We start from the raw sequence: 230,686 nt of genomic DNA on the forward strand, positions 1-230,686 counted from the left end.
GCGTTATAGCATCTACGGAAACATCTTCAGGTAAATACACCTTAACAATGTCTTTAAGCTTATTATATTTAATTTCATGATTCATAGTTTTTAAGTCGATTTTGATTGATTGCTGATATTCAGGATTCGGGTTTTAATCTGTATATCGTTTAAAAATAACACAAGCATTTACATCCCCAAAACCGAAACTTGCTTTTGCCAAAATAGTTGGTTGATATTTGATAGTTTTCTGTGGAATGCGATCAGAAGTAATAATGTCTGTAATTTCAGGATGAAGATCTTTACAATTCAAGTTACCAAAGACTTGCGATCTATTAAACTGAAGCACAGATGCCACACATTCAATACTGCCAGCAGCTGACAAGCAATGGCCAAAAAGACCCTTAAATGAATTGATATATGGAAAATCACTTCCCGAACGCCCCAAAGCGGCACTCCAATTCGCTATTTCTAGCGCATCTTTTGATGTGGCCGTCAAATGTCCGTTTATCGTATCAATATCATTATTTTGAATTCCCGCGTTAACCACTGCCTGAGAAATACAGCGTTGCACCGCCTCACTATTGGGTGCGGTCATAGTACCATCACCACGTTGTCCACCGCTATTTACGGTACCCCCTAGGATTTCGGCATAGATTTTTGCACCACGGGCTTGGGCACTTTCTAGCGATTCCAACACCATGGCCCCTGCTCCACTTCCTGGCACAAAACCTTCCGCAGACGCACTCATAGGTCTACTTGCTGCTTCTGGATTATCATTATAATTTCTAGGAAGGATGCGCATAGCATCGAAACCGGCCCATACATAAGGGCCGCTATCACTACAACTACCTACCAACATACGTTCTGCTTGCCCGTATGCAATACGCTCATACCCCATAAGAATACCTTCCGTACCCGTTGTACAGGCCGAAGAGTTAGTTGTAACCTGATTGCCACAACCTAAAATACCACCCAAATAGGCACTTACACCGCTAGCCATGGTTTGGATAACCGTTGTACTCCCCAAACGACGGACGTTCTTTGCATCAATTTGGTACATGGCCTCTCGGAATTTATCCACTCCCAAAGTACCGGAACCAAAGAGAATACCACTATCCCAATCTGGTTGTTCCTTATCCGCTATAGATAAGCCAGCATCTTTCCAAGCATCGGCACCAGCTATTACGCCATACATAATACCGGTTGCGTTTAGTCCACGTAATTGCAATGGTGTAAAATATTGAGCGAGTAATTCATCACTGAGTTCTGGTTTTGCCGCAATCTGACAACCAAACCCGAGTTCTTCCAATTCTGGCTGAAATCGTATCCCACTTTTGCCATTAGCCAAGGCTTCGGAAAAAGCCTCTAAACCTATTCCGTTTGGCGCGCAAACACCCATTCCCGTTATGACGACTCTTCTACGCATTCGCATTACTTTTAAACATTCCCGATATTTCTCCTTTACAGACCAATAGCCCTTTGGAGTTATGCATTTTTACTTTACACTTTAGCTTATTGAACCTAAAATAGACTTTCTCTGAGGTTACCGTTACTTTTTCATTAGGCAAAACCGGAAATAGAAATTCCATCTGCGTACTACTCATACCTATTTGAATGGTTTTCTGGGTAAAATCGACTTCGTTTTGCAATAGATAAATACCTAAACACACCACACCTATCTGCGCACAGCATTCAGTTAAGATGACTCCCGGAGTAACCGGATGATTTTTAAAATGCCCCTTATAAAAATCAGAATCTCCAGAAAAGGTATAAGCACCAACCGCTCCGTTTTCGCCTACCTCCATGAGTTCATCAACGAATAAAAAAGGTTCCGTGTAAGGCAGTTGGTCTATGATATCTATTTTCTCCATTCTTAATATTTCTATTTATCAAGCATCTCTCAGCACACCCTCCCTTCGACTGGGCTCAGGGAGGGCTAAGCTCTAAAGCAGTTTTCTTCAAATTTGACCCATTCCTGAGCGCAGCAAAAGGAAATTACTCTTATGTCCCAAGCCCCTTCCTGAGCGCAGTCGAAGGGAGGGGTTAACGCAAACTCTCCCCACCATCTACTTTAATAACCGTACCGGTAATCCATTTCGCCTCATTAGTACTAAGCAAATAAACTGCATTGGCAACATCTTCTGGTGTAGTCAAGCGTTTATTGGGGTTACGTTCTAGCGCACTTTTCTTCAAAACCTCACTATTCGGTATCATTTGAAATGCTTTAGTTTCCGTCGTCCCTGCCTGAATGCAATTGGCCTTAATGCCTTTTAGAGCATATTCTAACGCAATACTGCGAGTCAGTGCCTCAAGGGTTGCTTTGGCCGCCGAAACGGCTGCATAGCCTTCCCAAGCCTTGCTACTTCCTTCACTTGTAAAAGCTACAATGCGAGCATCTTCATTAAATAAATTCGCTTCAAATGCCTCCTTCGTCCAATCATAAAGACTTAAAGCCATGGCATTTAAGGTGATTTCTATATCTTGATGATTCAAGGTAGTCTCTTTGCTGGAAACCATGGGTTTTAGACTTCCTTTGGCTATACTATGAACAAGCATTTTGATTTTTCCCGTCGTGGACAAAGTTGTTTTGATTTCATCAATTGTTTGTCTTCGTTTATCAGGATTAGTGGCATCTATATTAAAATCTAGCAACTTAACCCCACTTGAAGTAATTTCTTGAAATTGTTCGTTAATTTGCTCTAAATCAATCTTTCTATCTCTATGTACTATCATGATATGATACCCGTGACTAGCCATTTTTTTAGCTGTGGCCAGACCCAGACCACTACTTCCACCAAGAATAAGAACCCACTTCTCTGTCATCTGATTTTGTTTAAAAACTTCTTACCATTCCAATAATACCCGTTGAGCCGAAAATCCTGGGCCAAAACTAAGAATGAGTCCTTGCTCGCCCTGTTTAATATCTTTTTCCATGAAACGCTCTAATACGTAAAGTACTGTTGCGCTGCTCATATTTCCGTACAGCCTTAAAACTTCACGTGTACCATCTATATTCTTACCCATCTTTCCAAAAAGCTCCTCAACCGTCTGTACTATTTTCTTCCCTCCAGGGTGAAAAATAAGATGATCTACGGCCTCTATAGATGTGCCATGCTTCTCCAAAAACGGATGTACAATATTTGGGAAATGTTCCGCTATGGTTTCTGGCACCGTAATATCAAGAATCATTTTGAGCCCGTGGTTCGTTAAATCGAATCCCATCATATGGGTAGCATCCTTAAAATGATACATTTCTCCTCCTTTAATCATCGGTCCTACTGCATTATCCTCCGAAGATAAAAGCACACAGGCAGCACCATCGCCAAAAATAGCAGCACTCACCATATTGGCCATAGAAAAATCATTAAGCTGAAATGTGGCTGTTGGACTTTCAACGGCAACAACAGCTGCTCGCTTACCAGGATTTGATTTTAGGAAGTTATGTGCGTATATCAAACCAGAAACACCAGCAGCGCAGCCCATCTCCGTAACCGGAAGCCGAACTACATCTTGCCGTAACCCCAAATCATTGATTAAAAACGCATCCAAGGAAGGAATCATAATGCCAGTACAGCTTACCGTAATAATGTAATCTATGGAGTCTGCCGCCCAATTACTATCGTTTAACGCTTTTTCAAGAACGTTTTTTCCTAGTTTTTTGACCTCTCGTACATAAATGGCATTTTTATCTTCGAACGAAGTGGCTACAAAAACCTCTTCTGGGTTCATAATGCTATAACGCTTGTCTACGGCAGCACCTTCAAAAATCTTTATGACCTTACGCTTAAAACGGTCCTCCTGCCCAGAAAGCCATAGATTCACAAATGGGAGTATCTCCTCCGTGGGCTTGCAATAATCCGGTAATTGTTTGGACGTATTTACTATTCGAACTTCATTCATATATCTAATTCGGTCGTTTTTGCTGGGCTACCCATACATATCTAAAGGCCCATTTCCAATGGATAAAATGCTGCATTTTAGGTAGGTTTTTAGAAAAGGCAATCAATTCATCTTTTCTAAAAGCACTTTGTATAGACGTTAGACCATCCTTTTTTGCAATATCTGTCTGCATAAAAATAGCACTAAACAGTTTAAAAAGTTGATATGCCCATGTACTTCGTTCTAAATCGTTAATGATAAATCCGATACGGCTCAATTTTGAAAACTGCGTCAAGAATTGCGGAATTTGCTCATTCCTAAAATGATGCATGGTTAAAGTGCAAAGTAAAATATCACATGGTAATTCATCTGGTTGCAACTCTAGAATATCTTGCTTCAAATACCGAATTTCAGGAAAATCAAGTGATTGTTCACGCGCAATGGCCAGACTTTTTTCGTTTAAGTCTACTCCTATGCATTTTAGTTTAATGGAATGCTTCCGACCCCATAAAACTACAGTTCTTAGCATCTCCCCATTACCACAACCCATATCTAAAATCGTATATGATTCTAGATTTTTATTACGTATTAGATGATGTATGGCTTGAATAGTCAGTTTATTTCCATTCAAAAAACGATTGGCCTTATCAATATCAAGCAATACCTTTTCAAGGTGAGTTTGATTCAGAGATAAATCGTCCATTAACTCGGTTTCCGTACTTCGTTTTGAAAAATCACCCATTAACTAATCGGTTTGCCATGCGTGTTCTTAATTAGTTGTTTTAAAAGCCAGGGTTGTTTTGCTACCAATGAAATTGCCCAGTTAGATAAGGTCTCATTTAATAATAATGATTGCAATCTTCTACCCAACCATAATCGCCTCTTAAAAGTACGGCTCCATTCTTTAGCATAAGCCTGTTCCATCCTTTTTCGATCCTTTTCTTTTCCGCTTAAAAAAGTATCGATTAATTCAGAAACTATTTTAGCACTGTGAATGGCCATTGCCATACCGTTGCCACAAAGAGGATGAATCAAACCTGCCGTATCACCACACATAAGTACATGCTCTTCTACTGGATTCTTGGCATGAAATGAAATCTGAGCTATGGTTAAAGGTGTTTCAAAAAGAGGTTTTGCTTTGTACAAGAAGTCTTTTAAAATGGGATTCTCACTAACAACTTTCTCATTAAATTGATCAATACCCTTTTCTAACTGAAAACTTTTATAAGATACTAAATAGCAAAAATTAACCGCACCTGTCTCGGTTTTTGAGAGTCCGCCATACCCTCCTTTAAAATTATGCAGTCCGACTTCATGGACTGGAAAATCATCTAAACTATAATGGCTTTTAACCGCTAACCAAGAAGATTTCTGTTGTATAAAACTACGCTTTAATTGCTTATCTAAAACACTTCTTTTGCCATATGAACCAATTGTTATTCTTGAAGTATACATTTTACTATCACCTGTAATTACCTCAAAAATAGTATTTTGAAATGTTATTGAAGTGACACTTTCAAAAACAAAGGTCACTCCTAAGGCCTCTGCTTGTTTATATAATAAATTATCAAAAGCATACCGACTAATACCCGTGCCGCCCAAAGGCAACTTGACTTCTAGAACCGCTCCTTTTATAGTAGAAAACTTTAACGTATCAATGGTAACCGCGCCAAAATTGGCTAAGTCTACTCCAAGGTTTTTTAGATACGGAAGCACCTCATTGGAGACGTATTCTCCACAGACCTTATGGTGTGGGTAAGGCTCCTTTTCAAAGACTAATACCTCGTGGCCAGCTTTTGCTAAATGAATGGCCGCTGTTAAACCCGCCAAACCTCCTCCAACAATGATTACGTCATATTGCTCCACTAAGGGAAGATAGTCAATTTAGACAAAAAAAATACCGACAGCTTCTGTCGGTATTTTTCAAAAAATTATAGAATTACGAATAAATCATTATCCTTTAACCTGTTGTTTTGCTTCTTGTTTTAGCGCTTCACTAGCAACGATAGCTAATTCTACTCTTCTATTTTTAGCTTTACCCTCTGTTGTAGTATTATCTCCTACCGGCTGAGCCTCACCATACCATTTAGTTTCCAAACGGCTTTTATCAATACCTTGAGAAATTAAGTAATTGGTTACCGATGTAGCTCTTTGCTTAGACAAATTCATATTGTAATCCTCAGGTCCAGCACTATCTGTATGACCTTCTACCAAAACATTAGATTTTGGATAGTCTTTTAGAATTTGGGCCATTTTATTCAGTGTAGTTTGGGATGTTCCTTTTACATCAGACTTATTAGTGTCAAAATAAACACCGGCATCTTCATTAAAAGTCACATTAATACCTTCACCCACACGACTAACTTCTGCTCCTGGAATTTCTTCCTCAATACGCTCCGCCTGACGATCCATGTGATCACCAATAAAACCACCTGCAACACCACCAATAGCAGCGCCAAGAATAGCTCCAAGAACGGTATTATTACCGCTTCCAACATTGTTGCCAAGAATACCACCAATGGCAGCACCACTACCCGCACCAATTACGGCACCTTTCTGCTTACTATTTGAATTTTGGATGGTTTTACATCCTACGACCATGGTCAATGCCATGATGATATATGCCGATTTTAAAACTGACTTTTTCATATGTTACTTCTTATTGTTTTGAGAATTTATAAACGACAGATACAGGACTACCATCAACGTTTACATCTGATTTTAATGTCATTTGCGATTCGTTTAGAGAAAGAATCTCTAATCGATATCCCACCTTACCATAAATATCTTTTTTCTTTTCATCTATGTATTTGAATTGCAACTTGTCGTTTCCGTTTTCGTTTTCTAAAACAGACCATCTAATATTACGAACACCTCCTGCACAAACACTATTGTCTGTAGGTATCGCGTAACTTCCAGTGCTGTTATTTTCTAAAAAGTACCACGTACTTCCTTCAAAACAGAACCCGTTGGCGTCTTCAAAAAGCATAGATTTAAAGGAGCCTTCACTGCCCTCATATCCTACATGCTCCAAAACCCAATTACCGTTAATGGTCTTGCGTTCATTCCGCACTTCTTTTGATATGGAACATGATCCCAATATCAGAGCCAGTGCTAGCATTACTACACTGTTTTTAATCATAATTTTGATTTAAGGTTTGCATATATACGGTTGAGACCATTGCATTGTTGTCTACCCACCGTTAAACAAATATTAATACTACAAAAGTACCGAATCTAGATACGTTATGATGCTTTTAAACACTAAGATTGTTGCTCTATAACTAGTATTCCAAAAGTTCTTTTAATACTACATAAAACCGATTTTTAGGCAAATAATTGTCTTCTAGTTTTTTAGCAAAGGGAATAGGTGTTTCCATACTGGCCACACGCTTTACTGGTCCATCTAAGTATTTAAATTTATTTTCCATTACCATGGCAGAAATGTCACTGGCAATACCACCAAACATACTGTCTTCTTGAAGAATGATAAGTTTACCAGTTTTTTCTACGGATGTATAGATAGCCTCCATATCCAAAGGTGCTAAGGTTCGCAAATCAATAAGGTCTGCAGAAATATCAGGATTCCTCTCTAATGTATCCAATGCCCAGTGCACCCCTGCACCATAGGAAACAATAGTAATATCGCCCCCTTCTTTCAATTTGGCAGCTTTACCAAAAGGAAGTGTATAATAATCTGCAGGCACATTTTGATAAATACTGCGGTATAAAGCTTTGTGCTCAAAAAAGAGAACTGGATTAGGGTCATTGATAGCTGTAGCCAATAGCCCCTTTGCGTCATAAGGAAAAGCAGGATACGCAACTTTTAGCCCAGGTGTTTTAGTAAACCAAGCTTCATTAGTTTGTGAATGAAATGGGCCAGCACCTACATCCCCGCCACATGGCATACGAATAACGACATCAGCTTTTTCATTCCAACGGTAATGAGATTTTGCTAAATAGTTAACTACGGGATTAAAACCGCTACTAACAAAATCAGCAAATTGCATTTCTACTACTGCTTTCATTCCATTTATGGAAAGTCCCATCGCAGCCGAAACAATTCCAGATTCGCAAATAGGCGTATTCCTAACGCGTTCTTTACCAAAAGCATCCATGAATCCTTCGGTAATTTTAAATACGCCACCATAATCTGCCACATCTTGACCCATGATAACCAAACTAGAGTGCTTCTCCATAGATTGCTTCAATCCCTTGGAAATAGCATCAACCAATCTAATATGCTCTACAACGCTTCCCGGGTTCGTTTCCTGATATTCAAAAGGCGCATAGACATCCTGTAGTTCTTGTTCAGGTTCTGATTGAACTTCATCTTCCTCAAAAGCGAGCTTAAGATTTTCGTTAATCTCCGTTTCAATTTCAACTCGTAAGGCTTCAATTTTTTCATCCGTTAATATTCCTTCTTTCAAAAGAAACCTCTCATAATTGGAAATCGGGTCTTTCTTTCCCCATTCCGTCATTAATTCTTCGGGGACATATTTAGTACCACTAGCCTCTTCATGTCCACGTATGCGAAAAGTTTTAAACTCAATTAAAACCGGACGTGGTTTTTCCCGGAGTTCTTCTGCAATCTCTTTCAGTTTAGTGTAAACTTCTATTATGTTATTACCATCAATTATATACGATTCCATACCATAGCCCAATGCTCTATCCGCTAGGTTTTCACAGTTGTACTGTTCTTTTGTAGGGGTAGAAAGTCCGTAACCGTTATTTTCAATGCAAAAAATAACGGGCAAACTCCATACAGAGGCAATATTCAATGCTTCATGAAAATCACCCTCGCTGGTTCCACCTTCACCTGTAAAAACAGCAGTAACCGCTTTTTTGTTCTGAAGAACATCGCCTAATGCAATTCCATCTGCCACTCCCAGTTGTGGGCCAAGGTGACTGATCATTCCTATAATTTTATAATCTTGGGTGCCAAAATGAAAACTACGATCGCGGCCTTTGGTAAATCCGTTCATCTTACCCTGCCACTGTGAAAAAAGACGGTACAACGGAATACCACGCGTAGTAAATACAGCCAAATTTCTATGCATGGGTAAGATATACTCTTCTTCATTTAATGCATTGGTGACACCTACTGAAATAGCCTCTTGCCCAATACCGCTAAACCACTTTGAAATTTTACCCTGTCGCAAGAGAATCAACATTTTCTCCTCTATCATGCGGGGCCGCTGAAGGTCTTTATATAATTTAAATAAAACCGCTTCGCTTAAATTCCTTTTATCGTATTGCATAAAACTCTTTGGTGTGATTTCCTTTTCGGTAGATAAAAGTAGCAAAAATACCACATCTACCGCCCCATTTGTTATATATAATAGTTGAGCATATTTTACTAACTTTGAGAAAACTTTTAAAGCAACGGCATGAGTGCAATACCTAGTGTAGACTTACAAGATTTTGTTTCAGATAACGCTGAAAGAAAAGAAAAATTTATAAAAGAAATTGGTTCCGCTTTTGAAAATATTGGCTTCGTAGCCTTAAGCGGGCACTTTCTATCAGATGATTTAGTGAAGAACCTTTATGATGAAATCAAAAAGTTTTTTGATCTTCCTCAAGAAGTGAAAGATACGTATGAAATTGAAGGAATAGGCGGCCAACGTGGTTATACCTCATTCGGGAAAGAACATGCTAAAGGCAAGAAAGAAGGCGACTTAAAAGAATTTTGGCACTTTGGACAGTACGTACAAGATGATGTAAAGCTAGAAGCAGAATATCCAGATAATGTTCAGGTTAAGGAATTGCCAACATTTAATGCTGTTGGTAAGGAAACATACCAAATGTTAGAGAAAACAGCTAAATATGTACTTAGGGCATTAGCTATTCATCTTAATTTAGAGGAAACCTATTTTGATGATTATATAAAGAATGGGAATTCAATCTTACGACCTATTCATTATCCTCCTATAACATCAGAGCCTAAAAATGCAGTCCGTGCTGCAGCTCATGGAGACATTAACCTTATTACTTTATTAATGGGTGCTCATGGACGCGGACTTCAAGTAAAGAATCATGAAGGTGAATGGGTAGATGCCATTGCTCGTCCAGACCAATTAATGATCAATGTAGGTGATATGTTATCTCGGCTTACGAACAACAAATTGAAGTCAACGATACACCAAGTGGTGAACCCTCCTAAAGAGCTTTGGGGCACTTCTCGGTACTCTATTCCTTTCTTTATGCATCCAGTAGGTGATATGCCACTTAATTGCCTAGAAAACTGTGTAGATGATGCGCATTCAAAACAATTTGAAGACATAACTGCAGGCGAGTTCTTGCATGAACGTTTAATTGAATTAGGGTTGATAAAAGCATAAACATGGATTTACAGGACCAACTCAAGAATTTGTTCCCGGAACATGAGCCGGAAAAAACAGAAACCACCTCTAAAAAAGAAAATAATATCTGGTTACAGGATGACCCTATCATATGTAAATATGAAAAGCGCAAAGGGAAACCTATTACCATTTTAGAAGGATATAATGGCGCAGAAAGTGATTTCAAAAAATTGGCAAAAGAACTGAAGACCAAATTAAGTGTAGGAGGTTCATTTAAAAACGGTCAAATCATAATTCAGGGGGACTATAGAGACAAAATTATGGGGTTATTAAAAGAAAAAGGGTTCTCCGTTAAGCGCGTTGGCGGATGACCCCTTTAAACACAAGGCTTGAACACACCTAAGGTAGAGAGGTTTAATTCTGTTAATTATTTTTGCTTTATTTTGAATTAATAGTACTTTTAATCTTTCGAACCTAAATCAAGACCTCAAATGAGTTCCCTTCTGCACATCACTAACGGAGATAGCTTTACGGATAGAATAAAAACACTAAACCTTAGTGGGGATATTATCACATGGCGTGAGATGCTCTGCGAAGGCAAGACACTTACCAATGTTGGCAGTGAATCTTTCTGGAAAGCCCGTTTTGAATTTCTCAATAAAAATTATAAGGTATCAAAATCATGGTTCATTGAAAAGACCTTGAAAGAATACCGTTCTCTTTGTAATCACAAACAACAAGATGAAATTGTACTCTGGTTTGAGTATGATCTTTTTTGTCAAGTAAATATGATTGCTGTGCTTAGTTGGTTAAAGATCAACCGTAAATACGCACAAGTTTCCCTAGTTTGTAGCGGCAACGAAGATGGCACTGATAAGAAGTACTGCTTAAACGAATTGAGCGATGATCAATTGCGGAAATTGTACGAAAACAAAATTGATTTAACACAAGACGATATTGAATATGCGGATTATGTCTGGCAATTATATTGTAGTGATAACCCTATTCGTTTAGAGAATTTATCCGATTTTGGTGAATTCCAATTTAATTACCTCGGTGATGCCGTTCGTTCGCATTTACACCGTTTTCCAAGTATTAAAAACGGACTTAATGAAATGGAGAATACCATTTTAAGGCTCGCAATAGATAAGAAGCCTACTTCAAAAGGTGCTTTTGTTTCAGAAATACTTCAAAACCAAGGTTCTTTAGGTTTTTCAGATACGCAGTATGAAAGGGCACTAGGAAGATTAAAACCTTTATTCTCTTCTTTTAATCCGGTAAGACTTACCAAAAAAGGAAAAGAGATACTTGAGAACAAAACAAGTTACTACTCCTGTATTCAGGACAACAATGTATATCTAGGCGGTGCATTAAAATACAATTACCTGTACAATACCGAATCTAATAGAATTTTAAAGTTGTAACCCCATGCAATTAAGCCCCTCCGAGCTTATCTTAAATGCCGATAAGAGCATTTACCATTTAAATTTATTACCCGAAGACCTTGCAGAAACTATTATAACGGTTGGTGATCCTGACCGAGTAGGTAATGTTTCCAAGTTTTTTGATACCATTGAGTTGAAAAAAGGGAAGCGAGAGTTTCATACGCATACCGGCACGCTTAACGGAAAACGTATTTCTGTTATTTCTACCGGAATTGGCACAGATAATATTGACATTGTTTTCAATGAACTGGATGCCCTGGTCAATATTGATTTTGAAACCAGAACCATCAAATCCAACAGAACCGTATTAGATATTGTTAGAATAGGTACTTCCGGATCTATAAGAGCAGACATTCCTATTGATTCTTTCTTAATGAGCGAATATGCCATGGGCCTTGATGGCTTATTGCATTTTTATAATAGTGCGTCTGTTCAAGAATTAGATGTGTCTAAAGCTTTTGTTGCTCACGCTAATTGGTCTCCAAGCAAATCAGTGCCCTATGTGGTAAAATATGATGAAAGTCTAGGCCAAAGACTCTTTTCTAATCGTATACGATTAGGGACTACAGTTACTAATATAGGCTTCTACGGTCCACAAAGCAGGGTTTTGAGATTAAAACTCAGTGATAGCGACCTACAAGATAAATTAGCTTCTTTTGAATACAAAGATGTTAAGGTTACCAATTTAGAAATGGAGACCTCCGGTATTTACGGTCTTGCTAAATTACTAGGCCACCGTGCTGTTTCTATGAACTGTATTTTGGCCAACAGAGCCAATGGCGAGTTTAGCACCAAGCCTACAGAATCTACCGAAGAGCTTATTAAATACACCTTAGAAAAGCTCACCTCCTCATAATTTAGTTAACACTAATTTTAGATTCATAAGCTAGCTATTTGTTATGTTTGTGAGACTATGGAAAATGAAGATTACAAAGACCGAGATATAAGTTGGCTGTTTTTTAATGAAAGAGTGTTATTAGAAGCAGACAACCCCGCTACTCCCCTACTAGAACGTCTAAAATTTCTGGCTATCTTCTCGTCTAATCTTGACGAATTCTTTAAAGTCCGCATATCTCAGTTACGCCAGCTAAAGTCCATTGACAAAACGTTACGAAAGAAACTGATTTCAAAGCCGAACAAGAAGCTTAAAAAAGTTCTTCGCATCATTGATGAGCAACAACAACGTTTTGGCGCTATCATGGAAACTATTTTTAAGGAATTACTCAAAGAAGATATCCACTTTGTAACTAATGAAGAAGTTACCAGCGAGCAAAAAGCTTATCTCAACACCTATTTCAAAGATACTGCAGCTGATTGTGAGGTTTTCACAACAGATAAGAACCCTAAATTATCTGATGGCGGTTTGTATCTTTTCGTAGCACAAGCTAATGACACATATCACTTCGTTAAAATCCCTACAAACCAACACGACCGTTTCGTTGAGATTCCTGGAAATGGCCATTCATTCATGTTCTTGGACGATGTAGTAAAAATGCATCTGAATGAATTATTGCCAAAAGGAGTCATTGAATCTAGTTACGCTATAAAGCTTTCTAGGGATGCTGAGTTATATTTAGAAGACGATTTTGGAGATACGCCATTGGCCGATCAGATTTATGATGCGCTGCATCAACGAAAATCAGGTCAACCTACACGGCTGCTTTATGATGCTAATTTGCCCGAAGAATATAAAGAAGTTATTAGAAAAACATTGGATATTGGAAACATTGACCTTTTTCCAGGTGGACGGTACCATAATCTTTCAGACTTTTTCGGTTTTAACAATCCCACAGACAATCCGGACTTAACATACAAGGTTCAAGTTCCTTTGCCACACCCTATTTTATCCAAAACAAAAGACTTTTTTGCTTCCATAAGAGAAAAGGACCAGCTAGTACATTTTCCTTATCAGAGTTTTGATGCCGTAGAAAATTTTATCGTTGCGGCAGCAAAAGATGACAAGGTTAAGCATATTAAAATTTCATTGTATCGAATTGCTAAAGCATCGGTACTTACAGATGCTTTACTTGTAGCACTCGAGAACAGCAAAAAAGTCACCATTTTCGTAGAGGCTAAAGCTCGTTTTGATGAAAAGAATAATATTGAATGGGGTAAGATATTTGAAGACAAAGGAGCCAAAGTGTTTTTTAGCATCCCTAATATCAAAGTCCATTCTAAAATCGCTTTAATAGAACGAACCGAATCTGATTCTTTAAGACGATACGCTTATATAGGCACGGGTAATTTCAATGCTAAGACTTCAAGTATTTATTGCGATCACGGGCTATTTACTGCTCATAATCAAGTAACTGAAGATTTAAATCAAGTGTTTTCTACACTAGAACGTCATTTGATAATTCCTAAGTTAAAGCGGCTTTTGGTTTCACCTTTCAACACAAGGAATGTATTCTTGCAGTCTATTGAAAATGAAATAAAAAACAGTAAAAAAGGGCTTCCCGCGAAGATTACTGCAAAAATGAACAGTCTAGAAGACAAGACTATGATTGATGCTCTGTACCGTGCAAATGAAGCAGGTGTTCAGGTACGTCTTATTGTTCGTGGTTTCTCCTGCCTCATGCCTAAATCGGCCACTGAGGTTCCTTCCGGTTGTGAACCTATACTGATTACAAGTATCGTTGACCGCTATTTAGAGCATGGCCGCATCTATTTGTTTCATAATAATGGTGATGAAAAAATGTACATAGGCTCCGCAGATTGGATGACACGAAATCTAGACCGGCGAATTGAAGTATTGACACCTATTCTTGACTCTGATATTTTTAATGAGTTAAACGATATTCTTAAGTTGCAATTAAACGATTCTGTAAAAGCCCGTGTGCAGGATGCAGATGATACAAACACATTGGTTTCCCTTGAACAAGAAAAACCCATTCGTTCGCAATATGCCATTTATAAGTATTTGAAGACGAAAGACAAAGCTTTAAGCTCCTAAAAAAAATAAAAATCATCAATAGAAAGCCCCATAGCCGCGAGGTTAAGAGAAGTAAGTTTCTTAAATTTACAGGTGTTTCCGATAGAAAAGAAGAATTATGAAGAAAGTTAGAATAATTGGCGTTCCCGAACATTTCAACCTCCCTTGGCATATGGCCATTGAGGAAGGTGCTTTTGAAGAAAGAGGCATTGACTTACAATGGACGGAAGTTCCGGAAGGTACAGGTAGAATGTGTCAAATGCTTCAAGACGAGGAAACAGATTTGGCAATCATCTTAACCGAGGGCCTAGTTAAAAGCATTACAGAAGGGAATTCTGCTAAAATTGTTCAGGAATATATTTCAACACCACTACAATGGGGAATTCATGTAGGCGCTAAAAGCGAATATAAGTCCATAGCCGACTTAAAAGGTACTAAAGCGGCAATTAGCCGATTAGGTAGCGGGAGCCACTTAATGGCCTTTGTAAATGCTCAAAACGAAGGATGGGCGACTAACTCTCTTCAGTTTGAAGTCATAAACAACCTAGATGGTGCAGTTGCCGCTTTGACGGAAGGTACAGCAGATTACTTCATGTGGGAACACTTTACAACGAAACCCCTAGTAGACAAAGGTGTTTTTAGACGTTTGGGAGACTGCCCTACACCATGGCCCTGTTTTGTAGTTGCTGCCACACAAAAATTCCTTGATGAAGAGAAAAGCACTTTGAATCATATTTTAGAGGTCATCAACGACTACACTTCCGAATTTAAACAGATACCTAGTATAGACCGAAGTTTAGCCAATAGATATAGCCAACAACTAGAAGACATTCAAGAATGGCTGAAAATAACGAAATGGAGCCAGAAGCAACTTCCAGAAGCTACATTGACAAAAGTTCAAGATACTTTAAGGGAATTAAATCTAATTGATAAATCTATTCCCCTATTGAAGATCTTATATTAATTTAAATAGCAGCAAGATTAAAATGACTTTGAATCAAATGCTTAAAAGTATCGTCAGATAAAGGTTTCTGAGAGAAATCGTCAATAAATTCATTGCTTTCCGCTCTATCTTTATCCTCTTGATTATCGCTTGTAGTTACTAGAACTATAGTAATTTGATCTTTTAATTCTTTTGGAACAGATTCTTCATATGCTTTCATAAACTCCCATCCGTCCATAATCGGCATCTTTAAATCTAGCATTACCATACATGGTAATTCTAATTTTCCTTTATCACCGCCCAAGATAAAATCAAGGCCCTCTTGACCGTTTAGCACTGTATCAACTTTCAAATCCAAATCTAGTTTGTTAATAAAAACTGAATGTAAGATGTTGTTTATTTCATCATCATCTATCAGTAGTATTGAATTTAATCTCTCTAAATTTTTCATGGTTTTTTTTGTTAGTTAATGGTACATATAGTGCTTAGGTAAAAAATCTTTGTTAAAATTAAAGAAATTTTAACTAAATAGCCTAAGCCGTAAGAGATTTATTGTTAACTACCCTAATATTTTATCATAGTCGCAAAATATTAACCTACAAATGAATAGAAAACCTTTGAAGACATGACATTTCTGCTTAAAAATTATCGCAAATTAATCTTGATAGGAAATTGAGTTCAGAATAACTTTTGCAAAGTTTTGGCAATTAGCATTCTATTTTCGACATTAAGAGTTATAATTTTAGAAAAATCAGCAAGATTAAAGTCTAAATAATTCCTATTGAAAATGAAGTTAAAATCAGCAAGAACATCACCATTACTATTCATAATCGTATTTTTCTTTGGGTTTCTTTTTGCTCAAGCACAAACTCTGTATGCCCTTAAAATAGACCGAAACATCCGTTTTGAAGCTATAGATATAACGGCAGAATATCAACCAAGGCTTGTTATGGGCACGAAACAAGCTCTTGAATTTCAAAATACGGTCGCTAAACACATCGTAAAAAGAGAATCGATAACAAATAATCCTGATATTTCTTACAGGGAAAAGGAGTACCTTCTAAAAAAAATATCAAGTCATGAAAGTTCTGAAATGGCAGACGTGCTCTACTCCTATCAATGGCATGAATATTTACGCATTAAGCCAGACATACAGCCGTTAATCCATCAAAAAAGGAATTTAGATGATAGTTTTGTTGAAAATAAGACTACCAATTAATAGGTTTTAGTCCTTTATTCTGTAGAATTTCATTACACTGACTAAAATGGTTATTCCCAAACCAGTAACCACGGTTAGCGCTTAACGGCGATGGATGACCGGAATTTAAGATATGATGTTTTTTCTTATCAATGAGTTTAGCTTTCTTTTTAGCAAACCCGCCCCAAAGTAGAAAAATGAGATCCTCTTTTTCATCGGATAGTTTCTTGATTACCGCATCTGTAAAAGTCTCCCAGCCTTTTTTCTGATGACTTCCAGCTTCACGAGCACGCACGGTTAGTGTGGCATTCAACAGAAGTACGCCTTGATCAGCCCAACGTTCTAGGTTTCCGCTTTCTGGATAAGGTTTTCCTATGTCCGTTTCAATCTCTTTAAAGATATTTCTCAACGAAGGCGGATGCGAAATACCGTCTTTTACAGAAAAACAGAGTCCGTTGGCCTGGTCAGGCCCATGATACGGGTCCTGCCCTATAATAACCACTTTTGTTTTGTCAAGAGGACTATGGTCAAAGGCTGCAAATATGTCCTTTTTTTTAGGGTAACAAGTATGCTGTGCATACTCGGTTCTAACGAATTGGACTAATTCCTTAAAATAAGGTTGTTCAAATTCTTGAGAAAGTGGCTTTAACCAGCTTTCATGTATTTGTACTGTCATATTTTATGATCATTTTTGTATAGCAAGGGTAATTTTATATAATCAATGTTATATCTGAAGAAAACCTTCTATAAAGAAGCTATCTTTTCATTGATTTCAAAATTACCTAAAATTTACAGTGCATTGGCTAAGAAAAGTCTGCTTTAAATATCTTGAAAAATGAAAAAGTGTATTTTATCCCTATTGATAGTGTCGCTACTCTTTGGATGTATTCCTGAGAAAAAAGAAGTCAGCTCTATAAATCCTATAAACTGGTCAAAACGAAAAATAAATATTAGCGATAAAGACTCTTTAGAATATGGCAAATCCTATTTGTCCATATATTCTCAAATTTATAGCATGACAGAGCACAAAACGCACAACTTAACTGCAATGGCTAGTTTAAGAAACACAAGCGATAAGGATACGGTGTACTTGACAAAAGCCGAATATTTTGACACGCACGGTAAAGCGGTAAGAACGTATTTTGACCACCCTATTTATTTAGCTCCAATGGAAACCACTGAAATTATTATAGATGAGGTTGATGTTGAAGGCGGAACAGGCTCTAATTTTATAATTGAATGGAAGGTGCCAAAAGGTTGCCCAGAGCCATTATTTGAAGGCATAATGAACTCCACAATGTCTCAACAAGGTCTTTCGTTTACGACACAAGCAAGACGTATTGAGTAATAGCCTAGTTTTCTGGTCTATTCAATGGATTTCAAATCTCGCTACCAATGCCTACCTTTGCCGTCGCAATTAAATAAGAATGGCAAATATTCACTCTAAGACAGTACAAGACCTTGAATTCCCTACAGTTTTAAAGCAAGTTTCGGCTCGCTGCTCTACTGAAATGGGCAAGGAACGCGCATTGGAAATCACTCCAATAGACGACAAGGAAGTTGTGGTTGAGGTTTTGGGACAAACAGCAGAGTATCTGTCGTCTTTTATAAGTGAAAACCGAATACCTCCTCATGGTTTTGACGGAATAAACAAAGAGCTTCAGTTACTTAGAATAGAAAATACAACCCTTGAGGTTTCGAGTTTTAAAAAAATAGGTACCATCTGTACAACGGTAACCGCACATAAAAAATTTCTCAAAAAGTTTAAGGAATATTATCCTTTGCTGTTTGAAGTTTCCAATAAAGTTGAATTAAACATAGATATTCCCAAAGAAATTGATGTTGTTATTGATCGCTTTGGGGAAGTTAAAGACCGCGCTTCTAACAAGCTTTTTGATGTACGTCGCCAAATGAACCAAGTGAAAGGTAAAATAGGCCAGAGTTTTGCCTCGGCACTAAACACCTATCACGGTTCTGATTATTTAGATGACATACGGGAATCAGTTGTTGAAAATCGAAGGGTTTTGGCCGTAAAGGCCATGTATCGTAGAAAAATAAAGGGTACGGTAATGGGCACTTCCAAAACAGGAAGTATTGTTTACATAGAGCCAGAAGCTACTTTAAAATATAGTCGGGAACTCAATAATCTTGAATATGATGAAAAGGAAGAGATTCAGCGTATTCTAAACGAGCTTACAGACCAAATACGGCCTTTTGCTTGGTTGTTAGCTGAATACCAGGACTTCCTTGCACATATGGACATTACTGCCGCTAAGGCTTCATATGCTAGGGACACGAACTCATTGCTGCCGAAAATCAATGATGAAAAGCGACTTTATTTACGAGATGCCTTTCACCCATTATTATATTTAAGCAACAAATTACAGCGTACAGAAACTTATCCGCAGACCATAGAATTACATTCCGAAAATAGGATAATTGTTATTAGCGGACCTAATGCTGGTGGAAAAAGTATCACTTTAAAGACAATTGGATTACTTCAAGTAATGCTTCAATCAGGACTCCTAATTCCCGTTCATGAAAGGAGTTCCGTTTGTTTTTTCAATACAATATTGACAGATATTGGTGATAATCAATCTATAGAAAATCACCTAAGTACCTATAGCTACCGTTTAAAGAATATGAAGAACTTCTTACGGATTTGCGATAATGAAACACTATTTCTTATTGATGAATTTGGTACCGGTAGTGACCCGGAACTGGGTGGTGCCTTAGCAGAAGCTTTCTTAGAAATTTTTTATGAACGTGGAGCTTACGGTGTAATTACAACCCATTATGCCAACTTAAAAGCCTTGGCAGATGAGTTGCCACATACGACTAATGCTAACATGGTTTTCAACAGTAAGACCTTAGAACCTACATTTCAGTTGGTTCTAGGAGAAGCCGGTAGTTCGTTTACTTTTGAGGTTGCCCAGAAAAACGGCATCCCCTACAGCTTAATAAACAAAGCAAAGAAGAAGGTAGAGCGAGGCAAAGTCCGTTTTGACGCTACGATAGCCAAACTTCAGAAAGAACGCAGTAAAATGGCGCAAACAGGCACTAGACTTCAAGAAGAAGAGTCTAAAGCACGTGAAGAAGCCATGCGATTGGAGAAATTGAACGCCAAGGTAAAAAGCAAATTAGAAAATTACCAAGAATTGTACGATCATGACCAGCGCATGGTACAGTTAGGAAATAAAATTGATAAAGCTGCAGACCGTTATTTTATTGATAATAAGAAACGACCACTTGTTTCCGAGCTATTGCGCATTGTAGAAACAGAAAATAGCAAGCGTAAGAAGAAAACCGCCAAAGAAGCTAAGGTTGAACGTACTAAAAAGGCGCAAGTAACTCAGGAAGTTCAAAAAGAGGTTAAGGTAATTCGGGAGAAAAAGATAGTCGAAAAGAAAAAGGCGGTTATCAAAGAAAAGAACAAACCACGCCCTGTTTTTCAACTAGGAGATCGCGTCCGAATGAAAGATGGGAAAGCCGTTGGATCTATTGATAACCTTGAAAAGAACAAAGCCATAGTGAATTATGGCATCTTTACCACCAATGTTAGCGTTGATCAATTGGAGCTTGTAGAGCGGGTTAAGAAGTAGTGTCAATGTTCTTTCTTAAATCTCTGACAAAACTTAGGTCTTCAATAAATACAGCATTAACTTTACCTTGTGGAAAATTCAAAACAAATTATTCTTTTTGATGGCGTTTGCAACCTTTGCAACGGTGCTATTCAATTTATCATAAAACATGATGAACAAGATGTTTTCCGATATGCGCCACTTCAAAGCGATTTAGGAAAGAAGTTGATTTCGCAGCGAAATATCGACTCTTCAAATATAGATTCCATCATTCTTATTGAACACGGCGTTGCTTTTTATATTAAATCTGATGCGGCATTAGAAATAGGCAAACAGCTGAAAGGGTATAAAACTATTTCCTCTGTCCTACAATGGATTCCTGTGAGTATTCGTGATATCGTATACGATTTTATTGCGCGTAATCGCTACAAGTGGTATGGCAAAAAGGAACAATGTATGATTCCTACTCCCGAACTTAAAGCCAAATTTTTAAGTTAAGGCGGTCTTTATTTTAAAGAAGAGATGTTTTGCTATCTACCTTTCTTGAATACTTATTCCGCTTTAAAAGTCAATATTCCCGCTACTTATCATTTAAATCTAAACATTGAAGCTATGTTCTTATGAGATAGCCTTTTATGTATATGAACAAACTTAAATAAGCTAAATCATGGATTTTTGTAGCTGATTTATAATTTATGTCAAAGGATAAGAGAAAAAGAGGCTATAAAAAAAAGCGGTATTTAATTCCACTAGGCATTATAGTGTTGCTAGTTGTATTACGATTATTCATGCCGGTATTGGTCAAAAATTATGTGAATGGTGTGTTGGCAGATATTCCAGGATATTATGGCCATGTTGATGGTATTGATATTGATTTATATAGAGGTGCGTATGTAATTGAAAACATGACTCTTAACAAAGTTGAAGCAGGCTCGGAAGTTCCTTTCTTGGATTTTGAAAAAACTGATATTTCAATAGAATGGAATGCCTTGTTAGAGGGTAGAATTGTGAGTGAAATCGAAATGAATCGACCTAAGATTATTTATGTACTGGAAGATCAACAAGATGATGGAACGACTCCTGAAGTTGAAGACTGGACCAAGGCTTTAACAGATTTAGTTCCAATTTCAATTAATAATCTCCAAATAACCGATGGCACGGTTGCCTTTATTCAAATCCAGGCCGACCCAACAATAGACCTGAATATTAAAAACCTGAATCTAAACGCTACCAATCTAAGGAACGTAATACAAAAAGAGCGCACCTTACCATCAGACATTCACGCAACTGCAACTTCTATTGGTCAAGGGGATTTGGTCTTAGACGGTAAAATGAACCTAGTTAAAGAAGTTCCTGACATGGATATCGCTTTTTCGGTCACAGATGCAGATGTAAAGGCATTGAATGATTTCACGAAGTATTATGCAGAAATAGATTTTGAAAGCGGCACGTTTGAGGTTTTTGGTGAAATAGCCATTGCAGATGGTTTTCTTAAAGGGTCTATAAAACCTATTATAAAAAACGGTAAGCTTATTGGCAAAGAAGATGGGTTTCTAGAAACCTTATGGGAAGGCTTTGTGGGCTTCTTTAAATTCGTCCTCAAAAACCAGAAGAACAACACATTAGCCACCAAAGTCCCTTTAGAAGGTGACTTAAATAATTTAGGAACAAAAACATGGCCAACAGTGACTAATATCTTTAAAAATGCTTGGGTAAAAGCATACAAAGGCGTCGTAGATAATGATATAAGTTTTGAAGATGCAGAGAAGGAAGCTGATGGCAAAAAACAAAAAGCGAAATAGTTTATTAGGTTACTGTTGGTTAAAACAAATGCCCCGAAACTACTTCGCTTTTTAAAAATATATGGTTTACTAGTTATTTCACTTCATCATAATGATCATCCCAATTCTGAACATGTGGTTTTCCTAATTTTCCAACGGATTTGGCCACCATCATAGCAACGCAAGCATCACCGGTAACGTTCACTACGGTACGGAGCATATCCAAAGGTCTATCCACAGCAAAAATAAGTGCCAATCCTATAGCTAACTTGTCTTGCGGAAAACCAATGGCCTCAAGAACAATTACTAGCATAACCATACCAGCACCTGGAACTGCTGCAGATCCAATTGAAGCCAATAACGCAGTAAGTACAATAGTCAATTGTCCGCCAAAAGTTAAATCAAATCCTAAAGCCTGCGCTATAAAAACAGCGGCAACACCTTGGTAAAGACTGGTACCATCCATATTTATGGTGGCTCCAACAGGAAGCACAAAACTAGATACCTCTTTATCTACACCAATATGTTCTTCTACCCTTTCCATAGTTACCGGTAAAGTAGCTGCACTAGAACTTGTGGAGAACGCTAAAAGTTGAGCAGGGCTCATTTCTTTCAAGAATTTCCATGGGCTGTAGTGTGTAAACGTGGCTACCACAATACTATAGAAGACAATCATTAATAATAACCCTAGCACAACAACTCCTGCATATTTTAAAAGCGCTATAAGTAAATCAGGATCGCCAGAAGTAGCGACAACGTTCGCCAACAAGGCAAATACGGCTATAGGAGCGCTTAGCATAATCAAATCCACCATCTTTAAGACAATGTCATTGAGAGAATCGAAAAAATCTTTGAGGGGTTTGGCTTTCTCTTCACCTATAAGAAGCATGGAGATACCCATGAAAATGGTAAAAAAGATAACCTGTAACATTAAACTATTGTCTCCTAATGCTTTAACAGCATTATCTGGCACCATATCTTCTAAAAACTGAAGCGGGCCGCTATCTTGTTGTCTGTGCGCTTCTTCCAATTTTGAAGTAACACCGCTATCACTGGAATATGTTTCTGTTAACTTGGCTATGGTATCTTCAGATATTCCTTCGCCTGGTTTGAGGAGGTTCACTAAAATAAGTCCGATGGAAATAGCAATTACTGTAGTACCTATATAAATGGCTATTGTACGTAAACCAATGTTTCGGAACTTAGAGATATCCTTTAAATCCGATATTCCCTTTATCAGCGAAGCTAAAATAAGTGGAATTGCAATTAGTTTTAGAAGCTTAACGAAGATGGATCCTAAAGGGTTGATCCAATCCAGGACAAAATCCCTGCCCCAATCAACATAAGTCATTCCAAAACCAAAGAGAATACCTAAGACCATTCCGATCAATATTCTCCAGTGTAATTCCAATTTTTTCATTCATCAAAGGTTTAAGCAAGTAATATACTGCTTTTGATCTGAAAGCAGAAAAACAACCTACAAATCCCCTCTGGTTTTAATGAATTGCCAATAAATTGATTACGAATTTGCCTTAATAGTACGATTTAGCAAGCTAAAATCCGCCATTACTAATGCGGCCATAGCCTCAACTATAGGTACAGCGCGAGGAACTACACATGGATCATGGCGTCCTTTACCTTTTGTTTGGACAAAATTACCTTCTTTGTCTATTGTTTGGTATGGCTGAATGATAGTAGCCACAGGCTTGAAAGCTACGTTAAAGTAGATATCCATTCCGTTGCTGATACCACCTTGTATTCCCCCACTATTATTGGTCTTTGTGGTGCCATCTTGGTTAAATTGGTCATTATGCTCACTGCCTTTCATTGTAACACCGGCAAATCCGCTGCCATATTCAAAGCCTTTAACCGCATTTATAGAAAGCATTGCTTTCCCTAGTTCCGCATGAAGCTTATCAAAAGCAGGTTCTCCTAGTCCAATAGGTACATTTTGAATCACACAGCTAATAACACCTCCAACGGTATCTCCTTCTTTACGAATCTCTTTGATGTATTCTTCCATTTCTGCTGCCATCTTTGGATCGGGACAGCGTACAGGGTTAGCTTCAATCTGAGAAAAGTCTAAATCTTGATAAGGTGTTTCCATTTTCATGTTCCCTACTTGAGAAACATAAGCATTGATTTTCATTTCGGCCAAAAACTGTTTAGCCAAAGCGCCAGCCACTACTCTACTTGCGGTTTCCCGTGCAGAACTACGGCCACCACCACGATAATCTCTAAAACCATATTTCTGGTCATAGACATAATCTGCGTGCGAAGGACGATACGAGTCCTTTATATGCGTATAATCATGGGATTTTTGATTGGTATTATGAATAGCGAAACCAATAGGTGTGCCTGTAGTCTTCCCTTCAAATATTCCCGAATAAAATTCTACAGTATCCGGTTCTTTTCTTTGGGTAACGATAGCAGATTGACCTGGTTTTCTTCGGTTTAACTCGTTCTGAATAGCATCAAAATCGACCTCAATTCCTGATGGACAGCCATCTAAGACACCTCCTATTGCTACACCATGAGACTCTCCAAACGTTGATAGTTTAAATAGGGTTCCAAAAGAATTTCCAGCCATTCTAAAATATTAAAAGTTAATTAATGCTTAACCTAATTCTATCCAAACTTAAAACAGAATACTGTTTGTTGAGCTTATGGTCATTTTGGTTAAAGCTAGCGGTAAAGATAAATCTTAAATCATTGACCGCAAAATAAGCCTTTATGTATTATCCATTAAGATGTTGCAGGTATTCCTTAATAATTATTTAATGATTTCAACACCTATTGATATCGTCAAATTCACATTCATTTTACATATATGTAATTTATTTGTATATCCCCAGAGTTAGCAAGAATAGCGGTAAATCTAACCGTTATTCTATTCGTTTTTGAGAGAGCCAGAATACTATTTATAAATTGAACATACTTGTCGATTATGAAAAAACGAAAACTAGACATTGCTGTAATTTCAGATGTTCATTTGGGTAGTTACGAATGCCATGCAGACGAATTGTTGACCTATTTAAGTAGCATTCAACCTAAGTCCCTTATTTTAAATGGGGATATTCTTGATATAAGACGATTTAATAAAAGTTATTTTCCGCCAGAACATACAAAGGTCCTTCGTAAAATTATTACGCTATCCATGAAAGGCGTAGAAGTGTATTACATTACTGGAAATCATGATGATATGATGCGCAGGTTTGCAGGTGTATCCTTGGGCAACTTGCATATTGTAAACAAGCTTACATTAGAACTTAGCGGTAAAAAGGCTTGGTTTTTTCATGGTGATATTTTTGATATATCCATGCGTAATGCCAAATGGCTAACGAAACTGGGAAGTTATGGCTATGCCCTACTGTTCATTGCTAACCGAGCTATAAATTGGTCCTTAAAGAAAAGAGGGAAAGCCAAATACTCACTTTCCAAAAAGATAAAAAAGAATAACACCAGAAGTTTGGACTACATTGCTAGATTTGAAAAATCGGCTGTAGATATTGCTATAGAGAATGATTACGATTATGTGGTTTGCGGTCATATTCACCAGCCAAAGAAGAGCAGGCACGAAACAGATAACGGCTCTTGTACGTATCTAAATTCTGGAGATTGGGTTGAAAATCTAACCGCCTTGGAATATTCTCTAAAACGATGGAAAGTTTATCGTTACAATCATGATAAACTTTCCCCATTTTTTATGGATGAGGAATTGAAGAATATGAACATGCAAGACCTCATTAATTCTATAGCCGTGGCAAAATCAAAACCAGAAAAAGAAGGAGAAACTCCTCTTGAAAGCTGATTTTAACTTTTAAGCCAATAGTGCGTTCTTTAAAATAGTTACCGGGTGCAAGGCTTTTCGTTTTGTACCATCATAAATTTGATGTCTACAACTCGTTCCATTTGCTGAAATAATAGTGTCTTCAGGCGATTTCCTTACAGATGGGAAAAGTTTAAGTTCACCAACTTTCATACTAACCTCGTAATGTTCTTTTTCATATCCAAAAGAACCGGCCATACCACAGCAGCCAGAACTAATAATAGAAACCTTATAATTTTCCGGAAGATTAAGCACATCAAAAGTCACCTTTTGATTGCTCAATGATTTCTGGTGACAGTGTGCATGAATCTTTACAGTTTTAACTTCTTTAGTAAACAAATCTGCTGTAATTTCTTTTTTCTCTATTTCTGAAGCTAGAAATTCTTCCAATAGAAAAGTGTTTACCGCAATAGCATTTGTCGTTTCCGAATCCTGCGAAAAGCGTTTATACTCATCTCTAAAAGTCAAAACTGCGGATGGCTCCAAACCAATAACCGGAAGTCCGTTTGCTGCAAACTCTTTAAGTTTAGGAATATTCGCTAAAGCCAATTTCTTAGCCTGCTTCAAAAAGCCTTTTGACAAATAGGTTCTACCGCTTTCAGCATAAAAAAGCTGCACGTCATAACCTAACTTAGTAAGCACTTCAATAGCATCTTTACCTAATTCAATATCTAGATATTGACTAAACTCATCTATATACAAAACTACATTTTGTCTTGTTATAGTTTGCTCATTTTTAAATGATTGTAAATAATCATCGAAATTAAAGCTATAAACTTTAGGTAGACTTCTTTCTGGCGCTACACCTGCAGATTTCTTTAATAAACCTCCAAAGAATTTTGAATCATATATGGCATTGGTCAATCCTGGCATTTTACTACCTAACTTATTCAATGTAGTATTGTAAGCAAATAATTTACCGCGTAATGGGTAACCGTTTGCTTCTTGATATTGATATAAAAACTCTGCTTTTAACGTTGCTACATCAACATTACTGGGGCATTCTGTTGCGCAAGCTTTACAACTTAAACAAAGGTCAAAAACCTCTTTAAGCTCCTTTTGGTCAAAGTTATTTTTCTTTTCTCCTGTAGTTAAATATTCACGAAGTGCATTTGCTCTTCCTCTAGTGGTATGTTTTTCATCTCGGGTGGCATGAAAACTGGGGCACATAGCTCCCGCTGCATGTTCGGTTTTTCGGCAATCACCTCCTCCGTTACATTTTTCGGTAGCTTTTAGAATACCTTCACTATCTGAAAAATCTAATAATGTTTTTATTTCCGGCTCCTTTCGGTCTACTTCATAACGAAGTGACTCATCCATTGGATAAGCATCAACAATTTTACCTGGGTTAAAAATACCTTCAGGGTCAAAATAAGATTTTATTCGTCTTAATAACTGATAGTTCTCCTCGCCTATCATCAAAGGAATAAACTCAGCACGAACAATACCATCACCATGTTCACCACTAAATGAACCTTTATATTTTTTCGTCAGTTTAGCAACATCTGTAGTAATATCTCTAAACATAGCTACATCATCGCCCTTTTTTAAGTTTAATATAGGACGAAGGTGTAATTCTCCCGCTCCAGCATGGGCATAATAAACAGCGGACTGTTTATAACCATCCATAATTTGGGTAAACTCACTTATAAAATCTTTTAAATCCGCCACAGCAACCGCTGTATCTTCAATACAGGCAACTGCTTTGCGGTCACCAACCATATTGCCTAATAGTCCTAGACCGGCCTTACGTAACGCTACCGCTTTGCTTACATCACCACCTCTCAATATGGCTTCCGAATAGCTAAGCCCTGAAGCTTTTACGGTAATTAATAATGCATCAATTTGTTTCTGAAGATCTTCCTCCGTATGTGCTTTAACCTCGAGCATTAAAAGTGCCGCAGGATCTCCATCAACAAAAAACCGATTCTTTAATTGCTCACGGTTATTCTTTGTGCAGTCAAGAATTACCCTGTCCATCATCTCACAAAGATGTAAATCGTGCTCCATTACCGGGGCAACGTCAGATAAGCAATCTTCTAAAGTCTTATAATGTGTAACCACCATAGCAGAAAACTTAGGCGGTATATCATCTAATCTAAATGTAATCTCTGTTGTGAAAGCTAAAGTGCCTTCGCTTCCACTTAATAATTTACACACATTTATTTTATCCTCTGTATCACCAAATACATTTGTATTCAGTAATTCATCTACTGCATAACCTGTATTTCTTCTATGGATTTCAGGTTTTGGAAACTCCTCAAAAATGCGTTCTTGCACTTCTTTAGGCGATAATTCTTTATAGATTTCTCTATATATAGTTCCTTCTAATGTATTTAAACTCTTTTTTTCTTCAAACTCAGAAACCGTAAGTGCCTTGAATTCTACTTCGTTACCATCAGATAATATGGTTCTTAGCGAAACAATTTTTTCGCGGGTAATACCATATTTAATAGATGTCGTTCCCGAGGAGTTATTTCCAACCATACCACCAACCATACAACGGTTAGCTGTAGAAGTGTTAGGTCCAAAAAACAAACCATAAGGCTCAAGGTACTGGTTCAATTCATCACGAATTACACCTGGCTGAACAGTTACTTGCCTCTTTTTCTCATCTACACTAACTATCTTTGTAAAGTGCTTTGATGTATCCACAACTATACCTTCGCCAACTACCTGGCCTGCCAAAGAAGTACCTGCGGTACGAGGAATAAGACCAATCTTGTGCTTGTTTGCGAAATGGACTAAAGTTTTAAGGTCTTGTATTGATTCAGGGAAAGTAACGGCCGTAGGAATTTTTCTATATACAGAAGCATCCGTGGCGTATAGGGTTTTTGTTAAACTATCCGATAAAACGCGACCTTGCAGTGAGTTTGCTAGTTCTTGAAGTAAATTTTTATTCAACGGTAAACAATTTAGATCGCTAAATTAAGTTTTTATGGTTGAAAGGCGAATGTAAAACGTCTTTTTAGAACCAAAAATCACAAGAATATGAAAAAATGGAAATTTTTATTTTTTATTTGCTTTTGCTTTACAGCGCTTTCTCTTCAAGCCCAGGAAATAGCAGACAATGCATTGGGTTTACGACTTGGTGACAGTGATGGATTCGGTGCTGAAATTTCTTATCAGAGGTCTATTGGTCGTTATACGCGTGCAGAATTTGATTTAGGTTATCGGGATAGTCGCGAGTTTGATGCGGTTAAACTCACTGGAATTTACCAATGGGTATATGAGATTGATAAAGGATTCAACTGGTTTTATGGTGGTGGTGCTGGTTTTGGAAGTGTAGACTTTTCTCCAATTCCTAATAAGAACAACCCAACCATTGCTGAAGATCCAGATGGTGGCCTTTTTGTTTTCGTTGCCGGTGATGTGGGAATAGAATACAACCCAGACCTACCTATAGTAGTGTCATTGGATTTTAGACCAGAACTAGGTATTATTGGTTTCAAAAATTTTGACAACAAGCTGAATTTTGATATTGCCTTGGGTATTCGCTATCAGTTTTAAATAAATTAAGTAAAAACATACTCATAAGCTCTTGACACATAATGTTAAGGGCTTTTTTTTGTACCGATATATACCTACATTTGCCACATCTTAAATAAAAAGAATGAAAAAAGTAGTATTATCAATCTGTATTTTAATAGGTCTAGTAGCCTGTAATCAAAAGCCTGAGGGCTACAATTTTAAAGGAAATATCACTGGTGAAGTAGAAAACGGAACTAAAGTATTTCTAAAGGTCATGGGCGAAAACGGTCAGCCTGTAGATATTGATACTACCACAATAGAGAACGGAGCTTTTGCTTTTACCGGTAAAGCCGATATGCCAGAAATGCATTACGTTTTTGTAGATAAGCTAATGGGCTATACTGCTGTCATCCTTGAGAATGGCGATATAAACCTTAAAGCTCAAAAAGACAGTTTAGGTTTTGCTACTGTAAAAGGTTCTATGCAAAACGAAGTGTTCATGGATTATATGGACAAGTCTAAAAAAATAACTGCACAAGCACAATCTATCCAAGAGGATATGCAAAAGGCTGACCAAGCTACTGCTAATTCTCTTCGTGATGAAATGATGGAGCTTCAAGAAGAATACAAAAACTTTGAGCTTGACTATGTTAAAGAACATCCGGATGCTCTTATTTCTGTTCTTTTGATAGACAGAGCCATTGGTGCTCGTGCTGTAACTTCTGAAGAGGCACAAGCCATGTTTGACGGACTTTCTCCTGAAATCAAGAAAACTAAGGCTGCCGTTTCTATTACTGAGAAACTAGAAGCACAGAAGAAGGTTGAAGAAAGCCAAAAAGGTACGGCTGTAGGTGCTAAAGCTCCTGCTTTTAGCGCTCCTACTCCAGATGGAAAAGAATTGGCGCTTGCTGATGCTTTGGGTAAAGTTACTCTAATTGACTTTTGGGCTGCATGGTGTAAGCCTTGTCGTGCTGAGAATCCTAATGTAGTTAATGTTTACAAAAAGTACCATGATAAAGGTTTGAATATTATTGGTGTTTCTTTGGACAAAACAGGAGATGCTTGGAAAAAAGCGATTGCTGATGATGGATTAACTTGGAACCAAGTTTCTAACCTTGCATACTTTAACGATCCTATTGCTAAGCTATATAATGTAGATGCTATACCAGCAGCTTTCTTATTGGATGAGAACGGTGTAATTATAGCCAAGAACCTTAGAGGACCAGCTTTGGAACAAAAAATTGCTGAACTACTTAACTAGTTTAGAAAACATAACATACAAAAAGCCCCGAACGGAAATCCGTTCGGGGCTTTTTTATACTTTAAATCGTTGTCTTAGAACTTATTTCTCACATCTCTAAACTCGCCTATAACCTGCGCTGTTCCTAATTTCTTTACACTTCCAAAGACATTTGCTACAGAAGCATCTCCTATAAACTCTAGTGTAGCACCATCGTTAAGAATGATATCTCCATAAACAGTTAGGTTACCTTCAATTTTAAGGGTAGCGTCTTTATTGACTGTAATATTTTTTCTTTTGTTATTTCTTCCAATATATAATGAACCGTTCATTTCAAATAAACCATCGCTATTAATATAGCTACTATTGTTTACAGACCATGTTCCACATAGTAACAATGCACCATTTACATTAATTGAATTGAAATATTTAGAACCTTTAAATCCTTTGGTCTCCCCTTGATTAACTGATAAATTAGAGCTTCCTGAATAAGCTAATAAATCTTCACAACGTGTTTCTAAACTTTGGTCCGGTCTGTTTAATTTAACAATCTGCAGTCCTGCTTTACCTGAAGCAGCAAAAATGTAATCTCCTTTAGAGGCTACAAAGTTGATTGAGCCATCAAGGTCAACAACCCCTACAATATTGGTCTGTCCATCTTTTTCTTCGGTCAGACATAAACCAGCGCCACCGTTGGCCATTAGTAAAATGTCTTCGTTAATTGCTACGGCATTAGTAACAATATCTTGACTGTCTGTTCCTTCTGGGTTTAAAAGAATAGGAATATATTCTACTAAGTCACCACTAGTCATATTATAAACACCGGCACCTTTAGAACCTTCGGAAACGTATATTTTTTCAGTAGAAAAATCAATTGTTCTTTTGCTGGCATCACCAAAATCTGAACTGATGTTTATTTCTTTACTTACTGCAAAGTTTTTATCCATAATGCTAACACCTTGGCTTGCATCTAGTACAGCAATAGTTCCATTATTATAAGCTACAGAACGTAAATCGGAAAAAGAGGCATCATTTTGAATAGAAAGGTCTGTACTCTTATAAGACGTTAACAAACCGTCTTTACCACTAGTTACCAGAATTCCGCTTTCAGTTACTTTTACATCGTTAGCGGTAAAACCTTCTTGGAAACCATAAACTAACTCTCCACTCACATCTAATCTACCGTTTGAAGCTGGTATCTTAACTACAAAAGAATTTGCTGTGGCCCTAACAGAAGTTTCGGCATCTACACCACCAACAGCATATACATAACCATTATCATAGGCAATGGAGTTAATATCTGCATTAGAATAGTATAATCTAGAGGTTACTTGAGGATTATTAGGATCACTAACATCTATAATATCTACACCACCTGCGTAACCATCTTCAACCGTGTTATAAGATACATAAGCGTAATCTCCGTCTACATCTACATGAGATGCGGTAAGGTTTTCACCTCCACTAAAAGACGGTGGATCTACACGTGCTATTAATGTCAATGGATAATCACCGGCCATCTCCTCGCCAGTTTTTGAAGTTTTACCGGAAGTTCCGGCAGTTAGGTTAATTGATAACACACCTGCATCATCAAAAAGAATACTATTATCTAAAACAGATTCTTGAGCCTCAATTGAAATATTATCTTCGGTATCACTGAAAACAGTGGTCTCGTCACTACATGATGTTGCAAATGCAACGGCCACTAGTGCGGCAAGGGAAAGTCTTTTCATTATAAGTAGATTTATTCAATATTAGATTTGGGCTCTAACAGAACGTAAAACTACTCTCAACGGTATGCGTGGTGTATTTTTTTTCGATGAAATACACACATTGGCAACTTTTTTTGCCTTTTAATATAATTTGGAGGTGTTAACTAGGCGATTTATTAAGGATTACCGATGAACGGTAACCTAAATTTTACCCATTTTTGCCATTATCAAGAGAATAATAATAGGCAAGGCCAATAATCCTACCATTAGCGGTTCATTTACCAAAAGTTGTGGCATAAACAGGAGTGTACTTACATAACCACCAATAGCACCACCAAAATGGGCAGTGTGACCAATATTTCCTAGTCGGCTTTTCATTCCGTAAATCGAGTATAACAAATACCCTATACCAAAAACATAAGCTGGTATTGGTAGCGGTATGAACATAATACCCAACTGCATATTAGGTTGCAGAAGAATTGCTGCATAAAGCACACCTGTAACGGCACCACTTGCCCCTACTGCACTGTAATTCGGTTCATTCTTATGAAAAAATATGGCCAAAAGGCTACCTGCTAGCAAACTAATAAAATAGATAGCTATAAACTTCCCTGAGCTAAACCAGTTTACCACCACGGGTGCAAAAAAGTAAAGCGTGAACATATTAAAGAAAAGATGCGAAATATCTACATGTAAAAAACCAGAAGTAAGCATACGGTCTTTCTGTCCTGCTAGAATTTGACCTATGCCAAATTTGTAGCGCTCAAAGAAAGCGGTATCATTAAATCCTTTTAGAGAGACCAATACATTGGCAGCGATTACCACGATGGTGGCAATATCTAGGTTGTTCATACGTAGCAGTTAATTTCGGTTCAAATATAGTTATATTTGCCTACTTAAAAGGTTTTCATGCAGTTGCTTGTTTTTATTTTGGTGTATCCGTTGTTGTGGTTAATTTCCATACTTCCCTATAGGCTTTTTTACGGATTTTCTGATTTTGTTTTCTTTTGGGTTTATCGCGTTGTGGGATACCGAAAAGATGTGGTACAACAGAATCTAGAATTGGTGTTTCCTGAGAAAACGGAAACCGAAATAAAAGATATTCAAAAGAAGTTTTACCACCACATGTGCGATATGTTCCTGGAAATGGTGAAAACAATGCATCTGTCTAAAGAAGAGGTAAAAAAACGCTACACGGTTAAGAACATAGAGGTGATACAGGAAATTGAAAAAGAAAAAACAATTCTTGTAGTTTGTTCCCACTATGCCAATTGGGAATGGAACGTTAGCATGAATAATTACGTGAGTTCTAAGGGTTATGCCGTTTACCAGAAAATAAGCAATACTTATTTTGATCGTTGGATAAAAAATGTCCGCGCACGCTGGAATACCACGCTTATTACAAAAGAAGAAACCGCCAAAACCGTTTTACTAAATTACAAGAACAACGTAACGGGAATTTTTGGTATGGTAAGTGACCAGTCTCCGCAATGGCACCGCGCTCATTATTGGGCTGAATTTATGGGAGTGAAAGTTCCTGTTATTAATGGGGCTGAAAGCTTAGCAAGAAAAATGGACCTTGCGGTAGTTTTTTTGAAAGTATCAAAAGTAAAGCGTGGCTATTATAATGCTGAATTTATTCCGATTACAACTGCTGGTTCTTCTACAGAAAAAAACGAAATCACCGATGAGTTTCTTCGTCTTGCCGAACAGCAGATTCGTGAGCAGCCAGAATATTACCTATGGACGCATAGACGTTGGAAACACAGGGATAAGGTTCCTGTGGAGTTTCAGTAACCCTCTCCCTTCGACTGCGCTCAGGAAGGCGTTACAGAATTACATAAATCCTCTAGAATCTGACTGCGCTCAGGAAGTTGTTACATGATCTTCCAAATAACCTCATAGCATTGATTGCGCTCAGGAAGTCGCAACTTCAATTACTTGAATCTTCAAAAAATCTAACTGTGCTCAGGAAGACGTTACTTAAATCTGATAAGATTTAAGAGAAAGTATTTCTCTATTACACATAAAAACGCTCGGAATGAAAATGAGAAAAATCTCAATCATTCCGAGCGTTTTGTTATCAAGCACCTCCCTGAGCGCAGTCGAAGGGCGGTGCTGATTTTATAAACCAGCTACTGCTTTAATCTCTCCAATAATACGATCGGCAAGTTCATCTGCTTGTGACTGACTTTTTGCTTCGGTATAAATACGGATGATTGGCTCTGTATTTGATTTTCTTAGGTGTACCCAATTTTCGGCGAAGTCTATTTTTACTCCATCAATAGTGGTTATTTCCTCGTCTTTATATTTTTCGGCCATAGCTGTAAGAATACCATCTACATCAAGACCTGGTGTCAATTGTATCTTCTTCTTGCTCATGAAATACGAAGGATAGCTAGCGCGAAGGTCTGCAACAGTTCCTCCGTTTTCGGCCATCAACATTAAGAATAAAGCTGTTCCTACAAGAGAATCACGTCCGTAATGACTTTCAGGATAGATGATACCACCATTTCCTTCACCACCAATAATAGCTTTGTTAGCCTTCATTTTAGTAACTACGTTCACTTCGCCTACAGCAGAAGCTTCATATGTACCGCCATGCTTTTGAGTAATGTCTCTTAATGCACGTGAAGAAGATAAGTTAGAAACTGTATTCCCTTTAGTTTTACCCAAAACATAATCTGCACAGGCAACCAAAGTATACTCCTCTCCAAACATCTCACCGGTATTGTCAATAAACGCCAAGCGGTCTACATCTGGATCAACTACAATTCCAAAATCTGCTTTTTCTTCTAGTACTAAAGCGCAGATATCTCCCAAGTGCTCTTTTAAAGGCTCTGGGTTATGTGGGAAATGACCTGTTGGGTCACAATATAATTTTACGACTTCAACACCAAGCTCTTCCAATAGTTTTGGAATGGCAATACCTCCGGTGGAGTTTACACCATCAACCACAACTTTGAATTTTGCTTTGCGAATAGTATCGGCATCTACTAAGGGCAGGTCCAATACTTCATCAATATGAATATCTATATAAGAATCGTTTCTAGTAATACTTCCTAAATCATCAACATCACAGAAATCAAAATCTTCTTTTTCGGCTATATCAAGAATTTTAGCACCTTGGGCCGCATCTAAAAACTCTCCTTTTTCATTCAGAAGTTTTAAAGCGTTCCATTGTTTTGGGTTGTGGCTAGCAGTCAAAATAATACCACCATCCGCTTTTTCCATAGGTACGGCAATTTCTACCGTAGGTGTGGTAGACAAATCTAAATCTACGATATCAATTCCTAAACCTACCAAAGTAGAAACTACAAGGTTCTGAATCATTTCGCCAGAAAGACGGGCATCACGACCAACAACTACTCTTAATTTGTCCTTTTTTGAATACTCTTTAAGCCATATTCCGTACGCTGCTGCAAACTTCACAGCATCTATAGGAGTTAGGTTATCACCAGAACGGCCGCCAATTGTGCCACGAATTCCTGAAATCGATTTTATTAAAGTCATATTTTTCTAAATTCTTAATAGTTTATGCAAATATACGGGTCTAGACCAAATACTATGTTTTCAATTTGTAAATTCGGACTTATGAATTTTCTCGCACATATTTACCTCTCGTTTGATGACCCAGAAATTACTTTGGGAAACTTTATAGCAGACAGTATTAGAGCTAATAAATACACGCATTTACCGGAACGGGTTCAACAAGGAATTATGTTGCACCGCGAAATTGATACGTTTACGGATACCCATGATATTCCTAAGATTAGTAGCAAGCGCTTACATAAGAACTATAGCCACTACAGCCGTGTAATCGTAGATATTTTTTACGACCACTACCTGGCCAAAAACTGGAGTACCTATTGCGATACGCCTTTGGATATCTATGTGGAGAATTTTTATGACCTGCTAGAAGATAATTATACCATTCTACCAGTGGGTGTGCAAAGGATGATGCCTTATATGATATCCGATAACTGGATTTATAATTATTCTAAAATGGAAGGTATAGGCAAGGTTCTAAATGGCATGAACCGAAGAACAAATAACAAATCTAAAATGAATTTTGCCATTTTAGATCTTGAAGAGCACTATGACAAATTTGAAGATGAGTTTACAGCTTTCTTTGAAGAGCTTATGGTGTTTTCAAAGCAAAAATTTATATCACTTTAATATCAAGGCACATAAGAACCTATTTTAAAACTATAAACCGACTGTGTATGAAAACAATACGTTTAATTCTCCTTAAGTCCCTAGTACTTCTCCTTTTTGTTAATTGTAAAACCTTACCTGCCGAACCTGCAAAAGCCACTGGCGTGGTTGCTGAAAAGGCGATGGTCGTTTCTGCACGCGAAGAAGCTTCTGCTATTGGAGCCGCTATTTTAAAACAAGGTGGTAATGCTTTTGATGCCATGGTAGCCACAGAGATGGCTTTGGTAGTTGCCTACCCTTTTGCCGGTAATGTTGGCGGAGGCGGATTTATGGTTTATCGCAAAGCAGATGGTTCTATTGGTGCATTGGATTATCGCGAAAAAGCGCCTTTATCCGCTACAAAAGATATGTATTTGGATTCTCTAGGTAATGTTATTCCTGACATGAGTACCAAAGGTGCTACTGCAGTGGGTGTACCGGGTACCGTTGCGGGAATCATTGAAGTACATAAAAAGTTTGGGTCGCTACCTTTAAAAGATATTCTTGCGCCAGTTATTGCTTTGGCAGAGAATGGTGTCATCGTTACAGAAAAACAAGCTGCTCGTTTTGAAAAAGTCCGTGAGGTTATTTTAGAAGTGAACGATAGTGTTACTACTTTCCCTGTGGACAGTAAAGCGGGTGATATAGTAAAATACCCAGCTTTGGCGACTACGTTAAGCCGTATTGCCGAGCAAGGCCGTGATGGCTTTTATAAAGGTGAAACTGCAAAAGTATTGGCTACTTTTATTCAAGAAAACGGAGGATTTGTTACCGAAGAAGATTTAGAGCAGTACCAAGCCCAATGGAGAGAACCTGTTGTTTTTGATTACAAAGACCTTCATATTATTTCTATGAGTCCGCCTAGCAGCGGTGGTATGACCATCAATCAGATTTTGAAAATGATGGAGCCTTATGACATTGCAAAATTTGGCCACAATTCAGAAAAGACTGTTCAATTATTTGTTGAAGCTGCGCGCCGTGCGTATGCAGACCGTAACTATTGGTTGGGTGATCCAGATTTTGTAGATATTCCCATGAAAGAACTTTTGAGCGATTTTTATATAAAGGAACGGATGGCTAATTTTTCTTTTGATAAAGCCACCAAGTCAGAGGATATTCATGAAGGAAGCATACAAATGTCCGAAAGTATGGAAACCACCCACTACTCTATTGTAGATGCAGAAGGCAATGCCATTTCTGTTACAACTACTTTAAATGGAGCATATGGTTCTAAACTGTACTGTGATGAATTGGGCTTTTTCTTGAATAATGAAATGGATGATTTTAGTTCAAAAGCTGGTGTTCCCAATATGTTTGGCCTTGTAGGTGCTAAAGCTAATAGTATAGCTCCCGGAAAACGGATGCTAAGTAGCATGACGCCTACTATTGTAGAAAAAGATGGCAAACTTTGGATGGTTGTTGGTACCCCAGGAGGTTCTACTATTATTACCGCTGTGGCACAAACCATTTTAAACGGATATGAGTTTAATATGAGTATGCAAGAGGCTGTAGACGCACCACGTTTTCACCACCAGTGGTTACCAGATGTTGTTATTTTTGAGGAAAACGGATTTTCTAAAGAACATAAGGACAACCTAAAAGCTAAAGGATATAACATAAATGAAGACCGCACGCCTATTATTGGTAAAGTAGATGCCATTCGTGTATTGCCTGACGGAACTTTGGAAGGTGGAGCGGATCACCGTGGTGATGATACTGCGGTAGGATTTTAATATATAAGATTGTTTGTTAGATGGTAAAGAAGATATTGAGAATTGTTGGTAAAAGTGTTTTAATCCTTGCCGCCATACTTCTAATTGGTTTTGGAATCCTTTATATGCTCTATGATGAGCCTTTGCCAACAGGGACTCCTGGTGCCGAAGCAGATGCTCTTGCAGAAAAAATGCTTGAAGCCATCAATAATAAAGCGTATACGGAAACTCACTATTTGGAATGGAGTTTTGCCAATGGCGCACATTCTTATAAATGGGATAGGGAAAATGGCGAGGTTGATGTGGAATGGGATGCCTACCGTATACTTCTCAACTTAAAGAATACTTCTAAAAGTAAGGTGTTTGAGAATGAAGCCGAAGTTATTGGTAATAACCGAGAAGAACTCATTACCAAGGCCGAAGGTTTTTTCAATAATGATTCCTTTTGGCTTGTTGCTCCTTTTAAGGTTTTTGATAACGGAACACAACGTAGTTCGGTAACTTTAGAAGACGGTTCTAAAGCTTTGATGATTAACTATTCTTCTGGCGGCAGTACGCCAGGAGATTCGTACTTATGGCATTTAGGACCTAACGGATTACCCGAAAGTTACCAAATGTGGGTAAGCATTATTCCCATAGGCGGACTCAAAGCGACTTGGGATAACTGGAAGATTATGGAAAGTGGTGCTTTTTTACCTACTTCTCATAAACTAGGACCCATGACTTTAGATATGGGTGAAGTTAGAGGGTATAATTAATTGTTTTGAAAGGGAGATAACTTGCACCAATCTAGTTGATTTGTGATATCTGGTCCAGACACCAATTTTATTCGTTAATGAACTCCACTAGCTTTAGTGCTACGGCTTCGGCTGGAATATTTTCATTTATTGAAATAGCCATAATTACTTTAGATTTTATATCGAATAAAAGCACTGCTTTGTAATTCTCAGTTCCTCCACTATGTCCTATCCAAACTGTTTCTGTATTGTTAATTTCATTAAAATCGTATAACATTATTCCTTCGCCATAGTATTGTCCATTGTCAAACATTGGGTATAAGTCCTTCATCATACTAGAAACCATTTCAGTAGAAATTATTTCCCCCGTCAGCAAAGCACTTAAAAAAACAGCCATGTCTTTTGAGTTTCCTATAATGTTCCCAGCTCCCATGGGTCCTGAAGAATCTTTAGGTATAACAGTATCTTTATCGTGAGCCAATGCTAAATTAGATGGCAGCTTTTTAGGAGCTACTTTTAGTGATTTCAAATTTAAAGGTTCTACTATTCTTTCTTGAACTATTAATTCAAACGTCTTGGACTCTACTTTCTCTAATATGAGAGCCAACAACATATAACCTGTATTGGTATAGGACCAGTATTCGCCCGGTTTAAACAAATTTTTATGCGCTTTTGAAACTTCTAAAAGCTCATTGGGGCTATACTGTTTTTTGCTGTAGTGCACTGTGGAGTCTGCATTAAAACTATAAATACCGTTAGTATGATTAAGCAATTGCTCAATCGTTATTTTTTTGGCATTTTGAATGTCAGGATACCACTTGGAGAGTTTGTCATCTAAAGAGAGTTTATCTTCTTCAATTAATTTATGGATTAGTGTACTTGTAATTAATTTACCTACGCTTGCCCAATAAAATATAGACGAATCATCAACTATTGTATTATCTGCTTTAGATATAAACCCTTTGTTTATTTCCCAATAACCTTTTTCGGGAATTAGTACAGTAGCTGTGATTCCTGCAATCTTATGTTTATCAAAAAGTTCATCAATTTTCTGATTTAACCTTGTCCCTAGAGTGTCTTCTAATCTCCGGTCTAAAATATAATCTGTTGATTTTGGTAGAATATCAATGCTTGGCTGTGCATGTTTTGATCCTCCTTTATACTTATTTTGAGCAAATAACTTTGTCTCAGCTACGCAAGAAAAAATCAGTAATACAATTAGACTTCTAAGTATTGAATTTCGTTTTTTCATTACGTACAGTTTATTTTAAATTACAGCGTACAACTAGCTGCCTTGCTTAAAGATTTTTCCACCAATTGGCATAGGTGCTAACGGAATCTGCAACTATAATTTCTTGACCTATTTGAGGTGCAATTACCTTTAGGTTCAACTCTAAGGCTTTTGCCTCAACACGTTTAATAGGGTCTTTCCAATCGTGGAGTGCCAATTTAAAACCTGCCCAATGTATAGGCATTATTTTCTTTGCATTTACGTCCAAACCTGCTTGTGCTGTTTCTTCGGGCATCATATGTATATCTGGCCACATCTTGTCATATTGTCCGCATTCCATCAGCGCCAAATCAAAAGGACCGTATTTCTCGCCTATTTCTTTAAAGTGCGGTGCATAACCACTGTCTCCACTAAAATAAATGTTTTCATCTATAGATTTTACAACCCAAGAACTCCAAAGTGTACTTTGGCTGTTGTCTAATTTTCTGCCAGAAAAATGTTGGGCCGGCGTACAAACCAGTGTTATGTTCTGCAATTGTTTTTCCTCCCACCAATCCATTTCTGTAATCTTATCTGCAGGAATTCCCCAAGCTTCTAAATGTACTCCTAACCCTAGCGGCACAAAATAATGCTTGGTCTTGTCCTTTAGTTTTAAAATGGTTTCGTAGTCTAAATGGTCATAATGATCATGAGAAAAAATGACCGCGTCAATACGAGGTAACTTTTCAATTTCCAATGGCATTTCTTTATTAAACCGGTCGTCTCCCAACCACGGGTGTGGTGCAGGAACCATACCGAACATAGGGTCTAACAAGATATTTAGCCCATCTATTTGCAGTAAAAATGAGGAATGGCCATACCATACCATTCGTGTTTTACTGTTATAATCGGCAACATTGGCAGAATCTAATTTTATGACTTTTAAATCTTCTTTGGGGCGACCGTTGGGTACTTTAATCGTAAAAAATTTGTAGGCAAGGTTTAAGCTTTCCGAAAAACTCAAATCTTTGGGCACGGCCTTTTTATTAATAAATATGCCCTCTTTAAATTGTTCCGATTGCTTATAAACCTGCTGACGCTCTTTAGTGACATCACCACCGAAACTTGGATAGAAATTATTGAACAAGACGTATGCTATTACCAAAACTCCAATTAATATAACAATAGCAAATAGTACTTTCTTAAGGATTTTTCTTAGCATTATTTTATTCAACTAGTCTCATTAGTATAACAAAGGTCTTGGCTTTGTAAGTCAGCAAATTCAACCTTTTGGTAAAAATAAGATTTACCAAGATATAACGGACCTCTCTAGGGTTAAATACAACGAAACAATGAAGAGGTGTACCAATGAATGTATTGACTTATTGAAACAAAACGTATCTAGGTGGCACAAGTCCGTTTAGACGCATGGAGACTAACATTTGTGCTCTGTGGTGAGTTATATGGTCAGATAGCAGCATAAAAATTTGTCGTTTACTTCTGTTCAGACCAAAGTAATCTAATTCGTCATCTAATTGAGCAGTATCAAATTGACCAATTAGTTGTATGGTTTCATCAAACGTGTGATTGATTAAAGCTATCATTTCTGCTTTGGACTTTGTGCCGACTTTAAAAACAATGTCCGTTTGCCAATCTCTAGATTCTCTGTCCCCTAATAAAGATTGACTATGCCAATCCATGGCGTAGCCAATATGTAACAGATTCTCCGCAAAACTTAAGGATTCTGGTGTGGCCTTAAAGCTATACTTGTCCTCAGGCATTGTTTCTGCCACAAGAACTATGTATTTACGGGAATTTTCTAACCGCTCCAAATAGTCTTCAACATAGCCGTCTTTTTGTGCAAAAAGAGGTGAGCTTACAAAACCGAAAAACATTAAGACGGTTAATAGTGTTAGGTTTTTCATGGAGATTGGGTTTTACTAAAAATAGTGATTGATTATTTTGTGAACCAGTTTATGGATGATTACTTGCCCATTTAACAATTCCCAGTCTTAAAACGCATTTTAATTAATTGGATAATTTCTCATTCCTATAAAAAAACCATTCATCATTCTATTGAAAAATTCATCATATTCATCAAAAATCATCTTAAATATTTCTAAATCTTCAATTGTCGTATTTTTAAAATCATTGGGGTTTTTAGGGTGAGTTATTTTATCTCTTTCAGTTTTTATCTTTTTTAAGCGTTCTAATTTAGAGTCAAAATATTCTTTTTGGATATCCTCCTTTTCCCAAGTTTTAGATATTTGTTTAAAGTTTTTTTTAAATTTGGTAATAAATCTATCTTTATCGGAATAACCAAGATAACAATCAAGTCTATTTAAATTAAATAGGTCAGATTCAATCAATGAAAACAGTTCTCTTAAACACGCTCGATACAATGTATTGAAAGATTTTTGGTTATCATGAGATTCAAATGTCAATTTAATTAGATTTAGATAATCATTTCGAATTATATTATGAGTTTTTTGATAATTATGGAGAATCTGTTGAGCCTCCTGAAACTCACTTAGACTATCATAATATTTGGTAGGATGCTTATCTTCCATTTTTCGAACATAATGAGTTACAAGGAATTTTTACCATCTTCTTTTGTTAATAATGCTTGAGATGTAGTTGACTCAACAAGCAAGATGATGCTTATAAATGTAGCATTTTTCCTTATTTATTTAAGTGATTGTTAGCCATAGTTTTTTAATCCGATGTATAGGCATTAACTAAGTATCCATTACCATCAAACGTATAAAGTCCTTTGTTTACTCTGTAAGTAGTCCGTTTATATTCATCTTTATTATTGAATTCTGTTGATAGACTATATCTTCCTTTGTTAATTCCTTTGAATTCGCCTAAAGAAATCTTTTCGTCGTAATGTGCCACAAGTAACATCTTATAATTAATCGTTCCGTCCGAATTAGCATGAAACTTAATGTATTCGTTTAGAACTCCATCTGGTGTTCGCGAAAATGCATCTGACTGAACATTAATCTCTTTTATGATATTTTCTTCATTAATCCAATATTGCTTTGCAGAGTTTTCATATTTAAAGTATGTTGATGGCATTTCATTTTTCCACATTTTGCTCCATTTGCTAAGTCCATCTGTTGTAATATACTTTGTTAATATTCCATTAATGAAATATAGTTCGTAACCAATATTTAATGCAATAATTGAGTTGTCTTTTAGGTTGTCAGTTTGATTGAAAATCTCTTCTAAAAATTCTTCTGTCAGGGATTTATTTTTAACTCCATCTGACAATGTGCTTTCTATTTTATAAGAATCAAATTCTTTTTTTAGATTGAAATTTGTGAGATAATTGGTTACATCCCTTTTACTTATAGAACTTACCGTGTCATCGGTAAGCACACAGATAATGTCATCAGTAAATACTTTAAAAATTACTAAAAAGACATTACTACTTTTAATATCTGTATCAAAATAAGTGTAAAATTGGTCTGAATTGTAGCCTAGATGATTACAAATATCATTGATGGTCTTTTTTTCAATGTTGATTTTGACATGTTGATACCCATTCTCTGTCGGTACAAAGGTTTTGAACCCAGATGCAAATGTCAAAGATGTCCAAAATAGCGTTAATATAAATAACTTAAATTTCATTTTCCTGTTTTAAATTAGGGTTAATTTAGGTAATGATATAATTTTTTATCAACACCAATTTACACCCTTAAACATAAAAAACCTTACAGATTTCTGTAAGGTTTTCGATTAAAGTCTCAACAATATTGTGCTATATAAAAAGTAGCAACTCTAATCATTCTTTTAAGTACAACACCAGTGCATCTATAAAAACATCAAACTTTTCTACATGTGGTAGGTGGCCTACATTTTCTATCTCTACCAGTTTTGAGTTTGGTATCGTTTTTTTAGTTTGTTTTCCCAACTCACTATACAATCCCATAGTTTTTCTAACCTCTTCTGAAACCAATGGTTTCCCTAAAGCGGTTCGGTCTCTAGTCCCTATTATTAATAGTGTTGGAGCGGTTACGTTTTTAAATTCATACACCACAGGTTGGGTAAAAATCATGTCATACGTTAATGCAGCATTCCAGGCTATGGTTTTGTACTCAGAATTTAATGTCCAACCGGCCAATAAATTTACCCATTGGTCGTATTCCGGTTTCCATTTATTGTCATAATAGTTAACGAGCTGATATTTTTTTATGCCTTCGTAGTTCTTTTTAAGCTCATTGGCATACCACCACTCTACTGGTTTGTAAGGCGCTTTTAGTTTCCAATCTTCTAAACCAATAGGGTTTTCTAAAATCAGTTTTTCTGTAGTTTCTGGGTACATTATAGCAAAACGCGTGGCTAGCATACCACCCATAGAATGCCCTAAAACGGCAGTTTTATTAATATTCAGCTTGTCTAATAGCGCTTTTGTGTTTTGGGCCAGTTGTTGAAAAGTGTAATGAAAATGCTCGGGCTTAGAAGATTTCCCAAATCCGATTTGGTCCGGAACAACAACACGAAAACCTTCTTTGGTTAAAGCATCTATCGTGGTTTGCCAATAGGCGCCATTAAAGTTTTTACCGTGTAACAAGACAATATTTTTGCCATTGTAATTGTCTGGAGTAACATCCATATACCGCATTTGTAAGTCTTGCTCTTGAATGTTTAATTCTAAAGTTTCAACCGAATATGGATATTCATAATTTGATAATTCAATATCTAACCATTGTAAATTATCGTCTTGTGCGATACTAAATTGCGTGGAGAGGATTACTATAAGCAACCCGAATAGATTCTTTTTCATTTTGTAAATTCTAATAGGAAATAATTCTTATTCTACTACTGTTTTTATGTTCTGAATATTAAGCAAAAGCCGAATTGGGGATACGAGTCCGGACTTAATTTCACAGCAAATTTAAGGCTGTATAAAACATTCGAATAACAGAATGTTTTAAGGTTTTCATAAAAGATTCTAGGTACAATATTTAGTACCGAGCAAACGTATTTACAAGTATTCTGGCTACCCTCCTATCATAATAAAAAACCCATCTATCAACAGTATGTATTGACAGATGGGTTTCACTTTATCCTAAATTCCCTTTCGGAATAAAATTGAATTTAGTTCAACTTTTTATATATCTCAATATTTTGAAAAATAGTATCGTTTCGCTCATAAGTATTTACCTGCTTATAAGTGTTATTACTGCGCTCTATGGGAATTACATACGTATTTACATCACTCTGCATAGACTTGGACATTGAAGTCAGGGTTTCTGTAATGGTATCATTTTTAAAAGTGTAGGTACCATAGCCATGCCATTCAGAAGCATCCGCAGCTGGGTCCGTATTCCAGATAACATGTCCGTCTAAATAGATTTTATGTTGCACTTTACTGGTATCAACACTTAGCGTATCTCCGTTTCCTAGGTTATAGAAATGGCTTAATTCCCAGACCCCATCTATGGCGCTTGAATTACTCCCTTTTTCTAGATTGCTGGTTACATTACAAGAAATACAAATACCTATTAGGACAAATGTGCTGGCAAAAATGAAGTATTTAAGAGTGGCTTTTGGGTTCATGACTTAGGAAGGTTTTATTAGGTTACGATTGTAACTCTTAGTTTAGTAACCAATTTACAACCTTTAATAGCCTATCCTACAAAAACACGTAAGATTTTTAATAAAAAGCTAAGCAACTTAAATATAAAAACAAAAAAGCGGCAAAAGCTTGACGCTCTTGCCGCATAGGGTACTACTTAAATCTATAGGTTTAATTGAAATTTATTCCAATCCTTTTTTATCTGGGTTCCAAAAAGGTTTTGTTTTAATCTGCTTAGTTGGCCACTGCAATTCTTTTTTAAAAAATTGGTTTAAAGCAACACATAGCCTACTATCGCCAGCAATATAGACCATCTTCTTACCTTTTAGTTCAGGAACTATTTTCTTTAGTTTAGCAATGATTTCAGTACTTGGGTTTTTAGGAAACTCAAAGAAGTCAAAAGGAATGCTTCCGTCTATATCTGGAAATAATTCGCTTTTTTGTTCGCTGTAAATTACACTGGCTACTTGCTTGTTTTCTCCTATGTTTCGGTTTATCATATACAAATGAGAAAGTGCAGAAAGGTCGCCTATCATAATGTAACTGTCCGCAGAATCATCTGCTAGAAAATTGCCTTTCTTCCATTTAAAATAAACCTGGTCACCTACTTGGCATTCCTTTGCCCATTGCGAGCCCATACCGTTACTATGTGTAGCGATTGCTAAATCTAGAAAACCTTCTTTGCTGTTAATATCCCACACGCTATAACTTCTGATTTTATCCTTTAAGGATACCTCTTCGTTACCAATGCCAATAGCCATTCGCAAGAAAGAACCAGGCAAAAAATTAGCATTGCGAATACTCTCACTTTGCAACCGGATTCTAAAAACCGACTGAGAAAGGGTTACCTTTTCTGTAATAGCAGCCTCATTTAAGACTACCTTTTTTAAGATGTTTTCTATAATACTCACTACTGCTATGCTAAATTTTGTGGATGGTTCTGATGGTAATTTTTTATAATCTCTAAGGTAGATTTATGAGGTCTTCCGGCTACTTTTTCAAAGTCTGAAGGTACAACGTTAGCACCGTTTCTGATGCCTTCATAAATACCGGCAATAACCGTTCCCATAAATTCACCCAACGCTTCTTGACGTTCTTTTTTATACTCCTCAACAGAAACCGATGTATAATTTAAGTCCGTCTTGTAAACTTCATTAATATATTCTGCCAGTTGCGTTTGTGTAATAGCTTCTCCCAATAGATTATAAGTATTATCATTAAGGCTATCATTATAAAGCAATTGTGCATAGGCAAAGCCAAGCTCTTCTCTACTGGTGTACCCACATTTACCGTCTGCAGCACAATTTCTAATTTCGCCTTCTTTTATATAGGTATCTATATACTCTAAATCTGGCTCAATATAAATTCCATTTCTACCATTGATCCAGTGTAAGCCAGAATTGCGCACATCTTCTTCTGTTTGGCGATTACTGTTCACTACGGGACTAAAAGCCGTACCCGTTTCACTACCAATAATACTTGTGTAGACTATCTTTTGAACGCCGTTTTGTTTAGCGGCTTCAATGACATTTCTATGTTGTTCAATTCTCTTTTGAGGCTCGTCCATTCCTGAGACAAGTAATACTTTATCTACTCCTTTTAGGGCGTTATTAAAGTCTTCACGATTGTTATAATCACCTTTTCTGATTTCTACGCCTAAGTGTTTTGCTTTTTCAGGGGTTCTAGCAATACCGATTACGTTGTCTTTCCCTATTAAATCAACCAGGTGCTTTACAATGGAAGCCCCCAATTTCCCACTTGCTGATGTGACCGCTATTTTCATTTGTTTTCTTTTTACTTGATAATCGAGATTAAGTGTTCCGAGGCTTGCCTCGAATCAAAGTATATTTCTTTTAATCCCTCGTGGGATTGCCCCGAGGTAGTTTACTACTCTTAATTTTAAGCTAGGCCTGCTTTCTTTTTACGAATGGCCATAATCTTTTTTCTTACTGATGGAATTCTAATAATGAAACCTAAGCCTACTATGACCGCATAAATAATCCACGTTTTCTCTAAAATAGCTACGTGTACTAAACTAAGAAAAATAGCCGCGTAAGCTAAACTTTGTAGCTTTTTCCAGTTCATTTTTAACAGCTTCATAGATTTTCTATTAGAGGTAAAAAAGAGGGGAATCAATATAAGAACTGCTATAAATCCTGCTACATAATTCACTTGCGTAAAAGTTTCCAAAAAACCTTCTGCCCAAATAAAAATTATAAAATGTATAAAACTCCAAACCGCTGTGGCGATACCCATGGCTTGTCTCACAAAAAGATTAGTAACGCCAAAGAGGATAAAAAACGGAGTACACGTAAGTACCGCGGTCATCCACCGTATGGCAAATTCTCCGGAAACGTGATACAGCATTTCTAGGGTGGTTTTGCCCTCTCCTCCTGCGCCTTCTACCAAGGCTATGGAAAACCCGTTAGATAGATTTACTTCTAACATATTGATCAAAACTAATAATGGCAAACTAGCCAAGATAGCGACCAACATCCAACCATAATTCTTTTTTAAAAAGTCCATATTATTAAGACGATTTTAATTCTCGTAATTCTTCTTCTAAAGCTTCGGCTTTTGCTTTAAACTTTTCCATAGCCTTTTTAAGCTGACCAATTTTCTTGAAAGCTTCCTCATCCTGAACAGCAGCATAAGTTGTTTTACCTTCTCTTTCTTTTATTTTGGATTTGCTACCACATGTTGGGCAACTAGCTACATCGCTCATATTTTAACTTATTTAGTATGTATTAAAACTACTTTACCTCCAGATTTAGGCTGCAAGTGATACTTCTTATTTTGACTTATCTTTTTTAGAAATTCTTGTGTATCCGCCATCTCGGCATTATCAACATAAATAAGAGTTCCCTTTTTGAAATTAGATTCTAACATTTTAAAAAGTGGCAGGTACAAATCTTTCCAACCATCCAATACCAATAAATCTATAGGGTCTGCATGGTTTTTTAGAGTCTCCATTGCATCTCCAATCCTTACTTCCACTACATCACTTACTCCTGCTTTTTCAAAATTTTCTTTTGCCTTAAGTGCTTTTGATTCAATAAGCTCTGTAGTAATGACAGTACCTCCTGTTTCATTTACCCCTTGTGCTAAGAAAAGTGTAGAGATGCCAAAAGAGGTACCAAACTCAACAACATTTTTAAGGTTGTTTTCCTTTATTAGCTGTACCAAATCAAGCCCTTGTTCCCTAGAAATTGAAAGATATACATCTTTAAAATCTATAGGCTGTATTGGCCTCATGATACTTTTTGCCAAGCCTTTAATTATTTTGAAACGATCATCTTTTGCGTCGTTAAATAATTGATCTATGGTTAATTCTATACTATTGGGCTGTCTAACTAACATAACATTTTTATTACACTACAAAGTTGTAGTAATTGCGACGGTAAAACAGTATCAAAATGAGGTTTAAAATGGTAAAAGTGAAACCATTTTGTTTTAACCAACACCTGTTTTAACTATTCAAAATAATGCTCAAGACCACGGTTATCATTTAACCCTATGGTTATTCAGCTATTTTTAGGTGGTCTATAATGCCACTTTTGAATACTGTTTTCAACGTTCTTTCGGGCTTGTTTTCATAACCGATTATAATAGAACTGTGTACAATCATTTTTTCAAAATCGAAAACAATGGTTAGGTAGTCCTTAATTCCTGTTTCATGCCAATTAACTAAATAAAGCTCATTACCAATTTTTCGCGAACGGTAAGGAATATCTTGGTTACCATTCCCTTTTGCAGGTCCAGCTATCCATTCATACTTAGCCATGCCATTGTAAAATTCAAAGTGAATAGCCGTACCATTTTGATACTGAAAATTTAGCGAGTAGCCATCCAGCAAGTGTTCTGGTTCTTCAAATTGATACAGGTTTTCTTCTGTAGTTTTATTTTGAGCAAAACCATTTCCGATTGTGAAAAGTGTGATTATAATTAATGTACCTAGTTTCATTTTTGTAAATTTTGATTCATTACAAAAGTATAGCTACACAGAATGGCTAGGTAGGTTAATCTTAGAGGATAAATGGTAAATATGAGCAAGAAAGACTATAAAGCAGCCTTAAACTGTTTGGGTGTAGTGCCCATGTGTTTTTTAAAAAACTTAGTGAAGTTTGTAACTTCATCAAAACCTACTGCGTAACCCACTTCTTTTAAACTATAACCGGTACTTACGATTGCTCTTTTTATTTCTAGAATTACAAAATTATCTATGAAATGTTTGGCCGTATTTAAAGTGAATTCTTTGACAATCTTATTCAAGTGTTTTGTAGAGATGGATAGTAAATCTGCATAGTCCTTTACATTCCGTGTTTTTGTGTAGTTTTTCTCTACTAAATCTTTAAAATGAAAAAAGAGAGTTTGGTTTGCCGTACTAGAATTGTCTAGGGGTGTGTTATGCGTATGACGCTCTAAGCGTAACAAATAAATCTCTAGTATTTTTGCAATTATTTCCTTTTGAGCATACGTATTTTTACTTGCAAATTCTTTGATTAATTGTTCCAAAAAAAAGTCGTTTAAGGCACTGTTTTCAACCAAAGGTTCGGAAATGTGATAGTTATACAAATGCGAAATATAATTGATGGACGACTGAGAGAAATACCTCAAAACGAAATCTTCCGTAAACACTACCAAATAACCACTATACTGAAAATTAGGCTGGAAAGCGTGCACCTGACCTTTCGCTATTTTTAGTACAGAACCCTTTTTTATAGCATAATCCTTTAAATCCACCTGATGTATCCCCTCTCCTTCCGTAATAATCATTAAAGCAAAAAAGGTAATTCTGTGCGGTTGTTTTGGGTCGTGATTAGGGTCTTTAGCTACCCTTGAGAATAGTTCGGCCAAATCAAAAAACTCAACATCAGTAACTCCCTCATTACTCTTAAAAGCAACGTTGGGAATATTTTTTAATGCTATGTTTTGTTCTTTCACTTGTTAAAAATAGTATTCTACATGGTTAACCGAGTGGATAAGCTGTTAATTATACACAAAACTAGCCACAGGTTCTTTCTCGTTTACCATATCTAATATAAACTCATCTATTTGTTTTTTAGTAACATTTGGCATGCAAATAATATGAGTGGTCTCATCTGTAGCTAATTGCCATTTCTCTTTAATTGGCTTCGGTACTTTAGGAAACACAACGGTAATAGCACCTTTATTAGTCCATGCATGTATTCCTATTTTGGCTAATTCCTGCTTACAATATTCAGCGGTTTCTAAACTATGTCTATAACGAGCTTCAAGACCTTCAACCCCCATTTTCTTAATAGCATACCATAAAAATAACGGACTATGTCCGTTTCTAGAACCCGTAATAGTCGTGTCTAGAGAACCAATATAAGAAATACCTCTGGCAATTCTATCCCTCAAGGAGCGCCTTACAACAATAACACCTGAAGGAAAAGGTGAGCCAATAAATTTATGGCCGCTAATAGAAATACTATCCGCACCATCCTGAAAATCAAATGGAATACGAGGTTCTATAAAAGCGCCATAAGAACCCGCCAGTGCCGCATCGCAATGTATATAGTGACTTTGGATAGCCAGTTTTTTCAAAATTCCCTTCACTCTAGAAACATCATCCTTAGCCTCCGTCATTGTTGTTCCAAACGTAGTAAGGATAATGGCAGGTTTATCACGGTTAAGTTGCAACGTATTCTCAAGGTCTTCATAATCTAATTCCCCGTTTTCCTGAGCTCTAATGGTAATACTTGGTAGGTTCAGTAAATGAATGTTTTTGCGCACGCTGTAATGGGTAGATTCAGAAAAATACACCATTGCTTTTGGGTATAATTCTCTAGCTAAATATAGACCATACAAGTTACTCTCAGAACCGCCATTGGTTACATAACCCCAATAATCTTTTGGGTCGGCCCTAAATAGTTCCGCAAAGAAATCAACCACTTCTCTTTCCATGTCATGCGTTTGAACCTTATAGGTATTGTCCTCGTATGGATCACCAACATTATTAATAGGATGTTTTAAAAACTCATATAATCTGGAATAATCAAAATCTTTGGCGACAGGGTATCCTATAACTCTATCTTTTTCTTGAATTAGTTTTGCTAATAGGTCATCTATTTGTTGCTCATTATCCATATTTATCGTCATTTTACCATTCAATTTAATTCTGTAAAATTACAATTGATAATAGTTTATTACTTCTATTTTTATTAAATTAGAATATTAAACTATAATACTAATTTTAGCAGTTATAAATTACTGAACAAGGTTATAGAAGGATATGAAATAGATAAATAATCTAGTATGGATGATATAGATCGTAAAATACTGATGCAACTTCAGGAAAATGCAAAGCAAAATACCAAAGAAATTGCTGGCAAAGTAGGCCTAAGTGTGACCCCAACTTATGAAAGAATTAGAAAATTGGAGCAGCAAGAGATTATAAAATCTTATGTAGCCTTGCTCGATAGAACCAAAATAGGAAAGAAACTAATTGCCTATTGTCAAGTCACTCTAACCAAGCAACAAAAGAAGTTGGCAGATAGTTTTAAACGTGAGATGCTTTTATTACCCGATATCATGGAATGCCACCAGGTTTCGGGAAATTTTGACTACCTACTAAAAATAGCCGTAGATGATATAGCCGGATTTCATGAATTTATCAACGATAAATTGTCCATCATAAATGGCATTGCTACGATACACACCTCCTTTGTTTTGAACTCTGTGAAGGATAGTACCGCTTATAGTTTGTGATTTTAAAACTGCTCTTTCTAATCCTAACTTATAAAACAAAAAAACGCCCGCCTCTATAGCTATTTATAGAAACGGGCGTTATTAATTTTGTCTTGCTTTTATAAAGATGTAGCAGCCACCTTTTGTAACTCTTTAGGAGCTGTCTCCCTATAAACCTCTTTAATTATCTCGTACAAATCTGGAATTACCGTTCCGGCAATTGGAGAGTTGTTATTCAATAGAACACAGATACCTAAATCTGCTTCAGGATATACGGCAATTTCATTTCTGTAGTTATTAACGCTTCCGCCGTGATGCCAGATAGTTTTTTCAAAATTAGTATCACCTTCAATGAACTTATGAATTCTCCATCCAAAACCGTAATATGATCTTGTGTGGCCAGGCCATCTTTGGTAATATTTACGGTGACCGGCAATCTCAATAAACGGGTTGAAAGCCTCGCCAATAGCATCACTTTTCATGATTTCAGGATTGTGACCTAACAAAAAACGCATCCATCTGCCCATATCGTGAGCATTAGAACTAATTCCGCCTGCTGCAACAGCATTGTAATAATTATCCCTTAAGTGAGCCGCTCTCCAACCATTTCTTATTCGTACATGAGGCATGGCAATATTAAGCTCATGGGTTAGCGTCTCGTAATTGGTAGTGGTAGTACACATTTCTAACGGCTTAAAGAACCGGTTGTCCAAAAGTGTATTTATTTTTTGGCCCGTTGCTTTTTTCATCATTTCCCCGCAAAGCGCAAACATAGCATTTTGGTAACTATACATAACTCCCGGCTTGCTAATGGGCATCACTTCTTTAAATCGTTTGGCTATATCCTTTAAGGGTATGTCAGCTTCAACAAGATTGGTAAAACTGTGGTAAGGTGTGCCTGAAGTGTGGGATAAAACATTCGCCAATGTTACATTATTGGTGTTAGACCCATCTCCCAATTGGAACTCAGGAAGGTAATCACTTACTTTATCCGTCCAGTCTAACTTTCCTTCACTTTTAATATTTGCGGCTAACATACCTGCAAAACCTTTTGATAAAGAACCCAACCTAAAAACGGTTTCACCATTTACCGAGTTGCTCTCAAGACTATTTTTTCTACCAAACCCTTCAGAAATCATTATAGAGTCCCCTCGTACAATGCTCACCCCTGCTCCAACAACATCTCCTTTGGCAATAGCTTTTCTAAAATAGGCATTTAATGCAGTGTGTAATTTCTTCTGCCTAGTTGCGTAAAGAACAACATCTTTCTTACTATTTGGTGCTTTTTCCACAGTGGTAACTGCAGTTTCTGATTTGTGAAGTTTATCTGTTGATTCTGAATGGAATATGCGTGAAGCAAGCGCTGATATTGTAAAAACGACGAGCGCAGATCCAATTAAAATTTTATATCTCTGCATTAATGAACGATTCTTTGGTTGTTTGATAAAGACGAAAATAGGGTGAATTGCTTAAATAACGGATGAAATGCTCTTTTTCTTATGTTTTTTGACCACTTTTTATGGACTTCTTAACATTTTGTGCGATAAAAGCACTTATTTGACAGAATCAGTTAACAAAACTCTCAAAAATGAATAGTGATGTTCTTACTTTTACAATCCTATCAAAGCTGGTCTTGAACCTTATACATGAGTTTAAAAAAAGAAAGCCTTTCTGTTCGCGAAGCACAAAAATTGGTTTTGCTATCACAGCGTTTACCTACTCAAAAAGTGGTTGGCTCTGCCCAAGAAGCAACGCTTTCTGCTATTGAACATTTAGGTTATGTTCAGATAGATACTATTTCTGTTATTGAAAGGGCACACCATCATACGTTGTACAATCGGAATTCCAGATACAAATCGGCTCATATACAGGAACTCATAGCAGATAAGAAAGTTTTTGAATATTGGGCACACGCGGCTTCGTACCTTCCTATGACCGATTACCGTTTTACTTTGCCTCGCAAACAAGCTATTGCTTCTGGAAAACAAAAACACTGGTACAAGCGAGATACAAAACTTATGAAGTCTGTAGCTGAACGTATAAAAGCCGAAGGCCCTTTGATGGCCAAGGATTTTGACAAAAAAGGGAAGAAGCATGGCGAATGGAAAACAGCTCCTACAAAACAAGCTTTAGAAAATTTGTTTATGGAGGGTGAATTGATGATTTCAAAACGTGTCAACTTTCATAAAGTATACGACCTTACCGAAAGAGTTTTGCCGAGTTCATTGAACACCACTACCCCAACGAATGATGAATACGGCAGGTTTTTGGTGAAGAAATATTTACAGGCCAACGGACTGGGGAAATTAACGGAGATGACTTATCTCATCAAGAAAACAAAACCATTGGTTACTCAAGCTTTAAAAAATATGCTTGCAGATGGAGAAATAGAGCAAATACGTGTGGCGGACAATGAGTATTATATTTTACCAGAGTCTCTAGAACTATTAAGTAAGCCGTTAGCACGGAAGAAACTTAATATCTTATCGCCTTTTGATAATTTGCTAATTCAAAGAAAACGAACGTCAGACATTTTTGAGTTTGATTATCTTTTGGAATGCTACGTGCCGCAACAAAAACGGAAATTTGGGTATTTTACTTTACCAATTTTATGGGATGGGAAACTGGTTGCCCGAATGGACAGCAAAGCTGATAGAAAAGAAAAGGTCTTGAATATTAATCAGTTAACATTAGAACCTGGTTTAAGAAAGACCGAAGCTTTTGCGGATGCCCTGACCAAAGAATTACAGCCCTTTATGAAGTTCAATGAGTGTAATAGTGTTGTATTACATGGCATAGAACCCCCAAGTTTAAAATTTGAATTTCTGCGTAAATTTCAATCATTAGATTTCCAATAAACTGTATTACCGAAAAAGCTATTCTTTTTTTTTGTAATTTAAAGCATAACCGCCTATAAATAAGGAAGTGTGCGCGGTATTACACTAAAGAATTTGTAACTAAATTATAGGGTGATAGATTTTAAAAACTTAAAATTCATCAATAAAAGTAGGCCTGGGTCAGGTTTTGAGTTAATCCGATTGGAAGAACTCATGTCACGCCGTTTAAAACAGGACATCACCTTACTGCATAGAGTAGAATTTTATCAAATTATTGTTATTACGGAAGGCTATGGAAAGCATACCGTAGATTTTACCGATTACGAGTATAGTAAACAAACCCTTATTACCATTAGAAAAAATCAACTACAAAGATTTTTCAAAGGTTCGAATAGCAAAGGTTACTTATTGCTTTTTACGGAAAATTTCGTGGCCAGTTTATTAAGCCAAAAAGAGGTTGCACGTTGTCATGAGCTTTTTAATAAGTTTTTAACTTCTCCAAAAATTACACTGGATGATGAGGATTACAAGAGTGTAATTTCATTAATCAATCATATTGAAATAGAATACATAAGAAATTATGATGAATTCTCTTGTGGTATTATTAGAAATGAACTGCATATTTTGGTATACAGATTATTGCGGATAAAACTTAAACAGGGCGCGTCATTTTCTGAACACAAATATTTTGAAGAGTTTCTAAACTTTCAACGTCTTATTGAACACCATTGCTTTAAAACCAAAAAGACTTTGGATTATGCTAAATTAATGGGATGTACCTCCAAAACACTAAACAACATCTGTAAAGCGATTGTGCACAAGTCTTCAAAATCCGTAATAGATGAAGTTGTAATAACCCAAATTAAATGTCTTTTAATCAATACATCTATGTCTATTACAGAAATAGCTTATACATCTGGTTTTGATGAACCTACTAATATGTACAAGTATTTTAAAAAGCACGCTAATTTCACTCCTGAAACTTTTAGACGAAGTCACTTATAACCTTATTACTCATTTAAACTTAGGGCGGTAAGTCTTCTTCATTTTTAGCTTCAAAACCACCATCTTCTTTTTATGACCTCGAAACACCAGTCTTCTATCAGTTAAAAGCGTTTCCTAATCATTTTTATAAGCCGTTCCTATTACAGAACCGGCAGAATTAATACCGTATACGGCTTACGTTTTAGAACATACGAATGCTTATTTTGTGTAAAGTATACCTATACAGTAAAACCTAATATTAAGGTTTCTAAATTAGTTATACGGCTTCTCCAATTAAATTTGCCATACAAATGCTATGCGTCAATAGACAGTACGCATGGACCATTTAAAAAAGACTATAAATTTAATCTTTCATTACTTGTATGTAATTTCTTTAATCAACTCATTTATATCAGGTAGTTTCCCATTTGGACACTAATTGGTCTCTTTTCTATAGGACTATAGAGGGTAGTTCGGTCTACTTTTAAAATTGGAACACATAGAAAATGAAAAAGCTAACAAACACTATAGACCATTATACTATTCATCAAGCAAAAACTCACCTTTGGTTTCGGCCGCCCGTAATCCCCATTCTATAATACTAGTTAAAATAGGAGTTAAAGTCTGTCCAAAATCGGTAAGGGAATATTCAACTTTTAGTGGTGGTTTTTTAGTAAAAACCTTTCTGATTACCAGACCGTCCGTTTCCAATTGCTTCAATTGCAAGCTCAATGTGCGTTCTGTTATACCTGGAATTTCTTTGCGTAGTTCATTATAACGTTTTTTGTCCTCTATTAAGTGGGTTAATATAACGCTCTTCCATTTGCCGCCAATAAGTTCCATTGCTGCGCTAGTTGGACAATAGGAAACCTTGTCATTAATTTTTATTCTGGGCTTCTTTTCAAACAGTTCTTTTCTGTTCATATCTTTTTTTGAGGTCTAAAAATATTTTATTCAACACCTATTTTTAATTCTATATCAAATTTACCAAACAGTAAAATAATATGCAACTATATTTTTTATAGTAAAAATTATTTTTATAAAACACTTGTTATCAATGATTTGAAAATATATTTGATACTATACTTTGTGACCGTTATTGCATCAAGTTATTACTATACATACTTTTGTTACTATCATTTTGATAGTACAAATTTAAAAACATAAAACATTCACTAAAATGAACTTAACAGAGATTTTAAACAACCGTTACTCAGTAAAAGAGTTTGATGCTACTAAAAAAATATCAAATTCAGATTTTGAACAAATCAAATCTATTTTACGCTTAAGTCCTTCAAGTGTAAACCTACAACCTTGGCATTTTTTAATTGCAGATACCCAAGAAAGCAAAGAACGAATAACAAAAGGGACACAAGGTTTCTTTCATTTTAATACCCCTAAAGTTTTAGATGCCTCTCATGTAATTGTCATTGCTGCACGTACAAATGCAGATGAGTCTTACATGAATAAAATTTTGGAACAAGAAGATAAAGATGGTCGCTTTTCGGCTCAGGAATTCAAAGACCAAATGCAAGGCGGTCGTAAGTTGTTCGCTGACATTCACCGTTACGACCTTAAAGACCTACCGCACTGGATGGAAAAACAAGTGTATCTAAATATGGGAGCTCTTTTATTAGGTGCAGCCGCAATAGGTATTGACGCGTGCCCAATGGAAGGTGTAGATGTAAAAGCTTTGGATGAGGAGTTTGACTTACGAGAAAAAGGTTACACCACTTTAGCGGTCGTGTCTTTAGGATACAGAAAAGATTCTGATTTCAACGCCAAATTACCAAAATCCAGGTTTCCTGAAGAAACAATTATTACCAAATTATAATCAACATAAAAGGTAGAAATTATGAAGAAGTTTTTAAAAATAGGCGCAGGAATTGTTGTGGTTTTATTAGCTATTGGAGCTGTTATATTTTTCTTCTTTCCAAAAGTTCTTGTAGACCAAACCAATTCAAGTTACGCTAGTGCTGCTAATCTTGAAAAACAAACGGTTTTAGTAAATGGTTACACGGTAAATTTTTACGAAAGCAAAGCGAATAAAGATAAGCCTGTACTAGTCTTTCTTCACGGTATGGGAGATGATAAAAGTAGTTTTTTACAAACTGCTAAATTCTTATCAGAGGACTATCATCTTATTCTACCTGATTTAGCTGGGCACGGTGAAAATGAAAGAAAAGAAGGTTTGGACTATTCCATTGATGGGCAAGCCACTTTTGTAAAGTCATTTTTAGAAAAACTTGGCGTAAAGAACTTTAACCTTATAGGTAACTCTATGGGCGGACATACTGCTGCTGCCTATGCTATCAAATACCCTAATGACGTTAGCAATTTAATTTTATTGGATGCTGCCGGTATAAAAATAGATGACCACGTTGTGTATGGTGGTTTTGGTAAGAAGATTGAAAACAAAGAAGAGTTGGATGCTGTGCTTTCACGCGTCTTTTATAAAGTGCCGGACCTTCCTGGACCTATATCTGATTACATGATAGAAACCATAAACAATAGTAAAGATTTTGTAGATGGCTCTTTAATTCCTGCTATTAAAAACGGAAAGTATTTTAATCTTAAAGATGATGTGCAATCTATAAAAGCAGCAACATTAGTATTACAGGGCAAACATGATGAAGTAGTAAGCTTTAGCGTGGCTGAATACTACAGAGATCATATTCCAAATGCGAAGTTAGTAGTTATTGAAAACGCTTCACATTCACCTCAATTAGAAGTTCCAGAGGAAGTAGCTAATGATATTAAAAAATTCATTTCTAAAACTAAATAAATTATGGAAACAGATACAAAAATTATTCACGCAGCCATTGTCCAATATCACCGTTGGTATCTTTTTTATGAACGTGATTTTGAAGACAAACAGCGACTAGAAAATCAGTTAGAAATTTTAGCAGATGATATAAAAATGAAATCTGCAGCTGGAGAAATGCAAGGCAAAGCGAATTATCCTGAAAGATTAAAAGTTTATAAAGGATGGAAGAATGCGCATCATATTCAAAATATAACGGTAAATAAATTAGAGAACGGTACTATTAATTTAGAAGCTGATATTATATATCAAAATTTAAAGTCAGACGGGTCTAATGACAGTTATCCTTTGCATTACAGCACATTTTTAAAAGAGGCTCCTGGTGCACTTTTACCTGTATTTACAGAAATCAATATCAAGCCTACTGGCGAGATTAAAGACCCAACTTTTGAGGATGCTTATCCAGAAAACCGAATGTTATCTCTTATGCACTACTGGCTCTTAAATATGGAACAGTTAGATGGTAATGTTGCACCTTTTAAAGAATTATTAGCAGATGGTTTTAAACTAAATTTTTCAACAAATAGCGAACCTATTGTTACCGTAGAGCAATTAGAACAATGGTTGAATGGAACACCAAAACAATTGAAGGAAAGCAGTCATTTTCCAGAGAATTTTACTGTAAAAGTAATTTCAGAAAATGAATATGAAGTGAATGTAGATTTTGTTTGGAAAGGTGTAACAAAAGAGAACCAGAAATTAACCGCAACTACCACACACCATTGGATTGTAAAGGATAATCCAAATGACAGATTTGCAAAAATAAAAGAGGCTACAATCATACAAAAAGTGCCTCTTACTCCATTAAAATAAGATACACTTCAATTATAAAGAACATTTATTATGAAAAGCACTATAGTAAAATTTACAGCAAAACCAGAACATAAAGACACGTTTGCAGCAACACTAAAAGAAGCACAAGCTGCAACCCAGAAAGAAGCTGGTAATAAAGAGATTAAAGTATTTGTATCTAAAGCAGAAGACAATGTGTTTTTTGTTTACGAACGTTGGTCTGACAAAGCTGCTATTACATCTCACGATAATGAGCCGCATACAAAAAAGCTAATGGAAGTTGGTAAAACAGCATTACAAACTGCTCCAGACTTTTATTTTCTAGGAGATACAAATCCGTTACCAGACCATTCTAAATCTGCAAACCCAGAAGACGAAGTGTTTATTATTTTCTTCATTTTTAAGTTGAAAACCGAATTTAGAGCACAACTTCTAACACAGTTCGAAGACCATATTACAAATACTAGAAAAGAGGAAGCAGGAAACATCCTTTTTGATTTATACACTGTAGACGACCAGGAAGATACCTTGGCGGTTTATGAGCATTGGAGAAAAGAATCTGATGTTTGGGACATTCACTTTAACCAGCCATACGCAGTAAAAACGGGCAAACTAATGGAAGAAGCTGTCATTGGTGATTTAAAGCAGTATATGAATTTCGTTACAGAAATTTAAGAGAAAATCCCATAATACTAACAACCAATATTATGAAAAAAGCAATTCTATTATTTTCCTTAGCACTTTTAGTAAGCTGCGGAAATCAAACTAAAAAAGAAGCAGTTTCTAATTCGGAAACGCCCGATCACGAACATCCACATCCACACAGCTTAGATGAGAATGGATTGGCTCCTCATACCGAAAATACCATTCACCAATATGCACCAACGGTTGCCTTATTAAATAGTATTTACGAAGGTGATATTACACCAGAACAAATGGTACAACAAGGTAATATTGGTATAGGTACTGTAAATCATTTAGCAGGAGAACTAGTTGCTGTAGATGGTGTGGTGTATACAATTGATGCTGAGGGCGGAATTAAAGTAGCGTCACAAGATTTAGAATCACCAAATATGACGATGATAAATTTTCAACCAAAAAGAACGGTAACTGTTGAAAATATTGAGTCTTATGAAGATTTAACGAAAACACTTCAAAAGTATGCAACTTCAATAAACAGTTTTTATGCTTACCGAATTAAAGGTGAGTTTGGTTATTTAAAAATGGCATCTGCTCATAAAGTAGAAAATGAAGATGTGTCGTTATTTGAATATCTAGATACTCGTGTAATGTACACTAGGGAAAACATTAAAGGGACTTTAGTCGGTTTATTTACTCCAGATTATCTAGGGAATATTGTAATTCCCGGAATGCATTTTCACTTTTTATCTGAAGACATAAAATTAGGCGGACATTTAGAAGACATAAAGTTTGATAAACTTCAGGTTGAAATTCAAGAAGTAAATCAAGTGAATTTACAACTTCCAGAAACCAAAAAATTTAGAACTAGAGAACTAAAACAAGGTGCGGCTCCAAAGGCTACAGCTAAACAAAATGGTAAATAATTTAACCTTATGAAAAATCAACTAATTATAGTATTGACTTTGTTTTTGGGGTATTCAGTTACAGCGCAAAACACAAAAGAAGATAACTATAAAACCGGAGTAAAAATTCTAGAAGAATTATCTGGAAAAGGTGCAGCTGAAGGATTAGAGAAAGTCTTCAAAGATGTCTCCCCAGATATGACCGAGTATATTATTGGCTATGGTTTTGGAGAAATTTATAACAGAGAAGGTTTAGATTTTAAGACAAAGGAACTGCTAATTATAGCAAGTTTAACTACGCAAGCTAATGCTAAGTCACAATTAAAATCGCATATAAAGGCTGCTTTAAAATTGGGAGCAACACCAAATGAGATTTCAGAAACAATGATTTTGTTGAGTCTCTATACCGGTTTTCCGGCTGCAAACAATGGAATTTTTGCTTTGAAAGAGGTTTTAGACGAAGCAAACTATGCTGCCTCTTCTAAACTAAATTCAACAGATCAATTAATTAAAAACTGGGAGTTAGATGGGTTTGTAATGCCAGAATCTATAGTAGCATCACCTACTGAAAATTGGCTATATGTATCTAACGTAAACCAAAATGACAAAGGCTATATAAGTCGAATTACAAAGGATGGAGAAGTAGATAATTACAAATGGGTAACAGGTCTAAATAACCCAGCTGGATTAGCATTATACCAAGATAAATTGTATGTAGGTGATGGCAAGGAACTTCATATTATTGATGTAAAAAAAGGTAAGCTTTTAAGTAGTATTACATCAACAGATGTGGTTTCGTTAAATGACGTTGTGGTTTCTAAAACGGGACAGGTTTTTATCTCTGATATTGCAGGCGGAAAAATTTTCGCCTTAAATAACAACAAATTAGAGGTTTGGTTTCAAACACCAGAAATCAATCATCCAAACGGAATTTTCATACAAAATGAAGATTTAATTATAGCAGATTTTGGAGTAGAATTGTCTTTAGAGTTAACGCCAAATCAGTTTGGTAGTATGTATAAAGTCAATTTGAAAGACAAGTCATTAACAATTATTAAAAGTGCCTACCAATTAGGAGCTTTAGATGGTTTAGCAGCAGTTAAAGATGGATATTTAGTTACAGGAGGCACGGTTAGCGATTTGTTTTTTATAAATAATAATACCAAAAAGTTAGTTGGAAAATTCCCAAAAGGATTAGCAGATATAAGTGTTGAAAATAACGTGTTATATGCACCCATTTTATTCAGTAACAAAATAGAATCTTTTACACTTCCTGTAGCTATAACTAAGGCTAAAATCACAGATGATAATTGGAATCGTATAGAAACCAAAGAACAATATTTAAAATTAGCTGCCGATAATTTTTATGGAGATAAAGACGGTCAATCAGTAGCAACCCACGACGGGCAAATATTTGGTGTTTTTGGCGGAAAAATTTTGACAGGTACCTGGGATTGGAAAGATAACTTCTTCACTAGAACCAGTAAAATTGGAGATTTCGATTTAGGTTATGATGAAATAGTTATTGAAGTAACAACAAAGCAAATGCGCCTTACCTTAAACCAAGGCCAAGGAATGTCAGTCGTTTACGATAAAAAATAATCTAAAAAATAGATAAAATGAAAGCAATCATATTAGAAGAAGCAGGAGGACCAGAAAATCTTCACTTAGCAGAAGTAGAAAAGCCAAGTATAAAAAATAATGAAGTGTTAGTTGCTGTAAAAGCAATTTCATTAAACCCAGCAGATGTTAAGCCAAAGTATGTAGATAAAATGCTGACTATGATGTATGGCGAAAAACGTCCTGTTATTTTAGGATGGGATATTGCAGGAACAGTTACTGAAGTTGGTGATGATGTTACCAATTTAAAAGTTGGAGACAAGGTATTCGGGATGGTAAATTTTCCTGGTGTTGGCAACGCTTACGCGGAATTTGTAGCAGCTCCAGAAGCACATTTAGCCATAATGCCTGCCAATGTTTCTTTTGAAGAAGCTGCAGCTACAACGTTGGCCGCTTTAACCGCATTACAAATATTAAGCGGTAGAGTAAACAAAGGAGATAAAGTTTTAATACAAGCTGGTTCTGGTGGTGTTGGTCATTTTTCAATACAAATTGCCAAAAATATGGGAGCTTATGTTATTACAACATCCTCTGCAAAAAACAAAGATTTTGTACTATCAATTGGTGCAGATGAGCATATAGATTATCACGCTCAAAAATTTGAAGAAGTATTAACAGATATCGACTTTGTTTTAGACACACTTGGTGGTAAGGTTTTAGAAAATTCAGTAAAAGTATTAAAACAAGGAGGTACACTTTTCACCACCTTGGATAAAAAGCTACCAGAAGAAGCTAATACTATTGTAGCAGACAAAAATCTATCTATAAATAATATTCTAGTGCATTCTAGCGCAGAAGACATGAATATTTTAAAAGGCTTACTAGAGAACGGTAGCCTTAAACCTAACATCTATAAAACGTTTGCTTTTGAGAACATGGCAGACGCACATACAGAAGTAGAAAAAGGGCGAACAGTAGGTAAAGTAATCGTGACACTTTAAGAAACTTTTAAAACACATTGAAAATGAAAACACAAGAACAATTACCAAATTATACTCAAAAAATATTTGTAGGTGGCGAATGGAAAGACGGAAAAGGGCCAGCCATAAAAAATATTAACCCTTGGAACCAAGAAGAGTTATTTACTTTGAACGGTGCATCTACCGATGATGTAAACAAAGCATTTGAATTAGCTGTTATAGCACAGAAAAAATGGGCTGCTGTATTACCTCCTGAAAAAAGTAGGATGATGCAAAAATTAGCCGAAGTTGTTAGAAACCGTAAGCAAGAGTTTGCAGAATGGGCAAGAAAGGAAGTAGGTGCAACATTGGCAAAAGGTTATTTTGAAGCTGAATTAGTAGCAAGCGTTTTTGAAAGTAGTGTCCATTTACCATTATTAGTAGAAGGTAAAATATTACCACAAGATATAGAAGGCAAAGAATCGGTTGCAGTTAGAAAACCTTTAGGAGTAATCGGTTTAATCTCTCCTTGGAATTTCCCAGGACAGTTAACTGCACGTACGTTAGGCCCAGCCTTAGCAGTTGGTAATGCTGTAGTGTTAAAACCAGCATCCACATCTATAGTTACGGGAGGGCTAATTTTTGCTTCATTTTTAGAAGAAGCAGGTTTTCCAAAAGGATTATTAAGTGTATTACCAGGTGGAGGAAGCTCTATTGGTACTGCAATTACAAAGCACCCAATCTCTAAACTTATCTCTTTTACCGGATCAACGCCTGTAGGACGTCAAGTTGGTAAAAATGCTCTGGAAGCAGATATTATTAAAAATATCGAGTTAGAATTGGGTGGGAATAGCCCGTTTGTAGTGCTGGAAGATGCAGATATTGATCAAGCTGTAGAAGCAGCTGCATGGGGTAAATTTATGAACCAAGGTCAGATTTGTATGGCTATTAATAGAATTATCATAGAAGATAAAGTCTATGATGAATTTACAGAGAAATTTATAGCCAAAGTAAAAACTTTGAAGCGTTTAGATATGGATGATCCTGATACGTTTATAGGACCTATCATTGATCAAGCTCAGTTTAATACGGTAAAAAACCTAATTGAATCAGCTAAAGCCGAAGGTTATAAAATGGCTTTAGGCGGAGAAGCCGAAGGTTTACATATGCCACCACATATTTTTATTGATGTAGATGAAAATTGTCCGCTATTTAAAAACGAAATATTTGGACCAGCAGTCTCTATTGCAAGAGCGAAAGATATGGAAGATGCGTTACGTTTAGCAAATGCAACAGATTACGGTTTGTCTAGTTCCGTATTTACAAAAGATGAAGGCAAAGGAATGGTTTTTGCGCAAGGCATTGAAGCTGGTATGACCCATATTAATGATCAACCAGTTAATGATAGTGCATATGCACCATTTGGAGGCGTTAAAAACTCTGGTTTAGGTAGATTTAATGGACAATGGGGAGTTAAATCCTTTACCGTTGCACATTGGATTACCATTCAAAAAAAACCAAGAAAATATCCATTTAAGGCATCAGATTTCCAATAGAATACTATATTTAAATTATAAATTTTGCTGTATACTAAGGTCGGTGATCATACGCCTACCCTAGTATACAGTTTTTTTTTGGCTAACTTGCTTGCTAAAATCTCTAATAATAAAATTTAGGATAGAAGTTTCTTGCGAAAACAAAATAAGCACGCGCTTCTTTTAAAGGAATTTAATAAATAAATGGACAACCTTCTTACCTTTTCAATTACCGTATTCACTGGTTTTTTCGCCATAATGAATCCACTTTCCAACATGCCAATATTTTTATCATTGGTTGGAGGGGCGGACAGAAAAACACAACGTACAATTAGTAAAAAAGCAACATTAACGGCTTTTATTATTGTTACTATATTCCTTGTCCTCGGTAAATTTATATTTCTGCTTTTTGGGATTACTATACCTGCTTTTAAAATTACTGGAGGTATTCTAATCTTCTTTGTAGGTTTTGATATGCTTCAATCTAAAAAGTCTAATGTAAAGCACCTAACGGATACCCATATAGACGAGGATCTTGCTATATCCCCCTTGGCTATACCAATTTTAGCAGGACCAGGAACAATCGTTACTGGAATGAATTTTGTGTCAAATGCGGGTTACCTTAAGATTGGCATGGTTATATTTATTTTCGGGCTGCTATGTTGGCTAACCTATTTTTCATTCATGTTAAGTGAATTAGTTATCAAAAAAATAGGTCACAACGTGATATCTGTAATAGGAAAAATTATGGGTTTAATTATTGCTATCATTGGAACCGACATGATTATACAGGGTATTAAAATATCTTTTTCTCTTTCTAGTTAATAATCTATTAATCGAAATTTTTAGAGTTATGAATACTGCAGAAAACAAAAAAAATGCCATAGCTTTTTATAGAATGGCTTACGAAGGCAGCCCAAAAGAAGCTATTGATAAATTTTGTGGAGGTCAATACATTCAGCACAATCCTGATGTGGCTAATGGGCCTCAAGGCTTCATTGATTATTTTGATAGGATGAAGCGGGAATACCCTCAGAAATCTATTGATTTTGTTCGTAGCATAGCCGAAGGAGATTTAGTTGCTTTACATACACACCAAATCTGGCCAGATGACGATCAATACGTTACTATGGATTTCTTTCGGTTTGATGAAAAGGGAAAAATTTGTGAGCATTGGGACTCCATTCAACAAATTCCAAAAATATCCGCTAACCCAAACACCATGTATTAATCGTAGATTATAAGTAAATACGATTAAACGCATTTTACTTTTATATCAACTTTAGGATATACGAATGTTATTGTTCTCTTTATATTCTTAGTTTTATCAATCTATACTATAAATTAATATAACATGACCATTGAAATTTTACATAAGTACGACCTTAATGACCAGATTCAAGAAGAAATTCAGAATTTATATAAGCAGCTGAACGACAAAAATATACAGCGTCCGTTACACCAAATACTTCAAGATGGCAATCATGTAATTTTAGCGGCATGTAAAGAAGAAGACAATATTATAGGGATAGCGCTTTTGGTTACGTATAAAGTAATTTCAGGCTACCGAGGATTGGTCGAGGATGTTGTAGTTGATGCCGAACATCGCGGAAAAGGAATCGGCAGAAAATTAATGGAAAAACTTTTAAAAGAGGCCGAGCATTTAAATATGGATGAAATTCTTCTATTCTCAGGACATCATAGAACACCGGCAATTAAACTGTATAAAAGTCTTGGTTTCACTTTAAGAGAAAGCGGAGTTTACAATCTGAAAGTGCCAAAATCATAAAAAGGTGTATTATACCTTTTTTACATGACGAAGCTGACTTTTTAATTCCTCCATTGATTCTTGCAACTGTCTCAAAAGACCTTTCTCTGTGGTAGCATCTTCGCCAAATGTAATTCTACTACTCACCTCCCAAATCTCCTGTATTTGGTAAGGTTTGATGTCATATGGCGGATAAGTTTCATTAAGAGAAACCAAAGTAACATTATTAGAATTAGGTCTTTTTTCCACTTTTTTCACCAAAACGGCATCTTCTAAGACCACTACATACATTTTATTTTGGCTTACATCATCTATGTGCTCTACTGCCTTGGCCAAAACCCACTCCCCAGACCTTAAATTAGGTAGCATACTGTCTCCGTCAACCTGAAAACCACGATACGTAGCATTTCTAAATTCAGGAATAGGCAAATCAAAAGCAGGAAGTTGTTCGTACCAGCTTGTATCTGCAATGTTTTGTGGATAACCGGCAGCAGCTTTGGCGTTTACCAATACCATGTTGTCATTTCCAGCATTATCTACAGTAACCACCTTTGGAATTACGCTAACTTTAGAAGTCTCCAAGTATTGATTATCACTATCACCAAACAGCCACAACGGATTAATCTTGAACTGCTTTAAAAGTTCCATCACCACTTTACCGGATAACTTAGTACGCCCACGCTCTATATCTGCTGTAGTACTAGATACGCCTAGAAGCTTAGCAAACTCCGCTTGGGTATAGCCCAACTCGCGGCGAATATCAGTGAAGCGTTTTAAAGTGATTTCATTTTCCATATAATTCTTGAATTATCCCTGTTCATAAAAACAATAATAGACTTTATGCTCTCCACTACCCTTTCATTTCCAAATATACACAATTTGGACATACTCCAAAGTTTTATTTGGAATATATCCATATTATGGATTTTTTCCATAAATTTGGAATAAATACAAATACCTACAATGTCGTTATCATTTGATAGAATTAAGGAAAAATTGAACATTCTGGCGGATGCCGCCAAATATGACGTTTCGTGCTCAAGCAGCGGAAGTGTTCGGAAAAACAGTACAAAGGGACTTGGAGACAGTAGCGGTATGGGAATTTGCCATAGCTATACGGAAGATGGTAGGTGCGTTTCATTATTGAAAATATTACTCACAAACCACTGTATTTTTGATTGTGCTTATTGTGTGACACGCAAAAGTAATGATGTGCAACGGGCTGCTTTCAAAATCCAAGAGGTAGTAGATTTGACCATTAACTTCTATCGCAGGAATTATATAGAAGGTCTTTTCTTAAGTTCAGGCATATTCAAAAGTCCAGACTATACTATGGAACGCTTAGTTGCTGTTGCTAAAAAGCTACGGTTGGAAGAGAATTTTAATGGATATATACATTTAAAATCTATTCCAGGAGCCAGTGATGAGCTTATGCGAGAAGCCGGACTTTATGCCGATAGATTATCTGTAAATATTGAAATACCTACTATATCCGGGCTCAAACTATTGGCTCCGGATAAAAAGCATGAAGACTTCACCAAGCCTATGCTAAAGGTGAAAAATGAAATCATCCAATACAAATCAGAGAAAAAAATAATTAAGAGCACTCCAAAATATGCGCCGGCCGGGCAAAGTACTCAAATGATTGTAGGTGCCACCGGAGAATCGGACAAGGATATTATGTACTCCGCCACACATTACTACAAAAATTATAATATGAAACGGGTGTATTATTCTGGTTATGTTCCAGTTGCGGAAGATAATAGGCTTCCTGCTATTGGCACCCAAGTACCTATGCTCAGGGAGAATAGATTATACCAGACAGATTGGTTGCTACGCTTTTATGGTTTTGGTGTTCAGGAACTTTTGAATAACGACCACCCAAACTTAGATATGGATGTGGACCCTAAATTAGGGTGGGCATTACGGAACATGCAATACTTTCCTGTGGATATCAACAAGGCAGATAAAAGTGTTTTGGCACGTGTACCAGGGTTGGGTATGAAATCTGTTCATAAAATAATTAACGCAAGACGATTTAGAAACTTAAACTGGGAACATCTTCAGAAGATTGGTGTGGCACTAAATAGAGCAAAATATTTCATTGTTTGTGAATCCAACAAGTGGGAACATAGAGATATGGAAGGAACTAAAATAAAAGGCTTAATTCTACAGAATTCGGTCGGGAAATTTAGAAAAGAGTATAGTAATCAACTACAATTATTTAGTTGATTTAGCCTTATTGGCAACTAGTGTGAACAGAACAAAATATGAAACTATGAATGCTACAAAAACCTTAATTTACGACGGAAGCTTCAACGGATTTCTAACAGCTATTTTTGTGGCTTTTGATGAAAAAGCACAAATAGCAGATATTCAAAAGAACTCGGCCTCTCAAAGTGGACTTTTTTCTGAAACTGAAACCATTTTCACTCAAATGGACAAGGCTAAAAGAGTATGGAATGGCATTCATAAAAAGAGTCACAACGCCATAAAGGATATCTACTTTGCTTTCTTAAGTGAGAATAAGGGTATTGAACTAGTACTGTACAGATATATTTGCAAGTTGTTTACTTCTGAAACTTCCATTGCCTCTGATTACTCTGATGATATTGTTTTAAAAATAAGTCAATTGGCAAGGTCCGTTGGTCGAGAAAAGCATCGTATGGAGGCTTTTGTACGCTTTCAGTTAACGAAAGATGAAATCTACTTTGCCAATATAGAACCAGATTTTGATGTACTGCCTTTGATATCCAAACATTTTAGATCTAGATATGCAGATCAGCAATGGTTAATTTATGATGTAAAACGTAAATACGGTATTTTCTTTGATTTAAATCAAGTTGAAATCGTATCCTTAGACCTTGATGAAATTTATACCAACAGCCTGAATAAAAGCGCTCATTTTGGTGATGAGGAATATAACTACCAAGACCTTTGGAACAATTACTTCAAAAGTACCAACATCAAATCTCGCATTAATTTAAAACTTCACAAACAACACGTTCCAAAACGTTACTGGAAATATTTGAGTGAGAAAAAGGCAGTTTAGCTTTATTTGCATTTATCTATTGAGGTATCTGGGTTTTATCACACAAAATATAGACTCATAAGCGGTTGACCCCCTTTATTTCAGGTGTTTTCCACGTTTTCCTTAACATAGATATAAGTAAAGGTCACTTCTTTGTTAATAGTCAAAATCGTACCTTTGCAACTTTGCTATTGAAAATGATAAACTACGAAGAAAATATTGAGGTTCAGGGCGCTCGCGTGCACAACCTTAAAAATATAGATGTTACTATACCCAGAGAAAAATTGGTTGTTATAACCGGACTTTCCGGGAGTGGTAAATCTTCCCTTGCTTTTGATACAATTTATGCTGAAGGCCAACGCCGGTACATTGAAACTTTTTCCGCCTATGCCAGACAGTTTTTAGGAGGATTGGAAAGACCTGATGTAGATAAAATTGATGGGTTATCACCTGTTATTGCTATCGAACAAAAAACTACGTCAAAATCACCACGGTCTACAGTAGGTACAATTACCGAAATTTATGATTTCCTCCGCCTGCTTTTTGCACGTGCCGGAGATGCCTATAGTTACAATACGGGCGAGAAAATGGTGAGTTATAGTGATGAGCAGATAAAAGAACTTATAAAGAAGGATTATGATGGTAAGAAAATCAACATCCTTGCTCCTATTATTAAATCTAGAAAAGGACATTATAGGGAGCTTTTTGAGCAAATTGCCAAACAAGGCTTTGTAAAGGTCAGGGTTGATGGTGAAGTAAAAGATATTGTCAAGGGAATGAAAGCCGATCGCTATAAAACCCATGATATAGAAATTGTAATTGACCGTCTAAAAGTGGTTGATTCGGAAGATATGGACAAACGTCTCACCGAATCCTTGAATACCGCTATGTACAGTGGAGACAACGTACTTATGGTCTTAGAAGAAGGTCATTCTGTAGCTCGGTATTTTAGTCGTGACCTGATGTGTCCAACAACTGGCATCTCCTACCCTGTTCCTGAGCCTAATACGTTTTCGTTCAACTCTCCCAAAGGAATGTGTCCTAATTGTAATGGGCTAGGTCATGTTTACGAAGTGAACGAAAAAAAGATATTTCCAGACAAAAAATTATCTATTAAATCTGGAGGAATCGCTCCCTTGGGAGAGTATAAAAATTCTTGGGCGTTTAAACAAATAGAAACTATAGCCAAACGCTATGAATTTGAACTGACAGACCCTATTTCCAAAATTACTGAAGAAGCTATTGATGTTCTTCTTAACGGTGGTCACGAGACTTTTGAGGTCGACTCCAAGAGTTTAGGTGTTAAGCGGAATTATAAAATTGATTATGAAGGTATTGCCAACTTTATTAAAAATCAATATGAGGAAGCAGGCACAACAGCATTAAAACGTTGGGCTAAAGAATATATGGACAAAATTACCTGTCCTGTATGTGAAGGTTCGCGTCTGCGTAAAGAATCGCTTAATTTCAAAATAGACGAAAAGAATATAGCTCAACTGGCACATTTGGATATTGCTGAACTGGCTAAATTCTTCAAAGGTTTAGAAAAGAAGTTAGAAGGCAATCAGCTTAAGATTGCTGAAGAAATCATTAAAGAAATACGAACGCGTATCCAGTTTCTTTTAGATGTTGGATTAGATTATCTTTCTCTAAACAGAAGCTCAAAATCACTATCGGGTGGTGAAGCACAACGTATACGATTGGCTACACAGATCGGTTCTCAGTTGGTTGGAGTGCTTTATATTCTTGATGAACCTAGTATTGGTTTACATCAACGAGACAATACAAGATTAATTAAATCGCTAGAAGCGCTTCGGGATTTGGGTAACTCAGTAATTGTTGTGGAACATGACCGTGACATGATAGAGTGTGCTGATCACGTAATAGATATAGGTCCAAGAGCCGGAAAGCATGGTGGTGAGATTATCTCACAAGGCTCTCCTAAGGATTTAAAAAATGAGAGCACCTTAACAGCTGATTATATTACTGGAAAAAAACAGATTGCAATTCCTGAAAAACGTAGAAAAGGGAATGGTAAAAAAATTACCCTTTCAGGATGTACGGGAAATAATTTAAAGAATGTTTCTATAACGCTTCCGTTAGGTCAAATGATTGGAGTAACCGGTGTTTCGGGTAGTGGAAAATCCACATTAATAAATGAGACCCTCTACCCTATCATGAACGCTCATTATTTTAATGGCGTAAAGAAACCTATGCCCTATAAGAAGATTACTGGGCTAGAGCATATTGACAAGGTAATAGACATTAACCAGTCCCCCATAGGTAGAACCCCGAGATCCAACCCTGCCACCTATACCGGAGTTTTTGGAGAGATTCGTGCATTGTTCTCCAAAACACCTGAAGCAGCCATTAGAGGTTATAAACCTGGTCGTTTTAGTTTCAATGTAAAAGGTGGCCGTTGCGAAACCTGTCAAGGTGGAGGTCTACGGGTTATTGAAATGAACTTTTTGCCTGATGTCTATGTTGAATGTGAAACTTGTAACGGAAAACGCTTCAATAGAGAAACACTAGAAATACGTTATAAAGGTAAATCTATAGCAGATGTTTTGGAGATGACAATCAACGAAGCTGTTGATTTTTTTGAGCTTATACCCAAAATTTATCGTAAGTTGAAGACCATTCAAGACGTAGGATTGGGCTATATTTCTCTAGGGCAGCAGTCCACTACGCTTTCGGGCGGTGAGGCTCAGCGTATTAAGCTGGCCACAGAACTTTCTAAGCGGGATACGGGCAATACTTTTTATATTTTGGATGAACCCACTACAGGACTTCATTTTGAGGATATTCGAGTTTTGATGGAAGTTTTGACTCGTTTGGTAGACAAAGGAAATACCATATTAGTTATTGAACATAATATGGATGTTATTAAAATAGTAGATTATATTATTGATATTGGCTATGAAGGTGGCCGTGGTGGTGGAAAAGTAGTTGCCAAAGGAACACCGGAAGAAGTTGCTAAAGATAAAAAAAGCTACACGGCAAAATACTTGAGACCAGAATTGAATATTCCGGACTAGTCACCAAACACTCAACTGGTAGTTAAAAAAAACTTACAGGTTGAGCAATTAAAGATTAATTAAATTTATGCTGAGTTCAGTTATAAATATTAATAGCTTTACAATTCAATAAAATAAAAACAATAAATTCATCCGCTGAGAAAAAAAAGTAGTCGTTTTGATTTATAAATGAAAACGTTCAATCTAAATCAGAGGAAAAAAATTATACAAATAAGAGTAATTATACATGAGAAAAGAACAACATCACAAAGGTTGGAACGAAATAAAGACTAACGATTCTTGGGCCATATTCAAAATTATGGGTGAATTTGTTATGGGATTTGAAAAAATGGGCTCTATTGGTCCATGCGTTTCTATTTTTGGTTCAGCCCGTACCAAGGCAGGTGATAAATATTACGAACTAGCCGTTAGTATTGCCGAAAGCATAGCAAATGCTGGTTATGGTGTAATAACTGGTGGAGGACCTGGTATTATGGAGGCTGGTAATAAAGGAGCACATTTAGCTGGCGGAACTTCTGTTGGTTTAAATATTGACTTACCGTTTGAACAACATGACAACCCTTATATTGATTCTGATAAAAGTTTAGATTTTGATTACTTTTTCGTGAGAAAAGTAATGTTCGTTAAATACTCTCAAGGGTTTGTAGTTATGCCGGGTGGGTTCGGTACATTGGATGAGCTTTTTGAAGCAATCACTCTTATTCAAACTAATAAAATTGAAAAATTCCCGATAATTCTTGTTGGGAGTGAATTTTGGACTGGTCTTATGGATTGGGTTAAGAACACTATGCTGGAGATGAAAACCATAAGTGCTCATGATTTGGATCTTATTAAAATTGCAGATACAGAAGATGAAGTAGTAGATATCATTGATGCATTCTACAAGGGCCGAAATCTTAGTCCTAATTTTTAATATCACCTTTGAAAATCAAACACCTCATATTTTGCTTTTATCTCGGAACCGTTCTTATGGGCGGTTTCGGAGAATTAGCTGCGCAACACGAAAACGTATTGACAGCCACACTAGATGGGCAAAGTAAAGAAATACAGGTTCAACAAGAATTTACGTATCAGAATAATTCTAACCAAACCTTAAGTACACTGTATTTTAATGACTGGGCTCATGCCTACGCAAGTAAAAATACAGGATTGGCCAAACGGTTTGATGAGCAATTCAAAAAAAGCCTGCACTTGGCCAAAAAGCACGAAAGAGGCTACACTACTATTATAAGTGCGGTAGATAGTGAATATAGAGGACTTCGCTGGCGCCGTACTACCGGTGAGGATATTATAAAAATCGATTTAAACAGTCCATTACCAGCAGGCGAATCTGCTAAACTTTTTTTAACGTACACCATAAAGCTTCCTGAAAATAAGTTTACGCCTTATGGTTATGACAAGAGAAAGAATAGTTACTACCTAAAAGATTGGTATTTAACACCGTCGTATTTTGATGGTGCTTGGCATTTATATTCCAACAAAAATTTAGAGGACCTCTTTACGGGAGTTACGGAAACTACGGTAAATTTTGTTTACCCTAGAAATTTAAACCTTGCCACTAACTTTACTGTTTTAGGAAACAATGGCATCTCCAACGGACAAATGGCCCAGTTAACGGCGGACCATCAAAAGAATTGCGAGATTTTACTTAGTCCGGAAAAGCGATTCATGACCCACGTTACCCCCCAAATAACGGTTATTACCGATATTGAAGCTTTTAAGTATGCAGATGTATTTAAAGGATTATCTATCAATAGGGTTACAGAATTCATAGAGAACAACTTAGGAAAATATCCGCATCGTCAATTATTGGTTAGCCAGTTGGATTATGAAAAGAATCCCCTGTACGGCATCAATCAATTACCTTCTTTTATAAGACCTTATGAAGAGCAGTTTCAGTTTGAAATGAAATTTTTAAAAACTGCACTTATTAACATCTTGGAAGAGACTCTTTTCTTAGACCCTAGAAAAGAACAATGGTTAAGTGATGCTATTGCCAACTATCTAATGATAGAATATGTAGAGGAGTTTTACCCTGACCAAAAGCTGCTTGGAAAACTATCTAAAATATGGGGAGTACGCAGTTTTAATTTGGCGAAAATGAATTTCAACGAACAGTATACATTTTTGTATATGCTTACTGCTCGTACCAATTTAGATCAACCCCTTAGCACCAGTAACGATTCCCTTATTAAATTCAACCAAAAAATAGGTAATAAATATAAGGCGGGACTTGGACTGGCATACCTTGCCAGCTATATTGGCAAAGACAAGGTAGATAAGAGTATTAAGACCTTTTATAAGCACTATAAGCTTAGCCAAGTAAAGACATTGGACTTTGAATCCATATTAAAAAGATCTACGAATACAGATATCGACTGGTTTTTTAAAGACTTTGTGACTACAGATCGCAAAATAGATTTCAAGATTAAAAAGGTAGAAAAAACCGAAGATTCACTTAGGGTTACCATAAAGAACAAAAAAGGGACTAATGTGCCTATTTCTTTGTTTGGGATGAAAAATGATACCGTAGTTTCTAAATATTGGTTTTCTGGCATTAATGATATTAAAACAGTTACCATTCCAAAAAATGGTGAAAAACGACTAGTTCTTAACTATGACCAGAAAATTCCCGAATTCAACCAAAGGGACAACTGGAAATCTTTAGGAGGATTTTTCTCTGGGAATAAAAAGCTGAAATTTACCTTTTTCCGTGATTCTGAGAATCCATATTACAATCAGGTGTTTTACGTACCCATTCTAAATTTTAATATTTATGATGGATGGACGCCTGGTATGCGACTATACAACAAAACCCTATTAGAGCGTCCTTTCGTATACGATTTTGCTCCCTCCTATTCTTTTCGTGAAAACGCCTTTGTGGGCTCGGGAAGAATCTCATACAAAAAGTATCTAAGTAAAAGTGGACTTTATTTGGCTAATTATAGTCTTGGAGGCTCTACCTATCACTTTCAAGAAAATTCCCGATACTCAACCATTACACCTTCTATTACTTTTGGATGGAGACCAGCAAACCTTATTTCTAACAAAAGGGAGTTTTTGCGTTTTAGATATGTAAATGTATTGAGAGATAAAGCGGAGAGTTTAGGTGATTTTGAGACGCCGCCGGATTACAGTATTATGAATGTCCGTTACACCAATAGAAACCCAGGGATTATTAATTATGTTTCGTGGTTTGCAGATGCTCAACATGCAAGCGATTTTACCAAAGTGGCTTTTGAATTGGAATATCGCAAACTGTTTGAAAGTAACCGTCAATTCAATTTCCGTTTCTACGCTGGTAAATTTATTAGAAATAAGACTACAGATTATACAGATCCCAATTATTACAGTTTTGCACTAGACCGCCCCACAGATTATTTATTTGATTATGGGTATTTGGGTCGCTCAGAAGACTCGGGTATTTATAGTCAACAGATTATTATTGCCGAAGGTGGATTTAAATCCTTTCTTCCTCAAGAATATCGTTTTGCAAATGACTATCTAGCCACCATAAACACTAGCGTTAACTTATGGAAATGGATTGAAGTTTATAGTGATTTGGGTTATGTCAAAAACAAAGGTGTAAACGGAAAATTCGTATATGATTCCGGGGTTCGTCTAAACCTTCTTACAGATTATTTTGAACTTTACCTTCCGGTGTACTCAAACAATGGATGGGAGGTCTCGCAACCCAACTACGGTGAGAAAATCAGATTTATTGTCACTGTGAGCCCTAAAACGTTAATTGGCCTGTTCACACGAAAATGGTTTTAGGATTTGGTTGCTGAATTCATAATAAAATCAATTTTTGACAATAGAAAATTATCAATACACTATTGATTTCCGTTCTTTTTTAAATATATTTTGATCAAGTATGTTCTGCAAGCATTGTAAAAATGCTTCTAGTTTGTTATTTTTGTAAAAACTCGTAAAGCTTAAATGGATACTTCGCCTAAAACAAGTAACGATATTACGTTTGATGATTTCAAAACCCAAATCATAAGCGATTACAAAATTGCTGTTCTCAGCAGAACATGTAGTCTATTGGGAAGAAAGGAAGTTTTGACCGGAAAGGCAAAATTTGGAATCTTTGGAGATGGAAAAGAGTTGCCTCAACTGGCAATGGCTCGGTCTTTTAAAGATGGTGATTTTAGAAGCGGTTATTACAGGGACCAGACTTTTATGATGGCTTTGGGCCTTTTGACTCCAAAAGATATATTTCACGGTCTTTATGCTACAACTGATATAGAAAAGGAACCTATGAGTGCAGGTCGCCAAATGGGTGGCCACTACATAACTCATAGTCTTAATGAAGACGGTAGCTGGAAAAACTTGATGAACCAAAAAAACAGTAGTGCAGATATTTCTTGTACTGCTGGCCAGATGCCTAGATTATTAGGCCTTGCACAAGCTTCCAAAGTATACAGAAACCTAAATGGTTTAGACGCTACTAAATTCTCTAATAAAGGGAACGAAGTTGCTTGGGGTACTATTGGTAACGCTAGTACAAGTGAAGGTATGTTTTTGGAAACAATTAATGCTGCAGGAGTACTTCAGGTGCCTATGGTAATAAGTATTTGGGATGATGAATATGGCATTTCTGTACCAGCAAAATTTCATACTACAAAAGAAGATATTTCAGAGATCCTAAGTGGTTTTAAACGTACCGAAGAACAAAACGGTTACGAAATATTTAAGGTTAAGGGATGGGATTACACTGCCCTCATGCACGCCTACGAAAATGCTGCGGATATAGCTAGGGACGAACATGTGCCTGTTATTATTCACGTAACAGAACTTACCCAACCACAAGGTCATTCATCTTCTGGTTCTCACGAACGTTATAAGAATGAAGAAAGGTTAGACTGGGAAAAAGAAAACGATTGCAACAAGCGATTTCGTGAATGGATTCTGGAAACCGGTATCACCACGGACGAGGAGTTAAAACTAATTGAAAAGAATATTGTTAGGGAAGTTCGCTCTGCAAAAAGAGAGGCTTGGTCCGAGTATTTAGAAAACCACAAAGCTCTCAAGAAAAAATTGGTGGTTCTATTGGATAACGCTTCACTGAAAAGTCAAAACAAAAACTTTATTGTTAAGGTTAAAAACGACCTTATTGCCATTGAAGAACCTATTAAAAAGGATTTGGCAGTAAGTTCCAGGAAAGCACTTAGATATTTGATTGGAGAATCATTTCCTGAGAAACAAGATCTATTACAATGGACCAACACATTCCTTAAAGAAACACAACCGTTATATAGCGCCAATTTATACAATGATGGCCCTACAGGAGCTTTAAGCGTTACCGAAGTAAAACCGGAATACGCAGACACTACTGAAAATGTTGATGGCCGTGTTATTCTGCGAGATAATTTTGACAAAATATTTGAAAAATATCCGAATACCTTAGTTTTTGGTGAGGATAGCGGTGCTATAGGAGATGTTAATCAAGGACTTGAGGGGCTTCAGGATAAATATGGTAAGATTAGAGTAGCCGATACCGGTATACGAGAAACTACCATTATTGGACAAGGGTTAGGCATGGCCATGAGAGGGCTTCGCCCAATTGCAGAAATTCAATATCTAGATTATATTTTTTATGCACTGTCTACTTTAACAGATGATGTAGCTTGTTTAAGGTACCGTACCTTTGGAAAGCAAAAAGCACCATTAATTGTGAGAACAAGAGGTCATCGCCTAGAAGGTATTTGGCATTCGGGTTCTCCTATGGGGACGCTAATTCACGCTTTGCGAGGCATGTATATTCTATCACCTAGAAACATGACACAAGCTGCTGGCTTCTATAACACGCTTCTAAAAACAGATGAACCTGCTTTGGTAATCGAAAGTTTGAATGGCTACAGGCTGAAAGAACAAAAACCTACAAACTTAGGAGAATTCTGTACGCCAATCGGTAAAGTTGAAACAATTAAAGAGGGAACCGATATTACATTAGTTTCTTATGGCTCTACACTTAGAATTGTATTACAAGCGGCAGAAGAATTAAAAGAAGTAGGTATTGATGCTGAAGTAATAGATGCACAGACCTTATTACCTTTTGATGTACACCATGACACTTTAGAGAGTATTAAAAAAACAAATAGACTACTTGTAATAGATGAAGATGTCCCTGGCGGATGTTCAGCTTACTTGCTTAACGAAATTATTGAAAAACAAGGAGCATATGCATATTTAGATTCTGCTCCACAGACTCTGACTTCAAAAGCTCACAGACCTGCTTATGGTACTGATGGGGATTATTTTTCAAAACCAAATGCGGAAGATGTTTTTGAAAAGGTATATAATATCATGAATGAATTAGACCCAGAAAGCTTTCCAGAAATACGTTAACTAATTAGTTATCAAACCCATTGGCATATAATAAAGCAACTTTGCTTTAAAACTTTATATACCTATGGGTTTATTTCTTTGAAATGCATTTGGGCAACTTCATAAAAAAGAATACTTTTATATTTAAAGTAAACTCAAAAATAGATGTCTAACACACTTTTAAAAGATATTGGCTTAGCCTTATTACGAATCGCAGCGTCTGCAATGATTGCTGTTCACGGATATGGAAAATTGCAAATGTTGATTAACGGTGTAGAATTTGCTGATCCCATTGGCATTGGTTCAACGCCTTCTTTGTTCCTAGCTGTGCTAGCAGAGTTTGTTTGTCCAATCTTAATCATCTTTGGTTTTAAAACTAGATTGGCAGCAATTCCCACGGCAATTACTATGGGTGTCGCAGCATTTATGGTACATGGAGCTGACCCATTTCAAAAGAAAGAACTGGCACTTATTTATTTTGTCCTATTCGTTTCTATTATCCTCTTGGGCCCTGGAAAATACAGTGTAGATAAAAGATAATTTAGATAATCTTTACCAATAGTTCCTTTAAGAGGTCTGCTTGCGAATTAACGTTAGCGCCAACACCTTTCCCTTTCAAATCCATTTCGCGAAGAGATGATATAACACCACTAACCTTTTTCATAGGGTAGTTACGGGCTGCCGTCTGAAACTCACCAACAAAATATGGGTTAATCCGTAGTGCACTTGCTACGCTCTTAGGAGAATGATCATTTAGACCGTGATATTGTAAAAGTTGAGTAAAAAATGAATGCAACAAAGTTACGGTGAGCACAAAAGGATTATCCTTGGGGTTCTGAGAAAAATAATTAATGATACGCGTTGCCTTTAGCACGTCTCTTTCTCCAATAGCCTTTTTGAGCTCAAAATTATTATAGTCTTTACTGATGCCTATATGGGCTTCTATATCCGCTGGTGTAATCTCGCTCTGTTTTGGCAGCACCAACTGTAGCTTTTCCAGTTCATTATTGATACGACTTAAATCCGTACCTAAGTATTCCGTTAGCAAAATAGCTGCTTTGTGTGATATACTATACCCCCTATTCTGTAAATTTTTTCTAATCCAATCAGAGACTTTATTCTCATACAGTTTCTTACTTTCAAAAAGGACTCCTGCCTTTTGAACGGACTTATATAACTTTTTACGCTTGTCTAATTTTTTGTATTTATAGCAAACCACTAATACAGTAGACATCTGTGGATTATCTACATAAGCCGTTAAATCGTCTATAGTCCTAACAAGGTGTTGTGCCTCCTTAACAATAACCACCTGGCGCTCTGCCATCATGGGGTATCGCTTTGCGTTGGCCACAATATCATCTATAGTAACATCTTTTCCATAAAGCACCATTTGGTTAAATCCCTTTTCCTCTTCGGCAAGGAGTTTTTTCTCAATGTAAGAGGCAATGCCATCAATATAATAGGGCTCCTCCCCAAACAAAAAATATATGGGTTTTATTTTGCCGTTTTTAATATCGGTAACTATTTGTTTTGCTTCATCCATCCAAAAAAAATCATCAAATTTGCTAAATGGTACCCCTTAATTTTCCGGAGTATAAATTCCGTCTCAAAAGTAGCGAAAATAACGTGCGCATTTTTGACAGTATACGCAAAAAATTTGTTGTACTGCAACCCGAAGAATGGGTAAGGCAACATGTTGTCAATTATTTACTAGAAGAAAAAAGCTATCCAAAAAGTCTGGTAAACGTTGAGAAGCAATTGGTTATAAACGATATTAAGAAAAGGTATGATATTGTTGTTTTTAATTCGGACGGCAGTATTCACATCTTAGTAGAATGCAAAGCTCCCAAAATTAATATAGATCAAACCACTTTTGACCAAATAGCGCGCTACAACCTTGAATTAAAGGCCGATTATCTGATGGTAACCAATGGACTTGACCATTTTTATTGCAAAATGGATTTTACTTCAGAAAAATACACGTTTCTAAGGGATATTCCTGATTTTAGCCGTTAATTTGCGATCGTTTTGCGTATTGCTGTCGTCATATTAAATTGGAATGGAGAGGTACTTCTTGAAAGATATCTGCCCTCTGTTGTGCAACACTCTGGTGACGCAGAAATTTACGTTGTTGATAATGCTTCCACAGATAATTCAGTTGCTTTTATCAAAACCAATTATCCTTCCGTCAAGATTGTTCAGAATAGCGAAAATGGCGGCTTCACAAAAGGATATAATGATGGGCTAAAAAGTATAGATGCCGATATTTATTGTCTTCTTAATTCCGATATAGAAGTAACCGAAGGTTGGTTACCCCCTATTTTAAAAGTCTTTTCCGAAAACAAAGAAGTTGCTATTGTACAACCAAAAATTATGGACCTCATGCGTCCGGATTATTTTGAATATGCAGGAGCAGGAGGAGGATTTATTGATCAATTAGGCTATCCTTTTTGTAGAGGACGTATATTTCAAGATCTTGAAAAGGATAACGGACAGTATGATGATGTTACCGAAATTTTTTGGGCAACAGGCGCATGCATGTTTATTAAAAAAGAAGTCTACTGGGAACTGAATGGATTTGATGAACATTACTTTGCTCACCAGGAAGAAGTTGATTTATGTTGGAGAGCCAAGAATAATGGTCACAAAGTGTTTTATGTAGGTACTTCTAAGGTATTTCACCTAGGAGGTTCAACCCTTAGTAATATGAATCCCAAGAAAACGTATCTGAATTTCAGAAACTCTCTTTTCTCCATTACTAAAAATTTACCAAGAAGAAAAGCATTGACGATTATTATGCTTCGACTATTGCTTGATGGGATTGCAGCAATTCGTTTTATCTTTCAATTTAGATTCAGACATTGCCTAGCTATATTAAGAGCGCATTTAAGCTTTTACAGGCATTTTAGAAAAATGTACAAAAGAAGGGAAAAAGCCAACTTTATCCAAAAATACTACTATACGAAGTCCATTGTATGGCAGCATTTCGTACATCATGTAAAGAATTTTAACGATTTAGTAAAACATTAACTAATTTTACAAATACTACCTTTGGCGATTATCTAATTTTGTCTCTTATTGACATTAGTTAAAAAATCAAATAACAATCATTAAATACTTAGTAACTCTCATTATGAAAAAATTAATTTTAGGCTGTTTAGGAGTGACCATGTTGTTGTCTTCGTGTGTATCACAAAAAAAGTATACTGATTTAGAATCAAAACATAAAGAAGCACAAGATCTTTTAAATTCCGCAACGGTTAAATTGAACGATTGTTTAGAAGAAAAGGCTACTACCGGTTCTAGACTTAAAACGTTACAAGATCAAAACGCATTTTTAAAAGCTAATAATCAAGAGTTGATTAATAACATGGGGAACTTGACTACCTTGACTTCAAAAGGTGCCGAGAATCTTGAAAAATCTTTAGAAAGCTTACAAGAGAAAGATCTTACGATACGTAAATTACAAGATGCCATCACTAGAAGAGATTCTGTAAACCTTTCTTTGGTACAGAGCTTAAAAGGTGTTTTGGGCAACTTAGATGACGAAGACATCCAAATTAGCGTTGAAAAAGGTGTTGTTTTTGTTTCTATATCTGATAAACTATTGTTTAGCAGTGGTAGCTATAATGTTACTAGCAGAGCAAAAGAAATACTTGGTAAAGTTGCACAGGTTGTAAACAACAAGCCAGATTTTGAATTCATGGTAGAAGGGCATACTGATGATGTACCTTACGGAAGACACGGTGTTCTTTTGGACAACTGGGATTTAAGTGTAAAACGTGCTACAGCAGTAGTTAGAATTTTACAGAACGATTACAATGTTGATCCTAAGCGTATGACAGCTGCAGGTAGAGCGGAATTTATTCCTGTTTCTACAACTGAAAAATCTAAAAACAGAAGAACTCGTATTGTTGTTCTTCCAAAAATTGATCAGTTCTACAGTATGATCGAAGAAGGTATGAATGACCCTGCTATCAATAAATAAGCAGTAATCATAGCATAAATAAAAACCGCAACTTTATAAGTTGCGGTTTTTTTATGTTCAAATTTCAGATTTCCGAGACTCTACTTCTTCTTAAAGTATATCAATATCTCCTTTACCCTCTCTAATAACTTGGGGTTCCCCATCAGATAGATCAATTACAGTTGAGGCTACATTATCTCCGTAGCCACCATCAATTACTATATCCACTAAGTTTTCCCACTTTTCAAAAATAAGCTCAGGATCTGTCGTATATTCCAGTAAATCATCTTCATCATGTATAGAAGTTGATACAATAGGGTTCCCAAGACCTTCTACAAGAGCTTGTGCTATAGCGTTAGCCGGAACTCTAATTCCTACAGTCTTCTTTTTTTTAAAGTCCTTAGGCAGGTTTGTATTACCGGGAAGAATAAAAGTATACGGCCCTGGCAGCGCCCTTTTGAGTATTTTAAAAGTAGCCGTATCTATTTGCCGAACATAGTCGGAGAGGTTACTTAAATCTGCACAGATAAAAGAAAAATTAGCCTTGGCTAATTTTATACCTTTGATGCGGGCTATCTTTTCCAACGCTCGCGAGTTAGTTATATCACAACCCAAACCGTAAACAGTATCTGTTGGATAAATAACCAAACCACCTTTTCGCAAAACATCCACTACCCGCTTTATTTCTTTAGGGTTTGGATTCTCTTCGTATATTTTAATAAATTCCGCCATAGTTTTAAACTAATCAATTTCTAATATATACACTTTTACATAAAAGTAATTACTATTTCTAATAGCTGATAAAATAAAAGTAACTTCAGAAGAAAAGATAAAATATATTCTAAAACTCGTCTTACGAAATGACCTCCAACTTCGCAAAACGAAGCAATAGCTTTTTAATATCCCCTTTTATAAACTGAATTTCCGCTTTTCGGTCATTCCCTACGCCTTCTATTTTAATTACTTTTCCACGGCCAAAACGAGTATGATTAATAATACTACCCTCTGCTAAATTTGGATCTACCTCATTGGTATTCCCTATAGGAGTAGCAAGTTCTGGTTTTAATTTCCTCAGTTTTCTGAGTTGACCTTCATTAGGTTTTTTACTGCTAGGCGGTGGTGTTCCTTTAGTAGGTTTACCCTGTCGCAACCTACTCTTATCAATCTCACCAAAAATATCGTTATCTACAAGTGGCTTATAACGGTAACCTGTATCGATTGGTGTGAGGTTTTCTACATATTTCTCATCTATTTCCTCTAAAAATCGACTAGGTTCTGCGTCTATCAACTTACCCCATCGGTATCTATTTTGAGTATAGGTAAGATATGCTTGTTTCTCAGCACGCGTAAGCGCCACATAGAATAACCTTCGTTCCTCTTCCAGTTCGCTTCGCGTGTTCATACTCATTCCGGAAGGGAATAAATCTTCCTCCATACCTACAATATAAACATATGGAAACTCAAGTCCCTTAGCCAAGTGAATGGTCATAAGGGCCACACGGTCATCATCACCTTTATCATTATCCAAATCCGTTGCCAAGGCTACATCTTCAAGAAATTCACCTATGCTTCCTGTAGCATCGGCAATTTCCATCTGCCCTTCAACAAAATCTTTAATACCGTTGAGTAGCTCTTCGATATTCTCCATTTTGCCAATACCTTCGGGAGTTCCATCTTTTTTAAACTCTAAAAGAATACCCGATTTTTTAGCCACATGCTCCGCCATAACAAAAGCATCCGCAGTTTGGTTCATGACCTGAAAACTTTGAATCATGGTGGTAAAGTCCTGCAGCTTTCGTTGCGTACCAGCATTTATTTTCAGGTTAATTTTATCAAGGTTTTGAATCACCTCAAAAATAGAACGGTTATAATGATTGGCGGCTACCGTTAATTTGTCTAAAGTAGTTTGACCGATACCCCTTGCTGGAAAATTGATAATTCGCTTAAGGGCTTCTTCATCTTTAGGATTAATGACCAATCGCAAATAACTCAATACATCCTTTATTTCTTTTCGCTGATAAAAAGAAAGTCCACCGTAAATACGGTAAGGAATATCACGCTTTCTTAGCGCATCTTCCATAGCACGTGATTGCGAGTTGGTACGGTAGAGTATAGCAAATTCACCATTACCCAATTGCTCGTTCATCTTGTGGTCCCAAATAGAACCAGCCACAAACCTACCTTCTTCGGCATCAGTTGTACTACGATGTATTTTTATGCTAGAACCATCATCATTTGACGTCCAAACTATTTTCTCTAGCTGCTCTTTGTTTTTTGCGATAATTGAGTTTGCCGCATTTACTATATTTCTTGTAGACCTATAATTCTGTTCTAGGCGATACATGCCCACATTATCATAATCTTTCTGAAAGTTTAATATGTTACTAATATTCGCCCCACGAAACGAATAAATACTCTGCGCATCATCTCCCACCACACAAATGTTATGAAAACGATCTGCTAGTGCTTTTACAATAAGGTATTGCGAGTGGTTGGTATCTTGGTACTCATCAACCAAAATATATCGGAACCTATCTTGGTACTTGGCCAATACTTCAGGAAAACGATTTAAAAGTTCGTTCGTACGAAGTAAAAGATCATCAAAATCCATGGCACCTGCTTTAAAACAACGGTCTACGTAATTCTGATATATCTCACCTATTCTAGGTCGTTTGGCCATGGCATCTGCCTCTACCAAATCAGGATCTTTTAAATAAGCCTTAACGGTTATTAAACTGTTTTTAAATGAAGAGATACGATTCTGTACCTGTTTGTACTTATAAATATCCTTATCAAGACCCATTTCCTTAATAATGGAAGCCAGTAGCCGTTGCGAATCTTGCGTATCGTAAATAGTGAAATTGCTAGGAAAACCCAGTTTATCGCCATCAAACCGTAGCAACTTGGCAAAAACGGAGTGAAACGTACCCATCCAAAGGTTTTTAGTCTCCGACCTACCCGCAATCTTGGCTATACGCTCTTTCATTTCACGTGCCGCCTTATTGGTAAAAGTTAATGCCAGAATATTGAAAGGGTCAACACCTTGCTGCATTAAATACGCTATACGATAGGTAAGAACCCTGGTTTTACCTGACCCAGCTCCTGCAATAACCATTAGCGGTCCATCTTTATGTAGAACGGGTGCTCTTTGGGCATCGTTCAATTCATCTATGAAATTCTTCAATTTACTAGAGTGTTTTTTAGAATTGTGAATTTAACCATAAATAGGCTTATCCTAAAATGATGTTGATTTCTTTTATAAACAGGAAGCCTATTTATAAATAAAGACCACATAAGATATACTCATGTGGTCTTCAAATATTATTTTGCTACCAACTTAACAAATAGTCATAGCTATATTGAATACTATACGTTGAATCTAAAGTGCATTACATCGCCATCTTTAACAATGTACTCTTTACCCTCAACACGCATTTTACCAGCTTCCTTTACCTTAGTTTCGCTACCAAATTCCACATAGTCATTATAAGCAATAACCTCTGCACGAATAAAACCTTTCTCAAAATCCGTATGAATTACACCAGCGGCCTGTGGGGCAGTTGCACCAACAGGAATAGTCCAAGCTCGTACTTCCTTTACACCAGCCGTGAAATAGGTTTCTAAATTTAATAATTTATAAGCACCACGAATCAATTTTGCAGACCCTGGTTCTTCTAAACCAAGATCCTCCAAAAACATTTGACGTTCTTCGTAAGTTTCTAGTTCAGTAATATCTGCCTCTGTTCCAACAGCTAGAACAACTACTTCTGCATCTTCTTGGGCAACAGCAGCCTTTACTCTATCAACATATTCGTTTCCTGTTGCTGCAGCATCTTCATCTACATTACAAACGTACATTACAGGTTTATCTGTAATAAACTGTAATGGCTTTACAAATTCTTCTCTATCATCTTTAGACAATTCAATAGCACGAACTGAAGTACCTGCTTCTAAACCTGTTTTCAACTTTAATAGAACGGCTTCTTCTTTTTGGGCTTCTTTGTTACCCGTTTTAGCAGCACGTTTTACCTTGTCCAGTTTTTTATCTACTGTTTCTAAATCTTTTAGTTGTAATTCCATATCAATGGTCTCTTTATCCCTGATTGGGTCAACAGAACCATCTACGTGAATAATATTATCATCATTAAAACAACGTAAAACATGCAAAATAGCGTCGGTTTCACGAATGTTCCCCAGAAACTGATTTCCTAATCCTTCACCCTTACTTGCTCCTTTTACCAAACCAGCAATATCAACGATTTCAACCGTTGCAGGTAAAACGCGTTCTGGGTCTACCAAAGTCTCTAGTTTTTGCAATCGAGCATCCGGAACATTTACCACTCCTATATTAGGCTCTATTGTGCAAAAAGGAAAATTGGCACTTTGCGCCTTGGCGTTGGAAAGACAATTGAAAAGAGTTGATTTTCCTACATTTGGCAATCCTACAATACCTGCTTTCATCTTGAAAATTGTAATTAAAGTTTGAATAAATTTAAAAGGTCTTCTAAAATAGGCTGCAAAGATAACTTTTTGAATTGGTATTTTTAATAAAAGTCTCTCCCTCACTTATCACTCTAAATCATCTCTTTTCAACTATACTATTTAACATTAAACAATACTCAGTTAAATAAGTGTATCATTACCACATATTTAATTAATTGTTATGTTTGCTGATTTTATTATTTCATTTAACATAATTTTAATAATGATTATATATATTTATGGTCTGGACAGATATAGAATATGAACACTTCTTCTGAAAAACCTTTGTGGCAATTATTTATCGAAGGTGATAAAAATGCCTTTTCTTCATTATTCAAAACCTACTATTCACAATTATATAGTTATGGTTTGAAAATATCTTCTGATCAATTTATTACTGAAGATTGTCTCCAAAGCTTTTTTATTTACTTACATAAAAATAGAAGAAATTTAGGCGAAGTTAATAATGTAAAATCTTATTTATTTATATCATTCAGAAGAGCTGTCTTAAAAAGTCTTAAAAAAGAACGCCTTTTTACTTCTTTTGAAGAAAGTTTAGAGTCTAGTCAATCCTTTGGATTTTCACCCGAAGAATTAAAAATTGAACAAGAAATAAGCAACACAAAGAACACTACCCTAGTAATCCTACTCAACTCCCTATCTACAAGGCAACGGGAAGTAGTGTATTTAAAATACTACAGTGGACTATCTATTGAGGACACTGCAGAAGTTATGGATATCTCCTATCAAAGTGTCCTTAATACGCTGCAGAAAGCATTTACCAAGTTGCGAAGCGAGATACTAGACCACGAAATTTCTGCTGTTTTAAAAAAAACTTAAAAAAATAGGGTATAAATAATATAAGATGGTCTCTTTATTAATGAAGACCATTTTTATGAGTAAACAAAACCTTTCCCTTTTAGAGATTCTTATAGACGATATTTCGTTTGTGAATTGGGCCAAGAACCAAAATCAAAACGATGTAGCCTTCTGGAACAATTGGATTGAGAAGCACCCTGATAAAATAGAAACCGTATTTAATGCTAAGGCAATAGTTTTAGGTATTCAGTTTGATAAAACCAAACTTTCTGAAAGTAAAATTGAAAGGGAGCTTAGTCATGTGCTAGCTCAGCTAGAGCCAGAAAAAAATAGTCCTAAAAGCAAAAAAATTACTTCAAAAGCATTCAAATATATTGCAATTACCGCTGTCCTAGTCCTTATGGTAACTTTCGGTTATAGTTTTTTGCCTACTAACACCACAGTAACCCATAAAACGGTATTTGGTGAAATCATCGATTTAAAACTACCTGATGGTACTTCTGTTGTTTTAAACGGAAATTCTGAAATTTCATATGATAAAACATCCCCACGTAATATAAACTTATCAGGAGAGGCTTATTTTAAAGTAAAATCTATACCATCTACGAAAGCTAAATTTTGGGTAAATACGAAAGATTTAAAAGTTGAAGTCTTTGGAACACAGTTCCATGTAAGTACAAGAGATAATAAAACCGGTGTTCTTTTAGATGAGGGTTCTATAGAACTTTTATTGGACGATGGCACTACCCAAAAGATGATACCAGGTGAGTTGGTTTCCTACTCTAAAGACGATAAAGCAATAACACATGACAAAGTAACCCAAGACCTTTCATACTCTTTATGGCGCGAAGGAACTTATATTTTCAATAACACCACAGTATATGAGGTTATGAAAAATGTAGAGCAGGCATATGGAATGAAAACAGAATTCATTGACGAAGAACTTAAAGACCAAAAACTAACCGGGGGCATCCCTAATCAAAATCTCAAAATTTGTTTGTCAGCAATAGAAAAATCGACTGGGACTAGAATTGTCGTTAAAGACAAAAGACTACTAATATTTAAGAACTAACTAAAAATTAAATGATGATTATGAGAAAAACTATTATGAAAACACTGTTAACTGCAAGCCTAGCAATAGGAACTGTGCAGGTTCAGGCATCAGAAAACAACATTACCATGGAAGTGGAAGAGAATGTTGCTCTGTCCGATTTTCTTACTGATATAAGCAAAAAGCATAAAGTTTATTTTACTTACAATGCTAGTCTTATATCTGGAGAAAATTTAGATCCTGAAGAGTATAGATATAGTAAACTCAATAAAATTATAAACAAACTTGAAAGTAAAACAAGTTTTGATTTTGAGTATTTGGGTAATAACTACTACGTGGTTTACCACAAGAAAGCAGAGAAAGTAAAACTTAATAAACTCTCTCTTAATACTTTGAAATTTAGTACTGTTAAAGATTTGTCCATATTACAGCAATCAATAACAGGTAATATTAAAGATCAAGATGGTAATCCATTAGCAGGTGTTAATGTTGTCGAAAAAGGTACGACCAATGGAACTACATCTGATTTTGATGGTAACTACACTATTGATGCTGCAGCAGATGCCACTTTGGTATTTAGTTACATTGGCTTTCCTACCAAGGAAAAAAAGGTGTCAGGTAAATCTGTTGTTAACGTATCACTAAGTGAAGGTGTGCAATTAGAAGAGTTTGTAGTAGTAGGTTCTAGAACTGCTCCTAGAAGTAATGCTGATACACCTTTACCAGTTGATGTTGTTGGTGTAAAAGAATTGACTTCTACAGGTCAAGCAACTTTTGACAAAGCTTTGCAGTACAGGATTCCATCATTTAATACGGTTCAAACACCAGTAAACGATGCAACTTCTTTACTAGATCCTTATGAAATTCGTAACATGGGACCAAGTAGAACTTTGATCCTTATTAACGGTAAACGTAAAAACTTAAGCGCCTTGCTTTATACACAAACCTCTCCAGGACGTGGTGAAACAGGTGCGGATATTTCTGCGATACCTACAGATGCAATCAAAAGAGTAGAGATATTAAGAGATGGTGCTTCTGCTCAATACGGTTCTGATGCAATTGCAGGTGTAATGAATATTATCTTAAAAGACACCCCTAATGAAGGTTCTGCTACAATTCGTACAGGAATTACTTCAGAAGGTGATGGAGAGATGTTTGGTGTTGCGGCTAACAATGGGTCTACCATTGGAGACGATAAAGGTTTTATAAATTATACTATAGATTTATCAAAAGTAAACCAAGCGAACAGACCAGGTACGGTAAATGCAGCTGGTGAGGCGGCTGATTTTGGCGCTGATATTGCAGATGTACAGGAGTTTTTATCTAGAACGCCTGATGCCGGAAATATAAATGGTTCGCCAGAAACTGCTGCAGCTAAATTCTCAGTAAACTTAGGTTATGATTTAAGTGAAAATACTTCATTATATGGTAATGCAGCTTATGTCTACAAATCTGTAAATAGTTTTGCTAACTACAGAACACCATATTGGAGACGTGCTGATGCAGCAAATGCTGGTGATATAGATGGATTAGATTATTTTTCTTATTTAGCTGATTTTTTCCCTGGAGAAAATCCTAATACTCCTGGAGGATATGACGGTTATTTACCAACTTTTGAAGGTTTACTTAGCGATTACAATGCTACCATTGGTTTCAAATCAACTATAAATGATTGGAATATTGACGCTAGTTTCACTACTGGTGGAAATACGCAAACTTATAAAGTAAGTAATACTCATAACAGAAATGCAGTTTTTGCACCAACTTTTGTGGATGCCAATGAAAACGGAATTGCTGATGTAGGAGAGGGATTTGAACCTACTGAATTATACAGAGAAAACAGCCAGCAATCATTTAATCCAGGAGGAACAAGTTTTTCACATAATGTTGGTAACATTGATATATCAAGATTATTATCTGACAAAATAAGTATTGGTGTTGGTGCTGAGTTTAGAACAGAAACATTTGAAATTATAGAAGGTGAATTAGCTTCTTATGATGGCGGTGGTGCAGATTCATTTGCTGGAGCAGCTCCTCAAAACTCAGGTAAATTCAATCGTTATAATATTGGTGGTTACTTGAGCTTAGATTACGATGTAACTGATGCCTTCCTATTAAGTGGTACTATTAGAACAGAAAACTATTCTGATTTTGGTAATGCTTTTGTTTACAAGTTCAGTACCCGTTACAAAGTAGCTGATGCATTTACATTAAGAGGTTCTATCTCTTCTGGTTTTAGAGCTCCTACCTTACACCAAATTTATACCCAAAAAGCACAATATAGTTTTGTGCCAGGACAAGGTATTCAAGTGGGTGGTTTGATAAACAACGTATCTACACAAGCTAAACTTCTTGGTATTCCACAATTAGATGCAGAAACTTCTACTAACTTTACAGTAGGTTTTGGTGGAAAAATCGGGAATAAATTAAGCTATACTTTTGATTACTACAATATTGCTGTAGAAGATAGAATTGTATTAGGAAATGAAATTGGAGGTAGTGGAGATCCTACTAACCCATTAGATATTCTTTTAGCAAGCAATAACTTAAGTGATGTTAGCTTTTTCTCTAATGCTATTGACACCAAAACATCTGGTGTAGATGTTGTTCTTGCCTACAAAGGTATTGCGCTTGGAGCAGGTAGTTTAGATTTAAATCTATCTGGAAACTATACGATTCAGAACGAACTTGATGGTCCTGTTAAGGATATTGATTTAGTAGCAAATTCAGGTCAGTCTGTAGTTAACGGTACTCAAGAAGCTTTGTTCTTTACTTCGCGTCCGGAAACAAAATGGATTTTTGGAATTAACTACGATATCAATAAATTCGGTTTCTCTTTGAATAATACGTATTTCGGAAAGACTAAATTTCAACAACAAGGTTTAGACGAGAATTTATTTACTGAATTTACACCAAACGTTGTAACCGACTTGGGAATTAATTTTAATGCGACTGAAAAATTTACGATTGCATTAAATGTCAACAACATATTTGATGTGTTGCCTGAGTGGAGTTTTCAATCTAAAAACGCTGCAGGTAATGCTATTCTTGCTGACCCAGCGCAGGTTCAAAACCAATCTAACTTAATTACTTTCAACCAAAGATATTCTCAAATGACTTATGATGGTTACCATTTCAGTCAATTAGGAACGATGTTTAACTTATCGTTGAACTATAAGTTCTAATTTTTGAGTTTAAGTGTATTTTTGTTTTAGCTAAAGCTGCCTGTAACCAGGCAGCTTTTTTTATACAGATAATTCAAAATATAATATTCAAAGCGCTTGGCTTTGATTTAAAAAATTTATTTCTATGAATACTGGCATAAATACTCATTATATAAATACATCTACACAAGCTCATTTTAGGGTAAAGACACTATTGGCCTATGTGAGCCTAAAAAATGGTATAACAGCTTCTAAACCCTTGTGTAAATAGCCGAAATAGGGAAACAAAAAACCCGAGCATTGCCCGGGTTTTTATTCTATGTCTTTCGACTGAAAAATTATTTTAATATTCTAACCGTCAGGATGCATGAATTTTTGCTTCGCTAATAGCGTTTCTTCAGACTCTACATGGTCTTCATCAGGCACACAACAATCTACAGGGCATACCGCTGCACATTGTGGCTCTTCATGAAAGCCCATACATTCTGTACACTTATCTGGTGAAATGTAATAAATCTCATCACTAATAGGTTCTTGTACCTCGTCTGCGTTCACAGCCTTACCATCAGGAAGCACAACATCACCCTCTAAAGAGGTGCCATCGTTGTAGCGCCATTCGTCTGCTCCTTCATAAATTGCAGTGTTCGGACATTCCGGCTCACAAGCTCCGCAATTAATACATTCATCCGTTATAACTATTGCCATATTATTTTTATTAAGCTGAACGGCCTTTAACCCGTTCGTTATATTTCATTTTAATCGTGAAAGCAAAAATCAATTCAGTATTCTTACTTTTGCACAAAGGTACTTCGGAATACAATTTTGAACAAATATATGAACGACCATCACAAAACTTTTATTGCATTTGTTAAACTCGGCCACTTTCTTAGAGAGTTTGTTACATTGGAAACACCAAATGACGAATGGTCTATCAAATTAGACGAAGCCGTCACCCTTTCCAAACACAAAAATGGTTGGTTTACTAGAGAAAATGTCACCCATGCTATCAAAAGTTGGGGAGAATTACTAACGGAAGAACAACTTTCTGCTTGGTTGGAACCCTATAATTTAAGTCAGAATAAACCAAAAACCGTGGCATTGATCATGGCAGGAAACATTCCGCTAGTTGGTTTTCATGATTTGCTATGTGTACTTATAACCGGTAACAAAGTTTTTGCGAAATTGTCTTCTAATGACAACGCACTAATCTTATTTATAAAAGATTACCTATCTTCCATAGAACCTGCTTTTAAAGACACCATTAAAATTGCAGATGGTAAAATGGAAGGTTTTGATGCAGTTATAGCTACAGGAAGTAACAATACTTCGCGTTATTTTGAGCATTACTTTAATAAAGTGCCCAACATTATTAGAAAAAACAGGAACTCTATTGCTGTATTGACCGGAAACGAATCAGAAGAACAGTTGAATGCTCTGGGTGAGGATATTTTCAGGTATTATGGACTAGGATGTCGTAGTGTTAGTAAAGTTTTTGTTCCAAAATCGTATGATTTTGATACGCTTTTTAAGGCTGTTTACTCCTACCACCCTATTGTAGACCAGGTAAAATATTCTAATAATTATGATTACAATAAAGCAGTTTATCTGATGTCAGAATTCAAGATATTAGATAACGGCTTCCTGATTCTTAAAGAAGATAAAAGCTATTCCTCCCCTATCGCCTCCCTATTTTATGAGCGCTATGAGAGTTTAAATCTTTTAAAAGAACGCCTTACTGCAGATGCCAATGAGCTGCAATGTATTGTTAGTGAAAATATTGTTGAGGGAGAAATAACCTTTGGACAGACCCAACAACCCTCACTTGCTGACTATGCAGATAATGTAGACACTGTTGATTTCCTGTTAAAAAACTGATAGAATTTTTTGTTAATACTAGCCCTGTTTCCCCTTAAATTCAAGACCTTTACCACTTAATTTTTTTTACAATTCTTATGAAAAAACATAATTTTAGCGCCGGACCTAGCATACTGCCACAGGAAGTATTATTAAAATCTTCTGAAGCCATAATGGACTTTAACGGTTCTGGACTTTCCCTTATAGAGATTTCTCATAGAAGCAAAGACTTTGTTGAAGTCATTGAAAAAGCTCGTAGCCTTGCTCTTGAGCTTTTGGGTCTTGAAGGAAAAGGTTATACAGCACTATTTCTTCAAGGTGGTGCCAGCATGCAATTTTTAATGACGGCCTATAACCTATTAGAGAAAAAAGCAGGATACCTTAACACAGGTACTTGGAGCGAAAAAGCAATTAAAGAAGCCAAAATGTTTGGTGAGATTGTTGAAGTAGGCTCTTCTAAAGATGAAAATTTCAATTATATTCCAAAAGGATATTCAGTTCCTGAAGACCTAGATTACCTTCACGTTACCTCTAACAATACCATTTTTGGTACGCAGATGAAAAAATTCCCAACGACCAATGTGCCGTTGATATGTGACATGAGTTCTGATATTTTCTCGCGTCAAATGGATTTTTCTCAATTTGATTTGATTTATGCTGGAGCGCAGAAAAATATGGGGCCAGCAGGAACAACGCTAGTAGTCGTAAAAGATGATGTTCTAGGAAAAGTATCTAGAAAAATTCCTAGCATGCTAGATTACCAAGTGCATATTTCAAAAGACAGCATGTTCAATACACCTCCTGTTTTTGCAGTATATACTTCTATGCTAACTTTAGAATGGTTGAAAAATCTTGGCGGTATTGCCGCTATTGAAGAAATTAACGAGAAGAAAGCACGATTAATTTACTCTGAAATTGATTTAAATCCTGTGTTTAAAGGTTTTGCCAAGACAGAAGATAGATCAATAATGAACGCTACTTTCAATTTAGCTAACGACAAATTAAAAGATACTTTTGATGCCCAATGTAAAGAAGCTGGCATTAATGGCATTAACGGTCACCGTTCTGTTGGTGGATACCGCGCCTCTATGTACAACGCTCTTTCATTAGAAAGTGTTGGCGTCTTAGTAGATATCATGAGTGAAATGGAAAGAAAAGGGTAAAATTACTTTTTTACCATAATTCACTAAATAATAAAAAATGCGTCCGTTGGCACAAGGCTAACGGACTCTTTTTGAGTAATAGCAACACTAATAAATTTTCCGAATAGAATGAAGATACTTGCAAATGATGGAATTGCCCAGTCGGGTATTAAAGCGCTCGAAAACGCAGGTTTTGAAGTACTAACTACTACGGTAGCCCAAGAGCAGTTACAAAATTTCATAAATGAAAACGAAATAGCCGGATTATTGGTACGAAGTGCTACACAAGTGAGAAAAGACCTTATTGACAATTGCCCTAACCTTAGACTTATTGGAAGAGGTGGTGTTGGTATGGATAATATTGATGTGGAATATGCTGAGAAAAAAGGTTTATTTGTCATTAATACGCCTGAAGCATCTTCTTCATCGGTAGCAGAGCTTGTTTTTGCACATCTTTTTGGTGGTGTTCGCTATTTGCACGATGCTAATAGAAACATGCCACTTGAAGGCGATAGCAATTTCAAGAAACTGAAGAAATCTTATGGGTCAGGAACGGAACTCCGCGGAAAGACTTTAGGGATTATCGGTTTTGGGAGGATAGGACAGGCTACGGCAAAAATAGCTTTGGGAATTGGCATGAAAGTTATTTACCATGACCCTTACCTAGAAAAAGCTTCTATTGAAGTTCCCTTTTTTGATGGGCAAGCGGTGACGTTCAATTTTGAATCGCAAACCAAAGAAGAATTGGTATCTACTTCAGATTTCATTACCCTTCATGTTCCCGCACAAAAGAACTATGTTCTTGGGAAAGAAGAATTTGAATTGATGAAGCCCGGTGTTGGTATTATAAATGCTGCCCGAGGAGGTGTTTTGGATGAAGTTGCCCTTGTTGATGCTTTAGAGAACGGCAATGTTATTTTTGCCGGTCTTGATGTTTATGAGTCCGAACCTAAACCGGAAATCAGAATACTTATGCACCCCAACATTTCCATGACGCCACACATTGGGGCTGCTACTGGAGAAGCTCAAAGCAGAATAGGAATAGAGTTAGCAGAACAAATCATTACCCTTTTAAAATAGGACATATACAATACCTTAAAGAAAACCTCGTTGAACAATTTACTGTTTAGCGAGGTTTTTTAGGATATCCTCAGTAAGCAGTAGATTTTTTTCTCTCATTTTATCAAGCTATTTTTTTTGATAAAAACCTGTTAATCAAAATAATATAAAATTAAATTAATCAGATTAAGATCAGTCATTTTAAGAGTTCTTTTCAATATTTCTCATTTTTGACAGAAACTTTTTCGTAAATTGTTAAACAAACATAAACCATTAAACATTATGTCAGGATTATTAGACCTATTAGGCAGCCCAATGGGCAAACAATTAATAAGTGGCGTAGCCAGCCAAACCGGTAATTCTACCGATCAAACAGGTAGCGTATTAAGTATGGCTTTGCCAATCTTAATGGGAGCAATGAAAAAGAACGCAGCTTCACCAGAAGGTGCACAGGGATTAATGAGTGCTCTTTCAGGAAAACATGATGGAGGCATCTTAGATAACCTTGGTGGCCTTTTTAGTGGTGGCGTAGATCAATCTGTAATGGATGATGGCGCCGGAATATTAGGACACGTTCTTGGCGGTAAACAAGCAACTGTAGAAAATGCGTTAAGTCAAAAATCTGGAATGGACGCAGGTTCTGTTGCTACTATATTAAAAGTAGCTGCCCCTATTCTTTTAGGGTTTTTAGGTAAACAATCAAAAGAACAGAATGTTAGCGATTCCAACGGAATTGGAAATCTACTAGGTAGCTTTATGGGCGGTGGTGACTCTGGCAACCAACAGCAGTCTCTAATTGAATCGTTTTTAGATTCTGATGGTGATGGTAGTATTCTTGACGATGTTGCTTCTATGGCTCTTGGTGGCAATAAAGGTGGTATTGGCGGCCTTTTAGGTGGTCTTTTTGGAAAGTAAAAACTAGATTATAAAATATTATACTGAAGCCACTTGTTAATTCAAGTGGCTTTTTTTTGTAATTTGTATAACAGTCGCTGCGATACTACTAAGAATCAGATTATGAAAAAGATATGTTTAGTTTTAGGAACACTTAGCCTTTTTACCTTGTTGATTGCGAGTAGTTGCTCCAGTACAAAAGAAGCTGTTGCTATTTCTGATGAAGAAAAAGCCGCCTTTCAACAAAAGGAAGGAGACACTATTACAATTGCTAGCGACGCTAAAGAATATGAGATTATAATCATTGAACCAGGATTCAATTTCTGGTTACAGAGTATTGCAAAACCACGCAATTTCTATTCACAATCATACATGGAAAGTCGGAATCAGATTTTTGTTGCCAATTACAACCTAAAAGTAATGCAGCCTATGCGTTACGACCCCAATCTTTACGAGCAACAAATAAACTACGAACCCAATACGGATTATGGTTATGAAGTGAATTATAAACTCTATAATTACTTTATTTATTTTCAACGAAAATACAATCAGCGCTTAGGACCTTTCATACCCCGTATATAAAAAGTATATTTGCCGCTTTCAATAATTATCATGCAAAAATTAAAAGAGCGCTGGGGCGTTACCAGTAATTTTCAATTAACCATTATTTTTATTGTATTTTCCATTACAGGCTCCTCTTCGGTTCTTGTGGCTAAACCTTTTTTAAATTTAATTGGCTTACAGCAAGCCAATTTTCCAGATGCATGGTGGGGAACAACATTATACTGGATTTTGCGAATTCTCATCATTTTTCCTTTTTATCAGGTGTTATTAGTAATTTATGGCTGGTTATTTGGACAATTCAAATTCTTCTGGGCATTTGAAAAAAAGATGCTTAAAAGAATTGGACTGGGTTTTTTATTTTAAATGCTTTTGTTAGGTCTTCTTTAACATTCAGTTCTACTTCTTTTAGTATTTTAGCACTGTGAATAATTCAATATATACCTATTTTTCCGTATTTATATTGTTTAGCCTTATGCTAATTAAGGTTACCTCTTTTCACGTCTACACTCATCAAGATAGCCCAGATGATTCTATAGAAAATTGTAGTATTTGCGATATAGCTATTCAGAATCAGAATTCTGAATTTACTCTTGTTGCTTTCTTGGTATTGATTCTTTTACCGCTTATTATTTACGCGGATAGAAAAATTGTGTCTTTAGTTTTTGATGCACCTTCATTTTTCTTTCCATATGCCCAATTTGGCAGACCCCCTCCTTTTCAAAGCTAGGACTCCACATTGAAAAAAATAAATCGATTTATATCTCTAAATCGATATCTATCTGCGCTAAACTTATATAATGAAATATTATTTATATGTTTTCGCAATCTTCTGTAGTTCAACTATTTGTGCTCAAGATTGCAATTCAATATTATTAGGAGAAATAGTAGATTTCCACGACAACAGTGCGTTGAGTGATGCTACTATTAGTATTACCGGTAAAAATGTCTCCACAGTATCCGATGAGAATGGAAAATTTAATTTCAAAAACCTCTGTAATGGAGTGTTGGAATTAGAAATTTCACATCCAGAATGTACTACCAAATTTGTAACTATCACCATAAATGGCGATACCTATTCTGAAATTAGATTAGAACATCACTTAGAGGAGCTGAAAGAAGTAAAAGTGGTTGGCAATGTTCCTAAAAACACAAATTCTGGACAAGAAAATATTCTCTCCATGCAAGATTTGGAACGCAATAGCGGTAATAGCTTAGGTGATGCCTTAAAAAAGATTCCTGGAGTATCTACCTTAAATACTGGAGGTAACATTGTAAAACCCATAATTCAAGGGTTAAACGGTAGCCGAATCTTAATCCTTAACAATAATGTTAGGATGCAAGACATGGAATGGGGAGAAGAACATGCACCCAATGTAGATGTAAACGCGAACCAAAACATTAGCGTTATTAAAGGTGCGGCGGCTATTGAATTTGGCGGTGATGCCATTGGCGGGGTTATTGTTTTAGAGCCTTTACCGGTCGTAAGAACAGATTCTTTATTTGGCAAAACCCAACTGAATCTTTCCTCTAATGGGCGGGGTGGCAACATAACATCATCATTGACCAAGTCATATAAATCCGGTCTATACATTAAGGCTCAAGGCTCATATAAAATACTTGGTGATTTAGAAGCTCCAGATTATCTTCTGTCTAATACAGGCATAAAAGAAAGTGGCCTATCTCTAAATTTTGGTAAGCGAGATTTTGTTCAGGGCTGGGAAGGCTATTATTCCTATTTTAATTCAGAAGTAGGAATATTAAGAGCCTCGCATATTGGAAATATAGATGATTTGATACTTTCTATTAACAGTCAAACACCTAGTATTATTAATGATTTCACGTATGACATCACCCAACCTAACCAAGAGGTAACTCATCATTTAGCAAAACTAAGTTACTACAGAAGATTTGAAGGTTTTGGAAAATGGACGATTCAGTATGATTTTCAAAAAAACAGGAGATTTGAGTATGATATCCGTGTAGGAGATGATGTTGACAAGGCTTCTCTAGACCTTCAATTAACTACGCATTCTGTTCTATCGAACTTAACTTTTGATGCAAAACAAGGTTTACATATAAAAGTTGGCGGTTTAGGTAGATTTCAATCCAATTTTGCAAATCCGGATACAGGGGTAAGAAGGTTAATTCCCGATTACGATAAGTATGATTTTGGATTTTTTGCAATTGGAAGTTATGAACTAAATACAGATTGGACAATAGATGCAGGAGCAAGATATGACTTTAGTAGAATTGATGCGAAGAAATTCTATAGAGAATCTCGTTGGGAAGAACGCGGATACGATGTAGATTATGCCAATATAGTTCTGGAAGATTTAGGAACACAACTGCTTACAAATCCGGTTTTTGACTACCATAATTTTTCTGGAACTGCAGGTTTTCACTATGAAATTAATGAAAATGACCATTTACGATTTAATTATGCCTTTTCACAAAGAGCTCCTAATCCATCAGAATTATTTAGTGATGGCCTTCATCATTCGGCCGCACGCATAGAACTTGGAGACTTAAGAATAAAGAGCGAAACATCATCTAAGTTTTCAGCTTCTTTAGAGCGGAACACCGGCACATGGGGATATTCCTTAGCACCATACCTAAATAGTATTGATGATTTCATAGTTCTAGAACCAACAGGTGTAGAATTTACCATTAGAGGAGCTTTTCCTGTATGGGCTTATCGTCAGACAAATGCTGTTTTATTAGGAGTTGACACTTCAGTTTACAATAACTGGTCTTCTAATATTAGAACAGACCATAAGTTTGCTTGGGTAAAGGGAACAGATATTGAAACAGATGTTCCATTAATAAATATGCCTGCCGCAAATTTCACCAATAGCATTACCTATACAAATCCTAAGTGGAATAATTTTCTGGTAAATCTAGAAAGTCAGTATGTGTTTAAACAAACCAGATACCCTTCTAATATAGAGGTATTTTCGCCACAACTACAAGAAAACGTGGTTTTAGATATTAATACTCCTCCAGATGCTTATCACCTTTTATCCTTAAATACAGAGGCTTCTTTTACACTTAAAAACAAAAATGATTTAACTGTAGGCTTAAGTGCTACCAATCTATTGAATACTAATTATCGTGATTACTTAAATCGTCAACGATATTTTGTAGACGACATGGGTAGGAACGTAAGTCTACGCCTAATTTTTAACTATTAATATAATTTAACCTAAAAATGACAACTATGAAAACAAACAAAATTTTGAAAACAATTTTAGCATTAAGCTTAATAGCATCAGTAGCAACATCATGTTCTAGTGACGACAACACACCTGAAGCTGTTGATGAAGAAGAGGTTATTACCACAATGAATATTAGCCTTTTAAGCGAAAACGGAGATACTGTTTCCCTTCAATCTCAAGATTTAGATGGTGATGGACCAAATTCACCCGTAATCACAGTCGAAAACCTAGCGGCAAACACAACATACACCGGTTCTATAGAATTATTGAACGAAACAGAAACTCCAGCAGAAGATATTACCGAAGAAGTAGCTGAGGAATCTGATGAGCACCAGTTTTTCTTTAACGTAAGTGGATCAATAGCATCAACAACTTATGGCGATACTGATGGTGATGGAAACCCAATTGGCTTATCATTTACACTAGTTACAGGAGATGCTGGTGAAGGAACCATCCAAGTAACTTTACGTCATGAACCTACAAAACCAAATGACGGTACTTTAGCTGATGCAGGTGGAGAAACTGACATTGCACAGACATTCACGGTAGTAGTGGAATAGTCTATAAATTATAATGCAATTCAAAAGCCTTTAGTTTAAACTAAAGGCTTTTTGTTTTTCTTTTTATATCGAAAACCATGAAAAAGCTGACCAAAAAAACCAGTAGGCATTTCATCATCACCTTCATACCCTAATGGAACCAAACCACTATCTTCTGGGATATAATCAGTTTTAAAGATATAATCCCACAAGCTTAGGCTAATGCCATAGTTTACACCATTCTTCTTTCCTTCCGGAAGCTCGTACGCATGATGGTACAAATGCATGACCGGATTATTAAAAATGTACTTTAAAGGACCCCAAGTAAGTTTTATATTAGAATGATTAAGATGCCCTATTGCAATAGCGAAAAAATGAACAATATAAGCTTGCTCAGGTTCAAAACCTCCCAACACCATTACTGCAAAAGTTTTAAGGGGCTTGTAAAATAAATTCTCCATCCAATGGTACCGCATATGGGCTGCAAAACCCATTTCTTTTACGCTATGGTGAACCTTATGAAACTCCCATAAAAAAGCATATCTATGGAGTAACATATGTGTAAACCATTGAACAAAATCTAGTAGCACAAAAAAGACTAATAATTGCAAAAATGGAGGCCACTCTTGCAGGTTGATAAGAGTTAAAGTATCAGATGGTATTCCGATATCTAAAAACATTAACTCCAATAATTTATAAAATCCACTTATAGCAATTACAAAAAGAAAGAAATTGAAAAATATATAAAAAGCATCCAGCCAAAAATCCTTTCTAAATACCGCCTGATTTTTACGCCAAGGAAAAGAAATTTCAAGAATCCAAACCAATACAGAAAGCACTATAATTCCCCAGAAATAATTGGTATACCAAGGCACGTCAAACAGGATAGATTTCCATGTCCAATTAAGAGTCCCCATTAGGGAATCTAGAAATGCATTAAAGTATTTTTCCATTGCTAAAGGCATTTATCATATCAGTCGAAAAAGGAAACTTAATCTTTCAATTCATACCAATCAATATTAGAAAGAACCTCTCTTCTCCCCTTCTTTTGAGGTGGGTAATTCGTAACCAGATAATCTATGATAATATCTTCATTTTTTCCTAAGTCCCATAAATTTTGGGTTTCTTGCATCCATTTAATTGTTGATTTCCATCGCTCTTTGTTCATTCTGTTCTGAATGACAAGTTTGGCAGAATGGCAATTGGTGCAATTTTGAACGGTCTCCATCATTCCAGGAGCTTCAACAAAACCGGTACGCACGTGAATGCCGTTTTCTACTTTATCTAAACCCTCTTCTTCAACAGGCACAGCAACTATTTCTGAATTGGGCTCAGAACTCTTGAAAATAGATACATCAGGATTTTTTATCAAATACATTAGCGCAACGACGAAAACACCAATACTAGCGCAAGCGATCATAAGTACTTTATAGAAACTCCTAAAATCCTTTTTTAGTTTGTCATGATTTTGCTTTTTCATCTATGCGATTTTTACAGCTATTCTATGACAAGCATTATTTAAATATCCTTTTGGATTCCAACCAGGAAGTAACATAGGTTGAGCAACACCATTAGAATCGGTGGCCTTTGCCCAAACTTCATAGTACCCTTCTTGCGGAAAATCTACGTCTGCAGAAAAATGTTGCCATGCTAAACGGTTAGCAGGTTTATCTAGCATACATGTTTTCCAAGTAGCACCGAAATCTATGGAATACTCCATTTTAGCAACCTGCAACTCACCTGCCCATGCATGGCCTCTAATAGTCAATGTTTTTCCTTTAGAAATAGTGGCGCCAGATTTTGGGTAGGTAATCAATGATTTTACCGGCATAGATTCTATGATACACATATCCTCATCTGCTACTTTAGAACCAGGAGCAACCGGTTTACAAGGAACACGGTATGCGGTACCCGTCATTTTAGTACCGTCATGCACTATATTTCTAATACTTATTCTCTGCAACCATTTACCGGAAACCGAAGCTGGCCACCCCCCAGCAACCACACGAAGTGGATAACCGTGCGCCAAAGGAATATCTTCCCCATTCATTTTAAATGCCAATATAGTTTCATCTTGAAGTGCTTTTGCCATTGGCGCACCTCGCGAAATGGGCTCTTTTGCAGGGTCTCTACTTAAATGAATATCTGCAGCGTGATAACCAAAATATACCGCATCATCTTTTATACCAACATCTTCAAGCACATCACGAAGTCTAATACCCGTCCAACTAGCACAGTAAACAGCTCCTATTGTCCACTGGTTTCCTTTGGCTGGTGGATCAAACTCACTTCTGCCATTACCTCCGCATTCTAGCGTTAACTGATAAGTATGTTGTTTAAATTTTGATTTAAGCTCGTCTAAGGTGTAGGTTTTCTTTTCCTTGACAGATTCGCCGTCTATGGTAAGTGTCCAGTTATTTACGTCTATTTCTTCCGGTATCAGTCCGTTATTACGAACAAAAATATACTTGTTAGGCGTGATTTTATCATCTAACAAATGGGCCTGAGCCTCCATATTCCATGGCTTGTCGTTCAAAACAACCATTTCCTTGTCTTTATTGAATAATTTAAAAGGGTCCGGGTCTTGCAGCGCCAATGGAATATAATTCTCTGCCATTTTTGAGCCATACACAATATCAGCTCCAACAATACTTGCTAAGGATGCAAGTGCTGCTTTCCCTATGAACTTTCTTCTTTGCATAAAATTTAGGTCTGGATTACACTCAAAGTTATAGATATTTAGTATATCCCTCTGTGCTATGTCCTAAATTTAATTGTTTTTTAAGGATATTTAAAAACCTACAGAATTCATAGGCATATATAGTGCTGCATAAAAACTAACCATACAGAGAATTTAATGTCGTAAAGAAAGAATTAAGCACTAACCTCTATTGTTTCCGTTTCTTTAGATTTTTTGAAAACATAGGTATACAGCCACATGAGCGTAAAAGTGGGTATGACATCTAAACCAGGAATAATCTCTTCTAAGAAAGTAACGATACCTGCACCCTGTCCAATTTTCCCTTTGTACATACGGGTCATGAGCCAACCAGCTAGCGGCGCCCAAACAATATCAGAAAATTCACCTATAAACGGAATGGCAAACGAAAGCATGCCTATGCCATCAAAAAGCAAGCTTATGAGTAGTTTTTTATATTTTTCGTCTTTATCTTTTGACATAATGGAAAGTGTTTATTCTTATTACTAAAAGCAATAAGAATGCCAAAAAATATTCCAAAGAAAACACCCCTTTAGAAGGGGCATTATTTAAAAAGTTCTTAAGATAAATCTGAGCTTATTAATTTTAAAAACTCATTCCGAGTTTCAATTTTTTCGAATTGCCCTCTAAATCCGGATGTTGTGGTGACAGAATTCTGCTTTTGAACCCCACGCATCATCATACACATATGCGATGCTTCTATTACTACCGCAACACCTTTAGGCTTTAAAGTACTATTAATACACTCCAGAATATCATGCGTAAGACGTTCTTGTACCTGCAAACGACGCGCAAAAACATCTACCACACGTGGAATCTTACTTAAACCTACAATATGACCATTTGGAATGTATGCCACATGTGCTTTACCAAAGAAAGGCAACATATGATGTTCGCAAAGCGAATACAATTCTATATTCTTAATGATGACCATATCATCATAATCTTCTTTGAACATGGCGCTTTTAAGAATTTCTACAGCATCTTGTTGGTAGCCTTGCGTTAGAAAAAGCATAGCTTTGGCTGCTCTTTCAGGTGTTTTCACCAAACCCTCTCGAGTGACATCCTCTCCTATTCCATCTATAATTTTTGAAAAACGGTCTTTGACCTCCGTTGTGATTTCCATATTATATTCCTCAAAATTTTTATAAGGTACCATAAAGGTTTCTTGTTTTGTTTATTGTATGTGCAAAAATAGTGAACAAAAGTATAGCTTTCTATACCAATCTGCCAATTTAATCTTTTTGTGTCAAAAACAGCTTCTCAACACATCTGTCTGTAAACATCAATTTTCATTACTTTTACCATCCAAGAAAGTTTCGTATTAGTTTTTTCGATGAAATTCACACGGATTAAGAATCAAAATATATGATTAAGGCCAATAATATTAAAAAGTTTTACGGCGATTTAGAAGTTCTAAAAGGCGTAGGCCTTCATATTAAAAAAGGAGAAGTTATTTCTATTGTTGGTGCCTCAGGAGCAGGAAAAACGACTTTATTACAAATCTTAGGTACTTTGGACGTTCAATCTAACCCGTCTGATAGCGCGCTTTTGATTAACGGTACCGAAGTAACCACACTGTCCGATAAAAATTTGGCGAAGTTTAGAAATGAACATATTGGTTTTATTTTTCAATTTCATCAGTTACTTCCAGAATTTACAGCACTTGAAAACGTCTGCATTCCTGCCTTTATAAAAAACACACCTAAAGCTCAGGCCGAAGCAAAAGCTAAGCAATTATTAGATTTTTTAGGGTTATCCGAACGATATAATCACAAGCCTAACGAACTCTCTGGTGGAGAACAACAACGTGTAGCAGTGGCACGTGCATTAGTAAACGACCCTTCTATTATTTTTGCCGATGAGCCTAGCGGAAACCTAGATTCTGAAAGCGCCGATAATCTTCATAAACTCTTCTTTGAGCTGCGTGATGAATTTGGACAAACGTTTGTTATAGTTACTCATAATGAGCAGTTGGCAGACATGGCAGACAGGAAGCTGACCATGGTAGACGGCTTAATCGTCAATAAACAAGTGGTTCTTGATACTCCGGAACTCTAAGCTAATTTTACTTAATTTTTACACGGAATGAACCGCACCGAACTGAAGCAATTTTTGGACGCCAAGGTATTAGAATATGAGCATCCAAAGTTCTTGGAGACGGACCCCATTCAAATTCCCCATAAATTCTCTCGCAAAGAAGATATTGAAATAAGCGCATTTCTTACAGCAACCATTGCTTGGGGTAATCGTAAGAGCATTATTAACAATGCCAATAAACTTATGGATCTCATGGGCAATTCACCTTACGATTACGTCCTAGAATATACAGAGGATAACAATGAAGAGCTATCTACATTTGTACACCGAACTTTTAATGGTGAGGATTTAGGCTACTTCATAAAAAGCCTTCAAAATATCTATATTAATCATGACGGACTGGAAGCTGTTTTTGCTAAGCACGCTACAGGACAAAACATGCAAACTGCTATTTCTGGCTTTAAGAAAATATTTTTTGAACTACCACATCCTTCACGAACCCAAAAACACGTAAGCGACCCTTTGAAGGGTTCTGCTGCGAAACGCATTAATATGTTTTTACGATGGATGGTAAGGCCCAATACTACCTCTGTAGATTTTGGGATTTGGAAAACTATTACTCCCAGTCAACTATCATGTCCTTTAGATGTTCATTCTGGAAATGTAGGCAGGAAATTGAAGCTACTTACCCGCAAACAAAATGATGCCAAAGCTCTTGCCGAACTGGATAAAAACTTACGAAAACTGGACCCGATAGACCCTGTAAAATATGACTTCGCCCTTTTTGGATTAGGTGTTTTTGAGAAATTTTAAAATAATAACAAAAATACATAAGAACATTAAATACAATGTATTACCTACAAATACCTCTTTCTAAACTCTAAGGGTGTCATCTTCGCTTTTGTTTTGAATATTCGTGAAAAATAGGCATAATCCTCATAGCCCAGCAATTCAGAAACGTGAGATAAGGAGTTCCCAGAGTGTACTATAAGTCGTTTTGCTTCTAAGAGAATATGTTCCTGAATTAATTCCGTTGTGGTCTTTCCCAAAGTACTCTTCGTTACCCGGTTTAAATGCTTTGTAGTAATGTTCAATTTGTCCGCATAAAAGTGAGCCTGCTTTTCTGTTTTATAAAATACTTCAATAGCCCGTTCCAAGTCAGAAAGTATCTTTAGATAAGTAGTTGAAAGTGAGTTTTCAGCTATATCATAAACAGTATAAATTCTACTTAAATCTATGTATATAAGATTAATGAGACTTGCTAATTTTTGTTTCTTATAAACGACATTAATATTATACTCTACATTAATTTCATCAAAACGACTAGCTATTTTTTGAAGTTCTACAGGTGATAGATTGAGGCTAGGCGGGTTCTTATATGAATAGTAAAATGGAAATTGATTAACCTTAACATCAGAAATACTCAACTCAAAGAAAGACTGTGTGTGAAAGAAAATATAACCTTCAGCAGGTGAATCAAAATTCCAACTATGAGTTTGCCCTGGTTTTAGAAAAAATAAACTCCCTTCTTTTATAGGGTATGAAGTAAAATCTATTTCGTGCGCACCACTCCCCTTTAGGAATAGGACACATAAGTAAAAATCGTGCTTATGAGACTTATGTACAATTGCTTCATTATTCTTTAAATGAGTGGCTAAATCATTACTATAAAACTCAACCGTTGCATTTTCAGCCTCAAACTGTTCTATATGTAATATTGGCAAAACCTTCATGAAAGCAAATTATGTCCTAAAAGTACAAAAAGCTGCGATAAGTCTATAAGTGCTCAACATCTCATGTGCTTTAAATTTGCACGGTGATTGAATAACTAGCTAATCGTTATTCGTTTCAAAAGTGAGATTATAAAATCATCAAATTTCAAACTATCTAAAAAAAGAGGATATGGAATTTTTAAAAGGGACAAAGATTTACAGCATATTTACGGGAACTTGCCCTGTTTGTCAAAAAGAAAGTATGTATGAGGAACCCAATCCTTATCAAATTTCTAGTACTCTAAAAATGGAAGAACGCTGTAGCCACTGTCACACAAAGTACAAAATAGAACCTTCTTTCTTTTATGGAGCAATGTATGTTAGTTACCCTGTGGGGCTCTTTTTTGCAAGTATTGCCCTATTTCTTTGTTTTTTTATTCTTCATCTGAGTCTTTTAACCACATTTTTAGTTATAGTTGTAGAAATGATATTGGTACTACCAATAATTCTACGTTTATCTAGAAATATTTGGATTAACTTCTTTCTACATTATAAACAACCTCTTAAAAGTGAACAGAAGGCTTAATTATAGTTTTAAAGACTAAGACGCAATAAGTTCCTCTAAAATTAGTCTGAATTTTTTAGCATTCCAATCCGTAGAACCGGTCTCCTTTATGACAATCTTTCCGCTTTTATCTATGATAAAGTTGGTAGGAATACTTTTCTCTTTAAGTTCTTTAGGCGCTTGCATTCTAGGGATATATGCCGGTAAAGTATATCTCTTCTTGTTTAAAAAGTTCTTCACAACTTCAGGTTCCTCGTTAGTCAACAAGATAAATTGTACCGAATCCCCATAATCATCATATACCTTTTGGATGCTGGACATTTCGGCAATACAGGGTGGACACCACGTGGCCCAATAACTAATAAAAGTTACTTTATCCTTACCTATTTCTATCGATGAGGCTGTGCCGTCCAAAGCAGTTACCTGATACAAAAATGGTTGTAATAAGATTTGGTCTTCCTCTTCTAGCGCTGACGGAGAAAAGAATTGCATTTTTATGTTATTCAAAGCAACCTGAATGGGCTTTCTTGTTTGTGGTATAATTAACAAGAGAACAAAAATAAATAACAGACCATCGCTAATACTTAATTTTCTTTTTTTCATTAAAAGCAAGTTACTCAAATCAAAGAAACCTATCGTTTCTAACCGTTCATAAAATTCATGTTAGATTGTTTTACGAATACTTGACATCCTTAAACTAAAAATGACCGTACATTATTTGAGGCCTATATTAACCGTGTTAAAAATGACGCCTTGATTTATTTTGATAACCCCAAGTTACCGAACTTTAAAAAAATGTTAGAATGAGACACAACATGAAATTATATGCATGGCTTGCACTGGTTACTTTAATCTCCAGTTGTTCCCCAAATGAAATTAAAAGCATTACCGTACCTATACAAGAAACTAAAGATACTGTTGCTATTGATAAAGAAGAGGTTGAGGAAGAAGCTGAGGAAGAGGAGACTGAAGCTGAAGAGAATCCAATACCTGAAGAAACTATTGACAGTACAGTTACAGAAGAAAATGAAGAAGAAATACCAATCGAAGAACCTTTTGATAGTGTTATAGTAGAGAAAAAAATACAAGTTGTTCTTTTGGCAGGACAATCAAATATGAGTGGGCACGGAAATTATGATGCCCTAGACGACCAAACTAAAGGGCAAATAATAAAAGCATCAGAAACTGTATTTTTAAGTAACTACAGAGATAATGCTCCGAGTCCTCTTACCTATTACGACTATACAGGTAATAACTACGATTTTAAGAACCACTTTGGCCCCGAACTTTTAGCAGGAGCTACCTTAGCCGAGAAATATCCTGAAAAAGAATTTTTATTTATTAAGCTTGCCATGGGGGGTACTTCTTTATATGGAGCCTGGAACGCAAATTGGTCTGCTGAACAAGCTGCAGAAATAGAGAATGAAGTAATTAGGGAAAGACCTTTATACAATTGGCACTTAGAGCATATTAAGGACAATCTCCTAGCTCTTGAAGAACAAGGTAAATTATATGAAATTATTGGTCTTCTTTGGTTTCAAGGAGAACATGATACTCTTAGAGAAGCTGCCGCAAATAGCTACCTACAAAACTTAACCGCTTTAGTAAACGCTTATAGAAATGAATTTGACGTGCAAAATATGCCCGTGGTTGTTGGTCAGATTAACTCTACTTATGGTGTTGATGGTGGTGCTGGAAAAATTAGAGCTGCTATGGAACAATACGCTGAATCTGATAGGTATTCTAAATTGATAACGACTACAGAGGGACCTAATTGGAGTGATTATCCAAAACACGAAGACAACATTCACTACAATGCAGAAGGCTTAAAAAGACTTGGTGAAGAATTTGGAAAGAAATTGATTGATTTACTGGAGCAAGCTCAGTAGCATTGGAGATAAAAAAAAGGGTTACTGGGATTCCCCCAATTTCTTAAACTGCTTGTAGACCCATTGCTTTTCTTTAAGTGAAAACTCTTTGTTTTCAAACCAATCGTGAGCGGCTATTTTCTCGTTTTCAATTTGTGCGGTTCTAATGGCATCTAATGATACCAAATGCCAATGGACTCCTTTATGACGATTTACAGAATAACCAATGCCCTCCGTTATATAAGAAATTTTAGGCTGGTTAATTAGCTTAACTCCGTTTCTTAAAACTGCCAAAGTTTTGGTCAGTTCCACAACTTCTGAAAAAGAATACCGTATAAAATCGTTAAACCCTTCTTGTTTGGTATTATATAATTTGTCTCCTATTTCTAGTTCTTTCATAGCTGTAAAAGCATGTAAATTTAATGGCTTCAAATGGTTTACAAAGAATTAGAATATCAGAAATTATTAACAAATTTTTCAGTCTTATGATAGTAGACTGACCTTTAAGTATTCACATAAAAAAATCAAAACTTTACTTAAATAACATATGTAAATAAAAAAACCACTGCCTTACGACAGTGGTTTCTAAAATTTAAAAGGTTTTAACTTAATTAAAGCCAAACTTCTTTAAGCCTTCATGACTTACTTTAATAGCTTCTAAAGGTTCCATAGTAAATGTTTTATCTTGCTCTACCATATAGTACTTCATACCAGACAGTTTCTTTTGTGCCTGAATTGAACCAAAATCAATACTACCGGTTCCTACAGGAGCAAACCACCCATCTTCATTCATATCTTTAACATGCCAAATTTTGAATCTTTTTGGATACTTCTTGAAGTATGCCACTGGATCAGCACCTGCTTTGGTTACCCAAAATAAGTCCATTTGAAAGTTTACAAATTTTGGATTACAGTTTTCTAATAGGTAATCTATAACCACTACTCCATTTTCATCTTTCTTGAACTCAAAATCATGGTTATGATAAAGTAATTTTAGTCCCGCTTTTTTACATTTCTCTCCTAGTGTATCTAAAATACCTGCAAGGTTTTCTGCGCCTCCTGTCATACCCATTACCATACCTTCTTCCTGAAAAGTAAAAAGACCCATTGGTGGAATAGGAATAACAAAATACTTAAACCCAGCAGCCTTAACATCAGCTATCATAGCATCTGCATTCTCTAAAGTCACAGTAGCCTGGTGACTACTAATTGGTTTTAAACCAATTTCTTTAAGTACTTTTTTGAATTCAACTGGAGTCATTCCGTAAAACTTACCATTATCATATCCTGCGGCTTCAATATACTTATAACCCGCATCTGCTACAGCTTGTAAAGTAGTTTTGGCATCAGAGGCCATATCATCTCTAAGAGTATATAGAGCCAATCCGCCATAAGTGTCTTGAGCGTTTACCAATGATGCTGCGCCCATAAGAAGACAAAACAGTAGTACTTGAATTTTTTTCATTTTGTTTGAGTTTAGTGAAGAATGCTAATATACTACATCTGCTTAAAAAGTATCTGACCGATAATCGTAAAATTAGAACAACCTTTAACTTAAAATGTAAAGGGAAACAAATTCTATAATGCATCGTTTTAAAAAAGCATTCAAAAAATGTAGTTTTAGCCTCTAAATTCGTTTAATATGAAATGCCCCTGCAATCCTCAAAACAATTTTACTGATTGCTGTCAAAAAGCTCACAATGATATTTTAAATGTCAAAACCGCTGAAGCCTTAATGCGATCACGTTACAGTGCTTTTGTAGTGGCCAATATAGAATACCTGCAAAAGAGTCACCATAGCACTACCCGCCCCAATAAAAGAGAAAAACGTCAGATAGAAGCTTGGGCTAAATCCGTGAATTGGATAAAATTAGAAATTTTGATTACAACCAAAGGAACCGCAGCAGATACCGAAGGGACTGTAGAATTCAAAGCTTTCTATATCGAAAACGGTCAAATGGGCATCATTCATGAAAATTCAAACTTCAGCAAAGAAAATGGTCATTGGGCTTATGTAGATGGAAAACATTCATCCTAAATTTTTAAATATTCATAAGACTACCTATTCCCCTCCGATAAGATTAAAAGTTCCTTTGGTCAAAATTTTATCTTCCTTAGTTAATTTATCCATTGCTATCAAGGCAATGTTTCCTTCATAAGTATTCCCCACATTTACGGAAACCGAATCAAAATAATAGCCTTCATCCGTTTCTTCATTTAACTTTAATAGCGAATAAGTGTTTTCTATGGCAACAACTGCAGTTTCAGCTATTGCGTTGGCCTCAGATATTTCCGTTATAATTTCAGCCTCTACGAACATCCCTGTCAAGAAATTGGCTTCTTTTTCATCTTCAAGATGTGCATGCACTTTAATTGTTCTATTTTCTTCAATAGCCGTACCGATCAAATGGACTTCTGCTTTAAAAACATTGGCTGAAGATTCTGGGACCCTAAAATTGATTTCCTGACCTTTCTTTAGTTTCATAATATCCTTTTCGAATACCGATAATTCTAGATGAATATGGTCATTGTCTATAATTTCCATGATAGAGGTGGCTGGTGACACATAAGTACCTCTAGTCACATTAACCTTTGTTATACTTCCAGAAATTGGGGCGTAAATTGACACTACAGAACTTATATTCCCACTTTCTACTTGCGACGGTGAAATATTTAAAAGCGTCAATTGTTTACGGAGACCATTATAACGCGCAACAGCGGTTTTATAATTGCTCTGTGCTTGTAAAAAGCTTTTTTGAGAAGTAATATTCTCCTCCATCATCGTTTTTTGTCGCTCGTATTCTGATTTTAGAAAACCTAACCTTTCGTTTACTTCCATGTAGTCTTGCTGCAATGTAATAAACTCGGGATTTTCAATAGTTAGCAGCTTCTGTCCTTTATTCACCTTATCTCCTATCAACAAAGGAACGGTCTTAATATACCCCCCTCTAGTAGCATTAACAACCGCTCTGTTTTCTGGCGGTACATCAATCATTCCCGTAGTTTTCACGGTTATGGGAAAAGACATGGATTCTATGTTACCCAACGTCATTTTACTGCCGTTAAATTGTGCTTTTGAAACAAATATTCTATGGTCTACAGTCTCCTCTTGTTGCTTTTTAGTTTTGCTGTTTTCTGATTCCTTTTCGCCACAACTAAAGAGTGTAATGAATAAGCTTAAGGTTAGTATATTATATATGATACGTTGCATAATGCATGTATTAAAGGGTTAGGTAATTTATGGCGATAACTATTTGGTTGTATTGCTCTAGTTTGTCTAAATAATCTAGCTTTACTTCATAAGCACTTTCCAAACTCTGTATGTATTGGTAAAAATCTACTTCGCCATTTTTAAAGCTTCCATTGGCTGTTTTTAAGATTTCATCAGACAAAACGGTTCCTTCTCGCTCGTAATAATCCAAGGAACTTTTCAATTGGTCCATCTGCTCTTTTAACGTCTCGTATTTTGCTTTCAGTTGAATTTCATATTCGTTATATTCTTCGGCGGCTATTTCCTTAGCAAAACCTGCTGCTTTAATTTTATACGCCTGCCCGCCAAACAAAATGGGAATCTTTAATCCTACTTGGTATCCGTACAAATTACTATTGAGTCCGGAGTTGGTGCCTTGAAAATAATTTAAGCTTATATCCGGCAACAGCCGTTGTTTTTCAAAACCGTACTTTACTTGTAATAAGGAAATCCTTTTTTGGTAATAGTCTAATTCTGAACTCGTACTTATGTCAATGGAATTAAAACCTACTTTTAGAATAGTTTCATTCGCAATCACCAATGGTTCCTCTGACTGTACTACCTTCATTAAATCTACATAGGCCAATGCTACGTTCTGTTGAGATTCAAGATATTTTATATTGATTTGCTTCTGTTTTGAAGCTGCGGTAATCTTTTCCAAATAATTGGTTTCACCCAGTTCAAAACGTCTAGCAGCCATACTAGAAAAGTTAGCATACAGACTGTCTAACGTAGCTAGGACACGTTGCTTTTCACGAGCAATTTGATAGGCATAATATGCACCTGTAACCTTACGTTTCAAACCTTTTTCTTGTATATCATAAGAACTTGTAGTCAAAGCCAAGCTAGCTTTGTTTACTTTTTTCTCTGAAAAATAAACCGTTGGAAACCTAAAGTCTTGCTGTACGCCATATACTCGTAACGGTTCATTGTTTGATGCTAAATTATTCTCGTCAAACTCATAATACACCTGGGTTTTATCAAAACTGAAAGCACTGTTAACTAACGCATTTGATTGGTCTACTTCTAACCTATTGGCATTAAGACCTGCATTATTTTCCATGGCCATTGGAATCAAAATTTCCAAATCCACGGGAGCTTCTTGCGCATTGTTATTTATGGTGAATAGTAGTAAGAGCGTAGTTAGGACCGAAAGTTTGCTTCCCTTGGCCGTTAACCCACCTTTTTTGGGCGAATTAAAATAAGCATATAAAACGGGCAATACCACCAAGGTTAATAGTGTAGCTGTAATTAAACCTCCAATAACCACCGTGGCCAACGGGCGCTGAACTTCCGCTCCTGCGTTTGTTGAAATAGCCATAGGCAAAAAGCCAAAAGCTGCTGCCATTGCGGTCAATAAAACAGCTCGCAACCTATCTTTAGAACCCTGCTTAATCAATTCATTAATATCACTAAATTGATTCCCTTTTTTAAGTTCTTTAAAATGTTCTATTAAAACAATTCCGTTAAGAACGGCTATTCCGAATAAGGCAATAAAACCAACTCCAGCAGATATACTAAACGGCAAACCGCGTATCCATAACAACAATACGCCACCCACCGCTGCCAGAGGTATGGCGGAATAAATCATTAAAGCTTCTTTAACCGATTTAAATGCAAAATATAGGAGTACAAATATTAGAATTAAGGCGATAGGGACCGCAACCAATAACCTAGATTTTGCACTCTGAAGATTTTCAAACTGGCCTCCATAGGTTATAGAATACCCTATGGGTAAGGTTATATTATCACTTATTAGTTGCTGTACATCGTTTACGACGGATTGTAAATCTCGGTTACGTACATTAATCCCCACTACAATTCTTCGCCGGGTATCATCACGTGATATTTTTGCAGCACCTTTTTGATAGGTAATATCAGCCAATTCACTTAGAGGTATTTTGCCTCCTCTTGGCAAGTCTATATAAAGATTTTTTAGGTTGTCTATATCCTGCCTTAATTTTTTGTCCAAGCGAACTACGAGATCAAAACGTCTTTCGCCTTCAAAAACATTTCCGGCACTACGTCCTGCAAACCCCATGGATATCATATCATTTACCTCTTGAATATTTAGGCCGTACCGTGCAATCTTGGCTCGGTTAAACTTCACATTCATTTCAGGAAGTCCCGCTATTTTCTCAACCGAAATATCTGCGGCACCCTCTACACTTTCGATTAACGCACCAATTTCATTTCCTTTTTTTGCTAGAATATCAAGGTCATCGCCAAATATTTTGATGGCAATATCCGCACGAACTCCTGTAATAAGCTCATTAAATCGCATTTCTATAGGTTGCGTAAATTCTACTTCCATTCCCGGAATAATTGACAGAGCTTCTTTAAAAAGATCCGCCAATTCATCCTTAGAATTGGCAGAAGTCCATTCGCTTTTCGGCTTTAAAACAATAATTACATCACTCTCTTCCATAGACATGGGGTCCGTAGGCACTTCTGCAGCACCAATACGCGTGACCACCTGTTTGACTTCTGGAAATTTATCTAGTAAAATATTCTCTATTTTGGTTGTGATTTTCACTGTATTACTTAAGGACGTCCCCGTTTTGAGCACAGGCTGAATCACAAAATCGCCCTCATCTAATGTGGGTACAAATTCACCTCCCATACTAGAATACAAATACACAGATATTACCAATAAAAAGCCCGCAATACCCAAAACAATCCGCTTGCTATGTAAAGCCCAATGAATGACTGGTTCGTATTTTGAATTTAGCCATCTCATAAGACGCACAGAAATATTCTTATCCGATGCCATAGAGGGCTTCAAAAATAGAGAAGCTGCTACAGGAACATAAGTAAAACACAATATCATTGCGCCAATAAGAGCAAAACTAAAGGTCAAGGCCATAGGTTTGAACATCTTTCCTTCTACACCGGAGAGAGATAAAATAGGAATAAATACGATTAAAATAATCAACTGCCCAAAAATGGCAGAATTCATCATTGTTGAAGCCCCGTTTAATGTGATTCTATCCTTTATTAGCTGTTGTTCTGCTTTTGGGACACCAATAATCTCGTCTTTCTTTTGAGTAATCTTAAAGGCTATGAACTCCACTATAATTACTGCCCCGTCTATAATAATTCCAAAATCAATAGCTCCTAGACTCATTAAATTGGCGTCTACTCCAAAAATATACATGAGTGATAAAGCAAAAAGCAAACAAAGCGGAATTACAGAAGCTACCACTAGCCCAGAACGCAAGTTCCCCAACAGAAGAACAACAACGAAAATTACAATTAGACATCCTAAAATAAGATTCTCAGATACGGTAAAAGTAGTTTTAGCAATAAGTTCGCTACGGTCCAAAAAAGCATTGATGTACACTCCTTCAGGTAACGATTTTGAAATGGTAGCCACCCGTTCATGAACGGCATCAATCACTTTTTTAGAATTGGCATCTTTCAACATCATTACTTGCCCCAGTACTTTTTCTCCTTCTCCGTTACCGGTTATAGCACCAAATCTGGTAGCGCTACCAAAGCCAACATCTGCAACATCTTTTATGTAAATTGGCAGGTTCCCATCGTTCTTAATCACAATATCGCCTATATCCTTCAAAGAAGTTACCAAACCTTCTCCCCTAATAAAATAAGCCTGATTAACCTTCTCAATATATCCCCCACCAGAAATACTATTGTTCATTTCAACAGCTTTGAAGACATCTTGGGCAGTGATGTTCATGGCATTGAGCTTTTCTGTATTTATGGCTACTTCGTATTGCTTTAAGAATCCACCCCAAGTATTAACTTCTACAACACCTGGAATACCAGAAAGCTGCCGCTTTACGACCCAATCTTGAATGGTACGCAAATCTTCTGCGTTGTATTGACCCTTATACTCCGGTTTAACATCTAGAATATATTGATAGATTTCTCCTAATCCTGTGGTTATGGGACCCATTTCCGGTACTCCAAAACTTTCTGGGATTTTCTCCGATGCCGATTTAATTTTCTCGGCAATAAGCTGCCTGGGCAAATATGTACCCATATCATCATCAAAGACGATGGTTACGACAGATAATCCAAATTTTGATATAGACCTAATTTCTTGTACGCCCGGTAAATTTGCCATTTCCAGCTCTACAGGATACGTGATAAATTGCTCTATATCCTGCGTAGAAAGATTACGCGAAGTGGTAATAACCTGTACCTGATTGTTCGTTACATCGGGCACTGCTCCTATAGGTATTTGTGTTAATGAATATAAACCAAACCCTATAATAAAGGATGTAAACAAAAGAACGATTAGCTTGTTCTTTATGCTGAAATTAATGATATATGATAGCATCTTTTCATAAAATAATAAACGTTAAGTGTCCGAAGTTTCACTCTAGTGAATGGACCTATAAAATGAATACGATTATTTTACGAAAGCCGAGGCGGCTGAAGAATACCTTCTAGATGAAGTGATGAAGAAGGTGCTTGATAAAAGAAATTACGTGACTTGTACTCAGAAACTTCAAGAGATTTTAAATCCTCTTTAATAGAGTTCAGAACAAAAGTCGTGGCAGAAGAAAAGTGAGACTGGTGCTGAAATGGCAACTGTTCATGATCTTCCTTTTCTTCTTGGTGCTCTTTGTCATGAGTTGCTTTTAATTCTCCATAATGCTTTGAAATGAACACAATAACATTATCTCCATATTGTTCACTATGAAATTGAGCATGCTCTATGAATTCATCTATTTGAGACACATCATAGAGACATATTCCAAAGCTTTGCAATAGAATAACAAATGATAGAGATATGGATACTATTTTACTCACGAGTATAAAGGTAATGATTAACACAATTAATTAGTTGCATGATTATCAATTCCTTGGTAATATAGAATCTGTCTACTTTACTTTTTACGGCATTTTATTACAGTCCAATTCTTATAACTATTGAAAAAAGATGTTGATGAGATTGAGTAATTAAAATTATGCTAAGAAAAGAAGATTCTTATAGACATATACCTTAATAGATTGTTTTTAAGTAAAAAGAATATAGATAAGAAGATCTTCAAAATCATTTGCTTTATTCCGTATAAAACAAATAGTAATGCTTGGCTCCCTAACCGACAATTTCGTACCACAATTGTCATGTTAACTGTAATAAAGTCACCCTAAATTGTAAATGAAATAGGTTTTTTTGAAAAAAACATAAAATTCTTATAGTACGGAACCATTTTTGCTAGTAACAGTTAAAGTGCCTTTAAACATTTGGTTTATAGGGACTTTCTCTGAAGGAACTGAGAAAATTAGTTAATAATCATCTTAGTTAGCATGGGATTGAAAATTAATTTTTAAAAATTAATGTCCCTAAATTAGGGTCATTTTAATACTATTTTGTAATTTAAGATTAAGTTTGCAATTATTTAGCGCATCATAGTGGTGTTAAAGTATTATTAATGTATATGTGATACTTGCTATTATTTTTTTGTTTAATTACTTTTATAAAAGATCAAACGTAATATATTTATGGACATTTTAGAAGAAGCATCAAATTTTGAAACTGCCAAAATGAGTCATATGAGTACCAGTGATAGGGTAACGGCTTCGCGTGAAGCAAAAAGACTTATTTTAGAAATCAACGAAATTTATAAAAAGACGCAAGATTCAAATTTAATGGATGTCATGAAGCGGTTAACCGCTAAGAAAAAGAGAATTGACATTCGTTTAAAAGGAAGACCTGACTCAGGACTTTAGCAATGCCAGAAAGTAACAAATTAAATGTTCTCGGAACTGCTTTAGAAGCTTGTTGTACCAATCCCCCTACTGGATATTTCAGAGACGGGTTTTGCACAACTATTCAAGAAGATTCCGGAACGCACATTTTATGTGCTATTGTTACTGAGGATTTTTTAAATTTTACAAAAGGGCGTGGAAATAATCTTTCTACGCCCTTACCTCATTGGAATTTTCCCGGCCTTAAACCTGGCTCCAAATGGTGTTTATGTATTTCTAGATGGCTAGAAGCTGAACGCGCAGGAAAAGCTCCGTTTGTAGTTCTTGAGGCAACTCATCAAAAGGCTCTAGAATATACGACCTTAAAAATGCTTCAGAAATATGAAGCCTTAGTTTAACTGCACCCAACATTACTACCTATTGGAAGAAATGGTATTAGAGACTATTTCTACAACAGAAAGCGCAGCTCTTTCTCCAGAAATCATAGCTGCATTCAACGAACCATTTAATTGTGTATCTCCGGCTAAAAATATATTTGTTGTTAACCGTGTTTCAGATGGCAACATGTCATATTGTAGGTTGTCCAATCTAGGAAGTGCCATTGGTATACTGTACTGTTTTATAAACTTGCACGAATCAATTCCACAGTGCTCCTTTAATTCTAATTTCACCCGTTCAGTAAGGTCTTCGCCTTTTAAATTTTGATTCTCCACTACTGTTACCGATAACAATTCTTTATTCGGTATAATATTAGTTTCCAAACTTGTGTGGTAGAAAATATTATTGATTAACGTTCCTGGTTCAGCAACAAGACCTATGAGTGGCTTTTTAATAACTCTATTTTCTGTTTCGAAATATAAGGTATCACATGATTTCCATTCAGTTGACTGATTTTTTAAATTAGAAATCAAACTACTCGCATCTGTGGCTACTATAGAATAATGACTTTCTAATTTCGTATTATCCTCAAGTGTTATTTCGGCATCTTTTACGGATGTTACTTTTGTATTGAATTTGAAGGTTGTGTTTTTTAGATTGTTTGCCAGCTGTTTTGGAATTTCCTCAATTCCAGATTTTGGTAAAGCAGCATACCCTTCTCCAAACATTTTGTATACAAACTCAAACATTCTACTAGATGTCTCTAACTTGTTTTCAAGAAAAATACCACTAAAGAATGGTGAGAAAAAATCTCCTATAATTTCAGAGGAAAAGCCTAATTGTTTTAAATAAGACAAAGTAGATTGCTCTTTATCAGAGAAAATATCTGACAATGTTTTTGTCTTTAATTTACTATTAAGTTTAAGTATTTTAATTTTATCAGAGAGAGTTCCAACTCCAGATAGTAATGTGGGGAATAATAGCGAGAAATCTCGTAGAGGGTCCCCAATAGCCAATTGTTTACCATTTTTAAAAATAGCGGCACCAGGCAAGAACTTTTGCAAATCTAAAGCCTCAAAATCTAGATAGTTTTGAGCTGCAGGATAAGCCGTGAGCAACACCTGAAAGCCATGATCTAATTGATACCTATCTACAGTATCTGTTTTAACCCTTCCACCAACGCGGTCAGTAGCTTCAATAATAACAGGAAAAAAGCCATTTTGTTCCAGAACGGTAGCTGCGATTAAACCACTGACCCCAGCACCTATAATATGTATTTTAAAGTCCTGTTTTTTCATAATTAAATCATTTATCAAAATAGAATAATCTTTTACTAGGCTAATTTAATAGTTCTTATTTTTGTTTAACAATTAACTGCTAAAAATAAACAAAATACATTTATCTTTATCTCAAAGGTAAATAACACATAGCCGATACTTATACCATATATGAACAAAATAGCCATTACACGTTGTGAACATTTTAATGCAGCTCATAGATTGCATAACACGAACTGGAGCGATGAAAAAAACTTCAAGATTTTTGGTAAATGTAATAACCCCAACTATCACGGACATAATTATGATCTGGAAGTTAAGGTTATTGGCTTTTGTGATCCAAATACCGGCTATGTAATAGATACAAAAGTTCTTTCTGGCCTTATTAAAGATAAAGTATTGGACAGATTTGACCATAAAAATCTAAACTTAGATACCAAAGAATTTGAAAGTTTAAATCCTACCGCAGAAAATATCGCAATGGTAATTTATGACATTCTTAAGGCGGAGTTAGATGAAGGTCTAGAATTACGAATAAAGTTATATGAAACGCCAAGAAACTTTGTGGAATACCCTTATGCGTAAATTGGGATTACTACTGCCTTTCTATAATTACAACAGCTTTCTAATACTAATAAAGACAATAATCATTAAGGAATACCACAAGAAGAACGGAATAATGTACTCTTTAAAGCCTGTAACCAAAAGCAAACTTATAGTCAGCAGTTGGAACCCAAGACCAAATGTTGACAAAGCCGTCATTAGTAGGTTTGGGAGTCGTTTGCCATTAGAAGCATTTGAATCTAAGGTGTAAATAATTTTATCAAAAACGCCATAAAGCGCTTTATAAAATCCAAAGAGAATATTTACATTTTTTTGCTTCTCTCCTTTTAAAGCTGTTGGAGAATCATATTCAAAAACTCTACTTGTTGTATCGCCATCTACACTATTTCTTAAAATAACATAGTAGTAATTATATAAAGTACCTTGCAGTTGAATTCCTAAAAAAGCAAAAAAACTATACATTAAATTGGCCTCTGTGGTATACCAAAGTGCTGTAAAAATAAACAGGTTTAAAATTATATCTGCAACAGAATCAAGATAGCGGCCTGTGTACGAAGGTGTGTTTTTTACTCTTGCCAACTCCCCATCGGCAGCATCTAATATTGATTTGAATATCAAGAAAAAAGCTGCAGCCCAATAATAACCAAGTATAATACAAACAACAGCTATCAAACCCGAGATTATAAACCATATCGTCACATCAATAGGTGTATATGAAGTCTCTTTAAGCGAATTTGCTATCAGTCTTGCAATAGGTCTTCCATAATCAGAAAGGTCTATGAATTTATGCTCTTTTGGTAATTTAGACATGCTACTTTTTAATTCTGAAATTTTGAGTCTATCACCAAAAATCCATTAGAATATATAATTATATAAGTAATTGGTAAATGTACAATAGCCTCATGGATAAAGCCTAGCTTAACCCGTTAATTTTGTTTATCATTTTACATTATTAATTAAACGAAATTGTAACTTTGTTTATGATGTAGATAGGTAATTACATCTTTTAAAATTTAGCTATGAAAACAACTAATAAAGCAAAACTGTCCCCAAGTACTTCTTCTAACACAAAAGAACAATCCGTCTATGATATAGCTATCAATACTTTAGATGGTAAACCTATATCTCTTTTGGATTATAAAGGAAAAAAAATACTTTTTGTGAATGTTGCTTCTGAATGTGGGTTTACAAAACAATACAAAGAGCTACAGACTTTAAGTGACACATACAAGGAAGAACTTGTTGTTATTGGTTCTCCTTGCAACCAATTTGGAAAACAAGAACCTGGTGATGCTTCGCAAATTCAAGAGTTTTGTGAATTGAATTTTGGAGTCAAATTCTTACTCACCGAAAAGATTGATGTAAAAGGAAACAAACAACACCCTTTATATAAATGGCTAACCTCCAAAGAATTAAATAGCAAAAAAAGCTCTAGTGTGAAGTGGAATTTTCAAAAATATTTGTTAGATGACAAAGGGAATTTAATTGATTATTATTTTTCAATTACTAAACCTATGAGTTCTAAAATAACCAAACATTTATAATGTCAATAGCTATCATTAGGCTTCTATTAGATTTTGGCCTTGTTGTCTTAATTTGGATTATACAACGTATTGTCTACCCGAGTTTTCTTCATTATGAAACTCAAAATCTAATTGTTTGGCATAATGCTTACACTGCTCGTTTTAGCACCATAGTCATACCATTAATGCTTGGCCAACTTGCCATTTCTATCTATCAAGTTATTGTAGTGGCTAATTTATATACCGTAATAAGCATAGTATGTATTGTTCTTATATGGGCATCTACTTTCTTGCAGTTTGTACCTATACATTCTCAAATCTCAAAAGGAATAGTTAGTGAAAAAATGTTGATTTCACTCGTTAAAAAGAATTGGACGCGAACCATATTATGGACGTTGCTATTTATATTTAGCTTTACTTATTATGCTTATTGGAGTCTGTAGAGTAGGTTTATTTTAAAACGATAGAACCAATTTCTAGTTTAAAATCTTCTGCTTTTTTATTACCTATTAAAAAAGCAACCTCCTGAATACTGTTACCATCATAATTTGGAATATTTAGCTTACGACCTCTAAAAGTAGGATACATGTCTGCTAGAAGCAACTCTATAACTCCCCAATCTTCTGATGTATTGAAGTATGACACATAAGAATGATCATCTGATACGTTCTTTTTTAATCTAAACTGATATTTTTTACCATCACCTTTTATATTCAAAATAATCTTTGAATATGGTTTTGTAACTATATCATTGAAACGATATTTTAAAGTAGAAAAACCACCATTATTATCTAATGAAACATGCCCTTCAAAAATAACCTTGCCTTCATTATTTAAATGGACGGTTCCGCATGACTTCCCGCCCATGACAACATCGTCTATCACTTTCCAATCGTTAATATCATTCACTGCATTGAAATCGAAAATAGTGTAAAGTTGTGTTGTCATTAGAAATATTTAATTACTTTATAAAGTCGATAAAAAAGCTTGTCCATTCTCTAAATGCTGTTGCTGTTTCTCAGCAGGCATCTTATCAAACATTCGCACTAGCATTCCTAAGCGCGGATTTGATAAAAAGAAATCGCGATGTACATGCATAAAACGCCAAAAGAGCCCATCCCAAGTGTCCTGCCACTCCCCTTTTTTATAGTTGCTCATTTTTAATAAATAATTACTGCCACTGATATAGGGTTTGGTTGCCATAAGCCCACCATCTGCAAATTGACTCATTCCATAAATATTAGAGACCATAACCCAATCATAAGAATCTATAAAAAGTTCCATAAACCAAGTATAGACTTCATCCGGATCAAACTCGCACAGCATCATAAAATTACCTAAAATCATTAGACGTTCTATGTGGTTACAATACCCTGTTTGTAATACTTTTTTAATGGTTTGATCAATTGGCGGAATACCAGTTGTTCCATCATAAAAAGAAGACGGTATTTTTCTTTTAAACTTCCAGAAATTAGTTGTGCGCTCTTCACTACCTCTAGATTCATAAATACCTCTCATAAACTCTCGCCATCCTATGATTTGCCGGACGAAACCTTCGAGAGAATTGATGGGTACCTTGTTTTCTTCAGCATATAGTAAACAAGCTTCAATAATTTCTTTAGGCGTTATTAAACCTACATTGAGCATGGGCGTTAAAACGCTGTGGTTTAAAATAGAATTTTCAGCAACCACTGCATCTTCATAGGTACCGAACTCCATAAAGCGTTGCTCAAAAAACTGATGCAACCACATTTGGGTTGTTTCAAAACTTGTTGGATATAAGGACTGTTTTGTTAGAATTCCTAAATGATTAGAAAAGTGCTTTTCTACATAGGTTATAGCTTCTTCATAATAGATATCTACATCTGGAAATTGAATAGAAGGAGGCGTTTTCTTAGCAGGATATTTCTTTCTGTTTTCCGCATCAAAAGTCCATTTTCCACCTGTAGGTTTACCATCAGCATCTATTAAAATATTTCGCTTTTTACGCTGCTCAGTGTAAAAGGTAGTTTGATGGTATTTCTTTTTATCGGTTCTAAAAAAAGTCGCTAAATCTTCTTTCGTATTTAAAAATAAAGGTGAATTGAGTATCGTTGTTGAAATATCATTTGCTAAACAGCCTTTTTCTATCCGCTTCTGTAACCAATTATCCGTTGGGTCTATATAGTTAATATGTTCAATTCCCTGGAGCTTTAATGTTGGGATGAGCTCTCTAATATCAGAAGTTACATCCGTTTCTTCAATATAAGATACTTCAAGGTTTTTATCTTCTCTTAGAAAACTGGCATACCGCTGCATTGTAGCTCTATGAAACGCTATTTTTTGCTTGTGGAAAGGGTACTGCTTAAAGAATAAATATTCTTCAATAATATATATGGGCGCATCCACTTCAAAAAGTGGTGACTCTTTAAATAATTGATGTGGAAATATTAAGTTGATACTTTTCATTTGTTCCTTCTACAACGTTCACTACAATATTTTACGGTGTCCCAGTTTCTCTCCCATTTTTTACGCCATGTAAATGGCCGCTCACAAACAATGCATATTTTCTCAGGAAGATGTTGTTTTTTCATTACTCAAATTCAGGCATCTTGTTTAACCTAGCATAAGGATGGTTCTCTATCTTTTTTAAGGAGTAGTAACTATTTAAACCTGAAATACCCACGGCGTTGGTTGTTTCTAAATCAATATCTCCGTCTATCATAGCATTGTCCGGCAATATCAAATGTTCAATTTCGCCAATAATCAAAGTCGTTCCGTTGTGCTTAATATCAATTGCTTCTACAAAACGCATTCCTATTTTAAAACTGCTTTCTTTAACAAAGGGAGCTTTAAAATTAGTTATGTATTCTTCCGTAAGTTTACATCGTTCAAATTCAGAAATATCTACATCAAATTTTGCCGAAGTGTAATGTGCATTTTTTACAAATTCAGGATGAATGTGATTAATAGTATAGGTTCCGTTTTCTAGAATATTACGATACGTATGCCCCACTTCTGCCGTTCGTGGTCTAGCGATAAAGCCTAGAAGCGCAGGGTCACTGCCTAAGTGTACCACAGAGCTGAAAATAGCAAGATTAGTCTGTCCTTTATTATTTATAGTACCTATAAGATTAGCCGGCTTAATTCCCGTAACCGAATTAATTATTTTTAGTTTAGTAACACGGTCTAGTTTTACTATATCTTCTTTAGTATACATCATATTATTATCTATTGACGTGGGTATTTAAAAGGCGATTCTTCTCTTGCTGCACTGCGGGATGTTCTTTATGACCCCAAATCTTATCTCTGGCTGCGCGAGCACTTTCTTGTAAATCTACAATGGGTAAAGGATAATCCTCTCCTATTATAACACCACAAAAAGTTTGTTCCATTGCTGTCATTTTCCAAGGCTCATGAATATGAACGATTGGTATATTACCGAGTTCTGGAATCCACTTTTTAATGAATATACCCTGTGGGTCGTGTTCTTTCGAGTTCTTAATCGGGTTGTATAAACGTACCGTGTTAATACCCGTAGTACCAGCTTGCATTTGAAACTGTGGATAGTGAATACCTGGCTCATAGTCTAAAAACTGTCTTGCCAAATGATAAGTGCCGTCCCGCCAATCTTGGTCTAGATTGAGTGTTAAAAATGAAACCACCATGGCGCGCATTCTAAAATTTACCCACCCGGTTTGCTCAACAGCCCGCATACATGCATCAATTAACGGATAACCGGTTGTACCAGTTTTCCAAGCTTTAATAAAAGCTTCGTTCTTTTCATGTTTTAGTAATTCATATCCATTATTAATACAATGCGTCTCATAACGACATTCTACTTCAAATTTCTGTATGAAATGACAATGCCAATGCAAACGAGTAAGCATAGCAGAAAAAGTATCGCTGTTTTTTGTTCCGTTAGGGTGTATTCCTATAAACTGAAAAGCTTGCTTAACACTTAGGTTACCCCAAGCCAAATAAGGAGATAAACGGCTGCAGGCCGTTCTACTTTCTGTTGGTTTTGAAATATGCTTTTTATAATTAAAACCTCTTTGAGCAGCAAATGATTTCAAATACCGCCAAGCATTGTATTCCCCCGCAGGTTGGTACTGTTTTGGGTATAATTGTAATTGGTATTCTAATTTTACAGGAATTATAAAATGATGTGTAAATGGCTTTTCTTCTGAAACTGAAAACTTGTTTTGAATCACAGGCTCATGCATCTTAGCGTGCCATTGCTTATTCCAATCGTCTCTGTTTTTGATACCTCTTAAAATACCATCCCGTTGGGATTCTTCCCAAAGAATACTATTTTTTTTACAAAACGATTTCACTTTCTTGTCACGGTGCCAAGTAAACTGAGTGCCACTTTCACGAAAGCTAAAAATGCCTTTTACATCAAAACATTCTTGAAGATGCTTAAACACATCACTAGCTTCTCCATAAAATACATCTACGTTTCTATTAAAGGGTGCCAGTGTCTTGTTTAAAGCCACAATGGAATGATATATAAACTGCAAATGCCGTGGACTCGTATCTGGATACGCTATAAAGCTAGGCTCAAACAAATAAACAATGCGGTACGGTATACCTGCTTGCTCCGCTTTTAGCAAGGGCTCATGGTCTTGCGAACGAATATCACGTTTTAACCAAACAATATGTATAGCCTGCTTTTTCAATAGGTAAGCTGCTTTTTACATTTTTTCCAGAAAGCAAAGAAAGACGGATAATACCCTTGCACATCAAACATCCATTCTCTTGGCTCTTCAAAACCTTCATAATGCTTATTTAAAGGATGTTCTTTATAATAAACGTCCTTTGTTTCATAATCAGAAATGAACTCATTAAACTCGCCTACATAAACCTGAATATTCTCTATATTTTCGGCAGAAATAGTGAATATAAAATCAAGTGTTTTTAGGGAAACAGGATAGCTTCTGAAATGTGAAGGTTCTAATAGCAAAATTCTATTTGCAGTAGTATCTTTTTTCCATAACGGATCTAGGTTATAGAAATTATAGATACAAGCAGGCATGTCTTTATCAATAGTAATCGTTTGCTTCTTTGGTAAGGGCGTTTGTAAAACTAAGGTTGAAGTCTTTTTTAAAATTTCAGGGACCTCTAATCCACTAAAAGCTTCATAAGGCACATCTAAAAAGGTGTTTTTTTGTTGAGTAAAGCTGTATTTATTGATGTTCTCCTGATTGGCAACGTACTTCTTATTTGCATTTGCCCCAGCAACAGATTGCCAGCTTAACGCATTACTAGCCCAATCTGCATCTAGTAAATGATAATACATCCATTGTGCAGGAACTTTCCAATGACTTTGGGCCACATTACACGCCATAGATGCAATATACATTCTTAGGTGATTGTGTAAATAACCCTCATCGTAAAATTTCTTAATAGAACTATCAATAGCATCAATACCCGTATCTGCTTCAACAATAGCTTTTGAAATTGAATGATTGGAAACTGGTGTTTGCTGATTTTTTAAATCCGAATTAATAGCATCTCCTTTAGCAATCCATACTTGTTGCCAGTAATCTCGCCAAGCCAATTCTTGAATAAATTTTTCAATTTGTGCAGGTTGATAGCCTCGCTTTAAAACTTCAGAAAGAATAAATTTTGTTGAAATAATTCCTCTAGAAATATAGGGAGACAAATAGGTAACTGAACCATTTACAAAATTTCGTGTTTTACCATACTTAACCGGATCAATATTACGAATACGCTGAAGAATTTCAGAATATGAAGTTGGAAAAATAGAATCTTGGTCTTCAAACAATTCCATTTATCGCTTACTTATTTTATTCCCTGAAATAGCTCTTTGGCGCGAAGATTTAAAACGAGTAATATCTGAACTGCGTTTCTTTAAATGCTTTTGGCTAACTCCACTATTAACGCGTTTGCGCCAACGCTTAAAACTAGATTCCTTAAGGTTGCCACGCATAACCTTAATGACTTCCTTTTCCGGTAAACCAAACTGAAACAGAATAGCTTCAAAAGGTGTTCTGTCCTCCCAAGCCATTTCTATTATACGGTCTAATTCTCTTTCTGTAAATTGTTTTGTTTCTGTTGTCATACTAAAACTAGATTTTTTCCCAAATTTGGTCTGCATTCAAATAAAAGCTTCCTAATGCATTAAATCTACATTCTTCTGGTGCTATTATGGAAAGAAAAGATTCTCCGTTTTCCCTCTTATATAAATGATAGACTTTACCAATAATGGGTTCAAAATTGAATTTTGCATTATAAATGAGTTTGTTGAATTCAAACTCTTGCATCATTTTATCATATTCCGCCTTTAACTCAAGATATCTTGCTTCAATCTTATGGTTTACTTTACTTATACTTCTGTTCTTCCAGGCAATTGTATCTGTAATCGTAATTACCGGAGCTCCAACAGAGGTTGCATAAGGCTTGAGAGCCGCATCGTATTTTTTAGTTTCCGGATTGAAAACTACATTATCAGGTTTTTTATCTTCTACCATTGGTGTAAAAATGTATTAGCTCAACTTTTCTAGTTGCTTCATTACTTCTTCCGCTTCATAGATTTTCTGATCACTCATTTTCCTGTTGGTGGTAGACAAGCTATGAGCTTCTTTTAAAAGAAGCTCATATTGACCTTGAAGTTTAACTTTCTCTGATTTCTTTTTAAATAATCCGAACATATTTATTTCAACTTTATAAGTTCTCAAAAATAGAATCCAAGAACCATGACATAAAGATACAAAATGTTTAACTATTTATAAATTAAGTTAAACAAAATTTAATTATATGTTGAATTATAAATTTCGCTATCTAATAAACCCTAAAGGATAGTTTCAATATATAAAGCCCTTGAGGTATAATTATGCTGATAGGATTGAGTGTTTAGCAATCATGAAATAAGCAGCTTGCACATTAGCTCCTATCATCTTTATCTAAAATCAAAACGATTTCTAATAATTAGATTTCAATGATATCTTTAAAACCGAGTAGAATAAAAAACCCTGTAAATCATTGATTTACAGGGTTAATATGCCTTGTACAGGACTTTATGCGGAGAAAGAGGGATTCGAACCCCCGGAGGTGTGACCCTCAACAGTTTTCAAGACTGCCGCATTCGACCACTCTGCCATTTCTCCTGAGTGCCTCATCAGGTATTCCCTGAATGCGGGTGCAAATATAGTAACCTTTTTCAATTCCGCAAGGGTCTTTTTGATTTTTATTTTTGGTTCAATAGTAATGGCACTAATCAGCCATTATCTTACCATAAACTTACGCGACTGCGTCCAATTTGCCCCATTTACTTGTAAAATATAAACACCACTTCTCAAATCATCTGTACTTAACTGCTCAAAAGACTGTTTACTTCCCATAGTTTTAGACCATGACCGGACCAAACTTCCATCTAAACTGTAGATGCTTAATTTAATATTTTCTTCCTCTTCACTATCAGCTAATAAAATATCGGCCGTCAGTGTTTGAGATCTATCTATTGGATTAGGGAAAAGCAGGATATTGTTCCCTGGGTTTTCAAAATTTATCTCTACCTCATTAGAATACATCTTTTCGCCATTGGACGTAACAGCTGCAATTCTGTAGACCGATTTTCCGATTATCGGATGATAATCAGAATCACTATATTCATTCTTTCCTGCTAGTCTTGAACCAGGTTGATCGGTAACCATACTGAAATCATCACCGTTCACCGATTTTTCTACAACGAAAGATTCAATTTCTGTATCGTTCGTAACGGTCCAATCAATGTTAACAACATGTGATTTTTTATCTGCCGAAACGATATCAAAATAAAAATTACCTGGTAGTCCACTCAACTTCAAGTCTTCAGTATTTGGGCTTTCCTCAAGAGTTTTTCCCATTAAAGAGCCCGCCGCACTGAAAACCATATAATGTATCTCTTCGGTAGTGTGATCAGTTTCAGGGTCACCACACTTCTCCTCTTCAACAAATACGGAAACATTGCTTCCCGTCAGTTCTTTATATCGCATTGTAGCGGCATCACCCCCATATTCTGACCCAAGTCCACCTATGAATATGGCCTTATTATCATAATCTTGATCAAAGTGAATAGTATGCCAATTATGATTAACCTTACGCCCGGTGTTAGCTAACTCAAACGCAGAATTTTCATCAGAAAATGTACCAGGCTCTACTGCCAACCAACTTATTATTTCTGGTGAATGCCCTCCTACCGAGCTATCCTGTTCCTTTAATTTTATACGAAGTTGCGATGTGTTCGAGTAACGTTCATCAAAGAATACAGTTACAGCCTCTACCTCATTTTCTGTTACACATTGACCGAATACCAATGGTTTCTCTTTAAAGGAGCGATTAAACTGCTGTGTATACCACTGGTGGTCTCTGCCCTCTACATTTCCTGCTTGTAATAATTTGCCGTTTGCAAGCTCATGTACACCTGCTTCTACAACAATGTAAGGGATTGTTTCTGTTACATGACTTTCATCCCAACACTCCCATTCATCAATACGTATTTTAAAACTAGACCTCGTAACATCTTTTACCCGTATTGTTACTTGGTTGGCGCCTTCATAAGTAGGTCCGCCCGCTACAACTACTGGATTCTTGTATGTTCTGTTTAAACTTACGCTAGTCCAGTTATGATTTGCGTTTATAGTCCCGGTTTCTCCTATATCAGATAAGCCTACTCCGTCGCTTACAGACTCTAATTTCCATTGTTGGTTTTCTGAATTGCTTAGTGACCAAGTTACTGACCCACTATTATTTTCTGTAATTCCATTTGGAATATGGAGTGCGAGGCCATTATAAGCGCTCACGATGCGTAATTTTTCCCCATCTAAATCTTTAAAATACCATAGTTGATGTTGACTACCATTCCAAACTTCTTGAACCACGTTCGACCCACGTTCAGATTTTAAATTGCGGAGAGATAAAACCATATCAGAATGCATTGCTTTAATGCGATATTTGTTCCCTCCCATTTCTTCCACATACCATTTGGCATTATCACCAGAATCTGAAATACTATTTATTGCTTTTGCATTAGTTAAAAGCGAGGCATTCTCAATGGTCAGGTACTTATTTAAGTCTCCCATTTGCAAAGTATACCAACCATCTTCTAAAGTCTTAGGGCCGCTAACATCTAATCCGTCTATCCATCCAATCAGCGTCTGTAGGTAATCTTCATCCAACATATTACGCCCTATTGGAGGCATGCGGTTGTCGGAAGTGCTTGCATCCCTAACATAAAGGGCAGAGTTTAAAATATCATTTGGTTTTACAATTTTATCCCCTTTAACAGAAGCGTGACTCTCTACATCTGCATTAATTATAGATTGATCATAAAGCGCCGTCATAGCTCGACCATCAAATACACCTTCTACCCCATTAGGACGATGACAGTATGCACAGTTGGCATCCATATACGAGCGAACCTTCATTTCATCACTAGTATTTTCGGAATTAATATGTGCAGATGCCGGTAACTTTGTGTGAGAAGGTATATCATCCGTAAACATATTTAAATGACCCCAAGTTTCCAATTGGTTACCTGTTATTCCCGTAGAGGGGTAGGTAAAATCTTTGTTGAGTTGCCGTGTTTTTAACCCGAGCGAATACCCAGCAACGCTGTTATGACATTGCATACACTGATCACGTGTAGGAAAATCCCAAGTTTGCTCAACTACCAATCCGTCCTTTTTCTTAACCTTATAGTTTTGCGAAACAGATTCATCTAAACCTATAAGAAAGGCATCCGTTTGTTCATCATTCCATTTATAGGTAACAGCGTAGGCATCGTTATTTTCTGTGAAAATCAAAAAACGAGTTTCCAACTTTATAACTTTAGAAGAATCACTGTCATCCGTCGGAAGATTAAACTGCTTTATAACCACAGTGCCCGGAGGAAATGACCAATTCTCTTCACTCTGAAAACCAATTTGTTCTGCTAAAGTGTTATGCACTCCATCATTAGGCAGAGCAATCCATCTTCGTTTTTCTGCCCCATCTGACCATAAGGGTGAATTTACATCATACGGAACAATTCCGTCAATAGTTTCAAGGGGTTGTAAATTAGTAAATATGTTCAAGTCTGAAAGTTTAGCGGGAGGGTCACTTATAGCCCCAGAGCGCACAATTTTATGAATCGTACCGCCATCTTCTGCTGTGCCATATAAATCTAGGATATACATATGACCATCGGAATCCGTAAAAAAAGAGGAAATACCGTCCTTACTACCTGTTCCATTAAAAGGAACTTTAAGAAGATAGGATACATCGCTTGTGTTTTCACCTGTCTTTGAAAGAGCCCATACATTTTGCGTTTCATGGTCGCCAAATATATATTTTCCATTCAATTCAGGATATAGACTTCCTCGGTAAACCATTCCGCCAATAACAGCCCTTCCCGTAGCTCTACCATAGGCATGAATTGGTGGTCTATCGTTTCCAATAAGCGGACTTGGCATAACGGCTGGTCCGTTTTGATCACCCTCGCGATAAGGCCATTGCAAATTGTCTCCCTTTCTAACGAGATTTACTTCTTCTTTTGCATTCTGTCCAATATCGCCAATCCAGATATCACCCGTTAGGGAATCAAGGCTAATTCGGTGTGGGCTTCGAGTGCCAATAGCATAAAACTCTTCTAGATTGCCGCCGTTTGGATTTGTCCAAGGGTTGTCATTAGGTATATAATAACCTTGAGTAAAGGAATCTGGCCATCCATTTGGAGGAATGCCCGCATTAATTGGTTGTTTTAGAATAGGGTGGCTGATTTCTCCTCCTTTTTTATCAACATCTATTCGCAAAACTCCACTGAACAGGTATTTATCAATTTGTTGTGTTACGTTATAACTATCATTTTTAGCACCCTCATCACCTACTGCAAGATATAAAAACCCGTCTTGAGGATTGAAAAACATATCACCACCATTGTGCCAGTCGTCTCGGTCAAAAATATTGATAAGAACTTCCTCACTAGAAGGGTTTATGGCATTTGCTCCTACGGGCAGATTAAATCGGGAAAGGCGCATATAACCACTTACCACTGAGTCAACCCTGTCAGTTCCTTGAACAGGTGTATAACGGTAAAAGACATAGATATACTCAGAATTCGGGGAGCCAGCTTTACCATATTCCGGGTGCAAAACCATACCCAACATACCACCATCTGCATAGTTCACAACATTGTCAGAGATATCCAAAAGCAACTGTTTAGAACTGGAGCTCGCGTCATTAGCTATTTTCCATAAGTGCCCCTGAAGGCCCATTATCAAAAATTCATTTCCACCAGGTAGCTCAACCATATCTACTGGGTCTATAAAGGTTAGGTTTGGAAATGCATTCTCTACACTGTAACTAGCATTAGCATCTTCTATTCTTGCTGGCGTTGAAGATGGAAAAACCCCGTTAAGATAGGCACCCATTGGATCGGCATTTTCAAGTCCTGGGCCATAAATAAATGGTACAAAGGAAAAGGTCAAAAAGACAGTAATTATAAGGCATATTATGCCAGTCTTTTTACGATAATTCAATTTCATAGTGTTCTAATTCCTATTATTTAAATTAATCTTAAAATCGATGAGAGGGTAAAAACGAACGCTTAAAAATAAATTATATCGATGAACGACACCCTACAAACGAGCAATGATACAACATAAATTTATCTTCTCTTTCTATATAAGCAACATCATTTTTGCTAAATTGCCACCCATGCAACAGCCCCTTGTTAGTATTCTTATTCCTTTTAAAAACACGGAAGCATTTCTAAATCAATGTCTTGATTCTATTCTAGAACAAAAATATGAAAACTGGGAAGTTCTTGCAGTTAATGACGAAAGTTCTGACGGTAGCCGTAATTTGGTGAATTCATATGCCAAAAACGACTCACGTATACAGCTCTTTGATAATGAAGGAAGTGGTATAATAGAAGCCTTGCGAACTGCTTACAAACAAAGCAAAGGCCAATTCATTACTCGTATGGATTCTGATGATATTATGACAGCGGAAAAGCTGGAAACCATGGTAGAGTCGCTTTTAGCGAATGGAAAAGGTCACCTAGCAGTTGGACAAGTTCGTTATTTTTCTCACCGTGGTATTAGTAACGGTTATCAACGCTATGAAGAATGGTTAAATTTACTAACAGAGACTGGAAACAACTATTCAGAAATCTACAAAGAGTGTGTCATCCCATCCCCTTGTTGGATGGTTTTTCGAGAAGATCTAGACCGCTGTGGTGCTTTCGTCCCAGACCTATATCCGGAAGATTATGACCTTGCTTTTCGTTTTTATGAAAACGGACTTAAATGTATTCCCTGTTCAAAACTCCTGCATTTGTGGCGTGATTATGATACTAGAACCTCTAGAACCAGCGAGCATTATGCTCAAAACTATTTTCTAGATATTAAACTTCGTTATTTCCTAAAACTTAACTATAATCCCAACAGGCCTTTAACTGTTTGGGGTGCAGGTGCCAAGGGAAAAGAAATCGTAAAAGCACTACAAGAACAAAACATAGATTTTTATTGGGTTTGCGACAATCCTAAAAAAATTGGCAAACATATCTATGGTAAAAAAATGTTTCATTTTAGTAAACTTAAAGAACTACCAAACGCCCAAAGTATTATTAGTGTTGCCAATGCAGATGCGCAAGTTCATATTAGAAAATTCTTTTTGGGTATCAATCAAAAACCAATGAAAGACTATTTCTTTTTCTGCTAAAAACTAATTATCAGACTTTAAATCTCTTTTTTTTTAAGACCGATTAAATATCTTTTTACCTACTGTAGCAATAAAGGACGAAATGTCTATCTTTGATAATTCAACACAGGAAATGCAGTTTAAATATCCAGAACTCTTTTGGGCCCTTTTTCTTCTCCTGATTCCCATTTTTATTCATTTATTCCAATTACGTCGTTTTAAGAAGACGCCATTTACGAACGTTAAGTTTTTAAAGAAGGTAGTTTCAGAATCGAGACAGAGCAATACGTTAAAAAAGTGGTTGTTACTATTTACCCGAATGTTATTGCTTGCCGCTTTTATATTTGCTTTTGCTCAACCCTTTTTTGCAGAAAAATCAGCCTTAAAACAAAAGGAAACAGTTATCTATTTAGATGATTCCTTTAGTATGCAGTTAAAAGAAGAAGGTACTACACTCTTGGAAAATGCCGTACAGGAACTAATAAAAAGCTTGCCTAAGGCAGAACGTTTCTCACTCTTTACAAATACAAAAACGTTTAGAAATTCTACATTGCAAGATATTCAAAATGAGCTTCTTACCTTAAATACTGGCAACAAACAATTAAAGCTAAATGAGATTTATCTAAAAGGAAAAACACTTTTCTCTGCAGACAATGCTACTAACAAAAACCTAATTATCCTATCTGATTTTCAGCAACTGATGGCCAGCTCTCAAATAGATAATTTACAAAATATAAGCTCGCATTGGGTAACACTACGTGCAGACGAAGTGAAAAATGTAGCTATAGATTCCGCTTATATTGAATCTGAAACTTCAGAGAACCTAAATCTTTTAGTCAATCTTTCAGGTTCTGGCGATATAGAAAATATCCCTGTTTCCCTATTCAACGGCGAGAAACTTATAGCCAAAACATCGGCTTCGTTTAATGATTCAAAAAATGGAGTGGCAAGTTTTTCGATTCCTAAAAATGAAGCTTTTGACGGAAAAATAGAAATATCGGACTCCGGTCTTACTTATGACAATCTACTATATTTTTCTATTGGTAAAAAGGAGAAAATAAAAGTGCTTGCTATAGGAGATGCTCAAAACAAATTTCTAGGTCGAATTTTTACCAAAGATGAGTTTGTTTTTACGACAACCGAGTTAAGAAGCTTGAACTACAGCAATCTTGTCAATCAGCATTTGATTATTCTAAACAATTTACAGCAGATTCCTAGCTCATTAACAACCAGTTTAAAGGCCTTTACAGATAATGGCGGACACTTGATAATTATTCCTGCTGCTGATATCGATTTAAATTCATATAATTTACTGACTGGTAACTACGCCTCTACCACCTTTTTGCAAAAGGTACGAGATGAGCGTGAGATAACGAATATCTCGTTTTCACATCCACTATATCAGGACGTGTTTGAAAAAAATGTAACCAATTTTCAATACCCAAAAACTTCCGAGTTTTATAAAATAAAAACAGGGACTCCAACGGTATTGGCATTTCAAGGTAACGAACCGTTTTTGGTGGGCGGCAAGTCTTTCTTTTTATTTACGACTTCTTTATCTATTCAAAATTCAAACTTTATCAACTCGCCTTTAGTAGTACCTACTTTTTACAACATGGCTGTCGGAAGTTTAAAATTGGCTCCTTTGTATTCCGTCTTGGGACAATCGGTTTCAATAGATGTACCCACTTCCCTAGCTCAAGACGATATCCTTAAGTTGAAGAAGGGGGATTATGAGTTTATTCCGCAACAGCAGTCTTTAAGTAATAAAGTTTCGCTCTCTTTTAATGAAAGTTTACAGGAAGATGGTAGCTATGCGGTACTACAAAATGAAAAACCAATAAAGAACATCAGCTTTAATTATAATAGAAACGAAAGCAATCTTTCGTATTTGAATGTCACCGAACAAAAAATGGCATCTACATCAACCTCTATCTCAACTTTGTTCGAAAGCATTGAAAAAGACAACAGTGTAACAGATCTTTGGAAATGGTTTGTTATTTTAGCGTTGGCATTGCTGTTTATTGAAGTACTTATTCAAAAATATCTTAAATGAACATTCTCTTAAAATCGGCAAAAATAATTGATAAAGATAACGAAGTACTTCATTTGAAGACTCGCGATATTCATATCAAAAATGGTGTTATAGCCAAAATTGCTGCCAAAATAGAGCCTGAAAGTAAAACTCAGGTGATTAAGCATAAAAATTTACATGTATCCATTGGCTGGTTTGATAGCAGTGTTTCTTTTGGTGAACCGGGTTACGAGGAACGGGAAACGATTGAAAACGGATTGCGTACTGCAGCACTAAGTGGTTTTACAGATGTAATTCTCAACCCCAGTACACACCCTTCCCCTGATAGTAGTTCCGATATTGTATATCTTAAAAGCGCGGCCACAGGCCTAGCAACTAACCTATACCCTCTTGGCAATTTAACCATGAAAGCAGATGGTATTGATTTAGCCGAGCTATACGATATGAAAAATGCTGGAGCTGTTGGTTTTTATGACTATAAGCTTCCTATGACCAATGCCAACCTTCTAAAAGTTGCTTTGCAATATGTACAGAACTTTGATGGATTGGTCTATTCTTTCCCGTTGGATACTAAAATTGCAGGAAAAGGTATTGTTAATGAAGGTGAAGTGTCAACTAAACTAGGGCTAAAAGGAATCCCTACTTTGGCAGAAGAACTCCAGATAGCAAGAGACCTTTTTATATTAGAATATACCGGAGGAAAACTACATATACCAACCATTTCTACAGCCAACTCTGTAAAGCTGATTGCAGATGCCAAGAAAAAAGGACTGAATGTAAGTTGTAGTGTAGCCATTCATAATTTGGTTTATACCGATTCCGTTTTAGAGGAATTTGATAGCATATACAAGGTGATGCCCCCCCTACGCACCAAAAAAGATACCAAGGCTCTTTTAAAAGGATTGAAAGATGGTACCATAGATTTTGTGACCAGTGACCATACTCCAATGAATATTGAGGAGAAACGAGTGGAATTTGACAATGCTTCTAACGGAACCATTGGCCTAGAATCTGCTTTTGGCAGTCTAAACCAACTTTTAGATATAGAAACAGTGATTACACTTCTTTCAAAAGGGCGAGAACGATACGGATTAAAATCCCCCGAAATAACGGAAGGTGAAGCAGCTTGTTTAACACTTTTTAATCCTAATGAGACTTATGTTTTTACTGAGAAGCACATAGAATCTACCTCAAAAAACAGTATGTTTATAGGGGCTGAATTAAAAGGCAGAGTCTACAGTACTATTAATAATAACCAGCACATCAAAAACGATTAGAAAAATCACCATAAACCAACCACATGAACCAAAATACAATTGAAGAAGGGAAAACCTTAGCTATTGTTAGTTATATTACGCTACTAGGCACGCTTGTAGCTTACTTTATGAATAGAGGAAAAAATAATGAATTTGTTAAATTCCATATTGGGCAAGCGCTTAGAGCATGGATCACAGGTCTCATTGTTACTTTTATAGCAAAAGTATTAATTATGTTTTCTGGCATAGGCTTATTGAGTTACCTTCAATACGCTGGACTAGTTCTTGCAATAATAGGAGGCTTGAATGCAATGAACGGCAAAGTGGAGAAAATCCCGCTAGTTGGAGATATTGGATAAAGTCCATTTAAAAAAATATTAAAAAAGAGACCCGAACACGGTCTCTTTTTTTTGTGCAAGACTATAGCTTACGTTAACTTTGGCAACATGGACACAGTAAAGGAAGGAAAAACAACGGCCTTAGTAGCATATTTCACTATAGTTGGTTCGCTTATTGCCATGAGCATGAACTCTGACAGCAAAAATGAATTCGCACGTTTTCATATTCGGCAGGCATTTGGCTTACATATATTTTTCATAGGATTCGCTATATTTTTGAGCCAATGGTTTAATGAATATGCGTGGTACGGCTTATACATTGCTTATATTGTGTTGTGGGGGTATGGGTTTATTGGCGCTATAAAAGACGAAAAACAGTCCGTTCCTCTAGTTGGTGATTTCTTTCAAAAATGGCTTAAATTTATTTAATGACAACAGCTCCCCTATCTCTAGAACATCTTATTAGACCATCTTCTATTAAAGAAGGTAAGGCTCCCGTTCTTTTTATGTTTCACGGTTATGGAAGTAATGAAGAAGATTTATTTTCTTTTGCGCCCGAACTACCTGAAGAACTTTGTATAATTTCCGTTCGCGCACCATACCCTATAGAACCTTATGGAAATGCATGGTATGCCATTAATTTTGATGCGCAACAAGGCAAATGGAGTGATGATGAACAAGCAAAGACCTCAAGAGATAAGATTGTTACTTTTATTGATGAAGCCTGCTCTACCTACGCCCTAGATGCTAACCGTGTTACTATTTTAGGTTTTAGCCAAGGAACAATACTCAGTTATGCCGTAGCACTTTCATATCCTGAAAAAATTAAGAATGTAATTGCTTTAAGCGGTTATATAAATGAAGCTATTCTAAAGGAAGGTTATGAAAACAACGACTATTCCAATTTAAAGATATATGCCTCTCATGGCCAAGTAGACCAAGTGATTCCTCCAGAATGGGCACAACGGGCTCCCAAATTTCTTGAAAATTTGAAAATTGAGCATGTATACGAAGAATTCCCCGTAGGTCACGGTGTTGCTCCACAGAACTTCTATTCGTTTAAAAAGTGGTTAGAAGATAAAATCTAATTATTCACTTCGGGTATAAAGCAAATGATCACGCAACGTAAAGTCTACGCCTAAGTCATCTTTTAGCTCATATTTGATAAGAAGTTCTCCCCAGTATTTACCATCAGAAAAGTCAGTTAAAATCCATTTGTGATTCAAAATCTTTATTTTATTGATTTTAAAATCACCTTCCATCCCTTCGTAAGGCACTAGAGGATTGTCCCCCTTGCTTTCATTGGTTTCAAGCAGCTTATCCGAAATATATCTAGAAGGATCTCTCAAATCCAAATGATCATAATAAGCCAAGGCATCATCATTATTTTCTAATGAAAAGTATTGCATTTCCAATACCTTTAATTGTGTATTAAGTACAGAATCTTGCAACTGAACTACTTGCGTTTCCAATTTAGCAATACGTTCATCTTTTGAATCTGCCATCTTTCCGTTACTCACAAAAAGATAGAGACATATAAGTGACACAAAAATCAATAAGTAAAGAACTATTCTACTTTTCATAATTAAATACGGTTTGTTACTTTAAACTGATATGGTTAGATTATCGTATGCCAAGTGTACATTTTTTGGCAAGTTTTCTTCAACTTCGGCATGAAACCCTAACATATGGCTAATATGAGTTAGATAAGCCGTTTCAGGTTTTACTTCTTCAATAAAATCTAAAGCCTCCTTTAAATTAAAATGAGAATGATGTGGTTCTAATCTAAGCGCATTAATTACAAGAACCTTAGAGTTTCTAACTTTTTCGGTTTCTTCTTTTGAAATGGTTTTCACATCCGTTAAATAGGTGAAATCTTTGATTCTAAAGCCCAGGACATTAATCCGATTGTGATTCGCTTCTATAGGGATTACCTTTAAACCTCCTATTGTAAATGGGTGGTCCTTATCAATTAAGTTAACCGCTACCGCAGGTGCGCCAGGATACCGATTTTCATCAGCAAAAATATAATCAAAACGCCTTTTAAGAGATTCAGCAACACGTTTGTGTGCATACACAGGAACATCTCCCTGTCTAAAGAAGTAAGGTCTAATGTCATCTAAACCAGCTGTATGATCAGAATGTTCATGTGTAAAAAGAATGCCATCTAACTTCATGACCTCATTGGTGAGCATCTGTTGCCTAAAATCCGGGCCACAATCTATTGCATAATTAAAATCCTTCCATGAAACCAAAGCAGAAGTTCTAAGTCTTTTGTCTTTTGGATCATTACTACAACAAACTGGGTGATTGCTGCCTATTACTGGGATTCCTTGAGAAGTGCCCGTACCTAAAAATGTTATTTTTAACGCATCGCTCATCTAGAGTCAAATTTATAACTAAATAATTTAATAGATAACCCGAACTTGTTAACTTTGTTAAAAGCAAAATCAACCAAATGGCTTCAGTTTTAAAACGAGATACTGTATTTGAGAATATCCCTTCTATCAAAGCTAAAACTTTGAGGATCAACCTAAACCCTGACATTTACGGAACGTTTTCGGAAATTGGAGCTGGCCAAGAGACAGCGCGACATTTCTTTCGCTCAGGAGGTGCCTCAGGTACTATAGCCAAAGCGATGAGTGCCTATGATAAGGATTTTAGCGATGCTATTTACGGTATTGAAAATGATGGGCGTTATGTAACACAATCTAGACTAAAAAAGATGCTTTCTCATGAGATGACACTCATGGAAGAGCGTATTAGTAGAGAAACTCACCCGGAAAGACTTTTCTTTTCGTACGCCAATACTGTGGCTACAATAGATTTTTCAAAAAGATTTAAAGGCCACGGTTGGGTAGGTATTCGTTTTCAACTAGATCCTAATCAGAAAGAACTAGATGAAATTATACTTCATATTCGTTTTAAACAAAACGAAGCCCGTTTACAACAAGAAACCTTAGGTATTCTTGGTGTTAATTTGATTTATGGTGCTTTTTACAAGTACCACAAGCCAAGAAAAATGTTAAAGTACCTTTACGATCATATTGATAAGGATACCGTAGAGATTGACATGGTAAACTTTTCTGGGCCTAACTTTAAAGATGTAGATAATAGATTAATGAGCCTTCAGCTAATCCGTAATGATATGACCGATGCGGTTATGTTTGGACCTGACGGTAATAATTTCCTGCCCGCCTCTGCTTTGTACAAAAAGAATATTTTGGCTTTACGAGGTAGTTTTAGACCGGTTACCAAGGTAAATATGGATATGTTCCATAAATCGTACGATATTTTTGTTCGGGATCCAGCAGTAGACCAAGAGAATACTATGGTTATTTTTGAAATAACCCTTTCTAACTTAAAAGCTTCTGGAGAAATAGATGAACAAGATTTTATGGATCGCGCAGAATTGCTTTGTGCTCTTGGCCATAATGTAATGATATCTAAGTTTCAAGAATATTTTAAACTAGTAGAATACTTTAATAGATATACTAAGGCAAAACTTGGTCTTACCATGGGTGTCAATAACTTGGTAGACATCTTTGATGAAAAGTATTACAGACACCTATCTGGAGGTATTTTGGAAGCCTTTGGTAAGCTGTTCTTTAAAGAACTACAGGTTTATCTTTATCCTATGAAAAATGCGGAAACCGGTCAGATTATGACCAGTAACAACATTAAAGTTCATCCAAGAATGAAAGAACTTTATAAATTCTTTAAGTACAATGGAAAAGTAATGGACATCATAGATTACGACCCTGAGATTATGCACATATTCTCAAGAGATGTACTCAAGAAACTTATTAATAACGAAGAAGGATGGGAAGAAATGCTTCCTGAAGGTATACCAGAGATAATTAAGAACGAAAGTCTGTTTACCAGGAAGTTACTAAAACCTAAAAGTGACGAAATAAAGTAAAAATAAAAAAGGGGCCTAAGCCCCTTTTTTTTATTAAATTACTTTCTCTTAATTCTTCTAGAATTCATTTAATCATCAAGCAATTGCGCTGCGTGGTCTTTGGTTTTCACCTTGTCAACAACCTTTGTAATAACCCCATTTCCATCAACAACAAAAGTTTTTCTGTGAATACCATCGTATTCGCGACCCATAAATTTTTTCAGCCCCCAGACACCAAAAGTGTTTATTACCGTATGATCCTCATCTGCCAATAATGGAAAAGGGAAATTATTCTTATTCTTAAAATTACTTTGCCTCTTTTCAGAATCTGCACTTACACCCAACAACTCATATCCTTGAGCGTGAAGTTCTTCATAATTATCCCTTAAATTACAAGCCTCTGCAGTACAACCTGGTGTACTAGCTTTGGGGTAAAAAAAGACAATTAACTTCTTGCCTTTAAAATCAGATAATTTAATTGTATTACCATCTTGGTCTTTCGCTGAAAAATCGGGTACTTTGTCTCCTACTTGTAATGTATTCATAGCACTTCTTTATTATGTGTTTCTATTTTCATTGCTAAAATTAGACAAAAATGACAAAAGCGGAAAAGGTTGATTTTACTATTAAGACCTTAAAAGATATTTATCCAACCATACCAGTGCCTTTGGAGCATAAAGACCCCTATACTTTATTAATTGCTGTTTTACTATCTGCGCAAAGTACAGATGTAAGAGTAAATAAAATTACACCTTTATTGTTTGAAAGGGCTGACAATCCTTATGACATGATAAAATTATCAATAGAAGAAATTCGTGATATCATTAGACCAGTTGGACTTTCTCCTATGAAATCTAAAGGAATTCATGGGCTATCTAAAATGTTGGTAGAAAAATATAATGGTGTAGTTCCTCAGGAATTAGAACTTTTGGAAGAATTTCCTGCTGTGGGCCATAAAACTGCCAGTGTAGTAGTTTCTCAGGCTTTTGGAATTCCTGCTTTTCCTGTAGACACCCATATTCATAGATTAATGTATAGATGGGGTTTTACTAATGGAAAAAATGTAGTACAAACAGAAAAAGATGCCAAGCGCCTATTTCCAAAAGAGATTTGGAATGACTTGCATCTTCAGATAATATGGTACGGCAGAGAATATTCACCTGCCAGAGGATGGGATTTAGATAATGATATCATCACCAAGACCATTGGTAGAAAAACAATTATCGACAATTATTACAAAACAAAAAAGACCCGTTAAATCAGGTCTTTTTTGTTTAATTCAAGCTGTTTTCAAACTGAAAACTCTTGTATTCAACAACATGAAATTGCTTAGAAAAACTAAGCAAAAAGTTGATAGTTTCTTTTGTTGCTTGTATAGCTGCACCTCTTTCAAGGTTCTCAGAGTAAATTTTTTCCATAGTAGTAATATAGTTATACAATGGATAACGCAACTAGAATGGATATATTGTTACAAGATATTAGCGATCTATTAATTCGTTAATACAATGTTATGCTTATCTATAATTTTTCTTAGGTTGATTAATGCATAGCGCATTCTCCCCAAGGCAGTGTTTATGCTCACTCCTGTGTTTTCAGAGATTTCTTTAAAGCTCATATCTTTGTAGATACGCATTACCAAAACTTCTTTTTGATCATCAGGTAATTCTTCAATTAAGTGCTTTAAATCTGAAGTAATCTGATCTTTTATAATTTGCTTTTCTGCATTTAATTTATCATCTCCTATTACAGAGAAAATATTGAAATCATCACTACCTTCAAACATTGGCATTCTTTTGTTCTTTCTGAAGTGATCAATAATTAAGTTATGTGCAATTCTCATTACCCAAGGTAAAAATTTACCTTCTTCACTATATGAACCTTTTTTCAAAGTTTTGATTACTTTAATAAAAGTGTCTTGAAAAATATCTTCTGTAACATCTCTATCTAGAACCTTTGAGTAAATAAAACTAGATATTCTTTGGTTATGACGCTTGATTAAAACTTCAAGTGCTTTTTCATCTCCGCTGATATAATCTCTTACTAATACTGAATCTTCGATTTGTGAGCTCATGGTGTAGGGTTTTTAGTTTTTTTGGATTTGAGACTTTCTAATGAAAGGCTACCGTTATTTAGTTATTTTCGAGTATTGTTTTTATCCTTTGGCGGATGACCTTGTTGTTATTTCTGATGTAAAACTAGATAATAGAGGGCTCTAGAAAAAAACATTGTTGTAAAACCGCTAGTTTTTGATGTGAAATGCCACTTTTCTATTTTTCTGTAAAATAAAATAGAATGAAGTGCGTTAGCCACACAAAATCAGCCTTCTGTAGAATATTGGTGAAGTGGACCTTTTATCCGGCTGTTTATTCTAAATAAGAGATAACATATAGTATGTACTATAAAGACAGTAATTAAGCTTGGTTATTTCCTACAAAAAAGCCCTAGCAATTTTCATCACTAGGGCTGTATATATTTTGAAGAACTAGTGTCTAGTTCAAATTTGATTCAAATTGAAGGCCATTGGCTTCTGTTATTTCTAATGCCTTTGAATAATCCAATAGAAACTTAACTGTTGAAGGGCTTGCTTTAGCCGATCTATGCTTATCCGATTCTGTAGCGTAAATTTTTCCCATATCTATTTTAGTATTGTTACAGCATTATAACGCCACAAACATAAATATAATGAAACCGCCCGACCTACCGCACATTAATTCGTTAAAACAATATTGTGCTCTTCAATTATCTTCCTAAGGTTAATTAAAGCGTAACGCATTCTTCCCAAGGCGGTATTAATACTTACTCCGGTATTTTCCGAAATCTCCTTAAAACTCATATCCTTATATATACGCATAATCAACACCTCTCTTTGATCCGCTGGCAATTCGGCAACAAGTACTTCTAGATCACAATCTATCTGGTCTTTTATAAGTTGGCGCTCAGCATTAAGCTTATCATCACCAATCAAAGAAAAGATATCAAAACTATCTGCTCCTTGAAACATGGGCATACGGCTGGTTTTTCTAAAATGGTCTATTATAAGGTTGTGGGCTATGCGCATTACCCAAGGTAAAAACTTACCCTCTTCATTATATGTACCACGCCGTAGTGTTTTGATTACCTTAATAAAGGTGTCTTGAAAAATGTCTTCGGTAATATCTCTGTTATTTACTTTGGAATAAATAAAACTACTAAGCCGCTTATTGTGCTTTGCAATTAGAAATTCTAATGCCTTTTCATCACCAGAAACGTATTTTTTAATAAGAAGAGAATCTTCCGTCAATATATCCATAACAATTACTTTAATAGTTAAAACGAGACACCTTCCCTGTGGAAAGGTCTTGTAGATAATGTTTTAATCTTTCTAAAAGTAATTTTCTGCTATAGGCGTATTAACATTTTGTTAGGCCCCAAATATAGATAAAATTAAATGACTTTGGAAAATTTCTATCGTCATACACACATTTTTTAATGCTAACCATACAATTCTAGCTATTGAAATCTTCATATTGTATCTTTGCAAATCTATATAAGAACATGACGGAAATAGTAGACGTAAACCCAAAACACAACATAATAATCAAAGGTGCAAAACTGCACAACCTTAAGAATATTGATGTTGTCATACCCAGAAACAAACTTGTTGTTATTACCGGCCTTTCTGGTTCAGGTAAGTCCAGTTTAGCTTTTGACACCTTATATGCAGAAGGTCAAAGACGCTATGTAGAAAGTCTTTCTTCTTATGCCAGACAGTTTTTAGGCAAACTAGATAAGCCAAAGGTGGACTATATAAAAGGTATAGCTCCTGCCATTGCTATTGAGCAAAAGGTAAATTCTACAAACCCAAGGTCTACTGTAGGTACTACCACAGAAATTTATGATTACCTAAAATTATTGTTCGCACGTATTGGTCGTACCATATCTCCCGTTTCCGGACGAGAGGTAAAAAAAGACACCGTAACTGATGTAGTAGAACATGTAAAGAAGTATGAAGAGGGTACCAAACTTCTGTTACTGGCTCCAATTGTTATAGATAAGGATAGAGATTCATTAAAATCTCTTCAACTACTTTCTAAGCAAGGTTATGCTAGAATAAAGTATAATGGCGAAGTACTACGAATAGACAATGCACCTGAAAATATTGGTAAGAGTTTTGACCTGGTCATTGATAGGATTGTAGTTAAGGACGATGAAGATTTTTATAATCGTTTGGCCAACGCCATTGATACCGCTTTTTTTGAAGGCAAAGGAGAATGTGCTATTGAAGAGTTAGCTACAAAGGTTGTTACTCCTTTTAGTAACAAGTTTGAGTTAGACGGAATGTCGTTCTTAGAACCAAATGTTCATTTATTCAGTTTCAACAATCCATATGGAGCTTGTCCTAAATGTGAAGGTTATGGAGATGTTATAGGAATAGATAAAGACCTTGTAATTCCTAATACGGCATTATCAGTTTATGAAAATGCTATTTTCCCTTGGCGCGGCGAGAGTATGGGTTGGTATAGAGACCAACTAGTAAATTCTGCCTACAAGTATGATTTTCCCATTCATAAACCATGGTTTGAACTATCCGAAGAACAAAAACAACTGGTCTGGGATGGTAACGATCACTTTATTGGTTTAAATAAGTTCTTTGGGCAATTAGAAGAAAAGAGTTACAAAATACAGAATAGGGTTATGCTTTCGCGCTACCGCGGAAAAACCAAATGTAATGTTTGCCAAGGAAAGCGATTACGAAAAGAAACCGATTACATTATAGTAGGCGAAAAAAATATTTCTGATTTAGTTGAATTACCTATCAAAAAATTGATTCCATTTTTTGAAGAACTGGTTTTAGATAAATACGATACAAAAATTGCATCGCGGTTATTAAAGGAAATCATTACTAGATTAGGTTTTCTCTATAAGGTTGGACTAAGTTATTTAACGATAAACAGAAAATCCAATACACTTTCAGGTGGAGAAAGCCAGCGTATCAACCTGGCAACCTCATTAGGAAGTAGCCTTGTGGGAAGTATGTATATTCTGGATGAACCCAGTATAGGACTACACCCAAAAGATACCGAGAACTTAATTGATGTTCTAAAATCTTTACGAGACCTTGGTAACACCGTTATTGTTGTTGAGCATGATGAAGATATCATGAAAGCGGCAGACGAAGTTATTGATATTGGTCCTGAAGCAGGTACGCATGGTGGTGAAGTAGTTGCCCATGGAACGCTAGATGAAATATTAAAGTCTACGTCACTAACCGCGAGTTATCTAAATGGAACAGAAGAAATAACTGTACCCAGCAAAAGAAGAACTTCTGCAGATTACATTACAATAAGAGGTGCTCGTGAAAATAATCTAAAAAATATAGATGTAACCTTTCCTCTCAACATGCTTACGGTAATAACTGGGGTATCAGGAAGTGGCAAAAGTACTTTGGTAAAAAAACTTTTATATCCTATTATACTTAAAGAAGTTGGCGGGTACGGAGAGAAAGCTGGACAGTTTACAAAGGTAGAGGGAAAATACAAGAACATAAAACACGTAGAGTTTGTAGACCAAAACCCTATTGGACGGTCTTCTCGCTCAAATCCTGTAACCTATATAAAGGCGTATGATGACATCAGAAATCTCTTTGCTTCACAAAAGTTAAGTAAAATAAGAGCTTACCAAGCCAAACATTTTTCTTTTAATGTAGATGGAGGCCGATGTGAAAAATGCAAAGGAGAAGGTGAGATTACGGTAGAAATGCAGTTCATGGCCGATGTTCACTTAGAATGTGATACCTGCGGAGGTAAACGTTTTAAGAAGGAAGTGTTAGAAGTAAAGTTTGAGGATGCCAGTATTGATGATGTCTTAAATATGACTATTGATGATGCTATCGCCTTTTTCGATTTACATAAGCAAACGAAAATTGTCAATAAACTGAAGCCTTTACAAGATGTTGGCTTGGGCTATGTAACCTTAGGGCAGTCCTCTTCTACCCTATCTGGTGGAGAGGCGCAACGTATTAAACTAGCATCCTTTTTAGTTAAGGGTACAACTAAAGATAAAGCCCTATTTATTTTTGATGAGCCTACAACCGGTTTGCATTTTCATGATATCAAAAAACTTTTAAAATCTTTTGATGCTTTAATTTCCAAAGGGCATTCCGTTATAGTTATAGAGCACAATATAGAATTGATTAAATGTGCGGACTATATTATTGACCTTGGTCCTGAAGGCGGAGAAGGAGGAGGGCAGCTTTTAGCAGAAGGCACGCCAGAAGAAATCATAAAGAGTAAAACCTCTTTTACTGCCAAATACTTAAAAGAGAAGTTATAGCAGGAATAAAAAGACATTAAAGTATTAAGTTAAAAGACCATATTTCCCTAAAAAGAAGTATGGTCTTTTAGTTTTTCTACCAATAGAAATACATGTATAAGGACATCTTCTTTTGTCGAAACAAACAAATACAAATACACAAGTGTCTGATTTTCAAATATATAAATACAATTTAGATTTTTTGGCACGCTGTTTGTTTATTACTACTCGAATGTGAATATTTTCATTCAAGAATTAAAACCTTATATCATGAAAAACTTAGTACTCCTTTTTTCGGCCCTTATTTTTAGCACCTCAGGTGTTATGGCCACAAGTACAGTAGAAGATAAGGTTGCTGAACGCAATGCTTATACAAACAACGACTCATTTATTTTTGTCGAGAATGGCATCACGTTTTCGGTATATCCAGATGGTGAATTTGATTTTTATATAGACAACCGTGTAACCGGTCGTCGTAATGGAGTAACCTTTAATTCAGGTTACGATTATAGTCCATATGCACAATATGATGATTATGGTGCTGTAGTTCAAGTAGAAAATGTAGCTATTTATTATGACTATTATGGCCGTGTTACCCAAGTAGGTGATGTAGATATTAGTTATAACAACAATCGTGTACGTAGCGTTGGTGGAATGTCTGTTTACTATAACCGTAGAGGTTTTTACGATTATCATACAGGTTACATAAATGTGTATAACAGACAATATGTATATAGACCTTTTCATGCATTTTTTGCAAGACCTATAATTGGTTTCAGCCTAGTATTCAATAAGCCTTATAGAAGACATTATAGTCCTATTCGTTATACTTATTACAACCCTTACAGATATAACACAAGACGTGCGTATGCTAAAATAGGAAACACGCACCGTTATAATAAAGTAAGAAGTAATAGATCTAGAGTCTATAGAAATGATAATAGAGTTGCTGTACGTAGTAATAACTCTAGAAACAACAGATCAGTTTCAAAAAGGAATTATAACACTACAAGAACAAACAGAGCTACTGCTTCTACCCGAAATAATTCGGTAAGAAGAACAGCCTCTACAAGTAGTGCCACTCGCTCAGGTAATTCTAATGGAAAAATTACAAACAGGAATTCAACTGTAAAATCAAGAGCAACTACCCCATCTAGAAATAGATCGGTTACGCAGAGATCTACGACAGTAAGAAAACCTACAAGTAATACGGTAACAAAAAAAACAGCAACACGTTCACCACGTAATACATCGGTAACTAGAAGAAGTAACAGCACTTATAAAAGTCCGCAAACTAGAAACCGGACTGCAAGCAGAAGCGTAAGGCAAACACCTACGCAAAGTAGAAGTAGTGTTAGTACAAGAAACTCTAGAAGTACAGTAAGTAAAGCTCCATCTAGAAGTAGAAGCAGCAGTAGTACTGCATCTTCAAGAACAACTTCTTCAAGAAGTGCTAGAAGATATTAAAAATAGTTTTTAGGTTGGTTGTTACCCCCGCATTAGATTAATCTAATGCGGGGGTTTTATTTTGTAGAATAGTTATTAACTCACCTTTTCTACAGTAACCTTAACAGATTTACTAATGGGAGTTTTACTTTTATCTGCATACTGGTCATGCGGTACCAATACATTGGTCTCTGGATAATAAGCCGCTAAATCTCCCGAAGGGATATTATAAGGTATAACCAAAAACTTATTAGCAGTACGCACTTTTCCGTCGTAAGTACTAGTGATATTAATAACATCCTTTTTCTTGAGGCCTTTCTTCTTCATATCCTCTGGATTCATGAACAATACGCGCCTTTCATTATAGACACCTCTATATCTATCATCCATACCGTAAATAGTAGTGTTGAATTGATCATGAGACCTAATGGTCATCAACATAAACTCTTCCGGTTTTAAATTATGCTCCGGTAAAGGGTTTACGGTCAATTGCGCCCTTCCATTTGGTAGCATACTAAAATCTAAATCACGTACATTATTTGGTAGATAGTACCCAATACCTTTTGATTGCTCTTTGGTATTATCAAAACCTTTAACTACGTTATCTATACTTTCCCTAATAAGTTCGTAATCCTCACCCATGCCCTTCCAATTCACAGAATGCTTACCTCCGAAAAAAGTATCCGCCAATTCTGCAATTAGTTCGGGTTCACTTTTAATATTATCTGATGTTGGTTTTAAAAGTCCGCGAGATTGTCTTACTCGTCCCATACTATCTTCCATCGTCTGGTAGCGGAGTGTACCATCTTTCATATCTTTTTCGGAACGCCCAAAAGTGGGTAGAATCAATGCGGTTTTTCCCGTAACTAAATGGGAGCGATTCAATTTTGTACTTATTTGGACGGTCAACTCACAATTCTGCATAGATTCCGCAGTATATAGTGTATCAGAAGCTGCCATTAAAAAATTACCACCTAAGCAAACAAAAACTTTTCCTTTTTCATCATGCATAGCTTTAATAGCTCCAACCACATCTAAACCTTCTTCAGTAGGAGCCTTAAACCCTAAATGCTTTTCAATTCGTTCATTAAGCTCTTCATTTACAAAATGCATAATACCTACAGAGCGATCACCTTGAACGTTACTATGTCCACGAACAGGACATGTTCCTGCGTTAGGTTTTCCTAATGACCCTTTCAACAAAAGTAAGTTTAGGTACTCGCAAATAGTGGCTACACCATTCTTGTGTTGTGTTAGCCCCATGGCCCAACAAACAACTATATTTTCACTTGTTGCCAAAAGGTCAACAGTTTCATTTACTTTCGTATTACTTACCCCACTAAGATTAAGTAAAGATTCTTCGTCATAGTTTTTGAAATCTGAAATAAGTCCCGCATAACCATCAACATACTTAAGCATAAAATCATGATCAAAAACTTTTTGTCCCTTTTCATCAAGAGCTGCAAGCCTTTTAAGAATAAGCTTCATTAAAGCTATATCTTGATTAATACGAACTTGTAAATGTATATCTGTCAAATCCTCTCCACCTCCTATTAACCCATTTAAATGTTGTGGGTTTTTAAAGTTGATTAGCCCTGACTCTTCCAACGGGTTGATGCTAATTACCTTACCGCCATTCTTTTTGCATTTTTCTAAAGCAGAAAGCATTCGTGGGTGGTTCGTACCAGGGTTTTGACCAGCAACGATAACTACATCCGCACCGTACAAATCTTCTAGTTTTACAGAACCTTTACCAATACCTAAAGTTTCAGAAAGTGCCACACCACTAGATTCGTGACACATATTAGAACAATCTGGCATATTGTTCGTGCCCAGAGCTCGTGCAAACATGCCATACAAGTAAGCTGCCTCATTACTGGAGCGACCAGATGTGTAAAAAATAGCGTCGTTTGGCGAATTCAATTTGTGTAATTCTATGGAAATAAGCTCATAAGATTCTTCCCAAGAAATTGGCTCATAATGAACACTTCCAGGCCTAAGCACCATAGGCTCGGTAATTCTACCAAATTTATTAAGTTGGTATTCCGTAAGTTTAGAAAGCTCTTCTACCGAAAACTTTTTAAAGAAATCTCGGCCAATTTTATCTGTTGTAGCTTCATCTGCAACAGCTTTTGCTCCATTTTCGCAGTACTCCGCTATAGTGGATGGTTGTTCTGGATTTGGCCAAGCACAACTTGGGCAGTCAAAACCATCTTCTTGATTAAGTTCTAGAAACGCACGCATAGAACGTACAATACCCATTTCCTTAAACCCGTGGCGCAATGCCTCTTTAACTCCTAATTTTCCTGCGGCATATCTAACCGGCTCGGTAACCTTTATATTTGAAAAATCTTCAGAACCTATAACTGATACATTTCTCCGAAAGTCTTTATCTGACATACTTAACTTCTATTTCTAGTGTTGTAATTTCGGATTGGGGTAATTCTCAGATTCATCTTCTCCCCTATCTTCCAGACATGTAAAATCCTTTTCAACTAAAAGTGACAACTTTTTTCCGTCTGTAAGAGAGATTGAATGACTGAATCCCACTTTTTTGCTATTTTCCCAGTCCTCAATGCTACCCAAAGGTAACACTATGATCAACTTATTATCCTCAAATGTTGCTGTCATTTCTAAGGCGTCTGCCTGGCTAATTAAAGCATACGTAAATGTGCTATTGATAAATTGAGTTTCCTCTTGAATATATCCTGTTTTACAAAACTGGGATACTTCAGTTTTGGTAATACGCATGCGTATTGAATTACCTTTTATACGTACCTTCATTTGAAGAAAATATTGATAATGACTAGTAGAAAATAGCCCGAAATCTTAATTAAGGTTAAATATACAAGTCAATATTGAAAAAACGCTGAATATTTCTTCTTTCTTGAGTCTTACCCATGCTCCTGTGCTCTTCATATAACAAAATACCCTCAGGATTTGTTATTTTAAAATAAACTCCAGGCCCGGGAATTGAAGAAATAGGCGTTTCAATACTTATCATAGGAGAGAGATAGGTCTGTTTATAATCTATGCTCTTATAATCTATTCGGAACTTGCCATCACCATTAGAAACAGCACTTCCTAAAAAATCATCTTTTATCCAATCTACATCAATAGCAGAAACAACCACGCCAGCTACCGGTGTAACTTTGTCTTCGGCAGACTTTACATTTCCAATAATTGTCCAAACATCTAATTGTTTACGAACTTGGTTCCAGAATTGAAAACTAAAACAATAATTCCAGCTAAATTCCTTAGTCTGATTGCCGCTTCTCCAGATAGGCTTTAGCCTTCGTGCAGTAAAATGAATAGGGTCGTGTATCTTTCTATAGCTCTCGTGTTTATCGGTTACAACCAAATCTATTTCAATTTCGCCATCAATGTAGGAGTCACATATATCTATAGAATAATTTCCTTCGCAATTAGTATGCCCGGAACCAAGAAGGTTCTTTGATTTATAGGAAATAATATCTGCAGGTAATTTATTTAATTCACTTTTGTGATTACAAGCAATCTTAATATCACTTGTAACTTTGTAGACTTTAACCTCTACACTATCCAAAGATTCATAGAGTTCTAAATGTAGACAGGCTCTTAGATTACCTTTGATTGTGTACCCCATTTCATTTAATATTAAGCGATGATAAATCTAATGTCCTTTTAGCAAAAGGTAAGTGCAAGATTGAAAGGGGGCTTTCTTAGTGAACCAGACTGTTAAGATAAAGTTATTGTTGTTTCTTTCCAAATACTTTTGAAAGGACTTGAAAAACATCTTCAGAAATCCTGAACTTGTACAAAACTCCAATATAGAGTATGGCAATACCCAAACTCTTAATTATAATATTTATAATGGGATGAAATGAAAGATTCAAAAAATAAAACACAAAAGTAGTCACTACCAATAATATTGAAATTTGAATGGTTTCCCTAGTAAAAGGAACCATATTGAATTTCATTTTTACATAAATCAACTTTACGGTATTGTAAATAAAGAAAGCCGAAAAACTAGCAATGGCAGCACCGTCTAAACCGTAAGCTGGAATAAGCCATATATTTAAAAACACCGTTACAATGGCTAGAAATAAACCCATGTACAATACAGCCTTATAGTAATCCGAATTATACAAAATGGAATTATTGTTCCCCAGCAAAGCATCGTACAATTTAGCCAAGCCCAACCAAACAAAAATTACATACCCATTACGGTAGGCATCTGGCAACAACTTATAGAGGTCATTCAGATTTAGATAAATAAGAACAAACAAAAGACCAGATATAATGTAAAGCGTTAATGAACTTTTCTGATAAAGACGCTTAAGACCTATTAAATCATTTTTATTCAGAAGTTCAGCAGTAAGGGGATATGTTATTTGATGCATAGACCGAGAAGGAACCGCTACTACCAAAGCTATAAAGCTCGCTACACCATAATACGCTACATTTTCTATCTTAATAAATTGATTGATCATCACCTTATCTATCTCTAGCAAGACGATAGCAACAGAACCTCCTAGAATTATCAATGCACTGTATATTAATATTTTACGTGTGTTCTCAGGAAAGTCAAAAATTAGTTTAGGACGATGTAACTGATACGCATAGATTTTCATAATAAGTGTACGAAGCAAATAAGCTACCACTAAAAAATCAAGAAACGACCGAACATTAATAACTTCAAAATAGAGAAGAATTAAAAGGACCGTTTGCGCTACCCTTCCAAAAATTTCTTTCATGAAATTACCAAAGACAGATTTCATCTGTACCCTAGCCCAAGCATAAAATAATTCAAAGTATGCCATAGACATAGCTATCAAAAATATATGCCAGACATAATCTTTTACAATGGGGTTCTCTTTGGACAAAAAGCTTCCTATAGTTTCGTTAGCCAAATAAGTTATTCCTGCAATAGGAAGAATTAAAACTAAAGGCAGAAACAACATGAGTGTCAAAAATCCATCCATAGACTTCGTGTCATTCTTGAAACTACTATAGAATTTAACCAAAGTATTAGGTACACCAAAAGCCAAAACCGGCATAAGAACAACCGAAGCAGACAAAACCACCTGAAGAAGTCCATAATATCTAGGCTCCATGAATTGTAAGTACAAGACCAAAGTATTAATCGCGCCAAGACCAAAACCCAAATAGGTAATTATAGAGTTGTTCAATGACTGTTTAAATACCAATCCCATTAGAGCAATTTAGATAGTTCTTCGGTTAACGCCCTACGGCTATACTTTTCTATGGCTACAGATTCTGAAGTTATTTTCCCTTTTTTAAAGACTTCATACCATTCAAGAATAGTTTTCTTAAGTTCTGCTTGAGCCTCGTAATCAAAAACCTCACCTGCATTGGTGCTCTCTATTATTTGACCTGCCTCCCATTCTTTTGGGCCTACTGCCAAAATAGGTCGTTTAGCAATCATATACTCAAACAGCTTACCTGGTATAATTCCTTTAGTTTCCTCACTATCTATTTCAACCAAAAGTAACAACTGAGACCTTTGCTGCTTCCGCTGCGCTTCAGCATGAGAACCGTAACCCAACATTTTTATATACGGACCAAGTTCGTAACGATACATTGAGTCCATTACATCTTGACTAACAACACCCATAAATTCCAATTGCAAATCACCACGAAAGACCGAGTTTTCTGCTGCAATTTGTGATAATACTTTCCACAGATTTTTTGGATTTCTTCCGGTTAGTAAAGAACCTATATGTGAAATGGTGAAACGCTCATCTAAATTTGCATCACCTTCATAATCCGAATCATACCCATTTGTAATAACTGAAATAGGTTGTTTTGTAATATCTTCAAACTCAGTTTTTGTAGTATTGCTCGTAACTAGAATTCTATCGGCTTCATTTAAAACCGCGTGTTCTAATTCCTTATGCTTCTTTGCAGAATTACTAGTAAGTTTTAACTCCTTATGGTAACCAATAGAAGTCCACGGATCTCTAAAATCAGCGAACCATGTAACACCTTTATCTTTCTTTAATTCTCTTCCTATAAGATGAACACTGTGTGGCGGACCTGTAGTAATAACAGTATCGATATTATCTTTTGAAATAACCTCCGTTAAGAATTTCACGGAAGGTTTTATCCAGTATTTTCTGGCATCTGGAATAAAAAAATTACCTCTTATCCATAACATTCCCTTTTCAAAGAAAGATTGATTTTTAGTCTGTATAATACCAGAACTAATTCGTTTTGTTTTTTTTGAAGAGACTAGCTTTGCTAGACCGTAAGGTTCAAATAAAGGTTTGGAATATATAGTAATGCCCTTCGGAATCTCGCTTAATAAACTTGCATCCTCTATAGGATAATGCGGGTTTTCAGGAATATATAGTACCGGCTCAATATTAAAATCACGAAGATATTTTACAAATTTCAACCACCTCTGTACACCGGGGCCGCCTGCAGGAGGCCAATAATAGGTGATAATGAGGACTTTCTTCATAAGTGTAAATTACAAGGTGAAAGATTGGGGAATCTTTACTTAAAACTATTTAACTTCTTTCTTTTCTTGACCTTTACTCTTCTTGCCACCAAAAAACGTAAATCCAATACCTCCCAAGACAATAAGTCCCAATAAAATAGAACTGGCCAATGTAATCTTACTGCCAATTCTAACAACTTCTGGTTCAAATTTAAACTCTATAGTATGGTCTCCGCTTGGAATTTCTAAAGCACGAAGCGTATAATCTGCCTTAAAATGATTCTTTAATTCCCCATCTATATAAGCGTTCCAACCATTATGGTAATACATTTCAGAGAAGACAACAAGACCATCATTCTGGTTAGTGGACTTGTACGTCAAATGATTCGGTACATAATCAACCAATGCAATTGTCGCCGTTGAATCAACTATAAAATCAAAAGTGTTTATACTATTTACTTTAGCTACATTAACTACGGCTTCAGTTCTGGTGTTTAGTTTATCCAATGCTTGAATTTCCTCATTAGCCGAATTTACTTTAACTACATGATTCACAAACCATGCGTTACCGTTTGCATCAGGATTAACCGCGGGATAACTCTTACCTTCTTCATCTTGCTGAACAATATACTTTACATTCAGCATATTTAAAACTCCCATGTTGCCCTTATAAACGTAAAAGCTAAACAAGTCTTCCAAACCGGCAGGTTTCGCAGCGTGATAACCACCAATAGATTGGTGATAGTATGAAGTACGAGCACCATTAATACCTTCGTTAGGGTCATAAACCCTATAGATACCTTTATCTTTATTAATTTCTTGGTCTATTGCGGTCTCTGGAAAAGGTTGTGTCATTTTTCGTTTAGCAACGAAATTATCAGCATCAACGTAACGTTGGCCCACACCTACTAAATCAAAAATAACCAAAGCTCCTATGGCTACAATTGCCAAGTTTTCTTTTAGCTTTCCTTTTATATAAAACCAAAGTGCCAAAGCGGTCAAAAACACAAATATCATAGAGCGAAGAAGATCTGAATTATACACCGCCTTACGATCTGCCTGAATTAGAGAAACCAACTCGTCTCCATAATTCCGTTTCAAGAATTCATCACTAGGTCCTTCAAAATCAAAACCAGCCTTAAAAATAAAGAGCGCCACACTTAATCCTAATATCGTAAAAAATGATATTCTAAGTGCTTTCAATTTATCGGATACCTGTACCGTAGATTTAAAAAGTTCTCTTAAAGCCAAGATTGCCAATACCGGAGCACATAATTCTAGGATAACCTGAATAGACGAAACAGCCCTAAACTTGTCGTACAAAGGGAAGTAATCTATCATTAAATCCGTCAAGAAACTAAAGTTCTTTCCCCAAGAAAGAAACAAAGACATTAGCACGCCACCAAGAAGCCACCATTTTGCTTTTCCTTTTACTAGAATAAGGCCCAATATGAAAAGAAAGAAAATAATAGCACCAATATAAGCAGGACCAGATGTTCCGGGTTGATCAGCCCAGTATAAAGGCAAGCCACTAGAAAAACTAAGAGCTTGACTTCTGGATACACCCTGATCAATAAGAAAATCGTAGCTTTTTGAGTTTTCACCTAAATTCTCACTATTAGAACCACCAAACAAACGTGGTACAAAAAGATTCAAAGATTCCGTAATACCATAACTCCACTGGGTGATATATGATTTATCTAATCCCCCTGTATTTTCTTTTGATGTTCCATCTGGGTTAATGGTCAATTCAGATTTTCCGCGAGTACTCCAATCCGCATATTCCTTTGTAGCCATAAGACTGGTAGCATTTGCAGCTATACCTAATAAAACGGCTACTAATAAAAGACCAACAGAACTAAAATAGTGTTTTAGTTTTTCTGTTCTGATAGCATCTACCAGATAGACTGCACCTAAAATCAAGACCAAAAGCATGAAGTAATATGTCATCTGGTAGTGGTTGGCTCTAATTTCTAGCGCCATAGATATGGCCGTGAGAATAAAACCCCAAAGATATTTTTTCCGAAAAACTAATACGATACCACCAAGAAGCATGGGTAAATAACCTAAAGCGTGTGCTTTAGCATTGTGTCCTACTCCTAGTATGATAATGAGATATGTTGAAAAACCAAAAGCCAGTGCGCCAATGATTGCCAACTTATAATCTATTTTTAAACAGCAAAGTAATATGTAAAAACCAATGAAATATAAAAACAAATAATCTGCTGGTCTAGGTAGAAACCTAATAAGATTATCTAACTTTTTTACGTAGTCATGCGGGTAATAAGCTCCTAACTGATAAGTGGGCATACCGCCAAAGGCACTATTTGTCCAGTAAGGCTCTTCGCCTGTTTTTTTTCTAAAATCGTTTTGTTCCTTGGCCATACCGGTAAACTGAACAATATCCGATTGTTCTATTACCTTGCCCTGAAGGACTGGATAGAAATAAGCCAAAGCGGCAATCACAAAGAAAACGGTAACAAAAAAATGTACGAAGAAGGCCTTCAATCCTTTTTGCATAATTGGATATATCGATTGATTCGGCTAAAATAATGAAGTTATCTCTACTATGGAATTTGTTTTGACCTTAACTTAAGAGATAGCAGTTAGTTTTAAAATATATACATCCATTTTAAAGTCTTATAAAAGACCAAAAAAGATGTGTTTTTGAATTTTAAAATAAATTTTTTTGAAGAAGATATATTAATCGATTTCTTCAAAATCGATATAATCGCCCACCTTATTATTTGAAGAATTCTTTCTAGATGGTTTCTTATCTATTATAACCTCTCCTGACTGGTCCGTTGGAGCTTGCCCATAACCTTGCTGTGCAAAATCACCGAATTTTTCGCTGAAATGCTCTTGAGTTTTACGCGCGGCATAACCAAAAATTTTAGGGGCGAACATCTTTACCAATATTTTAAAAAGGTAATAGACCAATAAAATTATAAAGATTGTCTTTAAAAATGCCATGTTTTTTTCAAAATGATTATATCAAAAATACAAATCTAGCGTTGTAATACCTGTGTAGAAGTGCTAAAATATTATTAAAGTCCGCTTTATTGATGTGTTTTGTCTATTCCATAATGGATTTACATTACCTAAATAGCAGTAATAACCATAGTTTGCTATTTTAAAAACGCCTTATTTTGAACATTGGTATTTGGACTGCACAAAAAAAGAACAAGCCTGAATTAATTAATCAAGCGCCAAGAAAAAATGAAAAATTATCTATTGACCCTGATTTTCGCCCTTCCATTTATTGGGACATCACAATATACAGACGTTATTAATTCCAACCGCCCTGGTCTATCCGTTAGTGCGTATGCTGTTGGTAGAAATGTATTACAAGTAGAAGCCGGTGTTCTATATGAGCAAAGAGATCATACACTTTTAAATACGAAAAGTAATATCTGGGGATCTGACATATCATTACGTTACGGATTACTTTTTGAGCGGCTAGAGCTTAATTATGAAGGAACATTTGTAAATCAAAACATTACTTATACCAGTTTAGACGTAACTGAAAACTTAACCGATTTTTCAAGAAATCGCGTAGGTCTTAAATATTTACTTTATGATCGTTTTAAAAATCCAGAACGAAACAAACCTAATTTATACAGCTGGAAAGCAAATTACGGTTTCAAGTTCAAAAACCTAATTCCATCTGTTTCCCTTTATGGTGGAGCAACTTTTAACTTGGGTGACAATCCTTTTTACCTTGGTGACCCCACCGTATCATATCGTGGTATGGTTATTACCCAAAGTAGATTAACGCCTCGTTTTGTCCTCATTACCAATATTGCCTATGACCGTATAACAACAGATTATCCTGAGTTAAGCTATTTAGTTTCTTTTTCGCATGCTTTCCGCAATCCAAAATGGAGTGCTTTTGTTGAAAACCAGGGTATTCAAAGTGATCGCTATTCAGATGTATTAATTCGTGGCGGTGTGGCGCATTTATTAACAGATGATCTTCAAGTAGATTTTAATCTTGGAGCCAGTTTTAAGAATACTCCCTCTAGAATTTTTATAACTGCTGGTGGTTCGTACCGCTTTGATTTCCACAAAGACAAATTAAAGGCGATAGATGAGCAAGGTGCTGGTGAGAATGGCGAACCTATCAAAAAGAACGCCATGAAAAAGAAGGAAAAAGAAGAAGGTAAAAAGAAGAAAAACGGAAGCGGAGCAGAAGATATTGACTTAGGTCCTTCTAAGAAACAGCTGAAAAAACTTAAGAAAGAAGAGAGAAAGAAGAAGAAAAATAAAGAACGAGGTAGCGGAGCTATTGATTTCTAAGTGAAATTTACTTTTTCTTTATTGATAAAATTAAGTTTCATAATTTTATTCTAACCCTATTTATTCCTAATATTGGCTTTACAAAAAAAAATGTATGGTCACCCTTAAAGAAGCGATTTCAAAAGCCGAGCTAAAAGAGTTCGTCAAATTTCCGTTTTCGCTTTATAAAGATTCTCCTTATTGGGTACCACCCTTAATTGAAGATGAATTATCTTCTTTTGATAGAGATGAAAATCCTGCATTTAAAAATGCAAGCGCTTGGTTCTTTCTAGCCTACAAAGACGACAAGCTTGTTGGTAGGGTCGTTGCAATTATCAATCATTTAGAAGTAGATGATCAAAACGTAAAAAAAATGCGGTTTGGCTGGTTCGATTTTATTGATGATACCGAAGTTTCAGAAACTCTTCTAAATAAGGTTGCCGAAATAGGGGCTGAACACAATTTAGAGTTTATGGAAGGGCCAGTAGGCTTTTCTAACTTAGACAAGGTTGGTGTACTCACAGATGGATTTGACCAACCAGGAAGCATGGTAACATGGTACAATGACGCGTATTATATTAATCATTATGAACGTCTAGGCTTTGTAAAGGAAAAAGGATATGTTGAAAACAAGTTTCCTGCAAAAAATGCTGACCCAGCGTTATTCACAAAATTAAACGGACTCGTAAAACGCCGTTATGGTCTCCGCGAAATTAATTTTAAGAAAACCAGTGAAGTTCTTCCACTAGTAGACCAGATGTTTGACCTTTTTAATCAAACCTATTCTAAACTCTCTTCTTTTGTTCCTATTACAGATGTTCAGAAAGAATATTTCAAGAAGAAATATATTACATTCATAAATCCGGAGTATATTAAATTCATTGTAGACAAAGAAGATAGCTTAATTGCATTTGCCATTGTTATGCCTTCATTCTCCAACGCTTTACAGAAAGCTAAAGGAAAGTTATTTCCTTTTGGTTTCCTACACCTACTACGGGCAAAAAAATACAATAAAGACGTTGTGTTCTACCTTATAGGAATTCACCCTGAATACCAAAACAAAGGTGTTACTGCTATAATTTTCAATGAATACTACAAAACGTTTAATAAGAGAGGTATTGAAATGTGTTACCGCACACCGGAACTGGAAGATAATATTGCCATTCGCCAAATGTGGAAACATTTTGACCCAAAAATATACAAACGACGTTGTACCTATAAAAAGAGCTTATAATTTACAAGGGCCTTCCACCCTATCCCATTTAAAACATATTAAACAAAAAAAAGGCCTCACTATACAGTAAGGCCTTTTTTAATATTATCAATTAGGTAAATATTACTCACCCATTGCCGCAGCTACTGCAGCAGATAATCTTTTATATGTACCATTTTCCAAACGATCTCTAATTGCTGAGAACGCTTCTAATGTTTCCTCTATATCTTGCATAGTGTGCGTAGCGGTAGGAATCATACGAAGGAGAATTAACCCTTTTGGTATAACAGGATAAACTACTATAGAGCAGAATATTCCATAATTTTCCCTTAAGTCTTTCACAAGAGCCATGGCTTCTGGAATACTTCCGTTAAGGTAAACTGGAGTAACACATGTATTTGTATTTCCAATGTTGAAACCTTTACTCTTAAGTCCGTTTTGAAGAGCATCTACATTCTCCCACAACTTAGCTTTAAGCTCAGGCATGGTACGCAACATATCTAATCTCTTCAATGCTCCCTTTACATAAATCATAGGTAATGATTTAGCGAACATTTGCGAACGTAAATTATATTTTAAGTAATCTATAATTTCTTTATCAGCAGCTAAAAATGCACCGATACCTGCCATAGACTTTGCAAAAGTTGCAAAATACACATCAATATCGTCTTGTACATCTTGTTCCTCACCTGTACCTGCACCAGTTTTACCCAAGGTTCCAAAACCGTGAGCATCATCTACAAATAATCGGAAAGTATATTTTTTCTTTAAAGCAACAATCTCTCTTAACTTACCTTGCTCACCACGCATACCAAAAACACCCTCGGAAATAACTAATATACCTCCACCGGTCTGTTCTGCCATTTTAGTGGCGCGCTCTAAGTTTTTCTCTAAGCTTTCAATATCATTGTGCTTAAAAGTAAAACGCTTACCCATGTGCAACCTAACGCCATCAATTATACAAGCGTGAGCATCTACATCATAAACAATAATATCATCTTTAGAAACAAGCGCATCTATAGCAGACACCATACCTTGGTAACCAAAGTTCAACAAATAAGCAGATTCCTTCTTAACGAATGCAGCTAATTCTTGTTCTAGCTGTTCGTGAAAATCAGTGTGGCCACTCATCATTCTTGCCCCCATTGGGTAAGCAGAACCATATTCAGCAGCGGTTTCACCGTCTACTTTTTTAACTTCAGGAAGATTGGCCAGACCCAAATAGTCATTGATGCTCCAGGTAATTACCTCTTTTCCTTGAAACTTCATTCTATTAGAAATTGGTCCCTCTAACTTAGGAAAAACGAAATATCCCTCCGCCTGTGAAGCCCATTTTCCTAATGGCCCCTTGTTCTCTAAAATTCTGTCAAATAAATCTCGCATTTAGGTGTACTTTGGATTTTAGTGCAAAAGTAAGATTTTAAGAGCAACATTCATAAAATATTATTCTCTAACAAAAAAGCAATGGCCTTACGGCCATTGCTTTCGAACTTTTACAAACTTGTATGTTATTCTTTAATATATTGTACTTTTTGAGTTTCGCTAACAGTATTGGTATCGAAGAAACCTTGATCTTCCATCCATTGGTCACTATAAACTTTACTCATATATCGCGAGCCATGATCCGGGAATATAACAACTACGTTATCTTTTGGACCAAACTCTCCTTCTTCATTCAACTGTTTTAAAGCTTGCATCACTGCTCCACTGGTGTATCCTGCAAAAATACCTTCGGTTTTTGCAATTTCACGAGCTGTATGTGCACTTTCAGAATCGGTTACTTTGACAAACTTGTCTATAACGTCAAAATCAGTAGCTCCTGGGATTAGATTTTTACCAAGACCTTCTATTCTATATGGATAAATCTCATTAGAATCAAACTCTCTTGTTTCATGATATTTCTTCAATACCGAACCAAAAGCATCTACACCAATAACTTTAACTTTTGGGTTTTGCTCTTTTAAATACTTAGCCGTACCTGAAATAGTACCACCAGTTCCACTACATGCTACAAAATGCGTAATCTGTCCACCAGTCTGCTCCCAAATTTCCGGACCAGTACTCTGGTAATGAGCCTCCATATTCAACTCATTAAAATATTGGTTGATATAGATAGAACCACTAGTTTCTTTATGCAAGCGTTTTGCTACTTCATAATAAGAACGTGGGTCATCTGCACTTACGTGAGCTGGGCAAACATAAACCGTGGCCCCCATGGTACGCAACATATCAATCTTATCTTTCGATGATTTTGAACTAACAGCCAAAATACACTTATAACCTTTTATAATACTCACCATAGCAATACTAAATCCTGTATTACCAGAAGTTGTTTCTATAATAGTACTACCTTCGGTTAAAAGACCTTTACGCTCTGCTTCTTCTATGATATGTACCGCAATACGATCTTTTGAAGAGTGGCCAGGATTAAAAGATTCTACTTTGGCAAAAAAGTTACCTGCAAAGCCTTCTGTTATTCTCTTTAATTTTACTAGTGGAGTGTTTCCTACGAGTTCTAGGATATTATTGTATGCCTTGATTTTGTTTTCCATAAAGGATGTCTGGTTATGAGAACTTTTTATATACTGAAAAGTTTTCACAAAATTGTTGGGACAAAATTACTATTTTTTTTGAATATGCCATTTTATCCATGAAAATACATCCAAAAAATGAAGATATTTTCGGTTTTATCCTGTTTTGTTAACATTTAGTTAGCATATTAGCTATAATCTAGCCAATTTATAAGCCATAAAACCACTCCTTTTTTCAGATAAGATTATGTTAGTTCAGATAATGAACTTGTAAATTAATTTTTCTACTCAATTTTACCTTCTAGATCCAACAGAAACGCATACTCCTTAGCCACCTCTTTCAATGCTTCAAAACGTCCTGAAGCTCCACCGTGTCCAGCATCCATATTAATATCCATCATCAATAGATTCTTATCGGATTTTAACTCTCGCAATTTCGCCACCCACTTGGCAGGTTCAAAATATTGTACTTGTGAATCATGAAGCCCGGTAGTAACCAATAAATTAGGATATTCCTGAGCAATTACTTGGTCATAAGGTGAATACGACTTCATATACTCGTAGTATGTTTTTTCGTTCGGATTCCCCCATTCATCATATTCTCCTGTTGTTAAAGGAATAGAATCATCTAACATAGTCGTAACCACATCAACAAAAGGAACAGCTGCAATTACACCATTATATAATTGAGGAGCCATGTTAATGATTGCCCCCATAAGAAGACCACCCGCAGAACCACCCATTGCATATAAATGATCTGCTGAAGTATAACCTTCATCTATCAAATATTGGGAACAATCTACGAAATCTGTAAAAGTGTTCTTTTTCTTTAACAATTTACCATCTTCATACCAAGGTCTACCTAGATATTCCCCTCCTCTTATATGAGCTATTGCATAGACAAAGCCTCTATCCAACAAACTTAAGCGTACCGTAGAAAAATAAGGGTCTATCGTGTTTCCGTATGACCCATAGGCATATTGAAGTATAGGCGTTGTTTTACTTAATGGAGTGTCCTTATGATAAACGATAGACATAGGCACTTTTACCCCATCACGAGCTTTAGCCCAAATACGCTCTTCTTTGTAATTATCTTTATCAAACTTCCCACCTAGTACTTCTTGTTCTTTTTTGACTTCTCTCTCCTTGGTTCGCATGTTGAAATCGATAATCGAAGTTGGGGTAGTCATGGAATTGTAACCATAACGAAGAATCTCTGTATCAAAATCAGGATTGCGACCTACGCCTGCAGTATATGTTTCACTTTCAAAAGGTAAATAATAGGAATTAGTGCCATCCCATCTATTAATCTGAACCTTGTTCAGTCCGTTTGTCCGCTCTGATATTACGTAGTAATTTTTAAAAATATCTATATCTTCCAGGAGAACATCTTCACGATGTGGTATGAATTCTTTCCAGTTTTCCGAAGAGGTATTGTTCTCATCCGTTTTCATTAATTTAAAATTGGTTGCGCCGTCTTTATTAGTCAGAACATAAAAATGATTACCATAATGAGACATACCATATTCAACACCTCTTTCGCGAGGTGAAAACATTTTCAACTCTCCGTCAGGATTATCGGTCCTTAAAAACTGAAATTCAGAAGTAAGCGTACTATAAGAACCTATAATAATATATTTCTTGGATTTTGATTTGTAGACATACGTTCCAAACGTATCATCTTTCTCATGAAAAACCAATTGATCTTCCGCTTCAGTAGTACCAAATTTGTGCTTTAAAATTTGGTCCGAACGTAAAGTAACTTCATCCTTTTTAGTGTAAAAAAGGGTTTTATTATCATCTGCCCAAACTGCGCCACCTGTTGTGTTTTCTATCCTATCTGCGTAAATTTCCCCTGTCTCAAGATTTTTTATGCTTATAACGTACTGACGTCTAGAAACGGTATCTACACCAAAAGCAGCAAATTTATTGTCTGGGCTGATAGCTAAACCTCCTATGCTGAAATACTCATGACCTTTTGCCATTTCATTTCCATCAAACATAATCTCCTCAGGAGCGTCTAAGTTTTCTTTTTTTCGAGCATAAATAGGATACTCTTTACCTATTTCATACCTAGTAATATACCAATAGCCGTTCTGCTTGTAAGGCACTGAAGTATCATCTTCTTTAATGCGAGATTTCATCTCATCAAAAAGCTCTGATTGAAACTTTTTGGTATGCCCCGTTAAAGATTCATAATATTCTTTCTCAGATTCAAGGTATGAAATTACCTCTGGGTTCTCTTTATCGTTCAACCAATAGTAATTATCCACCCTAACATCTCCATGCTTTTCTAAGTTATGTGGAATCTTTTTAGCTATCGGTGCTTTTTCTTCAATCATATTCTTTTGTTGACTTTGTACTAACAGCACAAATGTAAGGCTTAACCCAAGAACGATTTTCTTTTTTTTAGACAAGCTCATAGTTGATGTTTTTCATACACAATTTAGTAATTTCGCATAGTAATTCAACTTATAAAACACAAATTATGTTCGGAGATATGATGGGTATGATGGGGAAACTTAAAGAAACCCAGCAAAAAGTAGAGGCCACAAAGAAACGCTTAGACACAGTAACTCTAGAAGAATCTTCTTCCGAAGATTTGGTAAAGGTTATTATTACCGCCAATAGAGAAGTTAAGCAGATTATAATTGATGATAGTTTACTGGAAGACAAAGAACAATTAGAAGATTTTCTAATTATGACCGTCAATAAAGCCATTGCAAAGGCGACTCAAGTAAATGAAGCGGAACTAGGTGCTGTGGCCAAAGAAGGGATGCCCAATATTCCAGGAATGGACTCGTTATTTAAATAGTGGCAAGCTATTTGCTTTTGATTACTAAATAATACTACAGATGAAATTATTACTTTTTCTCTTATTACCGCTTTGTTTAATTGGCCAAACCGATACTACGAGTAGTGTTGACTGGCTTAAAAACTACGACAAGGCTATTAAAGTGTCGAAAAAAGAAAACAAAAATGTTCTAGTTTATTTTACTGGCAGCGATTGGTGCCCACCTTGTAAAAAACTTAAACACGATCTTTTTGAAACAGAGGAGTTCTCTGAATTAGCAAAAAGTTATGTCTTATTATATGTAGATATTCCTAGAAATAAGGATTTATTAAGTGATAAGCAGTGGGATCACAATCAAGAGGTTTTAAAAAAGCTTAATAAAAAAGGAGTCTTTCCTTTATTAAGTGTGGTAAACGGCAAAGGAAAAGCGCTAGATGAATATTCAGGTTATGGTATGACCGGAGAAATTGGTTATCATTTAAACTTCCTCAAGAAAAATAAGTAATTAAAAAAGGGCCCTAAAAGGGCCCTTTTTTTTTAACGTCTATTCAGAAATAGATTAGTTGTTAATCAATCTGAATTCTGTTCTTCTGTTTACTGAATGCTCTCTTGCAGTACAAGAAACACCATCCTTACATCTGTTCTTAAGTTTTGTTTCACCGTAACCGTTAGCTACTAAAAGACTAGAGTTAATACCTTTAGAAATAAGGTATTGAGCTACTGCTTTTGCTCTTCTTTCTGATAAATCTTGGTTAGAAGAAGCACTACCTTGAGCATCTGTATGAGAGGCTAATTCTACTTTAGCACCTTCATTCTGAGCCAATACAGGTAATAAACGAGTATCAATGATAGTTTTAGCTTGTGCTGTTAACGTAGCACTACCAGAGTCCCAGTTTATTGGAAGCGCTTGGTAAGTAACCAATTCACACTCTACTTCTTTCCAAGTAGTTAAACCACCTTTTTCTTTTAAAACCTCTTTTGTATAAGATTTAGTAACAGGAGCAACTGCCTCTTCTACAGAGTAAGCGTCCTTATCTAATACAGTTCTTGTGATTTCATCATAAACAGCAGGAACTACTTCCTCTACAACTTTAGCTGGAGAAACAAGAATTCTTTTAGTATATGTACCACTCTTTTGAGGAATAGCAGTTTTGCTTGTTGAAGCATTGTTAGCAAGAGTTGCAGTTTCTATAGTCTGAAATTCTGCAGGATATCCTTTATAACACCAGTATCTACAATCATCAGGATTACCCGAATCACAATCTGGAGCCGATGCACCTAACTCCCACTGGGCATATGCAGGCTTTACCTCTATAGTCTGAGAAGCATTACCAAAACTAGCTGGGCTAACACTCAAAGAGTTTCCGCCTTCCTTAGATACATAGCTAACCTTTTCAGATCCCCATTCTTCCGGAACAATTCTTAATTTTTTACTCTCTTCTTTTACTAAAACACGTTCTGTAACGGTTTTATAAGTTGCAGGTACAGTTTTTAAAACTTTATAACCGGGCTTTACTGTAATAGTCACGGTCTCGTTTACATAAACGTCAGGCGTAGTACAACGTACATAGCACTTTCCGGGTTCGGGGTTCGCTGGCAAGTCTTGAGCCATACTAAACGAAGCCGTAAGAACGGCAAGGGAAAAAAGAATCTTCTTCATAAGATAGTTAATGTTTAATGTTAATGTATAGTTGGATGTAAGTTAATGATTTAATATATATTTAACAAGTCTTTTCCTGTTAAGTATCAGTATCATCGATGAAATACACTTTTTTTAGTTAAAACTTAACCGTTCATCGATACTAGCATAGAACAGCATACTCATCAGTTTATTGTGATATTCTTAATTTTAACATAATTAAAATCCACATTCCTACTATACCTAAAGCCAGATAATCCTAAAATTATCACTCTTATTTTGTATCTTTTACCTAAAAAATTAATCTGTGATAGAAATAGTTAACACACCAAGTACCGGGCATCGTTTTCAAATTAAATCTAAAAGTGATTCTATATTGCTTACAAGTGAAGCGTTTATTAGTAAGACTGATTTAGATACTGCGCTTTCTAAATTGCTTACGCTTCAAATCAATAGAGGAAATTTTGAACGCAAGACCAACCATCAGGGTAAATTTCTATTCAATTTAAAAGATGGCAATGGTTCACTTATAGGTACCAGTCAGCTCTACGATTCCGAAGCAGGAATGGAGAATGGCATTAAAAATTTGCATAATCGTCTAGCTGACTTGAAAGAACTATAAGCCTTTTAAAATTTTTATAAGCTTTTCATGCATAGTATTAGTGTAATCCAAATGGGTAACGATGCGCAGTTTTCCTTGGCCCATACCTATAATAAGGACATCGTGCTCTTTTAGTTTTTCTACGAAAACATCTCCGGTCATAATATTTTCATCTATTTCAAAAATGATGATATTAGTTTCAATAGGTTCAACACTCTTTATATAGGATAGATTTTGTAACACCTCCCCTATCTCACGTGCTTTTTTATGATCTTCCGCCAAACGCTCCATATGATGATCAAGTGCATAAATACCTGCCGCGGCAAGAAAACCTGCCTGACGCATTCCGCCACCAAATATTTTACGAATACGAAGCGCTTTATCCATTAGCTCTTTACTGCCCACCAAAACAGAACCTACAGGGCAACCCAGACCTTTGCTTAAACAAACACTAATAGTATCAAACAACTCCCCATAAGCTAAGGGATTTTCGTTTTTCTGAACCAAGGCATTCCACAAACGGGCACCATCAAGATGGTAGGCCAGATTATGCTTTTTACAGACCTCTTTTATCTTCTTTAGCTCTTCTATATCCCAACATGCACCACCTCCTTTATTCGTCGTATTTTCTATGCAGACTAATGAAGTTAATGGACTGTGATAAAAATCTGGTGGATTAATAGCCGCTTCTACTTGCTCTGCCGTAATCATTCCCCTATGTCCATCTATCAATTTACATGACACCCCACTATTAAAACTGACGCCTCCACCTTCATAATTATAAACATGTGCGTATTTATCACAAATTAATTGGTCACCTGGTTGCGTATGTAACTTTATACCTGTCTGGTTTGCCATGGTTCCAGAAGGAAAAAAAAGAGCAGCTTCCTTACCAAACATTTTAGCTACTTTTTCCTCAAGAGCATTCACGGTTGGGTCAGCTTTAAACACGTCATCCCCAACTTTAGCAGACATCATGGCCGCTAACATTGCTTGAGTAGGTTTGGTTACTGTATCACTTATAAGATTAATCTGCATGTAATAATTTTTAATAATTGAACTATAAAAGCTCAGGTTAAACTAGATAACAAAGACTATATGAATTACATATCATAAATGACCAATTACACACAAAACAGGGATTTTTTTCTCTTTTTAACAAGAAATATGATAAACAACTCCCATTTTTTTTACATAAATGGTAAATTAATATTTCGATTATTATGTAATTCTTTCCATTGAGGATATTGAAAATTTATACCTTAACTACAAACAAATATACTATGGTAAACTTAGAAAATCAGATTTTTTCATCCTACCAAAGAAACCCCGTTTTATTCGACGAAATCTTTGACCAAGAAGGGCAAGTAAAGGAAGTATATTCTAAACTATTTGAGCTCTACGGCGGGCACTCTATTAGTGAATATGTTAATCTAAACGAAAAGGCAAAATCGTCATTCTTTAATCAAGGAATTACTTTTCAGGTATATGACAAAAAGAAAACCAAAGAGAAGATTTTTCCATTTGACCTTTTTCCTAGAATCATTCCTCCAGAAGAATGGGAAATAATTGAATCTGGGTGTATCCAAAGAAGTAAGGCGCTAAACCTTTTTTTATGGGACGTTTATCACGATAAAAATATAATAAAAGAGGGTATAGTTCCTATGGACCTCATAAGCTCCTCTGCTAACTATTTGGACCAAATGGTAAATTTAGACCCTCCAGGCGGTATTTATAACCATATATCGGGTACTGATGTAATAAAACATAGCGATGGACAATATTATGTACTTGAAGATAATATAAGGTGCCCAAGTGGCGTGAGCTATGTTATTTGTAATCGTACAGCTCTAAAAAGAGCGTTATTTGGCGTTTTTGACCATTACAAAACTTATTCCGTTACAAATTATGCCGAAAACCTTCTGGACCTACTTGAAACCGTTAAACCCAAAGGTGTAGATGTGCCCAATGTGGTAGTCATTACTCCAGGTATGTACAATTCAGCATTTTATGAGCATTCCTATTTAGCAAAAACTATGGGAGTTGAACTAGTAGAAGGCAGAGATCTTTTTGTAGAAAATGATTTTGTCTATATGAAAACCATAAAAGGCCCTCAAAAAGTTGATGTTATATACCGTAGAATAGATGATGCGTTTATAGACCCGTTAGAGTTCAATCCAGATTCTGCTCTTGGTGTGCCAGGTCTTTTTGCCGCTTACAAAAAAGGCAATGTAACCTTAGCCAATGCACCAGGTACCGGTGTTGCAGATGACAAGGCCATTTATACTTATATGCCAGAAATAATTAAGTATTACCTAAATGAAGAGCCTATTTTAAATAATGTGAAAACGTATCACTGCAGCAGACCTAAAGAACTTAGATATGTATTGAATAACATAAAAAACTTAGTGATTAAACCTGTAGATGAAGCAGGTGGTTACGGTATATCTATTGGAAACCGATTGAGTGATAAAGAGATTGAAGTGGTAAAGGCCGAGATACTTTTGAGTCCTAGGAAATACGTTGCCCAGCCAATCATGTCTCTTTCCGTGCATCCTACATACATAGATGAAACTGAATCTTTTGAACAACGCCATGTTGATCTCAGAGTTTTTACTGTACTAGGAAAAGACAAAGAATTTGTGCTTAAAGGTGGTTTGACAAGAGTAGCGCTAAAAAGAGGAAACTTGATTGTAAATTCTTCTCAAGGTGGCGGATCTAAGGATACTTGGGTATTAAAGACCTAGTAGAATACTAGTATTCTACTATAGAAAAAACAGTTAAAGAAAGAACACTAACTTTTAAATAAGACCTATGCTAGCACGAGTGGCCAATAACCTATTTTGGATGGGAAGATATATAGAACGTTCAGAACATATTGCGAGGTACCTTAGAGTAAATTATTTTTCATCTCTTGACGCCCCCAACCAAATATCTCAATCAAGACAATTTGTTCTTCGCTCAATGCTAACTTTAGTGGGTGACCCAGCTGCCGATGAGGAAGAGGAACTTAATGAGACAGAAGTTTTATATAAAATTGGTTTAGATCCTAACTACTCTTCTTCCATACTTAATAATGTTAGAAATTCAAGAGAAAATGCCAATAGCGCTAGAGATTTAATTTCTACTGAACTTTATGAATCCATCAATAAATTTTACCACTTTATAGCTAACTATGACGCTGACGTTTATACTAAAAACGGCTTAGATGATTTTACACGTAATGTAACAGAAATGTCAGCAATTCTAAGAGGAAAAGTGCGCAGTACGCTTATGCATGACGAAATTTATGCAATCATTATGATGGGTGCGAATATAGAACGAGCCACACAGGTAATGCGGATTATTAGTTCTAAATATAATGATGCACTAAAAGCTCAGGGAAGTTATGGCGATAAGTTCAAGAATAGCTTTGAATGGACCACCTTATTAAAATGTACGGAGTCTTATGATATGATGCGTAGACATTACAAAAAAACACCAACTAGTATTTCTACACTAGAGTTCTTGATTCTTAATCCAGATTGTCCCAGGTCTATAATGAACAGTTTAAATCAGATATGTAAGCACATAAAAATCCTGGACACCAAGAAAAAGCACGATAGAGACTCAACTTCATTTCTAGTCGGGAAAGTTAGGGCAGAGTATGAATTTAAGTCTATGGTAGATATTGAAAGTGATATTCAATTGATAATTAATAATACGTTGACGCATCTTTATGAAATCAGTCAAAAAATGGAAAAAGAGTTTTTTAGTTATTAAGCCTTATATTCTAGAGCCTATTCGGCACAAATTAGATTATATTTTTATCAAATCTAACGAATGCATCATTAACCAATGTCATTAGAATATTCAATTACTTACAAAGCAGAAAACACTTATGAAGAATCTGTCCTTGAAGCATATTGGCAATTTCTTATCATACCAGAGGAGAATGACTCACAACAGTTCATTAGTATAGATTTCAATAACTCTTTGAACGCTAAAACCGAATTCTCCATAAACGGATATGGTTTTAAAACGATTAGAGTACATCCAAAAAGCGAGTTTAAACACATTGCTTTTGAGGCGAATTTTAAATTAATAAAGAAAGAAATTAATCCGTTTGACTTTGAGCCAGAAGCAGATGTATTAAAATCGTTTCAAAAACTTCAAGAATTAGATTTTAAGGTAGACCATAACACCTTCTTAAAAACAACGGATTATACTCGTCTTCCTGAAGAAAGCAAAAATCTATTTATATTTGATACTACCCAGTCGATATTTGAAAACCTTCAGTCCTTAAATAACTTTATTCACCACTACATTAAATTTAATACAGAAGCTACTGATGTATTTACCAAACTAAACGAATTACTGAATATCCGCCAAGGCGTTTGCCAAGACTTCACTCACCTATTTTGCGCTTTCGCAAGATTAAATGGCATACCAGCACGTTACGTTTCAGGCTATTTGCATCAAGACAACGGTTATTTTGGAGATGCACAGATGCACGCTTGGGCAGAAGCTTATGTGCCCTTTGTTGGTTGGATTGGTTTTGATGTTACAAATGATATTTTAGCCGGCACATCTCATATAAAAATAGCCGACGGCAAAGATTATAAAGACTGTTCAGCCTTAAAAGGGGTAGTATACTCTACCGGCAATAACGAAACCGTTCATTCTGTAGTAGTTAGCAGTCAAAGCCAACAATAGATTTTAGAATGCAGTTACTCTAACCGTGCAAACATTCAATCATTAACTACAGAATAGATCAAAAAGAGTAGTATTTTTGTTTGAAAATAGAATTAAATGACAATTACCACAGACCTATTTAAAGGTCTACAAGAACGCCTTGGCGCGTTAAGGAGGTATCTTTGACGTTGATGCCAAACTTATTGAAATAGAAAATGAACAGGAGAAAACTTTAGCTCCTGATTTCTGGGATAATCCACAGGAAGCCCAGGCACATATGAAATTCATACAGTCTAAAAAACAGTGGGTAGATGATTACAACGCTGCCAAAACACTGGTTGATGACGTAGAAATTTTACTAGAGTTTCAACAAGAAGGAGAAGATAACGAAGCAGAAGTAACCGCTCAGTATGATAAAGCACTGAGCCAGTTAGAGAAGCTAGAATTCAAGAACATGCTTTCTGAGGAAGGTGATGAACTTCCTGCCGTTCTACAAATTACAGCTGGTGCCGGTGGTACCGAAAGTTGCGATTGGGCCTCTATGCTCATGCGTATGTACATGATGTGGGCCGAAAAGAACAAATACAAAGTAAAAGAACTCAACTATCAAGAAGGAGATGTTGCTGGTATAAAAACGGTTACTCTAGAGATTGATGGCGATTTTGCTTTTGGATGGCTTAAAGGTGAAAACGGCGTGCATAGATTGGTTCGTATTTCTCCGTTTGACAGTAATGCCAAACGCCATACTTCGTTTGCATCCGTTTATGTGTATCCTCTTGTTGATGACAGTATTGAAATTGATGTTAACCCTGCAGATATAACCATTACAACAGCACGTTCAAGTGGTGCCGGTGGTCAAAACGTAAACAAGGTTGAAACTAAAGTTCAATTGGTTCACCATCCTACAGGCATACAAATTTCTTGTTCAGATTCTAGAAGCCAGCATGATAACAGGGCTACGGCCATGAAAATGCTAAAGTCTCAATTGTATGAAATAGAGCTTCGAAAGAAAATGGAAGCACGCCAGGAAATAGAATCCTCGAAAATGAAAATTGAGTGGGGTTCACAAATCCGAAATTATGTCATGCATCCATATAAATTGATAAAAGATGTGCGGACTGCTGAAGAAACAGGCAATGTAGATGCTGTTATGGATGGCGACATTGATGCTTTCTTGAAGGCCTTCCTAATGATGATGGGTCAAAAAGATGAAGAATAGGCCTTACTTTTAGATGAATGAAAATTACAATTAAATTGCAAAATGATTAAAATCTATCACAATCCAAGATGTCAAAAATCCCGTGAAGGATTACAGTTACTTGAAAAATCCGGGAAAGAGTTTGAAGTCATTAAGTACTTAGAAGAAGTCCCTTCTAAGGAAGAACTCCGTAGTGTTTTAGACTGCCTAGGTATTACTCCAGAAATGCTTGTTCGTAAAAATGAACAAATCTGGAAGGATAATTTTAGAGGTAAACTTCTATCTAACGAAGAAGTTTTAGATGCTATGATTCTGCATCCAAAATTGATAGAAAGACCTATTGTAATTAACAATGGTAAAGCTGTTATTGGTAGACCTGTTAATTTAATTGACGGAATTATTTAATATCAATGCTTTATTCCTCTTAAAAATCAACATATAAAAAAGGAGCATTCTCTTGAAAACCAAGTGAATGCTCTCTTTTATTTTATTAGTATCCCCTCTTTAATTATTTGGTACATTTGTTGCTATTTCATTTTAACAAAGCTTTAACCATGACAGGTTAAACCATTTATAAAAAACACAATCCTATAAACTGATATCGTCATGAAAAACAATATCCCATACGTTATTTTATTTTTTGTTTTAATGTTCACAGGTCCCGAACTCGTTGCTCAATATGGTTACGGCGGAGGAGGCGGAGGTTACGGCTATGGTAATAGTGGTTATGGCAATAGTGGTTACGGAAGACAACGTAGCGCTATACCGCAAGTTCAAGAAACTCCAAAAGAACCTGAAGCAAAGACCGCTGCGCAAATTGTTGATGGCGAGATGCCAGGTATAGCAGAAGCTTTAGAGCTAAATGAGTTTGAGTCCGCAGTAATGAGTTCTGTATTAAAAAAGTATCTGCAAAAACGAATTGAAATGCAGATTCTTCAACTTACTCCTGAGCAAATGCGCGAGGGAATGGAGAAAATTACAAAATCTCAGGACGAAGAATTAAAAGCCGGACTTCCTATTGAAAAATACGATGCTTTTGTAGCAATGCAAAAGAAAGGCTTACAGAAGACCAAGAAAGAAAAAAAACGAGAGAAAAAACGAAAGAAGAAAAAAACCGAAGATTGACATGAAAATACCGTTCTTGATTGCCCTGTTACTGTTATCGATAAATACATTCGCACAACGGCCACAGAGGCCCCAAGGTCAAGAACAACAGCCTATTAAAATTACCGGAACGGTTTTAGATCAAGATGACGGGCAGCCTTTAGAATACGCCACCCTAGTTCTTCATAGCGTAGACAATCCTGAAAAGGTTACCGGTGGAATTACAAATATTGACGGAAAATTTGAAGTTGAGGCTCTCCCAGGAAAATACAATGTTAGTATTGAATACATTTCCTATAAAACGTATAAACTACCAAATCAGCTACTAAGCAAATCTACAGATCTTGGTATTGTAAAACTTGCACTAGATGTCTCACAACTAGAAGGTGTAGAAGTTGTTGGCGAAAAAACTACGGTTGAAGTTCGCCTTGATAAAAAAATCTATAACATAGGTAAAGACCTTACCACAAGCGGAGCTACCATTAGTGATGCCCTAAACAACGTTCCATCTGTAAATGTTGATGTGGAGGGTGCTATTAGCTTGCGAGGCAATGAGAACGTTAGGATTCTTATTAACGGAAAACCTTCGGCCTTGGCCGGTTTTGGCTCTACAGATGCTTTACGAGAACTTCCCGCAGATGCTATAGAAAAGGTTGAGGTAATCACCAGTCCTTCTGCCCGTTATGACGCAGAAGGTACAGCAGGTATCCTTAACATCGTTCTTAAACGCGAAAAAACATTAGGCTTTAATGGTTCTGTAAATGTAAATATTGGCTACCCCGGTCAGAGCGGTATTTCTGTAAATGCGAATTTAAGAACAGATAAGTTTAATATTTTCAATACTCTTGGCTACAGATATAATGATTCTCCCGGAAATGCATTTTATGAAAACTCGTATACTAATGGTCAATACGGACAAATCAACGAAGATAGAGATTACACTAGAAGAAGTAAGGGGCTTAATAACAACTTTGGCGTTGAGTACTTTATAACCAAAAAATCCTCCATAACGGGAAGTTTCTTTATGCGTTTCCAAGACGGTGATGATTTAACAGAGAATTATAGTAACTACTTTGAAAATGGCCTACTTACCAGACAGAGTTTTAGAGAAGAGATTGAACTAGAGGATGAAGAAAACTATCAGTTCTCCTTAAACTATATGAATAATATTGATGATGACGGACAGAAACTAACGGTAGATCTACAATATTCAAATGGAGACGAAGTAGAAAATTCAACTATTGACGATAACAATACCTTTCCTAATTTAAGTTTAAATACGCTGGAGAGTGTATATCAAAATGAAATTGAAGATGAATACCTAGTACAGGCAGATTATGTACTTCCCTTGGGTGATGCGCAATTTGAGGCAGGTTACAGAGGTACTTTTGATAAAGAAGTTACAGACTACAAACTGGACTCACTAAATAGAGCTACAGGACTTTTTGTCACCAATGAAGACCTAACTAACAAATTTAAATACGAAGAAAACGTAAATGCCGTATACACTCAATACGGAAACAAATTTGGTAAGTTTTCTTTCTTAGCCGGATTACGATTAGAGAACACACAACTTAAAGGAGAGGTGACTTCTGATTATGATACCTCCGCTGTTGAAGAGGCATTAGGTGAAGATGTAGACCTTAATTTTGACAAAAATTACCTAGGCCTCTTCCCTACTCTAAATTTCATATATGAAATTGGCGAAATGGAAAATATATCCCTCGGTTACAATCGTAGAATCAATAGACCAAGAGGGCGCTTTATAAATCCGTTTCCTTCTAGATCTAGTAGAGCTAACATTTTTCAAGGAAACCCAGATTTAGATCCTGCTTATTCAAATTCATTTGATTTAGGATATCTAAAACGCTGGGACAAGCTTACACTTACTTCTTCTGTCTACTATAAGCGGGAAACCAACTCTTTTGAATACATTCAGGAAGCCACAGGACAGGTCACGACAGATAGCGTACGAATTATTAGATCACTACCCATTAACCTATCTTCTAATGAAAGAATAGGCGCCGAAGCTGGTGTTCTTTATAACCCCAAAAAATGGTTGCGACTAAACGGTAGCGTCAACTTCTTTAAATTTTCTAGTGAAGGGGAGCATAATGGTACAGATTACGGTACAGATAATACAAGTTGGTTCGCTCGCTTTAGCTCTAAAGTAAGTTTGCCTAAAAAAATAGAATGGCAGACCAATGCATTTTACATGGGCCCACGTCAAAATTCACAAACAGAAACTAAAGGAATGATATCCCTAAACTTGGCGTTCAGCAAAGATATTATGAAAGATAAGGGCACACTATCCCTAAACGTAAGTGATCTTCTTAACTCAAGAAAGAGACAGTCCTATACCGTATCGGATGATTTTACTTCAAGAAGCGAATTTCAATTTAGACCAAGGTCGATAACTTTATCTCTTCGTTATAGAATAAATCAAACAAAAGAAAATAACCGTAAACAAGGCAAAGGCGGTAATGACAATGGTGGCGGAGAAGATGAGATGGAAGGCTAAAAGTAACCTCTAAAAGAAAAGCCCTGCTAGTTTTATAATACTAGCAGGGCTTTTTTTATTCAGTCTAGGCCATAAAAAAGCAGGAAAACGATAATTCGTTCTCCTGCTTTTTAATATATAAGAGCGCTTATACGCTACGTTTCGCTTTCTTTTTATCTCTCCATTCTTTGTAGAGTTCCAAGATGTTTCCACCTAACCAATAAGGTACTACAAAGGTCAACAAGAAAATCATCAACCAAAATCCAATGGTTAAAATGGTTAAAAATGCTAAAAATCCAAGGTACTGATCAAATTCCATGTTCTCAATTTTGCTCTACAAATATACTTTAGAAAGTACCAAAATTGCAAATTGAAATCAAAAAAAATAACATAACTTAAAAAACATTTATTTTTAAAGCCTCAAAGGGGAATTAAAATGATGAAATACTACCTTTGTAAACTAACATAACACTACTGATAATGAGCTTTAGAATCGAAAAAGATACCATGGGCCAAGTAGAGGTGCCCAGCGATAAATATTGGGGCGCCCAAACTGAGCGCTCAAGAAATAATTTTAAAATAGGACCTTCTGCATCCATGCCTTTAGATGTGGTTTACGGATTTGCCTATTTAAAAAAAGCTGCCGCTTACGCCAACTGTGAACTAGGTGTTCTTGCCGAAGAAAAAAGAGACCTTATTGCACAGGTTTGCGAAGAGATTTTAGAAGGAAAACTTGATGACCAATTTCCTTTGGTTATCTGGCAAACCGGATCAGGAACACAGAGCAACATGAACGTAAACGAGGTTATTGCAAATCGCGCTCATGAGATTGCCGGAAAGAAAATTGGTGAAGGCGAAAAGACAATTCAGCCTAATGATGATGTAAACAAATCACAATCATCTAATGATACCTTCCCTACAGGTATGCACATTGCTGCTTACCAGAAAATTGTAAATAATACTATACCAGGTGTAACGAAGCTACGTGACACTCTAAATAAGAAATCCAAAGATTTCGCCAAGGTGGTAAAAATAGGTAGAACGCACCTTATGGATGCTACTCCCCTAACCTTAGGACAAGAATTTTCAGGATATGTTTCGCAGCTAGACCACGGATTAAGAGCTTTAAATAACACCTTAGATCATTTAAGCGAATTAGCTTTAGGTGGTACTGCCGTAGGTACAGGAATGAATACACCAAAAGGTTATGATGTTCTTGTTGCCAAGTACATTGCCAAATTTACCGGACTTCCTTTTCGTACAGCAGATAATAAATTTGAAGCTTTAGCAGCACATGACGCTATTGTAGAGAGTCATGGAGCACTTAAGCAACTAGCTGTTTCTTTAAACAAAATAGCTAATGATGTTCGTATGATGGCTTCAGGGCCAAGATCAGGAATTGGTGAAATTATCATCCCAGCAAATGAACCAGGCAGTTCTATTATGCCAGGTAAAGTTAATCCAACCCAGTGTGAAGCTATGACCATGGTATGTGCTCAAGTAATGGGTAACGATGTTGCTGTTTCAGTAGGTGGTACTCAAGGCCATTATGAATTGAATGTGTTTAAGCCTATGATGGCCGCTAACATCCTTCAATCTGCAGAATTACTTGGTGATGCCTGTGTAAGCTTTGAAGTGAACTGTGCGGCTGGTATTGAGCCTAATTATGATGTAATCAAAGAATTACTGAATAACTCTTTAATGTTAGTTACTGCCTTAAATACTAAAATAGGGTATTATAAGGCTGCTGAGATTGCAAATACAGCACATAAAAACGGAACTACACTAAAAGAAGAAGCAATTAACCTAGGTTACGTTTCCGCCGAAGATTATGATGAGTGGGTAAAACCAGAAGATATGGTAGGTAGCTTAAAATAAGTAGACCTTAAAATTGAACATAAAAAAAAGGGGCAATCTTTACGATTGCCCCTTTCTGTTTATATGTAATGGATAGCGCGTTTATTATTTTAGAGTGAACTTAGAAGTTCCCAATAATTTTAATCTCGTATCATAAACATTCACCATATAATTTCCTTCTTTGAAATCTCCTGCAGGCTTGCTAATGTAATCGCAAACATCTAAAGATTTGTTCTCGTAGTAAAAACCAGTTCCTTTGCTGTAAGTTACAGAAGCACCAGAATCATTAGTTTTAGAGTAGCTTTCCCCTAATACGTTACCTTGTGGGTCAAGAACTTCAATAAAGAATTCTCTATCGCCAGCTTGAGCAATTACGTTATCAGCAACAGTAAAACAGATTTTAAATTTATCAGTTCTCTTAGCTCTAGAAGTAGAAACTAATTTTCCGCTGCTACGTTCTTTAACAGCATCAACACTAAACTTAGATAAATTAAGAGCTGAACCTTTTTCAACAACGTCTGCCAATTGTGTATTCTGTACAACTAAAGAATCATTAAAAACAGTTTGCTTCTCTAATTCTGTGTATGTGCTATCTCTCTGCATTGCAATAAAAGTGTTCGACTTGGTAAGTGAATCAACTTGTTTCAACAATTGAGCTCTTTCTTCTTTTAACACACCAACTTGTCTTCTGTATCTTGAAAGCGAAGAAATATCACCTTTCATACTTTTTACAGAATCAATATATTTTGCAATGTTATCTCTAGCAGAAACCAACTCTTCGTTAGTAGCGTTGCTTTCTAAAATTGCCTTATCATATTCAGACTTTAAGCTATTTAAATCTTCAACTACTAATTGCTTTTCTTGAGTAAGCGCAGTTTCATTTTTCTTTTTTTCTTGGTAAAGACTAACGGTGTATATTATGGTACCCAAAAGAACCACACCTAGCAATCCTGCTAGCACCTTCAATCCATTGTTGCTTTTTGTTTCAGTCATAATGTTAAGATTTATTACTAATAAAAATTATTGGTTTGTATCGCTTTATATACGGTAGGATTTTCTTTTTAGATTTTTTGATGTAAAAAAATCAAATAATATATCAATCAAAAGATTATGATATGGTAACTTTAAACTATAGTTCTCAATTAGCTCTAGTTTATGTCAATTAAAATTATACCGTTCAAACCTGCGTATGCTCCCATTTTTAAAGAGTTAAACCAAAATTGGATAGAGCAATATTTTACGGTGGAACCTAAAGACCTTTACCTATTGGAAAATTGTCAGGAGCACATTATAGATAAAGGCGGATATATCTTTTTTGCGAAAAAAGAAGATACGATTACAGGATGTTTCGCTCTTTTACCTGTAAGCAACACTACTTTTGAGTTGGGTAAAATGGCTGTTTCAACAGAGTTTCAAGGTCTAAAAATAGGCCAAAAGCTATTATCATTTGCTATAGAATTTGCAAAAGAGAAGTCTTGGGAAACACTTATTCTATATTCTAGTACTAAATTGGATAATGCCTTACATATTTACAAGAAATTCGGATTTAAAGAAGTGCCTTTAGAGAAAAATTTAGATTATACTCGTAGTGATATAAAAATGCAATTAACCTTATAATAAGAACTTTATGAAAAAAATATTATTTATACTGATAAGCTCTAGCATTCTTTTTCTTGGCTGCAAAGAGAATAAAAAAGATGCTACAGCAGGTCAAGATATAACTGTTGAAGCGAACGATACCGTGGAAGCTATTTCTATGAACAAGGACGAGAACTCAGAAGTAAAAATAACCCCTATTGAACATGCTACCGCCGTTTTGGAATGGAACAATATTACCATTTATATAGACCCTGTAGGTGGAGCGGAAGCTTTTCAAGGATATAAATCTCCCGAACTTATATTGATTACCGATATTCATGGAGACCATTTTAATTTAGAAACTTTAGAAGCACTAGGTACGGACAAAGCTAAAATAATAGCACCACAAGCAGTTGCCGATAAGCTACCGGAAGTTTTCACCCCACAGATAGATGTATTGAACAATGGCGAAAGCAAAGAACGTTACGGAATTACAATTGAAGCTGTTCCTATGTATAATTTAAGGGAAGAAGCCTTAAAGTTTCACGAAAAAGGGCGTGGTAATGGCTATATATTGACTTTTGGTGACCAGCGTGTTTATTTTTCTGGTGATACCGAAGATATTCCGGAAATGAGAAGCTTAAAAGATATAGACCAAGCTTTTATTTGCATGAACCTGCCTTACACTATGACGCCTGAAAGTGCCGCAGATGCTGTTTTAGAATTTAAGCCAAAAAAGGTCTATCCTTATCATTACAGAGGTAAGCCCGATGTTAGTGACGTTTCCAAATTCAAAGAATTGGTAAACGCCGGTGATTCTAATATTGAAGTAATTCAATTGGATTGGTATCCGAACGAAGCTTATTAAACAAAAACATATACCCATAAAAAAAGCTCTTAAGGATTTCCTTAAGAGCTTTTTTTTATTTAAAACTGATTACAAATTAGCGAATCAATTTCTTATACTTAATACGTTGTGGAATTAAATCTCCACCCAAACGTTTCTTCTTATTTTCTTCGTAATCAGAGAAAGAACCTTCAAAGAAATAAACTTGAGAATCACCTTCAAACGCTAAAATATGTGTACAAACACGATCCAAGAACCAACGGTCGTGAGAGATAACTACTGCACATCCTGCAAAGTTCTCAAGACCTTCTTCCAAAGCACGTAATGTATTTACATCTAAATCGTTAGTAGGCTCATCTAAAAGCAATACATTACCTTCTTCTTTTAAGGTCATGGCCAAATGCAAACGGTTACGCTCACCACCAGAAAGCATACTTACTTTCTTGTTTTGTTCACTCCCCGTAAAATTGAATCTACTCAAATAAGCTCTAGAATTTACTTGGCGACCACCCATCATAACAAGCTCCTGCTCATCACTAAAGTTCTGCCAAATTGTTTTTTCTGGGTCTATATTTGAATGGCTTTGATCCACGTACGAAATCTTAGCTGTCTCACCTACTTCAAAATCTCCTTTATCAGGCGTTTCTTCGCCCATAATCATTCTGAAAATTGTGGTCTTACCAGCACCGTTTGGCCCAATAATCCCAACAATACCAGCTTGCGGAAGTTTAAAATTTAAGTCTTCGTATAGTAACTTATCATCGTATGCCTTACTAACACCTTTAGCCTCTAGTACATTTGTACCTAAACGTGGACCATTAGGGATATAGATTTCAAGCTTTTCATCAAGTTGTTTTTGGTCTTGACTCATTAACTTATCATAATTGTTCAAACGTGCTTTCTGCTTTGTCTGACGGCCTTTTGCTCCTTGACGAACCCATTCTAGCTCTCGCTCCAATGTTTTTTGTCTCTTAGAAGCTGTTTTATTTTCCTGTGCTAAACGTTTCGATTTTTGATCTAACCAGCTGGAGTAGTTTCCTTTCCAAGGTATACCTTCTCCTCTATCCAATTCCAAAATCCATCCCGCTACGTTATCCAAAAAATACCTATCGTGAGTTACGGCAATTACAGTACCCTTATATTGAGCTAAGTGATGCTCCAACCAATGCACAGATTCCGCATCCAAGTGGTTAGTAGGTTCATCCAGTAATAATATCTCTGGTTCTTGAAGTAATAAACGACAAAGCGCTACACGTCTTCTTTCCCCTCCAGAAAGCACTCCTATCTTTTTATCAGGCTCTGGAGTACGCAGAGCATCCATTGCTATTTCTAGTTTCGTATCAAGCTCCCAGGCGTTTGTTGCATCAATTTTATCTTGAAGCTCCGCTTGCTTATCCATCAACTTCTGCATCTTATCTGCGTCTTCGTATACCTCAGGAAGACCAAACATGTCGTTGATTTTATTGTACTCATCAAGTATGGCAACTGTCTCACCCACACCTTCTTTTACAATTTCAAGAACGGTTTTATTCTCATCTAGTTCTGGCTCTTGTTCCAAGTAACCAACTTTATATCCAGGAGAAAAAACAACATCTCCTTGAAAGTTCTTATCCACTCCTGCTATAATCTTAAGCAAGGTAGACTTACCCGATCCGTTCAAACCAAGAATACCAATTTTGGCACCGTAGAAGAAGCTTAGATATATGTTTTTAAGAACAGGCGTATTCGCGTTCTTATATGTTTTGGTGACTCCAGACATGGAGAAAATCACCTTCTTATCATCAGACATAATATATTGTTAAGTAATTTATTAAAAGGATATTATCTAGTTTATTTAAACTCTTCCTTTAAGTGCATTGAACACCCAAGCTATAGCAAAAAACCCTATCCCTACTGAGGCAAACCCCCAACCAGCAACTTCATCGTATCTAAAAGCCCCTAAAGCTATTAGTGCTAGACCCACAAAAATCATTATAAATGTGGCCCATGCCAAAACGGTATTTTTATTCATTTCCATGTTAATTCGGTTTCAATTTCGGTAACTTCAAATATCGTAAATTTTAAAATATTTTAAGGCTCTACGTCTGCTTTTGTTCTTCAAAAGGAAAAATAACTCCTGATTTTTGTCGTACTTCATAAAGAAGCTGTGCTAAATCCAAACTATTCTGGTGACTCCACATAGTACTTTCCTGTTTTCCAGAAGCTAAACAAGCTTGCACTTCTTCAATTTCATAGGTATAACCTTTACCATGTGTAGGCAAATTATAATCAATTACTTCCCCTTCTCGCTCAATAGAATACCCTTGTGCTTCATGCCATCTAGGATGGAGAAAAATACTGCCATCGCTCCCTGATATCTCGGCCTTCATTTCAGATTTAGAATTTAATCCACTGTAAAGAATAGCCTGTGCATCATCATAATCAAAAATCATAGAAGTCTGCATCTCCACTCCCGTCTTAAAAAAATGAGATGATGCCTGAATTTTCTTAGGCATTCCTAATAATAAATACGAAATAAAAATTGGGTAAATACCAACATCTAACAAAGAACCACCCGCCAAATCAGGATTTAACAATCGGTTTTCAGAATCTCTTCCTAGTGCGTAAAAAGCAAAATCTGCATGAATAAACGCTATAGGTCCAATTTCACCATTATCTACCAGTTGCTTTGTCTTTTGAATAGATGGATTAAAGCGACTCCATAATGCCTCCATTAAAAAGACTTTGTTTTCTTTAGCTGCGGCAATCATTCTTGCTACCTGCTCCGGGTTTACTCCCATTGGTTTTTCACAAAGAACATGTTTGCCTTTTTGCATAGCCCTAATACTCAAATCTTCGTGCGACGTGTGCGGAGTAGCTATATAAACTACATCCACCTCATTAGACTCAAAAAGGGCTTCATAACTATCAAAAGTATGAGTAGCCCCATACTCTTTAGCAAATTCTTTTGCTTTGTCAATACTCCTAGAAGCAACAGCAACAAGGCTTCCCCCCGTTACCATAGCCAAATCTTTCGCAAAAGTATGGGCAATACTTCCCAAACCTACAATTCCCCAACGTACTCCTTGTGCCATATGATTTTCAGTTTTTTCAAATGTAAACAATTTTACTCCTTATCTTTAAGCAATAAAAAGTCAAGGCTAAAAAAATGAATTTGAAATTTAATAAGAACGAAGATCACAACAAATTACTTCTAAGCGACCTTAAAAGGCGCTTTGCTCAAGTAAAATTAGGAGGTGGCAAAGCTCGTATTGAAAAGCAGCATGCTCAAGGTAAAATGACAGCTCGCGAACGTATAGATTATCTTTTAGACAAAAATAGAGATAGTGTTGAAATAGGCGGCTTTGTAGGTGACGGCATGTATGAAGAACATGGGGGTTGCCCATCTGGTGGTGTAGTTATTAAAATAGGTTATGTTTCCGGTAAACAATGTATAGTTGTTGCCAACGATGCTACAGTTAAAGCGGGAGCTTGGTTTCCTATAACAGGAAAGAAAAACCTTCGTGCACAAGAAATTGCCATGGAAAACCGCTTACCTATTATTTATTTAGTAGATAGCGCTGGTGTTTACCTCCCGTTACAAGATGAAATTTTTCCGGACAAAGAGCATTTTGGAAGAATCTTCCGAAACAATGCCATAATGAGCAGTATGGGTATTACCCAAATATCGGCTGTCATGGGCAGTTGTGTTGCCGGTGGCGCTTACTTACCTATTATGAGTGATGAAGCTCTAATCGTAGATAAAACAGGTAGTATTTTCTTAGCGGGAAGTTACCTTGTTAAAGCCGCTATTGGCGAAAGTATAGATAATGAAACTTTAGGAGGAGCTACTACGCATTGTGAAGTAAGCGGAGTTACCGATTATAAAGCCAAAGATGATTCTGATGCCTTAACGACCATTAAGAACATCATGGATAAAATTGGTGATTTTGATAAAGCTGGGTACAATAGAAAACCTGCTCTGAAACCTAAAGAAAATCCCGAAGATATTTTTGGTATTCTACCTGCCTCTAGAGCAGACCAGTATGATATGCGCGAAATTATTAAGCGCTTAGTAGACGAATCCGAATTTGAAGAATATAAAGAAGGTTACGGTCAGACCATTTTAACCGGTTACGCAAGAATTGATGGCTGGGCCGTTGGTATTGTCGCTAACCAAAGGAAAGTGGTTAAAACCACAAAAGGAGAAATGCAGTTTGGAGGAGTCATTTATTCAGACTCTGCTGACAAGGCAACCAGATTTATTGCCAATTGTAACCAAAAGAAGATTCCGCTTGTATTCTTGCAAGATGTTACCGGGTTTATGGTAGGCAGCAAGAGTGAGCATGGTGGCATCATTAAAGATGGAGCCAAAATGGTTAATGCCGTCAGTAATTCTGTTGTTCCTAAGTTTACTATTATTATTGGTAATAGCTACGGAGCTGGTAACTATGCCATGTGCGGAAAAGCGTATGACCCAAGATTAATAGTTGCATGGCCGAGTGCCGAGCTTGCTGTAATGGGTGGGAATTCTGCTGCAAAGGTGCTTCTTCAAATTGAAAAAGCTTCTCTAAAAAAGAAAGGTGAAACACTGACAGAGAAGAAAGAAACCGAACTTTTCAATAAAATAAAAAAGAGATACGATGACCAAGTTTCTCCATATTATGCAGCTTCACGTCTTTGGACAGATGCTATCATAAACCCTTTAGATACGCGTAAATGGATATCTATGGGGATAGAAGCCGCTAATCACGCTCCAATAGAAAAAGATTTTAACCTGGGCGTTATTCAGGTTTAGTGGAGTTTAATATTTAAAAAAAACTAAAAGGCAATCTTATCTAAGGTTGCCTTTCTTTGTATTTTACCACTCGCGGTCTCTATAAAGCTATCTACCAAAAAAATCTGCTTTGGTATTTCGTATTTATTGAGGAAAGTGAGTTTTTCTATTTTCTCTTGAAGCACAGGTACTTCTTGGATTCCTTCAACAATCAAAACCAGCTTTTGACCTAATTTTTCATCTGGAAGTCCCGTTACAAAAAAACGAGTTTCTAAAATTGGTGATATTTTTGCCTCTATCTGTTCTGTGAACAATTTTACACCTCCGGAGTTTATAATATTATCAAAACGACCTAACCATTTAAACTGTTTGTCCGAAATTAACTCGACAATATCATTGGTGTAGATTATTTCATCGGAAACCAATGGTGCGTTAATCACTAAGCAACCTCTTTCATCCATGGTAATTTCTACATCGGCTAAAATTGAGAACACATCCAAATCTATATCCGATACAATCAACTCCCCTAAAAGTGGCTTTACTGCTATATGGGTTATGGTCTCTGTCATACCATAGGTTTCATAAACATTGGTTCTCTGACTGGCATTCAAAAATTCTTTTTTCAATGTATAAGAAACTGGTGCGCCACCAACAATAAGTTTCTTTACGCCGTCCAACTCATTCAGTGAGTTTCTAAATTGCAAAGGAACCATGGCTACAAAATCATAGTCACCCGTAGTTTCCGTCAAAGGATTTGATGATGGAGATACACAATCTATTGAAAGACCTAAGATCATTGCTCTCACCAACATCATCTTACCGGCAATGAAATCTGCAGAAAGACACAATAAGGCTCTATTACTAGGCTGAAGCGCAAAGAAACTACCAGTTGCTGCCGCAGAATTAACCATCTGTTGCTTTTGCAACGTAATGGGTTTAGGTTCCCCCGTAGACCCAGAAGTATGTACTATTATAGTTGATTTATCATTTAACCAATCTATAAGAAAATCGCCTATTGATTTTTCATACTCCTCGCCTTCTTTCACTAGACTATAGGCCACCTCTTTGAGCTCTACTTTTGAATAAGAGCGCCCATTTAGTTTAAATTGCCTATGAAGGTCTTTGTAAGTCAGAGTTGTCATTTTGTAGCGCTAAAAATATTTCTTCGGAAGGCACATCGCCTGTAAGTCGGTCTTTCCAATTAGACCAATTGTACTTTTTTGAAAAGATGTAAAGTAGTATCGGGTAAACAACAAATACGGGAACCAAAACATCCCATCCCAAAACTGGGTCTGAAACGTCACGGTATAAAGAATCCGTTTGAAAGGCTGTCCAGTCTGCCGTCACCAAAAGTGCTGAAATTATGTTATTTGCCGCGTGAAAACCCAAGGCCAATTCCAAACCTTCATCCATCAATGTAATAATACCAAGAAAAAAGCCAGTACCTATATAAAAGATTAAAATACCATACCCCAATTTAGTAACCTCCGGGTTAAAAATATGCATGAGCCCAAAAAGTAACGAAGTCACCATTAAAGGCAACCAACGATTCTTTGCGATAATTCCCAACCCTTGCATCATATAACCTCTCATATAATACTCTTCCATACTAGTCTGTATAGGCATCATCAAAATAGAGATGATAGCTAAAATTACAAAAGGGCCTACTTTAAAGTTGAACTCATAATCTTCAGGGGCCAGAGCTATACCAACAAAGATAAATGCAGCCGAAATCAGCGCCCAAATAGCAAACGCAAAGAATATTCTCTTATAATCGATTTTCCTTCTTGATGTCGTTAGCTCGGTAACCGTCTGCTTATGTACTATTTTCACATAGGCAAAAAGGCTTATTAAGCCTATAGCAAAGGTTAAAAGCATATAAAAAAGCAGCGTGTTGGCTCCTAAAATATCTGCCATCACCCCCATATCACCAGACCCAAGAACTTCAAGCGAATCTGCTTTAACCAAAAGTGCAGCAATCAAAGGAATGCCACCTATTACCTGCCAGAAGACAAATACAACTAAAAGCCCTAAAACATACCTCCAAGAATCACTTAAACCCTTATAGGCTTGTGCTATATACATAAATCATCTATTAAATTGTTCTTCCAATTTTTGTTGCCCATATAAAATAACTGCCCATTTTGAACAGCCAATGGAGATTCAAAATTATTTGTATACAGACTTCCTGTACCTAAACCTTGAGGCATTGGATTTTGCAATGTGTAGGTCCATTGTGCGATAGCACTTAACCCTACGTTACTTTCAAGCGCACTGGTAATCCACCAGCCTATATTCATTTTTTTTGCAATTCCAATCCATTCCTCACATCCTTTATAACCTCCTACTAAACTAGGTTTAAGAATAATATACTGTGGGTTTATGGTTTGTAGCAATTTCTCTTTTTTTGTTACACCAAAAACTCCTATTAATTCTTCATCTAAGGCTATGGGCAATGGAGTTGTTGCACATAATTTATGCATAGCGGTGTGTTGCCCTTGCTTAATAGGCTGTTCTATGGAATGAAGTGAAAATTGGCTTAACGCCTCTAGTTTACGTAAAGCATCCTCAGGTGTGAAAGCACCATTAGCATCTACCCGTAATTCTATTTTTGACGCATCATATTTTTTTCTGATAGATGACAGAAGTTTGATTTCCGTATCAAAATCTATTGCGCCTATTTTCATTTTAATACACCGAAAGCCTTCTGTTAACTTTTGAGCTATTTGCTCGTGCATAAATGATTCTGCCCCCATCCAAATGAGCCCGTTAATGGCTATTGGCAGCTGTTCAGTAGTAAAACTTGATGGATATAATAGAAACGGATTGTCCGCAGAAAGGGACAAAAAAGCTTGTTCTACGGCAAATTGTATGCTAGGAAATTCTATTAAAGCTTTCCAAAGGTCATCTTTACCTAAGTGGATGTTTTCACAAGTCCATTTTAGCTTATCCTCATAACCTTCAACATCATCAATACTCAACCCCCTTAAAATACCACATTCTCCTATTCCTTGCTTTCCGTTATTATTCAGAATCAAGAACCAGGTCTCTTTCTGAGTTAGCACCCCACGCGAAGTTCCGCTGGGGCGCTTAAAGTTTAAAATGTATTTTTTGTAGGTTGCTTGCATAATTAGCTTCAAATTTAGCTATATTTTACCTCTTAAATACCCTAAATGGCTAGCATAAATAACAAAACCGTTTGGATTACCGGAGCCTCTTCAGGAATTGGCGAAGCGTTGTCTTACGAATTGAATAAAAAAGGATGTAAACTGATATTAAGCTCCAGAAAAACGGAAGCTCTAGAAAGGGTAAAAAATAGTTGCCAATATCCTGATGCTGTAAAAATACTTCCCTTAGACATTACTCAATACGACTTAATGCCTTCAAAAGCCAAGGAGGCCATTGCTGCTTTTGGTTCTGTAGATGTTTTAATTAATAATGCAGGTATTAGCCAACGTTCGTATATCATTGATACGGATTTTGATGTCTACAAAAAACTTGTAGATATTAATTACTTAGGAACTGTAGCGCTTACAAAAGCCATTCTGCCCTATTTTATTGAGCAGCAACATGGCCATTTTGCAACGGTAACTAGTCTCATGGGAAAATTTGGTTCACCTATACGCTCAGGATACTGTGGATCAAAACACGCGCTTCATGGTTTTTTTGATGTACTACGTATGGAACATGAAAAAGATGGTATTAATGTAACTCTCGTTGCTCCGGGATTTGTTCAAACAAATATTGCTAAAAATGCCTTAGTTGGTGATGGTAGTGCTAGAGGTCATGAAGATGATGACAATGCTAACGGTTTAACCACGAATGATTTTGCGAGAAAAATGATAAAGGCTATAGAAAAAGAAAAGTTTGAAGCCTATATGGGTGGCAAGGAAGTTTTAGGAATTTATCTTAAACGATTCTTTCCTAAATTATTACATAGAATTGTATTAATAAATACAGCAAAAAGATAAAAATTTAGCTAAAGTTAAACCAATAGCGAACACCATCTTCGGCAGTTTTATCAATGTTTAAAGTAGTCTGTAGCTGATTCGCCAAACGGTTCATTAATCTAATACCCATAGATGAATTGGCTCTTTCATCTGTATCTTCTGGCAAACCAATACCATTATCAGAATATTCAAAATATCCTTCTTTTTCACCAATTTTACGAATATGGATATAAATTTTACCATTTTCATCATCATCAGGGAAAGCGTATTTGAAGGAGTTTGAAACGAGTTCATTCAGCATTAAACCAAATGGAATGGCTCTATCAATATCTAGTTCAACGCCTTCTGCATCTACTGTAATGTTTATATTATGTCCTCCTTTTTTATAGACCGATTGAACACTGTTTATCAAACTCTCTATATAACTCTGCATTTCAATAACCGACAGGTCTTCGTTTTGATATAATTTTTGGTGAATCAAAGCCATGGCTTTCACCCTACTCTTACCTTCTTCCAAAGCTTCAATAGCCGCTTTACTTCTAGTATTTTTGGTCTGCAAGCTCAATAGACTGGAAACCATCTGAAGGTTATTCTTTACCCTGTGGTGAATCTCTTTTAAAAGCGAATCTTTTTCTACAAGGGCATTTTCAATGATATATTTCTGCTCTGCAATTAGACGTTGGTTTTTAATACTCTTTAGATAAGCATAAACCAATCCAGCAAATCCTACCAGAGTGAACAATAATGAAATAAGAACCAAGTTTATGTTCCTTTCTTTCGCCATCATATCTACACGAGACTTTTCTAACGCAAGCTTCTGCTCAGCTAACATGGTCTGAGATACAGCAAGGTCTTGCCCCATTACGGTGGCTAACTGCTGTTTTCTTAATTCTGATTGATTATCCAAAACAGAATCACGTACACGAATATTTTTCTTTAGATAAATTGAAGCATTCTTGTAATCTTCGGTCCTGTCATAATACAAAGCAAAAAGTCTGTTCTTACGCAGCAGGTTCTTAGTTGTCTTCGTTTCAAGGTTGTCACTCAAGAAGTCTGTAGCTTTTCCATAATCTTCCAATTGAAGATAACATTCGCTAATAGCCAAACTGTTTTCTGTTATTTCAGAGGAAAGATCTTTGGTTTTGTGTTTTTTGAGGGTGTTTATAGCACTTTCTAAATGCGGTATAGCTTCCTTATACTGCTTCAGGTCTACATGACATTTTCCAATATTACCTTCAATTATTCCTCTTAAAAGATTAGCCTGCTCTATTTCCTCTTCAGATTTTTTTCTGGTAATAAGGTTCATGTAAACATCTATGTACCCTTTAGCTTTTTTGTAATGACTTAAAGCCGTTGGTGCAGACTCATCTAGTCTTAGATAGTTACCTAAATTATTGTAGTATTCTGCTTGGGCATAAAAGTCATTCTCCTCAATGGTCTTCTTGACATTATCTATGTAATGCTCCATTGCCTTTCTGTACATGCCTAAATTGGCATAGATATCATAAAAAGCAACATTCTCATTAATCCCTAGCTCTCTCTGCTCTTTACGAATTTCAATTTGCTCCGTATACATGGTAAGCTGACCATAATTATCATCCATTATATCCAATAACTTGGACTTTAGATAAATATCTAAATCTTCCTTCTCGGCATAAAGTTCTTTGGAAATGGCCAAACTCTTATCATAATCACCTAAATCATAATAAATTCGGGCCTGAATTAGTTTATAACGCTCTATTTCTGCGGAGTCTTCATCTTTTATTGCCGCATTTAGATAAAGGTTAACCAGGTCTAACCAGTCATAGGTAGAAGTCTCCCTATATAAATCTTGTGCATTAAAAAAGAAGGTGAGTTTTTCATCTGGGGTTTCAAAATCCTGAAACTGTTGAAACAGATTCTCTTCTGTGTCATTTTCTTTTTGCGCCGATACAACGACAGACAGAAAAAAAACTGCCCAAATAAAAATGGTATTTTTATAGTAAATGTTGTTCATATATCTAAATGAAACAAAATCAAAAAACATTTTGCCCTGTTCATACTAGGTTACTCTATTAGCCTATGGTATTCTGTCTTAATACCCACAAAAACAACATTTTATCAAAATAAGGTCTTATCTAAGCTAAACTATTTAATTGGTTATTTAGTCCATTTACTTATAAAGTTAGAAAAAAGGACTGTAACAAAATAATCTATTTTGAGAACCGCTTAAAATAAGTGCAACATACGAATCTAATGTCCTTATTTTAAGGTGTTTTTACAATGGTAAAAATAACACTTGCATATAAAGAACCAACCACCATTGTTGTGAAAGTACATTTAGTTGTGGTTTGAACTTTTTATGTATTTACTTTTTACAACTTGTATTTACCTGTCTTGATTTACAATTTTAAATGTAGTTGTACTGCTAAATTTTTTAAATTAAAAAGGAACCTAATCTTGTGAGACTAGGCTCCTTTACGAGAACACTATATGAAAATGAAAATTCTTATTTGCTTTTGTATATATCACTTCTGTAATACATGACTAAACTATTGCTTTATGGGTAAAAACGAAAAAGAATGTTGTGAAACCCCCAAAAGTTGTGGTGAACGCTACTTTTAGAGAATAAAGAAAGGGGAACATTATAAATGCTCCCCTTTTTCAATACTTTGAATTTTATTTCTTATGAATTCATTGCCGAGATAATGAACTCCTTAAAATCTTTTGAAATAGGTATTAGTGTATCCTTTATCATGATGTCTTTTGAGTTGATAGCATCAATGTGATCTACATTTACGATGTAAGACTTATGCGCTCTGTAGAACTTATTTTTAGGTAATTTTTCTAAATAATCCTTTAACGGAGAGCGAACCAAAAATTTCTTATCTACCGTATTTACTTCCAGATAAACATTATCTGCTTTAATGAAACGAATATCACTAAACTGAATACGATAATATAAGTGTTGTTTCTTAACAAAAATAGAATCCTTCAAAACCGTATTGGACATAGGAACATCTTCCTGGTTCTCTACTACTGCAGCGGCAGATTCATCTGATCTAGTAAAATTAGAAAGTGCTATTTCAATAGATGTATATAAATCTTGTTGCTCAAAAGGTTTTACTAGATACCCATTTGGCTTAACCATCTTAGCATTTTCTACCGTAGCCCTATCTGAGTTAGAAGTCACAAAGATGAAAGGTATATCATAATTCTCACGAATATGCCTACCCAAGTCAATTCCTGTTTTATCGGAAGCTAAAATAATGTCAATCAAAACAAGATCAACATGTTGTGTTTTTAAAACTTCTACGGCTTGTTCATAGACAATAACGTTGTCTACAATCTCATACCCTATTTCTTCGAGCATAGATTGCATATCATCGGCAATGATTACGTTATCCTCTACGATTAGAATTCTAATTGGTTGTTCCAAAATGGTTATTATTTAGTAGGTTCATATTCTAAATTTACAAAAAATTATTACAACTGATGTACATCAGTACGGACAAAAGAAAGGTACTTAACGCTAACTTCTTTAGCTCAGGATCTATTTCATTATTTTTATTTGTTGCGTATACCCTTTTCATGTGCAAGAAAATAGGTACAAAGGAAATTAAAGGTAAAAAAATTCGCCATCCTTGTAAATTCAACACTGAAAATACCAGAATACTCAGAAACGCAATAATCAATAATGCGTAGTGATAAATTTTACCGTTTTGAAAACCTATAAAAACAATGAGCGTATTTTTATTTACTTTTTTATCTGATTCATAGTCCCTCAAATTATTGAGGTTTAAAACTCCTACACTTAACAAACCAATGGCTACCGCTGGTAATATTGATATCGCATTAAGTTGTTTTGTATAAAGAACCATAGACCCCATAACGGCTAACAAACCAAAGAAAAGAAAAACAAATACATCTCCCAATCCTCTGTAACCGTAAGCTGAATCTCCAATTGTATATTTTATTGCTGCCCAAATACTTGCTGCGCCAAGAATTACAAATAACAAAGGATACATCATGTTATCAAATCCGAAAGCAAAATATACAAGAGCGATGACTAAAATAAAATCTATAATTATGGAAAAAATTATTCCTTCCTTTAATTCACTTCTTGAAATACTTCCACTTTGAAGTGCTCTTTTGGGACCTATTCTTTCTTCGTTATCCGTACCTTTTACTCCATCGCCATAATCATTGGCAAAATTAGAGGTTACTTGAAAACCAATGGTTGTAAACAGCGCCAGTACAAATACTACTGTATCTTCAAAGCCATATAAATTAGCTAAAGCTGTACCTACCACAATACCTGAAACGGATAGTGGTAGTGTTCTTAACCTAGCCGCACTTATCCAAGCTTTAATATTTGTCAAAACTACTGAGGGGATTCAATCTGGATTCTTTTTCCTTCTTTATAGGATGCAACAAAAGCATCTTGAAAACCAAGATCTACTAGTTGTTCGCGAAATTTCTGAGCTTCTTCCAAAGTTTCGAAATTGCCTAATGAATATGAATAAAATGGATTGGTTTTTACAAAAATGGTGTTGGTAAGTGCTTCAGAAGCAAGTGTCATATTGTTATCTACAAATGACTTTATCTGTACTGAATAAATTTTTTCTTTCTCTAAAAATTCTTTGGCCAAATAAAATTCTCGCACCAAACTTAACTCTTCGTTCTGTTGCTTTAAATTGTCTATTCTAGATTTAATAGCATCTAGGCTATCTATAGAAACCAATAAATTACTAGGACTTTCAAAATTGTTAGAAACACTTCTCCCCGCTGTAAAAGAAAAAACAGTTAGACCGCCAATAAGAAACAAAGCCGTTACACCAGCAAGCAAATTACGTTGAACTTTTTTCTTTCTAAGTTCCTTATTCTTGAACTTTATCTGATCAAGAAGACGTTCATTTATAATTTGCGCCTTGTCTATATCTTTGTGCAACTCTAGTAAGTCGCTTTCTTCTATAAATGGCATATAATTATTTTTTCGAGGTTACACTGTTAAAGTTAACCAAAATACCGAAAGATCGATGAAATGCACTCCCAGAATGTTGCAAAATTACCATATTCTGTGGTATAGATTAATATTTACGATGTTAAAAACATTCCGTTCATCGATTAATCTACTGTTGCATTTCCAAAAAACCCTCGTTTTTAATTAGATAGCATGTATGCCATCGTCCTTAATTTCAATCTTTCTTTCTTTATACAGTGTACCCACACCCTTCTTAAAGGTTTTCTTACTCATTTGAAGCTCTCGCTTAATGAGTGCAGGGTCTGATTTATCGTGAAGTGCCAAGTACCCACCATGGGCCATTAACTTTTTATATATTGCTTCTGCCGCTGGCTCAAGTAATTTCTCTCCTATAGGCTGCAATGAAATATCTAACTTATTATCTGGACGAATATTCTTAATGTACCCCTTGGTTCTATCACCAACGGCTACATGTTTGTAGATTTCATTAGAATACACCAATCCTTTGTGTTCATCATTTATTATGACTTCCCAACCTAAATCTGTTAAGCGTGTAAAAAGTAATTCTACTTCTTCACGTTCACGAACCGTAAGTTCATCATTACTTATAAACTTATCTAATTTATTTGACCCAACCAGCCTAAAAGAAACTTCGTCCATATAACAGCGTACCACGTACCACTGCCCTTCTTTCATCTTGTCTCTTTGCTCACTGAACGGAACAAGTAAATGCTTCTCAAGACCCCAGTCTAAAAAAGCCCCAATTTTGTTTACTTCGGCAACTTGTAAAAACCCAAATTTATTCCTGATAACATGAGGGGTTAACGTAGTAGCTACTGGCCTTTCCTCGTGATCCAAGTAACAGAAAACCTTTATCATATCGCCAATATCAATAACCTTTGGCACATACTTATTTGGCAAGAGAATTTCTGTACCTGTATTACTCCCTAAAAAGAGCCCAACACTAGTATCTCTAAGTACTTCTAACTCGTTATAATTTCCCAGTTCAATCATACTACAAAAGTAACTTTAAAATTTGGGTATAAAAAAACCGTCTGCTATAAAGCAAACGGTCTAAATTACATTTTGAAAATCTTACTTGTTATAAACAGCAGCTTTTTTGAAGTGCTTACAAAGCATATAATAGATTACTGCTCTATGCTTGTTTCTGTTAGAAGAACCATACTTTTCTACTACAGACTTCACAGCCTCCATTAATTTTGGGTCGTCAGACATACCCAACTTTTTCATTAAATAATTTTTCTTCACGGTTTCTAGCTCTTTATCATCAGAACCTGAAACTTTAGAAGCATCAATATTGTAGATTGCTGGACCTAGGCCCACAGTTACTTTTGTCAGAAGATCCATATCTGGAGCTTCTCCAAATTTGTCCTTAATGTCTGCAGCATACTTTACAATCAAATCGTCTCTTTTACTCATAATAGTTAGTGTTGAAAATGTTAATGGTTTATGTTAATTCCCTCGAAGATATAAAATCAAAATAACCGAGCAAAATTTTGTTGTTTATAAATCTTGGCGTATGGACCTCCAAAATTTTTGGTTTGTCGGATTTTTTGTAAAAATCTTTGAGCCTGTCATTCAGACTAGTTACCCCATTTACTAACATATATTCAAAGCCAAATTGAGCACTTAAGTGTTCAACATTTTTCTCATGAGCCGTTTCAAAAAAAGTAGCGAAATTTTCAGTTTCTTCTTGACCTGGTAAGATTCTAAAAATGCCTCCGCCATCATTATTTATAATAATTATTCTAAAATCTGGACGAATATAATTGTTCCAAAGACCATTGCTATCGTAGAAAAAACTGATGTCGCCAGTAATTAATAACGTAGGAGTTTTAGCATAAAATGCAGATCCAACTGCAGTAGATGTACTCCCGTCAATACCACTAGTTCCTCTATTACAAAAAATTTCCAGACTAGGATCTAAATTAAATAGTTGGGCATAACGCACCGTAGAACTATTAGCCAGTTGCACGTGATGATTTTCAGGAATTGCTTTCAATATATTATAAAAAGCTAACATATCCGAGAACGGAATTTGCTTCATATAATCCTCACGTTTTATTTCATATTGTAATCGGATTTTATTCCAAAAATAAAAATAATCACTGGTTTGAGGTTCTATTCGATTCATGAAATCAGCAAAAAAACTATTTATACTAGTCCTAAAATGATGTGTTAATGAAAAGAAAGTGTTGAATGCCTTAAGCTCATCAATATGCCAATGATGCTCTGGTTTGTACTCCCGTAAAAATGCCTTTATTTTTTTTGACACAACAAGACCACCAAAAGTCAATAACACCTGAGGTTTCAACTTTTCAAACAACATTCTAGATTCCTCACTTTTCTCAATGGGCGCAATAATACTATCTATACTCGTAAAGAAATTTGGATGATGAAGGTTAGATGTAGTTTCCGTTAAAACTATAACAGATGGATCAGTTGCCAGTTGATCTAAGAATTTTTGTTCTACCTCATTAGGTGGATTAACGCCCACTAATACTATCTTTTTTGAGGAAGCATTCCAAATATTGACATAGTTCTGTAAATCTGAAATATCTAGTTCTTCTTTATCTCTTACAGGAACAATAAGCGCTTTTACTGAAGGTTCCGTAGTAGTGTCATAAAGGGGTTCTTCAAAAGGAACGTTTATATGTACCGGTAACTTAATCTGCATTGCCACGTTAAGTGCGGTATTCAATTCACTATCATTATAATCTTGTATTTCTTGCTGTGCGGTATCCTTATTTTCCTCGGATAACCACTCAGGCTTATATTTCTCTACTCTTTTTACAGCATGAGAAACATCTTGTTTTAAATTGGCCGAATAACCAATATGCCTATCAAAAACATTATCCTGTCTTATAGTCTGCCCATCACCAACATCAATTTTATAAACTGGCCGATCTGCAGAAATTATAACTAGCGGAATACCGCTGTAAAATGCTTCTGCCACCGCAGGGTAATAATTCAATAAAGCACTTCCTGAAGTACAAACCACGGCAACGGGCTCATGTAATTGCTGTGCTATACCTAATGCAAAAAAAGCAGCACTACGTTCGTCCACGACACTAAAACACTTAAAATAAGGGTCTTCACTAAAATCAATCGTTAGAGGTGCATTTCGCGACCCTGGGGAAATCACTATATTTTTTATCTTTTTCGCCTTGCAGTGTTGCACTATCAATTGGGCGGAGGGTATGCTAGAGTATCTCATGAGTTACAAAAATACAACGGTTGTATTTCTTAAACCAATCTTGTTTAAATTACTCTGTTGCCATTATCACCTTTAGCATAGTCTTACTCTTAGCGACCGTCTCGTTCCACTCTTTTTCAGGGTCTGAATCTTTAGTAATTCCCCCACCAACATAAATCTGCAGGTTATCTTCCTTTAATTGCATACAGCGCAAATTCACAAAAAGCGTGGTGTTTTTAGAAATAGAACGATACACATTATTCTCCGTATTCCTAGGGCGATTATTTCTGTTCCTTTCCGTCTTGAAATTCAATTCGCCTAAAAAACCGGTATAAAACTCACGGTCATAATTCTCTTCCTTTAGAATAAATGCCTTTGTTTTCTCTTTGGGCATACCGCAAACGGCAGGTGTTGGATGAAGTGCTTTTACAACCTCTCCAAGTTTTTCTTGTTTTGCATTACCTGATATTTTGGTTCTAAGATGCATTAATGAGCCGGCCTTAACGGTTTCCGTTGGCATTCGTTCTAAGCCCGAAACCTTACCATCCAAAGCTTTAAGAATGTAATTTGTTACCAACTGTTGCTCTTCCAGCTCTTTATTACCCCAATTAGGGTTTTCATCATTGCCATAATTTTGAGTACCTGCTAAAGACATTGTCGTAAGTTTTCTATTGTGCATAGTCAATAGAATTTCAGGAGTTGCCCCAAGCCACATCCCTACTTTTGGATGATACCACAAATAACAAAATGCAGTCTTATATTCATGCAAGAGGGTCTGAAATAAAATTAAAGGAGAAGCATCGGTTTTTAACTGTATACCTCTTGAGAGCACTACTTTATCAAAACTTCCCGCCTTAATTTGGGCAATACCTTTCTTTACTAACTCCAGATGAAAGTCCTTCTGTTTTGTGTCTACACCTATTTCAATGTCTTGTGATGGCGCATTAGCTTCTTCCGGGAAATGAGTAAGATTAAGAATTTCGTCTAACTTCAAAAGTACGGCAGCTCTATCTGAATCAAATGGAGCAAAAACAAATCCTGTTTCTGAATAGTCATTTAGGTGATGCAACTCTTCATCGTCTTGAAAAATGGCAGTAACGCCTTTCTCATTAGGTTTACGATAAGCTACAAAAGGTAATTTATTCTCTAGGTGAGATTCAATTTTTTGAAAAAAATCCAAGGGCATTATTTTTTCTTTGGTAAAGCTATTGTGGTCAATTTACAGAACGAGACCAGTTTACCTTCTTCATTTGTAATCTTAATTTCCCACAGCTGGGTAGTTCTTCCTTTATGCAAAATAGTAGCTTTTGCAAACACATCGCCATCACGAACACCTTTAACATGGTTGGCAGAAATTTCAATACCACGTATGGAAAATTGTTGTGCATCAAGAAAAATATATGAAGCCATACTACCTATACTTTCCGCTAAGGCAACCATAGCGCCACCGTGTAAAACTCCATCTGGTTGGTGAACTCGTGAGTTAACTGGCATCTTTCCGACCAAAAAATCTTCACCCACATCTACATATTCAATTTGTAGGGTCTCCATCAGTGTGTTTTTTGAAGATTCATTGCAAACCTTCAGTATTTTTTCCTTGTAGGCGTCCATAACTACTATTTTTTTCAAAATTAAGCATTACGTCATCAATAAAAGCCATTACTTTTATAGAGATTTTTGTTCTATGGATTATTCTGAAAATACGGTGTCTTACACCACCACAAATAGCTATGCTACGTTAAACTCGCTCACAAGTCAAACTAAAAACGTTTGGATTGTACTGCATGGCATTGGTTATTTAAGTCGATATTTCTTAAGGTATTTTGATGAACTGCCGCCTGAAGAAAACTATATTATTGCACCTCAAGCACCATCAAAATACTATTTAAACAATACGTACAGGCGCGTTGGAGCAAGTTGGCTTACTAAAGAAGCTACAGGGCAAGAAACGCAAAATGTTTTGGCCTATCTAGATGCTGTGTATGCCGCACAAGAGTTTCCGGAAAATTGTAATTTTATAGTACTTGGGTACTCACAAGGAGTTTCGATTGCCACAAGATGGGTAGCCCAAAGAAAGATAAAATGCAATCAATTGGTGCTTTATGCTGGAGGTATTCCCAATGAATTAAAAGTCTCTGACTTTAATTTCTTAAAAGAAAATCACACCAAGGTGACTACATTGGTTGGGGACACAGATGAGTATATAACTAAAGAGAGACGGGAAACCGAATCAAAAAAAATTGAACATCTATTTGGAGGAAAAGCAGAACAAATTTTCTTTGAAGGCGGTCACGAAATAAAAAAAGAACTCATCCAAAACCTGGTATAATGAACACAGCGTTTATTTTAGAAAATGAATTGGTGAAGCTCGTTCCTTTAAAAAAAGAACATACCAAAGAACTCTGGCCGATTGCGCAGCAAGTAGACCTCTATCAATATGGTTCTAATGATGTTTCTACAATTGATAAATTAGAGAACTACATAGAGACGGCTTTAACTGAAGCAAAGCAGGAAAAATCTATTCCTTTCACTATTTATAATAGGACGACCAATATATGTGTAGGGAGTACCCGTTTTGGAAATATTGATCAAAAGAACAAGGTATTACATATTGGCTGGACATGGATTTCTCCTGCCACCCGTGGTACGGGTTTTAACCATCAAATGAAATTTTTAATGCTAAGCTATGCATTTGAAAAGATGGGTTTTGAGAAAGTTGAATTCCGAATTGATGAGCGAAACATACGGTCTAGAAAAGCCGTGGAAAAATTAGGCGCAAGTTTAGAGGGAATCCTCAGAAAAAATGTTATTACCAAAAGTGATTTTAGAAGAAGTTCATGCTGTTACGGAATCTTAAGAGAGGAATGGGCAGGTATTAAACAAACAAAATTTAAAGATTTTATATGAATCAAGCTATAGCACAAGTAACCCTAGTAGTTAAAGATTATGATGAAGCCATTGCTTTCTACACTAATAAGTTAGGCTTTAAACTGATAGACAACATTCAATTAGATGACAACAAAAGGTGGGTTACGGTATCTCCTCCTAGTCTAAACGGATTATCGCTTTTACTAGCTGAAGCTACGAATGACGAACAGCGAAAAGCTGTAGGAAACCAAACTGGTGGTCGTGTTTTTCTATTTCTACACACCGATGATTTTTGGCGAGATTATAAAAAAATGAAAGACCAAGGGGTAGAATTTAATGAAGACCCTCGTGAAGAGCCATACGGAACCGTAGTAGTTTTTAAGGACTTATACGGCAACCTTTGGGATCTTATCGAAAGAAAGTAATCTTTTAAAATCGTCTATCGGGAGAAAAGGCATCGATATTCATGGACACTTTTCTCTCGTCTATTATTTCAGAAATTAATTTTCCTGTAGCTGGCCCTAGACTCCATCCCATCATAGCATGCCCGGTTGCGAAAGTCAAATTGGCCCATTTGGAAGAACGCCCAATATAAGGAAGTCCGTCTAGCGAAACTGGTCGTAATCCTGTTTTTACACTCGCAATTTCATTTGCGTTTATATCTACGGTAGGATAAAAGTTTTTTGCACCGCTGGCAATAGCCATAACTCGCTCTTTTCTAACAAAATCATTGTTGCCAGAAAACTCCATTGTGCCGGCAAACCGTGTGAAACCATCCATTGGTGTAACTGCCATTTTAGATTCCATAAGAATAGCAGGAATAGTTATTCCTGTTGGTCTTGCAACATTTATACTATAGCCTTTACCTCCTTGCAGAGGTAAGTCCATCTTAATTTTTTTAGCAATTTGTCCACTCCATGAGCCGGCTGCAAGTATTACTTCATCTGCAGTATAATTAGCTTTGGAAGTTTTTATCTCCTGAATCCGATTTCCTTTTACTTCTAAATCCAGAACTTCTTCATTCGTTCTAATCTTAACTCCTGCGCTTTTTAGATAAGCTACTATTTTAGGCATAAACTGAGTTGGCGTAGAGTGTGCATCACATTCATAGTGAATAGCTCCTTTTGCATCTATAGCGACCTCCGGTTCTAGCTTTGCCAATTGTTTCTGATCTAGTTCCCGCACTTCAAGGCCCAGAAAACTGGCTTTATTTGCAACATCTTTCTCATGAAGATAAGCCTCTTGGGTTTTATAAAGCATCAATAACCCTTTACGCTCCAATTGAAAATCACCTAAATCACCCGAAGCTTTTATAGCACCAAAAAGTTCTCTACTCAGAACATTAATGTCTTTAATAACGGGAATAGCCTTAGCTACTTTTTCCTTTGTAGAAGATTTATAAAAATACCATGACCATTTAAAAAACTCGGTATCCCATCTAGGTTTCATGTAAAAAGGACTAGCAGAATTAAACATCATCTTAATACCTTTGGCAATCATGCCAGGCGATGCCAGTGGAATAATGTGACTAGGCGTAATGTAACCTGCATTTACAAACGAAGCTCCAGATGTAATATCAGATTTATCAATAACGGTAACATCATGACCCTCCTTACTAAGAAAATATGCAGAACTAAGTCCCACAATTCCTCCTCCTATTATGATAATTTTTTTACTCAATTCTTGTCTCTTTATTATATAACCTGAAAGCCATGTGCATAAGGGTCGTCATCATCAATTGTAATGGTATTATGACCGTATATTCTGGCCCAACCCTGAATACTAGGATAAATAGCTTTCTTGCCATCTAAAAGAGTTTCCTCTTCTACCCTACCTATAAATTTTGAACCTATGAAGCTTTCGTGAATGAACTCCTCTCCTATTTTCAGTTTTCCTTTGGCATACCATTGTGCCATTCTCGCAGAAGTTCCCGTGCCGCACGGCGATCTATCTATTGCCTTATCTCCATAAAAAACAGCATTACGAGCAGTTGCTTCGGGAGAAATAGTATCTCCTGTCCACAAAATATGACTTACGCCATTAATGGTTTCATCCTCCGGATGGACAAATGCATTGGGATATTTTAAATTTATTATATCACGGATTTCTTGACTTAACTGAACTAGCTTTCCTGCAGAAAAATCTTGAATACCTGAAAAATTTGACTGTGGATCTATTATGGCATAAAAATTACCGCCATAAGAAACATCAAATACCAATTCACCTAAATCAGAACTTTCAATCGTTAAATCCGTAGCGGCCAAATATGATTTTACATTCGTCAACTTTACCCAATCTACCTTTTTACCTGTCTGCTGATAGGTGATTTTTACCAGACCGGCTGGCGTTTCCATTCGTATTTCACCCGCCTTTTTCGGTTTTAACAAACCTTCTTCAATACCTATGGTAATGGCGCCAATAGTTCCGTGACCACACATAGGCAGGCACCCACTGGTTTCTATAAAAAGAATACCAAAATCATTTTCAGGATTTGCTGGCGGATAAAAAATGCTACCACTCATCATATCATGACCGCGAGGTTCGAACATTAACCCTTTACGAATCCAATCGTATTCTTTTAGGAAATGCTGACGTTTTTCACTCATGGATGTTCCTGTAAGTTCAGGTCCTCCCTTAGCTACTACCCTTACCGGGTTTCCACAGGTGTGGGCATCAATACAAGTGAAAATGCTCGTCGCCATAATTCAAATAGTGCTACATGTTCTAATCTTACTCAATTTTTTTATTGGTATGCTCACTGTCAACAATTCGCATTATCGCCAGCGGATTCTCATTTTGCAATTCTTCAGGAAGTAATTCTTGTGGCCAATTCTGAAAAGAAACCGGTCTAACCCAACGCTTCACAGCAGATACGCCAACCGAAGTAAAACGGCTATCTGTACTGGCAGGAAAAGGTCCACCATGTTGCATAGAAGGACAAACTTCTACTCCGGTTGGAACACCGTTAAAAATCAATCTTCCAACTCTTCCTTGTAAAGCGTCTAATGCTGAACTGTATGTTTTTAATTCGTCAGAATTTCCAAGAATTGTACCTGTTAGCTGCCCTTCCAAACGGTTCAAAACTTCTGTCATCTCTTTTGCATCGGCACATCTTACCACAATAGAAAATGGTCCGAATACTTCTTGGTGTAGTTTAGGGTTCTTTAAAAAATTAGCCCCATTAACGGTTAGCACTTTCTGTTTTGCATAATTTGGCGCTACTGCCTTTTCGTATTCTGCCACAACATCAGCACCACCTTGACCTGAAAGCTCTTTTTTACCTTTTTCGTAGTTGTTATAAATGTTTGGATGCAACATACAAGAAGGCTCCAATTTATCTATTTCTTCACCTAAAGCGTTTATAAAGACATCTAGCGATGTACTTTTTATACCCAAAATTAATCCTGGATTAGTACAGAATTGACCAGCACCCATCATAACCGAACCGGCATATTGTTTAGCCCAATCCAAACCTTTTTCACGCAAAGCGGAAGGCAAAACCACTACAGGGTTTATACTACCCATCTCTGCAAAAACTGGAATAGGTTCTTTTCGTTCGTTTGCCAATTTATAGAGTGCCGTACCACCTTTGATACTACCTGTGAACCCTACTCCCTTAACTTTAGGATGAAGCACCAATTGTTGCCCCACTTCTATACCACTACTATTCAAATTAGAGAAAATACCGTCTGGCATACCATTGCGTTCCGCCGCTTTAATTACTGCCGAAGAAACCAGTTCCCCAGTACCAGCATGCATAGGGTGACTTTTTACAATTACCGAACAACCGGAAGCCAAAGCACTAGCGGTATCACCACCAGCCGTAGAGAATGCAAACGGAAAATTACTTGAACCAAAAACAGCTATAGGGCCAATAGGAAGCAACATTTTACGTAAATCTGTTTTAGCCATTGGCTGTCTATCTGGTTGGGCCGTATCTATCGTAGCCTCTACCCATGATCCTTCTTTTAGCAATTGAGCAAAAGCCCGCAACTGCCCCATAGTACGGCCACGCTCGCCAACAGCTCTACCTTCTGGCAATCCAGACTCTTTACAATATGTCTGAATTAATTCATCACCCAGAGCCTCAATTTCTTCGGCTATAGCTTCTAAAAATCCTGCTTTCTTAGCGCCTGAAAACTTTTTATAAGTCTGAAAAGCTTCATGGGCTTTACCCACAGCCTTATCTATTTCTTCCTTTGTGGCCTCATAAAAAGTCCACTCCGTTTCCAAATTAAGCTTTGGGTCAAAGGTTTTATATGTATCACTTCCAATAGATGAAAGCTCATTTCCAATATAGTTTTTTCCTGTAATCATAGTATGGTATTTCTGCTCTTTAAAATAGGCATGAAGCTACTATATTTGGGGTTAAGCACCAAGAATTTACTAGAAAGACTTTTACTCACCAAACAACTTCAATAAGCGTTTATTATACACGTAATTCAAAGAAATTCCTTCTCAATTTTAATGAGAGTACGGTATTAGGCCAACTGCTTGTTTAGTACTTTCAAATTTTTATAATCTGGTAATTGAGGTCTACTTTTTAATCCATCCTGTATTACTTTCAAAACTCTGTCTCGTTCTTCACCTTGTAATGGAAGTCTTGGTTTTCTAACTATTTCGGTACCAATACCCGTAGCAACTTCGGCCAACTTAATATTCTGAACCAATTGCGGACTTATATCCAATTCCAATAATGGTAGGAACCATCTGTAAATTTCAGTAGCTTCTTTGGCATAACCAGCTTTAGCCAGTTCATAGATAGCAACAGTTTCTGCTGGAAAAGCACAAACAAGACCTGCTACCCAACCATCGGCACCCATAAAGAGACTTTCTAATGCCAAAGGATCTACTCCAGTCAAAATGCTTAAATCAGAACCAAATTCATTACGTAAACGTCCAATATTAATGATATCCCTTGTTGACTCTTTTACCGCTGTGATATTTTTTAATTCCAGTAGTTCTTTAAACATAATTACTGTTACTTCAATTTTATAATCTACAGGGTTATTGTAAATCATAATAGGAAGCTCAGTACTGCTGGCTAGTTCTTTAAAATATTGAACCGTTTCATTATCCGTAGACTTATAACGCATTGGTGGAAGAATCATCAGTCCGTCTGCACCGCTTTCTTCAGCATCCTTAATCGCTTGAAGCGCCACTTTAGTTGCCTGCTCCGCAATGGTCATTATAACAGGAATCTTACCTTCAACTATCTGAACTGTTTCTTTTATAAGTACCTTTTTTTCATCTGCAGTTAAAGTACTTGCCTCACCAAGAGAACCTCCTAAAACAATTCCGTGAACCCCAGCTTCTACTTGAGCTTCTATATTGGTACGGAACATCTTTAGATCAAGCGTATCATCTTCATTAAATTTTGTAGTCACCGCTGGCATAACGCCTTTCCATTCAAATTTCATCTGGTCAATTTTTAATTACACTCACAAAATTAGTAGAAGATAGTTAGTACTAATTAGAGCATATTATCAAAATTATATACTATATTATCCATCATCAAACCAATATATCAACTACTTGACTTAAATACGCATAATTTATAAAATGAAAGTACATCCTTTTCAAATTCCAAAACCGCTGCACCAGAATCTAATAGTTCAGGTAGACCGGGAGATGGTTTTCTATGATAAACTGCATCAGCATGCAGAAATTCAACTGACTTTAATTGTAAAGGCGAAGGGGAAATTGATTGTTGGCGATAGCATTCATCCATTTGAAGATGGCGACTTTTTTGTGATTGGTCCTCATAGTCCGCATTTATTCAAAAATGATAGTACAGATGAAATAGCCCATAGAATTTCATTGTTCTTTACGGAAACTACTTTTGGCGAATCATTTTTTGAGTTACCAGACTTAGAAGAGTTGCAACCCCTTTTTAATGTTTCAAAAGAAGGCTTTCAGGTTTTAGGTGATACGAAAGATATTCAAAATGCTATGAAACAGCTTCCAAATTTGCAAAAACTGGAGCGTTTCATTTGCTTTTTCAATTTACTAAAAAACCTGTGTTATGCAGATAAAAAGACCTTGACAAACTTTGTATCCTCAAAGAAAATGGGGAGTTCTCAAGGAGAACGTATGCAAACTATTTTTGATTACGTGGTAACTCATTTTCAGTATGAAATTAATTTAGATACCGTATCAAGCAAAGTACATATGACACCCAATGCCTTTTGTAAATTCTTCAAACAGCATACCAACAAGACTTTTTTTCAATTCTTGATAGAGCTTCGTATAGAGCATGCGTGTCAATTATTAAATCGAGCAGACGACCAAAACTCTATTCTAGAAATTTCCGAACAATCCGGATTTTCTTCAATTTCTAACTTCAACAGACAATTCAAAAAATTAAAAGGTGTGATTCCGTCACGATTTGCGGCTCAACATAAAAGTAAAAAGTCTATTCAAAGCCGTATTTAGTTCTTAGTAACACCAAATTTATAGGTACAATATGACGCATATGTTTCTCCTGAGTTTAATTGTGTACTAGGAAATTCAGGGTGATTAGGGGAATCTGGAAAATGTTGCGTTTCCAAACAAAAAGAACCTCTACGGAGATGAGGATTACCGCTTTTACCAATATCGGAGCCATCTAAAAAGTTACCTGTATAAAACTGGACTCCAGGTTCAGAAGTATAAACTTCTAATGTACGACCACTTGTAGGCTCTACAACCCTAGCCGCAAACGTCAAGCCTTCACGATTCTTAGGCACTTCGTTTAAAACATAATTATGATCGTAACCATTACCCAACTTAATTTGGTCATAATTAGCCTCAATATCCTTTCCAATAAGTTTTGGTGTTCTAAAATCAAAAGGAGTCCCTGCCACATCTCTCAATTCTCCTGTTGGAATCAAGCCATTGTCCACCGGTGTAAACTTATCTGCATTCAATAGTGCAATATGATCATTGACTGTTCCCTCACCTTCTCCTTTGAGATTAAAGAACGAATGATTGGTAAGGTTTACATACGTGGGTTTATCTGTTTTTGCTTCGTAGCTTATTTGCAATTCATTATCATTCGTTAGAACATAACTAACCCTAACATCTAAATTACCTGGGTAACCTTCCTCCATATCAGGAGATGTACGGCTAAAGCTAATTGCATTTTTAGACTGCTCCACAACTTTCCAAACTACACTTTCAAATCCTACTTCTCCTCCGTGCAGGTGGTTTTCATTATTATTAATGGCTAAATCATATGTTTTACCATCTAAAGAGAACTTTCCTTTAGCTATACGATTTCCATATCTGCCAATTGTAGCACCATAAAAGTTCTTTTTTGACCTATAATTTTCCAAATTATTAAAACCCAGCACTACATCTTTAAAATTACCATCCTTATCAGGAGCATATAACGAAACTAACCGTTGTCCGTAGTTCGTGAAAGTAACTTCCATTCCATTGGCATTGGTCAGAACAAAGAACTTTACCGAATCTCCTTTTATAGTTGTAGTAAAATCTTCAGAATTAATATTCTTCTCAAATTTTGTTTTAGGTAGCTCGGAAGCGGATTCGGTCATTTTTTCTTTTTTAATTTGATTACAGGAAAGGTTGATGGTTCCTGCTAAGCCACAGGCTATTAGTAGTTTTAAAATTCTCATATCAATAAGTAAATCTGGATTTGGTAAAACCTCAGGCAAGTTAACTAAAAAAGTAATAAATCAACACACATAATTATTGCCCAGCCAGCAGACCTGTTCTATTTGTTTTCGTTAATTTTGGGAACTTTTGAAAGCATAACTCATACAACATGAAAAAACTCATTATCCTTGCCATAGGATTGGCTATGGCCTGCAACTCATCACAAACAACTGTTTCTGATGGCGATAAAAACGCAGTTGCTAAACCCACCAGTACCCCTGAACCTTTCGCAGAAACTATTACCGAAAGTGAACTTAAAGAACATCTTTACACCTACGCTTCCGATGAATACGAAGGAAGGGAAACCGGGAAACCTGGTCAAAAAAAGGCTGTAGAATATTTAAAAGCCCAGTACGAAAAAATGGGGATTCCTGCTGCGCAAGCAGACGGAAACTATTTTCAAACAGTACCACTTCAAGTTAGCCAATTACCCGCAGGTTCTCTTTCTATTGATGGTAAAGAATACCCGCTAGGAGAAGATTTCCTTACTTTTTCTAAAGCAGAAGGAACTTTTGATAATATCATTTACGTTGGTTATGGTATTGAAGAAGGTGATTATTCTGACTACAAAGATATAGACGTTAAGGACAAAGTAATCTTAGTTAAATCTGGTGAGCCAATTGCTGCTAACGGAAACTATCTTTTGTCCGGGTCTTCCGAAAAGTCTATCTGGAGTAACATGTCAGAATCTTTAGGCAAGCGTTTAGAGCTAGCTACTTCCAAAGGTGCCAAAGGCATTCTTTATTATGATGAAACCAATTTTGCTCGCTTTAAGAGCAGGTTTGAATGGATGAAGACCAACGAAAGTGGCAGAATGGAACTGGCCAAAGATGATTCAGAAGAGTTTTTCAACTTTTTAATCGATGCAAAATTGGCAAAGGCAATTTTACCAAGTATTGTATCTGATAACAAACCGAAAAGTTTAGCTAAGAAACTAATTGTTGATGTCAAAAGCGAAAATGACGATATTGAGTCCGAAAATGTAGTTGCCATACTAAAAGGTTCCGAAAAGCCTAACGAGTACTTAGTGATTTCATCTCACTTGGACCACATTGGTATTACTGCAGATGGCGAAATAAACAATGGTGCGGACGACGATGGTTCTGGAACAGTTGCTCTTTTAGAAATTGCACAAGCTTTTAAAAAGGCTGCAGATGCTGGACAAGGACCAAAACGATCAATTGTTTTTCTACATGTTACAGGTGAAGAAAAAGGACTTTTAGGTTCTCAATACTATACAGATGTCGATCCAATATATCCACTAGAAAACACAGTTGCCAATCTTAATATTGATATGATCGGCCGTATTGACCCAGAACGAGATGGTGATCGCAACTACATCTACTTAATTGGCTCTGACAAGCTCAGTACAGACCTACACGAGCTTTCTGAAGAGGTTAACGACAAATACACTAATATTGAGTTGGATTACACCTATAATGATGAGAACGACCCTAATCGTTTTTATTATAGAAGTGACCATTACAATTTTGCCAAGAACAACATTCCAATTATTTTCTATTTTAACGGAACTCATGCGGATTACCACAAACCAGGAGATACACCAGACAAGATCAACTATGATCTTCTTGAAAATCGTACACGTTTAGTCTTTTATACGGCTTGGGAAGTAGCTAATAGAAACAAACGTCTTGTAGTAGATAAAGCCGCTGAATAAAAATTGCACTAGTAAATAGAAAACCTGCCTTAAACGGCAGGTTTTTTTATGCTTTATTTTAAGGTAATGTATAAAACCAAAAAAGCCTTGTCAAAATTGACAAGGCTTTTTATTTCGGGGTGGAAGACCGGTTTCGAACCGGCGACCTCTTGAACCACAATCAAGCGCTCTAACCAGCTGAGCTACAACCACCATTTGTAAGCGGTGGCAAAGATACTTTTTTTCATGTAATCTTTCAAAATAAAACTTCGGTTATTTTCATACCCTACCCATATTCTTTACATGAACAGCTTGACAGTGAATGTATAAACATCAATAAAAAATTGAAAAACATCGATAAAATGCAAGTTACTCTCGCTAAAACACACAATTTTTAGCGTTTCACAACAATTTTTAGAGATATCAACAGTATGTAGATACATTAGATGAATAATTAATTTTAGAAATGCTTTTTGTCAAAATCCATTCTTTGACCTCTAACCTAATGTCTAAATTAGCTATTTTGCTTTTTGGCCTACTTGTTTTGTCTACAACAAATATAAGTGCGCAACAAGAGGCTAAGGATAGCTTGCAAACACTCATTAAGCAATTAAGAAGCACCCCTAATTTTTCTGTTAAAGATACCACCCACATAAACCTACTTAATCATTTGGGTCGTGAATTAAGGTTTTTCAATACAGATAGTCTTTTACTACTCTCACAACTTGCCCTAGATTACAGTAAATCCTCTAATTACAAAAAAGGAGAAAGCTATGCTCTTTTAGGATTAGGGAATTACTATTCAGATCAAGGGAACCATACCAAAAGTATACTCTACACTAAAAATGCTCTTTCCATGAGTATCGTATCAAAAGATGTAGCATTGAGATTAAGAGCGCAAAATCATCTTGCTTCAGAATTTGCTTATACAGGAGATTATGCAAAATCATTAATTTACTATTTAGAAGGTATAGATGTCGCGAATGAAAACGATGATAAATTCATGCTATCTATATTTAATGAAAATGTTGCTAACCTATATGCATCACAAAATGATTTTGTTCAAGCGCTAGAATTCTACAAAAAAGTAAAAAAAATAAACGAAGACCTAGGGAATGAATCCATCTCTGCTGAAACTATGAGTAACATAGCCTCTATTTATGCAGATACTGGTGAACTGGAGCATGCGATGTACAATGCTAATACCAGCATAGCCATTTTTGAAAAAACCAAAAAAATGGAATGGCTTGCATACGCTTATGCTACTAAAGCTAAAATCTATTTAAAAGACAACAAATTTGAATGGGCGCTCTACTGGTATAGACAAAGTGAAATGCTTCATAAAAAAATTCAGGATGACCGTGGTGAAATTGAAATGCTCAATGGTATGTCTCAAGCTTATTTAGGCTTAGGCAATGACGCCATGTCCGAAACATATGCGTTAAATGCTTATGCTATTTCTGATAGAATAAAAGACATGGAGGGCTCTAAGCAATGTGCCAAAACATTGTATCAAGTAAATAAGAACAAAGAAGATTACACAGAAGCTTTAAAGTACCACGAGATATATCAATCATTATCCGATACTTTATATAGAAATGAAAACAAAAAGAGTCTAACCATGCTAAAAACCAAAATGGAGCATGAGAAACAGAAAGTAGACCTAATTAAAGAAAACACTAAACAACTAGATACACAAAGAGCTTATGTAAATGTAGCTTTGGGTATACTCATAATTTTTATTATCGTTACCCTTTTAGTATTCAGAAGTGAGAAAGTACAAAAGAAATTGAATTCCGAACTCCAGAAAAAACAAGCAGATTTAAAGATAAACGAACTTGAACTACATGAAATAAACCGGACAAAAGATAAATTATTTTCAATTATTGGCCATGACCTTCGCGGACCAATAGCTGCTTTCCAAGGGCTTTTAAAACTATTTAAAGATGGTGAAATAGAGCAAAATGAGTTTATGAGTTTCATGCCCAAACTTTCTAATGACATTGACCATATCTCTTTTACGCTCAACAATCTTTTAACCTGGGGCCAAACCCAAATGAACGGTGCGGTTACTAGAGCCGAAGTTGTTGCTCTAGAGACAGTAGTTAAAGAAAATATTGACCTGTTATCTGAAGTGGCGAAGAACAAATCTATTCGTCTTATAAATCATTTAGAAGCAAAAACATTGACGTGGTCAGATACCAACCAAATAGATATTGTAATTAGAAACCTCATCAGTAACGCCGTAAAATTTACCCCCGAAAATGGTATGGTAACCATTACCGCTATTGAGAAAAAAGACTTATGGCAGGTCTCTATTCGTGATACCGGTATAGGTATGAATCAAGATACCATCGAAAAAATATTTTCAGATAACTCTACCTTAACTACCTACGGCACAAATAATGAAAAAGGCACGGGCTTAGGACTATCTCTATGTAAGGAAATGGTAGAGAAAAATAATGGAGTTATTTGGGTAGAAAGTCTATTGAGAAAAGGAAGTACTTTTCACTTTACCCTACCCAAGGCTAAAAACAAATATCAAAGAACAGCTTAAATTAGGTCGTCTATATTGCTAACTGCAACAAAACGCTCTGTGGTAAATCCTTCAGCATACTCTACGCCTACCAATCTTCCTAAATCCTTGGCTCTGTAATTTACACTTTCAATAAAATTTCTACTGCTTATTGGTGTTTCTGGCTCCTTACTTGTTGGGTCATGAAACTGTGATGAATAAGCCAAAATAGCTTCCGTTTTCTTTTCAATGAATTCTGAAACATCAACAACAAAATCCGGTTCAATATTCTTCCATTGAATATAATGGTAAACCACCTTTGGTCTCCACTGTGCTTGATTCGCATCTTCGCCCTCTAACTGGGTTTCAATCTTAATCAATCCACTTAAAAAACAAGCATCACTAACTAGTTTACTTCCTTTACCATGATCAATATGGCGATCGTCTATTGCATTACACAAAACAATTTCCGGTCTGTATTTACGAACCATCTTTATAATCTGCAATTGATGTTCTCTGTCATTTACAAAGAAACCATCTGCAAAACCTAAGTTCTCTCTTGCCGAAACTCCTAGAATTTTACCAGCAGCTGCTGCTTCCCTATCTCTAATTTCTGCGGAGCCTCGTGTACCAAGCTCGCCACGGGTTAAATCTACAATACCTACTTTTTTACCACTTGCAATGGCTTTGGCTATGGTAGCTCCGGCACCAAGTTCTACATCATCTGGGTGAGCACCAAAAGCTAATATGTCTAATTTCATTCTATCTTATTGAGTATTGTTCTTTGTTCGGGCTAAATGCTTTTAACTAGTCGCTACTATATTACCAGACCTTACTTTTTTTAATGCTTGTTCTATATCTGCAATTAAATCTTCTGGTTCTTCTATGCCCACAGAAAAACGGATTAAGCCGTCTGCAATACCTTGTTTAGCTCTCTCTTCCGCACTCAAAAGAGAGTGCGATGTTTTTGTGGGAGAAAGAACGGTACTCTCTACCCCTGCCAAACTCATGGAAGATTTTATTAATTGTAGTTCTTTTTGAAATTGATTTGCATCATAATCTTCATGAAGCTCAAAAGATAACATTCCTCCAAAACCTTTCATTTGCGCTTTTGCCAATTCATGCTCCGGATGACTCTTTAGGCCTGGGTAGTATACTTTGGTGACCGCTTCATTCCCTTCTAGGTATTCTGCCATATGTTGGGCATTTATATTTTGAGCTTTCACCCTCAAGCCCATAGTCTTTAAGCTTCTTTCCAATAACCAAACAGTATAATCACTAAGACTACCTCCAAAGTTCTTTGCTAACCCAAAGATTCTATGAATGTTTTCCTCGGATGATGCAACTGCTCCTGCTAGAATATCTGAATGCCCGCCCATGTATTTAGTGGCACTATGCATAACCACATCAATACCAAAATCTATAGGATTTTGATTAACAGGGCTCGCAAACGTATTATCTATCATAGAAACCAAATTATGCTTCTTAGCTAGTTTACTTATAGCATCCAAATCGGTTATTGTCAATAGCGGATTGGAAGGTGTTTCTATATAGATGACCTTTGTATTGGAACGAATCTCTTTTTCAAAATCCTCAGCTTGCCATCCTTCGGTAAATGAATATTCTATACCAAACTTCTCAAATTCCTCTACAACTAGATTGTAAGTTCCTCCATACAATACTTGCTGAAGAACAATATGATCACCAGCTCTAAGAAAAGCCATTAAGCTTGTGGTAATGGCTGCCATACCACTTCCGAAAATAAGGCCAGCTTCTGTATTTTCTAACGCAGCAATCTTTTTACACAATGCCTCTTGGTTGGGTGTATTAAAATATCTAGGATACCTTTTTACATCTACATCTTCAAAAGCATATGAACTACTCATGTAAAGTGGAGAAATTGCCCCTTTAAACTGTTCGTCTTTAACTTCCCCTACATGGGTACAAATGGTATTGAGTCCTATTTTTCTTTGCTGCATAATTTCAAAAATTTAGAAAGATCAAGTTACAAAAAGAGTATTAGACACTCACCTTTTTCCAGTTGCCTTTTTTAAACCAAATCATAGAAATTATTGCTAGCAGCACCTCAGCGGCAGTAATAGCTATAAATACACCCATAGCACCTAAATTAAGAGTTATTGCCATTAGATAGGCAAAGGGCAATTGAAACAACCAGAAAGCAATGAGATTTATTTTTGTTGGCGTCCCTGTATCTCCTGCTCCATTAAAGGCTTGAGTGACCACCATACCATAGGCATAGAATATATACCCTACAGCAATAATCTGAAGACACAACCCCCCATTCTCCACTACAACGGGGTTGGCACTGAACCAACCAACAATATCATAAGCAAAGAATAGATAGATTAAAGAAACAGCTCCCATAAAATAGGCGTTGTATTTTCCTGTCTTCCAAACCGAAGTTTCTGCACGATCGGGCTGCTGAGCACCAAGGTTCTGCCCCACCAATGTAGCTGCGGCATTACTCATACCCCAAGATGGCATTAAAGTGAATAACATTACTCGGATAGCTATTGTATAACCAGCCAGGACCTCACTACCAAACTCTGACATCATACGCATAAGAAATACCCAACTAGAAGTTCCTATTAGAAATTGAGCAATTCCTCCAAGTGAGACTTTAATAAGATTTAGCATTACGCTAAAGCGAATAACCATATCCTTAAAGCCAATTTGTATGCGGCTCCAACCAAAGAATAATACTGCCAGTTGAAACAACACAGCTGTACCTCTTCCTATATTGGTAGCTATAGCAGCTCCCATAACTCCATACTCTGGTATGGGTCCCCAGCCAAAAATAAAAATAGGATCTAGTATAATATTAAGTCCGTTTGAAAGGACTAAAGCCCACATGGCAACAGATGCATCACCTGCTCCCCTAAATATGGCATTAATCAAGAACAATAGTAGAATAGTAATGTTACCTCCCAATAAAAGTTTGGTGTATCCAGAACCTTCGGCTATCAAGTCGGGTTCTGCTCCCATTAGCGCAAGTATATCCTCGGCATATAAAAACCCAAAGACTCCAACGATTATAGAAACCAGAACTCCCAGTGCTATTGCCTGTACTGCAGCTTCCTGAGCGCCCTTAACATCCTTTGCCCCTATCCTTCTGGCAACGATAGCTGTTGCTGCCATACTTAAGCCTATAGCAACTGCATATACCAATGTAACTACAGATTCTGTGAGTCCAATAGTAGCTACGGCATTTACACTTACTTGTGAGACGTAAGCAATATCTACAATGGCAAAAATGGATTCCATCATCATCTCCAAAATCATGGGGATGGAGAGCATGAAAATGGCCTTACGGATGCTTCCCGTTGTGAATTCTGTTTCTTTTCCTGTTACGGCAACTATAAAATACTGAAACAGCATTTTTAAAGTGATTCTTTTTGAATGTGGCATTTGAATTGAAATTATGTTGATAAAAAGAGGAATATGCCAAAACCGAACGAAGTGGGTTCGATTAATTTCTGGGCACAAACCCAGCGACATTAGTACGGAACATAATTTCTATAACTTCATGATGAATCAAATATCTTATTAATTTTTGACATATAAAAGGAAAACAAAAAACCGTTCTGAGTATAATGTGCTCGTTATGAACACTTATTACACTCGGAACGGTTATAATTATAAACTAGAATGAGATATTTCTAAAGAATAAAATACCTCAACATGGTTCTATTTTAACTCCAACTCTTCAATCTCTGCATCATTCTTACCTCTTATGGCTTCAAAACCTTCTACCATTTCCTGTAACTTTTCTGGATTTTCTTTAGCAACGTTTTTAGTTTGAGAAAGGTCCTCTTTTAAATTATATAATTGGTACTCGCTATCGTTACCTAATTCTATATTAACTTGCTTATTAAGAGCTGCTCCTTTATATGGTGGAATCATAGCCCAGTCTCCTTTTCTAAAAGCCGTTTTTCCGCCAGCTTCTAAAACCAATTCCTTTCTACCCTGATCTGTTTTACCCATAAGAGCATCTAGGAAGTTTTCACTATCCTCTCCTTTTTTATCACTGCCTACTAAAGCGGCCATTGAAGTAAGTAAGTCTACCTGACAAACCAAAGCATCTGACTTACCCGGTGCAATTTTCCCTTTCCAGTATGTGATGAAAGGCACACGAGTACCTGCTTCAAACAAGCTGTATTTACCCCCACGCAATACACCCGCAGGAGTGTGGTTTCCTAATTTTTCTTCAGAGTCATCATAATAGCCATCATTTACAACAGGACCATTATCACTAGAGAAAACAATTAATGTATTTTCTAAAAGACCTTGTTCTTCTAAAGTCTTCATAAATTCACCTACAACCCAATCCGCCTCAAGAATAACATCTCCACGAGGTCCCATTCCAGATTTACCTGCAAAACGAGGGTGAGGTGTACGTGGTACATGTGGTTGCTGTAAAGCATAGTATAAAAAGAAAGGCTCATCTTTATGGTCAGTTACATAAGCCTGTGCTTTAGCCAAAAAGTGATCAGCCATATCAACGTCTGTCCATTTTGCAGCTTCGCCACCTTTCATATAACCAATACGTGGTATTCCGTTTACAATACTGTTGTTATGACCGTGATGCCATTTCATAGTAGTTAGCTCTGGGTTATCCAACCCTGTTGGCTCACCTTCAAAGTTCTCTTTATAATTTACTTCTATAGGATCGTTTGGATCTAATCCATCTACGTTACCATTATCTATATACACAGTAGGTACTCTATCCTGCGTAGCAGCTAGTATATAAGAATAGTCAAAACCAACTTCATTAGGACCGGGAGATACTCTCTCGTTCCAGTTTACGTTTCCACTACCTAAGCCTAAGTGCCATTTTCCAACTATACCCGTAGCATAGCCCTTTTCTTTAAGCACTTTAGGAACAGTAAGCTGATTCGTACTAATAATTAAAGGCGCTGTTCCCGGAAGTATTTTAGCATCTTTATTTCTCCAAGGATATCTACCCGTAAGAATAGCATATCTACTTGGTGTACATGTTGCCGATGTAGCATAACCATTAGTAAACTGAACTCCTCCTTCTGCTAAAGCATCAATATTAGGGGTACTTAGTTCAGTTGCTCCATATGAACTAAGGTCTCCATAACCTAAATCATCCATGTAAATGAAAACAACATTAGGTTGTTTCGGACTTTCGTCTTTCACTACCGTTTTTTCTTCTTTTGACTTACAGCCAGATAACATCAGTAATAAGATGGTACCAGTTAAAAAATAATTTCTAAAACTTGTCATGAACTGTTTTGTATTTATAAATTAATTTACTCTCAAATTTATTCCTTTTTGCTTAGACAGAAATGGTCTTTTTAGGATCAATGGTTATTTCTATACCACTTATGGCTTTTTCTGTAGCTCCTTCACCTATAATCAAAGTGTACTTACCTAATTCATAAACTGACGGCGTATACGTATTACCTTTAATCCGCATAGAATGTACCAGTTCTTTGGTTTCTTCATTAATAATCTTCAGCAATTGATTGGCTGATTTTACTTTTAATTTAGGAAGATAACCTATTGGCCTTCGCCCATCATTTTCGGTTTGTTGAATTGTAAATGGCCATCCTGGATAAGTGTTTTTATCTGACTCGATATCAAGATTAGCTAAAAACCGAATGGCTTCCATTTTTATAGTTCTTTCTGTTGTATCAAAAGTAACTATACCATAACCCGAAGCCTTTTTCTGAGCTTTTTGGTAACGATCAAACTCTTCATCAAAATCATCAGTAGGATTACCTACAGCATAGATGTAATTGTCGTTCCCGAATCCGTCTCTATAACATCCCGTGTTTGGTAAACCATGTACTGGTCTATCTGTAAAAGGTACATTAACCGAGTCTGGTTGTCCCCATCTAGGATACCCTGTAGAAATTGCAGGCGTACAGAACGTCCACCCTCCATCTCTTGGTTCGTTAATACTGTATTGTACCATAAAAGGCAAATGCTGATCCCCATTTATATGAAATGCACATGCCTTTCTTATTGTTTCAACTACTTTATCTCTTTTAGATTTTGGCCATCCCCCAGAATCAAGGTCGCCAAATAAGAATTCCTTCTCCGGTCCGTGGTGCGTACCTACATTAGAGAATAGCGTTTGACTAAGCAATACTTTCATGTTAGCTCCTTTCCAATCCGCTACCCAATCATTTAAAAAATCTAGTTGGCGTTGCCCCATAAAATTAAGGTTGTCAGATTCCAACTCTCCGGATTTTGCTGGTGCTGTCAAGTGATCAATTCTCCCTTCACCAGCTCTCACCATTTCAGGACCCGATTTAAAAAGGCGATCACTAACAATAGCAAAACTAACCTTACCATATACCAAGTGCGTATACCACGTACTTATGTTAGATTTCATGGGTGCCTGATCATACGCCTCTGGCATATGACTGCATTGGGTCTTGTTAACGACATTTACAAAATTTGGAGTTTGAACTAAACCTCCGTGAGCATCACGCACATTCTCCCATTCTTCAAAAGAGATTCCTTCTCCACCTTCACCCCATAGATTACCTTGATACACATCATGGTCATCTGGAGTACAAATACTAGGCCTGTTTCTTAATACATCACCAAAAGCCCAACCAAACATATACCACTTACCCAAATAGTTGAGAATAGCCTTGTCTTCTGGTTGCCTCTTTATAGGATAGCCTCCATTACCTTCGTACAACTGATCACCTGAAAAATAAAGTATATCAGGATTAGACTTGTCTAAGTTCTCTACTAACGGACGATATGGAAACCCCATGGCATGCTGACAGGTAAGTCCGCCAAAGGTTAAGGGTCTATCTAAGGGTTCTTCCCGAATAACTCCCTCATAGGTATGTCTTTCTTTGTCCAAGCTGTAACGTAGACGATATTTTATATCCTCGGAAGCATTCCAATCCTCAATGGAAAAAACCGAGGTAAACGAAACGGGATCAATTTGAGCCTTATCTTCTTTTATCCATTTTCCATTTCTTAAAAACTGCAGCTCTACTTTTTGAGCGTCTTTTACTCCTACTGGCGGAAGTTGTGCGGTAAGCTTTAATTTACCTTTTGATAAGGTATACATAGCCCATAGAATAGGTCCAAAGCTATTGTCCGGTTTGTATTGGACCTTTGAGCCTGAAAATTCTATATCGCCCCACCAAAAGGTGCTTTCTCCTTTTTCACTGCCCTTGTTCTCCAGAGCAACAAGTCCGTCTAGACTTCCTTTTACAGTATTCTCTAGAGTTATGCTTTTTCCTGCGGCATCAGTCGCTTTAAGCTCAAGCTCTGTTTCACCTCCCTTGTTATGCCCCTTCAACTGAAGAGAAACATTTCCAAAGTCAAATCCGCCAGATAGTGCTTCTCTCTTCTTATCTATATAAATTTCCCCTTCCAGGTTAACTCCTACAGAAATGCCTTTACCAAAGTAACAAGCTGCTTTTACGCTATTGGAATCCGTGTAATCTTTTATTCCAACAGAAAAACCAACACCTCCTTTTTTACCTTTGTCCTCCAGTAATCCCAGATTTCCAGAAAACTGAAAATCTCCTTGGTTCTCACCAAGTACATGAGTTAAAATGTGTAGCCTTGATTGCTTCTCTACTCCTGAAAATTCAAGTCGGTTATTTTTAATTTCCCAATCCTCCATTGGTACTGCCCAGAAGGAACTTCCTATCCACACCCGTTCATTTAACTTTTTAAAATCTGCCTTAAAAGGTGAATTGACCAAGTCTGATGAGGTAAAATCTGTAAACACCATTTCTTTTGCAAGAATGGGATTAAAAGGACTTGCCAGCATGGGCACGGCAAGTCCTAAGTTTTGAATAAATTTTCTACGTTTAATTGTCATAATTAATTGCCCAATTTAGGATTTACGTTTACCTCAGATTCTGGAATTGGCCAAATATCATCAACCCCTTTTCTAAAATTCTTTGTGGTAACGTACCATCTTGACTGTGGGTCTATTTTCTTAGAAGTCGTTGGGTATAAAGTGGAATTAGGAAAAGGAGCTCCCCATAAATCACCTACCAAGACCTCATCACCAATATCCCATCTAATAATGTCCCAAAGACGTTGACCTTCAAATGCTAATTCAATTCTTCTTTCATTTCTAAGAATAGGACGAAGCGTTGCTGCATCTGTTTCCGTTATTGGAGGCAATCCAACCGAAGCTCTTCCTCGTACCGTATTAATGGTCTCATCTAGCAATTGCTGTGTAATAGGGCTCCCTGCTTCAAGTTCAGCTTCTAAATAACTCAATAGAACTTCGGCATATCTAATAATTGGAACGTTTCCGCCGTAATCAGATTTCAAATTCCCACTGAAAGACTCATCAAAAAACTTTCGTAATCCATACCCTGTTCTTGTTGCCTGCTTGGAATATGTTAACTGATCTAAAGATTCTGTACTATCCGGGTTGCAATCATAGATTTTATCTCCAAAAGAAGAACCATCCCAAAGTAGGTTGTATCTAAACCTTGGGTCTCTATTAGCTCCCATATCGGCATAATCAAACTTAGGGTCATCATATGATAATGGGGTACCATCATCAAAACCATACGCATCTGCCAAACTACCCAATGGATTTACAATATGCCAACCAGAAGCTACTGCGGGATACGCATGTTGTGGTAAAGAATTTCCTGCTTGACCTCCAAAATATTGAGTGCTAAAGATATTTTCACTGCTAGCTTCATTAACAGGTGTAAAAAGAGAGGCATAATCTGGGTCTATTATATTTTCCCCCATGTCAATTATTTCCTTGAACACTTTAGAAGCTTCTGCAAAATTCTGCTCACCCAAATACATTCTACCTAAGAAGGCCAGAGCAGCTTGCTTGCTAGCCCTACCTTCTTCAGAACCGGATAATTCACCAAATGAAGGTAAATCTTCTGCCGAAGCTTTGAGCTCACTGATTATAAAAGAAACCAATTCTGCTTTTGATGCCTTATCTACATTATTAGCCTCATCAGGTGTTAAGGTCTTTGTAACCAAAGGAGCGCTTCCCCAAAACTGAGAAATATAAAAATAAGTGGAGGCACGAAGAAAACGAACCTCGGCAGCCATTCTATCAATTTTTGACTGTTCCATTTCTACATTACCAATATTCTCCAAAAAGTCATTACAAATTGCTATTCTTTTATAAGAACCTTTCCAATAGCCGTTTATGACATTGTTGTTTGGCAATAGCGTTCCATCCGTTAAACGATTCTGAGTAGAGTTATCTCCTCTACGGTCATAAGCGTTATCTGTAGCAAATTCCATAAAAACAATTCCGCAATAGGTCCACCAATCAGATGGTACTACTTGCGTACCGTATTCAATTGCACCACGGTAAGCACCGGTTAAAGCTATGTTTGCATTGGACTCTGATGTCCAAAAATTATCTTTCGCAAACGCGTTACTAGGAAATTGCTCCAATTCTTTATCGCAACCAATAAACAAAACTAACGTCATGCTTAAAACAACCAACCTAAAAAAGGAAGGTACGCGACTTATATATGTGTATAAAAAATTTGTCATGTTCTAAAATTTTAAGTTTAAACCAAAGGTGTACGTAGTTAAAATAGGATAATAGCTTCCCGAGGAATTAATCTCTGGATCCCATCCATCTCTATAGGAATTAAAAGAATGTAAATTCTCTGCTCCTATATACATCCTTAGGTTATCTATGCCTATCAACTCAGTTAAAGAGTCAGGGAAATTATACCCTAATTGCACATTTTTAACTCTCAAATAACCTGCGTTTATTACCCAGTAGTCTGATGTAGCTGTATTTGGCGAACCACTATTAGTTAGTACCTCTAACCTTGGATAACCAGGATTACGTACTGGGTTATTAGCATCAAAACGACCATCCATTTGCCATTTTTGAATATTTCCTAAGTTGAAAAAAGCATAACCTGCATAATTATCCAGCATACCTTTTACACCGCTCACCCCTTGAAGGAATAAAGAAAAGTCGAAGTTTTTATAATTCAAATTGATGTTAGCTCCGTACGTGTATTTAGGAATTCTACTTCCTAGATACGTCCTATCATAAGTAGGGTCTACTTTTCCATCAGGCACACCATCAGGACCACTAATATCCTTATACCTAAAATCTCCTGCTTGGGAAGTAGGGTTTACAGCGCTTTGATCCGGCCAGCTAGAAGTTTCTCCATCATTTAAGAATACACCATCAGTTTTGTAACCGTAGTACATCTGCATTGGATAACCTATAAAAAGGTCAGAACCGTTACCTACAAAACCATTTGGTTGCTCTACGTTACCTAAACCTAGAGTTACCACTTCATTGTTTATTACAGAAAAGTTTCCATTAATAGAATAACTAAAATCGCCTTTGCTGCCTCTATGTCCTAAATCAAATTCCCAACCTGTGTTCTTAACTGCTCCTGTATTGGTTTCGCTAATACCTACACCAAGTACAGAAGACACACTAGATGATGGCTTAAAAAGTACATCTGTAGTATTCCTTCTAAAATAGGTGGCGTTAAAAGTTACCTTTCCATCAAAGAGTCCTGTTTCAATACCTATATCGGTAGTTTCTGTTGACTCCCATTTAATATTCGCATCTCGGTAATTAGAGTATGCAGCTCCTGTAGAAAGTCCGCCACCCAAAGCGTAATCACGGCCTGAAGCTAATACTGTTTGATATGGATAGTTACCAATGTTCTGGTTTCCTAAAATACCCCAAGAAGCTTTGAACTTCAAGTTTGATAACCAATTAACATCTTCCAAGAAAGTTTCTTGAGAAGCTCTCCAACCTACTGCAGCAGCAGGAAAAACAGCATACTTGTTGCTTTTAGGAAATCTTGACGAACCATCATAACGAAGTGTGGCTTCAAAAAGGTAACGTTCATCAAAACTATATTTTAACCTAGAAAAGAAAGATTGTAAAGCCCATTCAGAATCAAAACCAGCTGACTGCTGATTCTCTGCACTACCTAAATCTAATACCGTATAATCGTTACTAGCAAAATCTTGACGGTATCCATTGAAAAACGAAAATTCTTCATTTTCAAAAGAGTATCCTCCTAAAAAACTAAAATCATGAACACCCACTTCCTTAGACCATTCACCTGTAAATTGCAGTGTTTTGTAAATCTCTTTATTGCTATACTGGTTTAAATAAGACTGCCCCAAATAAATATCCTCGTTAAGGCGTTGCGATGCATAGTAAGAACGTTCCTCGTTCAGAGTAAAGTTGTAACCACCTATTACCGAAAAGGTTAAATCATCGGTCGGTTTATAGTCTAACTTTACATTTACACCTGCCTTTGTTTTTGGATTTTCCAAATAAGATTCCGAAGCCAACCAAGCTACAGGCGTACCACCGCTTTCAGGTCCAATACCATAATTACCCTGAGAATCCTGGCCTAAAACTACTGCTGGATATCTAACGGCGTTAGAAACTAAATCTCCAACAAAACTTCCTGCATTATTAGCAGCATCAGTTGCTCTATTCGTTTCACTTCTATAACCTTGTCCTTTGTTTCCGGTTACTTGAGGCTCTTCTCTCTTTTCTACAGAACCAAAAAACCGTGTATTCAAATTAAACTTGTCTCCAAGTTTGTTCGTAAGGTTCATTCGGAAGTTGTACCTACTAAAACTGTTTTTTGGCACAATACCATCCTGCTCTAAAATACCTACAGAAACATAATATTTATTCTTTTCATCGCCACCACTAAGAGTTAACGTGTGCGATGTCTGTACTCCATTCTTAGAGAAAAGATCATCTAAAAATTTTGTGTTCGGGTAATTATCCAAATCACTTTCTGACTTGTATTTTGCAATGTCCTCTGCAGAAAAACTATTGCTACCAGAAGCTATATTGTACATCTCTGCATATTCCCAAGAGTTTACAAATTCAGGAAGCTCTGTTGCTGCGTTAAAACCTACGTAGCTATTATAATTCACGGAAAACTTATTATCAGCACCATTTTTGGTAGTAATTAAAATTACCCCGTTTGCAGAACGTGCACCATAGATGGCAGCTGAAGAGGCATCTTTTAATACTGAAATAGACTTAATATCATCCGGGTTAATATCGTTCATACTTCCGGCAATACCATCTATCAGAACTAATGCATCTGGTGTAGCTCCAAAAGAACCTACTCCCCTAACACTTATACTACCGCCACTCTGTCCTGGCCTACCTGAACGTTGCACTACAGTAACACCAGGCATTTGACCCGTAATAGCCTGAGAAACTTGAGTAACTGGTCTATTCTCTATGTCTTTGGAAGATACTTGTGAAACTGAACCTATTACATTCACCTTCTTTTGAGTACCAAAACCAACTACAACTACTTCATCTAAGCCCGCTGCACTTTCAACTAGTTTAATATTCAACGTAGTTTGTCCGTCAACCGGAATCTCTTTAGTAGCAAAACCAATATAGGAAACCACCAAAATAGCATCATCAGAACTAGGCTCTAGACTAAAATTACCGTCAAAATCTGCGGTAACCCCGTTAGTTGTTCCTTTTTCTACAACATTAGCACCTGCAAGAGGCACTCCCATTTCATCTGTAATAACACCTGTTATAGACTGTTGGTCTTCCTCCAAATTATCTATTCCTGTACTTTCAATTGGCACTTTATACGAAGGGTCATTTTTAAGAACAATCTGGTTTTTTAGTAAGGTGTATGTAACACTATTACCAAACACCATTTTTAAAACTTCTTTTATTGGGCGTTTCTCTACACTGAGAGTCACCCTTTTAGCTACGTTCAGCTGTCCCGATTTATAAAAGAAGCGGAACTCGCTTTGCGTTTCTATTTTTTTGAGTACACTTTCAATAGTCTCGTTATTGGCCTCTATAGAAACCTTCTTATTTTGCGAGTATGAATTCGCATGAAGATTGAACAAGGCAAAAGCAAACATTAGAATGGAGATTTTCACTGTGCGATTCTTGTTAAGAATGTTTTTCAATAGAATGAAAAACAATGGTTTTTTTTCCATATTTTTAAAGGATTTTGATTTGTTATTACTCGGATTGAAATCACTATTTGTCGGGGGACGTTGCCGCGTTCCCCGATTTTTTTTTGGCTTTAAGTCACATAAATTATGTTGGTTTTTTAATTCGTATTTGGTTATTGGTTATCTCGTAATCAAACTCAGCACTCTCCTTAAAAGTGTCAAGTAAATCTTCTATAGTTTCATTTTTAAAAGCACCTCTAAACCGGACAGATTCTAGCTCTGTATATCCATTTTCAATTCGGACTCCGTAGCGACGCTCTATCTTTCTTACAATATCTTCAAAAGGCTCATTATTAAAAGTTAAATCACCATTACGCCAGTTTAGGTAATCGCTTATATCTACCTCGGTTATTATCAAAGCATCTTCCTGCATTGCCGCTTTTTGACCTGGTTTTAGAATACTTAAACTATCACTCACTTGACCAGCACGCTTATCACTAATAGCTACACTACCTTCTGCGAGTACCGCGTAAGTTTCTTCACCGGTATAACAGCTAACATTAAAATGAGTTCCTAAAACCTGAACATCAATATCTTTAGCTACCACAGTAAATTTATGTTCGGGGTCTTTGGCTACTTCAAAATAAGCCTCGCCTTTTAAAAATACTTTTCGGTCTTGTCCTTTGACAAAACTTACGGGGTACTTTAAAGAAGTATCTGCATTTAGGTGTACAAGTGTGCCATCAGAAAGTTTCAGCTCAAAAGTTTTTCCTTTAGGAATAATAATCTCATTATAGACCAACTCAGTAGTTGCCTTACCATGATAGACCATTTGGTCATTAGATTGGGATGCTAAAATGTTTCCGTCTTCATCGGTAATAGATTCTCCACCACCAACAATAATTTTTCTTGCTTGGTTGTCTCCTGTCTTTAAAACAATAGCATTATCTTCTATAACTAAGTTGGACTTTTCACTGCCGTTTTTTGATAGAAA

General features: G+C 36.1%; 211 protein-coding genes and 2 tRNA genes (2 of these 213 only partly in view). 97 read left to right on the plus strand and 116 right to left on the minus strand.

Features of this window, described 5'->3' with window-relative positions:
- From HW347_RS04735 to HW347_RS04780, 10 genes are all read right to left on the minus strand, one after another.
- Window positions 1-85 carry the start of a phosphopantetheine-binding protein gene (locus tag HW347_RS04735; protein WP_214610789.1) on the minus strand. Its footprint begins 170 nt before the window's first position, so the window shows 85 of its 255 coding nt (coding positions 1-85); it begins with the start codon at window positions 83-85; its stop codon lies off the left edge, out of view.
- 48 nt (window positions 86-133) lie between these two features.
- Window positions 134-1,408 (minus strand): beta-ketoacyl-[acyl-carrier-protein] synthase family protein, encoded by a 1,275-nt coding sequence (locus tag HW347_RS04740; protein ID WP_214610790.1) that lies wholly within the window; start codon window positions 1,406-1,408, stop codon window positions 134-136.
- Window positions 1,401-1,853 carry a 3-hydroxyacyl-ACP dehydratase FabZ family protein gene (locus tag HW347_RS04745; RefSeq protein WP_214610791.1) on the minus strand — a complete coding sequence of 151 codons (453 nt, stop codon included), beginning with the start codon at window positions 1,851-1,853 and terminating at the stop codon, window positions 1,401-1,403. The genes HW347_RS04740 and HW347_RS04745 overlap by 8 nt, the downstream gene beginning before the upstream one ends.
- A 172-nt stretch (window positions 1,854-2,025) precedes the next feature.
- Complete coding sequence (locus HW347_RS04750; protein WP_214610792.1) at window positions 2,026-2,805, minus strand: SDR family oxidoreductase; 780 nt, start codon at window positions 2,803-2,805, stop codon at window positions 2,026-2,028.
- Between the two features lie 21 nt (window positions 2,806-2,826).
- Window positions 2,827-3,882 (minus strand): type III polyketide synthase, encoded by a 1,056-nt coding sequence (locus HW347_RS04755; protein ID WP_214610793.1) that lies wholly within the window; start codon window positions 3,880-3,882, stop codon window positions 2,827-2,829.
- A gap of 4 nt (window positions 3,883-3,886) precedes the next feature.
- On the minus strand, window positions 3,887-4,603 hold the full coding sequence (locus HW347_RS04760; protein WP_214610794.1) for a methyltransferase domain-containing protein: 717 nt from the start codon (window positions 4,601-4,603) through the stop codon (window positions 3,887-3,889).
- Complete coding sequence (locus HW347_RS04765; RefSeq protein ID WP_214610795.1) at window positions 4,603-5,727, minus strand: NAD(P)/FAD-dependent oxidoreductase; 1,125 nt, start codon at window positions 5,725-5,727, stop codon at window positions 4,603-4,605. Before HW347_RS04765 ends, HW347_RS04760 begins: the two co-directional genes overlap by 1 nt.
- 87 nt (window positions 5,728-5,814) lie before the next feature.
- Window positions 5,815-6,510, minus strand: coding sequence for an OmpA family protein (locus HW347_RS04770; RefSeq protein WP_214610796.1), 696 nt, complete (start codon window positions 6,508-6,510; stop codon window positions 5,815-5,817).
- 10 nt (window positions 6,511-6,520) lie between these two features.
- Window positions 6,521-7,003 carry a lipocalin-like domain-containing protein gene (locus HW347_RS04775; RefSeq protein ID WP_214610797.1) on the minus strand — a complete coding sequence of 161 codons (483 nt, stop codon included), beginning with the start codon at window positions 7,001-7,003 and terminating at the stop codon, window positions 6,521-6,523.
- Window positions 7,004-7,145: 142 nt separating this feature from the next.
- A complete protein-coding gene (locus HW347_RS04780; RefSeq protein ID WP_225901824.1) occupies window positions 7,146-9,122 on the minus strand; it encodes an alpha-ketoacid dehydrogenase subunit alpha/beta in 1,977 nt (658 codons plus the stop codon).
- Window positions 9,123-9,251: 129 nt separating this feature from the next.
- Here HW347_RS04780 and HW347_RS04785 point away from each other — a divergent pair, with 129 nt between their 5' ends.
- The 6 genes from HW347_RS04785 (at window position 9,252) to HW347_RS04810 (ending at window position 15,504) form a co-directional block, all read left to right on the plus strand.
- Window positions 9,252-10,202, plus strand: a complete 951-nt coding sequence (locus HW347_RS04785; protein WP_214610798.1) for an isopenicillin N synthase family dioxygenase — start codon at window positions 9,252-9,254, stop codon at window positions 10,200-10,202.
- Window positions 10,203-10,204: 2 nt separating this feature from the next.
- On the plus strand, window positions 10,205-10,534 hold the full coding sequence (locus tag HW347_RS04790) for a translation initiation factor (RefSeq protein WP_214610799.1): 330 nt from the start codon (window positions 10,205-10,207) through the stop codon (window positions 10,532-10,534).
- Between the two features lie 120 nt (window positions 10,535-10,654).
- The gene (locus HW347_RS04795) at window positions 10,655-11,587 is read left to right on the plus strand and encodes a DUF1835 domain-containing protein (protein ID WP_214610800.1); all 933 of its coding nucleotides are present in this window, start codon (window positions 10,655-10,657) and stop codon (window positions 11,585-11,587) included.
- A gap of 4 nt (window positions 11,588-11,591) precedes the next feature.
- On the plus strand, window positions 11,592-12,464 hold the full coding sequence (locus HW347_RS04800; RefSeq protein ID WP_214610801.1) for a nucleoside phosphorylase: 873 nt from the start codon (window positions 11,592-11,594) through the stop codon (window positions 12,462-12,464).
- 57 nt (window positions 12,465-12,521) lie between these two features.
- Window positions 12,522-14,561, plus strand: coding sequence for a polyphosphate kinase 1 (ppk1, locus tag HW347_RS04805; RefSeq protein WP_214610802.1), 2,040 nt, complete (start codon window positions 12,522-12,524; stop codon window positions 14,559-14,561).
- Window positions 14,562-14,658: 97 nt separating this feature from the next.
- The gene (locus HW347_RS04810; RefSeq protein ID WP_214610803.1) at window positions 14,659-15,504 is read left to right on the plus strand and encodes a substrate-binding domain-containing protein; all 846 of its coding nucleotides are present in this window, start codon (window positions 14,659-14,661) and stop codon (window positions 15,502-15,504) included.
- Between the two features lies 1 nt (window position 15,505).
- On the opposite strand, the gene HW347_RS04815 is transcribed toward HW347_RS04810, so the two are convergent.
- Complete coding sequence (locus HW347_RS04815) at window positions 15,506-15,934, minus strand: response regulator (protein ID WP_214610804.1); 429 nt, start codon at window positions 15,932-15,934, stop codon at window positions 15,506-15,508.
- A 336-nt stretch (window positions 15,935-16,270) separates the two neighbouring features.
- On the opposite strand from HW347_RS04815, the gene HW347_RS04820 reads away from it, so the two are divergent.
- Entirely contained in the window at window positions 16,271-16,702 is a 432-nt protein-coding gene (locus HW347_RS04820; protein ID WP_214610805.1) for a hypothetical protein, read from the plus strand.
- Here the strand turns inward: HW347_RS04820 and HW347_RS04825 are convergent.
- Complete coding sequence (locus HW347_RS04825) at window positions 16,692-17,357, minus strand: uracil-DNA glycosylase (RefSeq protein WP_214610806.1); 666 nt, start codon at window positions 17,355-17,357, stop codon at window positions 16,692-16,694. The two genes, HW347_RS04820 and HW347_RS04825, sit on opposite strands and share 11 nt — an antisense overlap.
- Before the next feature lie 159 nt (window positions 17,358-17,516).
- Here HW347_RS04825 and HW347_RS04830 point away from each other — a divergent pair, with 159 nt between their 5' ends.
- The 4 genes from HW347_RS04830 (at window position 17,517) to HW347_RS04845 (ending at window position 22,064) form a co-directional block, all read left to right on the plus strand.
- Window positions 17,517-18,029 carry a DUF3124 domain-containing protein gene (locus tag HW347_RS04830; RefSeq protein ID WP_214610807.1) on the plus strand — a complete coding sequence of 171 codons (513 nt, stop codon included), beginning with the start codon at window positions 17,517-17,519 and terminating at the stop codon, window positions 18,027-18,029.
- A gap of 79 nt (window positions 18,030-18,108) precedes the next feature.
- Window positions 18,109-20,283: an endonuclease MutS2 gene (locus HW347_RS04835; protein ID WP_214610808.1), complete on the plus strand. Its 2,175-nt coding sequence runs from the start codon at window positions 18,109-18,111 to the stop codon at window positions 20,281-20,283.
- A 69-nt stretch (window positions 20,284-20,352) separates the two neighbouring features.
- Window positions 20,353-20,760 (plus strand): thiol-disulfide oxidoreductase DCC family protein, encoded by a 408-nt coding sequence (locus HW347_RS04840; protein WP_214610809.1) that lies wholly within the window; start codon window positions 20,353-20,355, stop codon window positions 20,758-20,760.
- A gap of 197 nt (window positions 20,761-20,957) precedes the next feature.
- On the plus strand, window positions 20,958-22,064 hold the full coding sequence (locus HW347_RS04845) for a DUF748 domain-containing protein (RefSeq protein ID WP_214610810.1): 1,107 nt from the start codon (window positions 20,958-20,960) through the stop codon (window positions 22,062-22,064).
- A 73-nt stretch (window positions 22,065-22,137) separates the two neighbouring features.
- Here HW347_RS04845 and HW347_RS04850 read toward each other — a convergent pair whose 3' ends face one another.
- Window positions 22,138-23,463, minus strand: a complete 1,326-nt coding sequence (locus HW347_RS04850; protein ID WP_214610811.1) for a dicarboxylate/amino acid:cation symporter — start codon at window positions 23,461-23,463, stop codon at window positions 22,138-22,140.
- A gap of 99 nt (window positions 23,464-23,562) precedes the next feature.
- Window positions 23,563-24,633, minus strand: a complete 1,071-nt coding sequence (gene aroC, locus HW347_RS04855) for a chorismate synthase (protein ID WP_214610812.1) — start codon at window positions 24,631-24,633, stop codon at window positions 23,563-23,565.
- 357 nt (window positions 24,634-24,990) lie between these two features.
- On the opposite strand from aroC, the gene HW347_RS04860 reads away from it, so the two are divergent.
- A complete protein-coding gene (locus HW347_RS04860; protein WP_214610813.1) occupies window positions 24,991-25,854 on the plus strand; it encodes a UDP-2,3-diacylglucosamine diphosphatase in 864 nt (287 codons plus the stop codon).
- 9 nt (window positions 25,855-25,863) lie between these two features.
- Here the strand turns inward: HW347_RS04860 and HW347_RS04865 are convergent, their stop codons facing one another.
- Window positions 25,864-28,776: an FAD-binding and (Fe-S)-binding domain-containing protein gene (locus HW347_RS04865; RefSeq protein WP_214610814.1), complete on the minus strand. Its 2,913-nt coding sequence runs from the start codon at window positions 28,774-28,776 to the stop codon at window positions 25,864-25,866.
- A gap of 87 nt (window positions 28,777-28,863) precedes the next feature.
- On the opposite strand from HW347_RS04865, the gene HW347_RS04870 reads away from it, so the two are divergent.
- On the plus strand, window positions 28,864-29,382 hold the full coding sequence (locus HW347_RS04870; protein WP_214610815.1) for a hypothetical protein: 519 nt from the start codon (window positions 28,864-28,866) through the stop codon (window positions 29,380-29,382).
- A 103-nt stretch (window positions 29,383-29,485) separates the two neighbouring features.
- Window positions 29,486-30,604, plus strand: a complete 1,119-nt coding sequence (locus tag HW347_RS04875; protein WP_214610816.1) for a TlpA disulfide reductase family protein — start codon at window positions 29,486-29,488, stop codon at window positions 30,602-30,604.
- Window positions 30,605-30,678: 74 nt separating this feature from the next.
- On the opposite strand, the gene HW347_RS04880 is transcribed toward HW347_RS04875, so the two are convergent.
- Window positions 30,679-32,316: an LVIVD repeat-containing protein gene (locus HW347_RS04880; protein WP_214610817.1), complete on the minus strand. Its 1,638-nt coding sequence runs from the start codon at window positions 32,314-32,316 to the stop codon at window positions 30,679-30,681.
- Window positions 32,317-32,496: 180 nt separating this feature from the next.
- Window positions 32,497-33,147, minus strand: coding sequence for a rhomboid family intramembrane serine protease (locus tag HW347_RS04885; RefSeq protein ID WP_214610818.1), 651 nt, complete (start codon window positions 33,145-33,147; stop codon window positions 32,497-32,499).
- Between the two features lie 57 nt (window positions 33,148-33,204).
- Here HW347_RS04885 and HW347_RS04890 point away from each other — a divergent pair, with 57 nt between their 5' ends.
- Window positions 33,205-34,092: a lysophospholipid acyltransferase family protein gene (locus HW347_RS04890; protein ID WP_214610819.1), complete on the plus strand. Its 888-nt coding sequence runs from the start codon at window positions 33,205-33,207 to the stop codon at window positions 34,090-34,092.
- Between the two features lie 327 nt (window positions 34,093-34,419).
- On the opposite strand, the gene glmM is transcribed toward HW347_RS04890, so the two are convergent.
- On the minus strand, window positions 34,420-35,808 hold the full coding sequence (glmM, locus tag HW347_RS04895; RefSeq protein WP_214610820.1) for a phosphoglucosamine mutase: 1,389 nt from the start codon (window positions 35,806-35,808) through the stop codon (window positions 34,420-34,422).
- 81 nt (window positions 35,809-35,889) lie between these two features.
- Here glmM and HW347_RS04900 point away from each other — a divergent pair, with 81 nt between their 5' ends.
- The 3 genes from HW347_RS04900 to HW347_RS04910 are packed head-to-tail and all read left to right on the plus strand — an operon-like array spanning window position 35,890 to window position 38,962.
- The gene (locus tag HW347_RS04900) at window positions 35,890-36,474 is read left to right on the plus strand and encodes an acyl carrier protein phosphodiesterase (RefSeq protein ID WP_214610821.1); all 585 of its coding nucleotides are present in this window, start codon (window positions 35,890-35,892) and stop codon (window positions 36,472-36,474) included.
- Between the two features lie 47 nt (window positions 36,475-36,521).
- Window positions 36,522-38,225, plus strand: coding sequence for a gamma-glutamyltransferase (gene ggt / locus HW347_RS04905; protein ID WP_214610822.1), 1,704 nt, complete (start codon window positions 36,522-36,524; stop codon window positions 38,223-38,225).
- Window positions 38,226-38,245: 20 nt separating this feature from the next.
- Complete coding sequence (locus HW347_RS04910) at window positions 38,246-38,962, plus strand: hypothetical protein (protein ID WP_214610823.1); 717 nt, start codon at window positions 38,246-38,248, stop codon at window positions 38,960-38,962.
- Window positions 38,963-39,029: 67 nt separating this feature from the next.
- On the opposite strand, the gene HW347_RS04915 is transcribed toward HW347_RS04910, so the two are convergent.
- The 15 genes from HW347_RS04915 to HW347_RS04985 all read right to left on the minus strand — a co-directional run bounded on the left by HW347_RS04915 (window position 39,030) and on the right by HW347_RS04985 (window position 51,864).
- Window positions 39,030-40,193: a serine hydrolase domain-containing protein gene (locus HW347_RS04915; RefSeq protein ID WP_214610824.1), complete on the minus strand. Its 1,164-nt coding sequence runs from the start codon at window positions 40,191-40,193 to the stop codon at window positions 39,030-39,032.
- A gap of 46 nt (window positions 40,194-40,239) precedes the next feature.
- The gene (locus tag HW347_RS04920) at window positions 40,240-41,373 is read right to left on the minus strand and encodes an MBL fold metallo-hydrolase (protein WP_214610825.1); all 1,134 of its coding nucleotides are present in this window, start codon (window positions 41,371-41,373) and stop codon (window positions 40,240-40,242) included.
- Between the two features lie 160 nt (window positions 41,374-41,533).
- Complete coding sequence (locus tag HW347_RS04925) at window positions 41,534-42,076, minus strand: DinB family protein (RefSeq protein WP_214610826.1); 543 nt, start codon at window positions 42,074-42,076, stop codon at window positions 41,534-41,536.
- Window positions 42,077-42,175: 99 nt separating this feature from the next.
- The gene (locus tag HW347_RS04930; RefSeq protein ID WP_214610827.1) at window positions 42,176-42,721 is read right to left on the minus strand and encodes a hypothetical protein; all 546 of its coding nucleotides are present in this window, start codon (window positions 42,719-42,721) and stop codon (window positions 42,176-42,178) included.
- Window positions 42,722-42,866: 145 nt separating this feature from the next.
- Complete coding sequence (locus HW347_RS04935) at window positions 42,867-43,787, minus strand: hypothetical protein (RefSeq protein ID WP_214610828.1); 921 nt, start codon at window positions 43,785-43,787, stop codon at window positions 42,867-42,869.
- A 154-nt stretch (window positions 43,788-43,941) separates the two neighbouring features.
- The gene (locus HW347_RS04940) at window positions 43,942-44,943 is read right to left on the minus strand and encodes an alpha/beta fold hydrolase (protein ID WP_214610829.1); all 1,002 of its coding nucleotides are present in this window, start codon (window positions 44,941-44,943) and stop codon (window positions 43,942-43,944) included.
- A gap of 314 nt (window positions 44,944-45,257) precedes the next feature.
- Window positions 45,258-45,719, minus strand: a complete 462-nt coding sequence (locus HW347_RS04945; protein ID WP_214610830.1) for a hypothetical protein — start codon at window positions 45,717-45,719, stop codon at window positions 45,258-45,260.
- 201 nt (window positions 45,720-45,920) lie between these two features.
- Window positions 45,921-46,649 carry an FAD-binding oxidoreductase gene (locus HW347_RS04950; RefSeq protein ID WP_214610831.1) on the minus strand — a complete coding sequence of 243 codons (729 nt, stop codon included), beginning with the start codon at window positions 46,647-46,649 and terminating at the stop codon, window positions 45,921-45,923.
- Between the two features lie 5 nt (window positions 46,650-46,654).
- Window positions 46,655-47,521 carry an SDR family oxidoreductase gene (locus HW347_RS04955; RefSeq protein WP_214610832.1) on the minus strand — a complete coding sequence of 289 codons (867 nt, stop codon included), beginning with the start codon at window positions 47,519-47,521 and terminating at the stop codon, window positions 46,655-46,657.
- A 116-nt stretch (window positions 47,522-47,637) separates the two neighbouring features.
- Entirely contained in the window at window positions 47,638-48,264 is a 627-nt protein-coding gene (locus tag HW347_RS04960) for a ferric reductase (RefSeq protein WP_214610833.1), read from the minus strand.
- Between the two features lie 4 nt (window positions 48,265-48,268).
- Window positions 48,269-48,463 carry a hypothetical protein gene (locus HW347_RS04965; protein WP_214610834.1) on the minus strand — a complete coding sequence of 65 codons (195 nt, stop codon included), beginning with the start codon at window positions 48,461-48,463 and terminating at the stop codon, window positions 48,269-48,271.
- 8 nt (window positions 48,464-48,471) lie between these two features.
- On the minus strand, window positions 48,472-49,098 hold the full coding sequence (locus HW347_RS04970) for an O-methyltransferase (protein WP_214610835.1): 627 nt from the start codon (window positions 49,096-49,098) through the stop codon (window positions 48,472-48,474).
- A 160-nt stretch (window positions 49,099-49,258) separates the two neighbouring features.
- Window positions 49,259-49,702 carry a MoaF-related domain-containing protein gene (locus HW347_RS04975; RefSeq protein ID WP_214610836.1) on the minus strand — a complete coding sequence of 148 codons (444 nt, stop codon included), beginning with the start codon at window positions 49,700-49,702 and terminating at the stop codon, window positions 49,259-49,261.
- Window positions 49,703-49,797: 95 nt separating this feature from the next.
- On the minus strand, window positions 49,798-50,682 hold the full coding sequence (locus tag HW347_RS04980; protein WP_317195303.1) for a helix-turn-helix domain-containing protein: 885 nt from the start codon (window positions 50,680-50,682) through the stop codon (window positions 49,798-49,800).
- Window positions 50,683-50,727: 45 nt separating this feature from the next.
- Entirely contained in the window at window positions 50,728-51,864 is a 1,137-nt protein-coding gene (locus tag HW347_RS04985; protein ID WP_225901825.1) for a histidine decarboxylase, read from the minus strand.
- A 156-nt stretch (window positions 51,865-52,020) separates the two neighbouring features.
- Here HW347_RS04985 and HW347_RS04990 point away from each other — a divergent pair, with 156 nt between their 5' ends.
- Window positions 52,021-52,473, plus strand: coding sequence for an Lrp/AsnC family transcriptional regulator (locus HW347_RS04990; RefSeq protein WP_214610837.1), 453 nt, complete (start codon window positions 52,021-52,023; stop codon window positions 52,471-52,473).
- A 98-nt stretch (window positions 52,474-52,571) separates the two neighbouring features.
- On the opposite strand, the gene HW347_RS04995 is transcribed toward HW347_RS04990, so the two are convergent.
- Window positions 52,572-53,870 (minus strand): serine hydrolase domain-containing protein, encoded by a 1,299-nt coding sequence (locus HW347_RS04995; protein WP_214610838.1) that lies wholly within the window; start codon window positions 53,868-53,870, stop codon window positions 52,572-52,574.
- A 228-nt stretch (window positions 53,871-54,098) separates the two neighbouring features.
- Here HW347_RS04995 and HW347_RS05000 point away from each other — a divergent pair, with 228 nt between their 5' ends.
- The gene (locus HW347_RS05000; protein WP_214610839.1) at window positions 54,099-55,310 is read left to right on the plus strand and encodes a winged helix-turn-helix domain-containing protein; all 1,212 of its coding nucleotides are present in this window, start codon (window positions 54,099-54,101) and stop codon (window positions 55,308-55,310) included.
- Window positions 55,311-55,421: 111 nt separating this feature from the next.
- The gene (locus HW347_RS05005) at window positions 55,422-56,294 is read left to right on the plus strand and encodes a helix-turn-helix domain-containing protein (protein WP_214610840.1); all 873 of its coding nucleotides are present in this window, start codon (window positions 55,422-55,424) and stop codon (window positions 56,292-56,294) included.
- A 519-nt stretch (window positions 56,295-56,813) separates the two neighbouring features.
- Here the strand turns inward: HW347_RS05005 and HW347_RS05010 are convergent.
- Window positions 56,814-57,197 (minus strand): winged helix-turn-helix transcriptional regulator, encoded by a 384-nt coding sequence (locus HW347_RS05010; protein ID WP_214610841.1) that lies wholly within the window; start codon window positions 57,195-57,197, stop codon window positions 56,814-56,816.
- 256 nt (window positions 57,198-57,453) lie between these two features.
- Between HW347_RS05010 and nfsB the strand changes: the two genes are divergently transcribed.
- From nfsB to HW347_RS05065, 11 genes are all read left to right on the plus strand, one after another.
- A complete protein-coding gene (gene nfsB / locus HW347_RS05015; protein ID WP_214610842.1) occupies window positions 57,454-58,107 on the plus strand; it encodes an oxygen-insensitive NAD(P)H nitroreductase in 654 nt (217 codons plus the stop codon).
- A gap of 21 nt (window positions 58,108-58,128) precedes the next feature.
- A complete protein-coding gene (locus HW347_RS05020) occupies window positions 58,129-59,058 on the plus strand; it encodes an alpha/beta fold hydrolase (protein ID WP_214610843.1) in 930 nt (309 codons plus the stop codon).
- Window positions 59,059-59,061: 3 nt separating this feature from the next.
- Entirely contained in the window at window positions 59,062-59,910 is an 849-nt protein-coding gene (locus tag HW347_RS05025; RefSeq protein ID WP_214610844.1) for a hypothetical protein, read from the plus strand.
- 30 nt (window positions 59,911-59,940) lie between these two features.
- On the plus strand, window positions 59,941-60,564 hold the full coding sequence (locus HW347_RS05030; protein ID WP_214610845.1) for a putative quinol monooxygenase: 624 nt from the start codon (window positions 59,941-59,943) through the stop codon (window positions 60,562-60,564).
- A 32-nt stretch (window positions 60,565-60,596) separates the two neighbouring features.
- On the plus strand, window positions 60,597-61,454 hold the full coding sequence (budA, locus tag HW347_RS05035) for an acetolactate decarboxylase (protein ID WP_214610846.1): 858 nt from the start codon (window positions 60,597-60,599) through the stop codon (window positions 61,452-61,454).
- 9 nt (window positions 61,455-61,463) lie between these two features.
- Window positions 61,464-63,035, plus strand: coding sequence for a carboxymuconolactone decarboxylase family protein (locus HW347_RS05040; protein WP_214610847.1), 1,572 nt, complete (start codon window positions 61,464-61,466; stop codon window positions 63,033-63,035).
- Window positions 63,036-63,052: 17 nt separating this feature from the next.
- Entirely contained in the window at window positions 63,053-63,994 is a 942-nt protein-coding gene (locus HW347_RS05045) for an NADP-dependent oxidoreductase (protein ID WP_214610848.1), read from the plus strand.
- A gap of 23 nt (window positions 63,995-64,017) precedes the next feature.
- On the plus strand, window positions 64,018-65,508 hold the full coding sequence (locus HW347_RS05050) for an aldehyde dehydrogenase family protein (protein WP_214610849.1): 1,491 nt from the start codon (window positions 64,018-64,020) through the stop codon (window positions 65,506-65,508).
- Between the two features lie 183 nt (window positions 65,509-65,691).
- Entirely contained in the window at window positions 65,692-66,312 is a 621-nt protein-coding gene (locus HW347_RS05055; RefSeq protein ID WP_155596290.1) for a MarC family protein, read from the plus strand.
- A gap of 28 nt (window positions 66,313-66,340) precedes the next feature.
- The gene (locus HW347_RS05060) at window positions 66,341-66,718 is read left to right on the plus strand and encodes a nuclear transport factor 2 family protein (RefSeq protein ID WP_214610850.1); all 378 of its coding nucleotides are present in this window, start codon (window positions 66,341-66,343) and stop codon (window positions 66,716-66,718) included.
- A 123-nt stretch (window positions 66,719-66,841) separates the two neighbouring features.
- Entirely contained in the window at window positions 66,842-67,276 is a 435-nt protein-coding gene (locus HW347_RS05065; RefSeq protein ID WP_214610851.1) for a GNAT family N-acetyltransferase, read from the plus strand.
- A 9-nt stretch (window positions 67,277-67,285) separates the two neighbouring features.
- Here the strand turns inward: HW347_RS05065 and HW347_RS05070 are convergent, their stop codons facing one another.
- Complete coding sequence (locus HW347_RS05070; RefSeq protein ID WP_214610852.1) at window positions 67,286-68,050, minus strand: XRE family transcriptional regulator; 765 nt, start codon at window positions 68,048-68,050, stop codon at window positions 67,286-67,288.
- A gap of 168 nt (window positions 68,051-68,218) precedes the next feature.
- Here HW347_RS05070 and HW347_RS05075 point away from each other — a divergent pair, with 168 nt between their 5' ends.
- The 7 genes from HW347_RS05075 to HW347_RS05105 all read left to right on the plus strand — a co-directional run bounded on the left by HW347_RS05075 (window position 68,219) and on the right by HW347_RS05105 (window position 80,197).
- Entirely contained in the window at window positions 68,219-69,487 is a 1,269-nt protein-coding gene (locus HW347_RS05075; protein WP_214610853.1) for a putative DNA modification/repair radical SAM protein, read from the plus strand.
- A gap of 46 nt (window positions 69,488-69,533) precedes the next feature.
- Window positions 69,534-70,307, plus strand: a complete 774-nt coding sequence (locus tag HW347_RS05080) for a TIGR03915 family putative DNA repair protein (RefSeq protein ID WP_214610854.1) — start codon at window positions 69,534-69,536, stop codon at window positions 70,305-70,307.
- Between the two features lie 176 nt (window positions 70,308-70,483).
- Window positions 70,484-73,324 carry an excinuclease ABC subunit UvrA gene (gene uvrA, locus HW347_RS05085; protein WP_214610855.1) on the plus strand — a complete coding sequence of 947 codons (2,841 nt, stop codon included), beginning with the start codon at window positions 70,484-70,486 and terminating at the stop codon, window positions 73,322-73,324.
- A gap of 226 nt (window positions 73,325-73,550) precedes the next feature.
- Entirely contained in the window at window positions 73,551-74,237 is a 687-nt protein-coding gene (locus HW347_RS05090; protein ID WP_155596283.1) for an LOG family protein, read from the plus strand.
- A gap of 56 nt (window positions 74,238-74,293) precedes the next feature.
- Window positions 74,294-77,101: a gluzincin family metallopeptidase gene (locus HW347_RS05095; RefSeq protein ID WP_225901826.1), complete on the plus strand. Its 2,808-nt coding sequence runs from the start codon at window positions 74,294-74,296 to the stop codon at window positions 77,099-77,101.
- A 165-nt stretch (window positions 77,102-77,266) separates the two neighbouring features.
- On the plus strand, window positions 77,267-79,678 hold the full coding sequence (locus HW347_RS05100) for an alpha-ketoacid dehydrogenase subunit alpha/beta (RefSeq protein ID WP_214610856.1): 2,412 nt from the start codon (window positions 77,267-77,269) through the stop codon (window positions 79,676-79,678).
- Between the two features lie 144 nt (window positions 79,679-79,822).
- Window positions 79,823-80,197, plus strand: coding sequence for a DoxX family protein (locus HW347_RS05105; protein WP_214610857.1), 375 nt, complete (start codon window positions 79,823-79,825; stop codon window positions 80,195-80,197).
- 1 nt (window position 80,198) lies between these two features.
- Here HW347_RS05105 and holA read toward each other — a convergent pair whose 3' ends face one another.
- Complete coding sequence (gene holA / locus HW347_RS05110) at window positions 80,199-81,200, minus strand: DNA polymerase III subunit delta (RefSeq protein WP_214610858.1); 1,002 nt, start codon at window positions 81,198-81,200, stop codon at window positions 80,199-80,201.
- 26 nt (window positions 81,201-81,226) lie between these two features.
- Here holA and HW347_RS05115 point away from each other — a divergent pair, with 26 nt between their 5' ends.
- The 3 genes from HW347_RS05115 (at window position 81,227) to HW347_RS05125 (ending at window position 83,645) form a co-directional block, all read left to right on the plus strand.
- A complete protein-coding gene (locus tag HW347_RS05115) occupies window positions 81,227-81,673 on the plus strand; it encodes a type I restriction enzyme HsdR N-terminal domain-containing protein (RefSeq protein WP_214610859.1) in 447 nt (148 codons plus the stop codon).
- A gap of 12 nt (window positions 81,674-81,685) precedes the next feature.
- The gene (locus tag HW347_RS05120) at window positions 81,686-82,687 is read left to right on the plus strand and encodes a glycosyltransferase family 2 protein (RefSeq protein ID WP_214610860.1); all 1,002 of its coding nucleotides are present in this window, start codon (window positions 81,686-81,688) and stop codon (window positions 82,685-82,687) included.
- Between the two features lie 103 nt (window positions 82,688-82,790).
- Entirely contained in the window at window positions 82,791-83,645 is an 855-nt protein-coding gene (locus HW347_RS05125; RefSeq protein ID WP_214610861.1) for an OmpA/MotB family protein, read from the plus strand.
- Window positions 83,646-83,735: 90 nt separating this feature from the next.
- On the opposite strand, the gene HW347_RS05130 is transcribed toward HW347_RS05125, so the two are convergent.
- From HW347_RS05130 to ychF, 3 genes are all read right to left on the minus strand, one after another.
- Window positions 83,736-84,356: an L-threonylcarbamoyladenylate synthase gene (locus tag HW347_RS05130; protein WP_214610862.1), complete on the minus strand. Its 621-nt coding sequence runs from the start codon at window positions 84,354-84,356 to the stop codon at window positions 83,736-83,738.
- A gap of 121 nt (window positions 84,357-84,477) precedes the next feature.
- Window positions 84,478-86,739 carry an ATP-dependent helicase gene (locus HW347_RS05135; RefSeq protein ID WP_449668866.1) on the minus strand — a complete coding sequence of 754 codons (2,262 nt, stop codon included), beginning with the start codon at window positions 86,737-86,739 and terminating at the stop codon, window positions 84,478-84,480.
- A gap of 251 nt (window positions 86,740-86,990) precedes the next feature.
- Window positions 86,991-88,085 (minus strand): redox-regulated ATPase YchF, encoded by a 1,095-nt coding sequence (gene ychF, locus HW347_RS05140; protein WP_214610864.1) that lies wholly within the window; start codon window positions 88,083-88,085, stop codon window positions 86,991-86,993.
- 282 nt (window positions 88,086-88,367) lie between these two features.
- Between ychF and HW347_RS05145 the strand changes: the two genes are divergently transcribed.
- Genes HW347_RS05145 through HW347_RS05155 form a run of 3 tightly spaced genes read left to right on the plus strand, consistent with a single transcriptional unit; the run spans window position 88,368 to window position 93,161 of the window.
- Entirely contained in the window at window positions 88,368-88,946 is a 579-nt protein-coding gene (locus HW347_RS05145) for an RNA polymerase sigma factor (RefSeq protein WP_214610865.1), read from the plus strand.
- 55 nt (window positions 88,947-89,001) lie between these two features.
- Complete coding sequence (locus HW347_RS05150) at window positions 89,002-89,997, plus strand: FecR family protein (RefSeq protein WP_214610866.1); 996 nt, start codon at window positions 89,002-89,004, stop codon at window positions 89,995-89,997.
- A 20-nt stretch (window positions 89,998-90,017) separates the two neighbouring features.
- Window positions 90,018-93,161, plus strand: a complete 3,144-nt coding sequence (locus HW347_RS05155) for a TonB-dependent receptor (RefSeq protein ID WP_225901827.1) — start codon at window positions 90,018-90,020, stop codon at window positions 93,159-93,161.
- A 330-nt stretch (window positions 93,162-93,491) separates the two neighbouring features.
- On the opposite strand, the gene HW347_RS05160 is transcribed toward HW347_RS05155, so the two are convergent.
- Window positions 93,492-93,845 (minus strand): 4Fe-4S dicluster domain-containing protein, encoded by a 354-nt coding sequence (locus HW347_RS05160; protein ID WP_214610867.1) that lies wholly within the window; start codon window positions 93,843-93,845, stop codon window positions 93,492-93,494.
- 129 nt (window positions 93,846-93,974) lie between these two features.
- Between HW347_RS05160 and HW347_RS05165 the strand changes: the two genes are divergently transcribed.
- The 9 genes from HW347_RS05165 (at window position 93,975) to HW347_RS05205 (ending at window position 102,428) form a co-directional block, all read left to right on the plus strand.
- Entirely contained in the window at window positions 93,975-95,015 is a 1,041-nt protein-coding gene (locus HW347_RS05165; protein WP_214610868.1) for an acyl-CoA reductase, read from the plus strand.
- 77 nt (window positions 95,016-95,092) lie between these two features.
- The gene (gene serC, locus HW347_RS05170) at window positions 95,093-96,157 is read left to right on the plus strand and encodes a 3-phosphoserine/phosphohydroxythreonine transaminase (RefSeq protein WP_214610869.1); all 1,065 of its coding nucleotides are present in this window, start codon (window positions 95,093-95,095) and stop codon (window positions 96,155-96,157) included.
- A 108-nt stretch (window positions 96,158-96,265) separates the two neighbouring features.
- Window positions 96,266-97,216, plus strand: a complete 951-nt coding sequence (locus HW347_RS05175; protein WP_214610870.1) for a D-2-hydroxyacid dehydrogenase — start codon at window positions 96,266-96,268, stop codon at window positions 97,214-97,216.
- A gap of 261 nt (window positions 97,217-97,477) precedes the next feature.
- The gene (locus HW347_RS05180) at window positions 97,478-98,110 is read left to right on the plus strand and encodes a DUF937 domain-containing protein (RefSeq protein ID WP_214610871.1); all 633 of its coding nucleotides are present in this window, start codon (window positions 97,478-97,480) and stop codon (window positions 98,108-98,110) included.
- Between the two features lie 102 nt (window positions 98,111-98,212).
- On the plus strand, window positions 98,213-98,671 hold the full coding sequence (locus HW347_RS05185; protein ID WP_214610872.1) for a DUF6146 family protein: 459 nt from the start codon (window positions 98,213-98,215) through the stop codon (window positions 98,669-98,671).
- Between the two features lie 30 nt (window positions 98,672-98,701).
- On the plus strand, window positions 98,702-99,016 hold the full coding sequence (locus tag HW347_RS05190; RefSeq protein ID WP_214610873.1) for a DUF6787 family protein: 315 nt from the start codon (window positions 98,702-98,704) through the stop codon (window positions 99,014-99,016).
- Window positions 99,017-99,125: 109 nt separating this feature from the next.
- Window positions 99,126-99,380, plus strand: coding sequence for a hypothetical protein (locus tag HW347_RS05195; protein ID WP_214610874.1), 255 nt, complete (start codon window positions 99,126-99,128; stop codon window positions 99,378-99,380).
- Between the two features lie 70 nt (window positions 99,381-99,450).
- Window positions 99,451-101,844 (plus strand): TonB-dependent receptor, encoded by a 2,394-nt coding sequence (locus tag HW347_RS05200; RefSeq protein WP_214610875.1) that lies wholly within the window; start codon window positions 99,451-99,453, stop codon window positions 101,842-101,844.
- A 26-nt stretch (window positions 101,845-101,870) separates the two neighbouring features.
- Window positions 101,871-102,428 carry a type 1 periplasmic binding fold superfamily protein gene (locus tag HW347_RS05205; RefSeq protein WP_214610876.1) on the plus strand — a complete coding sequence of 186 codons (558 nt, stop codon included), beginning with the start codon at window positions 101,871-101,873 and terminating at the stop codon, window positions 102,426-102,428.
- A gap of 35 nt (window positions 102,429-102,463) precedes the next feature.
- Here the strand turns inward: HW347_RS05205 and HW347_RS05210 are convergent, their stop codons facing one another.
- The 5 genes from HW347_RS05210 to folE all read right to left on the minus strand — a co-directional run bounded on the left by HW347_RS05210 (window position 102,464) and on the right by folE (window position 106,285).
- The gene (locus HW347_RS05210; protein WP_214610877.1) at window positions 102,464-103,360 is read right to left on the minus strand and encodes a sterol desaturase family protein; all 897 of its coding nucleotides are present in this window, start codon (window positions 103,358-103,360) and stop codon (window positions 102,464-102,466) included.
- A gap of 38 nt (window positions 103,361-103,398) precedes the next feature.
- Entirely contained in the window at window positions 103,399-103,887 is a 489-nt protein-coding gene (locus HW347_RS05215; RefSeq protein WP_214610878.1) for a monoheme cytochrome C, read from the minus strand.
- On the minus strand, window positions 103,888-105,108 hold the full coding sequence (locus HW347_RS05220; protein ID WP_214610879.1) for a sulfite oxidase: 1,221 nt from the start codon (window positions 105,106-105,108) through the stop codon (window positions 103,888-103,890). It lies immediately after the preceding gene.
- A gap of 173 nt (window positions 105,109-105,281) precedes the next feature.
- Window positions 105,282-105,587 (minus strand): hypothetical protein, encoded by a 306-nt coding sequence (locus HW347_RS05225; protein ID WP_214610880.1) that lies wholly within the window; start codon window positions 105,585-105,587, stop codon window positions 105,282-105,284.
- 98 nt (window positions 105,588-105,685) lie between these two features.
- Window positions 105,686-106,285, minus strand: coding sequence for a GTP cyclohydrolase I FolE (gene folE / locus HW347_RS05230; protein WP_214610881.1), 600 nt, complete (start codon window positions 106,283-106,285; stop codon window positions 105,686-105,688).
- A gap of 209 nt (window positions 106,286-106,494) precedes the next feature.
- Between folE and HW347_RS05235 the strand changes: the two genes are divergently transcribed.
- Together HW347_RS05235 and HW347_RS05240 are read left to right on the plus strand one after the other, a co-directional pair.
- Window positions 106,495-107,187: an ABC transporter ATP-binding protein gene (locus tag HW347_RS05235; RefSeq protein WP_214610882.1), complete on the plus strand. Its 693-nt coding sequence runs from the start codon at window positions 106,495-106,497 to the stop codon at window positions 107,185-107,187.
- 27 nt (window positions 107,188-107,214) lie between these two features.
- Window positions 107,215-107,979, plus strand: a complete 765-nt coding sequence (locus HW347_RS05240) for a TIGR02757 family protein (RefSeq protein WP_214610883.1) — start codon at window positions 107,215-107,217, stop codon at window positions 107,977-107,979.
- 44 nt (window positions 107,980-108,023) lie between these two features.
- Here the strand turns inward: HW347_RS05240 and HW347_RS05245 are convergent, their stop codons facing one another.
- Complete coding sequence (locus tag HW347_RS05245) at window positions 108,024-108,899, minus strand: helix-turn-helix domain-containing protein (RefSeq protein WP_214610884.1); 876 nt, start codon at window positions 108,897-108,899, stop codon at window positions 108,024-108,026.
- Window positions 108,900-109,185: 286 nt separating this feature from the next.
- Between HW347_RS05245 and HW347_RS05250 the strand changes: the two genes are divergently transcribed.
- Entirely contained in the window at window positions 109,186-109,464 is a 279-nt protein-coding gene (locus HW347_RS05250; protein ID WP_317195308.1) for a DUF983 domain-containing protein, read from the plus strand.
- 15 nt (window positions 109,465-109,479) lie between these two features.
- On the opposite strand, the gene HW347_RS05255 is transcribed toward HW347_RS05250, so the two are convergent.
- A complete protein-coding gene (locus HW347_RS05255; protein ID WP_214610886.1) occupies window positions 109,480-110,046 on the minus strand; it encodes a TlpA family protein disulfide reductase in 567 nt (188 codons plus the stop codon).
- Between the two features lie 200 nt (window positions 110,047-110,246).
- Here HW347_RS05255 and HW347_RS05260 point away from each other — a divergent pair, with 200 nt between their 5' ends.
- Entirely contained in the window at window positions 110,247-111,332 is a 1,086-nt protein-coding gene (locus tag HW347_RS05260; protein ID WP_214610887.1) for a sialate O-acetylesterase, read from the plus strand.
- Window positions 111,333-111,353: 21 nt separating this feature from the next.
- Here the strand turns inward: HW347_RS05260 and HW347_RS05265 are convergent, their stop codons facing one another.
- Window positions 111,354-111,710: a pyruvate kinase gene (locus HW347_RS05265; protein ID WP_214610888.1), complete on the minus strand. Its 357-nt coding sequence runs from the start codon at window positions 111,708-111,710 to the stop codon at window positions 111,354-111,356.
- A 208-nt stretch (window positions 111,711-111,918) separates the two neighbouring features.
- The gene (locus HW347_RS05270) at window positions 111,919-112,776 is read right to left on the minus strand and encodes a sugar phosphate isomerase/epimerase family protein (protein ID WP_214610889.1); all 858 of its coding nucleotides are present in this window, start codon (window positions 112,774-112,776) and stop codon (window positions 111,919-111,921) included.
- A 177-nt stretch (window positions 112,777-112,953) separates the two neighbouring features.
- Between HW347_RS05270 and HW347_RS05275 the strand changes: the two genes are divergently transcribed.
- On the plus strand, window positions 112,954-113,349 hold the full coding sequence (locus tag HW347_RS05275; protein WP_214610890.1) for a YchJ family protein: 396 nt from the start codon (window positions 112,954-112,956) through the stop codon (window positions 113,347-113,349).
- A gap of 24 nt (window positions 113,350-113,373) precedes the next feature.
- Here the strand turns inward: HW347_RS05275 and HW347_RS05280 are convergent, their stop codons facing one another.
- From HW347_RS05280 to HW347_RS05290, 3 genes are all read right to left on the minus strand, one after another.
- Window positions 113,374-114,522 (minus strand): efflux RND transporter periplasmic adaptor subunit, encoded by a 1,149-nt coding sequence (locus HW347_RS05280; protein WP_214610891.1) that lies wholly within the window; start codon window positions 114,520-114,522, stop codon window positions 113,374-113,376.
- A 10-nt stretch (window positions 114,523-114,532) separates the two neighbouring features.
- Window positions 114,533-118,867 carry a CusA/CzcA family heavy metal efflux RND transporter gene (locus tag HW347_RS05285; RefSeq protein ID WP_214610892.1) on the minus strand — a complete coding sequence of 1,445 codons (4,335 nt, stop codon included), beginning with the start codon at window positions 118,865-118,867 and terminating at the stop codon, window positions 114,533-114,535.
- A gap of 77 nt (window positions 118,868-118,944) precedes the next feature.
- Window positions 118,945-119,343 carry a hypothetical protein gene (locus HW347_RS05290; RefSeq protein ID WP_214610893.1) on the minus strand — a complete coding sequence of 133 codons (399 nt, stop codon included), beginning with the start codon at window positions 119,341-119,343 and terminating at the stop codon, window positions 118,945-118,947.
- Between the two features lie 696 nt (window positions 119,344-120,039).
- Between HW347_RS05290 and HW347_RS05295 the strand changes: the two genes are divergently transcribed.
- Together HW347_RS05295 and HW347_RS05300 are read left to right on the plus strand one after the other, a co-directional pair.
- A complete protein-coding gene (locus HW347_RS05295) occupies window positions 120,040-120,267 on the plus strand; it encodes a hypothetical protein (RefSeq protein ID WP_194535159.1) in 228 nt (75 codons plus the stop codon).
- Between the two features lie 2 nt (window positions 120,268-120,269).
- Window positions 120,270-120,644 (plus strand): DUF2237 family protein, encoded by a 375-nt coding sequence (locus tag HW347_RS05300; protein ID WP_214610894.1) that lies wholly within the window; start codon window positions 120,270-120,272, stop codon window positions 120,642-120,644.
- A gap of 15 nt (window positions 120,645-120,659) precedes the next feature.
- Here the strand turns inward: HW347_RS05300 and HW347_RS05305 are convergent, their stop codons facing one another.
- Entirely contained in the window at window positions 120,660-121,922 is a 1,263-nt protein-coding gene (locus tag HW347_RS05305) for an NAD(P)/FAD-dependent oxidoreductase (RefSeq protein WP_214610895.1), read from the minus strand.
- A gap of 150 nt (window positions 121,923-122,072) precedes the next feature.
- Here HW347_RS05305 and HW347_RS05310 point away from each other — a divergent pair, with 150 nt between their 5' ends.
- Window positions 122,073-122,486: a 6-pyruvoyl trahydropterin synthase family protein gene (locus HW347_RS05310; RefSeq protein WP_214610896.1), complete on the plus strand. Its 414-nt coding sequence runs from the start codon at window positions 122,073-122,075 to the stop codon at window positions 122,484-122,486.
- A gap of 27 nt (window positions 122,487-122,513) precedes the next feature.
- Here HW347_RS05310 and HW347_RS05315 read toward each other — a convergent pair whose 3' ends face one another.
- Entirely contained in the window at window positions 122,514-123,275 is a 762-nt protein-coding gene (locus HW347_RS05315; RefSeq protein ID WP_214610897.1) for a CDP-alcohol phosphatidyltransferase family protein, read from the minus strand.
- Window positions 123,276-123,484: 209 nt separating this feature from the next.
- On the opposite strand from HW347_RS05315, the gene HW347_RS05320 reads away from it, so the two are divergent.
- Window positions 123,485-124,009, plus strand: coding sequence for a glutathione peroxidase (locus tag HW347_RS05320; RefSeq protein WP_214610898.1), 525 nt, complete (start codon window positions 123,485-123,487; stop codon window positions 124,007-124,009).
- Complete coding sequence (locus HW347_RS05325) at window positions 124,009-124,431, plus strand: hypothetical protein (protein WP_214610899.1); 423 nt, start codon at window positions 124,009-124,011, stop codon at window positions 124,429-124,431. Before HW347_RS05320 ends, HW347_RS05325 begins: the two co-directional genes overlap by 1 nt.
- A 7-nt stretch (window positions 124,432-124,438) precedes the next feature.
- Here HW347_RS05325 and HW347_RS05330 read toward each other — a convergent pair whose 3' ends face one another.
- From HW347_RS05330 to HW347_RS05380, 11 genes are all read right to left on the minus strand, one after another.
- Window positions 124,439-124,936, minus strand: coding sequence for a CIA30 family protein (locus HW347_RS05330; RefSeq protein ID WP_214610900.1), 498 nt, complete (start codon window positions 124,934-124,936; stop codon window positions 124,439-124,441).
- A gap of 18 nt (window positions 124,937-124,954) precedes the next feature.
- Complete coding sequence (locus HW347_RS05335; RefSeq protein WP_214610901.1) at window positions 124,955-126,436, minus strand: cryptochrome/photolyase family protein; 1,482 nt, start codon at window positions 126,434-126,436, stop codon at window positions 124,955-124,957.
- Entirely contained in the window at window positions 126,433-126,561 is a 129-nt protein-coding gene (locus HW347_RS05340) for a DUF2256 domain-containing protein (protein ID WP_214610902.1), read from the minus strand. Before HW347_RS05340 ends, HW347_RS05335 begins: the two co-directional genes overlap by 4 nt.
- Window positions 126,561-127,190, minus strand: a complete 630-nt coding sequence (locus HW347_RS05345) for a flavin reductase family protein (protein ID WP_214610903.1) — start codon at window positions 127,188-127,190, stop codon at window positions 126,561-126,563. Before HW347_RS05345 ends, HW347_RS05340 begins: the two co-directional genes overlap by 1 nt.
- A 4-nt stretch (window positions 127,191-127,194) precedes the next feature.
- A complete protein-coding gene (locus HW347_RS05350; RefSeq protein ID WP_214610904.1) occupies window positions 127,195-128,649 on the minus strand; it encodes a cryptochrome/deoxyribodipyrimidine photo-lyase family protein in 1,455 nt (484 codons plus the stop codon).
- On the minus strand, window positions 128,646-129,764 hold the full coding sequence (locus tag HW347_RS05355; RefSeq protein WP_214610905.1) for an FAD-binding domain-containing protein: 1,119 nt from the start codon (window positions 129,762-129,764) through the stop codon (window positions 128,646-128,648). The genes HW347_RS05350 and HW347_RS05355 overlap by 4 nt, the downstream gene beginning before the upstream one ends.
- Complete coding sequence (locus HW347_RS05360; RefSeq protein ID WP_194535169.1) at window positions 129,765-130,055, minus strand: TIGR03643 family protein; 291 nt, start codon at window positions 130,053-130,055, stop codon at window positions 129,765-129,767.
- Window positions 130,056-130,062: 7 nt separating this feature from the next.
- Window positions 130,063-130,464 carry a DUF2452 domain-containing protein gene (locus HW347_RS05365; RefSeq protein ID WP_155596232.1) on the minus strand — a complete coding sequence of 134 codons (402 nt, stop codon included), beginning with the start codon at window positions 130,462-130,464 and terminating at the stop codon, window positions 130,063-130,065.
- 15 nt (window positions 130,465-130,479) lie between these two features.
- Complete coding sequence (locus tag HW347_RS05370; RefSeq protein WP_214610906.1) at window positions 130,480-130,644, minus strand: Lacal_2735 family protein; 165 nt, start codon at window positions 130,642-130,644, stop codon at window positions 130,480-130,482.
- Between the two features lie 371 nt (window positions 130,645-131,015).
- Window positions 131,016-131,100: transfer RNA gene (locus tag HW347_RS05375), tRNA-Ser, on the minus strand.
- Window positions 131,101-131,217: 117 nt separating this feature from the next.
- Window positions 131,218-135,438, minus strand: coding sequence for a PQQ-dependent sugar dehydrogenase (locus HW347_RS05380; RefSeq protein ID WP_214610907.1), 4,221 nt, complete (start codon window positions 135,436-135,438; stop codon window positions 131,218-131,220).
- Between the two features lie 229 nt (window positions 135,439-135,667).
- On the opposite strand from HW347_RS05380, the gene HW347_RS05385 reads away from it, so the two are divergent.
- From HW347_RS05385 to HW347_RS05410, 6 genes are all read left to right on the plus strand, one after another.
- Window positions 135,668-136,675 carry a glycosyltransferase family 2 protein gene (locus HW347_RS05385; RefSeq protein ID WP_214610908.1) on the plus strand — a complete coding sequence of 336 codons (1,008 nt, stop codon included), beginning with the start codon at window positions 135,668-135,670 and terminating at the stop codon, window positions 136,673-136,675.
- Between the two features lie 82 nt (window positions 136,676-136,757).
- Window positions 136,758-138,710: a BatA domain-containing protein gene (locus tag HW347_RS05390; RefSeq protein ID WP_225901828.1), complete on the plus strand. Its 1,953-nt coding sequence runs from the start codon at window positions 136,758-136,760 to the stop codon at window positions 138,708-138,710.
- Window positions 138,707-139,966, plus strand: coding sequence for a dihydroorotase (locus HW347_RS05395; protein WP_214610909.1), 1,260 nt, complete (start codon window positions 138,707-138,709; stop codon window positions 139,964-139,966). Before HW347_RS05390 ends, HW347_RS05395 begins: the two co-directional genes overlap by 4 nt.
- Window positions 139,967-139,989: 23 nt before the next feature.
- Window positions 139,990-140,304 carry a DUF4870 domain-containing protein gene (locus HW347_RS05400; RefSeq protein WP_214610910.1) on the plus strand — a complete coding sequence of 105 codons (315 nt, stop codon included), beginning with the start codon at window positions 139,990-139,992 and terminating at the stop codon, window positions 140,302-140,304.
- An 87-nt stretch (window positions 140,305-140,391) separates the two neighbouring features.
- Window positions 140,392-140,712 (plus strand): hypothetical protein, encoded by a 321-nt coding sequence (locus HW347_RS05405; RefSeq protein WP_214610911.1) that lies wholly within the window; start codon window positions 140,392-140,394, stop codon window positions 140,710-140,712.
- Entirely contained in the window at window positions 140,712-141,371 is a 660-nt protein-coding gene (locus tag HW347_RS05410) for an alpha/beta hydrolase (RefSeq protein ID WP_214610912.1), read from the plus strand. Before HW347_RS05405 ends, HW347_RS05410 begins: the two co-directional genes overlap by 1 nt.
- Here the strand turns inward: HW347_RS05410 and HW347_RS05415 are convergent, their stop codons facing one another.
- Together HW347_RS05415 and HW347_RS05420 are read right to left on the minus strand one after the other, a co-directional pair.
- Window positions 141,372-141,866, minus strand: coding sequence for a hydrolase (locus HW347_RS05415; RefSeq protein ID WP_214610913.1), 495 nt, complete (start codon window positions 141,864-141,866; stop codon window positions 141,372-141,374). It lies immediately after the preceding gene.
- 21 nt (window positions 141,867-141,887) lie between these two features.
- Window positions 141,888-142,664 carry an MBL fold metallo-hydrolase gene (locus HW347_RS05420; RefSeq protein ID WP_214610914.1) on the minus strand — a complete coding sequence of 259 codons (777 nt, stop codon included), beginning with the start codon at window positions 142,662-142,664 and terminating at the stop codon, window positions 141,888-141,890.
- A 77-nt stretch (window positions 142,665-142,741) separates the two neighbouring features.
- Between HW347_RS05420 and HW347_RS05425 the strand changes: the two genes are divergently transcribed.
- Entirely contained in the window at window positions 142,742-144,205 is a 1,464-nt protein-coding gene (locus tag HW347_RS05425) for a TonB-dependent receptor (RefSeq protein WP_214610915.1), read from the plus strand.
- 68 nt (window positions 144,206-144,273) lie between these two features.
- Here the strand turns inward: HW347_RS05425 and bcp are convergent, their stop codons facing one another.
- Window positions 144,274-144,729, minus strand: a complete 456-nt coding sequence (bcp, locus tag HW347_RS05430) for a thioredoxin-dependent thiol peroxidase (RefSeq protein ID WP_214610916.1) — start codon at window positions 144,727-144,729, stop codon at window positions 144,274-144,276.
- A 50-nt stretch (window positions 144,730-144,779) separates the two neighbouring features.
- Here bcp and HW347_RS05435 point away from each other — a divergent pair, with 50 nt between their 5' ends.
- Window positions 144,780-145,442, plus strand: a complete 663-nt coding sequence (locus tag HW347_RS05435) for an endonuclease III domain-containing protein (protein ID WP_214610917.1) — start codon at window positions 144,780-144,782, stop codon at window positions 145,440-145,442.
- Window positions 145,443-145,458: 16 nt separating this feature from the next.
- Here HW347_RS05435 and HW347_RS05440 read toward each other — a convergent pair whose 3' ends face one another.
- The 4 genes from HW347_RS05440 to HW347_RS05455 form a co-directional block, all read right to left on the minus strand.
- Window positions 145,459-145,602 (minus strand): hypothetical protein, encoded by a 144-nt coding sequence (locus HW347_RS05440; RefSeq protein ID WP_214610918.1) that lies wholly within the window; start codon window positions 145,600-145,602, stop codon window positions 145,459-145,461.
- Window positions 145,603-145,673: 71 nt separating this feature from the next.
- On the minus strand, window positions 145,674-146,255 hold the full coding sequence (locus HW347_RS05445) for an RNA polymerase sigma factor (protein ID WP_155596186.1): 582 nt from the start codon (window positions 146,253-146,255) through the stop codon (window positions 145,674-145,676).
- A 418-nt stretch (window positions 146,256-146,673) separates the two neighbouring features.
- On the minus strand, window positions 146,674-146,817 hold the full coding sequence (locus HW347_RS05450) for a hypothetical protein (protein ID WP_162857243.1): 144 nt from the start codon (window positions 146,815-146,817) through the stop codon (window positions 146,674-146,676).
- A 74-nt stretch (window positions 146,818-146,891) separates the two neighbouring features.
- Window positions 146,892-147,473, minus strand: coding sequence for a sigma-70 family RNA polymerase sigma factor (locus tag HW347_RS05455; protein WP_214610919.1), 582 nt, complete (start codon window positions 147,471-147,473; stop codon window positions 146,892-146,894).
- 245 nt (window positions 147,474-147,718) lie between these two features.
- Here HW347_RS05455 and uvrA (HW347_RS05460) point away from each other — a divergent pair, with 245 nt between their 5' ends.
- The gene (gene uvrA / locus HW347_RS05460; RefSeq protein ID WP_214610920.1) at window positions 147,719-150,496 is read left to right on the plus strand and encodes an excinuclease ABC subunit UvrA; all 2,778 of its coding nucleotides are present in this window, start codon (window positions 147,719-147,721) and stop codon (window positions 150,494-150,496) included.
- A gap of 249 nt (window positions 150,497-150,745) precedes the next feature.
- Window positions 150,746-151,942 (plus strand): hypothetical protein, encoded by a 1,197-nt coding sequence (locus HW347_RS05465; protein ID WP_214610921.1) that lies wholly within the window; start codon window positions 150,746-150,748, stop codon window positions 151,940-151,942.
- A gap of 75 nt (window positions 151,943-152,017) precedes the next feature.
- On the opposite strand, the gene HW347_RS05470 is transcribed toward HW347_RS05465, so the two are convergent.
- The 7 genes from HW347_RS05470 to HW347_RS05500 all read right to left on the minus strand — a co-directional run bounded on the left by HW347_RS05470 (window position 152,018) and on the right by HW347_RS05500 (window position 161,339).
- Window positions 152,018-154,321: an FdhF/YdeP family oxidoreductase gene (locus HW347_RS05470; protein WP_214610922.1), complete on the minus strand. Its 2,304-nt coding sequence runs from the start codon at window positions 154,319-154,321 to the stop codon at window positions 152,018-152,020.
- Window positions 154,322-154,336: 15 nt separating this feature from the next.
- Window positions 154,337-154,705 (minus strand): DUF7009 family protein, encoded by a 369-nt coding sequence (locus HW347_RS05475; RefSeq protein ID WP_214610923.1) that lies wholly within the window; start codon window positions 154,703-154,705, stop codon window positions 154,337-154,339.
- 55 nt (window positions 154,706-154,760) lie between these two features.
- On the minus strand, window positions 154,761-155,546 hold the full coding sequence (locus HW347_RS05480) for a carboxypeptidase-like regulatory domain-containing protein (RefSeq protein ID WP_214610924.1): 786 nt from the start codon (window positions 155,544-155,546) through the stop codon (window positions 154,761-154,763).
- A gap of 103 nt (window positions 155,547-155,649) precedes the next feature.
- Entirely contained in the window at window positions 155,650-157,116 is a 1,467-nt protein-coding gene (locus HW347_RS05485; protein ID WP_214610925.1) for a lipopolysaccharide biosynthesis protein, read from the minus strand.
- On the minus strand, window positions 157,116-158,387 hold the full coding sequence (locus HW347_RS05490) for a glycosyltransferase family 4 protein (protein ID WP_214610926.1): 1,272 nt from the start codon (window positions 158,385-158,387) through the stop codon (window positions 157,116-157,118). Before HW347_RS05490 ends, HW347_RS05485 begins: the two co-directional genes overlap by 1 nt.
- A 45-nt stretch (window positions 158,388-158,432) precedes the next feature.
- A complete protein-coding gene (locus HW347_RS05495) occupies window positions 158,433-160,886 on the minus strand; it encodes a YfhO family protein (RefSeq protein WP_214610927.1) in 2,454 nt (817 codons plus the stop codon).
- 183 nt (window positions 160,887-161,069) lie between these two features.
- Window positions 161,070-161,339, minus strand: coding sequence for a DUF4834 family protein (locus HW347_RS05500; protein WP_214610928.1), 270 nt, complete (start codon window positions 161,337-161,339; stop codon window positions 161,070-161,072).
- A 246-nt stretch (window positions 161,340-161,585) separates the two neighbouring features.
- Between HW347_RS05500 and HW347_RS05505 the strand changes: the two genes are divergently transcribed.
- Together HW347_RS05505 and HW347_RS05510 are read left to right on the plus strand one after the other, a co-directional pair.
- Complete coding sequence (locus tag HW347_RS05505; RefSeq protein WP_214610929.1) at window positions 161,586-162,665, plus strand: transporter; 1,080 nt, start codon at window positions 161,586-161,588, stop codon at window positions 162,663-162,665.
- 94 nt (window positions 162,666-162,759) lie between these two features.
- Window positions 162,760-163,878, plus strand: a complete 1,119-nt coding sequence (locus tag HW347_RS05510; RefSeq protein WP_214610930.1) for a GTP cyclohydrolase — start codon at window positions 162,760-162,762, stop codon at window positions 163,876-163,878.
- 102 nt (window positions 163,879-163,980) lie between these two features.
- Here HW347_RS05510 and HW347_RS05515 read toward each other — a convergent pair whose 3' ends face one another.
- The 3 genes from HW347_RS05515 to HW347_RS05525 all read right to left on the minus strand — a co-directional run bounded on the left by HW347_RS05515 (window position 163,981) and on the right by HW347_RS05525 (window position 168,730).
- Window positions 163,981-165,240: an aminotransferase class I/II-fold pyridoxal phosphate-dependent enzyme gene (locus tag HW347_RS05515; RefSeq protein ID WP_155596173.1), complete on the minus strand. Its 1,260-nt coding sequence runs from the start codon at window positions 165,238-165,240 to the stop codon at window positions 163,981-163,983.
- 125 nt (window positions 165,241-165,365) lie between these two features.
- The gene (locus tag HW347_RS05520; protein ID WP_155596172.1) at window positions 165,366-166,409 is read right to left on the minus strand and encodes a PLP-dependent cysteine synthase family protein; all 1,044 of its coding nucleotides are present in this window, start codon (window positions 166,407-166,409) and stop codon (window positions 165,366-165,368) included.
- Window positions 166,410-166,672: 263 nt separating this feature from the next.
- Complete coding sequence (locus tag HW347_RS05525; protein ID WP_225901867.1) at window positions 166,673-168,730, minus strand: S9 family peptidase; 2,058 nt, start codon at window positions 168,728-168,730, stop codon at window positions 166,673-166,675.
- Window positions 168,731-168,876: 146 nt separating this feature from the next.
- Here HW347_RS05525 and HW347_RS05530 point away from each other — a divergent pair, with 146 nt between their 5' ends.
- Together HW347_RS05530 and HW347_RS05535 are read left to right on the plus strand one after the other, a co-directional pair.
- Entirely contained in the window at window positions 168,877-169,203 is a 327-nt protein-coding gene (locus tag HW347_RS05530; RefSeq protein ID WP_214610932.1) for a YbaB/EbfC family nucleoid-associated protein, read from the plus strand.
- A 40-nt stretch (window positions 169,204-169,243) separates the two neighbouring features.
- On the plus strand, window positions 169,244-169,687 hold the full coding sequence (locus tag HW347_RS05535; RefSeq protein WP_214610933.1) for a thioredoxin family protein: 444 nt from the start codon (window positions 169,244-169,246) through the stop codon (window positions 169,685-169,687).
- Window positions 169,688-169,741: 54 nt separating this feature from the next.
- On the opposite strand, the gene HW347_RS05540 is transcribed toward HW347_RS05535, so the two are convergent.
- On the minus strand, window positions 169,742-170,842 hold the full coding sequence (locus tag HW347_RS05540) for an OmpA family protein (protein WP_214610934.1): 1,101 nt from the start codon (window positions 170,840-170,842) through the stop codon (window positions 169,742-169,744).
- Window positions 170,843-171,128: 286 nt separating this feature from the next.
- On the opposite strand from HW347_RS05540, the gene HW347_RS20775 reads away from it, so the two are divergent.
- Window positions 171,129-171,443, plus strand: a complete 315-nt coding sequence (locus tag HW347_RS20775) for a YegP family protein (protein ID WP_214610935.1) — start codon at window positions 171,129-171,131, stop codon at window positions 171,441-171,443.
- Here HW347_RS20775 and HW347_RS05550 read toward each other — a convergent pair.
- Window positions 171,438-172,460: a threonine aldolase family protein gene (locus tag HW347_RS05550; RefSeq protein ID WP_214610936.1), complete on the minus strand. Its 1,023-nt coding sequence runs from the start codon at window positions 172,458-172,460 to the stop codon at window positions 171,438-171,440. The genes HW347_RS20775 and HW347_RS05550 overlap by 6 nt on opposite strands.
- A 245-nt stretch (window positions 172,461-172,705) precedes the next feature.
- Between HW347_RS05550 and HW347_RS05555 the strand changes: the two genes are divergently transcribed.
- The 7 genes from HW347_RS05555 to HW347_RS05585 all read left to right on the plus strand — a co-directional run bounded on the left by HW347_RS05555 (window position 172,706) and on the right by HW347_RS05585 (window position 180,919).
- Entirely contained in the window at window positions 172,706-174,169 is a 1,464-nt protein-coding gene (locus HW347_RS05555; RefSeq protein WP_214610937.1) for a circularly permuted type 2 ATP-grasp protein, read from the plus strand.
- A gap of 67 nt (window positions 174,170-174,236) precedes the next feature.
- Window positions 174,237-175,184: an alpha-E domain-containing protein gene (locus HW347_RS05560; protein WP_214610938.1), complete on the plus strand. Its 948-nt coding sequence runs from the start codon at window positions 174,237-174,239 to the stop codon at window positions 175,182-175,184.
- A 75-nt stretch (window positions 175,185-175,259) separates the two neighbouring features.
- Complete coding sequence (locus HW347_RS05565) at window positions 175,260-176,117, plus strand: transglutaminase-like domain-containing protein (protein ID WP_214610939.1); 858 nt, start codon at window positions 175,260-175,262, stop codon at window positions 176,115-176,117.
- Between the two features lie 96 nt (window positions 176,118-176,213).
- Window positions 176,214-177,315, plus strand: a protein-coding gene (prfB, locus tag HW347_RS05570) for a peptide chain release factor 2 (RefSeq protein ID WP_225901829.1) whose coding sequence is annotated in 2 segments (ribosomal slippage) — window positions 176,214-176,279 and window positions 176,281-177,315 — 1,101 coding nt in all. Because the reading frame shifts where the segments join, the coding sequence is not laid out codon by codon here.
- Between the two features lie 42 nt (window positions 177,316-177,357).
- On the plus strand, window positions 177,358-177,699 hold the full coding sequence (gene arsC / locus HW347_RS05575; RefSeq protein ID WP_214610940.1) for an arsenate reductase (glutaredoxin): 342 nt from the start codon (window positions 177,358-177,360) through the stop codon (window positions 177,697-177,699).
- 201 nt (window positions 177,700-177,900) lie between these two features.
- The gene (locus tag HW347_RS05580) at window positions 177,901-178,419 is read left to right on the plus strand and encodes a hypothetical protein (protein WP_214610941.1); all 519 of its coding nucleotides are present in this window, start codon (window positions 177,901-177,903) and stop codon (window positions 178,417-178,419) included.
- A 1-nt stretch (window position 178,420) separates the two neighbouring features.
- Window positions 178,421-180,919: an outer membrane beta-barrel family protein gene (locus tag HW347_RS05585; protein WP_214610942.1), complete on the plus strand. Its 2,499-nt coding sequence runs from the start codon at window positions 178,421-178,423 to the stop codon at window positions 180,917-180,919.
- Window positions 180,920-181,046: 127 nt separating this feature from the next.
- On the opposite strand, the gene HW347_RS05590 is transcribed toward HW347_RS05585, so the two are convergent.
- Window positions 181,047-181,217 carry a hypothetical protein gene (locus HW347_RS05590; protein WP_162857241.1) on the minus strand — a complete coding sequence of 57 codons (171 nt, stop codon included), beginning with the start codon at window positions 181,215-181,217 and terminating at the stop codon, window positions 181,047-181,049.
- Between the two features lie 161 nt (window positions 181,218-181,378).
- Here HW347_RS05590 and fumC point away from each other — a divergent pair, with 161 nt between their 5' ends.
- Window positions 181,379-182,776, plus strand: a complete 1,398-nt coding sequence (gene fumC / locus HW347_RS05595; protein ID WP_214610943.1) for a class II fumarate hydratase — start codon at window positions 181,379-181,381, stop codon at window positions 182,774-182,776.
- Window positions 182,777-182,860: 84 nt separating this feature from the next.
- Here fumC and HW347_RS05600 read toward each other — a convergent pair whose 3' ends face one another.
- A complete protein-coding gene (locus HW347_RS05600) occupies window positions 182,861-183,748 on the minus strand; it encodes a hypothetical protein (protein ID WP_155596159.1) in 888 nt (295 codons plus the stop codon).
- A 162-nt stretch (window positions 183,749-183,910) separates the two neighbouring features.
- Here HW347_RS05600 and HW347_RS05605 point away from each other — a divergent pair, with 162 nt between their 5' ends.
- Entirely contained in the window at window positions 183,911-184,372 is a 462-nt protein-coding gene (locus tag HW347_RS05605) for a GNAT family N-acetyltransferase (protein ID WP_214610944.1), read from the plus strand.
- 10 nt (window positions 184,373-184,382) lie between these two features.
- A complete protein-coding gene (locus tag HW347_RS05610; RefSeq protein WP_214610945.1) occupies window positions 184,383-185,201 on the plus strand; it encodes an MBL fold metallo-hydrolase in 819 nt (272 codons plus the stop codon).
- Between the two features lie 76 nt (window positions 185,202-185,277).
- On the opposite strand, the gene ettA is transcribed toward HW347_RS05610, so the two are convergent.
- From ettA to HW347_RS05625, 3 genes are all read right to left on the minus strand, one after another.
- Window positions 185,278-186,969 (minus strand): energy-dependent translational throttle protein EttA, encoded by a 1,692-nt coding sequence (gene ettA / locus HW347_RS05615; protein WP_214610946.1) that lies wholly within the window; start codon window positions 186,967-186,969, stop codon window positions 185,278-185,280.
- 45 nt (window positions 186,970-187,014) lie between these two features.
- On the minus strand, window positions 187,015-187,197 hold the full coding sequence (locus HW347_RS05620; protein ID WP_214610947.1) for a CAL67264 family membrane protein: 183 nt from the start codon (window positions 187,195-187,197) through the stop codon (window positions 187,015-187,017).
- A 61-nt stretch (window positions 187,198-187,258) separates the two neighbouring features.
- Window positions 187,259-188,254: a Gfo/Idh/MocA family protein gene (locus HW347_RS05625; RefSeq protein WP_214610948.1), complete on the minus strand. Its 996-nt coding sequence runs from the start codon at window positions 188,252-188,254 to the stop codon at window positions 187,259-187,261.
- Window positions 188,255-188,328: 74 nt separating this feature from the next.
- On the opposite strand from HW347_RS05625, the gene HW347_RS05630 reads away from it, so the two are divergent.
- On the plus strand, window positions 188,329-189,957 hold the full coding sequence (locus HW347_RS05630) for an acyl-CoA carboxylase subunit beta (RefSeq protein ID WP_214610949.1): 1,629 nt from the start codon (window positions 188,329-188,331) through the stop codon (window positions 189,955-189,957).
- 23 nt (window positions 189,958-189,980) lie between these two features.
- Here the strand turns inward: HW347_RS05630 and HW347_RS05635 are convergent, their stop codons facing one another.
- The 3 genes from HW347_RS05635 to HW347_RS05645 are packed head-to-tail and all read right to left on the minus strand — an operon-like array spanning window position 189,981 to window position 193,064.
- Window positions 189,981-191,078 carry an AMP-binding protein gene (locus HW347_RS05635; RefSeq protein WP_214610950.1) on the minus strand — a complete coding sequence of 366 codons (1,098 nt, stop codon included), beginning with the start codon at window positions 191,076-191,078 and terminating at the stop codon, window positions 189,981-189,983.
- Window positions 191,047-192,021 (minus strand): CPBP family intramembrane glutamic endopeptidase, encoded by a 975-nt coding sequence (locus tag HW347_RS05640; protein ID WP_214610951.1) that lies wholly within the window; start codon window positions 192,019-192,021, stop codon window positions 191,047-191,049. The genes HW347_RS05635 and HW347_RS05640 overlap by 32 nt, the downstream gene beginning before the upstream one ends.
- Window positions 192,012-193,064: an o-succinylbenzoate synthase gene (locus tag HW347_RS05645; RefSeq protein ID WP_214610952.1), complete on the minus strand. Its 1,053-nt coding sequence runs from the start codon at window positions 193,062-193,064 to the stop codon at window positions 192,012-192,014. The genes HW347_RS05640 and HW347_RS05645 overlap by 10 nt, the downstream gene beginning before the upstream one ends.
- A 45-nt stretch (window positions 193,065-193,109) precedes the next feature.
- Here HW347_RS05645 and HW347_RS05650 point away from each other — a divergent pair, with 45 nt between their 5' ends.
- Window positions 193,110-193,907 carry an SDR family oxidoreductase gene (locus tag HW347_RS05650; RefSeq protein WP_214610953.1) on the plus strand — a complete coding sequence of 266 codons (798 nt, stop codon included), beginning with the start codon at window positions 193,110-193,112 and terminating at the stop codon, window positions 193,905-193,907.
- Window positions 193,908-193,911: 4 nt separating this feature from the next.
- Here HW347_RS05650 and HW347_RS05655 read toward each other — a convergent pair whose 3' ends face one another.
- From HW347_RS05655 to HW347_RS05695, 9 genes are all read right to left on the minus strand, one after another.
- A complete protein-coding gene (locus tag HW347_RS05655) occupies window positions 193,912-195,882 on the minus strand; it encodes a sensor histidine kinase (protein WP_214610954.1) in 1,971 nt (656 codons plus the stop codon).
- A 669-nt stretch (window positions 195,883-196,551) separates the two neighbouring features.
- The gene (locus HW347_RS05660) at window positions 196,552-197,304 is read right to left on the minus strand and encodes a LytR/AlgR family response regulator transcription factor (protein WP_155596148.1); all 753 of its coding nucleotides are present in this window, start codon (window positions 197,302-197,304) and stop codon (window positions 196,552-196,554) included.
- Window positions 197,305-197,338: 34 nt separating this feature from the next.
- A complete protein-coding gene (gene menA / locus HW347_RS05665; RefSeq protein WP_394370272.1) occupies window positions 197,339-198,178 on the minus strand; it encodes a 1,4-dihydroxy-2-naphthoate octaprenyltransferase in 840 nt (279 codons plus the stop codon).
- A 71-nt stretch (window positions 198,179-198,249) separates the two neighbouring features.
- Window positions 198,250-198,849, minus strand: a complete 600-nt coding sequence (locus HW347_RS05670; RefSeq protein WP_155596146.1) for an SPOR domain-containing protein — start codon at window positions 198,847-198,849, stop codon at window positions 198,250-198,252.
- A 183-nt stretch (window positions 198,850-199,032) separates the two neighbouring features.
- Window positions 199,033-199,863 carry a CvfB family protein gene (locus tag HW347_RS05675; RefSeq protein WP_214610956.1) on the minus strand — a complete coding sequence of 277 codons (831 nt, stop codon included), beginning with the start codon at window positions 199,861-199,863 and terminating at the stop codon, window positions 199,033-199,035.
- A gap of 81 nt (window positions 199,864-199,944) precedes the next feature.
- Window positions 199,945-200,289 (minus strand): DUF2853 family protein, encoded by a 345-nt coding sequence (locus tag HW347_RS05680; protein ID WP_155596144.1) that lies wholly within the window; start codon window positions 200,287-200,289, stop codon window positions 199,945-199,947.
- 28 nt (window positions 200,290-200,317) lie between these two features.
- A complete protein-coding gene (menD, locus tag HW347_RS05685; protein ID WP_214610957.1) occupies window positions 200,318-202,087 on the minus strand; it encodes a 2-succinyl-5-enolpyruvyl-6-hydroxy-3-cyclohexene-1-carboxylate synthase in 1,770 nt (589 codons plus the stop codon).
- Window positions 202,088-202,136: 49 nt separating this feature from the next.
- Window positions 202,137-203,252 (minus strand): chorismate-binding protein, encoded by a 1,116-nt coding sequence (locus tag HW347_RS05690; RefSeq protein ID WP_214610958.1) that lies wholly within the window; start codon window positions 203,250-203,252, stop codon window positions 202,137-202,139.
- Window positions 203,252-203,677, minus strand: a complete 426-nt coding sequence (locus HW347_RS05695) for a PaaI family thioesterase (protein WP_155596141.1) — start codon at window positions 203,675-203,677, stop codon at window positions 203,252-203,254. The genes HW347_RS05690 and HW347_RS05695 overlap by 1 nt, the downstream gene beginning before the upstream one ends.
- 73 nt (window positions 203,678-203,750) lie before the next feature.
- Between HW347_RS05695 and HW347_RS05700 the strand changes: the two genes are divergently transcribed.
- Genes HW347_RS05700 through HW347_RS05710 form a run of 3 tightly spaced genes read left to right on the plus strand, consistent with a single transcriptional unit; the run spans window position 203,751 to window position 205,359 of the window.
- A complete protein-coding gene (locus HW347_RS05700; RefSeq protein WP_214610959.1) occupies window positions 203,751-204,395 on the plus strand; it encodes an alpha/beta hydrolase in 645 nt (214 codons plus the stop codon).
- Window positions 204,395-204,973, plus strand: coding sequence for a GNAT family N-acetyltransferase (locus HW347_RS05705; RefSeq protein ID WP_214610960.1), 579 nt, complete (start codon window positions 204,395-204,397; stop codon window positions 204,971-204,973). Before HW347_RS05700 ends, HW347_RS05705 begins: the two co-directional genes overlap by 1 nt.
- Window positions 204,970-205,359: a VOC family protein gene (locus tag HW347_RS05710; RefSeq protein ID WP_214610961.1), complete on the plus strand. Its 390-nt coding sequence runs from the start codon at window positions 204,970-204,972 to the stop codon at window positions 205,357-205,359. The genes HW347_RS05705 and HW347_RS05710 overlap by 4 nt, the downstream gene beginning before the upstream one ends.
- A 4-nt stretch (window positions 205,360-205,363) precedes the next feature.
- On the opposite strand, the gene HW347_RS05715 is transcribed toward HW347_RS05710, so the two are convergent.
- The 4 genes from HW347_RS05715 to HW347_RS05730 all read right to left on the minus strand — a co-directional run bounded on the left by HW347_RS05715 (window position 205,364) and on the right by HW347_RS05730 (window position 210,354).
- A complete protein-coding gene (locus HW347_RS05715; RefSeq protein ID WP_214610962.1) occupies window positions 205,364-206,614 on the minus strand; it encodes an NAD(P)/FAD-dependent oxidoreductase in 1,251 nt (416 codons plus the stop codon).
- 14 nt (window positions 206,615-206,628) lie between these two features.
- Complete coding sequence (locus tag HW347_RS05720; protein ID WP_214610963.1) at window positions 206,629-207,636, minus strand: 4-hydroxyproline epimerase; 1,008 nt, start codon at window positions 207,634-207,636, stop codon at window positions 206,629-206,631.
- A 28-nt stretch (window positions 207,637-207,664) separates the two neighbouring features.
- Entirely contained in the window at window positions 207,665-209,251 is a 1,587-nt protein-coding gene (locus HW347_RS05725) for an aldehyde dehydrogenase (NADP(+)) (protein WP_214610964.1), read from the minus strand.
- A gap of 164 nt (window positions 209,252-209,415) precedes the next feature.
- Window positions 209,416-210,354 (minus strand): dihydrodipicolinate synthase family protein, encoded by a 939-nt coding sequence (locus tag HW347_RS05730; protein ID WP_214610965.1) that lies wholly within the window; start codon window positions 210,352-210,354, stop codon window positions 209,416-209,418.
- A 142-nt stretch (window positions 210,355-210,496) separates the two neighbouring features.
- Here HW347_RS05730 and HW347_RS05735 point away from each other — a divergent pair, with 142 nt between their 5' ends.
- The gene (locus tag HW347_RS05735; protein ID WP_214610966.1) at window positions 210,497-211,369 is read left to right on the plus strand and encodes an AraC family transcriptional regulator; all 873 of its coding nucleotides are present in this window, start codon (window positions 210,497-210,499) and stop codon (window positions 211,367-211,369) included.
- Here HW347_RS05735 and HW347_RS05740 read toward each other — a convergent pair.
- Window positions 211,366-212,553, minus strand: a complete 1,188-nt coding sequence (locus HW347_RS05740; RefSeq protein ID WP_214610967.1) for an aldose epimerase family protein — start codon at window positions 212,551-212,553, stop codon at window positions 211,366-211,368. The genes HW347_RS05735 and HW347_RS05740 overlap by 4 nt on opposite strands.
- Before the next feature lie 149 nt (window positions 212,554-212,702).
- On the opposite strand from HW347_RS05740, the gene HW347_RS05745 reads away from it, so the two are divergent.
- Window positions 212,703-214,271 (plus strand): M28 family peptidase, encoded by a 1,569-nt coding sequence (locus HW347_RS05745; RefSeq protein ID WP_214610968.1) that lies wholly within the window; start codon window positions 212,703-212,705, stop codon window positions 214,269-214,271.
- Window positions 214,272-214,388: 117 nt separating this feature from the next.
- Here the strand turns inward: HW347_RS05745 and HW347_RS05750 are convergent.
- Window positions 214,389-214,464: transfer RNA gene (locus HW347_RS05750), tRNA-His, on the minus strand.
- 276 nt (window positions 214,465-214,740) lie between these two features.
- Here HW347_RS05750 and HW347_RS05755 point away from each other — a divergent pair.
- Window positions 214,741-216,807 (plus strand): tetratricopeptide repeat-containing sensor histidine kinase, encoded by a 2,067-nt coding sequence (locus HW347_RS05755; RefSeq protein WP_225901830.1) that lies wholly within the window; start codon window positions 214,741-214,743, stop codon window positions 216,805-216,807.
- Here HW347_RS05755 and bshB1 read toward each other — a convergent pair.
- From bshB1 to HW347_RS05795, 8 genes are all read right to left on the minus strand, one after another.
- Complete coding sequence (gene bshB1, locus HW347_RS05760) at window positions 216,804-217,526, minus strand: bacillithiol biosynthesis deacetylase BshB1 (protein ID WP_214610970.1); 723 nt, start codon at window positions 217,524-217,526, stop codon at window positions 216,804-216,806. The genes HW347_RS05755 and bshB1 overlap by 4 nt on opposite strands.
- A gap of 42 nt (window positions 217,527-217,568) precedes the next feature.
- On the minus strand, window positions 217,569-218,744 hold the full coding sequence (locus HW347_RS05765) for a trans-sulfuration enzyme family protein (protein ID WP_214610971.1): 1,176 nt from the start codon (window positions 218,742-218,744) through the stop codon (window positions 217,569-217,571).
- A gap of 40 nt (window positions 218,745-218,784) precedes the next feature.
- Entirely contained in the window at window positions 218,785-220,194 is a 1,410-nt protein-coding gene (locus tag HW347_RS05770) for an MATE family efflux transporter (RefSeq protein ID WP_214610972.1), read from the minus strand.
- 279 nt (window positions 220,195-220,473) lie between these two features.
- Entirely contained in the window at window positions 220,474-222,036 is a 1,563-nt protein-coding gene (locus HW347_RS05775; protein WP_214610973.1) for a sulfatase family protein, read from the minus strand.
- Between the two features lie 52 nt (window positions 222,037-222,088).
- Entirely contained in the window at window positions 222,089-224,617 is a 2,529-nt protein-coding gene (locus HW347_RS05780; RefSeq protein ID WP_214610974.1) for an alkaline phosphatase D family protein, read from the minus strand.
- A 2-nt stretch (window positions 224,618-224,619) separates the two neighbouring features.
- Complete coding sequence (locus HW347_RS05785) at window positions 224,620-226,290, minus strand: RagB/SusD family nutrient uptake outer membrane protein (RefSeq protein WP_214610975.1); 1,671 nt, start codon at window positions 226,288-226,290, stop codon at window positions 224,620-224,622.
- 3 nt (window positions 226,291-226,293) lie between these two features.
- Window positions 226,294-229,734 carry a SusC/RagA family TonB-linked outer membrane protein gene (locus tag HW347_RS05790; RefSeq protein WP_214610976.1) on the minus strand — a complete coding sequence of 1,147 codons (3,441 nt, stop codon included), beginning with the start codon at window positions 229,732-229,734 and terminating at the stop codon, window positions 226,294-226,296.
- Between the two features lie 103 nt (window positions 229,735-229,837).
- Window positions 229,838-230,686, minus strand: partial view of a FecR family protein gene (locus HW347_RS05795; protein ID WP_214610977.1) — the 3' portion only. 279 nt of this gene lie beyond the right edge of the window; the window shows 849 of its 1,128 coding nt (coding positions 280-1,128); its start codon lies beyond the right edge, outside the window; the stop codon is at window positions 229,838-229,840.

This window comes from Zobellia barbeyronii (assembly GCF_018603515.1).
Classification (GTDB): domain Bacteria; phylum Bacteroidota; class Bacteroidia; order Flavobacteriales; family Flavobacteriaceae; genus Zobellia; species Zobellia barbeyronii.

Coding starts and splice junctions, on each gene's coding strand:
- HW347_RS05675 (WP_214610956.1), bottom strand. CDS start 199,863: ATGATTGAACTGGGAAATTATAACGAGTTAGAAGTACTTAGAGATACT.
- HW347_RS05610 (WP_214610945.1), top strand. CDS start 184,383: ATGAAAAAAATATTATTTATACTGATAAGCTCTAGCATTCTTTTTCTT.
- HW347_RS05245 (WP_214610884.1), bottom strand. CDS start 108,899: ATGAAGGTTTTGCCAATATTACATATAGAACAGTTTGAGGCTGAAAAT.
- HW347_RS04955 (WP_214610832.1), bottom strand. CDS start 47,521: ATGAAAATAGCGGTCACATCAGCAAGTGGGAAATTGGGGGCTTCCATT.
- HW347_RS05325 (WP_214610899.1), top strand. CDS start 124,009: ATGTCAATAGCTATCATTAGGCTTCTATTAGATTTTGGCCTTGTTGTC.
- ychF (WP_214610864.1), bottom strand. CDS start 88,085: ATGAAAGCAGGTATTGTAGGATTGCCAAATGTAGGAAAATCAACTCTT.
- HW347_RS05730 (WP_214610965.1), bottom strand. CDS start 210,354: ATGAAATTTGAATGGAAAGGCGTTATGCCAGCGGTGACTACAAAATTT.
- HW347_RS05710 (WP_214610961.1), top strand. CDS start 204,970: ATGAATCAAGCTATAGCACAAGTAACCCTAGTAGTTAAAGATTATGAT.
- HW347_RS05240 (WP_214610883.1), top strand. CDS start 107,215: ATGAACCGCACCGAACTGAAGCAATTTTTGGACGCCAAGGTATTAGAA.
- HW347_RS05485 (WP_214610925.1), bottom strand. CDS start 157,116: ATGGGATTGGTATTTAAACAGTCATTGAACAACTCTATAATTACCTAT.
- HW347_RS04975 (WP_214610836.1), bottom strand. CDS start 49,702: ATGAAACTAGGTACATTAATTATAATCACACTTTTCACAATCGGAAAT.
- HW347_RS05510 (WP_214610930.1), top strand. CDS start 162,760: ATGGTCACCCTTAAAGAAGCGATTTCAAAAGCCGAGCTAAAAGAGTTC.
- HW347_RS05520 (WP_155596172.1), bottom strand. CDS start 166,409: ATGGAAAACAAAATCAAGGCATACAATAATATCCTAGAACTCGTAGGA.
- HW347_RS05125 (WP_214610861.1), top strand. CDS start 82,791: ATGAAAAAATTAATTTTAGGCTGTTTAGGAGTGACCATGTTGTTGTCT.
- HW347_RS04940 (WP_214610829.1), bottom strand. CDS start 44,943: ATGAAAAAGAATCTATTCGGGTTGCTTATAGTAATCCTCTCCACGCAA.
- HW347_RS05535 (WP_214610933.1), top strand. CDS start 169,244: ATGAAATTATTACTTTTTCTCTTATTACCGCTTTGTTTAATTGGCCAA.
- HW347_RS04930 (WP_214610827.1), bottom strand. CDS start 42,721: ATGGAAGATAAGCATCCTACCAAATATTATGATAGTCTAAGTGAGTTT.
- HW347_RS04915 (WP_214610824.1), bottom strand. CDS start 40,193: ATGAAAAAACGAAATTCAATACTTAGAAGTCTAATTGTATTACTGATT.
- ettA (WP_214610946.1), bottom strand. CDS start 186,969: ATGTCTGATGATAAGAAGGTGATTTTCTCCATGTCTGGAGTCACCAAA.
- HW347_RS04820 (WP_214610805.1), top strand. CDS start 16,271: ATGAAGTTAAAATCAGCAAGAACATCACCATTACTATTCATAATCGTA.
- HW347_RS05220 (WP_214610879.1), bottom strand. CDS start 105,108: ATGCAAAGAAGAAAGTTCATAGGGAAAGCAGCACTTGCATCCTTAGCA.
- HW347_RS05490 (WP_214610926.1), bottom strand. CDS start 158,387: ATGAAGAAAGTCCTCATTATCACCTATTATTGGCCTCCTGCAGGCGGC.
- bcp (WP_214610916.1), bottom strand. CDS start 144,729: ATGAATACATTACAAGTAGGAGACAAAGTACCCGATTTTTCAGCGAAA.
- HW347_RS05130 (WP_214610862.1), bottom strand. CDS start 84,356: ATGGCGGAATTTATTAAAATATACGAAGAGAATCCAAACCCTAAAGAA.
- HW347_RS05060 (WP_214610850.1), top strand. CDS start 66,341: ATGAATACTGCAGAAAACAAAAAAAATGCCATAGCTTTTTATAGAATG.
- HW347_RS05330 (WP_214610900.1), bottom strand. CDS start 124,936: ATGACAACACAACTTTACACTATTTTCGATTTCAATGCAGTGAATGAT.
- HW347_RS05180 (WP_214610871.1), top strand. CDS start 97,478: ATGTCAGGATTATTAGACCTATTAGGCAGCCCAATGGGCAAACAATTA.
- HW347_RS05550 (WP_214610936.1), bottom strand. CDS start 172,460: ATGCAGATTAATCTTATAAGTGATACAGTAACCAAACCTACTCAAGCA.
- HW347_RS04910 (WP_214610823.1), top strand. CDS start 38,246: ATGGTAAAGAAGATATTGAGAATTGTTGGTAAAAGTGTTTTAATCCTT.
- HW347_RS05205 (WP_214610876.1), top strand. CDS start 101,871: ATGAAAACAAACAAAATTTTGAAAACAATTTTAGCATTAAGCTTAATA.
- HW347_RS04800 (WP_214610801.1), top strand. CDS start 11,592: ATGCAATTAAGCCCCTCCGAGCTTATCTTAAATGCCGATAAGAGCATT.
- HW347_RS05555 (WP_214610937.1), top strand. CDS start 172,706: ATGGTAAACTTAGAAAATCAGATTTTTTCATCCTACCAAAGAAACCCC.
- HW347_RS05515 (WP_155596173.1), bottom strand. CDS start 165,240: ATGCGAGATTTATTTGACAGAATTTTAGAGAACAAGGGGCCATTAGGA.
- HW347_RS05630 (WP_214610949.1), top strand. CDS start 188,329: ATGAATTTGAAATTTAATAAGAACGAAGATCACAACAAATTACTTCTA.
- HW347_RS04770 (WP_214610796.1), bottom strand. CDS start 6,510: ATGAAAAAGTCAGTTTTAAAATCGGCATATATCATCATGGCATTGACC.
- HW347_RS05185 (WP_214610872.1), top strand. CDS start 98,213: ATGAAAAAGATATGTTTAGTTTTAGGAACACTTAGCCTTTTTACCTTG.
- HW347_RS05405 (WP_214610911.1), top strand. CDS start 140,392: ATGGACACAGTAAAGGAAGGAAAAACAACGGCCTTAGTAGCATATTTC.
- HW347_RS05285 (WP_214610892.1), bottom strand. CDS start 118,867: ATGCTATCATATATCATTAATTTCAGCATAAAGAACAAGCTAATCGTT.
- HW347_RS04870 (WP_214610815.1), top strand. CDS start 28,864: ATGAAAAAATGGAAATTTTTATTTTTTATTTGCTTTTGCTTTACAGCG.
- HW347_RS04860 (WP_214610813.1), top strand. CDS start 24,991: ATGAAAAAACGAAAACTAGACATTGCTGTAATTTCAGATGTTCATTTG.
- HW347_RS05215 (WP_214610878.1), bottom strand. CDS start 103,887: ATGAAAAAGCAAAATCATGACAAACTAAAAAAGGATTTTAGGAGTTTC.
- HW347_RS05065 (WP_214610851.1), top strand. CDS start 66,842: ATGACCATTGAAATTTTACATAAGTACGACCTTAATGACCAGATTCAA.
- HW347_RS05135 (WP_449668866.1), bottom strand. CDS start 86,739: ATGGTTATTGCAGGAGCTGGGTCAGGTAAAACCAGGGTTCTTACCTAT.
- HW347_RS05420 (WP_214610914.1), bottom strand. CDS start 142,664: ATGAGCGATGCGTTAAAAATAACATTTTTAGGTACGGGCACTTCTCAA.
- HW347_RS05280 (WP_214610891.1), bottom strand. CDS start 114,522: ATGCAACGTATCATATATAATATACTAACCTTAAGCTTATTCATTACA.
- HW347_RS05415 (WP_214610913.1), bottom strand. CDS start 141,866: ATGAAAAGTAGAATAGTTCTTTACTTATTGATTTTTGTGTCACTTATA.
- HW347_RS04845 (WP_214610810.1), top strand. CDS start 20,958: ATGTCAAAGGATAAGAGAAAAAGAGGCTATAAAAAAAAGCGGTATTTA.
- holA (WP_214610858.1), bottom strand. CDS start 81,200: ATGGATGAAGCAAAACAAATAGTTACCGATATTAAAAACGGCAAAATA.
- HW347_RS04970 (WP_214610835.1), bottom strand. CDS start 49,098: ATGTTAGTTAGACAGCCCAATAGTATAGAATTAACCATAGATCAATTA.
- aroC (WP_214610812.1), bottom strand. CDS start 24,633: ATGGCTGGAAATTCTTTTGGAACCCTATTTAAACTATCAACGTTTGGA.
- HW347_RS04925 (WP_214610826.1), bottom strand. CDS start 42,076: ATGAAAAACCTAACACTATTAACCGTCTTAATGTTTTTCGGTTTTGTA.
- HW347_RS05500 (WP_214610928.1), bottom strand. CDS start 161,339: ATGGCATTTTTAAAGACAATCTTTATAATTTTATTGGTCTATTACCTT.
- HW347_RS05265 (WP_214610888.1), bottom strand. CDS start 111,710: ATGAAAGAACTAGAAATAGGAGACAAATTATATAATACCAAACAAGAA.
- HW347_RS04875 (WP_214610816.1), top strand. CDS start 29,486: ATGAAAAAAGTAGTATTATCAATCTGTATTTTAATAGGTCTAGTAGCC.
- HW347_RS04920 (WP_214610825.1), bottom strand. CDS start 41,373: ATGCTAAGAAAAATCCTTAAGAAAGTACTATTTGCTATTGTTATATTA.
- HW347_RS05275 (WP_214610890.1), top strand. CDS start 112,954: ATGAAATGCCCCTGCAATCCTCAAAACAATTTTACTGATTGCTGTCAA.
- ggt (WP_214610822.1), top strand. CDS start 36,522: ATGAAAACAATACGTTTAATTCTCCTTAAGTCCCTAGTACTTCTCCTT.
- HW347_RS04825 (WP_214610806.1), bottom strand. CDS start 17,357: ATGACAGTACAAATACATGAAAGCTGGTTAAAGCCACTTTCTCAAGAA.
- HW347_RS05450 (WP_162857243.1), bottom strand. CDS start 146,817: ATGGGAAAAATTTACGCTACAGAATCGGATAAGCATAGATCGGCTAAA.
- HW347_RS04900 (WP_214610821.1), top strand. CDS start 35,890: ATGAATTTTCTCGCACATATTTACCTCTCGTTTGATGACCCAGAAATT.
- folE (WP_214610881.1), bottom strand. CDS start 106,285: ATGGTACCTTATAAAAATTTTGAGGAATATAATATGGAAATCACAACG.
- HW347_RS05410 (WP_214610912.1), top strand. CDS start 140,712: ATGACAACAGCTCCCCTATCTCTAGAACATCTTATTAGACCATCTTCT.
- HW347_RS05260 (WP_214610887.1), top strand. CDS start 110,247: ATGAGACACAACATGAAATTATATGCATGGCTTGCACTGGTTACTTTA.
- HW347_RS05315 (WP_214610897.1), bottom strand. CDS start 123,275: ATGTCTAAATTACCAAAAGAGCATAAATTCATAGACCTTTCTGATTAT.
- HW347_RS05740 (WP_214610967.1), bottom strand. CDS start 212,553: ATGAGAATTTTAAAACTACTAATAGCCTGTGGCTTAGCAGGAACCATC.
- HW347_RS05075 (WP_214610853.1), top strand. CDS start 68,219: ATGTCGTTATCATTTGATAGAATTAAGGAAAAATTGAACATTCTGGCG.
- HW347_RS04880 (WP_214610817.1), bottom strand. CDS start 32,316: ATGAAAAGACTTTCCCTTGCCGCACTAGTGGCCGTTGCATTTGCAACA.
- HW347_RS05100 (WP_214610856.1), top strand. CDS start 77,267: ATGGATACTTCGCCTAAAACAAGTAACGATATTACGTTTGATGATTTC.
- HW347_RS04815 (WP_214610804.1), bottom strand. CDS start 15,934: ATGAAAAATTTAGAGAGATTAAATTCAATACTACTGATAGATGATGAT.
- HW347_RS05480 (WP_214610924.1), bottom strand. CDS start 155,546: ATGGGGTACACAATCAAAGGTAATCTAAGAGCCTGTCTACATTTAGAA.
- HW347_RS05255 (WP_214610886.1), bottom strand. CDS start 110,046: ATGAAAAAAAGAAAATTAAGTATTAGCGATGGTCTGTTATTTATTTTT.
- HW347_RS04755 (WP_214610793.1), bottom strand. CDS start 3,882: ATGAATGAAGTTCGAATAGTAAATACGTCCAAACAATTACCGGATTAT.
- HW347_RS05115 (WP_214610859.1), top strand. CDS start 81,227: ATGGTACCCCTTAATTTTCCGGAGTATAAATTCCGTCTCAAAAGTAGC.
- HW347_RS05475 (WP_214610923.1), bottom strand. CDS start 154,705: ATGAAGGTACGTATAAAAGGTAATTCAATACGCATGCGTATTACCAAA.
- HW347_RS05045 (WP_214610848.1), top strand. CDS start 63,053: ATGAAAGCAATCATATTAGAAGAAGCAGGAGGACCAGAAAATCTTCAC.
- HW347_RS05225 (WP_214610880.1), bottom strand. CDS start 105,587: ATGTCAAAAGATAAAGACGAAAAATATAAAAAACTACTCATAAGCTTG.
- HW347_RS05030 (WP_214610845.1), top strand. CDS start 59,941: ATGAAAAGCACTATAGTAAAATTTACAGCAAAACCAGAACATAAAGAC.
- glmM (WP_214610820.1), bottom strand. CDS start 35,808: ATGACTTTAATAAAATCGATTTCAGGAATTCGTGGCACAATTGGCGGC.
- HW347_RS05470 (WP_214610922.1), bottom strand. CDS start 154,321: ATGTCAGATAAAGACTTTCGGAGAAATGTATCAGTTATAGGTTCTGAA.
- budA (WP_214610846.1), top strand. CDS start 60,597: ATGAAAAAAGCAATTCTATTATTTTCCTTAGCACTTTTAGTAAGCTGC.
- HW347_RS05445 (WP_155596186.1), bottom strand. CDS start 146,255: ATGAGCTCACAAATCGAAGATTCAGTATTAGTAAGAGATTATATCAGC.
- HW347_RS04785 (WP_214610798.1), top strand. CDS start 9,252: ATGAGTGCAATACCTAGTGTAGACTTACAAGATTTTGTTTCAGATAAC.
- HW347_RS05095 (WP_225901826.1), top strand. CDS start 74,294: ATGGGCGGTTTCGGAGAATTAGCTGCGCAACACGAAAACGTATTGACA.
- HW347_RS05190 (WP_214610873.1), top strand. CDS start 98,702: ATGCAAAAATTAAAAGAGCGCTGGGGCGTTACCAGTAATTTTCAATTA.
- HW347_RS05580 (WP_214610941.1), top strand. CDS start 177,901: ATGAAAAACAATATCCCATACGTTATTTTATTTTTTGTTTTAATGTTC.
- HW347_RS05735 (WP_214610966.1), top strand. CDS start 210,497: ATGAAAGTACATCCTTTTCAAATTCCAAAACCGCTGCACCAGAATCTA.
- HW347_RS05235 (WP_214610882.1), top strand. CDS start 106,495: ATGATTAAGGCCAATAATATTAAAAAGTTTTACGGCGATTTAGAAGTT.
- HW347_RS05335 (WP_214610901.1), bottom strand. CDS start 126,436: ATGAAAAGTATCAACTTAATATTTCCACATCAATTATTTAAAGAGTCA.
- HW347_RS05000 (WP_214610839.1), top strand. CDS start 54,099: ATGAGTTTAAAAAAAGAAAGCCTTTCTGTTCGCGAAGCACAAAAATTG.
- HW347_RS05010 (WP_214610841.1), bottom strand. CDS start 57,197: ATGAACAGAAAAGAACTGTTTGAAAAGAAGCCCAGAATAAAAATTAAT.
- HW347_RS05200 (WP_214610875.1), top strand. CDS start 99,451: ATGAAATATTATTTATATGTTTTCGCAATCTTCTGTAGTTCAACTATT.
- HW347_RS05645 (WP_214610952.1), bottom strand. CDS start 193,064: ATGCAAGCAACCTACAAAAAATACATTTTAAACTTTAAGCGCCCCAGC.
- nfsB (WP_214610842.1), top strand. CDS start 57,454: ATGAACTTAACAGAGATTTTAAACAACCGTTACTCAGTAAAAGAGTTT.
- HW347_RS05355 (WP_214610905.1), bottom strand. CDS start 129,764: ATGGAATTGTTTGAAGACCAAGATTCTATTTTTCCAACTTCATATTCT.
- HW347_RS05620 (WP_214610947.1), bottom strand. CDS start 187,197: ATGGAAATGAATAAAAATACCGTTTTGGCATGGGCCACATTTATAATG.
- HW347_RS04990 (WP_214610837.1), top strand. CDS start 52,021: ATGGATGATATAGATCGTAAAATACTGATGCAACTTCAGGAAAATGCA.
- HW347_RS05150 (WP_214610866.1), top strand. CDS start 89,002: ATGAGTAAACAAAACCTTTCCCTTTTAGAGATTCTTATAGACGATATT.
- HW347_RS04885 (WP_214610818.1), bottom strand. CDS start 33,147: ATGAACAACCTAGATATTGCCACCATCGTGGTAATCGCTGCCAATGTA.
- HW347_RS04985 (WP_225901825.1), bottom strand. CDS start 51,864: ATGACGATAAATATGGATAATGAGCAACAAATAGATGACCTATTAGCA.
- HW347_RS05305 (WP_214610895.1), bottom strand. CDS start 121,922: ATGAAAAAACAGGACTTTAAAATACATATTATAGGTGCTGGGGTCAGT.
- HW347_RS04995 (WP_214610838.1), bottom strand. CDS start 53,870: ATGCAGAGATATAAAATTTTAATTGGATCTGCGCTCGTCGTTTTTACA.
- HW347_RS04960 (WP_214610833.1), bottom strand. CDS start 48,264: ATGGACTTTTTAAAAAAGAATTATGGTTGGATGTTGGTCGCTATCTTG.
- HW347_RS05790 (WP_214610976.1), bottom strand. CDS start 229,734: ATGGAAAAAAAACCATTGTTTTTCATTCTATTGAAAAACATTCTTAAC.
- HW347_RS05690 (WP_214610958.1), bottom strand. CDS start 203,252: ATGCCCTTGGATTTTTTTCAAAAAATTGAATCTCACCTAGAGAATAAA.
- HW347_RS05300 (WP_214610894.1), top strand. CDS start 120,270: ATGCCAGAAAGTAACAAATTAAATGTTCTCGGAACTGCTTTAGAAGCT.
- HW347_RS05775 (WP_214610973.1), bottom strand. CDS start 222,036: ATGACAAGTTTTAGAAATTATTTTTTAACTGGTACCATCTTATTACTG.
- HW347_RS05780 (WP_214610974.1), bottom strand. CDS start 224,617: ATGACAATTAAACGTAGAAAATTTATTCAAAACTTAGGACTTGCCGTG.
- HW347_RS05040 (WP_214610847.1), top strand. CDS start 61,464: ATGAAAAATCAACTAATTATAGTATTGACTTTGTTTTTGGGGTATTCA.
- HW347_RS05435 (WP_214610917.1), top strand. CDS start 144,780: ATGACAAAAGCGGAAAAGGTTGATTTTACTATTAAGACCTTAAAAGAT.
- HW347_RS05145 (WP_214610865.1), top strand. CDS start 88,368: ATGAACACTTCTTCTGAAAAACCTTTGTGGCAATTATTTATCGAAGGT.
- arsC (WP_214610940.1), top strand. CDS start 177,358: ATGATTAAAATCTATCACAATCCAAGATGTCAAAAATCCCGTGAAGGA.
- HW347_RS05020 (WP_214610843.1), top strand. CDS start 58,129: ATGAAGAAGTTTTTAAAAATAGGCGCAGGAATTGTTGTGGTTTTATTA.
- HW347_RS05105 (WP_214610857.1), top strand. CDS start 79,823: ATGTCTAACACACTTTTAAAAGATATTGGCTTAGCCTTATTACGAATC.
- HW347_RS05270 (WP_214610889.1), bottom strand. CDS start 112,776: ATGAAAAAAATTCAAGTACTACTGTTTTGTCTTCTTATGGGCGCAGCA.
- HW347_RS04795 (WP_214610800.1), top strand. CDS start 10,655: ATGAGTTCCCTTCTGCACATCACTAACGGAGATAGCTTTACGGATAGA.
- HW347_RS05155 (WP_225901827.1), top strand. CDS start 90,018: ATGAGAAAAACTATTATGAAAACACTGTTAACTGCAAGCCTAGCAATA.
- HW347_RS05720 (WP_214610963.1), bottom strand. CDS start 207,636: ATGGCGACGAGCATTTTCACTTGTATTGATGCCCACACCTGTGGAAAC.
- HW347_RS05705 (WP_214610960.1), top strand. CDS start 204,395: ATGAACACAGCGTTTATTTTAGAAAATGAATTGGTGAAGCTCGTTCCT.
- HW347_RS05695 (WP_155596141.1), bottom strand. CDS start 203,677: ATGGACGCCTACAAGGAAAAAATACTGAAGGTTTGCAATGAATCTTCA.
- HW347_RS05680 (WP_155596144.1), bottom strand. CDS start 200,289: ATGAGTAAAAGAGACGATTTGATTGTAAAGTATGCTGCAGACATTAAG.
- HW347_RS05725 (WP_214610964.1), bottom strand. CDS start 209,251: ATGATTACAGGAAAAAACTATATTGGAAATGAGCTTTCATCTATTGGA.
- HW347_RS05175 (WP_214610870.1), top strand. CDS start 96,266: ATGAAGATACTTGCAAATGATGGAATTGCCCAGTCGGGTATTAAAGCG.
- HW347_RS04780 (WP_225901824.1), bottom strand. CDS start 9,122: ATGCAATACGATAAAAGGAATTTAAGCGAAGCGGTTTTATTTAAATTA.
- HW347_RS05090 (WP_155596283.1), top strand. CDS start 73,551: ATGAGAAAAGAACAACATCACAAAGGTTGGAACGAAATAAAGACTAAC.
- HW347_RS05525 (WP_225901867.1), bottom strand. CDS start 168,730: ATGATTGAAGAAAAAGCACCGATAGCTAAAAAGATTCCACATAACTTA.
- HW347_RS04945 (WP_214610830.1), bottom strand. CDS start 45,719: ATGAACCCAAAAGCCACTCTTAAATACTTCATTTTTGCCAGCACATTT.
- uvrA (WP_214610920.1), top strand. CDS start 147,719: ATGACGGAAATAGTAGACGTAAACCCAAAACACAACATAATAATCAAA.
- ppk1 (WP_214610802.1), top strand. CDS start 12,522: ATGGAAAATGAAGATTACAAAGACCGAGATATAAGTTGGCTGTTTTTT.
- HW347_RS05765 (WP_214610971.1), bottom strand. CDS start 218,744: ATGCAGCAAAGAAAAATAGGACTCAATACCATTTGTACCCATGTAGGG.
- HW347_RS05770 (WP_214610972.1), bottom strand. CDS start 220,194: ATGCCACATTCAAAAAGAATCACTTTAAAAATGCTGTTTCAGTATTTT.
- HW347_RS05605 (WP_214610944.1), top strand. CDS start 183,911: ATGTCAATTAAAATTATACCGTTCAAACCTGCGTATGCTCCCATTTTT.
- HW347_RS05250 (WP_317195308.1), top strand. CDS start 109,186: ATGGAAGAACGCTGTAGCCACTGTCACACAAAGTACAAAATAGAACCT.
- HW347_RS05455 (WP_214610919.1), bottom strand. CDS start 147,473: ATGGATATATTGACGGAAGATTCTCTTCTTATTAAAAAATACGTTTCT.
- HW347_RS05360 (WP_194535169.1), bottom strand. CDS start 130,055: ATGACAACAGAAACAAAACAATTTACAGAAAGAGAATTAGACCGTATA.
- HW347_RS05625 (WP_214610948.1), bottom strand. CDS start 188,254: ATGGCACAAGGAGTACGTTGGGGAATTGTAGGTTTGGGAAGTATTGCC.
- HW347_RS05635 (WP_214610950.1), bottom strand. CDS start 191,078: ATGACAACTCTGACTTACAAAGACCTTCATAGGCAATTTAAACTAAAT.
- HW347_RS05585 (WP_214610942.1), top strand. CDS start 178,421: ATGAAAATACCGTTCTTGATTGCCCTGTTACTGTTATCGATAAATACA.
- HW347_RS05565 (WP_214610939.1), top strand. CDS start 175,260: ATGTCATTAGAATATTCAATTACTTACAAAGCAGAAAACACTTATGAA.
- HW347_RS05320 (WP_214610898.1), top strand. CDS start 123,485: ATGAAAACAACTAATAAAGCAAAACTGTCCCCAAGTACTTCTTCTAAC.
- HW347_RS04965 (WP_214610834.1), bottom strand. CDS start 48,463: ATGAGCGATGTAGCTAGTTGCCCAACATGTGGTAGCAAATCCAAAATA.
- HW347_RS05650 (WP_214610953.1), top strand. CDS start 193,110: ATGGCTAGCATAAATAACAAAACCGTTTGGATTACCGGAGCCTCTTCA.
- HW347_RS05655 (WP_214610954.1), bottom strand. CDS start 195,882: ATGAACAACATTTACTATAAAAATACCATTTTTATTTGGGCAGTTTTT.
- HW347_RS04775 (WP_214610797.1), bottom strand. CDS start 7,003: ATGATTAAAAACAGTGTAGTAATGCTAGCACTGGCTCTGATATTGGGA.
- HW347_RS05195 (WP_214610874.1), top strand. CDS start 99,126: ATGCTAATTAAGGTTACCTCTTTTCACGTCTACACTCATCAAGATAGC.
- HW347_RS05345 (WP_214610903.1), bottom strand. CDS start 127,190: ATGATGTATACTAAAGAAGATATAGTAAAACTAGACCGTGTTACTAAA.
- HW347_RS04890 (WP_214610819.1), top strand. CDS start 33,205: ATGCAGTTGCTTGTTTTTATTTTGGTGTATCCGTTGTTGTGGTTAATT.
- HW347_RS05640 (WP_214610951.1), bottom strand. CDS start 192,021: ATGTATATAGCACAAGCCTATAAGGGTTTAAGTGATTCTTGGAGGTAT.
- HW347_RS05080 (WP_214610854.1), top strand. CDS start 69,534: ATGAATGCTACAAAAACCTTAATTTACGACGGAAGCTTCAACGGATTT.
- HW347_RS04830 (WP_214610807.1), top strand. CDS start 17,517: ATGAAAAAGTGTATTTTATCCCTATTGATAGTGTCGCTACTCTTTGGA.
- HW347_RS04790 (WP_214610799.1), top strand. CDS start 10,205: ATGGATTTACAGGACCAACTCAAGAATTTGTTCCCGGAACATGAGCCG.
- HW347_RS05425 (WP_214610915.1), top strand. CDS start 142,742: ATGGCTTCAGTTTTAAAACGAGATACTGTATTTGAGAATATCCCTTCT.
- uvrA (WP_214610855.1), top strand. CDS start 70,484: ATGATAAACTACGAAGAAAATATTGAGGTTCAGGGCGCTCGCGTGCAC.
- HW347_RS05600 (WP_155596159.1), bottom strand. CDS start 183,748: ATGACTGAAACAAAAAGCAACAATGGATTGAAGGTGCTAGCAGGATTG.
- bshB1 (WP_214610970.1), bottom strand. CDS start 217,526: ATGAAATTAGACATATTAGCTTTTGGTGCTCACCCAGATGATGTAGAA.
- HW347_RS04740 (WP_214610790.1), bottom strand. CDS start 1,408: ATGCGTAGAAGAGTCGTCATAACGGGAATGGGTGTTTGCGCGCCAAAC.
- HW347_RS04850 (WP_214610811.1), bottom strand. CDS start 23,463: ATGAAAAAATTGGAATTACACTGGAGAATATTGATCGGAATGGTCTTA.
- HW347_RS04750 (WP_214610792.1), bottom strand. CDS start 2,805: ATGACAGAGAAGTGGGTTCTTATTCTTGGTGGAAGTAGTGGTCTGGGT.
- HW347_RS05400 (WP_214610910.1), top strand. CDS start 139,990: ATGAACCAAAATACAATTGAAGAAGGGAAAACCTTAGCTATTGTTAGT.
- HW347_RS05310 (WP_214610896.1), top strand. CDS start 122,073: ATGAACAAAATAGCCATTACACGTTGTGAACATTTTAATGCAGCTCAT.
- HW347_RS05055 (WP_155596290.1), top strand. CDS start 65,692: ATGGACAACCTTCTTACCTTTTCAATTACCGTATTCACTGGTTTTTTC.
- HW347_RS04810 (WP_214610803.1), top strand. CDS start 14,659: ATGAAGAAAGTTAGAATAATTGGCGTTCCCGAACATTTCAACCTCCCT.
- HW347_RS05295 (WP_194535159.1), top strand. CDS start 120,040: ATGGACATTTTAGAAGAAGCATCAAATTTTGAAACTGCCAAAATGAGT.
- menD (WP_214610957.1), bottom strand. CDS start 202,087: ATGAGATACTCTAGCATACCCTCCGCCCAATTGATAGTGCAACACTGC.
- HW347_RS05670 (WP_155596146.1), bottom strand. CDS start 198,849: ATGCCATTTATAGAAGAAAGCGACTTACTAGAGTTGCACAAAGATATA.
- HW347_RS05070 (WP_214610852.1), bottom strand. CDS start 68,050: ATGGAAAATGAAATCACTTTAAAACGCTTCACTGATATTCGCCGCGAG.
- HW347_RS05160 (WP_214610867.1), bottom strand. CDS start 93,845: ATGGCAATAGTTATAACGGATGAATGTATTAATTGCGGAGCTTGTGAG.
- HW347_RS05530 (WP_214610932.1), top strand. CDS start 168,877: ATGTTCGGAGATATGATGGGTATGATGGGGAAACTTAAAGAAACCCAG.
- HW347_RS05505 (WP_214610929.1), top strand. CDS start 161,586: ATGAAAAATTATCTATTGACCCTGATTTTCGCCCTTCCATTTATTGGG.
- HW347_RS05785 (WP_214610975.1), bottom strand. CDS start 226,290: ATGACAAATTTTTTATACACATATATAAGTCGCGTACCTTCCTTTTTT.
- HW347_RS05560 (WP_214610938.1), top strand. CDS start 174,237: ATGCTAGCACGAGTGGCCAATAACCTATTTTGGATGGGAAGATATATA.
- HW347_RS05700 (WP_214610959.1), top strand. CDS start 203,751: ATGGATTATTCTGAAAATACGGTGTCTTACACCACCACAAATAGCTAT.
- HW347_RS05440 (WP_214610918.1), bottom strand. CDS start 145,602: ATGGAAAAAATTTACTCTGAGAACCTTGAAAGAGGTGCAGCTATACAA.
- HW347_RS05210 (WP_214610877.1), bottom strand. CDS start 103,360: ATGGAAAAATACTTTAATGCATTTCTAGATTCCCTAATGGGGACTCTT.
- HW347_RS05165 (WP_214610868.1), top strand. CDS start 93,975: ATGAACGACCATCACAAAACTTTTATTGCATTTGTTAAACTCGGCCAC.
- HW347_RS04935 (WP_214610828.1), bottom strand. CDS start 43,787: ATGAAATTTAAGTTATTTATATTAACGCTATTTTGGACATCTTTGACA.
- HW347_RS05540 (WP_214610934.1), bottom strand. CDS start 170,842: ATGAAGAAGATTCTTTTTTCCCTTGCCGTTCTTACGGCTTCGTTTAGT.
- HW347_RS05495 (WP_214610927.1), bottom strand. CDS start 160,886: ATGCAAAAAGGATTGAAGGCCTTCTTCGTACATTTTTTTGTTACCGTT.
- fumC (WP_214610943.1), top strand. CDS start 181,379: ATGAGCTTTAGAATCGAAAAAGATACCATGGGCCAAGTAGAGGTGCCC.
- serC (WP_214610869.1), top strand. CDS start 95,093: ATGAAAAAACATAATTTTAGCGCCGGACCTAGCATACTGCCACAGGAA.
- HW347_RS05365 (WP_155596232.1), bottom strand. CDS start 130,464: ATGGTAGAAGATAAAAAACCTGATAATGTAGTTTTCAATCCGGAAACT.
- HW347_RS04745 (WP_214610791.1), bottom strand. CDS start 1,853: ATGGAGAAAATAGATATCATAGACCAACTGCCTTACACGGAACCTTTT.
- HW347_RS05745 (WP_214610968.1), top strand. CDS start 212,703: ATGAAAAAACTCATTATCCTTGCCATAGGATTGGCTATGGCCTGCAAC.
- HW347_RS05050 (WP_214610849.1), top strand. CDS start 64,018: ATGAAAACACAAGAACAATTACCAAATTATACTCAAAAAATATTTGTA.
- HW347_RS04835 (WP_214610808.1), top strand. CDS start 18,109: ATGGCAAATATTCACTCTAAGACAGTACAAGACCTTGAATTCCCTACA.
- HW347_RS05340 (WP_214610902.1), bottom strand. CDS start 126,561: ATGAAAAAACAACATCTTCCTGAGAAAATATGCATTGTTTGTGAGCGG.
- HW347_RS05390 (WP_225901828.1), top strand. CDS start 136,758: ATGTCTATCTTTGATAATTCAACACAGGAAATGCAGTTTAAATATCCA.
- HW347_RS04760 (WP_214610794.1), bottom strand. CDS start 4,603: ATGGGTGATTTTTCAAAACGAAGTACGGAAACCGAGTTAATGGACGAT.
- HW347_RS05590 (WP_162857241.1), bottom strand. CDS start 181,217: ATGGAATTTGATCAGTACCTTGGATTTTTAGCATTTTTAACCATTTTA.
- HW347_RS05025 (WP_214610844.1), top strand. CDS start 59,062: ATGGAAACAGATACAAAAATTATTCACGCAGCCATTGTCCAATATCAC.
- HW347_RS05395 (WP_214610909.1), top strand. CDS start 138,707: ATGAACATTCTCTTAAAATCGGCAAAAATAATTGATAAAGATAACGAA.
- HW347_RS05385 (WP_214610908.1), top strand. CDS start 135,668: ATGCAACAGCCCCTTGTTAGTATTCTTATTCCTTTTAAAAACACGGAA.
- HW347_RS05465 (WP_214610921.1), top strand. CDS start 150,746: ATGAAAAACTTAGTACTCCTTTTTTCGGCCCTTATTTTTAGCACCTCA.
- HW347_RS05370 (WP_214610906.1), bottom strand. CDS start 130,644: ATGTTCGGATTATTTAAAAAGAAATCAGAGAAAGTTAAACTTCAAGGT.